At 54.2% G+C, this 223,321-nt stretch carries 232 protein-coding genes, 6 tRNA genes, 4 rRNA genes and 1 other RNA gene (2 of these 243 only partly in view); 82 read left to right on the forward strand and 161 right to left on the reverse strand.

The window, feature by feature from the left end; translation table 11 throughout:
• The 14 genes from ACXIZX_RS16180 to ACXIZX_RS16245 form a co-directional block, all read right to left on the reverse strand.
• Nucleotides 1–1,520 carry the 5' portion of a phage tail tape measure protein gene (locus ACXIZX_RS16180; protein ID WP_479404535.1) on the reverse strand. Its footprint begins 454 nt before the window's first position, so only the first 1,520 of its 1,974 coding nucleotides appear in the window; it begins with the start codon at nt 1,518–1,520; the stop codon falls past the left edge of the window.
• Entirely contained in the window at nt 1,517–1,744 is a 228-nt protein-coding gene (locus ACXIZX_RS16185) for a DUF6890 family protein (RefSeq protein WP_479404887.1), read from the reverse strand. The genes ACXIZX_RS16180 and ACXIZX_RS16185 overlap by 4 nt, the downstream gene beginning before the upstream one ends.
• Nucleotides 1,708–1,971, reverse strand: coding sequence for a putative phage tail assembly chaperone (locus ACXIZX_RS16190; protein WP_192412147.1), 264 nt, complete (start codon nt 1,969–1,971; stop codon nt 1,708–1,710). Before ACXIZX_RS16190 ends, ACXIZX_RS16185 begins: the two co-directional genes overlap by 37 nt.
• A 146-nt stretch (nt 1,972–2,117) precedes the next feature.
• The gene (locus tag ACXIZX_RS16195; protein WP_479404536.1) at nt 2,118–2,462 is read right to left on the reverse strand and encodes a hypothetical protein; all 345 of its coding nucleotides are present in this window, start codon (nt 2,460–2,462) and stop codon (nt 2,118–2,120) included.
• On the reverse strand, nt 2,462–2,803 hold the full coding sequence (locus ACXIZX_RS16200) for a M15 family metallopeptidase (RefSeq protein WP_192412149.1): 342 nt from the start codon (nt 2,801–2,803) through the stop codon (nt 2,462–2,464). Before ACXIZX_RS16200 ends, ACXIZX_RS16195 begins: the two co-directional genes overlap by 1 nt.
• On the reverse strand, nt 2,800–3,090 hold the full coding sequence (locus tag ACXIZX_RS16205) for a phage holin family protein (protein ID WP_479404537.1): 291 nt from the start codon (nt 3,088–3,090) through the stop codon (nt 2,800–2,802). The genes ACXIZX_RS16200 and ACXIZX_RS16205 overlap by 4 nt, the downstream gene beginning before the upstream one ends.
• A 10-nt stretch (nt 3,091–3,100) precedes the next feature.
• Nucleotides 3,101–3,556: a phage protein gene (locus tag ACXIZX_RS16210; protein ID WP_192412151.1), complete on the reverse strand. Its 456-nt coding sequence runs from the start codon at nt 3,554–3,556 to the stop codon at nt 3,101–3,103.
• On the reverse strand, nt 3,553–4,686 hold the full coding sequence (locus ACXIZX_RS16215) for a DUF2586 domain-containing protein (RefSeq protein ID WP_479404538.1): 1,134 nt from the start codon (nt 4,684–4,686) through the stop codon (nt 3,553–3,555). Before ACXIZX_RS16215 ends, ACXIZX_RS16210 begins: the two co-directional genes overlap by 4 nt.
• 17 nt (nt 4,687–4,703) lie before the next feature.
• A complete protein-coding gene (locus ACXIZX_RS16220; RefSeq protein WP_479404539.1) occupies nt 4,704–5,390 on the reverse strand; it encodes a phage virion morphogenesis protein in 687 nt (228 codons plus the stop codon).
• Nucleotides 5,387–5,896 carry a phage tail protein gene (locus ACXIZX_RS16225; protein ID WP_479404540.1) on the reverse strand — a complete coding sequence of 170 codons (510 nt, stop codon included), beginning with the start codon at nt 5,894–5,896 and terminating at the stop codon, nt 5,387–5,389. The genes ACXIZX_RS16220 and ACXIZX_RS16225 overlap by 4 nt, the downstream gene beginning before the upstream one ends.
• Nucleotides 5,893–6,348 carry a head completion/stabilization protein gene (locus tag ACXIZX_RS16230; protein WP_479404541.1) on the reverse strand — a complete coding sequence of 152 codons (456 nt, stop codon included), beginning with the start codon at nt 6,346–6,348 and terminating at the stop codon, nt 5,893–5,895. Before ACXIZX_RS16230 ends, ACXIZX_RS16225 begins: the two co-directional genes overlap by 4 nt.
• Nucleotides 6,349–6,444: 96 nt before the next feature.
• Nucleotides 6,445–7,146 (reverse strand): phage terminase small subunit, encoded by a 702-nt coding sequence (gpM, locus tag ACXIZX_RS16235; RefSeq protein WP_479404542.1) that lies wholly within the window; start codon nt 7,144–7,146, stop codon nt 6,445–6,447.
• Nucleotides 7,147–7,149: 3 nt separating this feature from the next.
• Nucleotides 7,150–8,169, reverse strand: a complete 1,020-nt coding sequence (locus ACXIZX_RS16240; RefSeq protein ID WP_479404543.1) for a phage major capsid protein, P2 family — start codon at nt 8,167–8,169, stop codon at nt 7,150–7,152.
• 52 nt (nt 8,170–8,221) lie between these two features.
• Nucleotides 8,222–9,034 (reverse strand): GPO family capsid scaffolding protein, encoded by an 813-nt coding sequence (locus ACXIZX_RS16245; protein WP_479404544.1) that lies wholly within the window; start codon nt 9,032–9,034, stop codon nt 8,222–8,224.
• Nucleotides 9,035–9,220: 186 nt separating this feature from the next.
• Between ACXIZX_RS16245 and ACXIZX_RS16250 the strand changes: the two genes are divergently transcribed.
• Genes ACXIZX_RS16250 through ACXIZX_RS16260 form a run of 3 tightly spaced genes read left to right on the forward strand, consistent with a single transcriptional unit; the run spans nt 9,221 to nt 12,344 of the window.
• A complete protein-coding gene (locus tag ACXIZX_RS16250) occupies nt 9,221–11,005 on the forward strand; it encodes a terminase large subunit domain-containing protein (RefSeq protein WP_479404545.1) in 1,785 nt (594 codons plus the stop codon).
• Complete coding sequence (locus ACXIZX_RS16255; protein ID WP_479404546.1) at nt 11,002–12,033, forward strand: phage portal protein; 1,032 nt, start codon at nt 11,002–11,004, stop codon at nt 12,031–12,033. Before ACXIZX_RS16250 ends, ACXIZX_RS16255 begins: the two co-directional genes overlap by 4 nt.
• 50 nt (nt 12,034–12,083) lie before the next feature.
• Nucleotides 12,084–12,344 (forward strand): Ogr/Delta-like zinc finger protein, encoded by a 261-nt coding sequence (locus ACXIZX_RS16260; protein ID WP_192412312.1) that lies wholly within the window; start codon nt 12,084–12,086, stop codon nt 12,342–12,344.
• Here the strand turns inward: ACXIZX_RS16260 and ACXIZX_RS16265 are convergent.
• The 8 genes from ACXIZX_RS16265 to ACXIZX_RS16300 form a co-directional block, all read right to left on the reverse strand.
• Nucleotides 12,341–12,538, reverse strand: a complete 198-nt coding sequence (locus ACXIZX_RS16265) for a hypothetical protein (protein ID WP_479404547.1) — start codon at nt 12,536–12,538, stop codon at nt 12,341–12,343. The genes ACXIZX_RS16260 and ACXIZX_RS16265 overlap by 4 nt on opposite strands.
• Before the next feature lie 112 nt (nt 12,539–12,650).
• Complete coding sequence (locus tag ACXIZX_RS16270; RefSeq protein ID WP_479404548.1) at nt 12,651–14,696, reverse strand: replication endonuclease; 2,046 nt, start codon at nt 14,694–14,696, stop codon at nt 12,651–12,653.
• Between the two features lie 46 nt (nt 14,697–14,742).
• On the reverse strand, nt 14,743–14,982 hold the full coding sequence (locus tag ACXIZX_RS16275; protein WP_479404549.1) for a DUF2732 family protein: 240 nt from the start codon (nt 14,980–14,982) through the stop codon (nt 14,743–14,745).
• Nucleotides 14,983–15,056: 74 nt separating this feature from the next.
• Complete coding sequence (locus ACXIZX_RS16280) at nt 15,057–15,488, reverse strand: hypothetical protein (protein WP_479404550.1); 432 nt, start codon at nt 15,486–15,488, stop codon at nt 15,057–15,059.
• 9 nt (nt 15,489–15,497) lie between these two features.
• The gene (locus ACXIZX_RS16285; protein WP_479404551.1) at nt 15,498–15,890 is read right to left on the reverse strand and encodes a hypothetical protein; all 393 of its coding nucleotides are present in this window, start codon (nt 15,888–15,890) and stop codon (nt 15,498–15,500) included.
• Nucleotides 15,874–16,026 (reverse strand): phage filamentation protein Fil family protein, encoded by a 153-nt coding sequence (locus ACXIZX_RS16290; RefSeq protein ID WP_479404552.1) that lies wholly within the window; start codon nt 16,024–16,026, stop codon nt 15,874–15,876. The genes ACXIZX_RS16285 and ACXIZX_RS16290 overlap by 17 nt, the downstream gene beginning before the upstream one ends.
• Before the next feature lie 7 nt (nt 16,027–16,033).
• Nucleotides 16,034–16,540, reverse strand: coding sequence for a phage regulatory CII family protein (locus tag ACXIZX_RS16295; protein WP_479404553.1), 507 nt, complete (start codon nt 16,538–16,540; stop codon nt 16,034–16,036).
• 30 nt (nt 16,541–16,570) lie between these two features.
• Nucleotides 16,571–16,792: a regulator gene (locus ACXIZX_RS16300; protein WP_479404554.1), complete on the reverse strand. Its 222-nt coding sequence runs from the start codon at nt 16,790–16,792 to the stop codon at nt 16,571–16,573.
• A 109-nt stretch (nt 16,793–16,901) separates the two neighbouring features.
• On the opposite strand from ACXIZX_RS16300, the gene ACXIZX_RS16305 reads away from it, so the two are divergent.
• From ACXIZX_RS16305 to ACXIZX_RS16330, 6 genes are read left to right on the forward strand one after another with little or no spacing between them, the layout of a single operon-like run.
• A complete protein-coding gene (locus ACXIZX_RS16305; RefSeq protein WP_479404555.1) occupies nt 16,902–17,492 on the forward strand; it encodes a phage repressor protein CI in 591 nt (196 codons plus the stop codon).
• 13 nt (nt 17,493–17,505) lie between these two features.
• Nucleotides 17,506–18,615: a hypothetical protein gene (locus ACXIZX_RS16310; protein ID WP_479404556.1), complete on the forward strand. Its 1,110-nt coding sequence runs from the start codon at nt 17,506–17,508 to the stop codon at nt 18,613–18,615.
• Nucleotides 18,612–18,932 carry an STAS-like domain-containing protein gene (locus ACXIZX_RS16315; protein ID WP_479404557.1) on the forward strand — a complete coding sequence of 107 codons (321 nt, stop codon included), beginning with the start codon at nt 18,612–18,614 and terminating at the stop codon, nt 18,930–18,932. The genes ACXIZX_RS16310 and ACXIZX_RS16315 overlap by 4 nt, the downstream gene beginning before the upstream one ends.
• Nucleotides 18,929–19,387, forward strand: coding sequence for a hypothetical protein (locus ACXIZX_RS16320; RefSeq protein WP_479404558.1), 459 nt, complete (start codon nt 18,929–18,931; stop codon nt 19,385–19,387). The genes ACXIZX_RS16315 and ACXIZX_RS16320 overlap by 4 nt, the downstream gene beginning before the upstream one ends.
• Entirely contained in the window at nt 19,388–20,428 is a 1,041-nt protein-coding gene (locus ACXIZX_RS16325) for a phage integrase (RefSeq protein ID WP_479404559.1), read from the forward strand.
• Complete coding sequence (locus ACXIZX_RS16330; RefSeq protein ID WP_479404560.1) at nt 20,421–21,194, forward strand: hypothetical protein; 774 nt, start codon at nt 20,421–20,423, stop codon at nt 21,192–21,194. The genes ACXIZX_RS16325 and ACXIZX_RS16330 overlap by 8 nt, the downstream gene beginning before the upstream one ends.
• Nucleotides 21,195–21,530: 336 nt before the next feature.
• Here ACXIZX_RS16330 and ACXIZX_RS16335 read toward each other — a convergent pair whose 3' ends face one another.
• The 14 genes from ACXIZX_RS16335 to ACXIZX_RS16400 form a co-directional block, all read right to left on the reverse strand.
• Nucleotides 21,531–21,749, reverse strand: coding sequence for an ogr/Delta-like zinc finger family protein (locus ACXIZX_RS16335; RefSeq protein ID WP_101762977.1), 219 nt, complete (start codon nt 21,747–21,749; stop codon nt 21,531–21,533).
• Nucleotides 21,750–21,808: 59 nt separating this feature from the next.
• Complete coding sequence (locus ACXIZX_RS16340) at nt 21,809–22,909, reverse strand: phage late control D family protein (protein WP_479404561.1); 1,101 nt, start codon at nt 22,907–22,909, stop codon at nt 21,809–21,811.
• Complete coding sequence (locus ACXIZX_RS16345) at nt 22,906–23,391, reverse strand: phage tail protein (protein ID WP_479404562.1); 486 nt, start codon at nt 23,389–23,391, stop codon at nt 22,906–22,908. Before ACXIZX_RS16345 ends, ACXIZX_RS16340 begins: the two co-directional genes overlap by 4 nt.
• Nucleotides 23,388–26,546, reverse strand: coding sequence for a phage tail tape measure protein (locus ACXIZX_RS16350; RefSeq protein WP_479404563.1), 3,159 nt, complete (start codon nt 26,544–26,546; stop codon nt 23,388–23,390). Before ACXIZX_RS16350 ends, ACXIZX_RS16345 begins: the two co-directional genes overlap by 4 nt.
• Complete coding sequence (locus tag ACXIZX_RS16355) at nt 26,539–26,658, reverse strand: GpE family phage tail protein (protein ID WP_071531062.1); 120 nt, start codon at nt 26,656–26,658, stop codon at nt 26,539–26,541. Before ACXIZX_RS16355 ends, ACXIZX_RS16350 begins: the two co-directional genes overlap by 8 nt.
• Before the next feature lie 14 nt (nt 26,659–26,672).
• Nucleotides 26,673–26,975: a phage tail assembly protein gene (locus ACXIZX_RS16360; protein WP_479404564.1), complete on the reverse strand. Its 303-nt coding sequence runs from the start codon at nt 26,973–26,975 to the stop codon at nt 26,673–26,675.
• A gap of 67 nt (nt 26,976–27,042) precedes the next feature.
• The gene (locus ACXIZX_RS16365; RefSeq protein WP_479404565.1) at nt 27,043–27,558 is read right to left on the reverse strand and encodes a phage major tail tube protein; all 516 of its coding nucleotides are present in this window, start codon (nt 27,556–27,558) and stop codon (nt 27,043–27,045) included.
• Nucleotides 27,559–27,570: 12 nt separating this feature from the next.
• Nucleotides 27,571–28,740, reverse strand: coding sequence for a phage tail sheath protein (locus ACXIZX_RS16370; protein WP_479404566.1), 1,170 nt, complete (start codon nt 28,738–28,740; stop codon nt 27,571–27,573).
• A 131-nt stretch (nt 28,741–28,871) separates the two neighbouring features.
• Nucleotides 28,872–29,333 carry a tail fiber assembly protein gene (locus ACXIZX_RS16375; RefSeq protein WP_304623899.1) on the reverse strand — a complete coding sequence of 154 codons (462 nt, stop codon included), beginning with the start codon at nt 29,331–29,333 and terminating at the stop codon, nt 28,872–28,874.
• Between the two features lie 4 nt (nt 29,334–29,337).
• A complete protein-coding gene (locus ACXIZX_RS16380) occupies nt 29,338–30,759 on the reverse strand; it encodes a phage tail protein (protein ID WP_479404567.1) in 1,422 nt (473 codons plus the stop codon).
• Nucleotides 30,756–31,364: a phage tail protein I gene (locus tag ACXIZX_RS16385; RefSeq protein ID WP_479404568.1), complete on the reverse strand. Its 609-nt coding sequence runs from the start codon at nt 31,362–31,364 to the stop codon at nt 30,756–30,758. Before ACXIZX_RS16385 ends, ACXIZX_RS16380 begins: the two co-directional genes overlap by 4 nt.
• Nucleotides 31,361–32,275 (reverse strand): baseplate J/gp47 family protein, encoded by a 915-nt coding sequence (locus tag ACXIZX_RS16390; protein ID WP_479404569.1) that lies wholly within the window; start codon nt 32,273–32,275, stop codon nt 31,361–31,363. Before ACXIZX_RS16390 ends, ACXIZX_RS16385 begins: the two co-directional genes overlap by 4 nt.
• A complete protein-coding gene (locus tag ACXIZX_RS16395; RefSeq protein ID WP_479404570.1) occupies nt 32,262–32,618 on the reverse strand; it encodes a GPW/gp25 family protein in 357 nt (118 codons plus the stop codon). Before ACXIZX_RS16395 ends, ACXIZX_RS16390 begins: the two co-directional genes overlap by 14 nt.
• Entirely contained in the window at nt 32,615–33,193 is a 579-nt protein-coding gene (locus tag ACXIZX_RS16400; RefSeq protein ID WP_479404571.1) for a phage baseplate assembly protein V, read from the reverse strand. Before ACXIZX_RS16400 ends, ACXIZX_RS16395 begins: the two co-directional genes overlap by 4 nt.
• Before the next feature lie 91 nt (nt 33,194–33,284).
• On the opposite strand from ACXIZX_RS16400, the gene ACXIZX_RS16405 reads away from it, so the two are divergent.
• Complete coding sequence (locus ACXIZX_RS16405; RefSeq protein ID WP_479404572.1) at nt 33,285–34,199, forward strand: FRG domain-containing protein; 915 nt, start codon at nt 33,285–33,287, stop codon at nt 34,197–34,199.
• 5 nt (nt 34,200–34,204) lie between these two features.
• Here ACXIZX_RS16405 and ACXIZX_RS16410 read toward each other — a convergent pair whose 3' ends face one another.
• The 12 genes from ACXIZX_RS16410 to ACXIZX_RS16465 all read right to left on the reverse strand — a co-directional run bounded on the left by ACXIZX_RS16410 (nt 34,205) and on the right by ACXIZX_RS16465 (nt 40,083).
• The gene (locus ACXIZX_RS16410) at nt 34,205–34,651 is read right to left on the reverse strand and encodes a phage virion morphogenesis protein (RefSeq protein ID WP_479404573.1); all 447 of its coding nucleotides are present in this window, start codon (nt 34,649–34,651) and stop codon (nt 34,205–34,207) included.
• Complete coding sequence (locus ACXIZX_RS16415) at nt 34,644–35,084, reverse strand: phage tail protein (RefSeq protein WP_479404574.1); 441 nt, start codon at nt 35,082–35,084, stop codon at nt 34,644–34,646. The genes ACXIZX_RS16410 and ACXIZX_RS16415 overlap by 8 nt, the downstream gene beginning before the upstream one ends.
• Nucleotides 35,047–35,295 (reverse strand): Rz1-like lysis system protein LysC, encoded by a 249-nt coding sequence (gene lysC / locus ACXIZX_RS16420; RefSeq protein WP_479404888.1) that lies wholly within the window; start codon nt 35,293–35,295, stop codon nt 35,047–35,049. Before lysC ends, ACXIZX_RS16415 begins: the two co-directional genes overlap by 38 nt.
• Nucleotides 35,180–35,608, reverse strand: coding sequence for an Rz-like lysis system protein LysB (lysB, locus tag ACXIZX_RS16425; protein ID WP_479404575.1), 429 nt, complete (start codon nt 35,606–35,608; stop codon nt 35,180–35,182). The genes lysC and lysB overlap by 116 nt, the downstream gene beginning before the upstream one ends.
• Nucleotides 35,605–35,994 (reverse strand): DNZ54_00345 family protein, encoded by a 390-nt coding sequence (locus ACXIZX_RS16430; RefSeq protein WP_479404576.1) that lies wholly within the window; start codon nt 35,992–35,994, stop codon nt 35,605–35,607. The genes lysB and ACXIZX_RS16430 overlap by 4 nt, the downstream gene beginning before the upstream one ends.
• 4 nt (nt 35,995–35,998) lie before the next feature.
• Nucleotides 35,999–36,508: a lysozyme gene (locus ACXIZX_RS16435; RefSeq protein WP_479404577.1), complete on the reverse strand. Its 510-nt coding sequence runs from the start codon at nt 36,506–36,508 to the stop codon at nt 35,999–36,001.
• On the reverse strand, nt 36,489–36,701 hold the full coding sequence (locus tag ACXIZX_RS16440) for an HP1 family phage holin (protein ID WP_179452097.1): 213 nt from the start codon (nt 36,699–36,701) through the stop codon (nt 36,489–36,491). Before ACXIZX_RS16440 ends, ACXIZX_RS16435 begins: the two co-directional genes overlap by 20 nt.
• A gap of 3 nt (nt 36,702–36,704) precedes the next feature.
• Nucleotides 36,705–36,908, reverse strand: a complete 204-nt coding sequence (locus tag ACXIZX_RS16445; RefSeq protein WP_479404578.1) for a tail protein X — start codon at nt 36,906–36,908, stop codon at nt 36,705–36,707.
• Nucleotides 36,908–37,372 carry a head completion/stabilization protein gene (locus tag ACXIZX_RS16450; protein ID WP_479404579.1) on the reverse strand — a complete coding sequence of 155 codons (465 nt, stop codon included), beginning with the start codon at nt 37,370–37,372 and terminating at the stop codon, nt 36,908–36,910. The genes ACXIZX_RS16445 and ACXIZX_RS16450 overlap by 1 nt, the downstream gene beginning before the upstream one ends.
• Before the next feature lie 98 nt (nt 37,373–37,470).
• Nucleotides 37,471–38,121 (reverse strand): phage terminase small subunit, encoded by a 651-nt coding sequence (locus ACXIZX_RS16455; protein WP_479404580.1) that lies wholly within the window; start codon nt 38,119–38,121, stop codon nt 37,471–37,473.
• A gap of 2 nt (nt 38,122–38,123) precedes the next feature.
• On the reverse strand, nt 38,124–39,185 hold the full coding sequence (locus tag ACXIZX_RS16460) for a phage major capsid protein, P2 family (RefSeq protein WP_479404581.1): 1,062 nt from the start codon (nt 39,183–39,185) through the stop codon (nt 38,124–38,126).
• A 46-nt stretch (nt 39,186–39,231) separates the two neighbouring features.
• Nucleotides 39,232–40,083, reverse strand: coding sequence for a GPO family capsid scaffolding protein (locus tag ACXIZX_RS16465; RefSeq protein ID WP_479404582.1), 852 nt, complete (start codon nt 40,081–40,083; stop codon nt 39,232–39,234).
• A 142-nt stretch (nt 40,084–40,225) separates the two neighbouring features.
• On the opposite strand from ACXIZX_RS16465, the gene ACXIZX_RS16470 reads away from it, so the two are divergent.
• Together ACXIZX_RS16470 and ACXIZX_RS16475 are read left to right on the forward strand one after the other, a co-directional pair.
• Nucleotides 40,226–41,992 (forward strand): terminase ATPase subunit family protein, encoded by a 1,767-nt coding sequence (locus ACXIZX_RS16470; protein ID WP_479404583.1) that lies wholly within the window; start codon nt 40,226–40,228, stop codon nt 41,990–41,992.
• Nucleotides 41,993–43,048 carry a phage portal protein gene (locus ACXIZX_RS16475; RefSeq protein ID WP_479404584.1) on the forward strand — a complete coding sequence of 352 codons (1,056 nt, stop codon included), beginning with the start codon at nt 41,993–41,995 and terminating at the stop codon, nt 43,046–43,048. It begins immediately after the preceding gene.
• A gap of 28 nt (nt 43,049–43,076) precedes the next feature.
• Here the strand turns inward: ACXIZX_RS16475 and ACXIZX_RS16480 are convergent, their stop codons facing one another.
• The 5 genes from ACXIZX_RS16480 to ACXIZX_RS16500 form a co-directional block, all read right to left on the reverse strand.
• Nucleotides 43,077–43,322 carry a hypothetical protein gene (locus ACXIZX_RS16480; protein ID WP_479404585.1) on the reverse strand — a complete coding sequence of 82 codons (246 nt, stop codon included), beginning with the start codon at nt 43,320–43,322 and terminating at the stop codon, nt 43,077–43,079.
• 9 nt (nt 43,323–43,331) lie between these two features.
• A complete protein-coding gene (locus tag ACXIZX_RS16485) occupies nt 43,332–44,126 on the reverse strand; it encodes a hypothetical protein (protein ID WP_479404586.1) in 795 nt (264 codons plus the stop codon).
• 3 nt (nt 44,127–44,129) lie between these two features.
• Nucleotides 44,130–44,327 carry a hypothetical protein gene (locus tag ACXIZX_RS16490; protein WP_210082123.1) on the reverse strand — a complete coding sequence of 66 codons (198 nt, stop codon included), beginning with the start codon at nt 44,325–44,327 and terminating at the stop codon, nt 44,130–44,132.
• Between the two features lie 230 nt (nt 44,328–44,557).
• A complete protein-coding gene (locus ACXIZX_RS16495; protein WP_479404587.1) occupies nt 44,558–44,791 on the reverse strand; it encodes a DinI-like family protein in 234 nt (77 codons plus the stop codon).
• Nucleotides 44,792–44,802: 11 nt separating this feature from the next.
• Nucleotides 44,803–44,994, reverse strand: a complete 192-nt coding sequence (locus ACXIZX_RS16500) for a hypothetical protein (protein ID WP_479404588.1) — start codon at nt 44,992–44,994, stop codon at nt 44,803–44,805.
• Between the two features lie 96 nt (nt 44,995–45,090).
• On the opposite strand from ACXIZX_RS16500, the gene ACXIZX_RS16505 reads away from it, so the two are divergent.
• Nucleotides 45,091–45,381 (forward strand): hypothetical protein, encoded by a 291-nt coding sequence (locus ACXIZX_RS16505; RefSeq protein WP_479404589.1) that lies wholly within the window; start codon nt 45,091–45,093, stop codon nt 45,379–45,381.
• Here the strand turns inward: ACXIZX_RS16505 and ACXIZX_RS16510 are convergent.
• The 8 genes from ACXIZX_RS16510 to ACXIZX_RS16545 all read right to left on the reverse strand — a co-directional run bounded on the left by ACXIZX_RS16510 (nt 45,378) and on the right by ACXIZX_RS16545 (nt 50,448).
• Nucleotides 45,378–47,747 carry a replication endonuclease gene (locus ACXIZX_RS16510; RefSeq protein WP_479404590.1) on the reverse strand — a complete coding sequence of 790 codons (2,370 nt, stop codon included), beginning with the start codon at nt 47,745–47,747 and terminating at the stop codon, nt 45,378–45,380. The genes ACXIZX_RS16505 and ACXIZX_RS16510 overlap by 4 nt on opposite strands.
• Nucleotides 47,744–48,586 (reverse strand): DNA adenine methylase, encoded by an 843-nt coding sequence (locus ACXIZX_RS16515; protein ID WP_479404591.1) that lies wholly within the window; start codon nt 48,584–48,586, stop codon nt 47,744–47,746. Before ACXIZX_RS16515 ends, ACXIZX_RS16510 begins: the two co-directional genes overlap by 4 nt.
• Entirely contained in the window at nt 48,583–48,810 is a 228-nt protein-coding gene (locus tag ACXIZX_RS16520; RefSeq protein ID WP_479404592.1) for a TraR/DksA family transcriptional regulator, read from the reverse strand. Before ACXIZX_RS16520 ends, ACXIZX_RS16515 begins: the two co-directional genes overlap by 4 nt.
• Nucleotides 48,810–49,040, reverse strand: coding sequence for a DUF2732 family protein (locus tag ACXIZX_RS16525; protein WP_101762943.1), 231 nt, complete (start codon nt 49,038–49,040; stop codon nt 48,810–48,812). Before ACXIZX_RS16525 ends, ACXIZX_RS16520 begins: the two co-directional genes overlap by 1 nt.
• Before the next feature lie 68 nt (nt 49,041–49,108).
• The gene (locus tag ACXIZX_RS16530) at nt 49,109–49,426 is read right to left on the reverse strand and encodes a hypothetical protein (RefSeq protein ID WP_240632915.1); all 318 of its coding nucleotides are present in this window, start codon (nt 49,424–49,426) and stop codon (nt 49,109–49,111) included.
• 67 nt (nt 49,427–49,493) lie between these two features.
• Nucleotides 49,494–49,676, reverse strand: coding sequence for a phage filamentation protein Fil family protein (locus ACXIZX_RS16535; protein ID WP_101762941.1), 183 nt, complete (start codon nt 49,674–49,676; stop codon nt 49,494–49,496).
• Between the two features lie 16 nt (nt 49,677–49,692).
• Complete coding sequence (locus ACXIZX_RS16540) at nt 49,693–50,196, reverse strand: phage regulatory CII family protein (RefSeq protein WP_479404593.1); 504 nt, start codon at nt 50,194–50,196, stop codon at nt 49,693–49,695.
• Nucleotides 50,197–50,226: 30 nt separating this feature from the next.
• Complete coding sequence (locus ACXIZX_RS16545; RefSeq protein ID WP_101762939.1) at nt 50,227–50,448, reverse strand: regulator; 222 nt, start codon at nt 50,446–50,448, stop codon at nt 50,227–50,229.
• A gap of 114 nt (nt 50,449–50,562) precedes the next feature.
• Between ACXIZX_RS16545 and ACXIZX_RS16550 the strand changes: the two genes are divergently transcribed.
• Nucleotides 50,563–51,147 (forward strand): phage repressor protein CI, encoded by a 585-nt coding sequence (locus ACXIZX_RS16550; protein ID WP_101762938.1) that lies wholly within the window; start codon nt 50,563–50,565, stop codon nt 51,145–51,147.
• Between the two features lies 1 nt (nt 51,148).
• Entirely contained in the window at nt 51,149–52,180 is a 1,032-nt protein-coding gene (locus ACXIZX_RS16555) for a phage integrase (protein ID WP_222211294.1), read from the forward strand.
• Between the two features lie 239 nt (nt 52,181–52,419).
• Here ACXIZX_RS16555 and ACXIZX_RS16560 read toward each other — a convergent pair whose 3' ends face one another.
• The 4 genes from ACXIZX_RS16560 to ACXIZX_RS16575 form a co-directional block, all read right to left on the reverse strand.
• Nucleotides 52,420–53,124, reverse strand: coding sequence for an MgtC/SapB family protein (locus ACXIZX_RS16560; RefSeq protein ID WP_061720373.1), 705 nt, complete (start codon nt 53,122–53,124; stop codon nt 52,420–52,422).
• Between the two features lie 343 nt (nt 53,125–53,467).
• The gene (locus tag ACXIZX_RS16565; RefSeq protein WP_479404594.1) at nt 53,468–55,351 is read right to left on the reverse strand and encodes a TolC family protein; all 1,884 of its coding nucleotides are present in this window, start codon (nt 55,349–55,351) and stop codon (nt 53,468–53,470) included.
• Between the two features lie 5 nt (nt 55,352–55,356).
• Nucleotides 55,357–56,598, reverse strand: a complete 1,242-nt coding sequence (locus ACXIZX_RS16570) for an HlyD family type I secretion periplasmic adaptor subunit (RefSeq protein WP_008103450.1) — start codon at nt 56,596–56,598, stop codon at nt 55,357–55,359.
• Nucleotides 56,595–58,907, reverse strand: coding sequence for a type I secretion system permease/ATPase (locus ACXIZX_RS16575; protein WP_479404595.1), 2,313 nt, complete (start codon nt 58,905–58,907; stop codon nt 56,595–56,597). The genes ACXIZX_RS16570 and ACXIZX_RS16575 overlap by 4 nt, the downstream gene beginning before the upstream one ends.
• Before the next feature lie 267 nt (nt 58,908–59,174).
• Here ACXIZX_RS16575 and ddlA point away from each other — a divergent pair, with 267 nt between their 5' ends.
• Nucleotides 59,175–60,269, forward strand: a complete 1,095-nt coding sequence (ddlA, locus tag ACXIZX_RS16580; protein ID WP_061720375.1) for a D-alanine--D-alanine ligase — start codon at nt 59,175–59,177, stop codon at nt 60,267–60,269.
• Nucleotides 60,270–60,284: 15 nt separating this feature from the next.
• On the opposite strand, the gene ACXIZX_RS16585 is transcribed toward ddlA, so the two are convergent.
• The 3 genes from ACXIZX_RS16585 to ACXIZX_RS16595 all read right to left on the reverse strand — a co-directional run bounded on the left by ACXIZX_RS16585 (nt 60,285) and on the right by ACXIZX_RS16595 (nt 64,971).
• Complete coding sequence (locus tag ACXIZX_RS16585; protein WP_479404596.1) at nt 60,285–61,709, reverse strand: GGDEF domain-containing protein; 1,425 nt, start codon at nt 61,707–61,709, stop codon at nt 60,285–60,287.
• A gap of 294 nt (nt 61,710–62,003) precedes the next feature.
• A complete protein-coding gene (locus ACXIZX_RS16590) occupies nt 62,004–63,479 on the reverse strand; it encodes a SulP family inorganic anion transporter (RefSeq protein ID WP_479404597.1) in 1,476 nt (491 codons plus the stop codon).
• A 682-nt stretch (nt 63,480–64,161) separates the two neighbouring features.
• Nucleotides 64,162–64,971, reverse strand: coding sequence for a 5'-nucleotidase, lipoprotein e(P4) family (locus ACXIZX_RS16595; protein ID WP_479404889.1), 810 nt, complete (start codon nt 64,969–64,971; stop codon nt 64,162–64,164).
• A 109-nt stretch (nt 64,972–65,080) separates the two neighbouring features.
• Between ACXIZX_RS16595 and ACXIZX_RS16600 the strand changes: the two genes are divergently transcribed.
• Nucleotides 65,081–65,800, forward strand: coding sequence for a purine nucleoside phosphorylase YfiH/LACC1 family protein (locus ACXIZX_RS16600; protein WP_479404598.1), 720 nt, complete (start codon nt 65,081–65,083; stop codon nt 65,798–65,800).
• A gap of 30 nt (nt 65,801–65,830) precedes the next feature.
• Here the strand turns inward: ACXIZX_RS16600 and ACXIZX_RS16605 are convergent, their stop codons facing one another.
• The 4 genes from ACXIZX_RS16605 to ACXIZX_RS16620 all read right to left on the reverse strand — a co-directional run bounded on the left by ACXIZX_RS16605 (nt 65,831) and on the right by ACXIZX_RS16620 (nt 69,907).
• Nucleotides 65,831–67,150 (reverse strand): gluconate:H+ symporter, encoded by a 1,320-nt coding sequence (locus ACXIZX_RS16605; protein WP_008103467.1) that lies wholly within the window; start codon nt 67,148–67,150, stop codon nt 65,831–65,833.
• A 79-nt stretch (nt 67,151–67,229) separates the two neighbouring features.
• Nucleotides 67,230–67,994 carry a gluconate 5-dehydrogenase gene (gene idnO / locus ACXIZX_RS16610; protein ID WP_061720380.1) on the reverse strand — a complete coding sequence of 255 codons (765 nt, stop codon included), beginning with the start codon at nt 67,992–67,994 and terminating at the stop codon, nt 67,230–67,232.
• 9 nt (nt 67,995–68,003) lie between these two features.
• Entirely contained in the window at nt 68,004–69,035 is a 1,032-nt protein-coding gene (gene idnD / locus ACXIZX_RS16615) for an L-idonate 5-dehydrogenase (RefSeq protein WP_479404599.1), read from the reverse strand.
• Between the two features lie 170 nt (nt 69,036–69,205).
• Complete coding sequence (locus ACXIZX_RS16620) at nt 69,206–69,907, reverse strand: response regulator (protein ID WP_008103473.1); 702 nt, start codon at nt 69,905–69,907, stop codon at nt 69,206–69,208.
• 486 nt (nt 69,908–70,393) lie between these two features.
• Here ACXIZX_RS16620 and ACXIZX_RS16625 point away from each other — a divergent pair, with 486 nt between their 5' ends.
• From ACXIZX_RS16625 to ACXIZX_RS16635, 3 genes are all read left to right on the forward strand, one after another.
• Nucleotides 70,394–74,059: an ATP-binding protein gene (locus tag ACXIZX_RS16625; RefSeq protein ID WP_479404600.1), complete on the forward strand. Its 3,666-nt coding sequence runs from the start codon at nt 70,394–70,396 to the stop codon at nt 74,057–74,059.
• A 99-nt stretch (nt 74,060–74,158) separates the two neighbouring features.
• Nucleotides 74,159–74,782, forward strand: a complete 624-nt coding sequence (locus tag ACXIZX_RS16630) for a response regulator transcription factor (protein WP_008103476.1) — start codon at nt 74,159–74,161, stop codon at nt 74,780–74,782.
• A 322-nt stretch (nt 74,783–75,104) separates the two neighbouring features.
• Nucleotides 75,105–77,108 carry a 2,4-dienoyl-CoA reductase FMN-binding domain-containing protein gene (locus ACXIZX_RS16635; protein WP_479404601.1) on the forward strand — a complete coding sequence of 668 codons (2,004 nt, stop codon included), beginning with the start codon at nt 75,105–75,107 and terminating at the stop codon, nt 77,106–77,108.
• Here the strand turns inward: ACXIZX_RS16635 and rlmG are convergent, their stop codons facing one another.
• On the reverse strand, nt 77,109–78,227 hold the full coding sequence (rlmG, locus tag ACXIZX_RS16640) for a 23S rRNA (guanine(1835)-N(2))-methyltransferase RlmG (protein WP_008103480.1): 1,119 nt from the start codon (nt 78,225–78,227) through the stop codon (nt 77,109–77,111). It abuts the gene before it with no gap.
• A gap of 81 nt (nt 78,228–78,308) precedes the next feature.
• On the opposite strand from rlmG, the gene ACXIZX_RS16645 reads away from it, so the two are divergent.
• Complete coding sequence (locus tag ACXIZX_RS16645) at nt 78,309–78,809, forward strand: M48 metallopeptidase family protein (protein WP_479404602.1); 501 nt, start codon at nt 78,309–78,311, stop codon at nt 78,807–78,809.
• On the opposite strand, the gene ACXIZX_RS16650 is transcribed toward ACXIZX_RS16645, so the two are convergent.
• Nucleotides 78,806–80,494, reverse strand: coding sequence for a chloride channel protein (locus tag ACXIZX_RS16650; RefSeq protein ID WP_061720386.1), 1,689 nt, complete (start codon nt 80,492–80,494; stop codon nt 78,806–78,808). The two genes, ACXIZX_RS16645 and ACXIZX_RS16650, sit on opposite strands and share 4 nt — an antisense overlap.
• Nucleotides 80,495–80,633: 139 nt before the next feature.
• On the opposite strand from ACXIZX_RS16650, the gene ACXIZX_RS16655 reads away from it, so the two are divergent.
• The 3 genes from ACXIZX_RS16655 to sstT all read left to right on the forward strand — a co-directional run bounded on the left by ACXIZX_RS16655 (nt 80,634) and on the right by sstT (nt 84,344).
• Nucleotides 80,634–81,614, forward strand: a complete 981-nt coding sequence (locus ACXIZX_RS16655) for a Gfo/Idh/MocA family protein (RefSeq protein WP_479404890.1) — start codon at nt 80,634–80,636, stop codon at nt 81,612–81,614.
• 278 nt (nt 81,615–81,892) lie between these two features.
• A complete protein-coding gene (locus tag ACXIZX_RS16660) occupies nt 81,893–82,864 on the forward strand; it encodes a TerC family protein (RefSeq protein ID WP_008103489.1) in 972 nt (323 codons plus the stop codon).
• 232 nt (nt 82,865–83,096) lie between these two features.
• Nucleotides 83,097–84,344 (forward strand): serine/threonine transporter SstT, encoded by a 1,248-nt coding sequence (sstT, locus tag ACXIZX_RS16665; RefSeq protein ID WP_008103491.1) that lies wholly within the window; start codon nt 83,097–83,099, stop codon nt 84,342–84,344.
• A gap of 42 nt (nt 84,345–84,386) precedes the next feature.
• Here sstT and ACXIZX_RS16670 read toward each other — a convergent pair whose 3' ends face one another.
• The 3 genes from ACXIZX_RS16670 to uxaC are packed head-to-tail and all read right to left on the reverse strand — an operon-like array spanning nt 84,387 to nt 88,748.
• On the reverse strand, nt 84,387–85,877 hold the full coding sequence (locus tag ACXIZX_RS16670; RefSeq protein ID WP_179452069.1) for a UxaA family hydrolase: 1,491 nt from the start codon (nt 85,875–85,877) through the stop codon (nt 84,387–84,389).
• Nucleotides 85,878–85,881: 4 nt separating this feature from the next.
• Entirely contained in the window at nt 85,882–87,330 is a 1,449-nt protein-coding gene (locus ACXIZX_RS16675; RefSeq protein ID WP_479404891.1) for a tagaturonate reductase, read from the reverse strand.
• A 2-nt stretch (nt 87,331–87,332) separates the two neighbouring features.
• Nucleotides 87,333–88,748 (reverse strand): glucuronate isomerase, encoded by a 1,416-nt coding sequence (gene uxaC / locus ACXIZX_RS16680; protein ID WP_479404603.1) that lies wholly within the window; start codon nt 88,746–88,748, stop codon nt 87,333–87,335.
• Nucleotides 88,749–89,121: 373 nt separating this feature from the next.
• Here uxaC and ACXIZX_RS16685 point away from each other — a divergent pair, with 373 nt between their 5' ends.
• The 10 genes from ACXIZX_RS16685 to ACXIZX_RS16730 all read left to right on the forward strand — a co-directional run bounded on the left by ACXIZX_RS16685 (nt 89,122) and on the right by ACXIZX_RS16730 (nt 95,905).
• The gene (locus tag ACXIZX_RS16685; RefSeq protein WP_008103499.1) at nt 89,122–90,423 is read left to right on the forward strand and encodes an MFS transporter; all 1,302 of its coding nucleotides are present in this window, start codon (nt 89,122–89,124) and stop codon (nt 90,421–90,423) included.
• An 88-nt stretch (nt 90,424–90,511) separates the two neighbouring features.
• The gene (exuR, locus tag ACXIZX_RS16690) at nt 90,512–91,285 is read left to right on the forward strand and encodes a transcriptional regulator ExuR (protein WP_008103503.1); all 774 of its coding nucleotides are present in this window, start codon (nt 90,512–90,514) and stop codon (nt 91,283–91,285) included.
• Between the two features lie 335 nt (nt 91,286–91,620).
• A complete protein-coding gene (locus tag ACXIZX_RS16695; protein WP_008103505.1) occupies nt 91,621–92,298 on the forward strand; it encodes a DedA family protein in 678 nt (225 codons plus the stop codon).
• Nucleotides 92,295–92,663: an EnvZ/OmpR regulon moderator MzrA gene (gene mzrA, locus ACXIZX_RS16700; RefSeq protein WP_179452066.1), complete on the forward strand. Its 369-nt coding sequence runs from the start codon at nt 92,295–92,297 to the stop codon at nt 92,661–92,663. Before ACXIZX_RS16695 ends, mzrA begins: the two co-directional genes overlap by 4 nt.
• 174 nt (nt 92,664–92,837) lie before the next feature.
• On the forward strand, nt 92,838–93,209 hold the full coding sequence (locus ACXIZX_RS16705; protein ID WP_139221405.1) for a DUF1090 domain-containing protein: 372 nt from the start codon (nt 92,838–92,840) through the stop codon (nt 93,207–93,209).
• A 35-nt stretch (nt 93,210–93,244) separates the two neighbouring features.
• Nucleotides 93,245–93,550, forward strand: a complete 306-nt coding sequence (locus ACXIZX_RS16710; RefSeq protein WP_008103512.1) for an ElaB/YgaM/YqjD family protein — start codon at nt 93,245–93,247, stop codon at nt 93,548–93,550.
• A gap of 2 nt (nt 93,551–93,552) precedes the next feature.
• Entirely contained in the window at nt 93,553–93,951 is a 399-nt protein-coding gene (locus ACXIZX_RS16715) for a phage holin family protein (protein WP_175501688.1), read from the forward strand.
• Nucleotides 93,948–94,232 (forward strand): YqjK-like family protein, encoded by a 285-nt coding sequence (locus ACXIZX_RS16720; RefSeq protein ID WP_008103516.1) that lies wholly within the window; start codon nt 93,948–93,950, stop codon nt 94,230–94,232. Before ACXIZX_RS16715 ends, ACXIZX_RS16720 begins: the two co-directional genes overlap by 4 nt.
• Nucleotides 94,233–94,439: 207 nt before the next feature.
• Nucleotides 94,440–94,850: a DoxX family protein gene (locus ACXIZX_RS16725; RefSeq protein WP_008103518.1), complete on the forward strand. Its 411-nt coding sequence runs from the start codon at nt 94,440–94,442 to the stop codon at nt 94,848–94,850.
• 80 nt (nt 94,851–94,930) lie between these two features.
• Nucleotides 94,931–95,905, forward strand: a complete 975-nt coding sequence (locus ACXIZX_RS16730) for a glutathione S-transferase family protein (protein ID WP_154192767.1) — start codon at nt 94,931–94,933, stop codon at nt 95,903–95,905.
• Nucleotides 95,906–95,939: 34 nt separating this feature from the next.
• Here the strand turns inward: ACXIZX_RS16730 and mdtI are convergent, their stop codons facing one another.
• The 4 genes from mdtI to rsmI form a co-directional block, all read right to left on the reverse strand.
• The gene (gene mdtI / locus ACXIZX_RS16735; RefSeq protein ID WP_479404604.1) at nt 95,940–96,269 is read right to left on the reverse strand and encodes a multidrug/spermidine efflux SMR transporter subunit MdtI; all 330 of its coding nucleotides are present in this window, start codon (nt 96,267–96,269) and stop codon (nt 95,940–95,942) included.
• On the reverse strand, nt 96,256–96,606 hold the full coding sequence (gene mdtJ / locus ACXIZX_RS16740) for a multidrug/spermidine efflux SMR transporter subunit MdtJ (protein ID WP_061720162.1): 351 nt from the start codon (nt 96,604–96,606) through the stop codon (nt 96,256–96,258). The genes mdtI and mdtJ overlap by 14 nt, the downstream gene beginning before the upstream one ends.
• A 410-nt stretch (nt 96,607–97,016) precedes the next feature.
• Nucleotides 97,017–97,395, reverse strand: an RNA gene (gene rnpB, locus ACXIZX_RS16745) — RNase P RNA component class A.
• Between the two features lie 33 nt (nt 97,396–97,428).
• Complete coding sequence (gene rsmI / locus ACXIZX_RS16750; RefSeq protein WP_154154988.1) at nt 97,429–98,292, reverse strand: 16S rRNA (cytidine(1402)-2'-O)-methyltransferase; 864 nt, start codon at nt 98,290–98,292, stop codon at nt 97,429–97,431.
• 62 nt (nt 98,293–98,354) lie between these two features.
• Here rsmI and ACXIZX_RS16755 point away from each other — a divergent pair, with 62 nt between their 5' ends.
• Genes ACXIZX_RS16755 through dolP form a run of 4 tightly spaced genes read left to right on the forward strand, consistent with a single transcriptional unit; the run spans nt 98,355 to nt 101,915 of the window.
• Complete coding sequence (locus tag ACXIZX_RS16755; protein WP_479404605.1) at nt 98,355–100,373, forward strand: penicillin-binding protein activator; 2,019 nt, start codon at nt 98,355–98,357, stop codon at nt 100,371–100,373.
• Nucleotides 100,331–100,726, forward strand: coding sequence for a YraN family protein (locus tag ACXIZX_RS16760; RefSeq protein ID WP_008103534.1), 396 nt, complete (start codon nt 100,331–100,333; stop codon nt 100,724–100,726). Before ACXIZX_RS16755 ends, ACXIZX_RS16760 begins: the two co-directional genes overlap by 43 nt.
• A gap of 14 nt (nt 100,727–100,740) precedes the next feature.
• Nucleotides 100,741–101,328 (forward strand): DnaA initiator-associating protein DiaA, encoded by a 588-nt coding sequence (diaA, locus tag ACXIZX_RS16765; RefSeq protein WP_007890352.1) that lies wholly within the window; start codon nt 100,741–100,743, stop codon nt 101,326–101,328.
• A 14-nt stretch (nt 101,329–101,342) separates the two neighbouring features.
• A complete protein-coding gene (dolP, locus tag ACXIZX_RS16770) occupies nt 101,343–101,915 on the forward strand; it encodes a division/outer membrane stress-associated lipid-binding lipoprotein (protein ID WP_008103536.1) in 573 nt (190 codons plus the stop codon).
• Nucleotides 101,916–101,969: 54 nt separating this feature from the next.
• On the opposite strand, the gene ACXIZX_RS16775 is transcribed toward dolP, so the two are convergent.
• Nucleotides 101,970–102,671, reverse strand: a complete 702-nt coding sequence (locus tag ACXIZX_RS16775) for a pirin family protein (RefSeq protein WP_479404606.1) — start codon at nt 102,669–102,671, stop codon at nt 101,970–101,972.
• Nucleotides 102,672–102,800: 129 nt separating this feature from the next.
• Between ACXIZX_RS16775 and ACXIZX_RS16780 the strand changes: the two genes are divergently transcribed.
• Nucleotides 102,801–103,700: a LysR family transcriptional regulator gene (locus tag ACXIZX_RS16780; RefSeq protein ID WP_008103540.1), complete on the forward strand. Its 900-nt coding sequence runs from the start codon at nt 102,801–102,803 to the stop codon at nt 103,698–103,700.
• Between the two features lie 93 nt (nt 103,701–103,793).
• Here the strand turns inward: ACXIZX_RS16780 and ACXIZX_RS16785 are convergent, their stop codons facing one another.
• The 11 genes from ACXIZX_RS16785 to pmbA all read right to left on the reverse strand — a co-directional run bounded on the left by ACXIZX_RS16785 (nt 103,794) and on the right by pmbA (nt 113,330).
• Nucleotides 103,794–105,704 carry a BglG family transcription antiterminator gene (locus ACXIZX_RS16785; RefSeq protein ID WP_479404607.1) on the reverse strand — a complete coding sequence of 637 codons (1,911 nt, stop codon included), beginning with the start codon at nt 105,702–105,704 and terminating at the stop codon, nt 103,794–103,796.
• A gap of 24 nt (nt 105,705–105,728) precedes the next feature.
• On the reverse strand, nt 105,729–106,466 hold the full coding sequence (dagF, locus tag ACXIZX_RS16790) for a 2-dehydro-3-deoxy-phosphogluconate aldolase (RefSeq protein ID WP_154154982.1): 738 nt from the start codon (nt 106,464–106,466) through the stop codon (nt 105,729–105,731).
• Nucleotides 106,463–107,584 carry a DgaE family pyridoxal phosphate-dependent ammonia lyase gene (locus ACXIZX_RS16795; protein ID WP_479404608.1) on the reverse strand — a complete coding sequence of 374 codons (1,122 nt, stop codon included), beginning with the start codon at nt 107,582–107,584 and terminating at the stop codon, nt 106,463–106,465. The genes dagF and ACXIZX_RS16795 overlap by 4 nt, the downstream gene beginning before the upstream one ends.
• The gene (locus tag ACXIZX_RS16800; RefSeq protein ID WP_479404609.1) at nt 107,568–108,701 is read right to left on the reverse strand and encodes an amidohydrolase/deacetylase family metallohydrolase; all 1,134 of its coding nucleotides are present in this window, start codon (nt 108,699–108,701) and stop codon (nt 107,568–107,570) included. The genes ACXIZX_RS16795 and ACXIZX_RS16800 overlap by 17 nt, the downstream gene beginning before the upstream one ends.
• Nucleotides 108,702–108,797: 96 nt before the next feature.
• Nucleotides 108,798–109,445, reverse strand: coding sequence for a DUF4310 family protein (locus ACXIZX_RS16805; protein WP_008103548.1), 648 nt, complete (start codon nt 109,443–109,445; stop codon nt 108,798–108,800).
• Between the two features lie 12 nt (nt 109,446–109,457).
• Nucleotides 109,458–110,234, reverse strand: coding sequence for a DUF4311 domain-containing protein (locus ACXIZX_RS16810; protein ID WP_007892190.1), 777 nt, complete (start codon nt 110,232–110,234; stop codon nt 109,458–109,460).
• 27 nt (nt 110,235–110,261) lie between these two features.
• Nucleotides 110,262–110,558, reverse strand: a complete 297-nt coding sequence (locus ACXIZX_RS16815; protein ID WP_479404610.1) for a DUF4312 family protein — start codon at nt 110,556–110,558, stop codon at nt 110,262–110,264.
• 2 nt (nt 110,559–110,560) lie between these two features.
• On the reverse strand, nt 110,561–110,917 hold the full coding sequence (locus ACXIZX_RS16820; RefSeq protein WP_008103553.1) for an SFCGS family glycine-rich protein: 357 nt from the start codon (nt 110,915–110,917) through the stop codon (nt 110,561–110,563).
• 17 nt (nt 110,918–110,934) lie between these two features.
• Nucleotides 110,935–111,273 carry a glycine dehydrogenase gene (locus ACXIZX_RS16825; RefSeq protein WP_008103555.1) on the reverse strand — a complete coding sequence of 113 codons (339 nt, stop codon included), beginning with the start codon at nt 111,271–111,273 and terminating at the stop codon, nt 110,935–110,937.
• A 253-nt stretch (nt 111,274–111,526) separates the two neighbouring features.
• Nucleotides 111,527–111,916: a cytochrome b562 gene (cybC, locus tag ACXIZX_RS16830; RefSeq protein ID WP_061720170.1), complete on the reverse strand. Its 390-nt coding sequence runs from the start codon at nt 111,914–111,916 to the stop codon at nt 111,527–111,529.
• 73 nt (nt 111,917–111,989) lie between these two features.
• A complete protein-coding gene (pmbA, locus tag ACXIZX_RS16835) occupies nt 111,990–113,330 on the reverse strand; it encodes a metalloprotease PmbA (protein ID WP_008103558.1) in 1,341 nt (446 codons plus the stop codon).
• A 115-nt stretch (nt 113,331–113,445) separates the two neighbouring features.
• On the opposite strand from pmbA, the gene yjgA reads away from it, so the two are divergent.
• Nucleotides 113,446–113,988 carry a ribosome biogenesis factor YjgA gene (yjgA, locus tag ACXIZX_RS16840; RefSeq protein WP_008103560.1) on the forward strand — a complete coding sequence of 181 codons (543 nt, stop codon included), beginning with the start codon at nt 113,446–113,448 and terminating at the stop codon, nt 113,986–113,988.
• Nucleotides 113,989–114,074: 86 nt separating this feature from the next.
• Here yjgA and mpl read toward each other — a convergent pair whose 3' ends face one another.
• Nucleotides 114,075–115,430, reverse strand: a complete 1,356-nt coding sequence (mpl, locus tag ACXIZX_RS16845; RefSeq protein ID WP_479404611.1) for a UDP-N-acetylmuramate:L-alanyl-gamma-D-glutamyl-meso-diaminopimelate ligase — start codon at nt 115,428–115,430, stop codon at nt 114,075–114,077.
• Nucleotides 115,431–115,596: 166 nt separating this feature from the next.
• On the opposite strand from mpl, the gene fbp reads away from it, so the two are divergent.
• Entirely contained in the window at nt 115,597–116,604 is a 1,008-nt protein-coding gene (gene fbp / locus ACXIZX_RS16850) for a class 1 fructose-bisphosphatase (protein ID WP_008103565.1), read from the forward strand.
• 66 nt (nt 116,605–116,670) lie between these two features.
• On the opposite strand, the gene ACXIZX_RS16855 is transcribed toward fbp, so the two are convergent.
• Nucleotides 116,671–118,242, reverse strand: coding sequence for a methyl-accepting chemotaxis protein (locus ACXIZX_RS16855; protein ID WP_479404612.1), 1,572 nt, complete (start codon nt 118,240–118,242; stop codon nt 116,671–116,673).
• A 169-nt stretch (nt 118,243–118,411) separates the two neighbouring features.
• On the opposite strand from ACXIZX_RS16855, the gene ACXIZX_RS16860 reads away from it, so the two are divergent.
• The 3 genes from ACXIZX_RS16860 (at nt 118,412) to ppa (ending at nt 119,976) form a co-directional block, all read left to right on the forward strand.
• The gene (locus ACXIZX_RS16860; protein ID WP_479404613.1) at nt 118,412–118,825 is read left to right on the forward strand and encodes a lysozyme inhibitor LprI family protein; all 414 of its coding nucleotides are present in this window, start codon (nt 118,412–118,414) and stop codon (nt 118,823–118,825) included.
• Nucleotides 118,826–118,895: 70 nt separating this feature from the next.
• The gene (locus ACXIZX_RS16865) at nt 118,896–119,345 is read left to right on the forward strand and encodes a DUF441 domain-containing protein (RefSeq protein WP_008103576.1); all 450 of its coding nucleotides are present in this window, start codon (nt 118,896–118,898) and stop codon (nt 119,343–119,345) included.
• Between the two features lie 100 nt (nt 119,346–119,445).
• Nucleotides 119,446–119,976 carry an inorganic diphosphatase gene (gene ppa / locus ACXIZX_RS16870; RefSeq protein WP_007892166.1) on the forward strand — a complete coding sequence of 177 codons (531 nt, stop codon included), beginning with the start codon at nt 119,446–119,448 and terminating at the stop codon, nt 119,974–119,976.
• Between the two features lie 53 nt (nt 119,977–120,029).
• Here the strand turns inward: ppa and ACXIZX_RS16875 are convergent, their stop codons facing one another.
• Genes ACXIZX_RS16875 through tamA form a run of 3 tightly spaced genes read right to left on the reverse strand, consistent with a single transcriptional unit; the run spans nt 120,030 to nt 125,892 of the window.
• A complete protein-coding gene (locus ACXIZX_RS16875; RefSeq protein WP_101762883.1) occupies nt 120,030–120,383 on the reverse strand; it encodes a gamma-glutamylcyclotransferase family protein in 354 nt (117 codons plus the stop codon).
• Between the two features lie 2 nt (nt 120,384–120,385).
• The gene (gene tamB / locus ACXIZX_RS16880; RefSeq protein WP_179452051.1) at nt 120,386–124,156 is read right to left on the reverse strand and encodes an autotransporter assembly complex protein TamB; all 3,771 of its coding nucleotides are present in this window, start codon (nt 124,154–124,156) and stop codon (nt 120,386–120,388) included.
• Nucleotides 124,153–125,892, reverse strand: a complete 1,740-nt coding sequence (gene tamA, locus ACXIZX_RS16885) for an autotransporter assembly complex protein TamA (protein ID WP_179452050.1) — start codon at nt 125,890–125,892, stop codon at nt 124,153–124,155. Before tamA ends, tamB begins: the two co-directional genes overlap by 4 nt.
• Nucleotides 125,893–126,344: 452 nt before the next feature.
• Between tamA and paeA the strand changes: the two genes are divergently transcribed.
• Nucleotides 126,345–127,682 (forward strand): polyamine export protein PaeA, encoded by a 1,338-nt coding sequence (paeA, locus tag ACXIZX_RS16890; RefSeq protein WP_061720179.1) that lies wholly within the window; start codon nt 126,345–126,347, stop codon nt 127,680–127,682.
• A 76-nt stretch (nt 127,683–127,758) separates the two neighbouring features.
• Here the strand turns inward: paeA and ACXIZX_RS16895 are convergent, their stop codons facing one another.
• Nucleotides 127,759–127,965, reverse strand: a complete 207-nt coding sequence (locus ACXIZX_RS16895) for a DUF1107 domain-containing protein (protein WP_007892150.1) — start codon at nt 127,963–127,965, stop codon at nt 127,759–127,761.
• Between the two features lie 314 nt (nt 127,966–128,279).
• Between ACXIZX_RS16895 and ACXIZX_RS16900 the strand changes: the two genes are divergently transcribed.
• Nucleotides 128,280–128,843, forward strand: a complete 564-nt coding sequence (locus tag ACXIZX_RS16900; RefSeq protein WP_008103585.1) for a YtfJ family protein — start codon at nt 128,280–128,282, stop codon at nt 128,841–128,843.
• Between the two features lie 165 nt (nt 128,844–129,008).
• On the opposite strand, the gene cysQ is transcribed toward ACXIZX_RS16900, so the two are convergent.
• The gene (cysQ, locus tag ACXIZX_RS16905; protein WP_179452049.1) at nt 129,009–129,755 is read right to left on the reverse strand and encodes a 3'(2'),5'-bisphosphate nucleotidase CysQ; all 747 of its coding nucleotides are present in this window, start codon (nt 129,753–129,755) and stop codon (nt 129,009–129,011) included.
• Nucleotides 129,756–130,048: 293 nt separating this feature from the next.
• Between cysQ and ACXIZX_RS16910 the strand changes: the two genes are divergently transcribed.
• Complete coding sequence (locus ACXIZX_RS16910; RefSeq protein ID WP_179452048.1) at nt 130,049–131,995, forward strand: bifunctional 2',3'-cyclic-nucleotide 2'-phosphodiesterase/3'-nucleotidase; 1,947 nt, start codon at nt 130,049–130,051, stop codon at nt 131,993–131,995.
• A gap of 34 nt (nt 131,996–132,029) precedes the next feature.
• On the opposite strand, the gene fklB is transcribed toward ACXIZX_RS16910, so the two are convergent.
• Nucleotides 132,030–132,650, reverse strand: a complete 621-nt coding sequence (gene fklB / locus ACXIZX_RS16915) for a BamJ family beta-barrel-assembly machinery protein (protein WP_008103590.1) — start codon at nt 132,648–132,650, stop codon at nt 132,030–132,032.
• Between the two features lie 216 nt (nt 132,651–132,866).
• On the opposite strand from fklB, the gene ACXIZX_RS16920 reads away from it, so the two are divergent.
• Nucleotides 132,867–133,520 (forward strand): LysM-like peptidoglycan-binding domain-containing protein, encoded by a 654-nt coding sequence (locus ACXIZX_RS16920; RefSeq protein WP_179452047.1) that lies wholly within the window; start codon nt 132,867–132,869, stop codon nt 133,518–133,520.
• Between the two features lie 56 nt (nt 133,521–133,576).
• On the opposite strand, the gene rplI is transcribed toward ACXIZX_RS16920, so the two are convergent.
• Genes rplI through rpsF form a run of 4 tightly spaced genes read right to left on the reverse strand, consistent with a single transcriptional unit; the run spans nt 133,577 to nt 135,017 of the window.
• A complete protein-coding gene (rplI, locus tag ACXIZX_RS16925) occupies nt 133,577–134,026 on the reverse strand; it encodes a 50S ribosomal protein L9 (RefSeq protein ID WP_008103594.1) in 450 nt (149 codons plus the stop codon).
• 39 nt (nt 134,027–134,065) lie between these two features.
• Nucleotides 134,066–134,293, reverse strand: coding sequence for a 30S ribosomal protein S18 (rpsR, locus tag ACXIZX_RS16930; RefSeq protein WP_002210155.1), 228 nt, complete (start codon nt 134,291–134,293; stop codon nt 134,066–134,068).
• A gap of 4 nt (nt 134,294–134,297) precedes the next feature.
• On the reverse strand, nt 134,298–134,615 hold the full coding sequence (gene priB, locus ACXIZX_RS16935) for a primosomal replication protein N (protein ID WP_007892027.1): 318 nt from the start codon (nt 134,613–134,615) through the stop codon (nt 134,298–134,300).
• 6 nt (nt 134,616–134,621) lie between these two features.
• Nucleotides 134,622–135,017 (reverse strand): 30S ribosomal protein S6, encoded by a 396-nt coding sequence (gene rpsF / locus ACXIZX_RS16940; RefSeq protein WP_007892026.1) that lies wholly within the window; start codon nt 135,015–135,017, stop codon nt 134,622–134,624.
• A 387-nt stretch (nt 135,018–135,404) separates the two neighbouring features.
• Here rpsF and ACXIZX_RS16945 point away from each other — a divergent pair, with 387 nt between their 5' ends.
• On the forward strand, nt 135,405–135,611 hold the full coding sequence (locus ACXIZX_RS16945; RefSeq protein WP_061720184.1) for a hypothetical protein: 207 nt from the start codon (nt 135,405–135,407) through the stop codon (nt 135,609–135,611).
• A gap of 47 nt (nt 135,612–135,658) precedes the next feature.
• On the opposite strand, the gene yjfP is transcribed toward ACXIZX_RS16945, so the two are convergent.
• A complete protein-coding gene (gene yjfP, locus ACXIZX_RS16950; RefSeq protein ID WP_008103597.1) occupies nt 135,659–136,408 on the reverse strand; it encodes an esterase in 750 nt (249 codons plus the stop codon).
• A gap of 158 nt (nt 136,409–136,566) precedes the next feature.
• Here yjfP and ACXIZX_RS16955 point away from each other — a divergent pair, with 158 nt between their 5' ends.
• Nucleotides 136,567–138,498: a methyl-accepting chemotaxis protein gene (locus ACXIZX_RS16955; RefSeq protein ID WP_179452046.1), complete on the forward strand. Its 1,932-nt coding sequence runs from the start codon at nt 136,567–136,569 to the stop codon at nt 138,496–138,498.
• A gap of 54 nt (nt 138,499–138,552) precedes the next feature.
• Complete coding sequence (bsmA, locus tag ACXIZX_RS16960) at nt 138,553–138,876, forward strand: biofilm peroxide resistance protein BsmA (protein WP_179452045.1); 324 nt, start codon at nt 138,553–138,555, stop codon at nt 138,874–138,876.
• Here the strand turns inward: bsmA and ACXIZX_RS16965 are convergent.
• From ACXIZX_RS16965 to nnr, 15 genes are all read right to left on the reverse strand, one after another.
• Nucleotides 138,853–140,481: an isovaleryl-CoA dehydrogenase gene (locus tag ACXIZX_RS16965; protein WP_179452044.1), complete on the reverse strand. Its 1,629-nt coding sequence runs from the start codon at nt 140,479–140,481 to the stop codon at nt 138,853–138,855. The genes bsmA and ACXIZX_RS16965 overlap by 24 nt on opposite strands.
• 192 nt (nt 140,482–140,673) lie before the next feature.
• The gene (gene rlmB / locus ACXIZX_RS16970; RefSeq protein ID WP_007892019.1) at nt 140,674–141,408 is read right to left on the reverse strand and encodes a 23S rRNA (guanosine(2251)-2'-O)-methyltransferase RlmB; all 735 of its coding nucleotides are present in this window, start codon (nt 141,406–141,408) and stop codon (nt 140,674–140,676) included.
• A gap of 108 nt (nt 141,409–141,516) precedes the next feature.
• A complete protein-coding gene (rnr, locus tag ACXIZX_RS16975; RefSeq protein ID WP_154154936.1) occupies nt 141,517–143,967 on the reverse strand; it encodes a ribonuclease R in 2,451 nt (816 codons plus the stop codon).
• Between the two features lie 16 nt (nt 143,968–143,983).
• Nucleotides 143,984–144,427: a nitric oxide-sensing transcriptional repressor NsrR gene (gene nsrR, locus ACXIZX_RS16980; RefSeq protein WP_008103609.1), complete on the reverse strand. Its 444-nt coding sequence runs from the start codon at nt 144,425–144,427 to the stop codon at nt 143,984–143,986.
• A 190-nt stretch (nt 144,428–144,617) separates the two neighbouring features.
• Complete coding sequence (locus ACXIZX_RS16985) at nt 144,618–145,916, reverse strand: adenylosuccinate synthase (protein ID WP_008103611.1); 1,299 nt, start codon at nt 145,914–145,916, stop codon at nt 144,618–144,620.
• A gap of 180 nt (nt 145,917–146,096) precedes the next feature.
• Nucleotides 146,097–146,294, reverse strand: a complete 198-nt coding sequence (locus tag ACXIZX_RS16990; RefSeq protein ID WP_008103612.1) for a DUF2065 domain-containing protein — start codon at nt 146,292–146,294, stop codon at nt 146,097–146,099.
• Between the two features lie 56 nt (nt 146,295–146,350).
• Nucleotides 146,351–147,355 (reverse strand): protease modulator HflC, encoded by a 1,005-nt coding sequence (gene hflC / locus ACXIZX_RS16995; protein ID WP_008103613.1) that lies wholly within the window; start codon nt 147,353–147,355, stop codon nt 146,351–146,353.
• A gap of 3 nt (nt 147,356–147,358) precedes the next feature.
• Nucleotides 147,359–148,594 carry an FtsH protease activity modulator HflK gene (gene hflK, locus ACXIZX_RS17000; RefSeq protein WP_008103614.1) on the reverse strand — a complete coding sequence of 412 codons (1,236 nt, stop codon included), beginning with the start codon at nt 148,592–148,594 and terminating at the stop codon, nt 147,359–147,361.
• A 171-nt stretch (nt 148,595–148,765) separates the two neighbouring features.
• Nucleotides 148,766–150,046, reverse strand: coding sequence for a ribosome rescue GTPase HflX (gene hflX, locus ACXIZX_RS17005; protein ID WP_179452043.1), 1,281 nt, complete (start codon nt 150,044–150,046; stop codon nt 148,766–148,768).
• Nucleotides 150,047–150,126: 80 nt separating this feature from the next.
• Nucleotides 150,127–150,444 carry an RNA chaperone Hfq gene (gene hfq, locus ACXIZX_RS17010; protein WP_008103618.1) on the reverse strand — a complete coding sequence of 106 codons (318 nt, stop codon included), beginning with the start codon at nt 150,442–150,444 and terminating at the stop codon, nt 150,127–150,129.
• 110 nt (nt 150,445–150,554) lie between these two features.
• Nucleotides 150,555–151,496, reverse strand: coding sequence for a tRNA (adenosine(37)-N6)-dimethylallyltransferase MiaA (miaA, locus tag ACXIZX_RS17015; protein WP_154154930.1), 942 nt, complete (start codon nt 151,494–151,496; stop codon nt 150,555–150,557).
• A complete protein-coding gene (mutL, locus tag ACXIZX_RS17020; RefSeq protein WP_479404614.1) occupies nt 151,489–153,336 on the reverse strand; it encodes a DNA mismatch repair endonuclease MutL in 1,848 nt (615 codons plus the stop codon). The genes miaA and mutL overlap by 8 nt, the downstream gene beginning before the upstream one ends.
• Nucleotides 153,337–153,379: 43 nt before the next feature.
• Complete coding sequence (amiB, locus tag ACXIZX_RS17025) at nt 153,380–155,041, reverse strand: N-acetylmuramoyl-L-alanine amidase AmiB (protein ID WP_479404615.1); 1,662 nt, start codon at nt 155,039–155,041, stop codon at nt 153,380–153,382.
• Nucleotides 155,038–155,514, reverse strand: a complete 477-nt coding sequence (gene tsaE / locus ACXIZX_RS17030; RefSeq protein ID WP_479404616.1) for a tRNA (adenosine(37)-N6)-threonylcarbamoyltransferase complex ATPase subunit type 1 TsaE — start codon at nt 155,512–155,514, stop codon at nt 155,038–155,040. The genes amiB and tsaE overlap by 4 nt, the downstream gene beginning before the upstream one ends.
• 3 nt (nt 155,515–155,517) lie before the next feature.
• Nucleotides 155,518–157,035 carry a bifunctional ADP-dependent NAD(P)H-hydrate dehydratase/NAD(P)H-hydrate epimerase gene (nnr, locus tag ACXIZX_RS17035; RefSeq protein WP_479404617.1) on the reverse strand — a complete coding sequence of 506 codons (1,518 nt, stop codon included), beginning with the start codon at nt 157,033–157,035 and terminating at the stop codon, nt 155,518–155,520.
• Here nnr and queG point away from each other — a divergent pair.
• Nucleotides 157,034–158,173 (forward strand): tRNA epoxyqueuosine(34) reductase QueG, encoded by a 1,140-nt coding sequence (gene queG / locus ACXIZX_RS17040; RefSeq protein WP_479404618.1) that lies wholly within the window; start codon nt 157,034–157,036, stop codon nt 158,171–158,173. The two genes, nnr and queG, sit on opposite strands and share 2 nt — an antisense overlap.
• Before the next feature lie 433 nt (nt 158,174–158,606).
• Here the strand turns inward: queG and ACXIZX_RS17045 are convergent.
• The 4 genes from ACXIZX_RS17045 to orn form a co-directional block, all read right to left on the reverse strand.
• A tRNA-Gly gene (locus ACXIZX_RS17045) sits at nt 158,607–158,682 on the reverse strand.
• Between the two features lie 197 nt (nt 158,683–158,879).
• Nucleotides 158,880–158,955, reverse strand: a tRNA-Gly gene (locus tag ACXIZX_RS17050).
• Nucleotides 158,956–158,983: 28 nt separating this feature from the next.
• A tRNA-Gly gene (locus tag ACXIZX_RS17055) sits at nt 158,984–159,059 on the reverse strand.
• A gap of 300 nt (nt 159,060–159,359) precedes the next feature.
• A complete protein-coding gene (gene orn, locus ACXIZX_RS17060) occupies nt 159,360–159,908 on the reverse strand; it encodes an oligoribonuclease (protein ID WP_008101955.1) in 549 nt (182 codons plus the stop codon).
• 103 nt (nt 159,909–160,011) lie between these two features.
• On the opposite strand from orn, the gene rsgA reads away from it, so the two are divergent.
• The 3 genes from rsgA (at nt 160,012) to mscM (ending at nt 165,395) form a co-directional block, all read left to right on the forward strand.
• Entirely contained in the window at nt 160,012–161,055 is a 1,044-nt protein-coding gene (gene rsgA, locus ACXIZX_RS17065) for a small ribosomal subunit biogenesis GTPase RsgA (RefSeq protein WP_007891997.1), read from the forward strand.
• 92 nt (nt 161,056–161,147) lie between these two features.
• Nucleotides 161,148–162,044 carry an archaetidylserine decarboxylase gene (asd, locus tag ACXIZX_RS17070; protein WP_256697595.1) on the forward strand — a complete coding sequence of 299 codons (897 nt, stop codon included), beginning with the start codon at nt 161,148–161,150 and terminating at the stop codon, nt 162,042–162,044.
• A 15-nt stretch (nt 162,045–162,059) separates the two neighbouring features.
• Nucleotides 162,060–165,395: a miniconductance mechanosensitive channel MscM gene (mscM, locus tag ACXIZX_RS17075; protein WP_277967324.1), complete on the forward strand. Its 3,336-nt coding sequence runs from the start codon at nt 162,060–162,062 to the stop codon at nt 165,393–165,395.
• A 52-nt stretch (nt 165,396–165,447) separates the two neighbouring features.
• Here the strand turns inward: mscM and mdh are convergent, their stop codons facing one another.
• Nucleotides 165,448–166,383, reverse strand: a complete 936-nt coding sequence (gene mdh / locus ACXIZX_RS17080; protein WP_008101961.1) for a malate dehydrogenase — start codon at nt 166,381–166,383, stop codon at nt 165,448–165,450.
• Nucleotides 166,384–166,807: 424 nt separating this feature from the next.
• Here mdh and argR point away from each other — a divergent pair, with 424 nt between their 5' ends.
• The 4 genes from argR to yhcN (ACXIZX_RS17100) all read left to right on the forward strand — a co-directional run bounded on the left by argR (nt 166,808) and on the right by yhcN (ACXIZX_RS17100) (nt 168,757).
• Nucleotides 166,808–167,278 (forward strand): transcriptional regulator ArgR, encoded by a 471-nt coding sequence (gene argR / locus ACXIZX_RS17085; protein WP_008101964.1) that lies wholly within the window; start codon nt 166,808–166,810, stop codon nt 167,276–167,278.
• Nucleotides 167,279–167,767: 489 nt separating this feature from the next.
• Nucleotides 167,768–168,031, forward strand: a complete 264-nt coding sequence (yhcN, locus tag ACXIZX_RS17090) for a peroxide/acid stress response protein YhcN (RefSeq protein WP_008101965.1) — start codon at nt 167,768–167,770, stop codon at nt 168,029–168,031.
• Nucleotides 168,032–168,121: 90 nt separating this feature from the next.
• Entirely contained in the window at nt 168,122–168,388 is a 267-nt protein-coding gene (locus tag ACXIZX_RS17095; protein WP_479404619.1) for a YdgH/BhsA/McbA-like domain containing protein, read from the forward strand.
• 102 nt (nt 168,389–168,490) lie between these two features.
• Nucleotides 168,491–168,757 (forward strand): peroxide/acid stress response protein YhcN, encoded by a 267-nt coding sequence (yhcN, locus tag ACXIZX_RS17100; RefSeq protein WP_008101968.1) that lies wholly within the window; start codon nt 168,491–168,493, stop codon nt 168,755–168,757.
• 50 nt (nt 168,758–168,807) lie between these two features.
• Here the strand turns inward: yhcN (ACXIZX_RS17100) and ACXIZX_RS17105 are convergent, their stop codons facing one another.
• From ACXIZX_RS17105 to aaeX, 5 genes are all read right to left on the reverse strand, one after another.
• On the reverse strand, nt 168,808–169,077 hold the full coding sequence (locus tag ACXIZX_RS17105) for a barstar family protein (protein ID WP_036647722.1): 270 nt from the start codon (nt 169,075–169,077) through the stop codon (nt 168,808–168,810).
• A 25-nt stretch (nt 169,078–169,102) separates the two neighbouring features.
• Nucleotides 169,103–170,557: an NAD-dependent succinate-semialdehyde dehydrogenase gene (locus ACXIZX_RS17110; RefSeq protein WP_179452032.1), complete on the reverse strand. Its 1,455-nt coding sequence runs from the start codon at nt 170,555–170,557 to the stop codon at nt 169,103–169,105.
• A gap of 111 nt (nt 170,558–170,668) precedes the next feature.
• Nucleotides 170,669–172,621: a p-hydroxybenzoic acid efflux pump subunit AaeB gene (aaeB, locus tag ACXIZX_RS17115; RefSeq protein ID WP_479404620.1), complete on the reverse strand. Its 1,953-nt coding sequence runs from the start codon at nt 172,619–172,621 to the stop codon at nt 170,669–170,671.
• 11 nt (nt 172,622–172,632) lie between these two features.
• The gene (aaeA, locus tag ACXIZX_RS17120; protein WP_008101975.1) at nt 172,633–173,562 is read right to left on the reverse strand and encodes a p-hydroxybenzoic acid efflux pump subunit AaeA; all 930 of its coding nucleotides are present in this window, start codon (nt 173,560–173,562) and stop codon (nt 172,633–172,635) included.
• A gap of 10 nt (nt 173,563–173,572) precedes the next feature.
• Nucleotides 173,573–173,776, reverse strand: coding sequence for a p-hydroxybenzoic acid efflux pump operon protein AaeX (aaeX, locus tag ACXIZX_RS17125; RefSeq protein WP_007891984.1), 204 nt, complete (start codon nt 173,774–173,776; stop codon nt 173,573–173,575).
• A gap of 259 nt (nt 173,777–174,035) precedes the next feature.
• On the opposite strand from aaeX, the gene aaeR reads away from it, so the two are divergent.
• Complete coding sequence (aaeR, locus tag ACXIZX_RS17130; protein ID WP_008101977.1) at nt 174,036–174,953, forward strand: HTH-type transcriptional activator AaeR; 918 nt, start codon at nt 174,036–174,038, stop codon at nt 174,951–174,953.
• 32 nt (nt 174,954–174,985) lie between these two features.
• Here aaeR and tldD read toward each other — a convergent pair whose 3' ends face one another.
• The 8 genes from tldD to csrD form a co-directional block, all read right to left on the reverse strand.
• Nucleotides 174,986–176,431 carry a metalloprotease TldD gene (gene tldD / locus ACXIZX_RS17135; protein WP_061720201.1) on the reverse strand — a complete coding sequence of 482 codons (1,446 nt, stop codon included), beginning with the start codon at nt 176,429–176,431 and terminating at the stop codon, nt 174,986–174,988.
• A gap of 64 nt (nt 176,432–176,495) precedes the next feature.
• A complete protein-coding gene (gene yhdP / locus ACXIZX_RS17140) occupies nt 176,496–180,314 on the reverse strand; it encodes an AsmA2 domain-containing protein YhdP (protein ID WP_479404621.1) in 3,819 nt (1,272 codons plus the stop codon).
• A gap of 46 nt (nt 180,315–180,360) precedes the next feature.
• Complete coding sequence (gene rng / locus ACXIZX_RS17145; protein WP_061720203.1) at nt 180,361–181,830, reverse strand: ribonuclease G; 1,470 nt, start codon at nt 181,828–181,830, stop codon at nt 180,361–180,363.
• Nucleotides 181,820–182,413 (reverse strand): Maf family protein, encoded by a 594-nt coding sequence (locus tag ACXIZX_RS17150; protein WP_008101985.1) that lies wholly within the window; start codon nt 182,411–182,413, stop codon nt 181,820–181,822. The genes rng and ACXIZX_RS17150 overlap by 11 nt, the downstream gene beginning before the upstream one ends.
• An 8-nt stretch (nt 182,414–182,421) precedes the next feature.
• Complete coding sequence (gene mreD, locus ACXIZX_RS17155) at nt 182,422–182,910, reverse strand: rod shape-determining protein MreD (protein WP_008101987.1); 489 nt, start codon at nt 182,908–182,910, stop codon at nt 182,422–182,424.
• Nucleotides 182,907–183,941 carry a rod shape-determining protein MreC gene (gene mreC, locus ACXIZX_RS17160; protein WP_008101989.1) on the reverse strand — a complete coding sequence of 345 codons (1,035 nt, stop codon included), beginning with the start codon at nt 183,939–183,941 and terminating at the stop codon, nt 182,907–182,909. The genes mreD and mreC overlap by 4 nt, the downstream gene beginning before the upstream one ends.
• A gap of 156 nt (nt 183,942–184,097) precedes the next feature.
• The gene (mreB, locus tag ACXIZX_RS17165; protein WP_007891976.1) at nt 184,098–185,141 is read right to left on the reverse strand and encodes a rod shape-determining protein MreB; all 1,044 of its coding nucleotides are present in this window, start codon (nt 185,139–185,141) and stop codon (nt 184,098–184,100) included.
• A gap of 310 nt (nt 185,142–185,451) precedes the next feature.
• Nucleotides 185,452–187,398: an RNase E specificity factor CsrD gene (csrD, locus tag ACXIZX_RS17170; RefSeq protein WP_479404622.1), complete on the reverse strand. Its 1,947-nt coding sequence runs from the start codon at nt 187,396–187,398 to the stop codon at nt 185,452–185,454.
• A 324-nt stretch (nt 187,399–187,722) separates the two neighbouring features.
• Here csrD and msrP point away from each other — a divergent pair, with 324 nt between their 5' ends.
• The 16 genes from msrP to ACXIZX_RS17250 all read left to right on the forward strand — a co-directional run bounded on the left by msrP (nt 187,723) and on the right by ACXIZX_RS17250 (nt 202,600).
• Nucleotides 187,723–188,727 carry a protein-methionine-sulfoxide reductase catalytic subunit MsrP gene (msrP, locus tag ACXIZX_RS17175; protein ID WP_008101993.1) on the forward strand — a complete coding sequence of 335 codons (1,005 nt, stop codon included), beginning with the start codon at nt 187,723–187,725 and terminating at the stop codon, nt 188,725–188,727.
• On the forward strand, nt 188,728–189,330 hold the full coding sequence (gene msrQ / locus ACXIZX_RS17180) for a protein-methionine-sulfoxide reductase heme-binding subunit MsrQ (protein ID WP_479404623.1): 603 nt from the start codon (nt 188,728–188,730) through the stop codon (nt 189,328–189,330). It abuts the gene before it with no gap.
• A 232-nt stretch (nt 189,331–189,562) separates the two neighbouring features.
• Nucleotides 189,563–190,015, forward strand: coding sequence for a type II 3-dehydroquinate dehydratase (aroQ, locus tag ACXIZX_RS17185; RefSeq protein ID WP_007891972.1), 453 nt, complete (start codon nt 189,563–189,565; stop codon nt 190,013–190,015).
• Between the two features lie 21 nt (nt 190,016–190,036).
• A complete protein-coding gene (accB, locus tag ACXIZX_RS17190; protein ID WP_008101997.1) occupies nt 190,037–190,507 on the forward strand; it encodes an acetyl-CoA carboxylase biotin carboxyl carrier protein in 471 nt (156 codons plus the stop codon).
• An 11-nt stretch (nt 190,508–190,518) separates the two neighbouring features.
• Nucleotides 190,519–191,868: an acetyl-CoA carboxylase biotin carboxylase subunit gene (gene accC, locus ACXIZX_RS17195; protein ID WP_008101999.1), complete on the forward strand. Its 1,350-nt coding sequence runs from the start codon at nt 190,519–190,521 to the stop codon at nt 191,866–191,868.
• A 72-nt stretch (nt 191,869–191,940) separates the two neighbouring features.
• On the forward strand, nt 191,941–192,183 hold the full coding sequence (locus ACXIZX_RS17200; protein WP_179452027.1) for a YhdT family protein: 243 nt from the start codon (nt 191,941–191,943) through the stop codon (nt 192,181–192,183).
• Nucleotides 192,173–193,618: a sodium/pantothenate symporter gene (panF, locus tag ACXIZX_RS17205; RefSeq protein ID WP_479404624.1), complete on the forward strand. Its 1,446-nt coding sequence runs from the start codon at nt 192,173–192,175 to the stop codon at nt 193,616–193,618. The genes ACXIZX_RS17200 and panF overlap by 11 nt, the downstream gene beginning before the upstream one ends.
• Before the next feature lie 11 nt (nt 193,619–193,629).
• Nucleotides 193,630–194,511 (forward strand): 50S ribosomal protein L11 methyltransferase, encoded by an 882-nt coding sequence (prmA, locus tag ACXIZX_RS17210; protein ID WP_479404625.1) that lies wholly within the window; start codon nt 193,630–193,632, stop codon nt 194,509–194,511.
• Between the two features lie 203 nt (nt 194,512–194,714).
• Nucleotides 194,715–195,443, forward strand: coding sequence for a carbonic anhydrase (locus ACXIZX_RS17215; RefSeq protein ID WP_479404626.1), 729 nt, complete (start codon nt 194,715–194,717; stop codon nt 195,441–195,443).
• A 115-nt stretch (nt 195,444–195,558) separates the two neighbouring features.
• The gene (locus ACXIZX_RS17220) at nt 195,559–196,302 is read left to right on the forward strand and encodes a carbonic anhydrase (protein ID WP_479404627.1); all 744 of its coding nucleotides are present in this window, start codon (nt 195,559–195,561) and stop codon (nt 196,300–196,302) included.
• 310 nt (nt 196,303–196,612) lie between these two features.
• Nucleotides 196,613–197,578 carry a tRNA dihydrouridine synthase DusB gene (dusB, locus tag ACXIZX_RS17225; protein ID WP_479404628.1) on the forward strand — a complete coding sequence of 322 codons (966 nt, stop codon included), beginning with the start codon at nt 196,613–196,615 and terminating at the stop codon, nt 197,576–197,578.
• A 24-nt stretch (nt 197,579–197,602) separates the two neighbouring features.
• Nucleotides 197,603–197,899, forward strand: a complete 297-nt coding sequence (gene fis, locus ACXIZX_RS17230) for a DNA-binding transcriptional regulator Fis (protein ID WP_007891954.1) — start codon at nt 197,603–197,605, stop codon at nt 197,897–197,899.
• A 544-nt stretch (nt 197,900–198,443) separates the two neighbouring features.
• The gene (locus ACXIZX_RS17235; protein ID WP_008105971.1) at nt 198,444–199,469 is read left to right on the forward strand and encodes an amino acid ABC transporter substrate-binding protein; all 1,026 of its coding nucleotides are present in this window, start codon (nt 198,444–198,446) and stop codon (nt 199,467–199,469) included.
• 66 nt (nt 199,470–199,535) lie between these two features.
• Nucleotides 199,536–200,714, forward strand: coding sequence for an amino acid ABC transporter permease (locus ACXIZX_RS17240; protein ID WP_008105973.1), 1,179 nt, complete (start codon nt 199,536–199,538; stop codon nt 200,712–200,714).
• Between the two features lie 15 nt (nt 200,715–200,729).
• Nucleotides 200,730–201,830: an amino acid ABC transporter permease gene (locus tag ACXIZX_RS17245; RefSeq protein ID WP_061720212.1), complete on the forward strand. Its 1,101-nt coding sequence runs from the start codon at nt 200,730–200,732 to the stop codon at nt 201,828–201,830.
• Between the two features lie 8 nt (nt 201,831–201,838).
• Nucleotides 201,839–202,600 carry an amino acid ABC transporter ATP-binding protein gene (locus tag ACXIZX_RS17250; RefSeq protein ID WP_061720213.1) on the forward strand — a complete coding sequence of 254 codons (762 nt, stop codon included), beginning with the start codon at nt 201,839–201,841 and terminating at the stop codon, nt 202,598–202,600.
• 147 nt (nt 202,601–202,747) lie between these two features.
• Here the strand turns inward: ACXIZX_RS17250 and rrf (ACXIZX_RS17255) are convergent.
• The 7 genes from rrf (ACXIZX_RS17255) to ACXIZX_RS17285 all read right to left on the reverse strand — a co-directional run bounded on the left by rrf (ACXIZX_RS17255) (nt 202,748) and on the right by ACXIZX_RS17285 (nt 208,301).
• Nucleotides 202,748–202,863, reverse strand: a 5S ribosomal RNA gene (rrf, locus tag ACXIZX_RS17255).
• 36 nt (nt 202,864–202,899) lie between these two features.
• Nucleotides 202,900–202,975, reverse strand: a tRNA-Thr gene (locus tag ACXIZX_RS17260).
• A gap of 15 nt (nt 202,976–202,990) precedes the next feature.
• Nucleotides 202,991–203,106, reverse strand: a 5S ribosomal RNA gene (gene rrf, locus ACXIZX_RS17265).
• A 206-nt stretch (nt 203,107–203,312) separates the two neighbouring features.
• A 23S ribosomal RNA gene (locus ACXIZX_RS17270) occupies nt 203,313–206,218 on the reverse strand.
• A 201-nt stretch (nt 206,219–206,419) separates the two neighbouring features.
• Nucleotides 206,420–206,495: transfer RNA gene (locus ACXIZX_RS17275), tRNA-Ala, on the reverse strand.
• Nucleotides 206,496–206,611: 116 nt separating this feature from the next.
• Nucleotides 206,612–206,688, reverse strand: a tRNA-Ile gene (locus ACXIZX_RS17280).
• A 73-nt stretch (nt 206,689–206,761) separates the two neighbouring features.
• Nucleotides 206,762–208,301: ribosomal RNA gene (locus ACXIZX_RS17285) — 16S ribosomal RNA — on the reverse strand.
• The 16S, 23S and 5S rRNA genes sit together here with 3 tRNA genes alongside, the layout of an rRNA operon.
• A gap of 491 nt (nt 208,302–208,792) precedes the next feature.
• Here ACXIZX_RS17285 and ACXIZX_RS17290 point away from each other — a divergent pair.
• A complete protein-coding gene (locus tag ACXIZX_RS17290) occupies nt 208,793–209,347 on the forward strand; it encodes a gamma carbonic anhydrase family protein (RefSeq protein WP_479404629.1) in 555 nt (184 codons plus the stop codon).
• 9 nt (nt 209,348–209,356) lie between these two features.
• Here the strand turns inward: ACXIZX_RS17290 and aroE are convergent, their stop codons facing one another.
• The 5 genes from aroE to dprA are packed head-to-tail and all read right to left on the reverse strand — an operon-like array spanning nt 209,357 to nt 212,905.
• Nucleotides 209,357–210,178, reverse strand: coding sequence for a shikimate dehydrogenase (aroE, locus tag ACXIZX_RS17295; RefSeq protein WP_479404630.1), 822 nt, complete (start codon nt 210,176–210,178; stop codon nt 209,357–209,359).
• A 3-nt stretch (nt 210,179–210,181) separates the two neighbouring features.
• Entirely contained in the window at nt 210,182–210,757 is a 576-nt protein-coding gene (gene tsaC, locus ACXIZX_RS17300) for an L-threonylcarbamoyladenylate synthase type 1 TsaC (RefSeq protein WP_479404631.1), read from the reverse strand.
• A complete protein-coding gene (locus tag ACXIZX_RS17305) occupies nt 210,754–211,308 on the reverse strand; it encodes a DNA topoisomerase family protein (protein WP_479404632.1) in 555 nt (184 codons plus the stop codon). Before ACXIZX_RS17305 ends, tsaC begins: the two co-directional genes overlap by 4 nt.
• A gap of 27 nt (nt 211,309–211,335) precedes the next feature.
• On the reverse strand, nt 211,336–211,809 hold the full coding sequence (gene smg, locus ACXIZX_RS17310; RefSeq protein ID WP_007891699.1) for a DUF494 family protein Smg: 474 nt from the start codon (nt 211,807–211,809) through the stop codon (nt 211,336–211,338).
• Nucleotides 211,781–212,905, reverse strand: a complete 1,125-nt coding sequence (gene dprA / locus ACXIZX_RS17315) for a DNA-protecting protein DprA (protein WP_479404633.1) — start codon at nt 212,903–212,905, stop codon at nt 211,781–211,783. Before dprA ends, smg begins: the two co-directional genes overlap by 29 nt.
• A gap of 115 nt (nt 212,906–213,020) precedes the next feature.
• Between dprA and def the strand changes: the two genes are divergently transcribed.
• The 5 genes from def (at nt 213,021) to mscL (ending at nt 217,763) form a co-directional block, all read left to right on the forward strand.
• Nucleotides 213,021–213,533: a peptide deformylase gene (gene def, locus ACXIZX_RS17320; RefSeq protein WP_008104717.1), complete on the forward strand. Its 513-nt coding sequence runs from the start codon at nt 213,021–213,023 to the stop codon at nt 213,531–213,533.
• A 21-nt stretch (nt 213,534–213,554) separates the two neighbouring features.
• The gene (gene fmt / locus ACXIZX_RS17325; RefSeq protein WP_179453200.1) at nt 213,555–214,499 is read left to right on the forward strand and encodes a methionyl-tRNA formyltransferase; all 945 of its coding nucleotides are present in this window, start codon (nt 213,555–213,557) and stop codon (nt 214,497–214,499) included.
• A gap of 45 nt (nt 214,500–214,544) precedes the next feature.
• Nucleotides 214,545–215,831: a 16S rRNA (cytosine(967)-C(5))-methyltransferase RsmB gene (gene rsmB / locus ACXIZX_RS17330; RefSeq protein ID WP_179453201.1), complete on the forward strand. Its 1,287-nt coding sequence runs from the start codon at nt 214,545–214,547 to the stop codon at nt 215,829–215,831.
• A gap of 31 nt (nt 215,832–215,862) precedes the next feature.
• Nucleotides 215,863–217,239 carry a Trk system potassium transporter TrkA gene (trkA, locus tag ACXIZX_RS17335; RefSeq protein ID WP_007891694.1) on the forward strand — a complete coding sequence of 459 codons (1,377 nt, stop codon included), beginning with the start codon at nt 215,863–215,865 and terminating at the stop codon, nt 217,237–217,239.
• 110 nt (nt 217,240–217,349) lie between these two features.
• Nucleotides 217,350–217,763, forward strand: a complete 414-nt coding sequence (gene mscL / locus ACXIZX_RS17340) for a large-conductance mechanosensitive channel protein MscL (RefSeq protein ID WP_008104721.1) — start codon at nt 217,350–217,352, stop codon at nt 217,761–217,763.
• Here mscL and ACXIZX_RS17345 read toward each other — a convergent pair.
• The 10 genes from ACXIZX_RS17345 to secY form a co-directional block, all read right to left on the reverse strand.
• On the reverse strand, nt 217,748–217,999 hold the full coding sequence (locus ACXIZX_RS17345; RefSeq protein WP_179453202.1) for an alternative ribosome-rescue factor A: 252 nt from the start codon (nt 217,997–217,999) through the stop codon (nt 217,748–217,750). The two genes, mscL and ACXIZX_RS17345, sit on opposite strands and share 16 nt — an antisense overlap.
• 50 nt (nt 218,000–218,049) lie before the next feature.
• Nucleotides 218,050–218,487 carry a Zn(2+)-responsive transcriptional regulator gene (gene zntR, locus ACXIZX_RS17350; protein ID WP_479404634.1) on the reverse strand — a complete coding sequence of 146 codons (438 nt, stop codon included), beginning with the start codon at nt 218,485–218,487 and terminating at the stop codon, nt 218,050–218,052.
• Between the two features lies 1 nt (nt 218,488).
• A complete protein-coding gene (locus ACXIZX_RS17355; protein ID WP_479404635.1) occupies nt 218,489–218,860 on the reverse strand; it encodes a DnaJ family domain-containing protein in 372 nt (123 codons plus the stop codon).
• 113 nt (nt 218,861–218,973) lie between these two features.
• Nucleotides 218,974–219,360 carry a 50S ribosomal protein L17 gene (gene rplQ, locus ACXIZX_RS17360; protein ID WP_008104728.1) on the reverse strand — a complete coding sequence of 129 codons (387 nt, stop codon included), beginning with the start codon at nt 219,358–219,360 and terminating at the stop codon, nt 218,974–218,976.
• Nucleotides 219,361–219,400: 40 nt separating this feature from the next.
• A complete protein-coding gene (locus tag ACXIZX_RS17365; protein ID WP_007891688.1) occupies nt 219,401–220,390 on the reverse strand; it encodes a DNA-directed RNA polymerase subunit alpha in 990 nt (329 codons plus the stop codon).
• Nucleotides 220,391–220,415: 25 nt separating this feature from the next.
• Complete coding sequence (gene rpsD, locus ACXIZX_RS17370; protein WP_007891687.1) at nt 220,416–221,036, reverse strand: 30S ribosomal protein S4; 621 nt, start codon at nt 221,034–221,036, stop codon at nt 220,416–220,418.
• A 32-nt stretch (nt 221,037–221,068) separates the two neighbouring features.
• Entirely contained in the window at nt 221,069–221,458 is a 390-nt protein-coding gene (gene rpsK / locus ACXIZX_RS17375; RefSeq protein WP_004160563.1) for a 30S ribosomal protein S11, read from the reverse strand.
• Between the two features lie 16 nt (nt 221,459–221,474).
• Nucleotides 221,475–221,831 (reverse strand): 30S ribosomal protein S13, encoded by a 357-nt coding sequence (rpsM, locus tag ACXIZX_RS17380; RefSeq protein WP_034830736.1) that lies wholly within the window; start codon nt 221,829–221,831, stop codon nt 221,475–221,477.
• A 146-nt stretch (nt 221,832–221,977) separates the two neighbouring features.
• Nucleotides 221,978–222,094 (reverse strand): 50S ribosomal protein L36, encoded by a 117-nt coding sequence (gene rpmJ / locus ACXIZX_RS17385; RefSeq protein ID WP_004160566.1) that lies wholly within the window; start codon nt 222,092–222,094, stop codon nt 221,978–221,980.
• A gap of 32 nt (nt 222,095–222,126) precedes the next feature.
• A protein-coding gene (gene secY, locus ACXIZX_RS17390; RefSeq protein WP_007891686.1) for a preprotein translocase subunit SecY crosses the window boundary here: on the reverse strand, nt 222,127–223,321 show its 3' portion. Its footprint extends 137 nt past the window's final position; the window shows 1,195 of its 1,332 coding nt (coding positions 138–1,332); the start codon falls outside the window, past its right edge — the gene reads right to left on this strand; its stop codon occupies nt 222,127–222,129.

Consider the following 223,321-nt stretch of genomic DNA (forward strand, 5'->3'; position numbering starts at 1 on the left):
GCCGTCACCACCTGAAAGGCGGCGGTGTCCATTACCGCCGCTTTCACCGCGTCCCAGTGAGAAATCAGCAGGTAGCAACCGGCACCCAGCAGCGCAATCGCGCCGACGATCAGCAGAATGGGCCAGCTCATAAAGTTAATGGCCGTCCCGGTCAGCATGGCCGCCATGCGTACCGCCAGCAGGACGCCGCGCAGTGTGCGCATCACGGCGGCATAAGCCAGCGTGGCTTTTTGCGCCAGCCACAGCGCCCCGGTGTACAGCTTTGTCACCAGCAGCAGACCGCGCCAGATGGCCGTCAGCCCGACCATCACGAAGCCGCCCACGCCCATCACGATATTGGCCAGCGCACCGGCTCCGGCAAAACTCAGCACCGCCAGCGCAACATAGCCCACCACGCGCGCGATGTTCGGGAACATCTGCATCCAGCGGGCAAACGTCTGCCCCATATCCGCCAGGCGGTTCAGCAGGGGATACAGCACCGGGATAAGCGTCATCCCAATCACGCGCCGGATGGCCGTCAGGATTTCCATGAACCTGTCCCACGGCTTCACCATCTTCGCGGCCATTTCCTGCGTGCGCTTCAGCCCGTCACTGCCGCCCAGCTCGGTGATGTTGCGCTGAAGCGTGCCGACGTTGCCCCACAGCTGTTTGACCACCGCCGAACTGTCACCGAACGCGTCATCAAGCGCCTTCTGCGCCTCCACGTTTCCGGCGATGCTGTCGCCGTATTTGGCCTGGAGTTTGGTCAGGATCTCCGGCATCGAGAGCATCTGGCCAGCCGTATTTTTAAAGCTCAACCCCAGCTTTTTGGCGCCGTCTTCGGCTCCGGTCAGAAAGCCTTCGTAAGCGCCGGACGCTTCTGAACCCAGCGTGCGCTGTAGCTCCCCCATCACGGCCAGCTGCTCATTCAGCCCGACGCCGTAGTTTGTGCCGACGCCGCGCGCGCCTTCCATCAGGTCTTTAACCAGCCCCATTTCCACGCCGAAGCGCTGGCGCATAAACGCCATTTTGTCGGCCAGTTGCTCGGCAAACTGCACCTTGCCCAGCCTGTCCGCTTCTTCCCTGAAGTTGCCGAACATCTGGCCCAGAAACTCCGCCGACTCCGCCGCCGAACTGCCCACCGCCGCCGCCATCAGGTTGGCCACCTGCGTGACTTTGGGCAACTCGGTGCCGGTGAGTCCGCCAATGGCCGCGTTAATGCTGGACGTTGACTGCACGAACTCCACGGCGCTTTTGCCGTAGGTCATGGCGAAGGTGTTCGCGTCTTTCTCCACCTGCTTCAGCGCTGAACTGTCAATGCCGCGCGCTGACTGCTCCTGAAGCGCGTCGTACATTTCAATGGCCGGGCCAAGCGCGCCTTTGATTGCCTGCCCGACGCCCCACAGCGCCGCGCCGCCCACGGCAACGCGCTGGAATGAGGCGCGGGACTTATCCGCAAACTCCGTCACGCCTGCCTGCGCCTGTCGCAGCGGCCGCGTCACTTTGTCGATCAGCGCTAACGTAAATTCCAGCTGCCTCATTCGCTTCCCTTAAGTGCCAGCGCGATGCCGTTGGCAACGGCAATACGCTGGTTTTCCCAGTAACGGTTATCAAGCCACAACGCGGCGGAAAGGCTGTCTAAACTGTCCTCCTCACCGGGAAGCCAGCGACGGCGTAAAATTGAATATTGTTCGAGTCCGTTTGAATCGATATTACGAACCCGATCGGTTAGTTTTTTACGGTGATTTCCAGTTCCGGCGTATATTCATCCAGAACCTTACCCACAATCTGTAATGCCGCACCGGGACGCTCCAGCAGCTCTGTTAGCGCTTCCTTTGTTTCCGGCGTGACGATGCGCACCAGAAAGTTATGCGCCGGGGAAACTTTATTTCCCATCGTGATTTCGTTGATATATTTGTTATACGCGGTGACGTTGGGTGAAAATGAAACGTCTTTACCCGCTATTTTCATTTCAATTAATTTTTCACTCATGGTTCTTTTTCTCTCTTAATATAATTTCATCAACAATCAGATTGTGGCGAGCCGCACAGGCTGAATAAAGTTCAACCCACGTCGCTAATAATTCCGCTGCTGCTCTGCCGTCATTTCCCTGTAATCGTGGAAGATTAACCGGGCATTTAGTTTTTAGATTTTCCTGAAAGGGTACGCTCTGCTTTTTCACTGGCTTCGTTGTACATGCGGACAAAGTCATCAGACACACACACGTTAGTAAAAACAGGCTTAACCACTTCAGTGCGTAATCCGTCGGGGATCGCACCTTTTAACTCCTCCAGTTTTACCTCAAGCGCTCTGGCCGATTCGCTGGCCACGCCCTGCAACTCACTGCGCGCCTTATCGGCGGCCAGCCCGGCGGCACGTTCGGCCACCAGTTCTACGCTGTCGCGCTGCCAGTTTGCACCCGTCCAGCCTGCCCAGAACGCCAGCGCCAGACCGGCAATCGCAAACAGAATCTGTCTGGCCATCAGCGCACCCCGTTATGCTCCAGGCTGAAGTGATTGCCATCCGGGTTCTTTTTAAAGCGCCCGCCCCAGCTGCCGCCCAGCGACTCCCAGTATTCACCCAGCGCCTGATAATCCTCGGTACGGGTTTTGTACTGGCCGTTAACGAAGAGGTTAAAATCCACCGCCAGCCGCTGCGTGTGCAGGCTGTTGCTGATGCCGCTGCCGTTCTTTGCATTCAGCGCCGCCTGCTCCGGCGTGCGGTAAGCCTCACCAAACGTCAGGCGCATACCGTTGTCCTGCGCAAAGGTGATCAGCTGCGCAATCAGCGCGGTGAAAAGCTGCTGTTTTTCCGATAGCGTCACTCTTTTGTCTCCCGTTTATCGCCACCTAACCGGCGGCGCAGCCATAATTCACAGAACTGATACCCCAGAATTCCCAGCCCCGCGCCCAGCCCGTTGATGGCCACCGGCGAAATATCCGGGAACTGCACCAGCGCCGCACCCGCCGCCACCGAAATGGCAGAACCGAGGATCACGCGCCCGGTAATCAGGCGAAACGTGATTTTTTCATTGCTGGCCAGCACCTTCCCCAGTGCAATCAGCGCCCCCATCACAAGCAGGGTGTATAGGCTTTTTTCGTGCTCCTGCATTACTGCTCCCTTAGCTGATAAGGCTTTCCGTTGCCGACGACTCCAGATACGGCACGCCGTTGATGTTGATGAATTTCGGGCTGGTGACGAAGTACTTCACCTTGTGCGTGGTCAGCGCGCCGCCCTTCGGATCAATGTCCAGAATGTTGCTGATAATCAGCTTGCAGCCGAACGCCTCAACCTTGACCTCTTCGCTGCCCACCTTCGCGTAAAACAGGAAATCGACCACATCAATGCCGCGCCATGAACCGGCCGCTCGGGCTTTCGCCGTCAGCTGCTGGAACACCTTGCTGCTGAGTTCAATCTCACCTTCTCCGGCTACGTCACCGGCGGTGAAACCATCCGGCACGCCGCGCGTTGATGCGGCGGCGGTGTTATCCGTGACATCGAGAGAGATTTTCTCAACGTGGAGCATTTCTCCGTCAATGTTCACGTCGAACGACTGGCCGCTGATACGCTGGCTCATGCTGCTACCTCGCTTTTGTTGATGCTGGTATCAAGCACCAGCCCCACGGTGATTTCTTTCGGTGATTCAACCGGGCGCATCACGATATAAATTTCCACCTTGCTGGCCGTCTTCCAGCTAACGGTGACGTCACCATCCAGCGGCGTTTTCACCTCGCCGGGAAAACGAATGCCGTTAATCTGGACGGACTGCGACATTTCGCGCAGCGGCTTCGCAAAGTTCTGCTGCGTCGCGGCAATGCTGCCCGGCGTGGTATTCATCGAGCGATCGGCAATACGGGCAATGGCCAGCAGGCGCACGCGGCGCGCCACCTTGTCGGCAATGCGCAGATACTCAATCACCTGATAATCACCGCCCTCCACGTCCAGCGTGCGCCCGTCAGCCCAGTAGAAGCCGTCATAATCCGGGTACCACATCGGCACGCTGTAGCGCAGCTTCTCCAGCGCCTGAAGCGTGGCCAGATCAAGCGGCTCGCCAGCGCCATCAACCGGCAAATCATCGCGTCCCATATCCAGCAGTGCGCCGGTTTTTACGCGCGCCGGGCTGTCGGCAATGGTGACGGCACGACTGCACAGGCGACCAGCCAGCACGCCCGGCTCATTCCCCCACAGGCGCGGCACCAGCTGCACCGCGCTGGCCGCAATGCCGTTCTGAAGCGCGGCCAGCCGCGTGACGTAATCCGCCCAGGTTTCTTCCCCTTCTGGCCCTGCCACGGCCAGAATGAACCACACCCAGCGCCCGTATTTAGCCAGCAGCGTGTTGCGAAGCGTGGCGGCAGCGTTAATCTGCGCCTTGTCGGCAACGTCGATGCACACCACAGCGCCTTCAACCGACGCGGCCAGCTGCGATTTTTCAACGGCTTCCACCCATGCCAGCGGCTCAGCGTCTTCAGACAGCAACCAGACGTAAGCAGACCAGTTCTGACCGCCGTTATTCATCGCGGCGGTCACCTGGCTTTTTAGCTCAGAATCATCCGCACCCAGCAGCACATCAAAATCCGTCTGCGTGTTGACCGGCAGCACCTTGCCGGTGTTTTTCTTTCCCTTACCAACAAAGAGCACCGTGCGCTCAATGTCAGCCGTTTCGCCCTGAAGCTGGTTTAACTGATTAATCGTGACGTTTGGCCACATACCCTTCCCCTGATTTATTAAGCGTTAACGTCCCAGCCGTAGCCGATGGCCTGTAGCTGGCGCGCCAGCGCCTTATTGAAGTCTTCAGCACTCATGCCGACAAACGGACGCGCTGGCAGGTCAATCGACCAGGCTGTTTTAACCGGCCTGCCGCTCAGCTTGCGGATAAGCAGCCCCGCCTGCGCAAATCCCAGCGTTTCGGTAATTTCCTTAAACGGCGGCTTTCGCCAGCGTTTTCCCTTCTTCACCTTGTAGCCCAGCTTGCGCAGCCGTTTAGCCTGCTTCAGCGTGGCCATTCTTCCCGCCGGTGCCGGTCTGCTCACGCTGCGCGCCCGGACGGTTGTTTTCATGCCTTCCTGCTGCGCGTAGCCGATAACGCCCGCTGGCACCGGGTTTTGCCCGTTACGGTAGCCACCGCCCTGAAGGTAGAGGCGCAGCGCCTCTATCTCCGGCATTTCCCTGATGTGCAGCAGATTCGGCAGGTTGCGCAGCATCTTGCCCCGGCGGCGCGTTTTACGGCCCTGCCACGGCGTCCCGTCCGGTGACTGCTGATTGCGCACGTTGCGCTTCGCCGCCGGTATCACGCCGTACTTAGCGAGACGCCAGATAAGCCGCTGCCGCTTTTTCTTTGGCAACTCCAGTTCGGCCAGCGCCTTGCGCAGTTCGCGCAGCTGCGAGCGGTCAAGCTCTGCTCCGATGATCACTCCGCTACTCCCGGCACATCACCGCCCGGCGCGTAAACCAGTGCGCTTAGTGCCGTCCAGATTTCCGGGTCAGCCAGACGGTAACGCGCGCCCTGATAAGGAACTGGCCCGTTGTCATCCGGCACAATGACCAGTGATTCCGCCATTGGCACCGTTACCGTGACGATGGCGTTTTCTTCGTCAATCAACTCAATGTCCCAGTCCGGGTCGGCACTGGTGATGCCAATCTGGCTGAACAGCTCACGCTCGGCGCTGTCCTGCGCCAGCCAGACCTCAATCAGCGCCATCAGCAGACGCGGATCGCACTCGCGAAACGGGAAGCGCTCCCACAACAGTTCAGCGTCGTAGCGGATAACGGAAAGCCTCACCTGCCCCAGCCCCAGTTCCTTTGCCGCCGGGACGGTTTTGAGGCCGGTCATTTCACTGCTGAAGGACAGCATGGCGCGCGGCGGCACGTTCGACTTAATGAAACTGGTCAGCGAATCCAGCTGGCTTTGATAGCTCACTTCACCACCCTCACCGTTGCGCGCTTCAGCCCTTTAATCTGGCGAATCACCATCGCCGCTTCCGTCAGCAATCCCTTGCGCGTTTCTTCGCTCTCCTGTCCCGGATGCGAATCGCGGCGGCCAACTGACGCAAACTCACCCAGCAGGTCAGCTTTTGCCCTGGCATACACCGCTTTTTTGTACTGCGCCGTCAGCTGGTTTTTTCCGCCGAGGCTCACGCCCGGCACGTCAGCGGCGGTCTGGTGTCCGGCCTGCCGGTGCCTGCTCTGCACACTGGCAAGCTGGCTGTTAACTTCGGCGGCGGCATTCAGCAGCGCTTCGCCCACCGTTCCGGCGTCAACATCAGCCGGTATGCTGCGGCCCTGCTGAAAATCCGCCAGATTCATGTCTGGCCAGAAACCGTCGTTAACCAGCGGGCTGTCCTGAAACTCAATCGGCTTGCCACTGAACATAAAATTTTTCCGTAAAAAGGTGGGCTGACCGGAATCCGCGGCGCATTACACAACGTGTTCTGCCCTCATCCGCGCCCACCCGGCTTGCGGTAGTCGTTACGGGGTCTGAAGTGAGCGAATGCGCGCCGCAATGGTTTTGCGCATCGTGCCCACTCCGACCTTGCGATACTTCGCCTCGGCGGCCGCCAGCAGCCGATCAGCGCTTAACAACGTCTCAACGTTGTCAATCGCCGTCGCCCGCGCCTGTCCGGATTCGTCGCGAAGCATCAGAAGCCCGGCAAACTTGAACCATTTGGCGGTGATCTCTTCGTGCAGCCGCCAGCGCTGCGTCACGTTCTCAAACGTGCGTGAGAAATACGGCTCTAAGTCTTCACCCGCCTGGCTTGCCTGCTCCGCCCACGCCAGCATCTGATCGGCCACGAATGCCGGGAAACGGGTCTTGAAGTTGCCCGGCGTTTCCTGCCCCTGCTCAATCGCGATGTCTGCCCAGTCCAGCGCCTGATCGTAATCGCCCACGTCAAACAGCCAGATGATGCAGTACGCAAACACCGGGTTGGCGTAGGGCTTGCCCAGCTCCAGATAGCTCGTAACCGTTGGCATCCACTTCGGCAGCAACTCCGTGCGCTTCATTTCCACACGCTCGGACACCATTTGCAGGTTGCGCAGACGCTCAACGTCTGCGGTGATTTCCTGCACCTGCGTGTGCAGGCTGTTAGCCGTGTTAACCGACTCAAGGCGCGCCAGCTGCTGCTGCATGGCCACGCGCTGGCTATGACGCTGTGCGGGTGAAAGGCTCATTTATCAGCCCTCAACCGGCTCGGTGACTTTGCCAATAGTCACGGCGTCTTCATCAATGGCCGCGTACAGCTCCGGCACCTCAACGGCGTAGCCTTCATTGCGCAGGTACTTGTTTTCGTACTGCTTACGGTCTTCAACAAACTCTGCCTTACGCTGGCGCGTGCCGCGCTGCGTGTAGATGTGCAGGTTAGAGAGCGGCGTCACCACCATGCGCTTGCCCGGCATAAACGGCGGGATAATGGCGGTGCGCCCGGCAATGGTGTTGCCCAGCATCTGCGCGGCGATTTTCTCCGTCGGCTTATCGGCTTTCTGATACAGGCGGTACTGCTCTGCCGCCACGAGATCGGCACCAACAAGAATCACCAGACGCGGGTCATTGCGGAACTGCGCCGGGATTTTGGCGTTAATCAGATCGGAGGCCATTGCATCCAGAGAGTGATAATCACCGGCGTCGTCCAGTGAGACGGGGTCAGTGATAATCTGCTGGCCGCCTTCAAAGCCTTTCATGCGCGCATGCCAGCCAATGTTGACGTCTTCACCGTTCGGGTTTTCATCCGGCTTAGTGGTTGCTGCAACCGTTTTGCCGTTGAAACCAATGCGCAGCATATCCAGCGCAAACGCCTGATTGGAAAACGTCTGCACCAGTTCGAAAAACTCGTTTTCATCACCGGCGTTGGCCCACAGTGAGAGCAGATCCCAGCGCAGCGCGGCACAGGAATCGGTTTCGACCAGCTTGTACTCATTGCCGTCCACGCCGACACGCTTGATAAAACGCCCTTCGGCCACGCGCCCGGTGTGTAGTGCTGATGCGCCAACAGAAACGACCTGGCCACTCAGCTGGTCAACGTCCGCGACGGTGATCATGTCGAGAAACTCAACCGACTCCAGCAAGGCGGCGCGCAGGCTTGTTTCCTGCGGGTCAGTTAATTTGAATGCGCGTGACGGGTTACTGACGCTGTAATGGCTCGCCAGACCGGCGGCGTAAGCGTCAATAAACTGGCTCGCACGTTGGTTTAATTGCATAAATCATCCTCTCGCAGTTACGCGAATTAATATTTCCCTGACAGGCGCGAATTTAAATAAATTTGAACTTGCGACCTTTTGGATTATCGTCGCGATGGTGCTTAGGCAACTGGGTGATTTTGTTATCCAGCTTGCCAAAGTTTTTAATCACTGCGCCGATGTTGTCACGCAACGTGGCAAATTCCTGCGTATCCACAACATCCGCGATGGCTTCAACATCTTCCTGCGTTGATGCCAGTTGGGATTCAATGGCTGCAACGCGCGTTTCAATATTATTTAACGCCTCGGCCAGCGCCTGAAGTTTGTCATCTGCCTGCGGTTCATCCGTAGTAGTTTCATCTTCGGCGAATTTCTTCGGCTTAATTCCAAACAGCTTTTGCCATTCTTTCATTTCTGTTTCCTGTTTAACTTTTCCGTCCCGGCCAAATTTGTAGCGGTAACAGCCGGACTTGATATTTTTACGCGTACTGAAGCGCATTCGTGTGGTGCCTACGCTCGCAGGCGAATCCGTTGCGCCCAGCCCCTCAAGATAGGAACGCCCGGTGCCGCGAAAGTCTCCGTCTTCAGTCAGTTCAACCGAGAAGTAAATAAGCTGATCGCGTTTGTTAGCTTCAATCAGGCTCAGATTAGGAACGATTTTTGCGTACAGCCTTACCAGCCCGTCTTCACCTTCCTGCCACATAACTTCTTTTACGCTGCCGCCATTTCCGTAATCGCGCTCATGCTCCGGCCAAATAAGTGCAGCGTATAATTCAGGGTTATATGTTTCAGCAGCATCAATTAACCACTCTCGCTTTAATTCTCTGCGGTCTACCGTGTCCCCCTCGGTGGCAATACACAACCAGTCAGTGCTCAGCTGTGACATATATTTTTTCGCCCTCCGTAACAGCAGGGCCATTATTCATAAATAAAACGCACTACGCATCCAACTTAATTCCAATACATTCGGATAACGTCAATTAGTCGAAGCCATGCGAATTGAAGCGGAATTTTTATTTTCATCACGGCGGCATAATAGCCACCAGACAAATAAACGAATGAAAAAGGACTGATGGCAAAATACAGTGAAGAATTACGCGGCGTTGCGCGCGCCCTGTATTTAAGGCGATACACGCCAAAGGAAATCGCCAGTGAATTAAATCTGCCAAACGCGCGGATTATTTACTATTGGGCTGAAAAAGAAGGCTGGGCCAATATGCTCAGCCATGAAAGTACCGAAGACGCGATTGAGCGCCGCATCCAGCTGCTGACCAACCGCGACGGCAAAACAGAGCTCGAGCTGAAAGAACTGGAACAGCTGATCACGCACTCGGTGAAACTGCGCGCGCAGCAGAACAAGCACAAAGAGAAGATGGCCGCCGCGCGTCCTGATGCATCCGGCGACGGCGGAAACTATGCCATTAATGAAGGCAGCGACACGCCACGCGGCAAGCGCAAGTACAACAAAAACGATATTTCCGGGCTAACCGCTGACGACCTGAACGCATGGGCTGAAGAACACCTGTTTGGCTACCAGATGCATCTGCGCATCAACATTGGCCAGCAGGTGCGCAACATCCTCAAAAGCCGCCAGATTGGCGCGACCTGGTATTTTGCGTTTGAAGCATTTGAAAATGCCGTGCTGACCGGCGACCCACAGATTTTCCTCTCAGCTTCGCGCGCGCAGGCGGAGGTGTTCCGCTCGTACATCGTGAACATTGCCCAGGAATATTTCGGCATCACGCTGACCGGCAACCCTATCCGCCTGAGTAACGGCGCGGAGCTTCGCTTTCTCTCTACCAACAAAAACACCGCGCAGTCCTACAGTGGCCACCTGTACTGTGACGAATATTTCTGGGTGCCGAACTTCGCCAGGCTGAACGAAGTCGCATCGGCAATGGCCACGCACGACAAATGGCGCACCACCTACTTTTCCACGCCGTCGGCCAAAACGCATCAGGCCTACCCGTTCTGGACGGGCGAAGAATGGAAGCGCGGCAGCAAGAAGCGCGCCGCCGTTGAGTTTCCCACGTTCGATGCAATGCGCGACGGCGGCCGCCTGTGTGCGGATGGCCAGTGGCGCTACGTCATCACGATGGAAGACGCGATTGCCGGTGGCTTCAATCTGGCCAGCATTGAAAAGCTGCGCAATCGCTACAGCAAAGACACCTTCAACATGCTTTATATGTGCGTGTTTGTGGACAGCAAAGACGCGGTGTTTAGCTTTTCCGACCTGGAGAAGTGCGCCACTGACGTGGCACTCTGGCAGGATCACGACCCGAAAGCCCGCCGCCCCTTTGGCGAGCGCCCGGTATGGGGCGGCTACGACCCGGCACGCTCCGGCGACCTCTCTACGTTTGTAATTCTGGCGCCGCCGGTGCTGGCCGGTGAAAAATTTCGCGTGCTGGCAATCATTAACTGGCGTGGCATGAATTTCCGCCATCAGGCCAGCGAAATCAAAAAGCTGTTTGGCCGCTACAACTTCACTTATCTCGGCGTTGACGTGACAGGTATTGGCCAGGGTGTTTACGACAACATCCATCCCTTTGCCATGCGCGTGCTGAAACCCATTCGCTACGACCTGAACACAAAAAATCGTCTGGTACTGAAAGCCGTGGACGTGGTGGAAAGTGGCCGCATCGAATGGGATCAGGAGCTGAAGGAAGTACCGGCCTCGTTTATGTCGATACGCCGCACTACCACGCAAAGCGGCAACGCCGTGACCTTTGTAGCGGATCGCTCAGCGGAAACCGGCCACGCCGAAGCCGCCTGGGCAATCATGCACGCAGTAGACAACGAGCCGCTTAATTACGAACACAAACCGAAATCCAAATGGAAGTTTCAGAAGGCAGCATGAAAAAACGATACAAGCAACGCGCCAGCGGCGCACAGCAGGAAGCAGGCAAGCGCAAAATGTCGGTGCTGCGCTTCGGCAAACCTGAACCCGTTCTTACAACCGGCACCGATTATCGCGACGTCTGGTATGACAACGACTACGACCATTACAGCCTGCCGATTGACCGTCTGGCACTGGCGCAGCTGATTAACCTCAATGGCCAGCACGGCGGCATTCTGCACGCACGAAAAAATATGGTGCTCTCCAGCTACCTTGGCGGCGGCCTGTCGCACGATAACCTTGAAGCCGGTGCAATGGATTTTCTGACGTTCGGCGATCTGGCCCTCGTGAAAATTCGTAACGGCTGGGGTGACGTGATCGCACTTGAACCCATGCCGGGCCTTTACATGCGCCGCCGTCGCAGCGGGGAATTTGTGGTTTTACAGCAGGGTGAGCCGCTGGTTTACGACGAAGAGGACGTGATTTTTATCAAGATATATGACCCGCAGCAGCAAATTTACGGCCTGCCGGACTACATCGGGGGCATTCACTCCGCCCTGCTTAACAGCGAAGCAGTGATTTTCCGCCGTCGCTACTACCACAACGGCGCGCATACCGGCGGCATTCTCTACACGACTGACACGAACATGACCGACGAGGTGGAAGAAGAGATTGAAGCACAGCTGGCCAACAGCAAAGGGATCGGTAACTTCAGCACTATTCTGGTGAATATCCCCGGCGGCGATAAGGAAGGCGTGCAGTTCATCCAGATGGGTGACATTGGCGCGAAGGATGAATTTGCCAACGTGAAAAACATCAGTGCGCAGGACGTTCTGAACGCTCACCGCTTCCCTGCGGGACTGGCTGGCATCATTCCCCAAAACGCTGGCGGTCTCGGTGACCCAGAGAAGATTGAAGCAACCTACAAGAAAAACGAAGTGTTGCCGTTACAGCGTCGGCTCATGAGTGCGGTCAATGGTGATCCGGACGTGCCGGAACACCTTTACCTAAAATTTGACCAAGAATCAACGAACAAGGATGCGGTGTAATGCTAAAACGTATAAAATCCAGGCATAACTTTCATGCCGGAGCCGCAAATATGCGCGTGTTAAAAATTGAGTGCCCAGAGTGCGGTTCTAAAGCTGTTATCCGTAAAACCAACCGTAAGCATCGTGATATCGCTGACATCTATTGCGCCTGCGCAGACGTTGAGTGTGGTCATACTTTTGTTATGAACCTTACTTTTTCCCACACTATCAGCCCAAGCGCCAAAACTGGCGACTTGCTAATTCAGCAGGTGATCAGCGGCATGTCAGACGCACAAAAGCAGCTAACACTTAAGCTACTCCAAGCCTCTTAATTTGAATGCCCCTCGTCAGCAGGGGCTATGATTCTTGCCTCGCTTTTCATATCACTAAGCAAATCTTCAGTCAGTTCGCCCAACCATTCATCTAATAATGCTCTGCGCTCTCCCTGAGCTTGTGAAAAAATCAGCAATTTAACAATAAAATCAATCCGTTCAACTTTTACTATCTGACCTAGCGAAGCAGACATTTACACCTCCCTTACGCAAAACACTGTATACGCATACAGTATAATATCTCTTATCAAATATGAACCTTTTTTTGGGATTCATCCGCTATAAAACATGTGCAAATACCGTGGATTAGCCTGGTGACCAACCCGGCCAGCATTCATATTCATTGGTATCAGTTACGTCTATTAGCCGTTCCGCTTGATATTTCACCGCGCCATGTCCTCTAAACGAGATGCCGCTCCCCTCAAGCAACAGTGAAATTTCCTCCTGACTCCCCTCAAACCCTCTAGCTTTTAGTTCCAGCTCTAACCGTCGGCGCTGCGGCCCCGTACAGTTATTGACAGAACTCCAAGGGGAATCAAATTCAAGGTCAAAACCCGCCTTCGCTGGCGCTTCGGCAAGTTTGGCGACCTTTTCCCACTTAACCAAACGAGTAGGTGTCACAGAATCAGGAATGCGGGGGCAATAAATACCCTGCACGCGCTGCACGTCCTCACCGTACTCGTTACCCATCTCGGTAATCTCATACATCAGACGAACAGTGAGATCCTTACGCGAAACCAACGCGCCGCCTTGAAACTCGGTATAGGCACGCCAATCGCCAACATCAGCGGCAAACCGGACATTGTCCATGTCCTGATCGGGCAAAATGTTGCCATTACCCGGCAATCTTCTCAGCTCACGCCACACGGTCACTGGAGCGCCGCCGATCTGCTGAAACTGACGGATGCGCCATCGCGAAGCCCATGCACAAACGGACTTGGCCATATCATTCACGGTGCCACCGGTTTCTCTATCAGTTTCGCCATCCAACGCATATCCATCGATATTTTTGCTGATGTATTTGGAGATATAGCCTGTAGCAGAACCTTTTGAAGAATCGATAGGCTCAACGTGAAAACGCGCCTTGAGCGCTTTTTCGCTGTTAAGCTCCTCACTATCTGCAATCCGGGCGTAATAACACATAATGTCGCGCACCTCGTCCACGTGTTCCGGACGCATGAAAAGCAACATATGCCAGTGCGGAGTTCCATCGTGATGAGGCTCAACGACGCGAAAACCGAATACGTGAATACCGGCGCGAGACAATGCCGCGCGAATTTTCGCCCAGACAGAACAGAGATATTTTTGAGTCTCGCGGGGGCTTGCGCCGTTCCACTGCGATACGAAACCGCCTTTGCTATGGACTGCATGAAAACGGGATGGCGCAGTGATGGTATAAAACTCCCCTGCACAGCCCTCTTCGTTGGCAATATCCTCAAAGCCGCGCATGCGCACCATAAGTTCGCTGCGACGTATGGCTGGATTGGCGCTACTGCGGTTAACCATGTCGGCCAGCGCAACACGATCCCCATCTTCATTAATAAGGTCGAACTTTTTGAAAAACTCGCGGTTACGCTTTTTCTGCTCAAGCCATTCACTGAGGGTGCTGCGAGACGCATAAGGGCTTGCCGCCTTCTGCACTTGGCCAACGGCAATAGAAAGGTGTTCACGTTGGAGATCGCGACGTCGTTGTAAGCGCACACGCCACCATTCTGGCGACATCATGCGTAAAATTGCGCTTTCGGCGTTGCGGCGCTTTATCTTTCCGGTCTTTTTAACTGAGAGCCAGTAGGGTGGCGTTGTCCCACATTTCAACGCTTCCTGCGCTAGAAAAAAATATCCCTGCACCGTGCGTTGCTGCAGTTCGTCTTCATCTGGCTTTTCATCTGGCGCAGTCATCTCCGCCCATGAATGAAATGCTTCCCCAAGATGGCTGGCCACGTTGTAAGCCAACTCACGTATGCGCTCACGGCCATAACCGGCAAGTTCATCAAGGTTATCTTTGAAAGGCGACGGCATGCCTACCGTGTAATCACGCTGCCATGCATCATTCACTAGCTTCAGACGTGGCAATACACTCTTACCGATAGTGTTGCGTAAGAACGTATTGGCACGGCGACGGCCTTGTTTTCCGGATCTAAGCAATAATTCATATCGGTGGCCAAAGTAGCCAGCCAGATAGTCAGGGATTTCGTGCAGGTATTGGCTACGCCAATCATGATCAAGCGCATCACAGTGCCAAAGTTTTAACTCTGTGTGGGAAATGCCGCGAGGCGCACCGGGTCTGAAAAACTCACGCCGTTGTGCATTAACGGCGTGATAGTTCTCTGGTGCGAAATCTGTAATAGACATGAGGCTCATTCAGTTACTGTTTTCTCAGAACCAAACGACAAGGATTTCATTGCCACAGCGCACCATTATTGCCATCAATAGCCAATGCCTCTTCTCTAATCAACTCGACTATTTCAGGCGCAGATAGACCTTCAATAGCAGCATGAGTAGCTAAGCGATCAAGACGGCCCGAAAGTTTTATTGCCACATCTTTGCCACCTTCAAATCGCGCCTGAGTGCAAAGCTCTTGCACCAACTCTGCGCTGCCGGCCGTTTTATTTGGTAAGTCCTCACGGATCATTCTCATGTTCATTTTTCCTTTTTAAGGCGCACGAATCTCCGGCATTCCATTTGGAAGCCGCAAAATCGTGTGTTATGTGATTAGTGTTTAAACAGCGAAGAGTTCAGAAACGAGGATCGGAAAGACCTGACCTGCACCTGTGAATGGTTAGGTGAGGCTAGCAAGTGAAGTTCATACGTATTGCTCCACCACGAACGAATAAGTGCAACGACTGGAGATGCACCCAAAAAACCAGCCACGTAATACAAAGTGCGAATTGCGCTCAATGATTCCGTTTGATGCGTGGAGCACTCAGCCTCGCGAAATGCTCGGCACCAGAACGATGCGCTGGCCAGAAGCCACTGACACTTATCATCAAGATGCAAAGTGTCGTTAAAGACGAACGACTTTAATGAAACCATATCGCCTCGATCGTCACATTTACTGATAAAAAAATCAGCGTATTCACGACTAACACCCCAGTCATTGAAGTCGGCCAAAAGGCCCGGCTTTTCTACCGCAATTGTTTTCATAACTGCTCCTTAGTGGGCGCGTTTAACGCCATGTTCTCGCAGCTGCTGCCGCGCCTTAATTAAGTCATCGACCGGCGTACCCGCCAGGGTGGGAACCGAGCGCGCAATTTGAAGTTCGGACGGTGAGGGTTTCTTTGTTTGCTTAAAAGCTAGCGGCCCCAAAACTTTGAACATTTCCACCATGCACTTCAGACGTTGAAGGCCGCGCTTAATCTGATGAAGTTCATGGTTTGAAAACTGGCCCCATGAATAACGACAGTGGCGTGATTTCAAACCAGCAGCGTGCAGGATAATTCCGCGCTGATGTTCACTGAGCCTTTCCCAGATTTGGTATGCCTGAGAGTTATAGCCAGAAACCATCTGACGGAGCACCGCCAGCCAACGCTCATCGTTTGCTTTCAATTTTCTCTCCTCGATTTTTAGGCGTTAAACCCGGATTCCATCGGCGGCCATCAGGCAATTCAATCGAACCGTGGCCAAATGATGGCAGCTGCGGCATGGGTGATTGGCGCTTAAGGAAATTCACGAATACGAACATGCTCACCTCACATCACGATGCCGGGAATTGAGGTGCTAACCACATCAACGGCAGCAGCCAATACGGGCATGGTTTGGAAACGACTCTCAACGGAATAGACGAGTAAGGACAGGCTACGTATGGCATCGCTAGCCTTGTCCAGAATCTGATTGCGGCGTGCAACGGTCATCTTCTCCGTTGAAACCGCTTCACCGGCAATGGCACCAACGCTGGCAACAGCAGTCAATGCGCAGAACTGCATGTTCTCGGGTTTGGCGTTGTTAACTGGCACAGATGGTTGGCAGTTAATTTGACGCAGCATACCGTCTAGAATTGTGGGGTCTTCGGTGTAATCGATAATTGCGAGCAGCTCAATCAATGTCATCTGATGAGGTTGATCGGGATTCAATTTATTACGCAAAGTTGCAGGCTGCATTCCTACCGACTTAGCTAGCTCAGTAATGTTATGCGCCAGAGAAAACTGGCGGATTGCATCATCAAGATAGTTTCGTACTGAAACCTTATAATCGTACATGATTCGCACCTTACGAATTGCTAGCCTGAACTACGATTGAAGCGAAATTCTACATTCGCTTAAAGCTTCAACGGTCAGCGCCGCCATGTTCACTTCGACGCGGGAACGAGGTTTGTCCCCCTTTCCACGGATCGGTAAGCGGCCATCGCGAATCATGTCGCGAGCAGTGCCCATAGCAGTTCCCGTCAGCCGGCAGTACTCATCAAGGGGCAAATAAGGGGTGGGAATGGTGATTGTAATGTTAGGACGCATAAGGCAAAATCCTCGTTTCGGCTGAATGCGTCAACATTCAGCAATATTCAACTAAATCGAATCTACAGCACGGAGACTAATTCGAGTTAATCGAATTTGCAACCAAATAATGCGAGAAAGTGGAAAAATAACTCTTCCTACAGATAGCGCGACCGTGTTGGACCGTGTGTGCGAAGCCTACGGTTTCAGCACATCACTTCAGCTTGCTGATCACTTAGCAATGGCGCCAAGCAGCATGTCTGCCAGAAGGAAACGGGGAGTATTCCCTGCTGATATTGTTGTGCAGTGTGTGCTTGAGACTGGGGTAAATCTTGTGTGGCTAACTTCTGGTGAGGGAAGCAAATTTAATGATGGTGAAACTGATCTTTTTAAATTGCCTCGTAAAAAGTTAGTTGACGGCCACCTATATGATTCCGGTTATGCAATGTTCGATAAAGTTTTTTTTCGAGCTGGCATTCCAATACCATCAGACCCATTTTGCTTATTAGACGATGCAACTCAATATATTATTGATAAAGAATTCTCAGAAATATATGACGGTGATTGGTTAGTAAATATCGAAGGAAAAATTAGTGTTCGTTCATTGGTGAGAATTCCAATTCGAAAAGTTAGGGTCAGTGGAATAGGCATGGCATTTGATTGTGATATTGATGATATAAAGGTATTGGGGAAAATTATTATGACATCAACCTTTTCATAGTCAGGATTAAATAATGAAACTGCTTGAAAAAAGGAATTCTCCTGCACACATAAGAGCTGCTACCAAACGCGGATTGAGAAAGATTGTTTCTAATTATAATAGAAATAGTTCATCTAAAAAAGCTCGTAACGGAAAAAAATATGAGCCATTAAAAATAAAGATAATCGCACCGAGTGTATTAGATTTATCGAAAATAAAAAATCATGACCCAATGATTCAATTCATTGATCAAATAAAAAAAGAAGCCAAAAAGGGGAGAGCTAGCGATGTTGCTCAAGTCCATTTGTGTTTCCGCGAAACTAAAATGATTACGTCTTCGGGTGGACTTTATCTTTTGGCTAACTTGGAGCGACTAAACTCCGAAGCACCATATGTAAAATATAGTGTTACTAAGCCCCCCAATACTCGCATGAACAAAGGTGACAACAATCGTTACCCAGTAGTTGATAGCGTGATGAATTGGCTTGGTATCTATGCCGCTTTAGGTAAAGAAAAGCGAGAAATGAGACAGTTACCTATGGTTGACTGTTGGGAGGCTACGAGAGGATCACAAGTAGCAAGTACAAAGGTTGGAGAACTACTTGAGAAAGTGACCGTTAGTACGGGACAAAATCATCAAGCTCTTTATAGGCCTCTTGTTGAAGCTATGTCAAATTCTGTAGAACATGCTTACAGATCAGATCTTTACCAAGGTGAGCAGCCTGATATTAAATGGTGGTGCATTGCAACAATAATGAACAATAAGCTGATTGCATTGGTGTGTGACTTAGGTTTAGGAATTTCTAAAACTTTGCCAAAAACACAAAGTAAAAAGTTTTTTTCCAATGTGATTGAATACATAGGCCATGCATTGTCTAAGGACTCAGATTTCATAAGAGCTTCATTACAATTGAAAAAATCAGCAACAAAGCTTGATTATAGAGGTAAAGGTGGACCTGACCTCCAGTCAGTCATTGAGAAAATTCCTAATGCTAAACTGGCCATCTATTCTAACAAGGGATCTTACTCCTACACTAACAGAGGAAAGGTAACTCCGGAGACATGGTTCGATCATAAACTTTCTATAAACGGAACCATAGTTGAATGCAGTTTAGATTTGCCTAATCAAGGAAAAGACGTATGAAAACCATACAGGTCAAGAAATTTTCAAAGTACCCAGGCCCGCGTTACATTGAGCTTGGTGAATTTAGCGGGGAGGACTTTAGGGACTCTATTTTAATTCCAGAGATAACTAAGAATGATATCTGTGTGGATTTTGATGGAGTCTATGGTTATGGATCTTCATTTTTAGAAGAAGCATTTGGAGGATTAGTTCGCAAAGGTGTTCCAACTGAAAAGTTAAACTATCTAAAAAATCATCTTATTTGTGATGATGATCCATCTATTGTTGATGAAGTAAAGAAATATATTGATGAGGCATTATCAGGAAGGAAACCATGACACCGGAACCGTCTTTTGATTTTTTTAAATATATACCTTTTTTAGCCTTATTAGCGACAATTTTAGGGTGGATTATCACTTCCACTCTTTCAAGCAGGAATACATCTCGCCATGCTACTAACACTGAACTTAACAGACTAATAGATTCTTTATACAAAGGTCTAGATGACATTTACAATGAGATGGTTGTTTTAGTAACATCCGAGAGTGACAACCATAAAAAGACCGTCTCATATCATAAATTTATAGCAATGGTTCAAAACATTAGATTCATATGTAAATCAATTTCAAAATTGGATAACAATCAAAATTCAGCTGATAGCCTGATTGCAGAATTAAGACAAGCCTGTACAGATGATAGAAAATATTCTCCAAGCAAAATTGGCATTGCATTGCCTGAAATAATGGATATTCAAGAAAGAATAAAGAATAACTTTAATAAGAAGTTTAAATAATTGAGTATTAAAAAACAATCTGATGGAAAGTGGTTGCTGGACTTTTACCCTGAGGGTAAGCCCAAAGGTAAGCCTAATAAACGAATACGCAAAACATTTTCAACCAAAGGCGAAGCTACAGCATATCAAAACTATGTAATGGAAAAGCTTGTTGAAAAACCTTGGTTGGACGGAAAAGAAGATCGGCGTAAACTCAAAGAACTTGTTCAGCAATGGTTTGATGAACATGGAATTACTTTGGACGATGGTGAAAAGCGGAAAAAAGCAATGAAATTTGCCTGTGAAAACATGGGCAATCCTATGGCTCAAGAATTTAGTTCTACTATGTTTTCTTTATACCGAAAAAAAAGAATGTCTGGTGAGATCGCTAGAACCACACGCGTTCAGAAAGTTTCACCGAGAACTATGAATCTTGAATTAGCTTATTTTAAGGCTGTTTTTAACGAGCTAAAACGGCTCGGTCACTGGAAGAAAGATAATCCGCTAGAGAATTTAAGACCCTTCAAATCTGAAGAGGCTGAATTATCCTATTTAGAAAGTAGCGAAATTACCCGCCTACTAGATGAGTGCAAAAATAGCCGTAATCCGCATGTTTATCACGTTGCTCATATTTGTCTTGTTACGGGTGCCAGGTGGGATGAGGCTGAATCTCTTACTACAAAACAGATTAAAAACCTGAAAATTAGTTTTATTAAAACTAAGGGGAATCGTAATCGTGCGGTGCCAATCAGCCAGGCAGTTTATGACAGCATACCGAAACCGGAACAAGCGGGACGTTATTTCGATACATGTTACTCCGCATTCCGCGGTGCTGTAAAACGCGCAGAACTAGACTTGCCGGATGGTCAACTTTCTCATGTTTTGAGACACACTTTCGCTTCTCACTTTATGATGAACGGCGGAAATATTTTAGTGTTGCAGCGGATACTTGGCCATACAGATATAAAAATGACGATGCGCTACTCTCACTTCGCGCCAGAGCATTTAGAAGAAGCTATCAGATTAAACCCACTAAATGGAAGGGAGAAAATCAATGAATAAGCCTTTAGTCATTTTGTTTACTTTAGGTGTGTTATTTTTCGGGTTTATCCCTTTAATTTTCTATTTTCTCCAGTTCTCCACAGAATTAAAATTGCCGCATTTATTCTCTGGAAGCCTCTCATATAAAAATGATGACTGGGGTAGCTTTGGTTCTTTTCTTAGTGGCACATCCGGCGCAATATTCTCATTCTTTGGCACATTAGCTGTAGTCTGGACATTAATCGAGGCTCATAAATCTAATGAAAAACAAATTAACATGCTTCGATCAGAACAGACATTTAGCCAGTTCAATGAATTACTAAAAATATTGACAGACATGTTAGATAATAAAAAATACCCTAGAATTTTCGATGAAGACACCGATTTCAATAAATTCAAAAATTACGCGTATGCTATGATTGGGGTAAATTTTAATACATACATGATAAGTAATCCAAACGAAAAAAAACCTGAAAAATACAAAGACTTCGCTTTTATAGCAACCTTTCATGACATGGTTATTAAGCAATATAGTAAAGATCTTTTCAAAAAGGAGGCTGCTATTTACAGCGTCTTACTTGATAGAATATTGAATTCAGATGAATCTACTAAAGAGGCTCTAACAGCGGTTCTCGATGCAAGGCTAAATGAACACTATTACTTTTTCTTTAACTGCCAACATTTAGATGGTTCAATCAATCCTAGAGTAGTTAGAATGCTGAGGAGTTCTATACCTTTGTCTATCCCCAAAGAACTTAGTGATGAACTCAAAGATCCCTTTTCTTAACTGTCCCCTTTTCGTCCCCCCAGAACGCAAAAGCTCAATATTATCCGTCAACGTTCGGTACTAATTTATCAGTGCAATCAGTAAGTTATTGATTCATAACGAGTGAGCATCGTTCTCATAATCGCTTGGTCGCTGGTTCAAACCCAGCAGGGGCCACCAAATTTAGTTATTAGAATCATGTATTTAAGCCACCTTTCAGGGTGGCTTTTTTGTTGTCTAAAGTGGCTGTGTCGCAAAAGTGTCGCACGACTTTTTAGGGTTGCGACACTCTCAAGTAAAGCGGGCGACCATTAGGCATAAAAAAACCCGCCTAGGCGGGTAATGGAAATACAACGCTCACATCCAAAGTGAGCCCTGCAGCGAACGATCTGGGTGAGGAGGAACGGGTTTAACTTTTCCGGGACTCATGATTATTTCTGAAACCGTTTCGTGAGATTTAAACGTACAACTGCAATTGATGTTCTGGCATTGGTTGTAACGCTCTTTTGTTTCCTTTGATACTTGGAAACTACTTCGGGTATGTGCAGCATTGCCACACAAAGGACAGTTCATCATACGCGCCTCCGGCTTAGCTTTTTTGCTAATGCTACAATTAAAATTAGATTAAACCTAATTTATTCCATCTCTAATGAGTCAATTTTAACTTCAAGCTCAATACTTGTTGTAAATCCGTTCTCTGCAGTTAGTCCATGCGTCAGCGTCGTGATAATCCACTCCCCCGCATCAATCTGCTGTTTAAACCCGCTCACCTTTACCGGCATTTCTGTGTAGAGATCCGCGCGTCCGCGCGCCAGCTGGATAGAGAACGTCGCCACGCCGCGCTGCAGCCGCTCCCACTGCATTTTTGCGGCGCGCTCGGCGTTGGCCCGGTTCGCATAGGTGCGGCTCAGCACCAGAACGTTCTCATCCGTGCCGATCAGATAGTCGCCCTGCTTCGCCTCCGGCTCCTTCTTCTGCGCGGCGGGCTTGCGGCGCTTGCGCTTCACCGTGGTTTCCGGCTTCTTCTCCGGCTCGCGGGTGTGCAGCCAGCTTGCGATCACGCCGGTGTAGGCGTCACGGTCAGCCAGCGTAAAGCGGTGGCCGTCGCCGTCTTTACGCACGAGGGTGATGGCGGGCAGCACTTTGCCGCTCGCCGTCTTGCCCTGCCCCTGTCGGATAAACAGCAGGTTGCCGTTTTTGATGCAGGCCACCGCGCCGCACTGCTTCGCCAGACGCATCAGGAAGCTGGCGTCTGACTCGTTAGTCTGATCGATATGGTCCACGGCCATTTTCGCCACGTCGTCGCCTATAGCCGTTTTGAGTTTGTGCCGCCCGGCAATCTCTTTCACCACCTCGCCCACGCTGGTCTGGTGCCACGACTTTTCGCGCTTCGTGTTCAGCGTCTGGCGGAAGTCCGCGCTGCGCGCGCGCATGGTCAGCCGGTCAGGCGTGCCGCTGTGCTCGATTTCGTCCACGGTGTAGGTGCCTTTCGGGAAAAGCGCCTCGCCTTTCCAGCCGAGCGCCAGCGACAGCTCAACGCCCCGGCGCGGCATCAGCAGTTGGCCGTCCGCGTCGTCCAGCTCGATGTCCAGCTGGTCCGCCTCGAAGCCGCGGTTATCGGTCAGCGTCAGGCTGATGAGCCGCTGCACTATCTTCTGCGTAACATCAGCCCCGGCAAGCGTCAGGCGAAAAGCGGGCGCGTTCGCCTGCCCGTTAATCCAGCTGCCCGCCATCATGAGAACAGCTCGCCCACTGCGGCGCCCACTTTACCGGCGGCGTCGGTGGCCGCGCCCTGCATGGCCGACAGCTGATCGCTCAGGCTGCCGAACATCTCACCCAGCGATTCGTCGGTGCGCTTCAGCGTCAGTGTGAACTCAATGCGACGGCACACGCCGTTGCTGAAAAACTCCGCCTTGGTTTGACTCAGGCTCTCGATCACGAACATGCCGTAAATGGTGCCGCTGCCCTCAATCAGCGGCCACGCGCGGCCCAGCTCCGCAATTTGTTCCAGCGCGAACAGCGACAGCCTGCCGCCGGTGATTTCCGGCAGCAGCACGCCGGACAGCGTAATGGTGTCGTTGTCCGGGCCGAGGAACTGCAGCGAGGGACGCACGCCCACGCGGCTGTTCGACGGGAAGCGCCAGCTGCGCTGAAGCTGCAGCTCCTGATACGGCACCGTCTTGAGCATGAAAACAAACAGGCCCAGCGTCATCATCATGATTCAAATCCTCCACGGTCTCGGTAACTGCTGCGGGCGCGGGACTGCGCCTGCCGCTCTTTCGCCTCCAGCCTGCGCATCACTTCATCCACTAAATCCTGCTGGCTTTGCCCTGGCTGCTGCACGATGTTGAACGAGGCGTGAATCTGCGGCGCGGCAACTGCCTGCGAGGTCTGCGCGCGCGGCGCGTCCTGACGGTATGCATGCGCGGGAAGGCTCAGCGGGTGCAGCGGCTTCGCCTCCGCCGTTCCGGCGGCCATGCCGAGCGTCATTGCCGCCATGGCCGCCAGCTGCGCGGTGCGCCTGCGGCTGGTCACGCTCACCGGGCCACCGACAATTTCCGGCCCGTTCTCACCCACCACGCCAAACTGGCCCGCCGGAATGTTGCCGCCGGTGTCGTACATACCCGCAAATGCCGGGAAGCCGCCCGCTGGCAATGTTACCCTGCCACCGCTGACGCTGGCGGCCTGCGGTGCCTGTGGTGCCTGCGGCAGCTTGGTGTTGGCTGATGCCTTACTGACAAGGCCGAACTTATCCAGCAGCTCGCCGATCCCGGCCTTCAGGCTGTCCAGCGGATGCATCACCATGTTCAGCCCATCGGCCAGCGCCTGCCCGAACGCTTTACCCTTCGCGGCGGCGCTGTCCAGTTCGGCCGCCGTGGACTGTACCGGCGTCAGCAGGTCTTTAAACCAGCCGAACAGGGCCTGCACTTTGTCACCGATCCACTGGAACACCGGCTGCAGCGGTGAAAACGCCTCGCTGATGGGACCGGCGGCGGCCCGGAATCCGTCCACCACGCCACCTAAATACGCCTTGATCGGTGCCCAGTATTTCCAGATAACCAGCGCAACACCTGCCAGCGCCGCCACGGCCAGCCCGACGGGACTCAGCAGCGCACCGAGCGCCCATACCACGCCGGTCAGCACCGTGCGCAGCAGGGCAAAAGGCGACTTCACCAGCCACATCAGCGCGCCACCGGCACCGCGCACCGAGGCCGCCAGCGGCGCAAGGGCGGCACCGGCCAGCCCGCGCACCTGCGCACCCAGCGCCCGCACCCCGGCCATCGGGTTACGGAAGGACGCAACCAGCGTCTGCCCGGCGTCCTGCGCCTTCTCCTTGATTTTCTCCAGCGCGCCCTCGCGGAAGGCGTTCAGGATGCCGCCGCCCTCGTCCTCATCGTCACCGCCGCGCAGGGACGCCAGCGCGTCGCGGATTTTCTCCAGCCAGTTCACCGACTCCCCGGCCTCGCCGCCGCTGAACAGTGAGAACAGCTTTTTGATGCCGTCGCCGGACGACGTCAGACCGGGCGCGAGTTTTGAGAATGCCTTACCCAGCCCGCCCAGCAGCGGCGAGAGCTTCGCCAGCCCTTTCAGGCCGAGCATGCTTAATCCAAAGCGCAGCATCAGGATCGGACCGAGCACGGCAGCCATGCCCACGGCAAGCGTGCCGAGCGCCAGCGTTACCGTTGCCACCACGGCGGCGATTTTCATCAGCCTGCCGACCAACTCCGGGTTGGACTCCACCCAGCGGCGCATGGTGCCGGTGACGCGCTTCACCGCGTCCATGATTTCCATCAGCGGCGCGCGCAGCGTGTCGCCGAGGCTGCTCAGCGTGTTGGCCGCGCCGGTTTTCACCAGCAGCCACTGCGCGGACAGTGAATCCTTGTTGATGTCGGATTCTTTCTGCATCGAGCCGCTGGCCGCGTTGCCCTGCGTCAGCTGCAGCTGGCGTCGCAGCTCCGGCATGTTGTTGGCGAGCTTCGCCGCATCCTTGCCGAACTCCTTGCCAAACACCATGGTCATCGCGGTAAGACGCTTGTCGGCGGGCAGGTTATTCACCTTCTCCAGTACGCGCTGGATGGTGCCCATCGCGTCCGTGGTCATCTGCTTTTCGATGGCCTTCGGGTCAAGCTTTAGTAGCTCCATGCCGCCCATAAACGTCTTGCCCTGCATGGTGGCGACGGAGAGTTCACGCACCATGGCGTTTGCCGCGCTGGCGGCGGTTTCGGACGTTGCGCCGAGGCTAAGGAACGTGGATCCGAGCGCAGCGGCCTTGCGGTAGTCCAGCCTGTCTGCCACGCCGCCCATGCGCTGCAGCACGTCGATAATGTCCGAGCCTTTGGACATCGCGTTATCGTCCAGGTAGTTCAGCGCGTCGCCCAGCTGCTCGATGTTGCGCGTGGGGATTTTGTAGAGCTGCGCAATTTTGCCCAGCCCCTCGGCCAGCTCACCGGCGGGCAGCTCAAACGCGGTGGACGCCTTCGCCGCCGTGGTGGCAAACGCCAGCAGGTCGCGCTTCTGGTCCTCGTAGGAGTCGTTCTGGTTGGTCACGCCCATGCGCGCGCCGCCCTCGACCAGCGCCGCGTAGTCAATCGCGCCGTTGTCCATCGGCAGCTGCTCGCTGGCGGCCTTGATGGCGGCCTGCATGTCGTAGAACTGCGCCGTGCGGTTGCCGTCGTTGTCGCGCAGCCCGTTCACCTGCTTCGCCACGCCCTTCATGGCGTCTTCCATGCCCGCTGAGGATTTTACGGCGGCCAGCACCGGCGCGCCCATCGCCAGCCCGGCCACGGTAGTCGCCGCACCGGCACCGGCAATTTTATCGCGCACCTCAAGCGATCGGGCGTGGCGCTCCCGCAGCGCGTTGATTTTCGCCTGCTGCTCACCGAGCCGCTTCAGCGACTTCTGCTGGCGGTCAATCGCCGCGCGCGCCTCGTCCGCGCGGCTTTTGAGGTCACGCTGCGCCTGGCTGAGCTTTTTGGTATCAACGCCGGATTCAGTGAGCGCGGCGCGCTGGCGCTGCACTGAGCCCAGCAGGCCGTTATAGCTCTGCTGCAGCTCGCGCACGCGGTTCTTCGCCTGCTCCAGCACCCTCGCCTGCGCGGCGGTGGGCCGGTTGGTGGCGCTGAACTGCGTCGCCAGTTTCGCCGCCTCTTCCCGCGCGCCCTTCAGGTTGTTCGCGGTGATGGCAAGCTGCGAGCGGGCTTTACGGAAGCCGTCGATGCGCGCGGCCTGCGCGTCGAGGTCCTTCAGGCTGGCGCGCGCGGTGCGCAGGGAATCGGCCAGCTCGCGGGTGCTGGCCTTTGCAGAACGGAAGGGGCGGGTCAGTTTGTCTACCGCGTTAAGAACAACCTGCAGGCGCAAGTCTTTATCACTCATCGCTGGTCCCGTGTCGCATTATCGCCTTATGTCGCCACTCCAGTACCTCGGTCAGCGTCATGAACTCGGTAACGGACGGCGGCCAGTGAAAGACGGTGGCGATGTCCGCCACCAGATCGTCAACCGTCAGGCCGTCGCTAAATCCGACAGCACCGACTTCTTCAGTAAAAAAGTGACCACCTCCACCGACAGGCTCACCAGATCGGCGGGGTCCATCTCGGTGATTTCCTGCGTGGTCAGCGGCGGGGTGGTGACGCGCGGCAGCACGGTGATCATCGCGTTTACGTCCATGTCCATCAGCGCCTGCAGACGGGTGCCGCGCAGCGCGCCGGACTGCGGCTTGCGCACGACGATGCTTTTAATTTCGGTCTTGCCGCGCAGGATCGGGGTGTCCAGCTCAACGGTTTTTTCAGTGGTTTTGTCGGTCATGTTGATGGCTCGCTAAAAGGGTTAAAGGCGGCAGGGTTTCCACTGCCGGTCTATTGCTACTGATTGATTACAGGCCGAGCGCGTTGCGGTGCGCTTCCATCAGGTCCGTACCGTCCACGATGTGAATCATGTTCACCAGGTCAATCTCGTAGAGCACTTCGCCGTTGATGGTCAGCTTGGCGTAGCTGTTGGTGCCGGACACCTTGGTGGTGCTGGATTCGCCGGTCTTCCACTCGCCGGAGTCCAGCTCCTTGTGACGGCCGCGCACGACCAGCTCCACCGCCTGCACTTCGCCGGTGTCGTCGCGCTGAATGGAGCCGGTAAAGCGCAGCTGCACGCCGTCCACGGTCAGGGTGCCCATCTGCTTGAACAGCTGCGCCTCAACGCCGCCGCAGGTGAATTCCGTATCCAGCGCGCCGTCGTCCAGGCCCATGTCGATGTCCACCGCACCGGCCATGCCGCCGCCGCGATACTTCTCGAACTTGCGGGTGACTTTCGGCAGCGTCACGGACTCGATCAGCCCCTGCCAGTTGTTGCCTGCGTTGAACAGGTTGAGGTGCTTGAGCTTGCGGGGTAATGCCATGATTCAGTCTCCTTATGCGCTGACGCGGCTGGCGAAATCGACCAGGTACTGATCGGTGATGCGCTGGCGCAGCAGCAGGTTTTCCAGCGGCGGCACCGGCGTGTAGTCGTAGTCGATCAGCAGCTTGCCCGCCTTGAGCGTGTCCTTGTCGTTCACGCTCTCGTCCAGCCAGCAGTCCGCGCCGATGAGATAGCCCTGACTCACGAGGCTGCGCAGCTTGGCGCGAATGCCTTCAATAATGTCGCGGGCCAGCGACGGGTTCAGCGCGCCGTCCACCGCCCACATGTGCGCCTCGGCCATGGTGTCCGAAAGTACCTGCGCCGTGCGGGTGTAGCACTCGAACGCAAACAGCGGGTCATCGCTCAGGCAACGCGAACCCCAGAAGCGGAAGCCGTCTTTGCGGATCAGCGTGGTGATGTCGTTCTGGTTAAGCAGGCCGGAGTCGGTGGCCGGATCCTGCAGGTCCCAGAACACGTCTTTGGAAATGCCGGTGACGCCGTTCACGCCGACGTTCGACAGGGATTTATGCCAGCCGGTCTGCTCGTCGATTTTGGCGCGCAGGCCGAGCGCGCGGGCGGTGGCGAAAGCCGTCGCGTCCGCCTTCAGCACGGTGTCAAAGTTGATGAAGTCCGGCCAGATGAGCATGCCCTCGCGCTGGCTGAAGTTCGCGCGGTAGGCAATCGCCTCTTCCACGCTCTGACAGCCGTACGCCGACAGGTAGGCAAAGCCGCGCAGGCTCTGCGCCACGCTCAGCAGCTCGGTAGCTACCGCCTGCGTATCGTGGCCGGGTACGCCGAGAATGCGCGGCTTCACACCGCACACCGCCTGCGCGGCCAGCAGCGCCTTCATGCCGGTGCGCTGGCCGTTACTGACTCCGCCGATGATATTGGAGGTGGTTTCGGCCTCGGTCTCGCCCTGCGGCACGCGCACCACGACAGTGACGGGTTTCGCCTGGTCGGCGATGGCATCCAGCGAACGCGCCAGCGTGCCGGATTCGCCCGCCTTGCCGCTGGCGGTGAGTACGTCGGTCAGCAGTACCGGACGATTAAGCGGGAACGTGGCCGCGTCGGCGTCGTCGCCGGTGCAGACCATGCCCACAATCGCCGTGCTGACGGTGGTGATGGTTCGGGTGCCCTCGTTGATTTCCTCAACGCGCACGCCGTGGTGATAATCCTGTGCCATATGGCGGTTCTCCTGTGAAGGGGTTTCGCTATGGTGAAAGGTAGAGGTCGCACGCGCACGCGCCGGGTGTTGTGTGAGAAATGGCACAACGGCGGGCAATAAAAAACGCCCGCTAAGGGCGCTTTAACTGGTCAGGTTTTTGGCTGCTGCGGCCACTCTTCAGGGGGCTGAGTTTCGGGATCGACTCTGCTCAGCAGCACGCGGTACCTCTTCCACGCCACCAGACTGGACTTTTCCTCATCGGTTGCGATGTCAAGATCGACCGCATCCTGCAGCGTCTGGATTTGTGTAGATGCGTCGCGTAGTCGCGCAGCCAGAATCGCCAGCTTTGCCTCAGTGTTGAGCACGGGTATTCTTGGCTCACCCTCAACAATGACCCCATTGATGAGACGACTTGCTGGACCGGTTGCTTCAAATTCCGCCTGATTAAGCTCAGTCAGTTTTTGCGCTATGTAACTTTCGGCGTCCGCATCAGTGAAGGCAATTAACATTCCGTTGACGTAGTTTTCCGCGTCAGTTGAAACGAAATAGCGAAGAGAATAGCCACGGAGGTCAGTATCAGGGGTCTGAAAAGTTTTATTTTCATCAGTCATATAGTCACCAGAATGCCAGCAGGTTAACGTTAAGTGGCCCATCATTATTGTTATAAACTCCGCAGTTATTAGGTCCAACACCCGTAAGCCATGCCTGCGGCGAACCATTAATTGCGGACAGTAAAATGCATGGAGCATTAGGGAAACCAGCTGGAAATGTCCAGGTTACCCCGCTCTTCGCGCCAATCGTCATGTTCGTTCTGCACCACTGACCGCCAGCAGGGATTTTTCCCCACGCACCATTGCCATTGCTGCCTGACTGAAACTGCCAGTAAGCAACGGCACTGTTAGCTGCCGTACCGCCCGCAACCGCAAAACCCTGCCCAGGATCGCCGCCCCGGTATGCAAATCCACCCAGCACGTTTCCGAGCCGGATGTTATTGACTACCGCACCCGAAATATCGCTGGTCTGGGCATAGAATGTCTGCCCGGAATCACCGTTCAGCCCGGCTTTTTTTGCCAGCTCCGACGTCAGCAGGGAAACCGGCACGGCGGCGTTCGCATCGCCAGATGCACTTTGCACCCAGAACTTTTGTGTCGGTGAGCCACTCAGCAGGGCATGCAGGGCCAGCGCGGTATTCATCTGCCCCCGGTTCACCACGTGACCGTCCTGCGTGGCGTCTTTCGCCGAGAACTGCTGATTCACGTTACCGGCCAGCAGCGCCCGTGCGGCCAGTTGATTTGTCATCGTGGCGGCAAAATTCGGATCGTTGCCAAGCGCAGCCGCCAGCTCGTTCAGCGTGTCCAGCGCCTCCGGAGAAGAGGCAACCAGCTGGGCAATGGCTGCCTGAACAAACGCCGTATTTGCCAGCTGCGAGGAGTTGTTTCCCGCTGCTGCCGTCGGTGCTTTCGGCGTGCCGGTAAACGTCGGGCTGGCCTTCGGTGCGTACTGCGTGTGCGGGTCTGCCGCCTTGATGTGCGCATCCAACAGGCCGTCGGCGTACTGGCGCACCTCAATCGCTTTATCATCCACGTACTGCCGGGTCGCCAGCACCACCGACGGGTCGATTTTCAGCGTTACCGCGCTGGTGCTGTTCACAATGATAATCATGCGCACCGTCTGCGTGCGCCCGCTGCCCTCGGCGAGCTGCGGCTTGTAGGTCTCGGCGCAGTTAGCCACGGCAATCATGACGCCGTCGGCGTCAAACAGGCCAATCTCGCGGATCCAGAAACCGCCCTCGCCCTCCGGGATAATCTGCTCGGCAATAATCTGGCTGCCGTTAGCGGCGTCAGTCGTCAGCGAGTTAAGCGACGCGCGCCGCTTCTCGCCGATAAGTTTCGTCTGTGCCGGGTCGGGCGTGGGCAGCGCGCCGCCGCCATCACCTACCGCCATCTGCGTGATGTTCACTTTGGTGCCGAGCGCGGCAGCGTTGGCAAGCTTAGCCGCGCCCTGATTGGTCAGCAGGGCAAAATATTTTGTCGTCATGCGCTCACTTCCGTCAGGTCGATAAGATGCACCGTCGCGCCGGAATACACCGGCCCGCCGACGCTGATTAGTTCAGGGGTATAGGGGTAAACGGTCAGCTCGTCGCCGCTATAGCTGGCAACGGCCACCGGCACGGAGCCGTTTGCGTCCAGGGTAATCGACAGGCCGATGAGATGGCGGCTGCACGGCTTGGCGTCGGCAATCACGCGCTCCAGCTCGTGATACATTTCCTCGGTGATGCCGGTATCCAGCACGCCGACGTCCAGCCGGAAGGTGCCCGGCGCGTCGTTGGTTTTCCACCACTCAATTACGCGGATGAGATAGCCCAGCGGCTCCACCACGCGCCGGATCGCGCTGACGGTGCCCTTGTGCTGATGGATATAAAACGCGTCCTTCACCACCTTGCGCTTCACGCTTTCCGCCCAGCTCTCGTCCCAGCGGTCCACCGAAAACGCCCAGGCAAGATAGGGCAGAAAATTCACCGGACAGGTGTCAGGGTTCCACAGGTCGCGCAGCGGCACGTTCAGCCCGGAAATCCCGCTGCACGCCTGCGCCAGACGGCGCTCCAGCGCGGATGAGCCGGGCGGCAGCAGGCTGTTACTCATGCCAGCACCTCATCATCCGCCACGCTGATGTCCGTCCCGGTGCAGTTGCCAGCCTGCGTGCGGTCCATGATGATGTCTTCTGCCGGTTCGGTGATTTCCACCCAGTCCACACCGGCCACGCGCAGCACCGCGCCATATGACTCGCGGCGCACGCTGCGGCCCAGCTTTTTCTGTTCGATGAGGTAGGCGGCGAGCCGCTCGTTTGCGGCCTCAAGACAGGGCGCGGCGGCCACGCCGTCGAACAGGTGCAGCTTCGCCTGCACGCGGTAGTCTTTGATGGTTGCAGGCTGCACGGACACGCGGTCTGCCACCGGGCGCACGCTTTCGTCATTCAGCGCTTTGTCCACTGTATTCAGTAAATCAGCGGCTGCCGTGCCGTTGCCCTCGCGGCTCAGCACGGTGACAAGCACCGTCGCCGGTGACGGGCTGACGGCGGACACGTCCTGCACCCGCCCGTCCGCACTACGGGCGTAAAACTCGTAAGCCGCTGTCGGACCGGCAACCGATAAGCCCTCAAACGCTTCAGGCACGCGCACGCGCAGCGCGTCGTCCGATTCCATTACCGCCTCAACCGGCGGCACGGCGTCCGGATTGGCCGGGGTGATGGTCAGGCGCTGCACGTTACTGCGCGCGGCCATCTGGTCGAGGTCACTGCCGAGCGCATAAGCCACCATCACCGCCTGCGCCGCCTCGTTGATGCGCTGGCGCAGCAGGATTTCCCGGTAAACGCTTTCCTGTAAGCACTTCACAATCGGCTCGGACTCCAGCGCCAGCACGCGGCGCATGGCGGCCTGTTCGTCCGCCGGATAGAGCGCAATCAGCGCTTCCTTACGTTCGGCCAGCAGCGTTTCAAAGTCCGGCACCTCGATCACTTCCGGTGCGGGCAGCTGCGAAAGGTCAATTACTGCCACTGTTCACCCCCGTAGGCACTGACATTGCGAGCGGTGAGCCGTCGGCGCGCTGGCCGGTCAGCTCAACCACCATGGAGCCATCAAAGGCGCTGGTTATGCCTAAAGCACTGAGGCGGATACGCGGCTCCCAGCGGCTCAGCGCAGTGTACGCCGCCGCCATTACCTGAAGGCGCACCACGTCGTTCTGCGGCTGGTCAAGCAGCACCGACAGCAGCGAACCGTACTCACGTCGCCCGATGCGACTTCCTTCCGGGGTGATCAGGATGTCGCGCGCGCTCTGCTGAATGTGGTCGGTGTCGGTGATGGCTTCGCCGGTGTCGCGGTTCATGCCTAGATACATCATTGCGGGCCTCCTGATATATCGCCGCCAGACTTCACTTTGTCGTGTGCGTGCTTATCAGCAATCACGCCGTTGGAACTCATATCGCCGCCGCCCTGCGTCACCGCGCCGTTTATCATGGTTTCGCTGTTGATCAGTGTCTGGCTGGCATCCACACCCAGCTGATCGGTGATCAGCTGAATGCCGTCGGCTGCCTCGATGCGCACGCTTTTGATGTTCTTAATCAGCAACTGGCCGGTGTCCGGCTCGTACTGGAACCAACCGCCGTCGTTGAACACGGTGGTGCTGCCATTCTCTGAATAATCGGGCGGCGGGAAGGCATCGGAATAAATAGCGGGCAGCGCAAACGCGGTTTCGAGATTGCCACCGAGGCTCAGCAGCACGACCTGCTCGCCGATGGAGGGTTGCCACCACGTGCGGGTATTCCCGGCGCGGAAGGTTAGCCAGTTAATCCAGTTGGTTTCAAGGTCGCCCGTTTTCACCCGGCACAGCCAGTTGACCGCATCCACATCGGACACGGTGCCGGTGCGGATCAGGTTAGTGATAAGGCGCATGATTTCAGTCAATTGTACGTTCATAATCTATGATGCGCATATCAGAGGGGCGGCAACTACATATGTCCGTTGTGCAGAGGACTGCACAAATTTTCTATCTTATTGGGTATAAATTATGAGTAACGTAGTAATTGTTGATTTTGATAGTGCAGATGAACTTTGGGATTATTTATCCCCGACAAAACGAAGCCCCAGAGGTGAATACCATGACAGTTATTATCGCGGACACGCAGACACTGAATGGAAGCTAATTCCCTCTGTATTGAGGACTCCATCAGTAAGGGACATGTCGATATTTACAGGTGGATACAGAACTCCGCCCGTGGCAAAAGAAATGCAATTCCTTTCTGACTTTGCAAAGTATTGCGATAAAATTGGTATTCCCATCCCAAATGATTCAACAACATTTAGATATAAACATCTAAACCCAGTATTTACATACATGTCTGGAGCTAGTCAGGCATTTACTTTCCCAGAGCCTCAACTATATGAAATTATGGCTATGGCTCAACACCATAGTGTATTTACACGTTTACTCGACTGGAGCACTAATCCATATGTTGCAGCTTATTTTGCCGCGAGCGGCGCAATATCAAGGCATGAAGAAAATGGATGGTCTGAAAAAAGGCTCTGCCTCTGGATATGCAGCATAAACCCGCAAACATTCACCGAAAGCCTGAAACCTCTAAATTTCGTTACCGTCGCAGGCTCTATAAGCAAGCATATAGTCGCTCAAAGAGGAGTTTTTTCAGTTCACCCGTATTCTGCAAAAGTTGATTACACTGGTGAAGAGTCACCACAAAGTCTTGATGATATGGATTCAAACCATACAGGATATGATTTTAAGAAATTAACCTTACCTTATACAGAGTCAGTAAGATTATTACACCTTTGCGAAATTTCTGGATTCTCAGCCGTCGAACTTTTTCCAAGCGCAGACGGCGCTGGCTTGTCAATTCGGGAAGATATTATAAAACAAAAAATAATACTGAGTTATGGCTTAGCACATGATGGCTCATTACTTAAGTAGCATCATTATTCGCTTAACCATTGAATTAGATGTTGCCTGATTAAATTGTCAGTATCCTCATTAAAGCCTAGTAGCGGGCGCTCAGCGTATTTTACTTCGGTGCCGCGCCGGTTTACCCGGTCCCGCAGGCCGTAATGGTGGACGCGGACCAGCTTCTGCACGCCGGGCACAAACGCAATTTCAGCCTGATTTGCGTTTGCCTGCGCTTTGAGGTATTTCGCCGTCTTCAGCTTCGCAAACATCTTGCGGCGTATGCGGTCCGGCTTTGTTCGCGCAGTGACGCGTCGCGGCTCCCACGCCGTGCCGTCCGGGCTGCGCTGCAGCGTAATATTGTCCTGCTGAATGCGTCGCACATCGCGCGCTACTTCGCGTAGCATCTTTGTGCGCATGGCCGGTTCGAGCTGCGACAGCAGCGCACCCAACCACGCCTCAACGTCATGCAGCTCAGCCACGGCGCACCGTCCAGCCTTCCTCTGCATCGTCCGGCGCTTCCGGTTCCGGCACGGCTTCAACCGACATCACGCCGTCCACTTCCTTCACGATCACACGTTCCGTCAACTTCAGGTTCATGCTGATGTCGCAGCGATCGTTGCCGAGAATGTCCGCCTCGAAGGTGAAAAGCCGCTCCCGTTCGGTAGCGTTCTGCAGGGCGTCCGGCTGGTTGACGCCGAGCCAGAATAAAACGGGCGCCATCAGCAGATTCTGATCGCCGGTGAAGTCCGTCACCACCACGTTCAGGGTGTAGCGGTACTCCCACGAAATCGACGCGGCGGAGGTAGCAACGACCGCGCCGTTGTCCACAAACAGATGCAGGCGATCCGGGTTGTCGGCCACGTAGGGTACGGCTTTATTCAGGGCGTTTCGCAAGGACTGCGGCTTGTTCATCGTCTTTATCCTGACAGCTGATGATGGTGTCTACCTTGTCGGCGCAGGCTGCCCATGCGGCCTCGGTGTTGTCCAGCAGCGCCAGCAGATCGCCGTTACGGCGCGGTGCGGCTTCGTCCAGGCGGCACGGGGTGATTCGCGGACAGCCACTCACGGTAAGACTGACCTCCGGTGAGGGCCGGACGCTGGCGCAGCCGGATAACAGGATCAGGCATATCGGCATCAGCCCAGCGGCGAAGCTCGTCATTTTCACGTTTAAGTTCCTCAATGGTGCGCTGCCGGTCACGCAGCAGCGTGCCGTTCTGCTCGGCGGCGGCGTAAAGCTGCGTCTGCGCCCGGCTGCTGGTCTGCGTCAGAATATTGAGGGCAATCAGCTGGCCGTTTTTCTGCGACAGCTTTTTACCCTGCGCGGCTAAGTCCTTCACCTGCGCGTCGATTTTGGTATGGGCGGTGCTGAGCCGCCACGACTGCACGCCAAGCGCGGCAATCAGAACGAGCACCACCGCCGCCAGCGCGCGCATCATGCTGTTGCCCGATCCGTTAGCTGACCGCGCAGCAGATTGAATATCACCACCGCCAGCGCATAACAGACCAGCGTGATAATCCACCCGGAGAAAGCCAGAGACATCACGATCAAAAGCTTCACCGCCCAACCGAATATTTTGCTGGTAAGGGGCAACTCACCCGGTGCAAAAAATTTAATCAGCACTTTTTTTAGCTTCTGCCGCGAAGCGCCCTCAGAAATCAGTACCAGCACGGCCAGACCCGAAAGCACCGCCACCAGAATATTTAACAGCCAGGCTACGGCGACAACCACATGCACGGCTACGCCTTGCGGGTTAAACAGCGCTGCCAGCAGCATCACCACAAAAAGAATGTTTACCGTCCATTTCAGTTTTTTATCTTTCATCGCTTCAAACTCCTTTAAGGCACCATGCCATTTCACGTTGACGCCGGTTATCCAGCCCCTGATTAAACACGCCCTTCACGTACACCCAGCGCGGCAGCTGATAGCAGGCATCGCGCCAGCGCTGCTTTTTAATGAGCGCCACCATCGTTGAGCTGCAGGCGTTGCCGGTGCCGACGTTAAACGCCAGCGACACCAGCGCGTCGTAGACCGGCTGCGGCATAGAAACCGCAGCGCAGCGCGCCAGTGCCGCCTCAACGCGTAACACGTTGGTAATGAAATTCCCCGCAGCCTGCCGCTCGGTGATGGTCCGGCCCGGCACCACGCCAACGGTGTTACCAATGCCGTCGGTCCATTTACCCGCGTCGCACAGGTACGGCTTAAGGCGGCAGCCCTCATAATCGGCGATCAGCTTCAGCCCCTCGACGGAGGTGTGCAGCTGCTGGAAACCCGGCATCGTCGCGGCGATAGCCAGCACCATGCCAACGGTGCAGCGCTTAACGGTTTGCAGATTCATATTCCTCCCGCGTGATGCGTCCGGCGGCCAGCAGCTGATAGGTTTTGCGCTTGTAGTACCAGCTGATGATTGCCATCAGCAGGCCGATTAATACCCCGGCCACGGTTGAAACGTCTTTTAGCGACAGGTCGCCCAGCCACGCCATTGCCAGCGCGATGAACCAGACGATCCCGGTGCTGATTTTTTCCCACATGATTCAGTCCCAAAGCTGGACGGCCTGCACAGTGGCCGCCGCCGTCACGTCCGGCAGCTCCACCTCCAGCCCGTGCGGTAAAGTGGGGCCGTGCTCCGCCAGCCCCGGATTGGCCTGCAAAACCTGCTCCGTCATGCCCTGCGTGCGCCCGTAATGACGCCAGCAGATTTCGTCCACCGTGTCGTTCTGCTGCGCGCGCACCTTCATCAGATCAGCTCAACGGTGCAGTGCGGCGCGTTCTGTACGCGGCTGATAGCCCAGCGTGCGTCGCGCCACAGATCGCCGGTGGCGTCTTCCAGCTCTTCCCCGCGCTTCGCAGCGGCAGCGGTGGCGTCAAAGTCCTGATAACGCTCGTTCAGCACCGCGCGCGCCCAGCACCACACCGCATTCTCATAGTGATGCAGGCGCACGCTGCGCCCGGCCAAGTGCTCAGCCGGTACATCGGCCAGCCCGTTAAAGCCGCGCAGCTCCTGCTGTTCGCGCCACGGGTACAGCTCCGCGTTCACCTCCGCCATCGCAGTGAGCACCACCTGCTTCAGACGCTGCGGCGTCACCGTGCCGTCAACGCGCATCACGCTGCGAAACGTCGCCAGATCGATGTCCGGCCAGAATGAATTGTTGGGGATAATTTCCGGCGTTCCCGTCGCCTTTTCCGGCGCTACAAACTGCATGCCTTATTTCTCCTGAATAGGTGGGCGGTGGACGGGGTTTTGATGCGGCGCTGCCTGTCGCCACCCCGTGCCGCCCCGCGCGTGGGCACGTCCGGTTATCAGCTGGCGTTGCGGATTTTCCGCTCCAGCTGCTCAATGTCTTTTTTCACCCCGCAGCGCTCGTCGAGCTGCATGGCCTGCTGCAAATGGTTAAGTGCAGAAACCGGCTGGCTTTCGCGTAGCACCCAGCCGAGCGACTTGTGCAGGCGTGCGCGCGACTGATCGGGCATATCCAGATCGCCAATCACGTCGAGCGTCTGCATCAGCAGGCCGGGGTCAAAGTCGGTTTTTGCCACAAGGGAATTTTTAGCAGCGTCGGCCATTTCCTCGGCCAGCAGCGTCTGCACGTTGCGGTTGAAGCCCTGCGGCATAGACCAGCCGTGGCGGATAGCGTGGCGGCCAATGGCGAGCGCCCCGGCATAATCACCGGCATCAACGCGCCAGAGCATCACGTACATCAGCACGTCGTCCTGCTGCGTACCGTCGGCGGCCAGCACGCCATCCACCCAAGACACGTATTTCGGCAGGACTTCCACCTTGATTTCGGCCTTCTTCACGGTGGACTGAATGCCCTTGAGGCGGCGGCGATCTTCGCCGAGTTGCATCAGCATCAGGTCATAGCCCTTTAAGTGGCTACCATTGCCGCCCTTGCGGGCGGCCTCCTGTGCCAGAACATATTGCGTGTGCCGCTGAAAAGGACTCATCGCCATGCTTATGCCTCTGAGCCGCTGGCCGCAGGTGCGGTGAATTCGCCCATTTCAATGTTTTCAACCAGGCAAACGCATTCGTAATCCTCAACCACGTACGCCTCGTTGACGGACTCAAAATTCTCAACACGATCACGTTTTGGGTTGTCGATGACGGCGCGGCGGCGGCTCTCGTCCTGCCAGTAAATGGAGAGATTGTCGAGGCGGGTGATCAGTAAGGCATCAGCCGGGAAGTAAGGCGCACGCACGGCCTGTAAGCCGCCCATGCGTTTCTGGCTGATAATGAGGTCAGCGGCCAGAGCCTCGGTGTTTGGCTGCTGCTGATTCACCAGTGGGAAATATTTATCTGCCAGCAGACCGCGACCACAAACCACTACCAGATCGGTGTCGTCCTGATACTGAACGCCAATTTTGCGGTTAACCGCATCCATCACCAGAGCGTCCAGATTCGCAAAGTCACCGTTTTTACCGACGCGAACGGAAGAAGACAGACTGCCGTCTTCCTGCGGGATGCCCTTAATGACATGCACCGGTGATTCCTGGCGGATTTTTTCCAGCCAGCCAATATTGACGTCCTGCAGCAGGGGGTTTTCTACGCGGTTTGAGGTTTTCTCACGCTTCACGCCGTTAAAGCCGATCATGATGCGGTCCAGCGCCTGACGCTGGATGATGGCGTCACGAATGCGGGTCTGAAAGTCCTGGAACTTCGCCCACAAATCCAGCTTCGCATAAGGTAACGCGGTATCAAAATTGGTCTGGGTGCACTTGTAGCCAGTACCATCGATGTAAGTCGGATCGGTTGGCTGGCGCTCCTGTGAAGAGGTGTCCGTGGTGCCTGCAATGGTCGAACCTACGCCCAGCCCCAGCACTTCACCGGACTGTTCATCTACCGGGATGATGTTAATCATCTTCAGGAAGGCTGCAGACTCCTGAATTTTGCTTTCCAGCTTCTGCGCTACGGACGGCTCGACAGTGAATTTCGCGCTGATGTCCGGCACTTCCACATCGTTGAGCTTCGCGAGCTGAGTGAGGAAGGCATTAAATTTAAATCGGGTCGTTTTTTTCATCGGTCAGTTTCTCTGAAATCAGTTATGTAAAGTGGAATGGCCCGTATCAGCAGTCGGTCAGGTTCTCACTGGCACCGCTTCCACCCGGTGCGCGCTGACGGAAATCGGCGCGACTGTCTTCGCGGCCCAGCTGCTGCTTCAGTTCGGCAAAGTCTTCTTTCTGCTCTTTCAGGTCGGCCAGCTGCGTTTCCAGTTCGGCTTCCAGCTTGCTCAGGCGCTCCGCCTGCTCGTCCAGCGCCTTATCGGTGCGGGTGCTGAATTCCTGCTGCTCGGTAGCAACCAACTCCACCGCCTGATGCACGTCAGAAAATCGTGCGTCGTCGGACTGCTGCTTTTTGCTGAACAGGGCGGTGATGCGGGCAAACAGCGCGGGCTTGTCCTCCACCACTTCCAGCTCGATCACGGTTTCGGTGGCGGCGGTGAACAGGTTTTCCGGGTGCTGCTTGCGGTTCGCCAGCGGGTTCAGCTCGGCTTTCGCGCTGAAGGCCAGCATCTCGGTGCCGAGGCTCGCCGGGTCGTCGGTAGCAGCCAGGCCAACCAGATAGGCTTTGCCGGTGTCGGCAAACTTGGTGCTGACTTCCATGGAGGTGAAAAGCTTCTGGCCCTGCTTTACCAGCGCCACAAGGGAATCCGTCGGCAGGATGTCGGCATACAGCGCCAGCTTTCCGGCCAGCGGACCGTCGGTGATCTCTTCCGTTTCCAGTGCGCTTACCGTGCCGTAACGGTTAAAAGTGCTGTCCGGTGAGTACGATTTGATGTGTTCCAGATTGATGGTCGCGGTGTAAACCGCCGGGTTGTAGGCGGCGGCCATCTGAACCAGCCATTCGCGGGAAATTTCGCGTCCGTCCGTAGTGGCACCTTCCACCCCGATACGAAAACGCTTTGCTTTAACTGCCATAGGTCAGGCTCCGTTGGGTAAATCGCTTTGAAGCCTTATGTTTGCGGTTCAGAGGGGGGTGAAACAACGCGGGCACGTTGTGCGGGCAGCCACACAACGGGAGACGGCAGAAAAGGCATCGGCGGGGCCGTATTTTGGGGCCATGACAACGACACTCGCCCCCGAAGACCTCGATCCCCGCAGGCAGGCTATGCTGCTGTACTTTCAGGGATACCGTATCGCCCGCATCGCTGAAATGCTGGGAGAGAAACCCGCAACCGTTCACAGCTGGAAGAAGCGCGACAAGTGGGGCGACTACGGCCCGCTTGATCAGATGCAGCTGACCACCGCCGCGCGTTACTGCCAGTTGATCATGAAGGAGACAAAAGAAGGGAGAGACTTTAAGGAGATTGACCTGCTGGCGCGTCAGTCAGAGCGCCATGCCCGCATCGGCAAATTCAGCAACGGCGGAAACGAGGCGGATCTCAATCCCAATGTAGCGAACCGCAACAGTGGGCCGCGCAAGCCGCCGGAAAAGAACGTGTTTACCGACGAGCAGGTGGAGAAATTACAGGAGATTTTCCACGACTCCATGTTCGGCTACCAACGCCAGTGGTGGGACGCGGGCAACAAGCACCGCATCCGCAACGTGCTGAAGTCGCGCCAGATTGGCGCCACCTATTATTTTGCGCGTGAGGCGCTGCTGGATGCGCTGACCACCGGACGCAACCAGATTTTCCTGTCAGCCAGTAAGGCGCAGGCGCACGTCTTCAAGCAGTACATCATTGAGTTCGCTAAAGAGGTGGATGTAGAGCTGAAAGGCGACCCGATGACGCTCAGCAACGGCGCGTGCCTGTACTTCCTCGGCACCAACGCCCGAACCGCGCAGAGCTATCACGGCAATCTGTACCTGGATGAATACTTCTGGATCCCGAAGTTTCAGGAGCTGCGCAAGGTGGCGTCCGGCATGGCGCTGCACAAGAAGTGGCGGCAAACCTATTTCTCCACCCCGTCCAGCCTGACGCATAGCGCCTATCCGTTCTGGTCCGGTGGCCTGTTCAACCGGGGCCGCGCCAAGGCTGACCGCGTGGACATCGACCTGTCGCACATGAACCTGTCGCCCGGCCGCTTCTGCGATGACGGGCAGTTCCGCCAGATTGTCACCGTTGAGGACGCCGTGCGCGGCGGCTGTAACCTGTTTGACCTCGACCAGCTGCGCCTCGAATACAGCCCGCCGGAATACCAGAACCTGCTGATGTGCGAATTCGTGGACGATCTGGCGTCCGTGTTTCCGCTGCAGCTGCTGCAGAAGTGCATGGTGGACAGCTGGGAAGTATGGGCAGATTTCGAAGCGCTGGCGCTGCGGCCGTTCGGCTGGCGCGAAGTATGGATTGGTTACGACCCGGCGAAAGGTACGCAGAACGGCGACAGTGCCGGGTGCGTGGTGATCGCCCCGCCTGCCGTGCCGGGCGGTAAGTTTCGCATTCTGGAGCGCCACCAGTGGCGCGGCATGGACTTCCGCGCGCAGGCCGAGTCCATTAAAAAGCTGACGCAGCAGTACAACGTGACCTATATCGGCATCGACTCCACCGGCGTCGGCCTCGGCGTTTACGAGAACGTGAAGATGTTTTTCCCGGCGGTGAAGGAGTTTGTTTATAACCCGAACGTCAAAAACGCCCTGGTGCTGAAGGCGTTCGACATCATCAGCAGCGGGCGTCTGGAGTTCGACGCCGGACACCTCGATATCGCGCAGTCATTCATGGCAATCCGCCGCGCCACCACGGCCAGCGGCAACCGCCCAACCTACGAAGCCAGCCGCAGCGAAGAAGCGAGCCACGCCGATCTGGCGTGGGCGACAATGCACGCGCTGGCAAACGAACCGCTACAGGGCGAAGCCGCCCACACCGGCAACATTATGGAGATTTTTTAAATGAGCAAACGCAGGAACCGCACGCGCACGCAGCCCGTGCAGCAGGAACAGATGACCGGCGGACCGGCGGCGGAAGCGTTCACCTTTGGCGACCCGGTGCCGGTGCTGGACCGTCGCGAGCTGCTGGACTACGTGGAATGCGTGGTGATGGATAAGTGGTATGAACCGCCGGTGAGCTTCGACGGGCTGGCGCGCACGTTCCGCGCTGCTGTGCATCACAGCTCGCCGATCAACGTGAAGCGCAACATTCTGACCAGCACCTTCATCCCGCATCCGCTCTTGAGCCAGCAGGCGTTCAGCCGCTTCGTGCAGGACTATCTGGTGTTTGGCAACGCCTACCTGGAGAAGCGCACCAACAGGCTCGGCGGCGTGCTGGCGCTTGAGCCGGCACTGGCAAAATTCACGCGACGCGGCACCGATTTAGACACCTACTGGTTTGTTCAATACGGCATAAACACCCAGCCCTACGAGTTCACTAAAGGCAGCGTGTTTCACCTGATGGAGCCTGATTTAAATCAGGAAGTTTACGGCCTGCCGGAATACCTTTCGGCGATCCCGTCCACCCTGCTAAACGAGTCGGCAACGCTGTTCCGCCGCAAATACTACCTTAACGGCAGCCACGCCGGTTTCATCATGTATATGACCGATGCTGCACAGAATCAGGAAGACGTAAACAATATCCGCCAGGCAATGAAGAGTGCCAAGGGGCCGGGCAACTTCCGCAACCTGTTTATGTACTCACCGAATGGGAAGAAAGACGGGATTCAAATCATCCCACTATCAGAAGTGGCGGCTAAGGATGAGTTTCTGAATATTAAGAACGTGAGCCGTGACGACATGATGGCCGCGCACCGCGTGCCGCCGCAGATGATGGGTATCATCCCCAACAATACAGGCGGCTTTGGCGATGTTGAAAAGGCCAGCCGGGTGTTCGTGCGAAACGAACTGATGCCATTACAGAAAAGGCTTGAAGAGTTGAATGCCTGGCTGGGCGAAGAGGTGATCCGCTTTGCACCCTACACGCTAGACCTGGCAGACGACAGCCGCCCTGAATGACGTTATAACTACCCCCCACCAGAGCGCCTCAGCAGCATCCTGCGAGGCGCTCTTTTTTTGCCCCTTCATCCTCGGCCACATCAAAACGAAGCGCCAGCGCCCCGGAAATTGCGCCGCTTTTTGCACAGCTACACCCTCCAGCGCGCGCTCGTACCCCCGCCACGCCTGCGCGCTTTACGATGTGGTTTTCATGCACCTGCAAGACATAAACGAAAGCCCGCCAGAACTGGCGGGCCGGGGCATAAACGATCCTTTTGGGATCATGCGATTTCATGCAGCATAGTCATGCACTCGCGGTGTCGTCATCTTTCACCGGAACAGGTGTCGAGAAATCGTCGAAAGATTCATAGGTTTCAGTATCAAAAAGCGATACGCCTTCAATCTGTTCCATAGGGATTACGTGTCGGAAATGCATGATATTAAGAGGAACAGATACACCATCTATATTCTTGCTCAAATACAGCTCAAAATAGCGGTGCTGCTCGTGATAGCGCAACGTATCTTTATCACGGTAGCCACTGATATAAGGGATTATTGCCAGATGCTGCGTCTCATGATGTTCCATGCGAGGGGCCGCTACATACCCAATGTAAACCTTTCGGGACTTGAGCGTGACAAAAATGAGCTTATCTTCATCAATTGCCTGAAGTAGCAATGCCTCAATGCCATCCTGTGCAGCCATTTCACGGTAAGCAAGCTGACGCTTTTCATTATCCTCAAGCGCCAGCTTTGCATTATGTCCCTGCGCCCAAGCCATTACCCCAGCCATCAGCAGTGAAAGCCAGAAAAAAAGAGGGTAGGACATTATCTTTATTTCAGTCATCCAGGAGTACAAGTCAAAATCAAAAATGACCCAGAAAAATAGGATGTGATTGACTATGAAAGTGATCAAGAGGAGGAGTAGAAAAAAAATGAAAACTACTGCGACGCCCTGTACGGCAAGCTTTAGCCCATGCATTGCAACGTAAAAGTACGCATTCCAACCATCACTGCGGGCTAACTTGATGCGGGATTGGTAATGATTTTGTGTGTACCAAAACCCGCATACAAGGACAACCATTAAAATCAACGGACCCATTTACTATCCCTGTCGGTTTTTTGCCAATTCTTCCATTCGCGCACGCATGGCATCACGCACCTGCGGGTTCTTCATGTTAACCGTTGCGGAGCCGTTGAGGTCCGTAATGATTTTATCGTTCCCTGAATTACTAACATCATGACGGATAGCTTTCTGCATAATTTTACCCGGTATGGATAATAATTTGAGAAGTTCGGTCATAAAACCTCCTGATGGCACAAACGCCGCTGGCTGCGGCGCTTACTTGTGCTGTTACCTAACTATAGGACAACTGCAGAATAACAAAATTCGGCAGGAGCTACTTCTTAACTTACTTTGCCAACAGCAATCAACAGATTTCACATGAAACATTAATTACTGCCTAACGCCTCGCAGGGCTCGTTGTTCAACCCTGCCGACGCCAAAAGCAAGTTTTGGCGCCATCAGGGTTATCAGTGTAACCAGCTGTCATCTTCCCAAACGTTCTGCAGGAGATCATTCAAACGGCGCTTATCGTCGTCGAGGTTGAATCCCAGCATTTCAATACTGGTGTAACTGCCCTGCCGAACTCGTACAATGGTTTCAGGAAACAGCGCTTGAATCCGCTTGCTAACCTCATTCTGAAAGGCACTTAAAATCGACTGGCTTAGTTTTTGATTTTTATCGAGTATGATTTCAACGCGCATACCTTCTCCTTCTAGTGATCGAGAGGGGCAGCGGAAAAGATTACAGAAAATTGCCTATTTCGAACTTCCATTTCTCCAGCAATATCCGCGATTAGGCTCAAGGCTATTTCCCTGTCGCCCTCCCTACACATACCTTCGCTTGCCAATCTGGCAATCAATTCAACACGTTCCAGCCGCACGCGCTCTTGTAAATCATCTTCCATCTTGCCCTCCCCACCGAAATACTGTACATAAATACAGTATAGTTATTTTGAATAATTGTGAAATGATTTTTTACGTCAAAATGGCACTAACCTCGCATGATGCGAGGAATTAATAATCATGAAGACCAACGAGTTATGAGAAAAGCGTGTATTGATTTAATGGCTGGTACTAAGGCCGTATTACTGTTAGCAGGCGATCTTGGAACAGGCCAGTGTCTACATATGGTTGTAGTTTCTGAAGATATGACCCAATCCGTTCCGACAGAAAAATGGGCAAAGGCGCTAGCTGTATGCCAGCAAAAAGCTATTGAGCTTAAATATGAAGTTACCCGCATCCGTGGCGGTGCTCTGGCAGGGATTTCACGAGCAGGTTCACCCAATAATTAAATCCACCTCTTCCATTTATCATCTTCCTGCAGGCGTTCATTTTGGAAATAAATTCGCATTCCGGCGCCTGAGTTCAGGCTTCCGCCTGACAGAAGCATATTGATTTCTGCGGTGTCACCTTGAAAACCTCTCAGCTGTAACTCTGCAACAAGCTGCGCCTTCTGAAGAGCATCAATTTCCTTATGGCAGCTCTGTCTTTTCGGTGGCTTTACCATTCTGAGTCGCGCCAGCAATTCCCGTCGTTCTTTTCTACTCATATTGTCGAAGTCCACTGGCACAATCTGCGCCGCTTCGCCCTGTTCAGAAGGCTCAGGAAAAACAAAATCACTCTCTGATATGTTCATTTTTTCATCATGGGGACAGTTATTGCCACGAGTCCAAGGGGCGCAAGCGCCCTGGTCGGCTGTCGCCTCCTGAACGTCAACGGCTTTACGAACCATTTTCCATTTTGTTGCATGCGTGCAAATCCGACCCTCAACTAAAGGGGACCAGATGCCATAAATACGCGTGCCATGATCGCCGTATGCGCTCGGCTCGTCGTTAAGCTCATACGCCGTTCTGGCGATGTGGTGCTTGCGTGGCACCAATACACCGCCCTGCTTCATGATGTAGGTAGCGAAACAACCAGCATCAGCAGCGGCAAGTACCGCATCAAGTTGTGCATTTTCCAGCACCTGCGCACCGGCTTTTTTATCGCTCTGCATTCGAAGTGCCTGGCTGGCGAGTAAACGCAACTCCCTATAAGCCTGACGCCCCGGAATACCAAAGAAACGGAACTGCTGAACACGGTGCAGTGATGCCCATGCGCTGACGTGCTCTGCGTTATCGCGCAGTGATTTGCCAGTTTCTTTGCTGATTTCGTCGCCTAACCCGCGCCCATCAATGTTTTTACTGACGTATTTGGCGATATAGCTTGTCGGCGTCCCCTTACGTGAATCGATTAGCTCTGACTTGAAGCGCGGGCCGGTATTACTTCCCAGCTCCTCGCGATCTTCGCGAATAGCGAATTTACGCAGCAACTCGGTGATAGAGCGGCGGTCTTTTTTGCGCATAAAGCACAACAGATGCCAGTGGACAGTGCCATCGTGATGAGGCTCCGCAACGCGGACGCCATACCAGCGCATTCCTTTTTTGTGCATGGCTTTACGGAAAGCTGCAAAAGTTTCGACCAGATAGTCACTGCTCTGGCGAACTGATTCACTGGTCCACTTGGGGTTTGGTCTGCCGTTGTTCAGCGTGGCGTGGAAGCGTGACGGGCAAGTAATTGTGTAGAACACCGAACAGTCGCCACGCATTTCAGCAATAAGCTCCAGCCCTTTAACGCAGGCCATCATTTCATTGCGTCGATGCGCCGGATTGCTGTTGCTGGCGTTCACCACATCTTCCATGTCGAGCGTGTCACCATCCGCATTTACCAGCTCATGAGAACGGAAAAACTCCAGTGATTTGCGACGCTGCTCGCGCTTATGGATCACTGCCTCATAACTGACGTACGGCGATGATTTTTTATTTACCAGACAGGCGGCGCGTAGCTGTTCCTCTCGCCATTCGCATCGCATTTGCCAAAGCTTGCGATACCACCAATCAGCACACAGCATGCGAGCCAAAGAAGGCGGGATCAGATCGTAATTAACTGGTTTGCGGCGGCGTTTCTTTCTGCGCAGGTGCTCAAATGCGGGAGGGATAACATCAAGGCGCATTGCTTCAGCGGCAACTGCTTCCCATACCTGCCGCACCTGCTCTGGTTTTACATCATCAGAAACAAACAGATTGGTACTTGCGGCATCAAGGCACATGCTCATGTGCGCGCCAACCAACGTTGATAACCTTTTTACCTCATTCTGATTCATTTCAGGCAGGGTTATCAGTCCCTCAAGCCCGTTATGGCTCGCCATGAAACGGAAAGAAGCAGATACCTGGCTATCGCGCACTCGGTCCAGCCGCTTGAGGCAGGGACGGATTGTTTCTTGCAGATAACGGGAATATGCCTGCGGTTTGCCTAGTCCGTGGAAGAACTTAATTTTTTCCATCAGCGGCTTGCTGATGTGGGCCGGCTCAGCACTGACGTTCGCAACGATGATTAGGTCAGGGTTAAACCTCTGCTGCTCACGGGCCATTTTGGCGCGGCTTATGAGCCTGTCCTGCTCCATTTCACGCTGAATAGGATCACGTGCGTCATTGTAAAAATAGCGATTCCAAACCTCATCACTCAAAGCTTCGCGGCGCAACTGCTCCTGCTGGTTGTCCGCAGCATAAAGACTGATCAGGTTTGAAAGCGCAGAAACCGGCGCTACTTCCGCCGGATCTGTTTGTGGATTGATTGCTTTTTTTGGTGCGTTCCACGGGTAAGCATAAGATCCAATCATGCAACCGTCTCGCCAGCCGCCATATCGATACCGCTCCAAATCATGCCGCTTTTTGGTTTGCGTGAAGCGATAATTTCCGCTGCGCGCTTGCCTTCACCGGCTTTAACGCCAACCGAGCGAGCCACAGTGATTTTGGTAATGTCGAAAGCGCGATAAATACTGCGGGTGAAAAGCGTGTCGCTATTGGACAGGATTACCGGGTTATGCTCGGAAATGCCCAGCAGATAACAGGCCAGAGAGTGCTGGTCGTCCTCATTAAATCCACCTGTGTGATATTCGGTGAACGTGCCGTGATATGGCGGATCGCAATAAACGACATCATCAGCCTTTACCATGCCAAGCGTTTCCTGATAGCCAGCGCAAATGAACGTCGCGCGCTGCGCCTTCTCAGCAAACATTTCAATTTCATAAAGCGGGTAATAGGGTTTCGCGTAATGTCCGAAAGGAATATTAAATTCGCCCTTGAGGTTGTAGCGGCAAACTCCGCGATAACCGTGGCGGTTCAGGTACAGAAAATGTGCCGCACGCTCCAGCAGGGGCATTGATGCATTTTCATTAAATTCTTTGCGCGCACGGTAATAGCTTTCTTCAGTCGTGTTTTGGCTGAATAAAGCCATCGCCACCACGATAAACGGACGCGTGTGTTCTTTAATCTGGCGGTACATATTGATGAGGTCGGGATTAATATCAGCGACCAGATATTCGGGGTAATCGGTATTCATCATAACCGCGCATGAACCTGCGAACGGCTCAACAAGGCGATTACCAGCAGGAAGATTTGCCGACAGCTCAGTCATTACACGGACTTTACTTCCCGGCCATTTCAAAATGGTATTCATAAGGCAGCCCCTTTGTAATGAGCGCTTTTAAGCTCGCTGACTTCCTTGCATGTCACGCAAACAGAAACGCCCGGCAGCGCACGGCGTCGGGCTTCAGGAATTACGGCATCACATGACTGGCAGAAAAATTCGCTTGCGCCGGTAGGGTGCTGTTTAGCGTTTGCCAGATTGCGCGCCAGTTCTTCTTCAACGCGCTGCTGCACCAAGTCCATTGAATCCGCCATTAGTGCAACGCCTCCCGCGCTTCGCTCTCATAACGCTCAGCTTCCTGACGCAGAAGCTCTGCAGCTTCAACACCGCTCAAGCCTTTTTGCTGAATGCGCATAGCAAGATCAGTTAAACGTCGAGCTACCTGCATGCCCCGCTCGGCACGTTCTTCTGCGCGGGCGGATGTGATGATTGTGGAAAGCTGCTCGACATTTGCGTCGAATTTCCGTGTTTCGATATTTCGCATATTTAAATCTCCAGAATTTGGGCAAAAGAATGCCCGGCGGGTTTACGCCATTAATTTTTGAGTCTTATTTACTCAGGTAAAAAACAGTCAGCAGTTGAAAAGCGGCCAGGCAAAATTCTGCCCCAACGCGCAACTTTATTCATTGCGATGATTATTAACTCGCGGCGGCGTTCATCGAAATATTCAAAAGGCTTTCCGATTTCCTCCGGTTTGAATGTCTTGGGATTATCACGATTAGCCAAGGTCATTACGCAGAACTTAAATTCATCATTCTGGTTGTTGAAATAACGCAGTGCCGGGTTTGCGTTGTTATCACGCATCTGACGCCACTTTTTGCGAAATTCATCAAACGTCATTGGCTGAAGCTTATCAACACGTGCACCCATCAAATGAATTTTGGAAAAACTGGCGGCTTCGTGTTGTTTCGGTACTTCCCATAAAACTCGCGGCATATTAACCACCGATAAGTTTACGCAAGCGGATTAACAATCCGGCGCGTTTTGATGTTAGATCACGTAGCAGAGATTTCTGGTCAGCACATGGATGCCAGCGCTTGCCGTTCTCGCCCATAATCCAGCCGTTGCCATATGACATAGACGGGCTTTGGCGCTTGAGGTGGGCTGCAAATGAAATCATCGCGCGCCTCTCAGTTCTAACCAACTGAAGCGCTTAGGCCGCTGATCGCATCAACGGTAGACGCCAAAGTGGGGTTTGAATGAATGCGGCTCTGGACTGCAATTGCGGCCAGCATCAGGCAGCGAATGCCAGTATTGGCCGCTTCGACAACACCACGGCGGCAGGTGGCTGTGATTTTCTCAGCGCTTGCCGCTTTAGCTGCCAACCTGCCAACCTCGGCAGTTGCTTTCAGCACGTATGCTGAATACTTCTCGCCTGCTAGTTCATTCACCGGCACACATGGAAGACATTGCAGTTGTGCTAACGCTCCATCTATTAACGTCGCGTCTTCTGTCAGATCAGTCAGCAGAAGCATTTCGGCCACAGTAAGTTGATGCACTTGATCGGGATTCAACTTATTACGTAAAGCCTGAACTTTCATATCGGCTTGCTGAGCCAGCTCTGTCATGTTGTGCGTAAGAGCGAACTTGCGGCAGGCTTCGTCAAAGTGGCTGTGGGTGGAAACCTTAAAATCAAACATGATTAGTCCTTGTCTAATATCTAAGATTTATTACGCATTAAGCGAAATATCACATTCGCTCAGCGCTTGGATTGTTAGTGCGGCCATGTTGATTTCGATTAAGGCTTTTTTCTGAGTTCCCTTAGGTTTAATGGGCAACTTTCCGTATTCAATCAGGTTTTTAGCTGTTTCGTACTTTGTGCCAGTGCGTCGGCAGTATTCATCTAGCGGGAGATAAGGCTCAGGGATGACGATTGTAATGCTAGGTCGCATGATGCAAACTCCATTAGGTTTACCGATAGGTCAATATCGGTCAATGTAGGTCAATATGTTCACTTAAGCTAACGAGATGGAGACTATACCTCCATAAATGGAGAGTCAAGCTACATGAGTTCACATCTAAATTTTTCTTTCCCGTCTTCAAGCGCTGAAGCCCTCGACAGAGTTGTCGAAGCCTACGGATTCAACTTAAAAGTTGAACTCGCAGAACACCTTGGCATAGCTTCCAGCAGCCTGTCTTCGCGCTATAAACGTGAGGTTTTTCCAGCTGATATCGTTCTACAGTGTTCGATAGAAACCGGTGCCAACATTGATTGGTTAATTTCAGGAAAAGGTGAGAGCTTTGGAAAAAGCGCACCAGTGGGCAGTAGCATAGATAGACTAAAGCTAATTGATGGCCGACTTGAGGATGCAGGCAGTCTAATTTTTGATTTTTCTTTGCTTAATGATGATGTGGCTAGCGACCAAAATTTGGTTAGTGTTAAAGATAAAGACGTGAACTACATAGTCGCGCGTAGATTGGATGAGATTCAGGATGGGCACTGGTTAGTGGAAATCGAAGGAAAAGTCGGTTTTCGCTCCCTTACGCGAATCCCTATTAGAAAATTACGCGTAGGCTCTGGTGAAACAAGCTTTGAATGCGGAATTGATGACATCAAAGCAATTGGTAAAGTCGTTCTGACAATAAGTTGATATGACGGTACGAAAACTCCCCACAGGCCAATGGGTCGCTGACTTCTACTCTGTTAACCGGAGTGATGGAAAGGAAGGAAAGCGAGTCCGAAAAAAATTCGCCACCAAAGGCGAAGCTTTGGCATTTGAAAATTACACTCTTCAAACGATAGAGGACTCACCTTGGCTCGGTGATGGAAAAGATCGCCGCCGCTTAGCTGATTTGGTTCATTTGTGGTTTGACCGACACGGCATCACATTGTCTGATGGTGAAAAGCGCAAAAGCACTATGCTATGGGCTGCCGAGTGTATGGGCTCTCCTTTAGCTACAGAATTCAGTGCGCCACTATTTACTGCTTACAGAGCAAAGCGCCTTAAAGGGGAGTTTGCTCGTACCAAGCGTATTGCTCAAGTATCTCCTCGTACCATGAATCTTGAACACGCCTACTTTCTGGCCGTTTTTAATGAGCTTAAAAGGCTGGGTGAATGGTCTCCACCCAACCCACTCGAAAACGTGCGCCAATTTCGCATTGATGAAAGTGAGATGTCTTATCTGACTGATGAGCAGATAGATCGACTATTGGAAGAATGTCGAAACAGCAGCGCTAAAGATTTAGAAGCGATTGTGAAAGTGTGTTTATCCACCGGTGCGCGCTGGGGTGAGGCTGAGACTCTGAAACGCTCGCAGATCACGCCGGGTAAAATTACCTTCATTAAAACCAAAGGTAAACGTAACAGAACCATACCCGTTGACTCAGCCCTGCTTGAACAGTTACCAAAGAAAACAGGCGCAATTTTCACACCTTGTTACTACGCCTTCCGAAATGCTCTGGAGCGCGCTGAAATTGAATTACCACCTGGACAACTGACGCATGTTTTACGCCATACCTTCGCCAGCCATTTTATGATGAATGGCGGCAATATTCTCGTGCTGCAGAAAATCCTCGGACACACCGACATAAAAATGACAATGCGCTACGCTCACTTCGCTCCAAACCACTTGGAAGAGGCGATCAACTTAAACCCATTAAAGTGTCGCAAAAGTGTCGCATGAAGTTAGGATTATTGACCTATATTGCCCGATATTGATTTTATAACCTATTGATTATTATCTAAGTCATTGATTATCGGTTGGCTGTTATGGTTCTCATAATCGCTTGGTCGCTGGTTCAAACCCAGCAGGGGCCACCAAATTTAGCGAATAAATTCATATAATTAAGCCACCTCTCTCAAGATGGCTTTTTTCTTCTTCATTCAAAGTGGCGATTAAATGGCGTCACGTTTGCCAAAAGACTAATCACGCTCCAACTCACTCACCTGCCATCTTACCGAACTCACCCCTTTCTCCAGGCTAATACGGCTCACCAGGCTTTCAAGCTGATCGGTTAATGATGGATTGCAAATCACCTCGGCATTCACTTCCATGCGATGCGGCGGATCCATGTCTTCACTGTGCAGTGATTGCAGGCGTAAGCCGCTGCCGCCGAGCGTGTGCAGCATCAAGCTGCGAACCTGAACTTCATCCTGCGCGAGGCAGATGATTTGTACTTTGTAGTGTTGTATCGCTTCGGCGGCTGAGACGATGGTTTGACGGTTGATCCCCAAAGCCAGTTCACGCAGCAGAATGTTCGCGCACAGAATGACCATACAGCCGATTGTTGCCTCCAGCAGCAATCCCATGCTGCACAGCACGCCAATGGCGGCGGTGCACCACAAGGTGGCGGCGGTATTTAATCCGCGGATGTTTAAGCCATCACGCATGATCACGCCTCCGCCGAGAAAACCGATACCGGATACCACATAGGCTGCAACGCGCGACGCATCGGTGGCGATACCCGGCACGCTTTGTGTCATCAGAACGAAGAGACAAGCGCCGGTGCTGACCAGCGCATTGGTGCGCAATCCGGTCATGCGTTGACGTAACTGGCGCTCACTACCAATCAGAGCCCCCAAAACCAGCGCGACTGTGACGCGCAGTAAAAAGATTTTCCAATCCATGATAGACCTCACTCCGCAGCTCTTTATTTGCGGAACAACAGGTTAAAAAATGGATTACAGACAGTGCGAATACCGCTGGGAATCAGCTGCATTGTGCTTATGAAAAGGGGTGATTCTGGAAGGAAATCCACCGTCTTAACGCGCAGTTAAGACAGCGTGAAAGCTATCTTACCGCGAGGTCCTGCTGTAATCGTGTGGGACAAGTGTCCAATGCCGCTCTCCTCTTGGGTAAAAATTCGCCGCGATTCTAAAGTGGTTTGCGCCGCGTTGCCAACTCAAAAAGCGCGTTCGTTTACGTTGGGTTAAGGACAAGAAACCCGCCGAAGCGGGTTTATGTGCCAGTTTACCGTCCGGTCGTTAACCAACGACTTAGCGTGCCGGAGTTAGCATATCCGCTGATAATGGCGGCATAGCTATCAAAACGGTTGCTGACTTCACTGACCTGGTTGTTGTACAGATCGCTTTCTGCGCTCAATACGTCCAGCAATGAACGGCGGCCTAAGTGATACCACTGATCAAAGAAGTCCTTGCGAATACGGTCGGATTCCACAATCAGGTTTTTGTACAGCACGGCGCGTTCCGCTGTTGAGTGTGCATTCTGGCTGGCAGCGCGTACACGGTTTTCCAGATCGCGGCGCTGCTCCTGCACCTGCTGACGGCTCGCTTCGGCACGCTTAATCGCCGCAATTTCCTGTGCATTGGTTGAACCGCCGCGGAATAAGCCCCAGCTCACGTTGAGGCCGGTTTGCCATGCCTGCTGGCGCCCGAGCTGATCTTCACGGGTGTTTTTGCTAACTGTCCAGTTGAGCTTTGGCAGACCAGAAGCTTTGATCGCCTCCGCCTCTTTGAAGGCCGCTCGCTCTTCGGCGCTGGCGCGCAAGATCAATGGATGCACGTCAAGGCTAGTCAGTTGGCGATTTAAATCGCCAAAGGAAAGTGCCCACTTATCGCTGGCTGGTAAAGTCACGCGGCTGTTGCCCATCAGGCGATTCAGGGTGATTTCTACATCACGTGCGCGCGATTCGGCGTTTTCCAGATAGCTTTGCGCTTGCAGCAAGCGCCCTTTTGCCTGCGTCAGTTCACTGCGACGTCCGGTATCTGACTGAACAATGCCGCTGAGCATTTTAGTCAGTTCTGCCATACGCCCCAGATATTGTTTGCTGATGGCAATGACATGCTGCTGTTTATTCCACTCAATCAATGCATTACTTACCTGCATCGCCAAATCTTCACGCTGTGCCTGCACTGATTGCAGCGCAGAAGTCACACGCTCTTCACGACTTTCAATGGTGCGACTGGTTTGGCCAAAGTCGATAAGGTTGGTCGCCACTGAAACACCTAATGATGGCGTATTCCCCTGGTATTCATAATTCTTCGTGCCACTACCAAACTCTTTGGTGGCGGACGCGGCGCTGACATCAACCTGCGGCCAGCGCTGGCCTTTTGCTTCATCTACGCTGGCTTCAGCCGCATCACCCTGAGCGATGTAGGACTTCAGCGAGGGGCTAATACGCCAGGTAATGCGCGCCGCTGAGAGAAACTTTTGACGAATTTCACTCTCGGCAACCGTTTCATTAGCCCCACCGCTCAGCGTCACCGGGGAAGTCACTGCAGCATCGGCTGAAGGCGTGCTTACAAAATTGATATTTGCCTGTGGGCTTTCCACTGGAGCATAAGTTGAGGTTTGCGCAGGTTGCGGCTGACTCACGTTCCGCGCCGGTTGCAGCGGATTGAACGGCTTTGGCTCGGGACGACGCTGTTCCTCAGTCAGGAAACCGCCACCCTGAATTTCAGCCGGCTGGCTCGGGTTGGCGCTGATCGTTGCCGCACGTTCGACGGCCTTAAGCTGTTGCGGAGCTTCAGCTATCGCAGCCGGTGCGATTGGCGCAGCTGACGGCTGAACCGGCTGAGTAATAGCGGCCGCAGGTATCTGCCTTTCAGCGAAGATCGGCTGCTGCGCTGGCGTAGTGATAACTGGTCGCGCAACGTTTACAGCAGGTGCCGGTGGAGCAGACGCTGGTGCCACAGGAACCGGCAAAGGCTGAGTTCGCACCGGCGCTGGAGCCGGAGCCACTGGACGTTGACCACTCATTTCCGCAAACATCATCAACTCACTGGTGGAATCAGCCATTACGTTGACAGCAGGTGCCATCACCACCGCAACACAAACGGCAAGCAGAGAGAAATGACGCGCCTGTGCATGGCGCATCTTGTTATTATTTTTCATGATTATTAACGCTCGCGGAATGCTTCTTTGGCTTTCAGGACCGGCTTCAGCAGGTAATCGAGAATGGTTTTCTCACCCGTGCGCACCTCGACGGTGGCGATCATGCCGGGAATGATTGGCAGATCTTTGTTACCCGCGTGCAGCGTGCTCTTATCCGTCAGGATGAGTACGCGATAGTAGGTATCATCCGGGCGTCCACTGGCCGCTTTTTGATCGTCTTTCAACGTGTCCGGACTGATGTACTCCACGTGCCCATCAAGTCCGCCGTAAATAGCAAAGTCATAGGCAGTGATTTTCACCTTCGCAGGCAAACCAGGACGCAGGAAGGCGACATCCGACGGACGGATTTTCCCTTCCACCAGCAACTGCTCTTCCAGAGGAACGATTTCGAGGATGTGCTCACCAGGCTGAATAACCCCGCCAATGGTATTCACGCGCACGTTCTTCACCGTACCGCGCACCGGCGCCACAATCGTGGTGCGATCAACGATATCGGCACGACCAATAAGGTTCTCGCTCACCTGGCTTAGTTCTAATTCCAGGCGGCCCAGCTCGGTGTGAGCATCAGATTGATAGCGGTTACGGCGTTCGACGATTTGCGCCTGGATGTCATTTGCCTGACGCTGCATGCGCAGTAGTTCGACTTCCGACAACAGACCTTTGGCCGCTAATGGCTCAGCCAGATGAATCTCACGCATCGAAAGTGCGTAACTACGTTGCAATGAGTTAATGCTGTCACTTAACGCACGTTTACGCGATTCATAGGCTTTGGTTTCCTGCGCCACCACAGCTGGATCGCTCTTCACCTGCTCATCAAACGCCAGTGGTAGTGAATAGGCTTCAGCACGAAGGCGCGCAATACTCCCCTTCAGACCCACCACTTTGCTCAGGACTTCGCGATAGCTGGATTGCGCGCGCGTCGGGTCAATTTTCAGCAGCACATCACCGCGATCCACCACCGTACCTTCACGCACATTCATTTCCGCCAGAATGCCGCCCTCCAGGCTTTGAATGACCTGTTCACGACTGCGTGAAATGACCTTGCCATCGCCTTTGGTGATCTCTTCCACCCGCGCGTAGTTGGCCCACGTAATGCCCACGCCTAACACTGCAATGATGATCCACATCACCAGCTTGGAACCGGGCGTGGTTTGTGACAACAGAGAAGCCTGCACGTCATTCATAAATTCGGCATCAGCGGCGGACATCCCTTTCGCGCTCTTACGCCATGGCATTAACTTGCTCATACTGCAGCCTCCTCTGCTGCTGCTTCCGCTGGCATTGGCACCGCCGAAGCATCGTTAGCGGGAGCTGGCTCACGTACCGCCGGTTCAACCGCCTGACGCGGTTGTTGGCGCGCTTTATTTTTTCCTTCCAGCGCCGCCAGAACCTGCTCTTTAGGACCGTCCGCGACCACTTTTCCTTCTTCCACTACGATGATGCGATCAACCAGCGCCAGAATGGATGGGCGATGCGTCACGACAATTAACGTATGTCCTTCACTGGCACGACGTAAGTGCGCGAGGAACTGATTTTCCGTCATGCTATCCATGGCGCTGGTTGGCTCATCCATCAGCAGTACTTTGGGACGCGTTAACAGTGTTCTCGCCAGAGAAACCAACTGGCGCTGACCGCCGGACAAGCCTTCACCGCCCTCGCCGACCGTTAAATTGATCCCGCTTGGATGACGTGCGGCGACATGATCCAAACCGGTGAGATTCAGCACGCGCAGCAGCTCATTAGCGGTAGCGTCTGGACGCCCAATCATGACGTTCTCGCGCAGCGTGCCGTAGAACAGGCGCGCATCCTGCCCGACAAAGCCAACAGCCTTGCGCCAGTCCGCAGGATCAATCTGGTTTACATCCAGACCATCGGCTGAAAGCTGGCCCTTCACCGGCTGGTAGAGACGCGCCATCACACGTAATAAGGTGGATTTACCGCTACCGATGCGGCCGAGAATCGCTATGCGTTCTCCAGCTTTGATGCTCAACGAGATATCTTTGAGAATCTCCGGGTTCGGCTTCATTGGTGGTGCTGGATAGGAGAAGTTGACGTTGGTCAGCGTGATCTCGCCACTCAGCGGAGGATCGGTGAGATAGGTTTTGCTGCTATCACGATCGACAGGCATCTCCATCAGCTTGTTAAGTGAGGTTAATGCTGCTTTTGCCTGCTGATAACGTACCGCCAGACCAATAACCTGATCGAGTGGGCCGGTGGCGCGGCTGGCTAACATCACGGTGGCGATCATCGCACCCATGGTAAAGGTGCCTTCGTTGATCAGATAAACACCGGCAACCACCAACATCACCGTTTGGAACTGCTGCAGGAACGTCACCACGCCGGTTGCCAGCGTTGAGTAACGTTTGGATTTCATTGAGTTAGCCGATTGCAGTGCGCTGAAGTTTTCCCAGCGGCGCTGCATGTGCGCTTCGCCGCCAACTGCTTTCAGCGTTTCCATTCCTTCAACCGACTCGATCAGCACGCCTTGTTTCAGTGAAGCGTCACGCAAATTCTCTTTCATGATACGTGCCAGTGGCCACTGGATCGCCGCACTGACGATGATGATCAGCGGGATCATCATGAGTGGAATGATCGCCAGCGGACCGCTGATAAAGAAGATCACGCCGACAAACATCAGAATGAAGGGCAGATCGGAAATCGCCGCCAGCGTGGCGGACGCCACGAAGTCACGCACCGATTCATACTCACGAATCTGGTTGGCGAAGGTACCGGAGGAAGCCGGTTTATGCTCCATCTGGATGGAAAGCGCCTGGCGGAACAGCATACTGCCGAGCACTAAATCGGCTTTTTTACCGGCCATATCCAGCAGATGCGCACGTACAAAACGGGTGACGGCTTCGAAGATCATCGCAATGGTGACGCCAATCGCCAACGACCACAGCGTCACGAAGGCCTGGTTCGGTACCACGCGGTCATAAACGTTCATGGTAAAGAAGATGCTGGAAAGACCGAGGACGTTGATCAATACCGCTGCGATTGCGGCACTGCGGTAATAACGGCGATAACGCCACAATGTGCTAAATAGCCAGTGGCCCTTAACTTCCGGCAGCATTTCACTGGCGCGCTCATCAATGATCGCCGTGGGCTTCGTCATAACAGCAAAGCCGGCGTAGATCTCATTGAGTTCTGCCTGGCTCATCTCGACTGCGGCCGCGCTGACTTCTGGCATCACCAGTTGGAAGCGCAACTCGCGTTGGTTCTCCTCATTGGTATGAATACGCCGTGACAGAACAATGCAACCGCCGCCCTCTTTGCGCAGCAGAATCATCGGCATTAACTGTTCTGGAAGATCCTGTAGACGACGCTCGACCATGCCGCCTGTGATACCGGCATTCTCTAGCGCTGTCATGGCTTGTGATGGGGAGAGCAATGTCGCTTTTGGCAACCCTGCCACCAGCGCTTCTTCACTTTTCTCGCGTTTGTAGTGTTTGCAGATCCAAGCCACGCTTTTTAATAACGTGTCATCTACCGTGGTTTCAATACGAGCAACAGAACGCGCATCCTGCTCCACAGCATCCTGCTTCTGGTCGACCATTTCCCGACTCCTGTAAACCTGACAAAAAACGGTGAGCACATTGCCCACCGTTGCACCTGTTTGAATTGGGAAAATTCTGACAGAAGGCAGGTTTTCAGCCGTCCAAGACTTGTCTCAAACGGTTATGAATAATTGTTTAAACTCGTGACTAAGGGCGCTGAGAGGGGCTGTTTTGCGCGGCGTTACGTAGGAAAAAGCAAGGCTGTTGATGGCTGTCCTGGGCGTGTTATCTTACTGGCTCGCTTTATCGCAATCGGACAAATAGCAATGGTAAAACAGCGCGTAGGGATCGTGTTTGGCGGCAAATCAGCCGAGCATGAAGTGTCGTTACAATCAGCCAAAAACATCCTCGAAGCCATCGATAAGAGCAAGTATGACGTGGTGTTACTGGGGATCGATAAACAGGGTGAATGGCATCTCAATGATGCATCAGGATTCTTGCTCAACGCTGAGAATCCGAAGCTGATTGCCCTTAATCGTTCAGGTGAAAATGTCGCGCTAGTACCGGGAAGTTCGTCCCAGCAGCTGATTACCCGTCAGCAGGCGCAGCCGTTGTCACAGCTGGATGTCATTTTCCCCATCGTGCACGGCACGCTGGGTGAAGATGGTTCGCTACAGGGCTTATTACGCATGGCGAATCTGCCGTTTGTCGGCTCTGACGTGCTCGGTTCTGCGGTCAGCATGGACAAAGATTTCACCAAGCGCCTGCTGCGTGATGCCGGGCTGAACGTCGCCCCCTGGCTGAGCGTGACGCAGGCACAGCGCGCGAGTATTAATGCTGAGGCCGTGATTGCCCGCTTTGGTCTGCCGCTGTTTATCAAACCGGCTAATCAGGGATCGTCAGTCGGCGTGAGCAAAGTGGACAGCGCTGAGGCATTCGATGCTGCGCTGGATCTGGCCTTTACGTTTGACCGCAAAGTCTTAATCGAGCAAGGGATCAAGGGACGCGAGATTGAGTGTGCGGTGCTCGGCAACGATGCACCAGAAGCCAGCCCATGTGGCGAAGTGGTAGTCCATGATGCCTTCTACTCCTACGACACCAAATATATCAGCGAAAGCGGCGCGCAAGTGGTGGTGCCAGCAGCGATCAGCGATGAAGCCAGCGAGGCAATTCGTCAGGTGGCGATTACCGCGTTTCAGGCGCTGGAGTGTTTTGGTATGGCGCGTGTGGACGTGTTCCTGACGGAGAGCGGCGAGATCATTGTCAATGAAGTGAATACCTTGCCCGGCTTCACCAACATCAGCATGTATCCGAAGTTATGGCAGGCAGCGGGCTTGAGCTACAGCGATCTGATTACCCGTCTGATTGAGCTGGCACAGCAGCGCCATCAGCAGACCAGCCAACTGAAAAGCAGCGTGTAAAAAAGCGGACGTGGCTCAGGCCACGTCATTCATCATGCTTCGCGGCTCCATCGCCGGTGAGGTTTGATTACGGCCATTACGTTTGGAGAGATAGAGATTCTTATCCGCCGCTGACACTAAACGATTAATTACACCAGGCCATTCACGTTCGCTCTGCGCACTGCCGCGCGCCAGACCTAAACTGGCGGTGACCGTTACCGTGTTGCCCTGAATCCAGAACTTCTCTTTAACCATCGCCTGGCGCACTGTCTCAGCAAGTTGATAGAGCTGGCTATGGCTACAATCGAACATCACCATCACAAACTCTTCGCCACCGAATCGACATACCATGCCACGATTACCGACCACGCGCTGAATGCGCCGCGCAATCTCTTCCAATACGCAATCACCGGCATCGTGGCCGAAATTGTCGTTAATAGCCTTGAAATAGTCGACATCGAGCATCACTACGCCCGCTTCCCGCTGTAACGAAAAAGGTTCATTTCTCAGACTTTCATACAGACCGGAACGGGACAGCAATTGGGTGAGGAAATCAAAATTAGCGCGCAGAGCAAGGCGATGATTCAGCTGGCGGATGGCATCCATGCTCACCGCCACCAGCAATGGGCTGAGCGCGACGGTAGCAACGCCGAGGCGTGCGGAGGTGAGATGGCTAATCGGCAGCAGCGCATCGTCACCCTGAATGTTCATGACGCCGTGCGACACCAGCACAATCTCGGAGATACCGGTTATCAGGATCACCAAACTGGTCAACGGAATCGGCAACACGATAGCGCACCAGATCAGCGCAGGAACCGGGAACGTAAGGCTGCCTGCCCCGCCAATCAATGCTCCAACGATCAGCGACAAGATGACCGCTGCCAGCGGCAGCAGTTTGCCGGGATGCAGCAAGGTGCGCGGTGAGACCGTGCGCAGCGGGCGCGCCAGCATCACCGGCAGCAACATCAGCGAAGTGGAGAATTGTTCGCTAAACCAATCGCCCCACGCCACGATAAAGCGCGCATTGAAATCAATATCCTGAGCCCATGCGCCCCAGGTCGCACACGCCGCCGCGCCAAGAAAACAGGCGGGAAATATGCGCATCGCATTGAATACCTGACTGTTAGCGGAAGGACGCTGCAGATGTTTGATCAGCATGCTGACCGCGACGAGGATAAACAGAATATTGGCAAAATTGACGGTAAACGCCGGTAGCGCCCAGCCGGAAAATACCGTGTCGTTAAAAACCATCGCACTGAAACACACCAGATAACTGGAGGTGGTGTGCAAAAACGGATTCCGCACTATCAGTCCCGCCACCAGCGCATTCACCGGCCAGAACAGAGAGAACTCTTCGGGGATGCGTAAATGGCTGCCGATAAAGCAGAAAAACAGCGTAATGAAGAACAGCGTGAGAGCATTCTTTTTAAAATTATTCTCTTCAAACAGCATAACGCGCATACGTCTGAACCCTGTAACCTGGAAAGTGCCGCCATCAGCCATAGGCATCAGCAAGCATTAAACCGGAAATAACCGTGCGATGATTCGGTAATTAAGCAAGTGTTCGTCATCCTACTCTGCGGCTGGGCGGCGCTCAACCTGCCATAAACAGCAGCATCGGGCCAAATGGCATTGTGGAAACGCCAGAGACAAAGGATAAAACTTGCGGCAATTATGCCCTGTAAAGAAAAAAATCGGCTATCCGAGATATCCGATTTTTCGTTTTAAAACCGCTATTCCAGCGCAGACTTATTGCTATTTCACCGCAACAGGCCACTGACTCAGACGAATGCCACGTTCACGCGCGTTTTCACCAAAGTCTTTTAGCACCGCTTTAACGTCGGGATCCATATACTCTGCATTATCGTTATCCACAACGACCACGCTGTTTTCCGGAATCTCCGCCAGCAATCCCTGCAGTTTTGGATTGTGCATAAAGGTCAGATTCTGCTGGAGGCGTAAAACGTAGTGATCGTCATGACGCGTGAGCTGCAAGGCGTTGCGGTGGCTTTTATAGATGCTGTAGAGGATTTGGGTGGCGATGCCAATTCCGATGCCGGCCAGCATGCCAAACACAATAATCCCGACGATGGTGGCAAGGAATGGCACATATTGCTGCGGCCCCATACGTATCTGCTCAATGAACAGGCGCGGTGTAGCTAGCTTATAGCCGGTATAAAGTAGTACCGCCGCGAGGCTGGCAAGAGGAATCGCGTTAAGCAGATTACTGAACCACAAGCCGCAGATTAACAGCAGCACACCATGAATCAGAATCGACAGCTTGGTTTGCGCGCCAACGCTCACGTTCACCGAACTGCGCACGATCACCGCGGTAATCGGCATTGCGCCCAGGAAACCGGCGGTCAGGTTACCAATGCCCTGCGCAAACATCTCTTTGTTGGGAGAAGGAGCGGGATTTTGCGGACGCAGTTTCTTCAGCGCTTCCTGGCTGAGCAGGGTTTCAAGGCTCGCGACCAGCGCCAGCGTTATCGCCACCATCCACACCGCAGGGTTCTGCCACGCTTGCCAGTCTGGTGTTTCCAGCTCAGCCACCAGCGCCGACATGCTATCAAACGCAGGCAGCGTAATGCGCGGTAAACCTTCGGACAGCGTCGGGAACAGACGATCGCCAAACACCGTGGCAGCACAGCCCACCAGCACCGCCACCAGCGGGCCGGGCATCCAGCTCAGCGCTTTAACCGATTTAATCAGCGGCGTGGTCCACAGCCAGAGAATGACTAATCCCACACCAGCGACCAGCATCGCACTGCGCGAGAATTGAAATTCTCCGTTAATCAGCGAAAGCAATTCGACATCTCCCGCTGCACCGAATGCCACCGGAATTTGCTGCATAATCAGCAGAATACCGATCGCAGCCAGCATGCCTTTAATCACGCTGCTCGGCACCAGCGCGATAAAGCGTCCGGCACGCAGTAAGCCAAACAGGCACTGCAACACACCCGCCAGAATCAGCGCGGTGAGAAAGGCGGAAAAACTGCCTAGCGTGGCGATCGATGCGACCACAATCGTCACCAATCCCGCCGCCGGGCCGCTGACGGCAAAGCGCGAAGGGCTCAGCGCAGTAACCAGCAAACCGCCAATCACACCGGTTAGCAGACCAGCAAAGGGTGGCAATCCACTCGCCTGCGCGATGCCAAGACAGAGCGGCAGCGCGACCAGAAACACCACCAAACCAGCCGGAAAATCCTGACGAAGCGTGCTTAAATTCATGGCGTTGATTCCTCTGCAGATTGCTGAATGAACCGCGCGCGGCGCTGCAAAGCCAGACTGCGATTTATCGCTAATAAGGGTTTCAGGGGCGTCACAATAATCTTCTCTCAACGTTTATAAATATCGCTTTCAGGAAAATAGCGACGTCATTAAACGCTGCTATGGAGAACAATTGAGGATGAAAGCAGAACTTCCTCACAGAAATTGTTTATAGACGCTTAAGCATAGTGTTGCATCAGGAATATTTCTGACGTCGACAAAATGCGTCTTTTTGTAAACAAAACTTCAATAAACGTATGAATTTGGTAAGTTTATGCAAGCAGGCAAGCATTGGACGTGATTGATAAAAATCATTATTAACAGTCCAATAAGAGAATCTTTAAATATAATATTCGTCATGCAATTACAAAAATATACACGTAATAACGCTGTGCCTTTCAAGTGGCGATAAGAATTAAACCTTTTGAGCTGGGAAAATTCCTAATTATAAAACTTATGATTAGCGTGATTCACTGCCATTGCGCCAGCAAGGCAATATAATTCACTGTTCATTCTCCATAAATAAAGCAAGAGATCAGGAAAACCGTGAGGTGAATAATAGTTACGCAGGAGTGTAAATATAACTGGACCTGAAGAGGGCATGAATGCGCCTGCCTAAGCAGACGCTTTTTCACCTGACGAATTATTTACCGTTCCACGCTTTCATACGCGCTTCACGCACCTGCAATTGCTGTTCAGGCGTTAGTTTGTTGTAGTCTTCTGCCATGCCACTTTCCCAGTCGCCATACAGCGGGTTCGGTAGCACGATGAATTGAGTGCCAAAACGCTGATGGTTGAGGCTCACGAACTGCTGACGCTGCGCATTTCCCTGATGCCAGGTTGAACCGCCAAAGTCATTCAGGTTGTCGCCCACATACAGCACCACGTTGTAACCAGCGTTTTTCACCGCATCGAAGCGCTCTTGCTTGTTGGAATTGCCGGTGCTCAGGCGCACCGTTTTCTCGCTCACGCCGCTGAAGCCCAACTTATTCAGGTTCTCCACCGTTGCGGCATAGTCTTTTTGATCGCGGTTGGAGATATAGAACATAGTGCCGCCGTGGCTGTTGACGTAGTTGGCAAACTCCACTGCGCCCGGCACGGCGGTTGCCTGACGCGCCTGCGTCCACGCTGACCAGGTTTTACCCGAGAAGGGCTGGCCATTTTTTGCCTGCCACGCGCTGTAGGCGCTGTTATCGATCATCGTTTCATCTAAATCGACGATAACCGCTTTCGGTTTACCCGCCAGCGATGGCGCCTGATCAAAAGCCATGCGCGCGCTGTTAAACGCCTGCCAGCTTAATGCCTGATATTCGCCGGATTGCTGGAACCAGTTCACTGCCAGTACCGATTGCTGGCCGAGCTGCTGCTGAGCCTGCTGTTTGGCAGGTTGCGCGCAACCGGTCAACGCCAACGCCATTAAGCCGGACGCTGCCAGCAATGTGGTTTTCTTCATCATTTCATCCTTAAGTGATTAGGGTCAATTTTTGTAAAGCTTTAAAAATGTAGCAGTTAACGTAAGCTGTGGGCAGCAGAAAGCAGCCGTTTGGTGAGAGGAGACACTTATGGCACAGCACCCACACAGCGGTCCACGATCAAGACTATTGGATGATTTTTCCTGGCTGGAATACGCGTTTCAGCCGGCGGGCCAGCCTGTTCCAGCCAATGCCGCTTACGGCCAACAGCGTCACAGCGCCAATGTGCTGCTGGCTAATCAAAACATCCCGCCTAAGCGTTGCGAATCAGATGGTTTGATTGGCGAAGATCATCTGCCGGTCGCGGTGTATACCGCCGATTGTCTGCCGGTGTTATTTGCCGATCCGCAACAACGGCAAGTGGCGGCGGTGCACGCCGGATTAAAAGGCACGCTCGGCGGCGTGTTGAACAACGCGATTGATCGTCTGCTGGAACGCGGCGCTAGCCGTGCAACGCTGCGTGTGGTCATCGGTCCGGCGATCGGGCCGTGCTGCTATGAGCTGGGTAACGATCTGGTGACACAGATGCAGGATCGTCACGATCTTCCGCCGTTACCCTATTCCACTCAGCAGCCGCATAACGCACAAGCGATCCGTCCGCAGGCGCGGGCCCAGCAAAATGGAATCTGGTTTGATTTGCCTAATCTGGCGCGGCGCTTGTTGTTACAGCGGGGAATGATAGCGGAACATATTGAAGTGCTGAACGTCTGTACTTATTGCATGGCGGAATCGGGTTCCAGCTATCGCTACAACACCCATTTTGACAGCGGCTATCAATCCCGTTTCTCGTGGATCCGCACGCGTGGTTGAGGGCTTCACATCCTTGTGAAGCCTTGTCGATCAGTGAATTATTGCGTTGAGCGCCAGTACGCCGGCTAAACCGAGAATCGAGATCAGCGTTTCCATCACCGTCCAGGTTTTCAGGGTTTCCACCACACTCAGGTTGAAGTAGCCTTTGAACAGCCAGAAGCCGGGATCGTTAACGTGTGAAGCGATCACGCTGCCGGAACCCACCGCCAGCACCATTAAGGCCGGATCGGCGTGCGTGGCGGCGATAATCGGCGTCACAATACCGGCGGTGGTGATGGCGGCCACCGTGGCGGAACCCAACGCCACGCGCAGCATCGCTGCAACCGTCCAGCACATCAGCAGCGGTGACAGTGACGAGCCCTTCATCATATCGGCGATGTAGTTACCCACGCCGCTGTCCACCAGCACCTGTTTGAACGCACCGCCGCCAGCGATGATAAAGATGATCATGGCGATGGCGGCAATCGATTCGCCGCACATATCCATCACTTCTTCCATCTTACGGCCATTGCGCAGCCCCAATGTCAGCACTGCGATGACCACCGCGATAAACAGCGCTACCGCCGGATTGCCGATGAATTCGAAGAACTGACGCAGCGCATTCTCTTTCGGCGTGGTCAATTCGAAGACGGCGGCAATCGCCATCAGCACCACGGGAATGACGGCGGCAAAGATACTGATACCAAAGCCCGGCATCTCCTCTTCGGTGAAAATTTTTGGGTTATACAGCCCTTCTGGCGGTGACTTCTCAAAGCTTTTAAGAAACTTAGAGAAAACCGGCCCGGCAATAATCACCGTTGGAATGGTGATGATCATGCCGTAGAGCAACGTTGTACCGAGATTGGCGCCAAAGATGGTGGCAATCGCCGTTGGGCCTGGATGCGGCGGCAGGAAGCAGTGTGTGACCGAGAGCGCGGCCACCATCGGCACGCCGACATACAGCAGCGGCAAACCGGCAGCCGCCACGATAGTGAACACCAGCGGCAGCAGCAGTACGAAGCCAACTTCATAGAACATCGCCAGGCCGACGATCAGTCCGGTCACCACCAGCGCCCATTGCAGCCGCTCTTTACCAAACGCGGCGATCAACGTGGTGGCCACCCGTTGTGCGGCACCGGTATCGGAAACCAGCCGCCCCAGCATGGCGCCGAAGCCGAGGATCATCGCTAATCCGCCTAACGTGGAGCCGATACCTTTCTGGATCGACGCCATCACGTTCAGCGGCGTCATGCCTTCGGCAATACCGACCACCGCCGAGACAAACACCAACGCAATGAAGCCATTGACCTTAAATACAATCATCAACACCAGCAGCAGTATCACACCCAGCACAATGATGGTTATTGGCATTTTTTATTATCCTTAGGAATACAGAGGGGTGATTAAGGTTTAGGCGCGGCCCGACGATAACGCCAGCCGCGCACAGGCATCACACGGCGACGCGCATGCCACCGTCAACGAACAGTAGATGCCCGTTAACGAAGTTCGACGCACCTGAAGCGAGGAACACCGCCGCGCCAATCAGCTCTTCCGGCTTGCCCCAGCGTGCGGCTGGCGTGCGCTTGGTGAGCCAGCCGGTAAAAGCAGGATCATCAGCCAATGCTTGTGTCATCTCAGTAACGAAATAGCCCGGCGCAATGGCATTGACCTGAATATTGTGGCGCGCCAGCTCCACGCACATGCCGCGCGTTAGCATGGTCACCGCGCCTTTGGAGGCAGCGTAAGGCGTGATAGTGTCACGCCCTAATTCGCTCTGCATCGAACCAATATTGATGATTTTACCCTGCTGACGCTCAACCATTTTTTTCGCCACGGTTTGCGAAACCAGGAATACGGCAGTCTGGTTTACCGCAATGACGTCATTCCAGTCCTGCTCCGGGAATTCCAGGAAAGGTCGGCGGCGCTGAATGCCGGCATTATTTACCAGCACATCAATCGCGCCCCACTCCGCTTCAATCTCATCCACCGCCTGCTTCACCTGCGCCGATTGGGTGACATCAAACGCTTTGGCATGTGCACGGAATCCGAGCTCGCGCAATTGGGTTGCAGCTTTCTCTGCGCCTTCGTGCGTGGTGGCGTTGACGATCACTTCGGCACCGGCTTCCGCTAAGCCGCGCGCCAGCAGGAATCCAATGCCACGCGCCGAACCGGTTAACAGCACACGCTTGCCTTCGAGGGAAAATAACTGGCTCATCACTGCTCCTTAGAAAGTTAACTGAACTTTAGCGGCACGGGTTTTATCGCCGGCAAACTGCAGCGCGGCATCAATATCCTGCAAGGCGAACTCGCCGCTGAACAGCGGCAACGGATTTACCACGCCAGTAGCCAGCCATTCGACGGCGGTGTTGAATTCATGGGTAAAGCGGAATGAGCCGACCAGATTAATCTCTTTGGCAATCAGCGCCATGATCGGGAAGTTTGGGATGGTGCCGCCCATACCAACCTGCACCAGCGTGCCTTTGGCGCACACCACATCAAGGCAGCGCTGCAGCGAAGAAGGATGACCAGAGGCTTCAAACGCCACATCGAAATAGCCTTTGTCGGCGAGGTATGGCGCGAAATCGCCCTCTGCGGCATGAATCACGTCGGTTGCGCCCATCTGCTGCGCCATCTCCAGTGAACGCTCGCTGATATCGCTGCACACAATGGAGGCAGCGCCGCGCGCTTTTGCTGCCGCCGCAATCAGGCAGCCAATTGGCCCCACGCCCGAGATAAACACGTGCTTGCCGGTGAGATCGCCCGCCTGCTGCGTGGCGTGAATGCAAACGGCCAGCGGCTCAGCAAATACCATGACTGTTTCATCAGCATCCTGCGGGAATGGCACGCATTGCGCGCTATTTACCACTTTATATTGAGTGAAACCGCCATCAACGTGCGGCACATACATGGCGCTGCCGAAGAAGCGCATAGTGGTGCACTGGTTTTCCTGATCGCGCTGGCAATATTTGCACGTACCGCAAGGCTTGGAGGGATTAACCGCGACTTTTTGCTCAGGTTTGAGATTCGGGTTATCGCTCTCGACCACGTAGCCGATCACTTCATGCCCAAGGATCATCGGCATTTTGATCTCAAAACTGCCGACCTTACCTTCCTGATAGTAATGCAGGTCAGAGCCACAAATGCCGCCACGCGTAATGCGCACCAGCGTACCTTTGCCGTCCCATTTCACCTGCTGCTGCGCAACGCTGACTTGTTTTTTTCCGGTGATCACGCCGGATTGCGTATCGATATTCATAACGTCCCCATAAGTGCTGTCGCAATGGGGGTCATCAGACCGGGTTATGCAGCTTTAAACTGTGACAAAGATCACCTTAAAACATGTTACGAGAAGGTGTTACCTGGAACGTGAAGCATGTGATGTAGAAAGGAAAAAAGGCGGCCGTAATTGGCCGCCGCAGAACAGAATTAATAGCCTGACATCAGGTCGTGGCTGTATTTGAACAGCTCAGAATCGGAGCGCAAACCGAGTTTTTTCAGCGCAGATTGTTTCTGTCCGCTCACGGTTTTACGACTGCGTTTAAACTTCACGGCAATTTGCGACACGCTCAAACCGTCGAGGAAACAACGTACCACTTCCACTTCGCGCGGACTGAGGGTTTTCACCTTCTCATACATGTTGCCTTTGCTGCTGAAATCGAGGCTATCATCCAGTGACTCTTCGCTCATTACATAGAGATTCTCCACTTCGTAAGCGACTTCTTTGGACAAGAACAAACGTCCCTGCGCCACCTGACGAATCGCATGCGTAATTTCCTGCATGTTGTGGCTTTTACCAATAAAACCTTTCACACCCGCGCTGAGCACCATTTTGACGATGGCGGGACTTTCCATTGAAGATGAGATGAGAATTTTTTGCTGCGGATAGTGATTACGCAATTGTTTCACCAACGCCAAACCATCCAGTTCACGCTCACCCAGCAGGAAATCCAGAACCAGCACATCAACCACAGTACTTCTTAGCTGATTAAATAATTCATTACTTGAAGCCCAGGTTCCCACCAAATGAATATCGGGCTCATGTTTTAAACACAACTCGAAAACGGTACGGACCATTGGGTGATCATCAAGGACAGCAACACGCACTTGTTTATTGTGTGCATATACCATTTATATATTCCTTTATTACAGTTTTAACTTTGTCCAATTGTGATAACCACACCAGCTGAAGTGACCTGATGATATTAATATGAAAAGATTGAGATAATAATTTCATCTCAGCATTATAATTTCCCACACGCTTTCGCCAGAAAATAGATTATTCACGTCGTTTAACTGGCTTTCAATTCTCAGCGCAATAGATTTTTATGTTGTCCACTCACGTTAAACTGCGAAAATTCTGACTTAACTCCACAATAAGACCACATAAGAATTGTCTTGAAAGGACAAGACATAGTTAACACTTTGAATAAAATGAACAATTAATAAAATCGAGTTTTTGAATGCTCAAGCATTTTCTTTAACGACAGGTTGTTTTTTTGAGAATGGTCGCAAAATATTGACACTATTGAAATAGGGGGAGAGAAGTATATAAATATCTCTATACTCCAATGTCCTCACTGTAATTAATATCATTACTTTTCTCGAGATGTTGCCGTGTTCAATTCGCTCGCAAGTTTTCGCCGGACAGTGCTATTGCTGGTCGCTTTATTTTCCTGTGCATCATCTGCAACGGAAAAAACACTGCAGCTTCTGGCTCGATATGATACTGCGCAACCCGCATTGCAATTAGCCGAACCCATTCCTTCGGAATTTCGCAACAAAGTGATCAAAGTCGCAGTAGCGGGTCAGCCGCAGCCTCCTTTATTTATGGATACCGACACACGACGTTTTGAAGGGCTGAGTGCCGATTATCTCTCCCTGATACAAAGCATGCTCGATACCACCATCGAGCTCTATTACTATCCTGATCACAGCGCCGCGCAGAAAGCCGTGCTCAGTGGCGAGATGCAGATGCTGGCGATCAATGTTGTGTTACCCACTTCATCGCCACAACAGTTGATCTCAAGTGCACCCTGGATGTTGGATTACAGCGTGGTTGGCTTTAAAGCAGAACACGCAATCAGCCTGAGTCCTTCACAGGGCCAACGTATCGCCTGGTCCGGAGCACCGCAACGACGCGAATATCTGGAAAGTAACTATCATGGCGACCAACTGGTGCGCTTTCCTGGCTATTATGATGCAGTTGCGTCCGTGGTTTTTAATCAGACTGGGCAGGTTTGGGGAAATGCCGCAACGCTAAATCATCTCAACCGATATCTGTTTGCTAATGCGCTTAAAATAGCGCCAGACGCACACAGCATTCCAATGAACGTTAGCTTTGGCATTAGTCCACACTTTCCCTTGCTGGCAAAAGCGGTTGATAAGGCATTGCAGCAAATTCCGCTGTCTATTCGCATGCAGATAGCCAAACGCTGGCAGCTTGATGTTCACCATGTTTTGCAACGTAATCCACTCGCATTAACCCTGGAAGAGGAGCAGTGGCTGAAGGATCACTCACGTATAAGCACCTTATTACCGACCAAATTAGCCCCGTTAAGTAGCCGTACAGCGAAAATGCCCTTCCTCGGCATGAGTGTTGATGTGCTGGAACTGATCGCCAATCTGACCGGGCTGAATTTCAGTAATCATGCGTTGGGAGCAGCATCACCTTCCAGCGATAAATATAATTCTCCTCGCCTGTTTCCCATGGATATCCTGGATCGGGAAGACGAGGCGCATCCTCAGTTAACAACCCGACCATGGCTGGTGTCGCATTGGGTGATCATCCGCAATCAGAAACCCCGCAATATCGTCGGACGCGATTCCTTCCCCTTTGGCTCAGTACTAATGCTGAGCAATCAAACGATGAAAGAGTGGATGTTGCAGCATTATCCCCACCTTAGTTTAGCTAACAGTGATGATCCAATTGATGCCCTGCGCCAGTTGCAAGAGCACAAGATTGATGCCGTAGTGCTGCCAAAAATTTTTGCAGATTATCTGCTACGTAATCATTTTGGCGATGCGTTACATGTTGAGAGTACGCTGGGTGCCGATCCAGCACGTTTCGTTATGCGTGTTGAGCCCGGTAATGAAATGTTGGTCAGCATTCTCAATAAAGCCTTATTAGCGATCCCTCCAGAAACACTGTTCAAACTGCTGGCGCAGTGGCGGCAGGCAGAAACCCCTTTTATTAGCGCTTCATGGCAGAACTATAAACAGGCGATACTGATGATTGTTTCAGTTTCGTCCGGGCTGATTGTGCTTATTTTGTTGTGGAACCGTCATTTGCGTAAGGTCATTCAACAGCGCATTCAGGCCGAAAATGCGTTAAAGAATCAACTCAATTTCACCCATACTCTATTTAATGAATCGCCGGTCGCGATGTATATTCGCGACAAAAATACCCGGTTGGTTGACTGTAACAAAGCCTATTTGCGCTATATGAATTTCCAGCGTGAAGAGGTGATTGGCAAACGGCTATCCGATGTATTTACGGGCAATAATGCCAGCATCCAAAGTATTGAAGAGGGTTATCAGCAAACCTTGCGTGATGGCGAAGCCGTGATGCGCGATATCCATATGGTATTTGATCAACAACCTCTCCAGCTCTACAACTGGACATTACCTTTTCGCGATCGTCTCGGCGATGTAGCAGGCGTAATTGGTGGCTGGCTGGATGTGACCGAACGTAATGCGCTGTTGCAGGAGTTGCAGCTGGCAAAAGATGCGGCGGATAAAGCGAATCGTTCCAAAAGCGAATTCCTCGCCAGTATGAGCCATGAGATCCGCACCCCGTTGCATGCCATTATTGGCTTGCTAGAGCTGGAAACACGTTCGCAGTCCACGGATTCACTTTCAGAGAATATTCGTGTTGCCTACAGTTCAGCACACGCATTGTTATCATTAATTGGTGATGTACTCGATCTTTCAAAGATCGAATCCGGTATGTATCAACCCACGCCGGAAACTGTCTATTTGCCGGATGTCATTGAGCAAGCTGTCGCACTGTTCCGCAACAAAGCCGAAAGCAAAGGGATTGATCTACGTGTCGAAATGGATATCGCCGCCTATTGGGTGAAAACCGATCCGCTGATGATCAACCAGATTCTCTCTAATCTTTTAAGCAATGCTATTAAATTTACGGAAGAAGGCACAGTTACCGTGGTGCTGATGCAAGGTATCGCGCAGGAAGAGGAAGGCAGCGAATTTGTCATTGAAGTGAGCGATAACGGTTGTGGTATGACGGAAGATCAACAACATGCCATTTTTGAACCCTTTGTCCAGGTCGGCGAACGCCATCAACAGCAGCTGGGCACCGGATTAGGATTAAGTATTTGCCGTAATCTTGCGCACTTGCTGGATGGCGAGCTGATTGTAGAAAGTGCACCGGGCGAAGGAGCGGTCTTCTCTTTTTATTTCCGTGCACCGCAAGGAGAACCACGCGATCAGACCCAACCGCATCTGTCGCATCCTGTGTTCTCTGACAAACTCTCAGTGTTAGTTATTGACGATCATGCTCCCAATCGCTTGCTACTCGGTAAGCAACTTGAGTTATCAGGCCATCAGGTGGTGGTCAGCGAAAGTGCTGCCGAAGCGCTGGCGCTGTGGCAGCAAGCGCCACTGCGTTTTGATTTAATCATCACCGATTGCAATATGCCGACAATGAACGGCTTTCAGTTTGCTGAGGCGCTCCGCCAATATGAGCAACTGCATCATTTACCGCCGATTATGTTGTACGGCCTAACGGCCTCGGCCGAACAACACATCATGCAACGCTGTTTGCAGGCTGGCATGAATGACTGCCTGTTTAAGCCCCTGAATCTGGATCGTTTACTGGCGCAGATTGAGCATTGCACCCGACGTGGCACGACGAACTCAAAGCCATCGCCTGCCGCTGAAGAATTCATTCAGGATGATGATGGTGCAGAAAGCGCTATTGCCGATCTCCCTCCACTGTTAACCCAGTTGGCTGAACGTGATGTTGAAAGTTGCCTGGCGTTGATTGCCAGCATCCGCACCAGCCACGAAACATTGCTGGCAGAATTACAGCAAACTCAGGAAGCCAGTGCGCTGTCACAACTCGGCCACAAACTAAAAGGAGGTGCCGCGATTTTGAATGCGCATGCTCTGGTGAAATTAGGTCGTCAATTAGAGGTGCACCGCGAGGAGGCATATGATGCGCAAACATTAATAGCGAAAATTACAGTGGAAATAGATCGTGTAAATCAAACGCTATTAGAATTTTCAGAACTTCGCCTGAAAAATCATCACTTTTCCTAGAATCATAATCTTATCGAGACATTTCTCGGTTCGCCCTATTAATCCGCCGGACATAATGACCGTCAACGTCATCATTATGGTGGCGTTAAAGGGAGAGATATGTTTAATGCAAAAATCCTCATCGTTGATGAGCATCGTTTGGTTGCCGCCGGCGTGCAGGCTTTATTATTAATGAATGGTTTTAATTGTGTCACTACTGCGCACACAATTAACGATGGAATTGATGATATCATTCATCATCACATCGACATACTAATATTAGATCCTGACTTTAAAGAAAAAAATGGCATCGCATTTTTACGAGACATCGTTAAATCAAAAACCTGGATGAAAGTCATTCTAATAAGCCAGGGTGGAAATAATCACTTATCTATACAATCACTTAGCCAGGGCGCTAACGGGTTCGTGTCAACCTACGATCCCATTCAAACCCTGATCGCCGCGATTGGTTGCGTCTCTAACAACGTGAATTATCTGCCTGGTGACATTCTGGATAAGCGTCAGCGTTATGCGAATGAGCAAGACATGCTTTCTCGCCTGACGGATCGTGAAAATTTGATTTTACGGCAACTCGCACAAGGAAAATCAAATAAAACCATCGCTTGCGAGCTGGGATTAAATAATAAAACCATTAGTACTTATAAAACAAAAATATTCCAAAAACTTGAGTCAAAAAACCTGGTCGATATCATCGAACTCGCACGTCGTAATGGAGCGTGCTAAAAGAAAAATCAAGACTAGTCTTGCGGATAAACAGTGTAGTGACATGGCATGATGTGCCTTGTCCTTACCCCGGACAGTTTTTAAAAAGATTGAGTTTTAAAGGAATTAATAACCACAGAGCTAATTTATTAGCCCCTTCTTCATGCTATTACAGGGCGAGTAGGTTTCTTCCCGTGCCTGGCGAAAGAAGTCCGATACTTTCGTCTGCGACTTACCGCCCTGCTTTTTTTTGATGCTTCTCACAGGCTGAACGCCGCACATTTCCTTCCCTGCAAAATCCCGCTAGAGTTCACTCATCCGACCACTTTCTGAGTATGTGATCATGTCTGAACATTATGCCCACCTGTTTGCCCCGTTGGATTTGGGCTTTACCCAACTTAAAAACCGTTTTCTGATGGGCTCGATGCATACCGGATTGGAAGAACACGCCGATGGCGCGGAGCGTCTCGCCGCCTTCTACGCTGAGCGCGCGCGTGAAGGCGTGGCGCTGATTGTCACCGGCGGTATTGCGCCCAATCCGCAAGGCGTGGTGGCACAAGGCGGAGCGATCCTAAACCAGGGGAGTCAGTGCAACTGGCACCGCGTCATCACTGATGCGGTGCATGCAGAAGGCGGGAAAATCGCGCTGCAGATTCTGCATGCTGGCCGCTACAGCTATCAACGCGATCTGGTTGCCCCTTCGGCGTTGCAGGCACCGATCAATCCTTTTACGCCGCAAGCGCTCAGCGATGCGGATATCCATCAAACCATTCAGGACTTCGCGCACTGCGCCAAACTGGCGCAACAGGCCGGCTATGACGGCGTGGAGATCATGGGTTCGGAAGGTTATCTGATTAATCAGTTTCTGGTAGCACATACCAATCAGCGTGAGGATGACTGGGGCGGCGATGTGGCGCGACGTCAGCGCTTTGCGTTAGCCGTGACGCAAGCGGTGCGCGATGCCGTTGGCAGCGACTTCATCATTATCTTCCGCCTGTCGATGCTCGATCTGGTGAATAACGGCAGTTCGCTCGAGGAAACGCTGTCGCTGGCGCAAGCGCTGGAGCAGTGTGGCGTTACGCTGTTTAACAGCGGCATTGGCTGGCATGAAGCGCGTATTCCCACCATCGCCACCTGCGTACCGCGCGCCGGTTTTGCCTGGGTCACGCAGCATCTGCGCGAGCGCGTGTCGGTGCCGGTCATTGCCACTAACCGCATCAACCATCCCGATGTTGCTGAACAGCTTCTGCGTGACGGTATCGCCGATATGGTATCGATGGCGCGCCCTTTCCTCGCCGATGCGGCTTTCGTTCGTAAAGCAGAAACCGGCCAGCCCGATGCCATCAACACCTGCATTGCCTGTAATCAGGCCTGCCTCGATCAAATCTTTGTCGGCAAAGTCACCTCTTGCCTGGTGAATCCACGCGCCTGCCATGAAACGCTGATGCCGGTGATCGCCACCGAACAGCCGAAGAAGTTAGCAGTGGTAGGCGCAGGGCCCGCAGGCATGGCGTTCGCGCTGCAGGCGGCGGAGCGCGGCCATCAGGTCACGCTGTACGAAGCCGACGCACAAATTGGCGGGCAGTTTAATATCGCCCGGCAGATTCCCGGCAAGGCCGAATTCAGTGAAACGCTGCGCTATTTCCGTCATCAGCTTGCTGCCGCAGGCGTAACCGTTAAGACGGATCACCGCGTAGACGCAGACGAACTGGAAGCTGCTGACGAAGTGATTATCGCCACCGGTATCTTGCCGCGCCAGCTGGCGATTCCCGGCATCGATCATCCCAGCGTGCTGAGCTATCTCGACGTCATACGCGATAAAAAACCGGTGGGAAAACGCGTGGCGATTATCGGCGCGGGCGGCATTGGTTTTGATACCGCTGAGTTTCTGCTGCATCAATCCAGCCATGACGATTTTTACCAAAGCTGGGGCATCGACCGAAGCCTGCAGGCGCGTGGCGGTTTGATTGCGCCACAGCCACAGCCCGCCGATCGGCAAATCTGGCTGCTGCAACGTAAATCCGGCAAGCCGGGCGCAGGCTTAGCGAAAACCACTGGCTGGATCCACCGCGCCAGCTTGCAGGCGCACGGCGTGCAGATGTGGGGCGACGTCGAGTATTTGCAGATTGATGATGCCGGATTACATCTGCGTCATCAGGGCGAAGCGATAACGCTGGCGGTAGATAACGTGGTGATTTGTGCCGGACAGGAACCGCTGCGCCTGCTGGCGGAGCAGCTCAGTGCGCGAGGTAAATCCGTTCGGGTGATTGGCGGTGCAGATGTGGCGCAGGAGCTGGATGCTCGCCGCGCCATAGCTCAGGCGACCGAACTGGCGCTAAGTATCTAATTAACGCAGTTTGACCGAACGCAGTACCACGAACTTGGCGTTGGACGCCACCAGCTCGCAGTTACCAAACAGCTTTTTCATTTTGACGTGATAGCCGAGGTGGCGGTTGCCGACGATGCGCAACTCGCCGCCATACTGCAGGCAGCGTTTGGCATCACGCAGCATTTGCCACGCCAGATGATCGGTCACCGCGTGTTGCTGATGGAATGGCGGGTTGCACAGTACCGCGTGCAGGCGATCGGACGGGAAGCCACTCAGCACGTTGTTAACGCGGAACTGACAGCGCGCCATATCCTGCGGACGGTTCACTTCTACATTCAGTTTGCTTGATGCCACCGCCATGTAGGATTCGTCATAAAACAGCACGTCCGCGTTCGGATTCTGCTCCAGCGCCAGCAAGCCAATCACGCCATTGCCGCAACCGAGATCAAGAATCTCACCTTCAATGTCAAAAGGCAGATGCTGCATAAAGAAGCGTGCGCCCACATCCAGCGACGCGCGGGAAAACACGTTGGCATGGTTGTGGATTTGGTATTCAGAATCATCCAGCGGCCAAACGGTGGTCGCAGGCTGATCCGCTAATTGAGGCGCCGTGTAGCGGCTATAAATCAGACGCGCTTTTTTCCACGCCAGCGAGGTTTTGCTCTCGCCGAGGATGCGCTCGAACAGTTGCAGCGTGGAGTTGTGAATATCTTTGGCTTTCGCCGCCGCCAGAATCAATGTGTCTGGCGTGATCACTTCGCGCAATGCACGCAGTTGATGCTCCAGCAGCGCCAGCGCTTTGGGGATTTTGATCATCACCACCGCCGGCGCGGCGGGCAGTGGCGCCAGGCTATCGATAAAGTGCACCTGATCTTCATCCATCTCATTGAGACGCAGGTTCTGTTTTGCCGCCTGTTCGCTCAGCAGCGAATCGCTGACGTGCCACACAGGTCGAGCGCCCAGCCCGCAGGTCAGCGCGCCAAAGCTATCGTTGAACACCAATACCGGTCCCTCAGGCAGTTCTTGCTGCAACAGGTATTCATCGGCGGAATCCCACGCCTGTAGCGGGCTTTCCTCACGCATAGGCGGGAAGCGGTGCAGCGTCAGCGTGCGATTGGTCAGTTCAAGTTGGCTCATGGAATCTCCGGCGTGGTACACTTTGCGCGATTTTCGCCCTAAAAAGGGGGCGCAGTATACTGTCTTTCGCCGGGAATCCCAATGTCATTAATCTATCTGCACGGTTACCCTGAAAACATCCTCGAGCAGGTTCAGACGCTGATCGAACATGAGCGTTTAGGTTCATTTCTCCAGCAACGCTATCCCGATACGCACAATATCGTCAGCGATCGTGCGCTCTATGATTACACCCAGGCGCTGAAAAACCGCTATATGCGCAGCGCGCCGCCGGTGAGCAAAGTGATTTGGGACAATAAGATCAAAGTGATGAAGCACGCGCTGGGGCTGCATACGGCGATTTCGCGCGTGCAAGGCGGCAATCTCAAAGCCAAAGCGGAGATTCGCATCTCCACTTTCTTCCGCCTCGCACCGGAAGCGTTTTTGCGCATGATCGTGGTGCACGAGCTGGCGCACCTTAAAGAGAAAGAGCACGACAAAGCCTTTTACCAACTCTGCTGCCACATGGAACCGGATTATCATCAGTTGGAGTTTGACGCTCGCTTGTGGATGACCGACCAGGCGATGCGCGGCAACGCGGCTTAAAGAAACTCCTGCGCTTTTTGAATCAAACTGGTTTTGGTCAGTGCGCCCATAAAACGGCGCTCCTGCGGGTTATTCAGCACCGGCAGCCGCTCAAGCGTGACGCGGGCAAAGGCTTCCCAACCTTCACGCATACTTTGATTCTGATAAATGCAGGGAAAGTTATTATCCATCACGCTGCTGACTGGCGAATGCAGCGTGATCTCCTGCGACAGCACCTTGCGTGAGATATCGTGAATCGACACCACACCAAGAAATTGCCCTTCGCTATTAATTACATACACATAACGTTCACGCTTGAGTGAGCTCACCGCCAACGCCTGCCCCACCGACTCTTCCGGCTGCAGCGCTGCGCCGGGAATGATCAGCTGGTCAACGCGCATGTTATCGAAATCATACTTGGCTTCGGAACGACTGAAGTGACTGCTCACCACCGGATAAGTGCTGGACGATTGCAAGCGATAGACCACCATCGACGCCAGCACCGACGCGATCATGATCGGGAACAGCAGGCTACTATTCAGCGTCATCTCTAACACCATCAGCATCGCCATTAACGGTGCCTGACTTACCGCCGCCAGCACCGCCGCCATGCCGATTGCCGCATACAGCAAGGTATTGCCGACCGGTAAATGCAGCATCACGCCCATCTGCGCCAGCGCCACGCCGAGCAGTGCGCCGATCAATAATGAAGGGGTAAACAACCCGCCCACCGCGTTGGAGCCAACCGACAGCGTGGTCGCCAGCGTTTTTAACAGCAGCAATCCCAGCAAACCCATCAGCAGATATTGGCCATCAATGATTTTGACGATCACTTCGTACCCGTTACCGAGAATATCGGTGGAGATCAGCGCCAGAAAACCCACCGCTAATCCACCCGCGCCCAGCCGCAACGGCAGCGAACGCACCCGGCCAAACAGCGCCTTGCTGCGCGCAATGAGTTTTATTAGCAGCCAACCGGCGATGCCAGCGACAAAACCAATCAGCAACGTCATTAGCAAGCTGCTGATATCCATCTGAAACAGCGCTTCGGATAACGGATAAAGCGCGCTGCGGAAACCCAGCGACCACATGGTCATTACCGCCACCGCCGACGAGATAATAAGCGGAATCAAGCGCTGCAGCGCCGAAATGCCAAACGCGATTTCCGCCACAAATATCGCCGACGCCAGCGGCGCGTGATACACCGACGAAAGTCCGGCTGCGGCGGCCATCGCCACGATATCGCTGTTGCGAAGATTGAGCGATTTGGGCAGCCAGCGCCCGATTAAACTGCCGCTCAGCGCCGATAGCTGCACCATCGGCCCCTCTTTACCAATCGACGCGCCGCTGCCGATACTGGCAATCGACGACAGCGCACGGAACAGCGAGGTTTTGGTCGGCACTGCATCAAGCCGCGCGTTGATCACTTCCAGATAATCGGTCTGCACCGTTTCCTGTTTCTCAATCGCCACCGCATAGCGCAGGAAAAAACCGGCGATAACGCCGCCCGCGCCCACCAGCAGCGGCCAAAAGATCCACGGCCAGACATGCATCGCTACGGTGATTTCGTTATCGCTGTTGAACAGCAGGCGGTTAATGACATCGATCACGCCGCGAAAAGCCAGCGTCACCAGCGAGGCCACGCATCCAACGGGGATGGCGATCAGTAATGTGGTCCAGTTCAGAGCATGTTTACTTCCACTCACCCGCGCGTCCCCGCTAAGTCGGTTAAAAAGTTGTGCGGCATCATCATATTGGAATGCGGATCTCAGGATCAAATTTCGCCTGCCTGGCGCTCAGATGAACATGTTACTCTGCCGTTTTACTTTAGCAGGAGAGCAGCACGTGATTCGTTTCGCCATCGTGGGAACCAACTGGATTACCCGCCAGTTTATCGACGCCGCGCATGAAACCGGCAAGATGAAGCTGAGCGGCGTCTATTCGCGTAATCAGCAGCAGGCCGACGCTTTTGTGGTGGATTATCCCTGCAAACTGACCTTCACCTCACTGGATGAACTTGCCGCCAGCAGTGAGATTGATGCGGTGTATATCGCCAGTCCGAATGCGCTGCACAGTGAGCAGGCGATACTGTTTATGTCGCACGGCAAGCATGTGATTTGCGAGAAGCCGATGGCGTCTAACCTGCGTGAAGCCGAGGCGATGATTGCCTGCGCACGCCAGCATCAGGTGGTGCTGTTCGAAGCCTTTAAAACCGCCAGCCTGCCGACGTTCCTGCAACTGCAAAAAACGCTGCCACAACTGGGTAAACTGCGCAAAGCCCTGATCAACTATTGCCAGTACTCCTCGCGTTATCAACGCTATCTGGATGGCGAGAACCCGAATACCTTTAATCCTCGCTGGTCGAACGGCTCAATCATGGATATCGGCTTTTACTGCCTCGCCGCCGCCGTCACCTTGTGGGGTGCGCCGCAGCAGGTCAAAGCGCAAGCTTCCCTGCTGGAAAGTGGCGTTGATGCGCATGGCGTGGTGGTGCTGGGCTACGGCGATTTTGATGTCACGCTGCTGCACTCAAAAGTCAGCGATTCACTGATCCCGAGTGAGATTCAGGGCGAAGCGGGATCGCTGATAATTGAAAAGATCTCCGAATGCCAGCAACTGCGCTTTATCCCGCGCGGCGGCGAGAGCCAAAACCTGACGCAGCCGCAGCACATCAACACCATGCTGTATGAAGCTGAAACCTTCGCCAAATTGGTAGAAGCCGGTGAAGTTGAGCATGCGGGGTTAGAAACCTCGCGCATTACGGCGCAACTGCTCACGGAAATCCGCCGCCAGACCGGCGTGGTATTCCCGGCAGATCAGGCTTAAGTGTAAATATTGCAAAACATTTCTGGAGCCCTCTTGAAAGCGATTATCGAACTCCGTATGTTGAGCGCTGCAAAGGGGAGTAACTTGTAAGCTGATTGATCGTCATTACGATGCGCCACGCAATATGCGAAACGCATCCGGTCGTCAGGCAACCCGGAATCCATTCTGAGTTGTAAGTGAGACCTTGCCGGAAGGCGAGGTTTGCTTGCAGCACGATCAAAGCGGCTGACGTCTTCTGACTTCAGCCGCTTTTTTTATTTCTGGAAAAGGATACGACTATGCACTCAGTTGGCACACCGTTACTTTGGGGCAGCTTCGCTGTCGTGGTGCTCATCATGCTGGCGATCGACCTGCTGTTACAGGGCCGACGCGGCGCACAAACCATGTCATTCAAACAAGCAGCGGTTTGGTCGCTGATTTGGGTCTCCGTTTCACTGCTGTTCAGCGCTGCCTTCTGGTGGTATCTCGACGGCACCGCCGGGCGCGAAGTCGCCACCGCGCAAACCCTCGCCTTCCTTACCGGCTACGTTTTAGAGAAAGCGCTGGCGGTTGATAACGTCTTTGTCTGGCTGATGCTGTTTAGCTACTTCGCTGTCCCGGCCAACTTGCAGCGCCGCGTGCTGATTTATGGCGTATTGGGTGCGATTGTGCTGCGTACCATCATGATCTTCGCTGGCAGCTATTTGGTTACCCAGTTCAGCTGGATTCTTTACGTATTCGGCGCCTTCCTGCTGTTTACCGGCCTGAAAATGGCGCTGGCGAAAGAGGAAGATGACAGCACGGTTGGCGACAAGCCGGTGGTGCGCTGGCTGCGAAAGCATCTGCGCATGACCGATAGCCTCGACGGTGAGAAGTTCTTCACCCGCAAAAACGGCGTGCTGTTTGCTACGCCGCTGCTGCTGGTGCTGATCATGGTTGAATTGAGCGATGTGATTTTCGCCGTGGACAGCATTCCCGCCATCTTCGCGGTGACCACCGATCCGTTCATTGTGCTGACTTCAAACCTGTTCGCGATTCTCGGCCTGCGCGCCATGTACTTCCTGCTGGCTAACGTGGCGGAGCGCTTCTCGATGCTGAAATATGGCCTGGCGATTGTGCTGGTATTTATCGGTATCAAGATGCTGATCGTCGAGTTCTATCACATTCCCGTCGGCATCTCGCTGACGGTGGTGGGCGTGATTCTCGGCGGTACGCTGCTGATCAACGCCTGGGTGAACCACAGAAACGACCAGAAGAAGATCTCACCATAATCTTCTGCAGGGGCGCTAATCGCCCCTGCTTTGTTTCGCCAGTGGCAACCTTCGCCTTTTATATATCTGTCACACTTCCCATCATCAGCAGATCAAAAAACCGATCTGCCACGCATGCACAGAATTATCTCTTTCCTCATAAGCTCTTTTCCTTATACTCCGCCGGGCAAACCGTTGTGCGTGGTGGAACCGCGCACAATACTCATGACCGCGAATATAAAAAGACTGTGATATGCAAAACAACTTTATTGGACGTCTGGGCGCGCTGTTCGCAGGAAGCTTGGTAAAACAAATCATGATCGGCCTGGTGGCGGGCGTGGCGCTGGCGTGGTTCTCACGTGATGCCGCACTGGCCGTTGGCTTGCTGGGCGAGCTGTTCGTGCGTGCGCTGAAAGCCGTCGCGCCGCTGCTGGTTCTGGTGCTGGTGATCTCCTCGATCGCTAACCATCAGCAGGGACAGAAAACCAATATCCGCCCGATAATCATGCTGTATCTGCTCAGCACGTTCTTTGCTGCGGTTGTGGCAGTGATCTTCAGCCATCTGTTCCCTCAGACGCTGTCGATGAACGTGGGTGCTACGCAAATTACGCCGCCGTCGGGCATTGCCGAAGTGCTGCACGGTTTGCTGATGAGCATGGTATCGAATCCGATTGAAGCACTGATGAACGCCAACTACATCGGCATTCTGGTGTGGGCGCTGGGATTGGGCCTGGCGTTTCGTCATGCCAGCCCAAGCAGCAAAGCGTTTCTTAATGATGCGTCAAATGCCGCAACCTGGGTGGTGCGCTGCGTGATTCGTTGTGCGCCGCTGGGGATTTTTGGCCTGGTAGCTTCCATCCTTGCCTCAACCGGTTTTGATGCGCTGTGGGAATACGCCAATCTGCTCACGCTGCTGCTCGGCTGCATGCTGATTATGGCGCTGGTGATTAACCCGATGCTGGTGTTCCAGAAGATCCGCCGCAACCCTTATCCGCTGGTATTTACCTGCATGCGCGAAAGTGGCGTCACCGCATTCTTCACCCGCAGTTCAGCGGCCAATATCCCGGTGAATATGGCATTGGCGAAGCGCCTCAATCTGGATGAGGACACTTATTCCGTGTCGATCCCGCTGGGTGCCACCATCAGCATGGCCGGTGCTTCGATTACCATCACCGTGTTGACGCTGGCTGCAGTGCATACGCTGGGTATTTCGGTGGATGTTCCAACCGCCATTCTGTTAAGTCTGGTGGCGTCGCTGTGTGCCTGTGGCGCATCCGGCGTGGCGGGCGGTTCGCTGCTGCTGATCCCGGTAGCCTGCAATATGTTTGGTATTCCGAATGATTTGGCGATGCAGGTAGTGGCGGTGGGCTTCATTATTGGCGTGCTGCAGGATTCCGCCGAGACCGCGCTGAACTCCTCGACGGATATTCTGTTTACCGCCGCCGTATGCCAGGCCGAAGCCGAGCGCGAACCGCGTCGTACGGTTTCAGAATCGGAATAAAGTGCGGTTGTTGAATGGGTCGCCATGAATGGCGACCTGGTTCTACAACGTCACTCCGCTTTTAAAGATGGCTAACTCGCGGAAATCATTGGTTTCATTGCGCGCCGGTTGGCCATTGGCAATCGCCACAATCATATCGACGAAGTCCTCCAGCATCGCCGCCATACTCATCCCTTCAATCAAACGTCCGGCATTAAAATCGATCCAGTGCGGCTTCTTCTCGGCGAGCTGCGTATTGGTGGCGATTTTCACCGTCGGCACAAAACCGCCATACGGCGTACCGCGCCCGGTGGTAAACAGCACCATATGACATCCCGCGCCTGCCAGCGCGCTGGTGGCCACCGCATCGTTTCCCGGCGCACTTAGCAGATTGAGTCCCGGCGTATGCAAGCGCTCACCGTACTTCAGCACATCCACCACCTGACTTTGCCCGGCCTTCTGCGTGCAGCCAAGCGACTTCTCTTCCAGCGTGGTGATGCCGCCGGCTTTGTTGCCGGGTGAGGGATTCTCGTAAATCGGCTGCTGGTGATCGATAAAGTAGCGCTTGAAGTCGTTAATCATCGCCACAGTTTTTTCAAAGGTGGCTTCATTGCGGCAGCGACTCATCAGGATACGCTCTGCGCCGAACATCTCCGGCACTTCGGTCAGCACAGTGGTGCCGCCGTTGGCAATCATCTGGTCGGAGAAACAGCCCAGCATGGGATTGGCGGTGATGCCGGAGAAACCATCCGAACCGCCGCACTCCAGACCAAACTTCAGCTCGCTGAGTTTGCCCGGCTGACGCTGATCTTCGCGCATGGCACGATAGAGTTCGTGCAGGCGCTCCAGCCCCGCTTCCACTTCATCATCCTGCTTCTGACACTCCATGAACTGCACGCGGTCGCTATCGAAACCACCAAGCGTTTCACGGAACACATCGACCTGATTGTTCTCGCAGCCAAGGCCAATCACCAGCACCGCGCCAGCATTGGGATGGCGCACCATATTTTGCAGCATGGTGCGGGTGTTCTCGTGATCTTGTCCAAGCTGCGAACAACCAAACGGATGGCTGAACAGATGCACGCCATCAATGCCTTCGGCGTCATTGGTCTCTTTCATAAAGCGCGTCAGGATTTGCCGTGCGATGCCATTCACGCAGCCGACAGTGGGCAGAATCCATAACTCATTACGGATGCCCACTTCACCACTGGCGCGGCGGTAGATCTGCACGTCGCGGTCGCCTGCTTGCGGCGGCAGTTCGAGAAAATCGGGTTGATAGTCGTACTCATCCAAGTCGCTCAAATTGGTGCGCGCATTGCTGGAGTGGATGATCTCACCGGCCGCAATCGGCTGAGTGGCGTGCGCGATCGGCAAACCGTATTTGATCACCAGCGCGTCAGTCGCTAAAGGCTGCAACGCAAATTTATGCCCGCGCCCAACCTCCTGCTGCAAGGTGATCGTCTGTTGATTGATTTCGACCTGGGTATTGGCTGGCAAATCGCGCAACGCCACAGCAACGTTGTCGCGTGAATGTATTCTAATGGCATCTTGCATAGCGTTATCTCAGTTGTGTCAACGCCGTCCGCATCCCGTGGACGATGATGTTTTGCAGGTGTTGGCTAACCGCGGCAACTAACCCGGGCCGCTGAGTGAGATCTTCGCCCCAGTGATTGGCATCGCTGAGTACCGCGCGTACCAACTGTTCCGGAGTCTGTTTATCGTTATTTACCGCTGGCCACAGCTCAGCAAAACGCTGCAGCCAGTGTTCGTCGTCCTGCAGCGGCCAGTGACGCTCGCCCTCTGCACCGCGATAAAAGGCCAGCAGCGCGGCAAAGGCGAAAGTCAGGCGCACAGGCCATTGACCGTTTTGCTGCTGCGACATCAGCAGTTGCGGCAGCAAACGGGTGCGGAATTTAGTCATGCCGTTGAGGGCGATGGAGAGTAACGCATGGCGAATAAAGGGATTACGGAAGCGACGCTGCACCGCGTCGGCAAAGGCGCGCAGCTCATCGCGTGGCAGATCCAATGTTGGGATCACCTCGTCACGCAGCAGCGCATCGACAAAACCGGCCATCTGCGCGTCATCCATCGCTTCTCCCACGCTCTCCAGCCCGGCCTGAAACGCCACCGGCACCAGCGCGGTGTGTGCGCCGTTGAGGATCGCCACCTTTTGCGCTTTGTACGGCGTGATGTCGTCCACCAGCTTCACTTCCGGTGCCAGCGCGTGCAGCTGCAGTTCCTGCGCCAATGCGTCCGGCCCCTGAATCACAAACTGGTAATAGACTTCGCCCGCCACCAGATAGCGATCTTCATAGCCCAATGAAGCTTCGATCGCCGCGCTATCCGCCGGATATCCGGTGACAATGCGATCCACCAGCGTGTTGTAGAACGCGCAGTGATCCTGCACCCAGCAGGCAAACTCCGGCGGCAACTGCCAATGCTGGCTATAGCGCAGCACCAGCTCACGCAGCGTGTCGCCGTTGTAATCGATCAGTTCACAGGGCACCACCAGCCAACCTTTATCGCTGGCGCCAGCAAAATGGTTGAAGCGCGCCCACAGCAGCTGCGTCAGCTTGCCGGGGAAGGACGAGGCGGGCGTATCGTCCAGCCGATCCTGCTCTGCGAAGGCAATGCCCGCTTCCGTGGTATTGGAGAAGACAAAACGCATTTGTGGCGCGCGTGCCAGCGCGAGAAATTCGTCAAACTGTTGATACGGCTGGATTTCACGATTCACGCTGCGGATCAGGCGGGCTTCACTCACCTGCTCGCCCGCCGTGTTTAGCCCGCGAATCAGCGTGGTGTACAAGCCATCTTGCTGATTAAGCGTCTCTTCCACCACGCGATTGCGCGGCCGCACCACCACCACGCCCGCATCGGTGTCTTGATGTTGATTAAGCCAGTCGAGTTGCCAGTCGATGAAGGCGCGCAGGAAATTGCCTTCACCAAACTGGATAACGCGTTCGCTATAGTGCGCGCCGGGAAAATCGTGACGGTTGAGTCGCTGCATCATCAGGCTCCCAGCTCAATGCCGAAGTAATCGCGCGCATTGTTGAAACTGATGTTCTGTACCATCTGCCCTAACAACGCTTCGTCGGCAGGCGCTTCGCCCCGCTCCACCCAATTGCCGATCATCTGGCACAGCAGACGACGGAAATATTCGTGGCGCGTATAGGAGAGGAAGCTGCGGCTATCAGTCAGCATGCCGACAAAGCGGCTCAGCAGGCCGATTTGCGCCAGCTGTGTCATCTGGCGCTGCATGCCATCCAGCTGATCGTTGAACCACCACGCCGAACCAAATTGCATCTTGCCCGGTTCGCCTTCACCCTGGAAATTGCCCGCCATAGTCGCCAGCACTTCGTTATCGCGCGGGTTGAGGCAGTAAAGGATGGTTTTAGGCAGCGCGTTATTGCGGTTTTGCGCATCCAGCAGGCGCGCCAGCGGTATCGCCAGCGGCGCATCATTAATCGAATCGAAACCAACATCCGGGCCGAGGATATCGAACTGGCGGCGATTAGCGTTGCGTAGCGCGCCAATGTGATACTGCTGCGCCCAGCCACGGCGCGCATATTCGCTGCCGAGCCACACCAGCACGGCGGTTTTGAATTGGGCTGTCTCTTCGGCGGAAGGCGCTGCGCCTTGCAGTCGACGAGCCAGAATGCCGTCCAGAGTGGCCTCATCCGCTTCCGCAAACAGCACCACATCCAGCGCGTGATCGGAAATTTTGCAGCCATGCGCGGCGAAGTGATCGAGTCGCTGGCTTAAGGCGCGACGCAGATCGTCAAAGCGCAGCACGCTGACATCCACTACCTGCTCTAAGCGCTGAATCCATGGCAGGAAGCTCTCCAGCTCAATATTGAAGGCTTTGTCCGGACGCCAGCTCGGCAGCACTTTGACGTCGAAACTATTGTCCTGCGCCAGCTTGCGGTGATGCTGTAAGTCATCGAGCGGATCGTCGGTAGTGCCGACCATTTTCACCTTCATCTGCTGCATGATGCCGCGCGCGCTGAATGCATCCTGCGCCAGCAATTCATTGCACTGCTGCCAGATACGTTCCGCGCTCTGTTCGTTCAACAGCACATCGGTGATGCCAAAAGGTCGACGCAATTCGAGATGCGTCCAGTGATAGAGCGGATTGCCGATGGTATGCGGCACGGTGCGCGCCCAGGCATTAAATTTCTCACGGTCGCTGGCATCGCCGGTACACAACGCTTCCGGCACGCCATTAGCGCGCATCGCACGCCATTTGTAATGATCGCCTTTGAGCCAGATGTCATAGAGATTGGTGAAGCGGTAGTTATCGGCAATCTGCTGCGGCGGTAAGTGACAGTGATAGTCGAAAATCGGCTGGTCTTTGGCGTAGTCATGGTACAGACGACGGGCGAACTCGGTGTCGAGTAGAAAATCCTCACTCATAAAACGCGACATACCTGCTTCCTCATTTTGTAGCCAGATGGCTTTTAACTAAAAGTTATCATACCAATTTAGACGAACGGCAAAATTGTTTGCGATCCGACTCACAATAATGACAGTTTCACTGTGGGTATATGGACGATCCTGTTGTGGATATTGCGTTAAATGGCTGTTTTAACGTTCTTTCGCTCTAACACACACGCGCCGCAAGGTTTATGTGATGGCATTCAACTTTTGAAGCTGTATAACAAGTTAACCTCTCGCTCCGTTGCTAACGGGATTAATGGCACAGGCAAGGAACTGCGGGAGTGAGCAGCGCTGTTCACATCTTCCCGCTCCAGATAACTACAGCGGTAAAACCGCAACGACAGACTGGACGAGGTTAATAATGCGTAAGATCAAAGGGCTACGCTGGTACATGATTGGGCTGGTGACGCTGGGCACGGTGCTCGGCTACCTGACGCGCAATACCATTGCCGTTGCGGCGCCCACGCTGGAAACGCAGTTGGGTATCACCACGCAACAATATTCCTATATCGTCGCCGCCTACTCGGCGTGCTACACCATCATGCAGCCGGTGGCCGGTTATGTGCTGGACATGCTCGGCACCAAAATCGGTTATGCGGTGTTTGCCGTGCTGTGGGCGATTTTCTGTGCCGCAACCGCGATGGCGGGCAGCTGGGGCGGCTTTGCGCTGGCGCGCGGTGCGGTTGGCGCCGCCGAAGCAGCGATGATTCCGGCCGGCCTGAAAGCCAGTAGCGAATGGTTCCCCGCCAAAGAGCGTTCGGTGGCGGTGGGCTATTTCAATGTGGGATCGTCGATTGGTGCGATGCTGGCGCCGCCGCTGGTGGTGTGGGCGATCATGGCGCACAGCTGGCAAATGGCGTTCATTATTACCGGCGTGCTGAGCATGGTGTGGGCCATCTGCTGGCTGGTGTTTTACAAACATCCCAAACAGCAAACCAAGCTGAGTGATGAGGAGCGTCACTACATCATTGCCGGCCAGGAACTGCAGCATCAAACCGGCAATAACAAGAAGATGTCGGCGCGCCAGATCCTGCGCAATCGTCAGTTCTGGGGCATTGCGCTGCCGCGTTTCCTCGCCGAACCGGCGTGGGGAACCTTCAACGCATGGATCCCGCTGTTTATGTTCAAGGTGTACGGCTTCAACCTGAAAGAGATCGCCATGTTTGCCTGGATGCCGATGCTGTTCGCCGACCTCGGATGCATTGTCGGTGGTTACTTGCCGCCGCTGTTCCAGCGCTGGTTTGGCGTCAATCTTATCGTCTCGCGCAAACTGGTGGTCACCATGGGCGCGGTGTTGATGATTGCGCCAGGCACCATCGGTTTGTTCACCAGCCCGTATGTCGCGATTGGGCTGCTGTGCGTCGGCGGTTTTGCCCATCAGGCGCTTTCTGGTGCGCTGATCACGCTCTCTTCGGATGTGTTTGGCCGTAACGAAGTGGCTACCGCCAATGGCTTAACCGGCATGGCGGCCTGGACGGCGAGCACCATGTTTGCGTTGGTGGTTGGTGCGCTGGCCGATACGCTGGGCTTCAGCCCGCTGTTCGCGGCGCTGGCGGTGTTTGATCTGTTAGGCGCGGTGGTTATCTGGACGGTCCTGAAAAATCAGCCGGTTTCTGAACTCGACGATCAACCCGCAGTGCAGTCCGCTGCGGTACGCACCTAACCTCATCGGGCTGGCATCCGCCAGCCCATTTCCTCTGTGCGGCTGAAGTGGTATAACAACTCAACTTTCTCCCACAGCGGACCGCGCAATGGACCTGACCGAATCACGACGCCTCTATCAACAGCTCGCCAGCGAACTCAAACGCCGCATTGAAGCCGCCGATTACCGGGTTGGCGACAAGCTGCCTGCCGAACGTCTGATTGCGGAAGAGATGCAGGTGAGCCGTACCGTGGTGCGTGAAGCGATCATCATGCTGGAAGTGGAAGGTTACGTGGAGGTGCGGAAAGGTTCCGGCATTCACGTCATCAGCAGCCAGCAGCAGAACCGCGTGGTGACATCCAGCCAGCTGGAGTTCGCCAATTTCGGTCCCTTCGAGTTATTGCAGGCGCGCCAGCTGATTGAAAGCAACGTGGCTGAGTTTGCCGCCACCCAGGTAACGCGTCAGGACATCGTGGCATTAATGGCGATTCAGGAGAAAGCACGTCAGGAAGATCATTCGCGCGATTCGGCGTGGGATATGGAGTTTCACGTGCGCATCGCGCAATCGACGCAGAACAGCGCTTTAGCGGCGATTGTCGAGAAGATGTGGCTGCATCGTCTGCACAATCCTTACTGGCTGAAGCTGCACGAACACATTGATGCCAAAAATATCACCAGTTGGTGCGACGATCACGACCAGATCCTCAAAGCCCTGATCCGCAAAGATCCCGCCGCCAGTAAGCTGGCAATGTGGCAACATCTGGAAAATACTAAGCAGATGCTGTTTAACGCCACCACCGACGATTTTGAATTTAACGTCGACCGTTACATGTTTGCTGAAAATCCGGTCATCCTGCCTGAAGGTAGCGAAAACCCACGCTGATCCTGCTTATTTTTCAGCCGTTTTGTTGCCGAAAAAGTCAGTTAGTCTGCAATAGTGTCAGCTCATGTAAAGCTCCTTTGGACCACCTGCGTCTAAAGGTAAAACTCCTGTGCGGCGGGCACTTTCCCCTGTCTGGATAACGTTATTTTTGTTACAGTTATCGCCCTTTTATTACCCTTTGCGACAGGGCTTTTATAAAGTCGCTGATTTAACAATCAATTCTGGAAGGATCCGGAAACTCCTGCTCAGGCTGCTTATCTAAAATGTATAACCAACGCCAGTCTGCGCCTAAGCCCCTCACGGGCACGTTTAACAATGATGTTCAGGAATGATTGATGGATATTTTGCAAGCATTGCTGCATGCCTTATGGCAGCAGGATTACGAAATGCTCTCCGACCCGACGCTGGTTTGGGCCATTTATGGTGTGCTGTTCATGATTCTGTTTCTGGAAAATGGACTGCTGCCCGCCGCGTTTTTGCCCGGCGATAGTTTACTGATTCTGGTGGGTGTGCTGATTGCTAAAGGCACCATGGGTTTCCCGCTGACACTGCTGATTCTGACCACCGGTGCCAGCCTTGGCTGCTGGGTAAGCTATATTCAGGGTCGCTGGCTCGGTAATACGCCTACCGTGCAAAAATGGTTATCGCACCTGCCTGCGCAATATCATCAACGCGCCCACCGACTGTTCCATCGCCATGGCTTGTCTGCATTGCTGGTGGGTCGCTTTATTGCCTTCGTCCGCACCTTGCTCCCGACCATCGCCGGGCTTTCTGGCCTGAGTAATGCGCGCTTTCAGTTCTTCAACTGGGTAAGTGGCTTCCTGTGGGTGCTGATCCTTACCGTGCTGGGCTTCGCGCTGGGCAAAACCCCGATTTTCCGTCGTTACGAAGATGAACTGATGTTGTGCCTGATGCTGCTGCCACTGGTGCTGCTGGTGATTGGTCTGGTCGGTTCTTTAGTGGTGATTTGGCGCAAACGTCAGTCGACGCGTAACGGGAATTCACAGTCATGATCAAACTCCGTGGATTCCCAAGGCGTTTACTGCCTTGGGCGCTGGGTGGCGCGTTGGCGCTGCTGGCGATCTGTTTCGTTCCGACTCTGATGCAGCATGAAACCGTGGTGCAGATTCGTGTCGCCAACAGCGGCACCAATCTGCCCGATGGTTTTTATCTCTATCAGCAACTTTCCGCACAGGGCGTGCGTATCAAAAGTATTACGCCTTCAGGCGATGCGCTGGTGATTCATTTTGAGAATGAAGAGCAGAGCCTCGCGGCGCAGAAAGTGTTGAAGCGCCTGTTGCCACAAGGCTTTGTCGTTGCCGCTGGCCCGCAGGCTTCGCAGCAATATCCCGACGCTAATCGCCCAACTTACAGCTAAATTTCACCGCCTGACGCTAAGCCAGGCGGTGAGCTAATCCTCGCTATCCCCGCGTCTTCTTTGAATTTTTTCGTCTGCTGTCTATCCTTAGAGGTAGCGTAAGCCTAAGACATGCTGGGAAGCCTCTCCTGTCTGCTCTCAGGCAGGTCATCAACAATGGAAGGTCACAACCTGATGAAACATCAATTACTGCTAGGTGCTATTCTTTTTTCACTCTCGGGTTCGCTGCTGGCGGCTGAATCGCTCTGCCAACAAAAAGAGCAGGATATTCAGCGCGAGATCGATATGGCGAAACAGCACGACAACCAGCGCCGCGTCACCGGGCTGGAGCGCGCGTTGACCGAAGTCCGCGCAGGCTGCACCGATGAGAAGCTGAAATCCGCACACAGTGAACGTATCGCCGATCAGAAGCACAAAATCGCCGAACGCGAGCGTGAGCTGAAAGAAGAGCGTCAGGATGGCGACAAGGACAAAATTGAGAAGCGCGAACGTAAGCTGGAAGAGGCGCAGCACGAACTGAAAAAGCTTGAAGCTGAACCTTATTAATCGGACTTAACTAAATGCTGTAAAAGGAGATTTCCATGGCTAAAGAATCAACATCTGAACATCTGCGCGCTGAATTGAAAAATCTGGCTGATACCCTGGAAGAAGTGCTGAGCAGCTCAGCAGATAAATCCAAAGGTGAGCTGGATAAGCTGCGTCATAAAGCGCGCGGCGCTATTGAAAGCTCCCGTGAACGTCTAGGCGATTCCGGCGAACGTATTGCACAAACCACGCGTGAAGCGGCGGAGAAAGCGGACGAATACGTGCGTGATAATCCGTGGCACGGCGTGGGTATTGGTGCAGCGGTAGGTATTCTCATCGGCATTTTAATCTCACGGCGTTAATGATGAGTGATAGTCAGCAAAGCCACGGCCCCGGCAAAGGGGTCTTTAACATCGGTCAACGGATAGTTACCACGCTGGTCAGCATGGTCGAGACGCGTGTCCGACTGGCGATTGTGGAACTGGAAGAGGAAAAGGCAAACCTGATTCAGATGCTGATGATGGTTGGCCTTACCATGCTGTTTACCGCTTTCGGTCTTATGAGCCTGATGGTGCTGATCATCTGGGCAGTGGATGCACAATATCGTTTGATGGCGATTGCGATTACCACTGCGGTACTGTTTGCGCTGGCGCTGATCTTCGGTTTGTGGACGTTATACAAATCGCGTCAGTCAACGTTACTGCGCCATACGCGTAAAGAGCTGGATACCGATCGCAAATTGCTGGAGGAGCATCGCTCATGAGCCGCCGCGAACGTGAAGCACGCATTCACGAACTGCTCAATCAGGTGCAGCAGCAGCGGCTTGATCTCAGCGCCGACAGCCGCGACTGGCTGACCAGCACCGCGCAATACGATCGCGGATGGTTAACCATTATCGGCATGCGTCGTTATCTGGCGATTGGCAGCAGCGCATTGGCCATCTGGTCGATTCGCAGCCCCAATCGCCTGCTGCGCTGGGCCAAACGTGGTTTCGGCGTCTGGAGCACCTGGCGCATGATCAAATCAACCTTGAATACTCGCTAATTCCTCTCTCTAAAACCGGATCTAGTCGATTCGGTTTCGCCCTCCTCAAATTTACTGAATAACATTGACAGTTTATCTCGCTTACAACTCTTTCAACCTGCGATTATCATCTCCCTCCATCAGCCCACTGAACTGAAACAACCGGTTCAAGGGGATTCAAAACCCGCAGGCCAACAACCTGCAACAAAAACCTTGTTGGAGTAGATGATGAAAAAATTCGAAGACTCAGGCCTGCTGGTAGCACGCGTATTAATGACCATTCTGTTTATCACCGCAGGCTGGGGCAAAATCACTGGCTACGCCGGTACCGCACAATACATGCAGGCGATGGGCGTCCCAGGCTTTCTGCTGCCGCTGGTTATTCTGCTGGAGTTCGGCGGCGGTCTGGCGATTCTGTTCGGTTTCCTGACGCGCTTTACCGCCCTGTTCACCGCTGGCTTTACCCTGCTGACCGCATTCCTGTTCCACAGCAACTTCGCGGAAGGTGTTAACCAGCTGATGTTCATGAAAAACCTCTCCATCGCCGGTGGTTTCCTGGTATTGGGTCTGGTTGGTCCTGGCGCTTACAGCATTGACCGTCTGATTCGTCAGCGCGTTCAGCCAGCGACCGCACGCTAAGCAGCATAAGCGTTAGAGAACACATATACTGAATCACAGGGGCGGGGATTTTCCTCGCCCTTTTTTATTATGGAGGGCTTATGGGACAGCTGATTGACGGTGTCTGGCACGATACCTGGTACGATACGAAGTCAACCGGTGGCCGCTTCAAACGCACAGAAGCCGTCTGGCGTAACTGGGTTACCGCCGATGGCAGCGCCGGTCCAACCGGCAAAGCGGGCTTCGCCGCTGAGCGTGGTCGCTATCATCTTTACGTCTCGCTTGCCTGCCCGTGGGCGCATCGCACGCTGTTGATGCTTAAGCTCAAGGGATTAGAAGAGATGATTTCGGTTTCGGTGGTGCATCCGCTGATGCTGGAGAACGGCTGGACCTTTGACGCCAGCTTCCCAGACGCCACCGGCGACGCGCTGTATCAAAAAGAGTTTCTCTATCAAATCTATCTGCACGCCGATGCGCACTATTCCGGCCGCGTGACCGTGCCGGTGCTGTGGGATAAAACCCAGCAAACCATCGTTAGCAATGAATCCGCCGACATCATGCGCATGCTCAACAGCGCGTTCGATGCGCAAGGTGCCCGTGCGGGTGACTATTATCCGGCGGCGCTGCGCGACAAGATTGATGATGTGAACAGCTGGGTTTACGACACGGTTAACAATGGTGTGTATAAAAGTGGTTTTGCCACTTCGCAAGCGGCTTACGATGAATCGGTAACGGCGCTGTTCCATTCGTTAGCGCGTCTCGAACAGATTCTCGGCCAACACCGTTATCTCACAGGCGACCAACTGACCGAAGCGGATTTACGCTTGTGGACCACGCTGGTGCGCTTCGATCCGGTCTACGTCACCCACTTTAAGTGCGATCGCCACCGCATCAGTGATTACCGTAATCTGAGCGGCTTCCTGCGCGACATCTATCAAATGCCGGGCATCGCCGACACAGTCAATTTGCCGCATATCCGCCATCACTACTATTGCAGCCACAAAACCATCAACCCAAGCGGCGTGATTTCGCTGGGCCCAGCCTTTGACTGGGATGAACCGCACGGCCGGGGTTGATGCTCTTACCCTCTCCCATCGTGGAGAGGGAACCTTACGCGAACTTAATCAGCACCATACCGAGCAACAACAATCCCACGCCCAGCCAGCCAACCCGACTAAGACGCTGACCAAACAAAATCCAGCCTGCTGCGACGGTGGCGACCAATCCCAGCCCGCCCCACAATGCGTAGGCTACCGTCAAATCAATGCCTTTCACCGCCTGCGCCAGCGCGCTGAACGCTGCCAGCACCGCCACCAGCGATAACACACCAAACAGCGGACGGCGGAAACCGTTGGAATATTTCAGGAAGATATTGGCGACAATCTCCAGGCCAATGGCCAGCGCCAGCCACGCGATATGTATCCAGTTAAACGTTGCCATGGCGCAGCTCCTTGCGGCTCAGCGTGCCTGATTTGATCAGCACAATACCGAGGATCAGCGTCAGCAGGCCGGCGACTTTGACAGCGGATAAGGCTTCATCGAACAGCAGCACGCTAAACAGCGTAATAAACAGAATGCCAATGCCTTCCCACATGGCATACGCCACGCCAAGGGCAATCCGCTTGATGGCGAAGGATAAACAAATATAAGACAGCGCGATCATCACCAGCATAAAAATATAGCCGGCGTTGCCACCGTTTACGCTGGCCCATTTCATTGAGACGGTACCAATAATTTCCGCAGCGATCGCCAGCGCCAATAAAATCCAATACAGCATGATTTCTCTCCTGAACGAGAAATAAACGCCACCCACGCGAAAATAAGCGTGTTAGCAAAGTTAAATTAAAAAGTCAGAATAGGAGAGAACGGAACTAAAGCGCGAAGCGCCAGTGCTGATCGCAGATTGAGCAGTTTGATACAGAAAGGAAGGAAGAGAGTGAAGCCTTATTTGGCGCAAACATTTTGTCCATAAAATTACAACTTATCCACGTTGTTGCTTCTCGTCAGTGTGGATTAAATTTGTCCTCAGTAGTTAAACACGCGCTTATTCTGGCATAGCGGCAATAATGTTTTCAGGGATTTTCATTTCTTTACGTGGGAGAGTTTAATTAATTATGTGCGGGTTGATACCCTCATCCTAGCCCCAGAAAACACAAAACCCGCCGAAGCGGGTTTTGTGTTTAAAAAAGTCGAAACTGACCGATAAGCCGGGTTCTGTCGTGGACAGTCATTCATCTAGGCCAGCAATCGCTCACTGGCTCAAGCAGCCTACCCGGGTTCAGTACGGGCCGTACCTTGTGAACCCCTATTTGGCCTTGCTCCGGGTGGAGTTTACCGTGCCACGAACTGTTGCCAGCCGCGCGGTGCGCTCTTACCGCACCCTTTCACCCTTACCTGATCCCATTACTGGGCCATCGGCGGTTTGCTCTCTGTTGCACTGGTCGTAGGCTTGCGCCCCCCAGGCGTTACCTGGCACCCTGCCCTATGGAGCCCGGACTTTCCTCCCCTTTGCCCGTCTCCCCCCGAAAGAGGACGACGACAAAGCGGCGACTGTCTAGTCAGCTTCGGCGCGGGATAATAGGCGATCTGCCAGCGTTTGTCACGCCTCTTGCTGCTCCAGCGCGTACTTATAAAGCGCGTTCTTCTTCACGCCATGAATTTCCGCCGTCAGCGCGGCCGCTTTCTTCAATGGCAGCTCTTTTTGCAGCAATGCTAAAGTACGCAGCGCCTCCGCTGGCAGCGCTTCTTCATCAGCTTTATGGCCTTCTACAATCAGCACCATCTCACCTTTACGACGGTTTTCATCTTCCAGCACCCACGCCAGCAACTCTCCCACCGGTGCGCCTTGAATAGATTCCCACGTTTTGGTGATCTCACGCGCCAGCACCACATAGCGCTCGCCGCCCCACACGCTGACCATATCTTGCAGGCTATCGATCAGGCGATGGGTCGATTCATAGAAAATCAGCGTTCGCGGCTCTTCACCCAACGCGCGCAGCACATCGCAACGTCCTTTGCTTTTGGCCGGTAGAAACCCTTCGTAACAGAAACGATCGGACGGTAACCCCGCCGCGCTTAATGCTGTAATCGCCGCGCAGGCGCCTGGCAACGGCACCACGCGCACGCCAGCTTCCCGGCAGCGACGCACCAAATGGTAGCCCGGATCGTTGATTAACGGCGTGCCGGCATCGGAGACCAGCGCGATGCTCTGGCCCTCTTGCAGCTTGGCTAACAGCACCTCAGCTTTCTGCTGTTCGTTGTGGTCGTGAAGTGCGAAGAGTCGCGCATTGATGGCGAAATGTTGTAGCAACAGCCCGGTATGACGTGTATCTTCCGCTGCGACTAGATCGACGCTTGAGAGCACCGTCAACGCTCGTTGAGTGATATCACCCAGGTTACCGATCGGGGTAGGAACGATATAGAGCGTGCTGGCAGAAATCTCTGCCCGATCGAGTTGTTTCATTGTTTCATCCGAATTGCCGATTTAATATTGAGCATCTTGAAAAAAACATCACTGGATACAGTATGCTTCCTTCAAAAGTCGTACGTCATAAAGCAGGACGCTTAGTACCTGTTCTTCTCGCTGGGCTGATTTTAGCCGCCTGTAGTGGTCAGGGACCGCAACAAACCTCTAACGTCAATATTCAGGGTCCTGCGACTGGCCGGTCTGACTATTATCTGCAACAGGTGCAGCAAAGCAGCGATGATAGCAAGACCGACTGGCAATTACTTGCCATCCGTGCCCTGTTGAAGGAAGGAAAGTATCCGCAGGCGGCGAATCAGCTCAATCAGCTGCCGCAGCAGTTAAGCGATGTGCAACAGCAAGAACTGCTGCTGCTGCGCGCGCAGATGCAGGTTGGTCAGCAGAATTACAGCGGTGCGCAACAACAGCTTGCTCAGGTCAAAACTGCCGATCTGTCGCAGGATCAGCAGGTGCGCTACTACGCGCTGCAAATCGCAGCGGCACAGAATCGTCCTTCACTCCCGCTGCTGCGTGCCTATATTGCGCAGGAGCCGCTGCTGAAAGGCGCCGATCATCAGAGCAATATCGATGCAACCTGGCAAGCGTTAACGCAGATGACCAAGGATCAAGTCAACAGTCTGGTGATCAATGCTGACGAAAATACGCTGCAAGGTTGGCTCGATCTGCTCAATACCTGGCGCGCAAACAGCCAGGATCCACAAATGTTGAAAGCGGCAATTCAGGACTGGCAGACGCGTTATCCGCAGAACCCAGGCGCGAAGACGCTGCCAACCCAGCTCAGCCAGGTGCAGAACTTCACCAAAGCGTCGACCAGCACCATCGCGCTGCTGCTGCCGCTCAACGGCCAGGCGCAGGTATTTGCTAACGCGATTCAGAAAGGCTTCAACGATGCGCGCAATGGCGTGCTCAACGCGCCCACGCCGCAAACCGCGCCAGCACCTGCTGCAACCGATGCCAGCGCACAGCCGCCAGCCGACGCTAATAGCGTTGTCAGCCCCGCCGTTGCCGGCAACACACCACCGCAAACCGAGCAGCCACAGCCAGCCGCACAACCAGCTGCGGCACAGGGCAACAGCAATGCGCAGGTGAAAGTGTATGACACCAGCAGCCAGCCGATTGCGCAGGTGATGCAGCAGGCTCAGCAAGATGGCGCCACGCTGGTGGTCGGCCCGCTCCTAAAAAATGACGTTGAAACCGTTGCCAATAGCAACACTCCACTAAACGTGTTGGCGCTGAACGAACCCGAACAGATCCAGAACCATCCGAATATTTGTTACTTTGCGCTTTCTCCTGAAGACGAAGCACGCGATGCCGCGCACCATATCTACGAGCAAGGTAAACGCCAGCCGTTGTTGTTGGTGCCGCGCAGCAGTTATGGCGACCGTATTAGCAAAGCGTTCGCGCAAGAGTGGCAAACGCTGGGTGGCTCAACCGTACTGCAGCAGCGTTTTGGCGGTGTTGGCGAACTGAAGCAAGGCATCAACAGCGGTGCGGGTATCGCGCTAAGCGGCACGCCGCTGAACGTTGAGCCTGCACAATCGCAGGGCGTGGCGATTGCTGGCCTAACGATTCCTGCGCCGCAAACCAGCGCACCTGCACCAGCGGCCGATGCCAGCAGCGGTAGCGTGGATGCGGTGTACATTGTCGCCAGCCAGGGTGAGCTGCAGCTGATCAAGCCGATGATTGCGATGCGTACCAGCAGCCGCAACAACACCGCGCTGTACGCCAGTTCGCGCAGTGCGCAGGCGGGCGCAGGCCCGGACTTCCGTCTGGAGATGGATGGCTTGCAGTTCAGTGATATCCCGCTGTTGTCCGGCAGCAATCCGGGCCTGATGCAGCAGGCGGCGAAGTCGTTTAACAACGATTATTCGCTGGTTCGCCTCTACGCGATGGGCATTGATGCCTGGACGCTGGCGAATCACTTTAACCAGATGCGTCAGGTGCCTGGCTTTGCCATTGATGGCAACACCGGCAAGCTGAACGCCGACACGGATTGCGTGATCAACAGGAAGTTGGCATGGAACCAGTATCGTCAGGGACAGATCGTTCCGGTGCAGTAAACCGTCAGCGCATTGGCGCTGAGCAGGAACAACTGGCGCGTCGCTATCTGGAGCGCGCCGGGCTGCAATGGTTCGCCAGCAATGTACGCTGTCGCAGCGGGGAAATTGACCTGATTATGCGCGACGCCGATTGCTGGGTATTTGTTGAAGTGCGCTATCGACGCGATGCGCGCTACGGCGGTGCCGCCGCCAGCGTAACGCGCCAGAAACAACAAAAGCTGCTGCGTGCCGCCGCACTCTGGTTGCTGGCGCGTGGCGGCAGTTTTGATACGGTGAATTGCCGTTTTGACATCATTGCCATTACCGGGCGTGAGCTGGAGTGGCTGCCCGATGCCTTTAATGCCGATGGATAGAACCAGGTGGTCTTGTGCAGGACAGAATTAAAGCGTGTTTTACCGAGAGTATTCAGACCCAAATCGCCGCAGCCGAAGCGCTGCCCGATGCGATTTCCCGCGCCGCGATGACGCTGGTGCAGTCGCTGCTGAACGGTAACAAAATCCTTAGCTGCGGTAACGGTGCGTCGTCGGCGAATGCCCAGCATTTTGCCGCCAGCATGATTAACCGTTTCGAGACGGAGCGCCCTAGCCTGCCTGCGCTGGCACTGAGCGCTGATAATGTGATGCTGACGGCGATTGGTAACGATCGTCTGCACGATGAAATTTACGCCAAGCAGGTTCGAGCGCTTGGTCAGGCTGGTGATGTGCTGCTGGCCATTTCCACCCGTGGCAACACCCGCGATATCGTCAAAGCGGTTGAAGCTGCGGTTACCCGCGATATGACCATCGTTGCGTTAACCGGCCACGACGGCGGTGAGCTGGCGGGCCTGCTGGGTCCGCATGATGTGGAAATTCGCATTCCATCACATCGCAGTGCACGCATTCAGGAAATGCATATGCTGACGCTGAACTGCCTGTGCGATTTGATTGATAATACTTTATTCCCACACCAGGAATGACTGAAGGAGCTCAAATGAAAGCATTGAACGCTGTCGCCATTCTCTTAACCGCCATGCTGCTGCAAGGCTGTGTTGCCGTGGTTGCCGGCGGCGCTGCCGTCGCCACCAAAACCGCCACTGACCCGCGCACCGTGGGCACGCAGGTCGATGACGGTACGCTGGAGCTGCGCGTTTCAAACGCACTGGCAAAAGATGAACAAATCAAAAACCAGGCGCGCGTAGTGGTCACCGCCTATCAGGGCAAAGTGCTGCTGACCGGCCAGTCGCCAACCCCAGATCTGGCGAGCCGTGCCAAACAGATCGCCATGGGCGTTGACGGTGCCACCGAGGTGTATAACGAAATCCGCAGCGGACAGAAAGTCAGCCTCGGCACTTCGTCATCCGATACCTGGATCACCACCAAAATCCGCTCGCAGCTGCTGGGCAGCGATCAGGTGAAATCTTCCAACGTGAAAGTGACCACCGAAAACGGTGAAGTGTTCTTGCTGGGCCTGGTCACAGCAGAAGAAGCGAAGGCGGCGGCCGATGTTGCCAGCCGTGTGAGCGGCGTGAAGCACGTGACAACGGCCTTCACCATTCTCAAGTAAGCGTTAACGCAAAGTATCAGGGCGACTTCGGTCGCCCTTTTTTGTGCGTGAGGGTTAGGCGGGAAGGTCAATCACCAGCGCGCGCAGCGCCGTTCTGGCCTGCAGGCTAATCTGGTTCTCATCGCTGAGGAACGCGCCGTCGCCGCAGCTCAGCGGTTGCTGATTGGCGCTGCTGGCCTGCACATCCAAAGAACCATGGATCGATTGCAGATAAGCGCGCGGCCCGTGCAATTTCACCGTGTACTGCTCGCCCGGCGCTAACGTCACCTGATGCACCCAAACCTGCTGGCGCAGCTGCAAGCTGCCCTGCGCGCCATCGGGCGAGGCAATCAGTACGCTGGTTTGCTGCGGCAAATCGCGCTTCTGCAACAGCGGGTTTTCGCGTTCAGGGCAGGCTGCAAGCCACAGCTGCATGCGGGTTAACGGGCGATCTTTGCTGATGTTGATTTCGCTATAATTCACGCCCTGACGCGCAGAGAGCAGCATCGCCTCGCCTTCACGCGCCACCAGATGATTGCCTTCGCTATCGCGATACTCGGCTTCACCTTGCAACACCAGATTCAGCACATCGACCTGCGGATAGCTGCGCGGCTGGAAGGCGGCGCCCGGTGCCAGAATTTCCTGGTTGAGCACGCGCAGCGACGCGTAGCCCATTAATTTTGGATCGAAATAGTGGCCAAATGAGAAGCTGTAGCGCGCCTGCAACCAACCGAAATCGGCCTGGCCACATGCGGACGCGCAGCGGGTTGTCATCATGATAATCCTCCGACGCGCTGCGGTGAGATTCGACCGCAGGCTTGATAGGATCATGGTAAAAGTCTGGACGCCGGATTGTAAGCCAGTTAATCTGCCTGGCATGTTCAAATTTACTGACAGAGAATCGGCATGGCAAAAGACCGCGCGTTAACCCTTGAAGCTTTACGTGTGATGGATGCTATTGACCGTCGTGGCAGCTTTGCCGCTGCGGCCGATGAACTGGGTCGCGTCCCTTCGGCGCTGAGTTACACCATGCAGAAGCTGGAAGAGGAGTTGGATGTGGTGCTGTTTGACCGCTCCGGCCACCGCACCAAGTTCACCAACGTGGGTCGCATGCTGCTCGAACGTGGCCGCGTGCTGCTGGAAGCCGCCGATAAACTCACCACCGATGCCGAAGCGCTGGCGCGCGGTTGGGAAACACATCTCACTATTGTTGCCGAGGCGCTGGTTCCTACCGAGCGTTTGTTCCCGCTGGTTGAAAAGCTGTCAGAAAAAGCCAATACGCAGATTTCGCTGATTACGGAAGTGTTGGCCGGTGCATGGGAGCGGCTGGAGCAGGGTCGTGCCGATATCGTGATTGCGCCCGATATGCACTTTCGCGCTTCCACAGAGATCAACACCCGCAAGCTCTACAGCATTATGAGCGTGTATGTCGCCAGCCCGGATCACCCAATTCATCAGGAAGCTGAGCCGCTGTCAGAAGTGACACGCGTGAAGTATCGCGGCATCGCGGTGGCGGATACCGCGCGCGAGCGTCCGGTGCTGACGGTGCAGTTGCTGGATAAGCAGCAGCGCCTGACGGTAAGCAGCATGGATGATAAACGCCGCGCGCTGCTGGCCGGTTTGGGTGTGGCGACCATGCCCTATCCGATGGTGGAGCAGGATATCGCTGAAGGTCGTTTACGCGTGGTGAGCGCCGAGTATACGCGAGAAGTGGATATTATTATGGCGTGGCGCCGCGACAGTATGGGCGAAGCCAAAGCCTGGTGTTTGCGTGAGATTCCGAGATTGCTGGCGAAGCGCGGGTAATCTGATTGAGCAGGTCGCCATGAATGGCGACCCTACGGATTGCGCGTTTTGTAGGGTCGCCATTTATGGTGACCTCGTTGCAAACCGCACCGATCACAACCGGCTCAAACAATCGATCGCTACCGCTTTAAAACTGACAAAATCCGCGCAATCGCGCAGCCGCGTCATCGCTCTTTCGCGCAGGAAGGTGACGAACAGATCGTAAATCGCCATCGCCTCTTCGTATTCGCTCTTGCTGATCGCCAGCAGGAAAATCACCGACGCGGTTTCCTCGCCCCAACTAACGCCATGCGGTGCCAGCACCGTGTAGACCACGGTTTTCTGCGCCAGCAAGCCGAGTGAATGCGGCAGCGCGATGCCTTCGCCAAGCATGGTGCTGACAATCGCTTCGCGCTCTTCCACCGACGGATAAAAATCCGCATCGACAAAACCTTCGCTCTCCAACTGATCGCACAGCAGGCGGAACAGCTCTGACTGCGCCATCGGCTTATCCAGCACCATAAAGTGCTGCGCGTCGAAGTACTTCTCCAGCATGTACGGGCGCGTGCGATCCACCAGCACCAGCTTGCCGAGCTGCTCCAGCTGGAACTCGGTTGGGAATGGCGACATCACCGCAATCGGCTTGTTCTTCTCGCTGAGTCGCGCGGTGGAAATCACGAAGTCTTCATCGATATGGTCGCGCAGTTCATAGTCGCGCTGCGACAGCCGCGCCGTCACCACCAATTGCGGGTATTTGCGCAGCAGCAGCGCCTCAATCATGCGCAGCGTGGAGTTGCCGCTGTCGCACACCAGCAGCACCTGTGGATGGCGCTGATAGCCGACGTCGTAATGCCTCTCCAGCCCAACACCAATGTGCAGCACCAGGAAACCGATCTCGTTCTCACTGATAGTGTAAGGCGTGTATTTACCCCAGTTAGTCACCGCCGCCAGCGTCACATCGTAGGCCATTGGATAGTGCTGTTTGATGTTGCTCAGCAGCGGATTAGGGATATGGATTTGGTAGCGCACCCGCGTGATCATGGTTTTGATATGGGTGAGCAGATCGGCGCGCAGCTGCTCATCATGCTGCAGCCGATAGTTGTAATGGGTGTTGATGTAATTCAGCAGGTAATCGACCAGCGCATCGGCGTCGTCAGCGTTAATGGTGCTCGGTGCCAGCGCCTGAATCTGGCGCGCAGCGATGTTGACCCGCAGCCAGTTCTCTTCCGCCTGAGAAATCGGTTTGCCGACCAGCGGACGCATCAGGTTAATCAGGTCGTGCGCCGCCTCACGCACTTCATCGCCGACATCTTCGGCTCCGGGATCGTTGAGCGGGAAGCCTTCGCTGATGCGTCGCACCGCCACCGCGCAGTAAATTTGCAGATAACGATCGCCCTCATCGCTGAGGCGAATGGCGTGCTGGGCAAAGCACTGTTGCAGCAAAGGTTCGAGCTGCGCCAGAATGCCGCTGTGCAACGCTTCCACCGTCAGCAGCGGGCTGTCCGGCGTCTCCTGATCGATCTGCCACAGCAAGTCGGTTAAGCAGGTGCGGATCGCCGCCTCGCTGCCAAACAGCTTCATGCCGTAATGCGGTTTGGTTTCGATATTGAGGTGATAACGGCCTAGCCATTCGCGCACTTCCGCCATGTCACTTTGCAGCGTGGCGCGGCTAACAAACCACTCTTCCGACAGATCTTCCAGCTTGATCGAATACGCCGCCGTCAGAAAACGCGTCAGCAGATAACGCACGCGCTCCTGCGAGGTACGCGGCACGCGCAGCGGTGTGGCGCTCTCTTGCTGTAAACGGCCAAAGCGCGCCGCATCGTCAATTTTGAGTTGATATCCCGCGCCGCGCGCCAGCACAAACTGCGCGCCGTGCTGTTCCAGCAGCGCGTTCAGCGCGGTGATATCGGTGCGCACCGTGCGCGTTGAAACGGAAAAGCGGCGTGCCAGCTCATCCTGCGGCAGCGTTTCATTTTGCAGCGCAGCGAAAAGCTGGGTCAGACGCTGATTGGGAAATCTCACGGAGCCTCACCTGTTACTCATTTGTTACAGCAGTTTCTTGCACGTTGCCAGAAGCTGACGCACATCGTCAATGCGCGTGTCGCCGCTTGCGCTATCGATAATCGAACTGTAGACGTGCGGGATCACTTTGCTGACGCCTGCGTCGAGCGCAATACGTACAATTTCTTCGAAGTTATTGAGATCGATGCCGCCGGTTGGCTCCAGCCAAAAGTCATGACGCGCGCAGGCTTCCGCCACCGCACGATACTCATTCACCGCTTTCAGGCCGCCCATCGGGAAGTATTTCACCGAGCTGCCGCCCATGTCCTGCAACATGGCGATGGCGCTGTCGATCGGTACAATCGCGTCGGCGTTCTTTGAGCTGCGTGGGCCGGTAGAGATTTTCACCATACCTGGCGTGCCGGTTGGTGAAATCAAACCATTCACCACGGTTTGGTTCTGGCCGAGCAGCGCACGGCTGGTCGCCACGCCGGTGAATACCTGATTGACGTGCTGCGGTTGCAGCACCGCCGAGATCTCACTCACCATCGCCGATTGATTCGGATCGCCCGCGCCCAAACCCACCGACAGCGCATTGTCGATCAGCGCTGCATACTCGCGCATATCGGCAATGGCTGCTTCATTGCTGGCGTAGTTTTTTGACAACACGCCCACCAGCACATGGCCTTCTGCCGCCTGCCAGATCTCTTTGGCGTTCTGCTTAGAACCGGCCAGTACGTTGAGGCACAGGCGATCCTGATAGAAATTAGGGTTCAGACTCATGCGCGTTTTCCTCCGCTGATCAACGCCTGAATAGCGCTAAAGATGATGTGCAGCTGATCGGCGCTAACGCTGCGCACATCGGCTTCGATAATGCCTTCGTTGGCTTTGTAGCCACGGAAATAGATGGCGATGTCGCCGGTTTTCAGCGCCTGCACCAGTTCGCCGGTCGGCCAGCCAGTGATCGCTTCATCAAACTTGATTTCGGCACGCGCAATATCGCGTCCCGCTGCATCCCACACCACGCGCGCGCTGACGCCGTTCAGCGTGTTGAGGTTGTCAATGAAAGGCGTCATGTTGGCGACCATCTCAGCGCCGGTGGTTTTTGGCTGCACCAGATAGTTTTCAATCGCTTGTGTCAGACCAAGAATGCCCTCTTTGCCGACTTTCATCGCGCGGCCAATGCCGTTGCTTTGACGTTTCACCCACTCAACGTATTGCGTACGACCAATCACTAAACCGCTGGTCGGCCCTTCAATCGCCTTGGCGCCGCTGTAAATCACCAGATCCGCACCCATTTGGTAGTAGCACTGCAAATCTTCTTCTGCTGCTGCATCGACGATCAATGGAATGCCGTGTTTGCGCGCCACAACCGCCGCCTGCTCCACGCTGAGATGACTTTTCTGCACGCAGTGATGCGATTTGATATACAGCAGCGCCGCCGTGGTCGGCGTGATCGCCGCCGCCAACTGCTCGGGCGAACATTCGTTGCTGTAACCGGCCTCGATCAAACGACCGCCGCCGAGCGCCACCATGCTGCCCACCGGCGCGCCGAAGTTCACGTTATGCCCTTTAGGCACCACGATATCGTGCGGCACGCTGAGCGGCGCGGCGTGCAGGTTCTCCAGCAGCCAGTCGTTATCTTTCACAATCACTGCCGCCACGCTCTGCGCAATGCCCGCCGAGGCGCACGACACCACCACCGCGCTTTCCACCTCCAGCAGTTTGGCGATGTAAGCGCCGGTCTTGTTGACCAGATCTTTCATCTCGAAGTAGTGATTCAGACCATATTTGACGGTATCCACCACATCCGCAGACGGCGTGGAAACGCCGAGAATGGTCATGCGGCCCGAGGCGTTGATGACCTGCTTCAGGTCATATTTTTCATAAATCGAAGACATGATTCGCTTTCCCTTCATCAGTCAGATGCCAGTGACCGGCGATAACCACGGCCTGCGGCAAAATGTGTTGCTGACCCAAAACCTGTTCGCCTTCAGCATCGACGAACCGGCGGGCTTCCTCTTTGACGGTAAAAATGGTCAGGTCGGCGTCATAACCGGCGGTTAAGCGCCCTTTGCCCGCCAGACGCAGGCCAGCAGCGGCATTAACGGTGACGCACTCGATGATTTGCGGCAGCGTCATACCAATGCTGAAGAATTTCGACATCACGTGCGCCAGGCTATGTACCGGGCCGTTGATGCGGTTACGGCAGTAAATGTCGGAGCTGATGGTGTCGGGCAGAATGCCCTGCGCGATCGCCTGACGCGCCACCTCAAAACTGAAGCTGGCGCCGCCGTGGCCGATATCCAGCTTCACGCCGCGCGCGATGGCATTTTTCACCGCCGCTTTCAGCTCGCCTTGCGGCGACAAGATACGATTCGGCTTGCCGTTAAAGCAGTGCGTAATGATGTCGCCGGAGGTCAGCAGATCGGCGATCTCTTCCAGCACCGGCGGGTTGTTGCCGATGTGCACCATCAGCGGCAAATTACCGGCCGCTTGCTGAATCGCCTTTGCGCGCACCAGCGGCTGAATGCCGTTCTCGCCCACAACGCTGCTGCTCATGCGCGCTTTCAGGCCGACGATAAAGTCCGGACGGCGCTTCACCGCCTGCACCACCGCATCGCCATCGATCTGCGCCATATCGGCCAGCTCGTTCTGCGTCACAATGCCGGTGCGCGAAATGTTGATCAGCGCACGCACTTCAGTAGTAGCCGAACGCGTGAGCTGATAAAAGTCGTCGATGTCATCAGCGCCGGTGCTGCCGGCATCCACCACTGTGGTGACGCCTTGCGCCATGCCAATGGTGTCGGCGTCGTCGTGATAAATTGGGGATTTGGGATAACAGTGCACGTGGCTGTCAATCCAGCCAGCGCTGACGTAGTAACGTCCCGCGAGATCGCGCTCCTGCTGTGCCGGGCCGCTTACCTCGCCGACGGCGGCAATTTTGCCGTGCTGGATGGCAATATCCACCAGCTGTTCGTCGCACAGACGTGCGCGGCGCAGAATCAGATCAAACATGCTTACTCCTTACTCATTAAGGTGCGCATAAATGCGCACCCTACGAAAATCGCTCCAACCCGCCGTAGGGTCGCCATTCATGGCGACCGTCCAGCATCAGAGAGAGATTGGGAACATCGCACCCAACACCATCGCGCCCAAAATCGCGCCGCCGGTGATCGGCTTATTCCACAGGTAAAACAGCAGCGCGCCCACCAGCGAACCGAGACCAATCGGAATCGACGCAGCCATAGCCGACAAGATAATCAACGGCCCGAGGAAACGGCCTGATGCGTTACCCGCGCCCATCATCACGTCTGCGCCGTAGGTTGAGTCGCTCTGATTGATGGTGAACTTACGCGCCAGGATGATCAGATAACCAATCGCTAAGCCCACCACCAAACCGGTGGCCAGTGAAGCGGCGAAGTTGGCGACCGGGAACACGATGCCTGCACCGAGCAGCAGCGCAGGTACGCCAAGGCCGACGCCGGTCTGGATCGCGCCGCCGATATCGAGAATCCCCACCAGCGAACCTTCGATGATGCGCGCGAACAGGAAGCTGGCACCGAACGCCGCCACCGCGCCGTACACGCCGGTTTCCATACCGGAACGCAGCATCGAGACAAACGCCACTTCGTTAAAAGCACCAATGCCGTACAGGTAATACATGTGCGTACCGGCAAACACGCCGGACGAGAGCAGGCCAACAAAAATCGGGAAAGACCAGTCGGCGTACCAGAACCCTTTGTTTTCGGTTTCGTTCATGCTGATGGCTCCTTATTTGCCGCTGACGCTGTTGTGAATCATATCCAGCCAGCCCGGAATACCCAGTTGGAAGGATTGCAGCAGTTTCATGTCGAAACCGCGGAAGAAGCCGCTCAAAGCAAATAGCAGCACGATGGCAAACATCATCACCTTGGTGACTTTGTTCCAGCCGCTCTCTTCCACACCTTTACCGATCAGGATACCCAGCACCAAACCCGGTACGGCGTTACCCATGATCAGCTGCGCCAGGCCGCCGAAGATGGTGGCCCAGAAGCCGGATTTCTTACCGGCATCAATCGCTGCCAGCCAGAAAATCACTGGCATCACGGTGTTCACCAGCAGGTTCGCTGCCGGCACCAGCACTTTCACTGCGGTGACCTGCAAGGCCGCCGGAACTGCAGATGCGGTGCTGTTAAGGAAGGCCACTACAATCATGCCGATAATGCCGCAGGCAATCGCCATGCGTTTCGGGTTGTGCAGCGTTTCCGCCACGTTGCGGTTTTTCACCATCAATGCCGCCGCGCCCCAGTTCGGCAAAATGCGGTGATCGACGTCTTGCGTGAAAGAACCCGCTGCAACGGATGATGCCCAGGCGTTAAAGAAGAAGCCGAGACCAAAGGAGAAGTGCGATGCTGGATCGCCTTCACAGGAATTGAGTTCACCCAAGGTACGGAACGCGCCCATACCTTGCGTGGTCGGTGCGTGGAACATGCGCGCTGCGCCCGCTCCCACCCCGACGCCAACCAATCCACCAATGATTAACGACTTAAACAAAATGATTAAAAACATGTCGTCGTACCCTTGTTGTCGTTTTTATTAAGTCGCTATGAAGTCCACCTTGTCGGTGTCGATCACAGTGACGCTGACGGTAATTTCCAGCTCAACGCTGTAATTGCGTCGCTCACGCGCGAGGAAGAAGAACAAGAATTTTTCCTTGCGCACGCTTTCCTGCGCGCGCAGCACCCGCACATCCATGGGTTCAATGCGCAACAGAATCTTTTGGCTGGTGCGCAGCACTTGCTGCTGCACCTTGCTCAGCGCATCGGCAAAGGCTTTTGATTTACTGTCGCCTTTGCCCTGCACCGTTACCTGCGTCTCGTATTGCTGTTTCATACTTAGCTGCCGTGTTTTTTAGTCCAGGCCTGCACCAGACGCTCACCCAGCTCTTCTTTATCCATAAAGCCGAAGCCCAGCACGGTGGCACCTTCATTGATGGCGGTAACGCCTTCGTCAATCGAACGCATGCCGTGTTTGGCTTTGTAGCCATATTTGTTCTGCGCGGTAATCGCACCGGCGCCGCCGCTGCCGCAGAAGGAGATGCCGAAGTCAGCGTTTTCCGCTTTCATTACGTCGCCCAGCTTCATGTCGGCTGCCACGCCCGGCACCACCACCGCACGACCACCGGCTTTCTCGATGCCCGCAGCTACTTTCTGACCTTTACCCAGACGATCGCCAATCACTACAGTTACCATGTTGAATTCCTTAAAATTTAAGCTTCGTTTGCACGTGCAACTTCAATATGTACGGATAACAGCCAGGCTTCCTCTTTGGGCAGATTGCCAAACAGATCTACCACCTGCTGCGCCAGCGCCATGGTTTCCGGCGAGATATCTTCAAACAGCTCAGCTTCTACTTCCGGCAGCGCTTCGCCCGTCAGGGAGCGCGATGCCATCGCCCGGACATGCGAAGCCAGCATCTGCTGCTGCACGGCGTTGGCTTCGATGTGATGCGCGGCGTAGATCGCTGCTATTTGGCTTAACACCTTATCCGCCAGCGCCTGAATCGCTTCCGGCGTGCTCTGTTTCAGCGGGACAGCTTCACTCCTCACCTTGTTACTCCTGTTTACAGCGTACAATTACAGATAATTCGCGTTGAAAAGAAATTACGCTTTCCGCTGGAGGCTGTTGAGACGCATCTTTTCCACCTCAAAGTGGAAATCCCACGGGCGAGTGTGCGCCAGATCTCAGGACGCACGAAGTGTGCGAAACCGGTCACAAAATGCGAGAAATGATGGATTTACATGGATTAAAGCGGTGAGGAGGCAAGAAGGAATAAGGCCAGCCGCAGGGCTGGCCGGTTTATCAGCGGAATTTCTTATGGTTAGCGTTGCGAATATCTTCCAGTTTCTTCGCTTCGGCCTTGGCTTCGTCCAGCTTGTTGGCTTGCGCCAGCTGATCGACCACATCGATCTGAGCAATCAGAGAATCCAGACCGGCGTGATAATCCTTGATCTGCGCGCTATCGGCTGCCTGACCTTCCAGTTTTTCCGGCGTGGATTGCTTAGCATCCGTCGCCGCCTGACGCATTTTACCCAATGCAGTATGCATTTCCTGCGCGTCGGAGGTTTTCTTCACCACGCTCAGACCATCTTTAAGCGCATCCATATCTTTTTCTAAATCGGCCGCAAACACGCTAGCCGAGGAGAACAACAGCGATAACGACAACACTGCAATCACATGCTTATTACGCATTGGTATTTCCTTTTATTATTGTCGGGCCAAAAAAAAAGCAGCCTTGCGGGCTGCTTTCAGAAAGCGATGACTCTTATTGTCCGGCGATTTTCATCTCCGGCAGCAGCACCGAACCGCATTGTATATTGCTGCGGGTTTCAATGTCGTTACCGACGGTTACCATATTGAGCCACATATCCTTGAGGTTACCGGCGATTGTGATCTCGCTCACAGGATATTGAATCTCACCATTTTCCACCCAGAAACCGGATGCGCCGCGTGAATAGTCGCCGGTCATGCCGTTGATGCTAGAGCCCATCATCTCGGTTACCACTAAACCGGTGCCCATCTGCTTCAGCATGTCGTCAAAGCTGTGGCCCTGGCCGGCAATACGCCAGTTGTGGATGCCGCCCGCATGGCCGGTGCTCTGCAAGCCCAGCTTGCGCGCCGAATAGCTGGTTAACAGCCAGTTCTGCAGCACGCCATCTTTAATGATGTCACGCGATTGGGTGCGCACGCCTTCGCTGTCGAACGGCGTGGACGCGAGGCCTTTCAGCAGGTGCGGATGCTCTTCAATGGTTAGCCACTCCGGCAGAATCTGCTTACCGAGCGAATCGAGCAGGAAGGTCGATTTGCGGTAGACGCTGCTGCCGCTGATCATGCCCACCAGATGACCAAACAAACCGGTCGCCACTTCCGGAGCGAAGATCACTGGCGCTTTCATGGTCGAGAGCTTGCGCGGCGCCAGACGTGCCAGCACGCGGCGGGCGCACTCGGCACCGACCCAATCGGCGCTTTTCAGATCGTCAAAAGAGCGGCCAATGGTGTACGCGTAATCGCGTTCCATGTTGCCGTCCTGCTCTGCAATCACGCAGCTGGAGAGCGAATGGCGGCTTGAGCAGTAGCTCTGCAACATGCCGTGGCTGTTGCCGAAGACTTTGATGCCAACGTGGCTGTTGAAGCTGCCGCCTTCGGTATTGGTGATGCGCTTGTCAGCTTGTAATGAAGCCTGTTCTGCCTGAGCGGCCAGTTCGATAGCGCGATCGGCATCGATCTCCCACGGATGGTAGAGATCGAGATCCGGCGCTTCAAACGCCAGCAGTTCGGGATCGGCCGGTGCGCCGAACGGATCCACAGAGGTGTAGCGCGCAATGTCGATCGCCGCCTGCACGGTGCGTTTGATCGCATCCGGGCTGAGATCGGTTGAAGAAGCGCTGCCTTTGCGGTTTTGATGGTAGACGGTGATGCCGAGCGCACCATCGCTGTTGAATTCGACGTTTTCCACTTCGCCATAGCGGGTACTGACGCCGATGCCGGTGGTTTTCGTGACCGCCACTTCAGCGCCATCGGTGCTGGCTTTTGCCAGTTCCAATGCCTGCGCGACAGCCTGTTCCAACACTTTACGTTGTTCTGCAACCTGAGTAGATACGTTCATCGACCTGCCGTCTAATCTTAAGTATGAATTGTTTGAGTCTATCAGACTCAGAGAACAATTTCGCAGTCGCCCGATAAACTGGTAGGATTAGCCTCTTTTTTTTGGGAGCCAAGAGATGACCAAGCAGCCCGATGACTGGCTCGACGATGTGCCGGATAATAATGACGAAGAAGACGAAGAGATTATCTGGGTCAGCAAAAGCGAAATTAAACGCGATGCCGAAGAGCTGAAACGCCTTGGCGCCGAGTTAGTTGATCTGGGGAAAAACTCCCTCGACAAGATTCCACTCGACGAACAACTGCGCGACGCGATTGAACTGGCGCAGCGCATCAAGAAAGAAGGCCGCCGCCGTCAGCTGCAGCTGATCGGTAAGATGCTGCGTGCCCGCGATGAAGATCCGATTCGTCAGGCGCTGGATAAGCTGAAGAACCGTCACAACCAGCAGGTTGCGCTATTCCATAAGCTGGAGATGTTGCGCGATCGTTTGATCGAGCAAGGTGATGACGCGGTCGCTGAGGTGTTTAACCTCTATCCGCACGCCGATCGTCAGCAACTGCGCAGCATGATCCGCAACGCGCAGAAAGAGAAAGCCACCAATAAGCCACCAAAATCCGCCCGCCTGATTTTCCAGTATCTGCGCGAGCTGGCAGAAGCTTAAGCTTTCTGCGGACATGAAAAAGGTCGGCATGAATGCCGACCCTACGATGTCCTGTTGTAGGGTGGCCATTTATGGCCACCGCACAATCACCGCCCTAACCGCTCCAGCAGTTTCTGGTGAATACCACCAAACCCGCCGTTACTCATCACCAGAATCGAATCGCCTGTCTGGGCTTTCTTCGCCACCATTTCCACCAGCGTATCGATATCCGCGCTCCACTGCGCCGGCTGAATGCACGCCTCGGCCACATCGGAAACCTGCCACGGAATATGGTGCGGCTGGAACAGGAACACTTCATCGGCGCGACCCAGCGATGGCGCTAACTCGTTCTTGCTCACGCCCATCTTCATGGTATTTGAACGCGGTTCCAGCACCGCCAGAATGCGTGCCGTGCCGCCCACTTTGCTGCGCAGCGCCGCCAGCGTGGCGAGAATCGCAGTCGGATGGTGAGCAAAATCGTCGTACACCTTGATGGCATTCACTTCACCACGCAGTTCGAGACGACGACGGGCATTAATGAAGCTGCTCAGCGCTTCACCCGCATCCACCGGTTTCACCCCAACATGACGCGCCGCCGCAATCGCCATCAGGCCATTGTGCATGTTGTGCTCGCCCACCAGCGCCCAGTTCACTTCGCCAACTTTCTCGCCGTCGAGCCAGATCTCCCAATGTGACGAGTCCGGCGTCAGCTTTTTCGCCTGCCAGTGGCCGTTATCGCCCACGCTTTCCTGCTCGCTCCAGCAGCCCATCGCCATCACTTGCTTGATGTTGTTGTCGTGCTCCGGCAGCAGGATCTTGCCCTGGCCCGGGACGATGCGGATCAAGTGATGGAACTGCTTCTGGATGGCGCGCAGATCGTCAAAAATATCCGCGTGATCGAATTCGAGGTTGTTGAGGATCAGTGTGCGCGGGCAGTAATGCACAAACTTGGAACGCTTGTCGAAGAACGCGCTGTCGTACTCATCCGCTTCGATGACGAAGAATGGACTTTTTCCTAATTTTGCCGAAACCTCGAAGTTTCCTGGCACACCACCGATGATAAAGCCCGGTTCCAGGCCGCAGGCCTCGAGAATCCACGCTGCCATGCCGGCGGTGGTGGTTTTGCCGTGGGTTCCCGCCACCGCCAGCACCCAACGATCGCGCAGTACGAAATCGTGCAGCCATTGCGGGCCGGAGAGGTAAGGAATGTTGCGTTCCAGTACCGCTTCCACACAAGGATTGCCGCGCGTCATCGCGTTACCAATGATCACCAGATCCGGTTGCGGATCGAGCTGGCTGGCATCGTAACCTTCTGTCAATTCAATGCCTTGCTGTTCCAGCAACGTGCTCATCGGCGGATAGACATTGGCGTCTGAGCCGGTAACTTCATGTCCCAGCGAGCGTGCCAGCATCGCCAGTCCGCCCATGAAAGTGCCACAAATCCCGAGGATGTGAATACGCATAAAGAGATCCATTACTCAAAAGTTCGGCGCACAGTGTAACGCCGAGTTGAGAGGGAAGAAACGGATTAGGACTATGGTTTTTAAAGTTCAATCGGCTAAACTGCGCTCATACGTTGGTAGCTTGTTACAGCTGCTGCCACTCCATCGTAGATGCAGGGAATGTGTTATGAAAACGTTAGGCGAATTCATCGTCGAGAAGCAACACGACTTTCCACACGCCACAGGTGAACTGACGGCGCTGATTTCTTCCATTAAGCTTGGCGCTAAAATTATCCACCGCGACATCAACAAAGCGGGTCTGGTGGATATTCTGGGTGCCAGCGGCGTGGAAAACGTGCAGGGTGAGCAGCAGATGAAACTCGATCTGTTTGCCAACGAAAAGCTGAAAGCCGCCCTGAAAGCGCGCGGCGTGGTGGCCGGTATCGCGTCGGAAGAAGAAGACGAGTTCGTCATCTTTGAAGGCTCAGAGAATGGCAAATACGTTGTGTTGATGGATCCACTGGATGGTTCTTCAAATATCGACGTTAACGTTTCCGTCGGCACCATTTTCTCTATCTACCATCGCATCAGCGAGCCGGGTACGCCAATCACCGAAGCCGACTTCATGCAGCCGGGCAACAAGCAGGTTGCAGCGGGTTACGTGGTTTACGGTTCTTCCACCATGATGGTTTACACCACCGGCGTGGGCGTGCATGCGTTTACTTACGATCCGTCGCTGGGTGTTTTCTGCCTGAGCCACGAGCGCATGACCTTCCCGGAGAAGGGTTACACCTACTCGATCAACGAAGGTAACTACATTCGCTTCCCGCAGGGCGTGAAGAAATACCTGAAGTTTTGTCAGGAAGAAGACATCGCCACCAAGCGCCCGTATACCTCGCGCTACATTGGTTCGCTGGTGGCCGATTTCCACCGTAACCTGCTGAAAGGCGGCATCTACCTTTACCCAAGCACTGCCAGCCATCCGAAAGGCAAGTTGCGTCTGCTGTACGAATGCAACCCAATGGCCTTCCTGGCGGAGCAAGCGGGCGGTAAAGCCAGCGATGGTGCTAATCGCATCCTCGACATCCAGCCAGAAACGCTGCATCAGCGCTGCCCGTTCTTCTGCGGCAACGACGCGATGGTGGGCGACGTTGAACGCTTCATCCGTGAATATCCGGACGACCATTCAGCGTAAGTTAAGTTGAGTTATAACAAGCCCGCCTCCGTGCGGGTTTTTTGTTGCTGCGCATAAATACGCACCCTACGAAGGCTGAGCCGCTACTACGCGGAATTGCGCCATCGAATCCTGCAACTGCTGCGACTGCGCTTCCAGCGATTGCGTCGCGGCGCTGGCCTCTTCGACTAACGCGGCATTCTGCTGCGCGGCTTCATCCATCTGCGTTACCGCCTGATTCACCTGCTCGATACCGCGACTCTGCTCTTCCGAAGCGATGGAGATCTCTTTCATCAGCGTGGTGACACGCATCACTTCGCTGGAGATCTCATCCATGGTTTCACCGGCGCGCGTGGCCATATCGCTGCCCTCTTGCACCCGCGTCTGCGATTCTGCAATCAGCTCGCGGATCTCTTTGGCGGCGGTAGCGCTGCGACCGGCCAGCGTGCGCACTTCATTGGCAACCACGGCGAAGCCGCGCCCTTGTTCACCTGCACGCGCGGCCTCAACCGCAGCATTCAGCGCCAGGATGTTGGTCTGGAAGGCAATGCCATCAATCACGCTGAGGATGTCGCCGATGCGATTGGAGCTTTGGGTGATCTCCTGCATCTTCTCCATCACGTAGCCAACCACTTCGGCACCACGATCGGCGCTGTCAGAGACATTGCTGGCAAGCTGATTGGCCTCTTTGGCATTACTGGCATTGAGACGCACGGTGGCGGTGAGCTGTTCCATGCTGGCGGCGGTTTGCTCCAGCGAGGCGGCTGACTCTTCGGTACGCTGGGAAAGATGCACGGTGCCAGCCGCTAACTCGCGGCTGCCCACATCAATCTGCAAGCTGGCTTCACGTACCTGACTGACCGAACTGCTGAGCGCCAGCTGCATATTCGCCAGCGCCTGATTGAGACGACCTAACTCATTCTTTCCGGCGGCTGGCAGCGGCTGTGATAAATCGCCCGCCGCAATTTGCTCCAGATGCAGAATTGCGCCGTCGAGTGGACGCAGCAGCAGACGACGCAGCAGTTGCCAGGCCAGCGCAATCAGCAGCAAGGTCAGCGCCACGGAAACGCCAATCAGAATCTTCAGCTGCAACTCATCATGCGCGGCCTGCGCCAGACGCGCCGCCGAGACTTCATTGGCGTAGACGCTGAAATCATTCACCGCTTTCGAGTAACTGGCCGCCAGCGCCGACTGTTTGCCTTCCAGCACCTGATAATACTCATCGGTGTACTGCTTTTTCAGGGCATCAATCATCGGCGTGATGCCCTCTTTCTCGTACGCGTTGTAGGTCGCGACGACGGCGTCAGCCAGCGTTTTGCCGTGAGCGGTGACCGTGCCGGCGTCCACAAAGGCCTGCAAATACTTATGAGAACTTTCTACTGCCGCCTGGGTTTGTTTGGTGACAACATCGCCGTCATCCAGTAAACCAATTTCAATTTTACGCACCGCCAATGCAGCGTTGGCGCGAGCGCGCATCAGTTCGGAACGACTTTGATACAAGGCGTTGAGCTCAATTCCCTGTATGCGGTTGAGCGCATCCAGTGATTGATTGCCTGCGTTGATGGCCGAGATGCCCATCGCGCTGACTGCCAGCAGCAGCAGCGTCATAAAAGCCAAAAGCGTGAGTAATGCAGTACGAATTGATAGCTGTTTGAACATGATTATCCCCGTTTGCAAGAAAAGGCAGAAATCCGCTGGCCCTAAAACGGAAAGATTATCGGCAGTTGATCGCGGAAACTTTATCCATTGTTGATGGTCAATTGGCTGACGATCACTCAGACTTCACTTTTACTGAACTCTGCCCCAGCAAAATTTAAGGATTGAAACGATGAAAAAATGGCTCCCGATGGCGTGTTTGTTGGTCAGTGGTTTTGCTGCAGCGCAACAAAATCCTATCGATCAGCAGCTCGAGCAGTGTCTGAATAAGGAATCCAGCACCGCCGGCATGTCTCAATGCTACGGCACGGCCAATAAAGCCTGGGATAAAGAGATGAACGCGCAGTACACCCAAGCGATGAAAAAATTAACCGGCGCGCCTAAAGACAAATTGCGCAACGCCCAGCGCGCGTGGCTGACTTATCGCGACAGCTGGCTGGATGCCAGCCGCAGCTATTTTGTTAGCAGCCAGGGCACGATGGCCGCGCTATCGGTCGGTGCGCAGGGCGTGAGTCTGGTGCGCAATCAGGCGCTGATGTTGCAATCAATTAACAAAGGCAGTTGCACCAACCCCGACGATTGTTGATTAATGTAAGCGTTTAATACGCTTAGCGCTGGCATCGGCCAGCGCGCCCATTAATCTGCAGGGAGAAACCATGGCTGCTTATGCCTCCACCATCATTCTTGTTTGCCTCGCCGTCCTCAGCTATTTCGTTCATAACAGCGCCGTTACCATTTCGATTCTGATCCTGCTGGCGATTAAGCTCACTCCGCTGTCGCAATTCTTTCCCTATGTGGAAAAACAGGGCATTCAGATCGGCATCATCATCCTCACCGTTGCGGTGATGGCGCCGCTGGCCAGCGGCACGCTGCCGGCTTCTTCGCTGTTGAAATCGTTCGCCAACTGGCAATCGATTATCGCGATTGTGGTGGGCGTTTTTGTCGCCTGGCTCGGCGGACGCGGCGTGAACTTTATGAGCGTGCAGCCGTCGGTGATTGGTGGGCTGTTGATTGGTACGGTGATTGGCGTGGCCTTCTTCCGTGGTGTGCCGGTCGGACCACTGATTGCTGCGGGGATCGTCTCGCTGTTTGTCACGGCGAAGTAGCGCCTTGGAGCATTCCGAAACGCCAAAAAGGGGGCATACTTTCAGAGTCAGTTGGCTATAATAGCCGTCACTCAACATATGACTAATGAAGGAAAGCCAGATGAGTTTGAACCAGGTGCCTGCAGGTAAAGAGTTGCCAGAAGATATCTACGTTGTCATTGAGATCCCGGCTAATGCCGATCCGATCAAATATGAAGTCGACAAAGAGTCTGGCGCCCTGTTTGTAGACCGTTTCATGTCTACCGCCATGTTCTATCCGTGCAACTACGGTTACATCAACCACACGCTGTCTCTGGATGGTGATCCGGTTGACGTGCTGGTGCCAACCCCGTATCCGCTGGTGCCGGGCTCAGTGATCCGCTGCCGTCCCGTTGGCGTGCTGAAAATGACCGACGAGTCTGGCGAAGATGCCAAACTGGTTGCGGTTCCGCACACCAAACTGAGCAAAGAGTACGATCACATCAAAGATGTGAACGACCTGCCAGAACTGCTGAAAGCGCAGATCACCCACTTCTTCGAGCACTACAAAGATCTGGAAAAAGGCAAATGGGTGAAGGTTGATGGCTGGGACAACGCAGAAGCGGCCAAAGCTGAAATCATCGCCTCTTACGAGCGCGCGCAGAAGAAATAAGCCTCTTTTCTGCCATGCATAAAAAAACACCGTCCATTGGACGGTGTTTTTATTTATGCCTCTGTTTCGCCATCTCGCCTTAACCAGTCACCGCTCGCGATATGCGTGCGACCCGCGACTGAGCGCTGATAGACATACAGCCAGGCACTGCCGTAAGGCGTCTGAATAAGCTGGCGTTTGTATTCGCCATTTTTGGTGCGCAAGGCATCAAGTTCGCCAAGCGTGCTGGCGTCAATGCGATACACCTCGCAATAGACGCTGCCTTCTCCTTCTACCACGCCCGGATAGTGACCCAGATTGTAGAGATCAAACCCCACAATCTGATGGTCGCCGAGCCACTGCGCATTCGTCATCCAATGACTGTTTCCCTGTTTGCGCCGTAAACTGCCATAGACAATTATTCGCATTGCTAAAACTCAAACTGATAGAGCAGATCCAGTGCCTGATCGAGACCCGACACGGCTTCTAAATAGAGTTTGGGCATCAGGCGATAACGCAAGGTTAAGGTCGCCAGTGAATCAAATATGCCAACACCGTATTTTACTTGTAGACCCGGTAACACGTAACCACTCACCTGCACCTGCTGGCTATCGCCTACGCCAGCGGTATCAACCGCAAGATTACTGACACCGAAGGTCTCGCCGATTTTACCCACAACCTGACCACTTTGCGCAACCCCCAATCCAACAAGCGCTGAAGTTAATGCGTTACTGTCGCCATCGCTGTTGAGTCCCTGGCCGCGTAACAGGTAGGAAAGTGCTTCCTGCTGCGACATCGCCGGATCGGAGAACACTTCCACTTTCGGCTCATCCGCCAGGCCGGTTACTCGTAATCCGGCTGTGACATCGTCTTCGGTAGCCTCAGGATTACGGATCGCCTCGAGGTTGACGTAAGGCTGATCCGGCGGCCCAGCGAACTGCAGCTCACCTTTACGCACCACCAAATCCTGACCATACGCATGGAAGCGGCCGGATGGGATATTGATCTGGCCGTTTAATCCCAAGCCATTTTTATCCTGCACCAGTTTGAGATCGCCATTCAGTTTGGCTTTCAGGCCAAACGCCGAGAGCCGCACATCATTACCGACGTGGATCACAAGATTGCTGTTGATCGGAATCGCGGCGGTTTTCGGCTGAATCGGTTTGAGATTTTGATCCAGCATCACCTCATCAGAGGAGACGCCGGTAGCGCTTTCCGGCACTTCCTGCACGGTAATGCGCGCCCACGGAATATCCACTCTGCCGTCGAGGCTGAACGCAGCTGGCGTGGCTTCAAATACCAGATCCGGCGAAACATCCATGCGCACCATCGGCGGCACGGTGACGCGGATGCGGCTGCCTTGCGCAGCCACGCGCGCGCGCCAGTTATCCAGCTGGCTCCAGTCGGCGTTACCGCTCAGGTTAAGATTGCCCTGCGCCGTCTGAATCATGCCGTTGAGCGTTGAGCTCATGCCGTTGAACACCATGTTGAGATTGGCGGCGGTGAGATCGACCGGCATAAAGCTGCCGTCGACATCCACATCGCTCAGCCCCAACTGACCAAACACCTGCGGCTGCTGCAGCGTGCCGCCAAGGCGCAGATTGCTGTTCAGATTGCCTTTGATCTTCTCGCCCTGCATCAGCGCCGGATTCAACATCGCCAGCGAAATATTGCTGATGCCGATGTTGCCCGACAGCTGACGCCGATTCTCAGGATCGGCGATCTGCACATTGCCGCTCAGCTGGCCGTTGTTGACGATATGGATCAGCCAATCAAGCTGGGCGCGACCGTTACGCAGCGCGGCATTCAGGTTCAGCGTATCGAAGGCGATAGGCAAGCTGTTGCCCTGCACGTCCTGCTCCACTTTCACGCCGCTGCCTTTCAGCGCGACCGTGCCGGTTGGCAGCGCGCCGTCGGCGGTCCAGTTGACGCGCGCATCACCGCTGAAAACACCGTTTAGTTTGGTGGCATCGGTGAGGAACGGTTTGATCATCGCCAGATCGAAGCGATTGAGCACCACATGCGCATGTCCGCTGGCACCGGCTTCAATCGGTTCCGGTACGCACAGCTGCGCGTTCGGATTCTGCCAGCAGTGCGGACCAATGGTGGCGGTTTGCTTGCTGTTGAGGTAATCAATCGCCATCGCCCGCGTCAGTCGCCATTCGCCTACCGGCGTGTCGAAACGCGTGTTGTTGAGATTGCCCTGCCAGCGCTCGGTTTTGCGATCAAAGCTGCCGTTCAGCGCCAGCTGACCGGAAACCGGTTCGCCCTGTACGTCGAGCTTCAGCTGATGCTGCTTTTCGTTGCCGTCGGCGTTCAGCGTCAGCAGATTCACTTTCAGCGCATCCTGCTGCAGTTGTTCCACACGAAGTTGCAGCTTACCGGCGATTTGATCGCTGGATTTCACATCGCCCTGCAACGCCACGCGACGGATTTGCAACTGCTGCCAGCGCAAACCGGTAGCGGTGAGATCGGCCAGCAGCTGCGGCGCCTGCAAAGTACCGCGCGCTTTGACGGTGCCTTTGGCGACGCCGCCCAGGCCCGGCAGCGCGTTATCCAGATTTGGCGCATCAATGTTGGCATCGAGGTTAAGCGTGTCGCCCAACTCGCCCTTCACGTCCAGATGGTTGCGACCCAGCGCAATGTTAAGGCCAGGCACTTTCCACTGGTTATAGCTGTTGCCGCTCAAGGTACCTTTGGCGCTTACCGCGTTCTGCTTGACGTTCCCTTTCAGCTCCAGCTGCGGCACGTTGAGCTGCCATGTTCCGCCGTACAGGCTGCCGCGCGTGGCAATTTTGCCATCCAGCTTGGCTGGCCAATCCGGATACTGTTTGGCGGTGTTGATGCCGGAGAGCGTCAATTCGCTGCGCCAGCTGATGGCTTTGCTCCAGTCCACCAGCGCCGTCAGATCGATATTGCCCTGCAGCGCCGCTACGCGCAGCTTATCCAGATTAAACTGCTGCTCGGTACCCTTGCCGTCCAGCGCAATAGTCGCGGGCGGCACGCCTTCGCCTTTCACTGCGGTGCGCAGCGACATCACGTAATCGGTGGCTTTGCCTTTGAACTGATAATCGAGATTATCCGCCTGATACTGCACCGCGCTGGTGAGCGGCCAGCGCAGCTGCGGGCTGGTGAGTTTCAGTGCCAGCGGCAAACCGGCAACCGCAAGTTGCGTGGTCGCATCCAGCTGCGCACGCACCGGACCGGAAAGATTCAGCCCGAGCTTCAACTCGTCACGCATCGCGCCCGCAAGGTTCATTTTGATCTTCTCGCCCTTGATCGGGTCGAGATTGAGCGTGCCGTTAAGCGCGAAATTCACCGGCCAGTTATCGGCCAATGTCGCTTCACCGCTGGCGTTCACCTGCCCTTGCGGCGAATCGATATCGAAGGTTTCCAGCTGCAGATGGCGATCGGCGGTTTTGGCTTTTAATAACAGACGCGTGATTGATACGTCGGTATCACCGGTAATGCGCAGCTGTTCACCCAGCAGCTCCTGCACGGTGATATCCAGCGGCAGCTGGAAATCCGGCATGTCCGGTAACAGCGGCTTAGCAAACATCGCCTGCAGCGTTTCGCCCAGCGGCTTTTCATCCGGCTGCGGCTGCTGCACTTTTGGTTGCACCACTTGCTCATCTACCACTTTGGCCGCTTTAGGCAGCGCAATCAGCAGGCTTTGGATATGGGTTGGCGTCAGCGTCAGCGCGCGATCCTGCCACTGCAGGCCGGTGGTGAAATCGAGCAGGGAAATCGCCGTGTCATCAACTTTAACGTTGATGTTGTGCAGCCCAACTTTGCTTAACGTGATCGGATACGGCGTGCTGAGATTGGTGCTGCCGCTCTGCTCTTCCGGCGGCGGTGCGCTGGCCGGTGCCATTTTTTTGCTATCGACCACTACGCTGACATCCTGCAGCGCGATGTCATTAACACACACTGACGAATGCAGCAGGCAGTTGAGATTCAGCGCCAGATGGAAACGTCCAGCATCCACACTGACGCCCGGCATTTCATACTTCACGCCGCTTAGCGTCAGGTCGCGCCAGCCACCTTCAACCTGTTTGATCGACAAACCTGGCACCCAACGATCGGCGCCTTTCAGCAACAGATGCAAACCCGGCGTGGTGCCAATCAAAAACGCGATGCTGCCCAACAGCAGCACCAGAAAAATACCGATGCCAATCAGGACCTTTTTCCACAGCTTCATAGTTCAGGCCCCAATCCTACATAAAATTGCAATCCATGCTCCTTGTCGTCGCCAATCGGCCGCGCGATATCAAACTTGATCGGCCCTACCGGAGATGACCAGCGCACGCCGAAGCCGGCGCCGGTTTTCAGGTTGCTCTGCTTGATGTCGTTGACCGCTTCACCAGAATCGACGAACACCGCGCCCCACCATTTGCCGGTCACGTTGTATTGATATTCAAGCGAGCCTGTGGCCATTTTCGAGGCGCCGGTCAGCTTACCGTTATCATCACGTGGTGATACGTCTTTGTATTTGTAACCGCGAATACTGCGGTCGCCACCGGCGAAGAAGCGCAGATCCGGCGGCACTTTGTCGAAGTCGTTGGTTTCGATCCAGCCAACATTGCCGCGCGCCACAAAGCGATGCTTATCGGCGAGCGTGCGAATCCAGACGTTTTGCGCCTGCAGGATGACGAAATCAACGTCCGAACCCCATGTGGTATCCGACACATCCACCGAGTAACGCTGCGAATCGCCCCACGTCGGCATCAAACCGCCGCGCGAACGGGTGCGGTTCAGGCTGACGCCCGGATAGAGCAGCATGGTGGTGTTGGTGACGCTGGCCTGGGTAAAGTGATCGAGGCTCCAGCGCAGGTTAATTGCTTTCTGCCAGCCGCTGCTGCTGTCCCAGTTACGCGACATCGCCAGCGTGGTGGTATCGGCTTTGGTGTCGTTGAGATCGGTGCGCTTCACGCCGCCGGAGAAGGTGTAATACTGCTCCAGCGGACTTTTCAGCAGCGGAACTTTGTAGCTGAGATCGAGCTGCTGCTCCGGCGCAGAGACGTAGGCGCTGGCGGCCAGGCTGTGGCCGCTGCTGTTAATCCACGGTTTTTTCCACGTGCCTTTAATGCGCGGCCCGACATCGGTGGAGTACCCGACGCCGGTTTCAATGGTGTTTTCCACGCGTGGCGATACCACCGCATTCAGCGGCAGCACTTTGGTTTGACGGCCTTTATCAAATTCAGGCGCGACCACCACCGAGTTGAACCAGCCAGTTGCCGATAAGCGGCGGTTGAGTTCCGCCAGATCGCGCGAGCTGTAGTGATCGCCCTTTTTGAACGGCACCAGATTTTGCAGATAGGCTTCGTCGATTTGCGAGCCCTGGAAACCGACATCGCCAAAGCGGTAGCGCGGGCCGCTATCGTAATTGATGTCCCAGAAGGCTTCGCGCCGTTCAACCGAAACGCCAAGCTGGCTTTGCTTAAAGTCACCGTCGAAGTAACCATTACGCAATGCCAGGCTGGAGAAGCCGTTTTTAAATTTGTCGTAGTCGCCGTGATTGAGCTGCGTACCGACTTTCGGCGTGCCCTGTTTGACCCATGCTTGATAATCTTTGTCAGTGCGGGCTTCACCTTCAATCACGATGGTGCTGCCGCCGATCTTGACTGGTTCGCCGGGCTTGACGTGCGCGATCAATACCGGACGACCACCTTGTGGCGGTGCCGGGCGCGATTCGAAATCGATCTCGGGTTCGTAATAACCCAGCGCACGCAGGCCTTCTTTGATCGCTTCTGCAACGCGCGCCTGGAAACGCCCGTCGTTCGACACCTCGTCAGTGCCGATAGTGGACAAGCGTGCCCTGACGTTCTTCTGTAAATCCCCGGTAAGACCGTCCAGTTGCAAGCGCACTTTGGCTGCCTCAACGGCAGGTGCAGCAAGCAACAGGCTGGCCAAACAATAAATATGAAATCGTGGCACACGTACTCCTGTTAATAATGCCGGCCCCTATTCCGCAGGGGCGTTTATTCTCTGGAAGGGTATCATCACCGCGCGTGTACCCATCAGCATAGCCGCCTTTTTTCTGCCCATCGGCGTAAACCCAGCGACTAAGCCAAATTGTGACCTATTGTCGGTAAATGGGGGGAGCGATACAACTGCCACGCCATTCTTCTGCGCCTGACAGCCGCTCACTCGGATTAATCCGAGCGCTTATCATGCCCCTATAGCGGCATGATAAGCGCTGCTGCTATAATCAGCGACCAGCAGGCCTCGCCTGCACCTTTTTCTGCCCCGACGTTAACCTTATCTTGTCGATATGGCGCAGACATTTTTGGCACGGATAGCCTGTTTGACTGGCAAGTACCGGATGTACGCCCACTCCCGCGCTGCCCAGGCCAAAAATGACAAGTGATTAACCCAACGGATCTTTTATGCTCGATAGCTTGCTTGTCATTCTTTTACTGATAGTCATCAGTTCATTTTTTTCCCTTTCGGAGATCTCGCTGGCAGCCGCCCGTAAGATCAAGCTGAAGCTGCTGGCTGACGAAGGCAACATCAATGCCCAGCGCGTGCTGAAGATGCAGGAACAACCTGGCATGTTCTTCACCGTGGTGCAGATTGGCCTGAATGCCGTGGCGATTCTCGGCGGTATCGTCGGCGATGCCGCCTTCTCGCCCGCCTTTAATAGCCTATTCAGCCGCTTCGTGGCACCCGAATTGGCTGAACAACTCAGCTTTATCTGCTCCTTCACCATCGTAACCAGCCTGTTCATTCTGTTTGCTGACCTGACGCCAAAACGCGTCGGCATGATTGCCCCGGAAGCGGTGGCGCTGCGCATCATTAACCCGATGCGCTTCTGCTTAGTGGTGCTGCGTCCGCTGGTGTGGTTGTTCAACGGCCTGGCGAACGTCTTCTTCCGTCTGTTCAAACTGCCGATGGTGCGTAAAGACGACATCACCTCCGACGATATTTATGCGGTGGTCGAAGCCGGTGCGTTGGCGGGTGTGCTGCGTAAGCAGGAACATGAGTTGATTGAGAACGTGTTTGAGCTGGAATCACGCACCGTGCCGTCATCGATGACCTCGCGCGAGAACGTGGTGTGGTTCGATTTACACGAAGATGAAACCACGCTGAAAACCAAAATCGCTCAGCATCCGCATTCCAAATTCATTGTCTGCGATGGCGATATCGACCACATCGTCGGTTATGTCGATTCCAAAGAGCTGCTGCTGCGTGTGTTGGGCAATCAAAGCCTGACGCTGAACAGCGGTGTGAATATTCGTTCTGCGCTGATTGTGCCGGATACGCTGACGCTCTCCGAAGCGCTGGAAAGCTTCAAAACCGCCGGTGAAGACTTCGCGGTGATCATGAACGAATACGCGCTGGTGGTCGGCATCATTACCCTGAATGACGTGATGACTACGCTGATGGGCGATTTGGTGGGCCAGGGTCAGGAAGAGCAGATTGTCGCGCGTGATGAGAACTCATGGCTGGTGGAAGGCGGTACGCCAATTGATGACGTGATGCGTGTGCTGGATATTGATGATTTCCCACAGTCTGGCAATTACGAAACCATCGGCGGCTTCATGATGTACATGCTGCGCAAGATTCCGAAGCGTACCGATTTTGTGAAGTTTTCCGGCTACAAGTTTGAAGTGGTGGATATTGATAGTTACCGCATCGACCAGTTGCTGGTCACGCGTATTGATGAACGCCCGCCGGTGCTGAATGTGACCAAGAATGCGCTGGATGAAGCAGAGTCATCCTAGGGTCGCCATTCATGGCGACCAACCAACAATCGCATAAAAAACTGAGGGCGCCATCGGCGCCCTTTCTTATGCTTACTTAGTTGTACTCGGCTTGCAGCCGCAGCACCTGGCGATTGATTTCTGACATCACGCTGAGATGCTGTTTATCTTTGACACGCGGCAACATCACTTTGCCCTTATCAAACTCGAACGCGCCCACATCCTTGATGTACAACCTTCCTCTAAATAGCGTTTTTACATATTTCGCAATTTGCAGCGGATTATAGCGCTGGAAGATCTTCATGCTGTTTAACTCCTGAAAATGTTTAATACGCTCCGTCGTGACCAAATTTGGTACGAACCCATGAAGCGCAAATGAGGCATAACTATAGAGCATCCTTTCTTACCAATGTTCCGAAAAGGTGAATTATTTACTGAATTGACACATCATTACAGAATACTCTGTTATCAGCCTCACGAAACTCAGTATAAACCTTCACTCATTATGGAATTGTGGCATAGGTTGCAAACCTGTTAACTCATTGCGACAGACGCATCATCCATGCCTAATATTGCAGGAACATGAACAACTGGTCGGATCACCAAGGAGTTTGATAAATGCGTTTGAGACACACTGTGATAGCACTGGCACTACTGCTGCCTGGCCTGGCTTCGGCACATGCATTCAAACTGGGTGAACGCGTGCCCGCTGTTGGCGTTAACGACAAAGGAGAGCTGGTTTATCAACAAGATGAAGATAAGTTTAGCTACAAATCCTGGAATAGCGCGCAGCTGAGCGGAAAAGTTCGCGTCATCCTGCATATTGCCGGTCGTTCTTCTGCGAAAGAGCAGAACGCGGCGTTAATTGAAGCCATCAAAGCCGCGCATCTGCCGCACGATCGTTATCAAACAACCACTATCGTCAATACCGACGATGCGATTCCTGGCACCGGCATGTTTGTGCGCAGCAGCATTGAGAGCAATAAGCAGCAGTATCCGTGGTCGCAGTTTATCGTCGATAGCAACGGCAGCGCGCGTCAGGCATGGCAATTGGAGAAAGGGGGATCGGCGATTGTAGTGCTGGATAACACCGCACATGTGCGTTACGTCAAAGATGGTCCGCTAACGCAGGATGAAGTGCAGCAGGCGATGAAGTTAATTCATGAGTTGTTGCAGAAGTGAGTAGAGGTCGCCATAAATGGCGACCTTACAAGTGCAATCATCCGGCGTAGGGTCGCCATTTATGGCGACCTCATGCTGATAATCATGCAGTTTTAGAAAAAGCCCCGACGCTTGGTTTGAATCTTTATGCGTAGCTGGTCGCCATAAATGGCGACCCTACAAATCTTAAAATAGTGATACGCGGAAACCGGGATTGAGGAACGATTCGCGCGGGGCGTAATCGAGGGTTTTGCCCTGCCAATCGTGGACATGCGCGCCGGCGGCAATCGCCACCGCATGGCCTGCGCCGGTATCCCAGATGTTAGTCGGCCCGAAGCGCGGATAAAGCTGCGCGCTGCCTTCGGCCACCAGACAGAACTTCAGCGATGAGCCAATTGCGGTGGTTTGATGCTCGCCAAGCTGATGCAAATACTCCTGCAACTCGGTATCACTATCAAAATGCGAACGGCTAACCACCACTAACGGTGGACGCGCTTCACGCGCATGAATCTGCGTCTGCTTGCCGTTCTCTTCTTTCCAGGCTTTACCTTCCGCTGCCGAATACATCACGCCCAGCACGGGCGCGTACACCACACCCAACACCGGTTTGCCGTTTTCGATTAGCGCGATATTGACGGTGAACTCGCCGTTGCGTTTGATAAACTCTTTGGTGCCATCCAGCGGATCGACCAGCCAGTATTTCTGCCAGTGCTGACGGACGTCCCAGCTCGGTGGATCCTCTTCAGACAGCACCGGCACCTCCGGTGAAAGCGCCGTCAGGCCTTGCACAATCACGCGATGCGCCGCGAGATCGGCTGCGGTGACCGGAGAATCATCCGACTTGCGGGCCACATCAACCGGCTCTGCGCCGTTGTAAACCTGCATAATGGCATCGCCCGCATCACGCGCCAGCTGACAAATTTTATCTAACATTCTTAACCTCTTTTCCGCTGATTCTGCCTGTCAGACACCAACCGCCAATCTGTTCTTATTTTAGCAGTTGTCATTCAACAGCCTGCGACTGCGCTGTCTGCTACGGCAATCTATATGATTATCAATACCATAGTTCATCAGCGGCGGCTATGGCGGGATGCTGAATGCGTTTTTACGGCGGCCCGGCAGCAGATATTGGATGAAAGTCCGAGCTCCATCACAAATTGAAATGATAATTCGTCATGGTTTTACATTATTTTGAGAGGCCCATTGGACCGAACAAGGAGCAAGCGATGTTCAAAGCGAGCATGTCGTTATTGGCACTCTGTATTACTGCCGCCACGGTACAGGCTGCTACGGTGGATTTGCGCATTCTTGAAACCACCGATCTGCACAGCAATATGATGGATTTCGATTATTACAAAGATACGCCGACGGAGAAGTTCGGCCTGGTGCGCACCGCCACCTTAATTCAGCAGGCTCGCGCCGAAGCGAAAAACAGCGTGCTGGTCGATAACGGCGATATTATTCAGGGCAGTCCGCTGGGCGATTACATGGCGGCGAAAGGGCTGAAAACGGGCGAAGTACATCCGGTGTATAAAGCGATGAACACGCTGGATTACGCGGTCGGAAACCTCGGCAATCACGAATTCAACTACGGCTTACCTTATCTGCAAAAAGCGCTGGCCGGCGCGCGTTTTCCTTACGTCAATGCCAACATTATCGACGAGAAAAGTGGAAAACCGCTGTTTACGCCCTACTTAATCAAAGAAACCACGGTAACAGACCGTGACGGCAAGCCGCATACGCTGAAAATTGGTTATATCGGCTTCGTTCCGCCGCAGATTATGGTGTGGGATCGCAACAATCTGCAGGGAAAAGTGCGGGTTGATGACATCACTGAAACAGCGAAGCGTTATGTGCCGGAAATGCGCGCAAAAGGTGCTGAAATAATCATCGCTATTCCGCATTCCGGTTTGAGTAGTGAGCCCTATCACGCCATGGCAGAAAATTCGGTTTACTACCTCAGCCAGGTTCCCGGCATCAACGCCATCATGTTCGGCCACGCTCACGCGGTGTTCCCGAGCAAAGAGTTTGCGGCAATTAAAGGCGCTGATATCGCTCAAGGCACGCTAAATGGTGTTCCGTCGGTGATGCCCGGCATGTGGGGCGATCATCTTGGTGTGGTCGATCTGGTGCTGAATAATGAGGGCGGCAAATGGCAGGTCGCGCAGGGCAAAGCCGAAGCACGCCCAATTTATGACAGCGCAGCGAAAAAATCTCTGGCGGCTGAAGATGCCGATCTGGTGAAAGTGCTGGAGCAGGATCACCGCGCCACGCGCGAGTTTGTTGCCAAACCGATCGGTAAATCTGCCGACGTGATGTACAGCTACCTGTCGCTGGTGCAGGACGATCCCACGGTGCAGATCGTTAACAACGCGCAGCGCGCTTACGTTGAGCACTTTATTCAGGGCGATCCTGATCTTGACCGCTTGCCGGTGCTCTCTGCTGCCGCGCCGTTTAAAGCCGGTGGTCGTAAAAACGATCCCGCCAGCTATGTCGAAGTGGAAAAAGGTAATCTCACCTTCCGTAACGCCGCCGATCTCTATCTCTATCCCAATACGCTGGTGGTGATGAAAGTCAGTGGTGCACAGGTGAAAGAGTGGCTGGAGTGCTCAGCGGCGCAGTTTAATCAAATCGATCCGCACAGCAGCAAACCGCAATCGCTGATTAACTGGGATTTCCGCACCTATAACTTCGATGTGATCGATGGCGTGCAGTATCAAATCGATGTCACACAACCGGCGCGCTATGACGCGGAATGTACGCTAATCAACAAAGGGGCTTCGCGCATTAAGGATCTCAGCTGGCAAGGCAAGCCAATCGATCCTGATGCCACTTTCCTGGTTGCCACCAATAACTACCGCGCTTACGGCGGCAAGTTTGCCGGTACCGGCGATAAGTATGTTGCTTTCGCCTCACCAGATGAGAACCGCTCGGTGGTTGCCGCCTATATCAGCAGCGAAACCAAAGCGCATGGCGAAGTGAAACCGCAGGCCGATCACAACTGGCGTTTAGCACCGATTAATAGTACCACGCCGCTGGATATCCGTTTTGAAACCGCGCCTGGCGAAAAAGCGACGAAATTTATCGAGCAGCATGCCGATTACCCGATGAAAGCCGTGGGCATCGATGAGATAGGTTTTGCGCTGTGGCAGGTGGATTTGCAGAAGAAATGACGAATAAGGGCGGCGATTGCCGCCCTCTTGCTACTTACAGAATTTCCAGCAGCTCAACTTCGAAGATCAGGGTGCTGAATGGCGGGATAGAGGCGCCAGCGCCGCGCTCGCCGTAAGCGAGGTTGTGTGGAATCGCCAGTTCCCACTTGGAACCGACTGGCATCAGCGTCAGCGCTTCGATCCAACCGGCGATTACGCCGCTAACCGGGAATTCAGCCGGTTCGCCACGTGCCACTGAGCTGTCGAATACGGTGCCATCGATCAGTTTGCCGGTGTAATGCACGCGCACACGATCCTGACGTGAAGGGATTGGCCCCTCGCCCTGGGTGATGACGCTGAACTGCAGACCGGTTTCGGTGCTGCTTACGCCTTCGCGCTGTGCGTTCTGCTCAAGGAAAGTCTGACCTTCTGCCGCCATCGCTTCTACACGCTCACGACGCACGCCTTCAGCGCGCTCGTGCACTTCACGCAGTGCGCGATGTACCACGTCAACCGGGACGGCCGGTGAGTTCCCTTCCAGCGCGTCGCGCAAGCCGGCGAGCAGTGCTTCTGGCTGCAGACCCTGCAGTCCAGACTCTTGCAGCTGCTGGCCTACCTGTAAACCGATACCGTAACTTGCTTGTGATTCGACGCTGTCGAATGAAGGGGTCGTCATCTTGATTCCTTAATCCCGGAGAAAAATAGAACCGGCAGCATACCAGCGCGGGCGGCTGGCGTAAAATCTCACGCGCCGCAGATGACATTTCCCGGCGAAACGGAAACAATACAGCGTTCAAATTTTTCAATGCTGCCAGGCACTTCCTGTCAGCATTGCTCATACTATAGCTGTGGCGAGGTTTTCACCTGCCACCGTCGGAACAAGAGAGAATACATGGGCCAGATCGCCCCACGACGTCGCAGGACGCGCGCACCGCGTACTTTATTACCTTGGTTGCAACGTTGGCTGCCGCGCATTCCGCGCAAAGCCGCCAGCGAGGAGGATTCACGAATGGCTTCCGATCACACTTCCCGCGTTCCCGCCGCACTGCAGCGCGTTTGGCATCTGCTGGATGATGTGCGGTGGATGGATCCGCTGCCTGCTTTGCATCGTCGTGGCATTGTTATTGCCCTGCTGGTGCTGCTGCTGGCGTTTCTCTGGCCAAGCAGTACGCCACAGTATCCGGTTGAGCGTCCGGCAGACACTAACGCTAAAGAAGTACCAATGCAGGCGGAGATTTACGATAACAATCAACAGCAGAACACGCCGCCGAAAACCGATTCGCAGGGCGAATGGCGCACCTACAATGTGGCATCAGGCCAGACGCTGGCGCAGCTGTTCCGCGACAACAATTTGCCGGTGAATGATGTGTTTGCCATGGCGCGTGTCGAAGGTGATGGTCAGCCGCTGAGCGCGTTGCAGAATGGTCAGCAGGTGAAGATTCGTCAGAACGCGCAAGGCGTGGTGACCGGTTTAACGGTGGATGGCAGCAACGGTCCGGTGCTGTTTACGCGTCAGCCGGATGGCAGCTTTATCCGCGCTCAGTAAATCGCAGAAACAAAAACGCCGGCGCAAGGCCGGCGTTTTCGCATTACTGAGTGAACTTACTCAGCAACTACATTCACAACCAGTTTAGCGAATACTTCGCTATGGATCTGGAAGTCAACTTCGTGCTCACCGGTGGTGCGCAGTACGCCTTCTGGAAGACGAACTTCGCTTTTAGCCACTTCAACGCCAGCTGCAGTTACTGCATCAGCGATGTCACGGGTACCGATGGAACCGAACAGTTTACCAGCGTCGCCTGATTTAGACGCGATGGTTACGTTGCCCAGTGCGTTGATTTTCTCTGCACGTGCGTTAGCAGCAGCCAGAACGTCAGCCAGTTTGGCTTCCAGTTCAGCGCGACGTGTTTCGAAGAACTCAACGTTTTTCTTGGTAGCAGGAACAGCTTTACCCTGTGGAACCAGGAAGTTACGAGCGTAGCCCGCTTTAACGTTAACCTGATCACCCAGGCTGCCCAGGTTTGCTACTTTATCAAGCAGAATAACTTGCATTACCTTATCCTCTTAAAGTCGTTAATGGACAACTACCGATTACTGATGACGATCAGTGTACGGAAGCAGGGACAGGTAGCGAGCGCGCTTGATGCAACGAGCGAGCTGGCGCTGGTATTTTGCACGAGTACCGGTAATACGGCTCGGGACAATTTTACCGCTTTCGGTAATGTAGTTTTTCAGTGTAGCGATATCTTTGTAATCAATCTCTACAACGCCTTCCGCGGTGAAACGGCAGAACTTGCGACGACGGAAATAACGTGCCATTTGGCTAGTCTCCAGAATCTATCAAATCAATCTGCTCGGCATGTAACACCATTCTACTCTGACCATTGCGTGCCTGATGGCAGCTAATAAAGCCTTCAAGAGTGAGTTGCGTGCCGACCGTTATATGTTGAGTAATCACCTGATGGGTGCTGCCGCTGATAATCACCGGCATTTGACACCAGGCTTGCCGGTGGAAACCGGCTTCCTCTTGCACAGAACGATGCTCAAGCACGAACTGGCAATGAGGAATCCCTGACGGACTGACTTTTCGAACCGGCGTCTTGCACACAGTGCCAGACAGGCGCAGTCGATTTGCCGTCATGTCGGATTACTCTTCAGAATCCCCAGCATCTGAGTCATCAGCCGATTCGTTAGCAAAGTCTTCGCGGCGATCACGACGCTCGTCTTTAGCTTTAACCATCGGAGATGCTTCAGTTACCGCGTGCTTAACGCGCATAACCATGCTGCGGATAACGGCGTCGTTGAAGCGGAAGTTAGTTTCCAGCTCGTCAATCACTTCCTGCGGCGCTTCTACGTTCAGCAGAACATAGTGAGCTTTGTGCAGTTTGTTGATTGGGTAAGCCAGCTGACGGCGGCCCCAGTCTTCCAGACGGTGAATCGTGCCCTGTGCACCGGTGATAGCACCAGTGTAACGCTCGATCATACCTGGAACCTGTTCGCTCTGGTCAGGGTGGACCATAAATACGATTTCGTAATGACGCATCGATAGCTCCTTACGGATTATTCAGCCTCCTGTCAGGGTCAGCTGCGGCCCACGGAAGCAAGGAACGTTATAGGTTGCGAATCATTTAAAAAATGAAACACACCTCTGAATGCAGCTGAAAAATTGACGCGTAATCATACTGGCGTCCTTGTGGAAACTCAAGCGCACAATTCATCAAATGGCGACTATCGTGCCAGCTGATGCGGCTTTTTGTGCTAAGTGAGATGCGTCAGTGAGTTAGCGAGCGTTTGATCAAATTCTCTGAACAAGGCGTTCAATGGGACGATCTGGCGGCAAGTTGGTTAAGAACTACACTATTTACAGGCGCAACGAATAATCCTATTTGCCGCGTCTGAGAGTGCAATCCCTGTGAGTCTGGAGTCGATTATGAAAATGATCATTTTCGCCACTTTACTGGGTCTCTTCCTGTCTCCACCCGCTTTTGCCAGCTCCGCTGACTACGCGCAGCAGATGAGAAGTAACAGCAACGCGGCATCAGGCTATGTCTACGTTAATAGGTTGGATGCGCCTGCAAGCAGTAACCCAGTCAGTGCCAATACCAGCGCCGCCGAACGGTTGTCATCACAACTTTAGTTCGGCAACTTAAACGGGCTGGCGCCAATCACGCCAACCCGCATTTTTTATAAATGGTGTTTAAAGAAACTGACCAGCGCCGTCAGGGCCGAAGGCGTGATTTTGTGGCCGATGTTCTTTTCGGAAAGCGCGGTCATCTGTTGATCGAGTTGCGCCTCGCCTAACGCTTTCTGCAGACGCGCCGTTTCGGCAAAGGGCACCACTTCATCCGCTTCGCCGTGCCACAGCAGTAAAGGTCGATTCGCCAGTTTCTCCAGTTGCTCGCTGGGATCGTACGGCGCCAGCGGCGCTAAGCGCGCGGCAAAAGCCTCTTTCTGTTCTGGCGTACGCGCCACCAGCGGCGGAAACAGCGTATGACTCAGCTGCATGAAGTAGCCGGAACCCATTAAACACGCCACGCTGTGGATTTGCGGATAGCGCGCCATTGCGCCCAGCGCAGTCATGCCGCCCATCGAGGCTCCCGCCACGGCAAAACGCTCATCGGCAATCCAGTCGTTATCGCGCAGCACCTTTTCCAGCAACGGCACTTCATCGATGTTCTGTTTGAGGATCTCCCAGAAGTGGGTCATACGTGCATCGGTATCGCCGTTGTAGCGCGCGCCGTGCATGTCCGCATCGGGCATGATCACGCGGAAACCGGCCTGCGCCAGCGCCACGGCAAAGTAGCTGTAAACCTCTTTCGATGAGGTAAAACCGTGATAGAACAGCACCGTGGGTAAGCGCGCCTGGCGCTGCCCGGCCGGTGCTGCGTGAATACATTCGATGCCTGCCAGATTCTCCGTTGCCAACTCAATCATACCGCCTCCATTGAGAATGATTATCACTGGACTCAGTGTAAGCGCTGCCGGACAAAATGCGAGCCACTTCACATTAAGTTTGAATAATTTCTGCCCTAAACATTTAGCCCGCTTTGCCGTTGATCTTGTACCCCTTCAATAATCTCAAAAGGTACTTTATGAAGCGTCTTTCTCTCAGCGCCATGGGTCTCGGAATCAAGCTGTCTGTATTGACGTCTTTGAGCGTGGCAATTGTGCTATTTACTCTGACCTTAACCCTGAGCCATAACGCGGCACGTCAGCTGGAGCAGCTGGCAACCGATGATATGCAGAATCAGGTGCAAGGCATTAATGAAATGGCCACCATGTTCAACGCCACGCTGTCGGAAGAGGTGGCGAATTACACCAAACTGTTCCAAAGCTTCCTGCCAAAACGTTTTAGTCGCGACGACAGCGAACGTGTTCAGGTGGGCGAATTCAGCACGCCAACGCTGCGCGCGGGATTGAAAACCCTCAACCTCGATCAAATCGCGGTGGATGATTTTCTCGATCGCACCGGTGCGGTTTCCACCATCTTCGTGCGTGACGGCGAGGATTACATTCGTATCGCTACCTCGCTGAAAAAAGAGGATGGCAGCCGCGCGGTGGGCACCAAACTGGATCGCAGCAGCGCGGCCTGGCGCAGCATCAATCAGGGCACGGTGTATCGCGGCCTGGCGACGCTGTTCGGCCATCGTTACATCACGCAGTATCAGCCGGTGCAGGATAGCAGTGGCACGGTGATCGCCATCCTGTTCGTCGGGGTGCAGATCGATGCGCAGTATGCGCTGATGCGCGACAAAGTGCTGGCGCGCCATCTTGGCGACAGCGGCACCTTCTCGGTTTTGAACGGTGCGCCGGGCAGCAGCCAGGGCCAATATCTGTTTGATCGTCACGCTGAAGGCAAACTGCCGCGCTGGGATAACGCCACGCAGCAGCAACTGCTTAGCCAGCCGAAGGGATTAGTGGCGGTTGAACTGGATGGCGAAACCAAACTGCTGGCGTGGCAGCAGCTTCCCGGCTGGAACTGGATTATCGCCGGTGAAGTGAGCCGTGCCAGCCTGCTGGCGCCGATCACACACAGCCGTAACCTGTTTATGACGATTGGGCTGGCGCTGGTGATCGCTTTTGCCATGGGCTTTATGTGGTACAGCCGCCGCGCCATCACGCGCCCTCTGCAGCAGGTGATCCATCTGGCAGAACAGTACGCCGCCGGTAATCTGCAGGCACATCTCGACTCTTCACGTCGTGATGAGATTGGTCAGTTGGTCAACGCGATTAACGGCATTGGCGATGGGCTGGAGAAAGTGGTCAGTCAGGTGCGTTCGGCGGCGCGTGAAATCAGCAGCGGCACCGATACCATCGCCGCCAGCAGCTCCAGCATCAGCGAGCAGATTGGACGTCAGGCCAGCAGCGTGGAGGAGACCTCGGCCAGCATGGAGCAGTTTGGCGCTACTGTGGCACAAACCGCGGCCAATGTGCGTCAGGCGATGGCGCTGGTCGGTGAAGCGGCTAACACCGTGAATCACGGCGGCAGCACCGTGGCACGATCGGTGGAAACCATGTCGGAGATTCGTGTGGCGTCGCAGAGCATCGCCGATATCACTCACGTGATTGAGTCAATTGCGTTCCAGACCAACATTCTGGCGCTCAATGCGGCGGTTGAAGCGGCGCGCGCCGGTGAACACGGTAAAGGCTTTGCGGTGGTGGCGGCGGAAGTGCGTGCGCTGGCACAGCGCAGTGCCACGGCAGCCAAAGAGATTGATGGCTTGATTGCCAGCTCAATCGATAAAGTGGCGGCTGGCCATACGCTATCCGAGCAGACGCGTGATGCGATGAGCCATATCGTCAATCACATCGACCAGGTTAAGACGCTGATGGGCGAAATCAATATTGCCGCGCAGGAACAGGCGGCGGGCATTGGTCAGGTGAATCTGGCGATGAATCACATCAGCCAGGCCACGCATCAAAGCAGCGATATGATTAACCAGTCAGAAACCACTGCCAATCATCTGAGTAAGAAAGGTCATCATCTGACGCAGCTGGTGAGCATTTTTCATCTGAAGGACTAAAAGCCACGGGAAGATGGCTTACACTTGAGCCATCTTCCTGCTTCAGGAGTTGCTATGCGTACCCTCTATTTGGCCTTAACTCTGCTGCTCAGCGGCTGCGCCGCTTTCACCACCACGCCACAAGCTCCGCCGCCACCCACGCAGCAAGCGCAGGAGATTTCACGCGCGCAAAGTTATGGTCTGCCAAAGCTCGGCAATATCACCGCCACCACACGCGGATCGCCGGATGATGCGCAGCGCGCTATTGCTGCTAAGGCCAATCGGGCGGGCGCGGTTTACTATCAAATTTTGATGCTGGATGAAACCACCATTCCCAGCTTCTGGTACGCTACCGCCATTCTGTATGGCGCGCCGTCAAGCGGCACTGCAGCGCAATAGTAAGCGTGCGCAGAGATCGTCGCTCAATGCACGCGTGCCGCGCAGATCGAGATGCTGCTGACACCAGCCATCGGCCAGCGGCGGCTCTGCCACTTTGAGCAGAATCGCGGCACTCGCCAGCTGCAGTAACTCGCGTGTGATCTCCCGCGCCTGCCCTTCGCGCGGATTCGCGAGCTGCAAGCGTAACTGCCGCCAGCGGCGATCAAAGTGACGATTACTGCCTTTCACCGCATCAAACTCATCGTGCAGCATGGTCATCACCTCGGCGTGGCGGCCGAGCACGCGCAGGACATCCAGGCACATCACATTGCCGGATCCTTCCCAAATGCTATTGACCGGCATCTCACGATAAAGACGCGGCAGCTCGCTCTCTTCGCAATAGCCAATGCCGCCCAGCACTTCCATTGCTTCTGCCACAAAGGGCATGCCTGCCTGACAGACCACGAATTTGGCGGCCGGTGTGAACAAGCGTGCGTACAAGCGTTCATGTTCGCTGGCCGGTGTTGACCAGGCGCGCGCCAGTCGCAACATCAAGGCGGTTTGTCCTTCCAGTTGCAGCGCCTGTTGCGCCAGCACTGCGCGCATCAGCGGCTGATCGATAAGGTTCTTGCCCATCACCTGACGCTGCTGCGCATGGTGTACGGCAATCGACAGCGCACGACGCATCTGTCCGTGGCTGCCCAGCGCGCAGTCGAAGCGCGTCATGCCGCCCATCTTGAGGATCAGCCGCACGCCGTCGCCCTCTTCGCCCATCAGCCAGCCGATCGCATCCTGAAATTCCACTTCAGCGCTGGCGTTGGAACGATTGCCGAGCTTGTCTTTCAGTCGTTCGATGCGAATAGCATTGCGCGCGCCATCCGGCAGCAAGCGGGGCAGGAAGAAGCAACTTAGTCCTTGAGAAGTCTGCGCCAGAATCAGATGCGCATCGCTTTGTGGGACCGAGAAAAACCATTTATGGCCGGTGATGCGATACGCTTCGCCCTGCCCGCGCACGCCGAGCGGTTCGGCGCGTGTGGTGTTGCTCAACACATCGGTGCCGCCCTGTTTTTCCGTCATGCCCATGCCTATCAGCAGGCCGCGTTTCTTATTGCCCGGCAGATGATGCGCATCGTAACGATCGCTGAGCAGCGCTTCGCGCCAGTCAGCGTAGGGTTCAGGCAGATGATTTTGTAGCAGCGGAATGGCGGCGTGCGTCATGGTCACCGGACAGAGCGAGCCCGCTTCCACCTGTGCATGCAGGATAAAACGTGCGGCACGCGCCACCATCGCCTGTGGCTGCACGTCGGGCTGCCAACTGAGATTGTGAAGCCGGCTGGCGCACAATCCCTGCATCAGCAGATGCCAGGCGGGATGAAAACGTACTTCATCGAGACGTTCGCCGCGCGCGTTGTAGCGCAGCAGTTCTGGCGCTTCAACGTTCGCTAAGCGGCCTAACTCAAGGGATTCGGCGCTGCCAAGTTGCAGGCCGACTGAAGCCAGCCATTCGCGATCCCAGCTGGCGCCTTCGCGTGCAACGGCCTCGCACAGGGCGATATCTCGCGTGAACAGGTTGCTGTTGCTGAGCGGATCGGGCTGATTGAATACGGTGTGGGTGTGCCAAATCATACATATCCCCGTCATACTTCGAGCTACAGGTGCGTTGGCTGCGTGTGTTCACCCCAGTCACTTACTGATGTAAGCTCCTGGGGACTCACGCACTTGCCGCTTGCCGCCTTCCTGTAACTCGAATTATTTAGGGTATAAGTATGTAGCTGTTTTGCAGTTATGCCTGGTCTGGAAATTTTTTTGCGGTGGGGATCACGCCTGACGCTGGCGAACGGCTTCGAACAAGCAGACGCCGGTGGCAACTGACACGTTGAGTGACGAGACGCTGCCGGCCATTGGGATGCTGATCAGCTCATCGCAATGCTCACGCGTCAAACGACGCATGCCTTCACCTTCCGCACCCATCACCAGCGCCATTGGGCCAGTCATTTTGCTTTGGTAAACGGTGTGATCGGCTTCGCCTGCGGTACCAACGACCCAGACGTTGTATTCCTGCAGCAAGCGTAAGGTACGCGCCAGGTTGGTGACGCGAATCAACGGCACGTTTTCTGCCGCGCCGCTGGCCACTTTCTTCGCGGTGGCATTCAACGGTGCTGCACGGTCTTTTGGCACGATGACCGCATGCACGCCAGCGGCATCCGCGCTACGCAGGCAAGCGCCGAGATTGTGCGGATCGGTAACGCCATCCAGCACCAGGAGGAACGGCTTCTCAAGGCTCTGCAGCAGATCCGGCAAATCACCTTCCTGATACTGCTTGCCTGGCTTCACGCGCGCCACAATGCCCTGATGCACGCCGCCTTCAACCTGGCTATCGAGCCATTGACGGTTCGCCACCTGCACCGGGATTCCCTGAGCTTCCAATGCGAGGATCAGCGGCTGCAGGCGACGATCTTCGCGGCCTTTAAGGATAAAGACTTCCTGAAAACGCTGAGGATCGCGCTCCAGCAGCGCCTGCACGCTATGAATACCAAAAATTATTTCACTCATTACTTTGCTCAAGGTTGGATTTAGATCGTTGAATACGGAGATTCGGGTGCGCATTGATGCGCACCCTGCAACGTTTTCGTCTGGTCGCCATACAAGGCGACCAAACTATCAGGCTTCGTCAGGCTGCTTCTTCGACGCACGCTTGGACTTGGTGGCGGCGGCGATTTTACGGGTTTTCTCGGAAACTTTTTTGCCTTTTTTCTCGCTTTTAGCCGGTTTCTCAGCAACGGCAGGCTTTTTCTTGTCGCCACGGAACGCTGAATCAGGCTCGAAAGTGCCCTTCTTACCGGCATCACGACGACGTTTAGCTGGCGGTTTGCCGCCGCGTTTCTCACGCTCGCGCTCGGTTTTGCCTTCGCCGCGCGGTACACGCTTGCTGGAAATCAGCGCGAAGTCGATTTTACGCTCGTCCATATGTACTGCATCAACGCGCACTTCCACCGCATCGCCCAGACGATAAGTACGACCGCCGGATTCGCCGATCAAACGCTGCCCCACCGCATCGAAGCGATAATAGTCGTTATCCAGCGTCGAGACGTGCACCAAACCATCGATAAACAGATCGTTGAGACGTACGAAGAAACCAAAGCCGGTCACGCTGGAGATCACGCCGTTGAACACGGTGCCAACCTGATCCTGCATGAAGTCACACTTCAGCCAATCAGCAACATCGCGCGTGGCTTCATCAGCACGGCGCTCGGTCAGCGAACAGTGCTGGCCCAGCTGCAGCATCTGCTGCATGTCGTAGTGATAGCCACCGGTCGGCGTGGTGATGCCATCGACTTCGCCGCGCTCTTTTGCCAGCAGATATTTGATGGCGCGATGCAGCAGCAAATCCGGATAACGGCGAATCGGCGAGGTAAAGTGCGCATAAGACGCCAGCGCCAGGCCGAAGTGCCCCCGGTTTTCAGGATCGTAAACGGCCTGCTTCATCGAACGCAGCAGCATGGTTTGCAGCATTTCCGCGTCTGGACGATCGGCAACTTGTTTCAGCAGAGCAGCATAATCGGTCGGGTGCGGCTTAGCGCCGCCCGGCAGGCTTAAGCCCAGCTCGTTCAGTACGGTACGGAAGCTTTTGATGCTGTCTTCGCTTGGGCGATCGTGATCGCGGAACAGCGCAGGCTCTTCATTTTTTTCAACAAAACGCGCCGAGGCGATGTTGGCGAGAATCATGCACTCTTCAATCAGCTTGTGCGCATCATTGCGTGAGGTGCGCTCAACGCGCTCAATGCGACGCTCGGCGTTGAAGATGAACTTGGCTTCATCGGTCTCAAACGAAATGCCGCCACGCTGCTCGCGCGCGGTTTCCAGCACCTGATACATGTTGTGCAGTTCTTGCAGATGAGGAACCTGCGCCGCGTATTGTTCACGCAGATCGGCATCACCTTGCAGAATGTTCCACACTTTGTTGTAGGTCAGTCGCGCATGGGAATTCATCACCGCTTCATAGTGTTTGAAACCGGTGAGTTTGCCGCTGGAGGAGATGGTCATCTCGCACACCATGCACAAACGATCAACCTGCGGATTTAGCGAGCACAAGCCATTGGAGAGAATCTCCGGCAGCATCGGGATAACCTGCGACGGGAAATAGACCGAAGTACCGCGCTGATGCGCTTCATCGTCCAGCGGTGTGCCCGGACGCACGTAATAGCTGACGTCAGCAATCGCCACCCACAAACGCCAGCCGCCGCCGCGCTTCTTCTCGCAGAAAACAGCATCATCAAAGTCGCGCGCATCTTCACCATCAATGGTGACCAGCGGCAACTTACGTAAATCAACACGCCCAAGCTTCGCCTCTTCCGGCACTTCTTCTTTTAGCTTAGCGATCTGCTTCTCAACTTCTTCCGGCCAGGTGTGTGGGATTTCATGAGTGCGCACCGCCATATCGACCGCAAGGCTGGTGCCCATATCGTCGCCAAGCAGTTCAGTAATCTTGCCGAGCGCCTTGGTGCGACGCGTGGCACGTTGGGTGATTTCCACCACCACCACCGAACCCATACGCGCGTTGAGCGTTTCTTCTTGCGGGATCAGAATATCAAAGCTCAGGCGGCTGTCGTCTGGCACCACAAATCCGGTGCCCGCATCGGTGAAGTAGCGACCAACGATCTGGCTGTTACGCGGTTCAAGCACACGCACAACGCGCGCTTCGCGACGACCTTTACGATCGGCGCTGCCCGGCTGCGCCAGAATTACGTCGCCGTGCAGGCAGAATTTCATCTGTTCGGCAGAGAGATAGAAATCATCTTTCTGGCCTTCCACGCGCAGGAAGCCGTAGCCATCGCGATGACCAATCACTTTTCCGCGCAAGAGATCGAGACGTTCTGGCAGGGCGTAACATTGACGACGCGTAAACACCAGCTGACCATCGCGCTCCATGGCGCGCAGACGACGACGCAGCGCTTCCAGTTGCTCTTCGCTGGTGATATTCAATTCCTGCGCGATGTCATCGCGGTTGGTCGGTTTTTCCCGTTTTTCTAGCAGTGCCAGAATAAATTCGCGGCTTGGAATTGGGTTTTCGTATTTTTCAGCTTCTCTATCCTGAAAAGGATCTTTTGACATTACGGTTCCTCCGATGTCATTTAATTTGGATTGCCACCGGCGGTTCGGACAATAAAAGTTGGTACAGCGAATCGTTATCTTTGACCAAATCGGCCAGCGTATACTTGTCCAGTTCCTTGAGGAATAGCTGGACCGCATCGTGCAATGCTTTACGCAAACGACAGGCCGGCGTGATCACACACTCGTCGCAGTTCACGAGCTGCAACGGCTCCATTCTTCGCACCACATCGCCAATGACGATTTTTTCCGGGTCCATGCCTAAACGAATTCCGCCGTTTTTACCGCGTGTTGCGGCGACAAAGCCAGCCCGGCTCAGTTGGTTGATGATTTTAACCATATGGTTACGCGACACCCCGTAGGTATCGGTGACTTCGGTAATGTTGGTCTGCTTACCTTCCGGTAACGTCGCCATGTAAATCAGGGCACGCAGACCATAATCGGTAAAACTTGTTAGCTGCACATATACCTCAGTGAATCATCGAACGTTATGGTTATGCGCCGGTCGGCGTGATGTTTAAATATGATGATAAACCAGAGCGTGGTGGCCGGTGCGTTTTTTCTGGCAAGTATCGATATCTGCAAGAAAAAATAGAGTGAGTGGAGTCAAAGATTAGAAATACAAAGGCCGGACAGAGTCCGGCCTGAGGAGATTATGCGTCGAACGGGTCGCGCAAAATCATGGTCTCACTGCGGTCTGGGCCGGTAGAAATAATATCAATCGGCACACCGGTCACTTCTTCTACACGTTTGATGTAGTCACGTGCAGCTTGTGGCAGACCTTCCAGCGTCTTAACGCCGAATGTGGTCTCGCTCCAGCCTGGCATGGTTTCGTAAATCGGCTCAATGCCTTCCCAGCCTTCAGCCGCCAGCGGCGTGGTGGTCATTTCGCGGCCATCTGGCATGCGATAAGCCACACAGATTTTCACTTCTTTCAGGCCATCCAGCACGTCCAGCTTGGTCATGCAGAAACCTGACAGCGAGTTGATCTGTACTGCACGGCGAACGGCAACCGCATCCAGCCAGCCGGTACGACGACGACGACCGGTGGTCGCGCCGAACTCGTTACCTTGTGCACACAGGAACTCACCGGTTTCGTCGAACAGTTCGGTCGGGAATGGACCTGCACCAACGCGCGTTGAGTAGGCTTTGACGATACCCAGCACGTAATCAACATAGCGAGGACCAATACCTGAACCCGTCGCTACGCCGCCTGCGGTGGTGTTCGATGAGGTCACGTACGGATAAGTACCGTGATCGATATCCAGCAGCGTACCCTGTGCACCTTCGAACATGATCAGGTCGCCACGCTTACGCGCGCCGTCCAGCAGATCAGACACATCAACCACCATGCTGGTAATGATATCGGCAACCGCCAGCGTATCACTCAGCACTTTTTCGTAGTCAACAGCGTCAGTTTTGTAATAGTTAACCAGCTGGAAGTTGTAGAAATCGACGATCTCTTTCAGCTTCACCGCAAAGGTTTCTTTGTTGAAGAGATCGCTCACGCGCAGACCGCGACGTGCCACTTTATCTTCATAGGCAGGACCGATACCGCGACCGGTGGTGCCGATAGCTTTGGCGCCACGCGCTTTTTCGCGCGCCACATCCATTGCTACGTGGTATTGCAGAATCAATGGGCAGGCTTCAGAGATCAACAGACGTTCACGTACCGGCACACCGCGTTCTTCCAGACCTTTCATCTCTTTCATCAGCGCTTCAGGCGACAGTACAACGCCGTTACCAATGATGCTGGTGACGTTTTCACGCAGGATGCCAGATGGAATTAAGTGGAGGACGGTTTTTTCACCGTTGATGACAAGTGTGTGGCCTGCATTATGGCCACCTTGGTAACGCACGACGTAATTCGCGCGCTCTGTCAGAAGGTCTACGATCTTACCTTTACCTTCGTCACCCCATTGGGTGCCCAGTACGACGACGTTCTTACCCATTTTTTCAAAATCACCGATTGCTTAAAAATGGATTCTACCACCTGACTTTTACTCTTTCAGCACTTTTAGCATACGATTGCGCTGTTTTTTGCCTGAGTTTTGCTCAGCTCACAACATGTTGGGGGAACAGCGGCCAACAGACACAATTGAGTCGCGCGGCATCACACAAATTTACGCTGATTAACGCGCATGCATACTGATCATGGCGTAAATAACCACGCCGGCCACCACTAAACCGCCACCAAAACGATGCAAGAGACGATCGGGCAACTGCGTCATCGCCAGAATCATGCGTCTCCATGCGCGTGGCATAAACATCGGTCCAAGTCCTTCCAGCACCAAAACCAAAGCCAGCGCCATCCAGATGGTTGAATTCATGATTTTTCCCAAAAAAAAGGCCGACAACATTGTCGGCCTGGACTTTATATCAGTTCTTAACGCGTGGCGTTAGAGGGCGCTTTCATATAGCGGAAGAAATCGCTATCCGGGCTCAGCACTAACACATCCTGATTGTCTGAGAAGCTATTCTCATAGGCACGCAGGCTGCGGATAAAGGCATAGAAATCCGGATCCTGGCTGAAGGCATCAGCAAACAGTTTTGCTGCTTCACCATCACCTTCACCGCGAGAAATCAGCGCTTCACGCTGTGCTTCTGCCAACGTACGCGTGACCTGATAATCGGCCTGCGCACGCAGTTTCTCTGCCTCTTCCTGACCTTGTGAACGCTGACTACGCGCTACCGCTTCACGCTCGGCGCGCATACGGTTGTAGATCGCGTCAGAAACCTCAGTCGGCAGGTTGATCTGCTTGATGCGCACGTCGACAACTTCAATACCCAACGCAGCCATACTGTTCGGGTTTGGTGCCGGCTCGCTGCTGTTGGTTTCACGTTCTACACGTGCTGCCGCATTCGCAATGGCGTCATCCGCAGCTGGCGTCTGAACGTCATCATCATTACCTGCGCTACCGGTGTTCAGGGCATCACGCACGTCAGTGGTCAAACGGCCACGCGAATCGGTCACGATGTCTTTCACATCCAGACGCCCCATTTCAGAACGCAGACGGTCACTGAACTTACGTTTCAGCAGCACTTCAGCCTGAGAAACGTCGCCACCACCGGTTGCCAGGTAGTAACGGCTGAAGTCACTGATACGCCATTTGATATAAGAATCAACGATCAGGTCTTTCTTCTCTTTGGTAACAAAGCGGTCAGCCTGGTTATCCATGGTCTGAATGCGTGCATCCAGTGATTTCATGGTTTCGATAAACGGAATTTTGAAATGCAGACCCGGTGCGTACACCAGCGGTTTGTTTTCGTCATCACGCAGAACCTTACCAAAGCGCAGCACGATGCCGCGTTGGCCTTCCTGCACCACGAACAGTGACGCGTAAAGCACCACCAGCACTACAATAATTACGGCGATGATTGGCTTACGCATCGATTACTCCCTCCCCTGGCGCTGGGTATCGTTGCGCAGCGCATTGGCGCGACGCTGATCCATGATGCTGTCTGGACTGTAAGATGAAGTATCTCCCCGATTCGCATTGCTATCGGACGACGAAGGAGACTTCATTAAATTCGTCATTTTCTGACCGCCCTGGCCAGATGCCTGACCACCGCGCATCAGTTGATCCAGTGGCAGAACCGTCAAATTGTTACCACGATCGCTGATCAATACCTTGCGGGTATGACTCAGCACGCGTTCCATGGTTTCAATGTAAAGACGTTCTTTCGTGATTTCTGGTGCAGCTTTATATTCCGGCAGCAAGCGGGCAAAACGTGCCACTTCACCTTGCGCTTCTAACACCGTACGCTCTTTGTAAGCACGCCCCTCTTCGAGGATACGCTGCGCCTGACCATTAGCACGCGGCTGAACTTCGTTCGAATAAGCTTCAGCTTCACGAACGTACTGTTCACGGTTTTCACGCGCGGCAATCGCATCGTCAAATGCGGCTTTAACTTCTTCCGGTGGACGCGCCGCCTGGAAGTTTACGTCCAGCAGGGTAATACCCATGTTGTACGGACGGATGGTCTCGTCGAGCTCACGCTGAGTTTCGCTACGTACCACGGTACGGCCTTCCGTCAGGATGCGGTCCATGGTTGAGCGACCAATAACGCCACGCAAGGCGCTGTCAGTGGCCTGACGCAGGCTGTCGTCAGCGCTGGTCACGGCATACAGATAACGCTCAGGATCGGTCACGCGGTACTGTACGTTCATCTCAACGCGCACCACGTTCTCATCCGACGTCAACATCACGCCAGACGCGGCCAGTTCACGTACGGCTTCTACGTTTACGGCACGAACCTGATCGACGAAAGTCGGTTTCCAGTTGAGGCCAGGCTCAACCAGATGGCTAAATTTGCCAAAGCGCGTGACGACGCCACGTTCCGCTTCTTTGATGGTGTAGAAACCGCTAGCCGCCCAGATAACGACCGCCGCTACGGCAACGATGCCAACTATTTTGCCACCGCTACCGCCGCTGCGTTGGCCATTGTCATTCTGTTTGCCACCGCCCAGTCCGCCGAGTTTTTTACTCAGCTTTCGGAAGATATCATCCAGATCAGGTGGTCCCTGATCGCGACCTCCTTTATTTCCCCCAGAGTTGCCGCCTTGATTATTGCTGCTTCCCCACGGGTCGCGGTCCTGTCCGTTATTTCCGGGCTGATTCCACGCCATGTTTCTACTCCATTTATTGTATTTACGGCTTACCCTTCATCTTTCAGATTGTAGCGGCGTTGGCTGCTTTCACTCATCCCGGTCACTTACTGATGTAAGCTCCCGGGAATTCGTTCAATTGCCGCCTTGCTACAACCTGAAATCTTTTGGGTAAGATCGGTTAGGCAACGGTCAAACAATATAACTGGCTAGCGACGGCTCTTGTTTACACAGACGACGCCAATCAACGATCGGCATACGCACGTGTAAACTCACACAGCCATCATCTTCATTCCATTCTTTTTCTATAGCATGCAACTGATAAAAACGACTGCGTAAACGGCCCGCTTCCGGCGGCAGACGTAAATCGTACTGTGCAATCTCACCGGCTAAACGCTCAGAAAGCGCCTGCCACAGTAACGGCAGACCCACGCCGCTCTGTGCAGATAACCAAACGCGAATCGGTTGGTTCTCTTCGTTGCGATCGATACGCGGCTCAAAGTCCTCCAGCATATCGATTTTGTTCATGACCATCAGTGCTGGAATTTCATCGGATTCTATTTCTGCCAGCACTTCATTCACGGCTTCGATGTTGTCATTGATACGTAAATCAGCCGCATCAACGACATGGAGCAGCAGCGCTGCCTGACGCGTTTCCTGCAGCGTAGCTTTAAACGCAGCCACTAAGTCATGTGGCAAATGACGAATAAATCCCACTGTGTCAGCCAGAACCACTTCACCAACGTCTGCAACATTCAGGCGACGTAAAGTCGGATCAAGCGTCGCAAACAGTTGATCTGCCACATAAACATCAGCGGAGGTTATTGCATTAAACAGGGTAGATTTGCCTGCGTTGGTGTAGCCCACCAGAGAAACGGTTGGCACGTCAGCTTTAGCACGTGATTGGCGGCCCTGATCGCGCTGCTTCTCAACACGCTCAAGACGGGAAAGGATCAGGCTAATTCGATTGCGTAGTAAACGGCGGTCCGTTTCCAACTGGGTTTCACCCGGACCACGTAAACCGATACCACCTTTTTGGCGTTCAAGGTGCGTCCATCCACGCACTAAACGTGTTGCCATATGGCGTAACTGTGCCAGCTCGACCTGTAATTTACCCTCATGGGTACGGGCGCGCTGAGCGAAAATATCAAGAATTAGGCCGGTGCGGTCAACGACACGACATTCGCACACACGCTCTAAATTACGTTCCTGGGCAGGAGTTAAGGCATGATCGAATAAAACGACCGATGCTCCACTCGCTTTCACCGCATCGGCAATTTCAACTGCCTTTCCTTCACCGACAAAATATTTGGGATGTGGCGCTTTACGGCTGCCCGTAATGACTTGCAGCGCTTCAACGCCCGCAGAAGAGACAAGAGTTTCAAACTCCTGCAAATCTTCCAGCTCTTTGTCTTGGGAGAACCAGATGTGTACCAGTACGGCCTGCTCACCGGCTTCATAACGGTCAAACAAGCTATAACCTCGCTAAAATAAAATAACCAGGACAGGAAAACGTGCTCGTTCTCCAGCCCTGGCTTTACGGCAGCGCAAAATTATTCTGCGTTATCGCCGTCTTGTTGTGGCTGCGACTGAGCGCCTTGGTTGCTTCCGCTGTGATGATAGTTGCTGCTACCACCGCTGCCGCCCGCGTTATTGCTATGGTGCGACACTGGGCGAGAAGGAACCACTGTAGAGATGGCGTGCTTATACACCATCTGGCTGACCGTGTTTTTTAACAGAATGACGAACTGATCAAAGGATTCAATTTGCCCTTGCAGCTTAATACCATTCACCAAATAGATCGAAACCGGTACACGTTCACGACGCAATGCGTTCAAAAACGGGTCTTGTAAAGATTGCCCCTTAGCCATTCTATCTTTTCCTTATATGCTTGTTGTTTGTTGCTTTAAGAACCGTGGTTCAGAAAAACTGCGTAAAAATTTGCGCACGATAACCAATCAATTGTACACAATCATCCCTGCTACGCACTAACTACCTTAAGCACCGCATTACGCGCTAACTCTGGCTCATCACTGTTTAACCAGTGTACTTCAGGCCAGCCGCGTAACCAGGTCATCTGGCGTTTAGCGAGCTGCCGAGTGGCGCAAATTCCCCGATAAACCATTTCGTCGTAATCGATTTCGCCTGATAAATAAGACCACATCTGGCGATAACCTACACAACGAATGGAAGGCATGTCCGTATGCAAATCACCTCGCGCAAACAGTGCACGAGCCTCCGCTTCAAATCCTGACGCTAGCATCTGGTCGTAACGCAACGCAATGCGTTGATGTATCAGTTCGCGACTCGCAGGTGCGATAGCAAACTGGTACACGTCGTAGGGTAACGCTTCGCCGGAGGTTTTTGTCAGTTCCGTTAAAGTTTTACCCGAAATAAAAAAAACTTCCAGTGCTCGCGAAAGTCTCTGCGGATCATTCGGATGAATACGACTACCGGCGACCGGATCGATTTCACACAGCTGACGGTGCAGGGCTTCCCACCCTTTCTCCGCCGCCATTTGCTCTATTCGCTGACGCACCTCGGGATCGGCCGAGGGCAACGGCGACAATCCTTCAAGTAACGCCTTGAAGTAGAGCATGGTTCCACCAACAAGCAACGGAATCTTCCCCTTCCGGGTGATCTCCGCCATTTCTGCCAACGCATCGCGACGAAATTCTGCGGCGGAATACGCTTCCGCCGGATCGCGAATGTCCAGCAAACGATGGGGCGCCAGTGCTAACTCTTCTGCCGACGGTTTCGCCGTGCCAATATCCATCCCGCGATAGATTAAGGCAGAGTCAACGCTAATAAGTTCCACCGGAAGTTGCTGACGCAGCGAAATCGCTAATGCCGTCTTACCGGAGGCGGTAGGCCCCATCAAAAAAATTGCCTTTGGCCGGCTAGCCTGGTTTATTTCACTCATGCTTCAACGCGTTCAGCGCGCTCTCAATCTCAATGGTCTGTAACAGACCTGAAGGCGGCGACTTCAGCAGTTGCGGGCAAATCCTTTCCAGCTCTGCCAGCAGTGCAATCGCCTGCGAGTGATTCCAGTGAGCGTCTTCTGCATCATCTCGACGCGCCAGCCATTGGGCCAACGTGGATGCAGAAACCTCTTGCTGCCGGGCCAGGTAGCCTAACAGTTCTGGAATCAAGATTTGTAAATTTTGTGTTCGTAACGGTAAAGGCACCGCGCGCAGCGTGACGTGCTGCCCTTCTCGTTGTAAATCAATGCCCATCTGTCTCAGCAGCGCGGCATGATCGGCGATAGCGGCCAGTTCCGGCGCGGCAATTTTCAGGCGTACCGGGATCAGCAATGGCTGCGGTTTTAAGCCCTCTTCGCCTGGTTGCAGCTGGGCCTGTTTTAACCAGTGTGCCGCCACGGCCAGCGATAACAATTGCAGCGCGCTGCCACGTTCCAGCAGCGCATAACGATCCTGTAAAACGCTTAACACGCGGCCAAAACTTTGCGCGTGGGCGGCCAGCGGTGCTTCACGTGTTTCCGGCTGACGCACTGGAGCCGCCGCAGGAACTGGCGCAGCACGCGGCGTTTCTACCACCGGCGTTTTCATCAACTGCTTATACGCATTGCCTTCACGCGCACTGTAAACCGGCTCCTTACTCTGCCAGCTTGCAGCCGCAGAAGCGCTACCGCTGCGTGGCGTGTTGCTGGGCTGGGCAAAGTGGTTCGCGCCTGCTGCCTGGCGGTTTTCTGGCTGCCACTTCGGTGCCGGTTCTTCGACGTGGGTGATGGGCAATTCCGGCGCGCGACTGGCTTGCAGCGCGCTCATCACGCCTTGCCAGATAAAATCATGTACCAAACGCGACTGATGGAAACGCACCTCATGCTTAGCCGGATGAACGTTGACATCTACCTGATGCGGATCGATCTCCAGATAGAGCACGTAAGCCGGCTGCTGATCGTCGCCAAGCTGCGTTTGATACGCCTGACGAATTGCGTGATTGATCAGCTTGTCGCGCATCATGCGTCCGTTGACGTAGCAATATTGCAGGTCGGTAACCTGGCGCGAGCCGTTGGGATCGGCGACCCAACCGCGCAGCGCTAAATCGTCGTGCTGCCACTCAATACGCAAAGCATGCTGCATAAACGTGGTGCCGCAAATGGCACCTAAACGCCGCTCCCGCTGCGCATCTTCACTGACCGCGCGATACTGGCGCATCAACTTGCCGTTGTGGCTAAGCGAGATGGCGACGTCAAAGCGTGCCAGCGCAATGCGACGAATCACCTCATCAATATGGGTAAATTCGGTCTTTTCGGTACGCATGAATTTGCGGCGTGCGGGCGTGTTATAGAACAAGTCGAGCACTTCCAGCGATGTGCCCACCGGATGCGCAGCCGGTTTCACCGTCACATCCATGTCGCGCCCTTCCGCGTAGGCTTGCCAGGCTTCGCTTTGATCGGCGGTGCGTGAAGTCAGCGTTAAACGAGAAACAGAACTGATACTGGCGAGCGCTTCGCCACGAAAACCGAGGCTCATGATCGCCTCAAGATCATCGAGCGAGGCTATTTTGCTGGTCGCATGCCGCGCCAATGCCATCGCCAGTTCGTCTTTGGCGATGCCGCAGCCGTTGTCGCGAATGCGGATGAGCTTCGCGCCACCTTTCTCAATATCGACATCAATGCGCGTGGCACCGGCATCCAGGCTGTTTTCCACCAGCTCTTTTACGACCGACGCCGGGCGCTCAACCACTTCGCCTGCGGCAATCTGGTTCGCCAGCTGCGGCGGTAAAATCTGTATTGGCATGGTGGTGATCCTTCTGGCTGGTTGGCTCACGAAGAGCCAACAATCAGGATTGCGGAATTTTTAAGTTTTGCCCCAGCATCACATTGCTCGACTTCATATTATTCGCCTGCATGATGGCTTTCGAGCTCACGCCATAGTGCGCGGCAATGGCCGTCAACGAATCGCCGCGCACCACTTTATGCCGGGTTGGACGACTCGCCGACGCCACGCTAACGCTGGATTTCGCTGGCACCTTCAGGCGCTGCCCTACCCAAACCACATCGCGCTTCAGGCTATTCATCTCACGTAACGTCGCCATGCTCACGCCATATTTTGCCGCGATGCCGGACAATGTTTCGCCACGCGTCACGGTATGACGCTGCGTCGCGCCGGTATATTGCACCGTGCCGGTCGCCGGGTTGCTGGCTACGCTAACCGCTGGTGCGCTGTCCAGCGGCCGGTTTTCCTCCTTTGGGATCGATTGCAGCGGATGCGTAAGGAAATAATTGCGCAGGCCTTTATAAATCGACTGAGCAATCTTCTCCTGATACGCGCTGCTGCCAAGCAGCCGCTCCTCCGCGGCATTACTAATAAAGCCGGTTTCGACCAGTAAAGAAGGAATATCCGGGGAACGTAAAACGCCAAGGCTGGCATGTTCCGGCAGACGTTTATGCAGCGGCGTAATACCGCGTAGCTGCTGCAGGACTTTGACGGCGACGTCATAACCTACACGCTGTGAATGACCAAACTGCAAGTCCAGAACCGCCTGGCTGAGATAGGGATCGGCCTGGCTATTCGCCAGCAGGTCGCCTGCGCCGCCTAGCAGCTCAGATTGTTTCTCTTTCTGTTCCAGCCAGTTCGCCATTTCGTTATTGGCGCGGCGGTTAGACAGCACCCAAACCGATGCGCCGGTGGCGGAATGGTTTGGCGCGGCGTCGGCGTGGATGGATACCAGCAGGTTTGCGTTCTCTTTACGTGCCACTTCGGAACGGCCCATCACCGAGATGAAATAGTCGCCGTTGCGCGTCAGCACCGGTTTGAACATCGGGTCCTGATCCATCAGCGCTTTCAATTTACGCGCAATCGAGATGGTGACATTTTTCTCATGCAAACCGTGCTGACCTGATGCACCGGGATCCTGGCCGCCGTGTCCGGCGTCAATCGCCACAATCACCACATCGTTGCGGCTGACCGAGTTGCCGGGACGCACGGTGGTATTGCTGCTGGTCACCGCAGTCACCTGATTGGCGTTGAACGGATTGCCCTGGCTGCTGCTTTGCGGCTGGCTTTCACGCGCCGTGGTGACAGGTGCGGCAACGGCCGGACGCTTCGCTGGCTGCGTCCCACGAATGGTGAAAACCACGCGATAATTACTGCCATCGCGCTGCGTGCTGGCGCGCGTCTGCGCGGGCTGCGTCAGTTCGAACACCAGACGCAGGCTTTGCTTATCTTTCGGCTGGCTATGGCGAATGCGCTGCACAATATTTTCGCCGCTAAAATTCAGCGGCAGACCTTTAATCGCGCCGCTTTGACGAATATCGAGCACCACACGATTGGGATTATGCAGTGGGAAAAAGCCATACACCGGTTGACCGTTAAAGCTCAGCGTGACGGTGGCCTGGCTATCGCCATTTTCAACTTTGATATCTGATAACGTGGCAGACAACGCCGAGGCAGAAAACAGGCACAGCAAGCCCAGTACAATGATTCTCATCCGTGACATCATGCCGGATCCCTGCTTTGCTGGAATTGAGTTAACAGCGCTTCGCCCGTGGCGGAAACCGCACTAATTTCGGCTTCACGCGCCGCATCAACATAGCGCAACGTCAGCGCTAAATCGGGCTCAGGCAGCACGCCAGTTCCCTGCTGCGGCCACTCAACCAGACAGAGCGCGTCGCCGGTGAAATAGTCGCGGATGCCCATGAACTCCAGCTCTTCGGGATCGGCAAGACGATAGAGATCGAAATGGTACAGCGTGCGAGAGCCGAGCTCGTAGGGCTCGACCAGCGTGTAAGTTGGGCTTTTTACATTGCCTTGATGGCCGAGCGCCTGCAGAAAACCACGGCTAAAGGTGGTCTTACCGGCACCCAAATCGCCATAAAGATAGATCACCAGCGCGCTGTTGCAGACGCGCGCCAATTGCGCACCCAGATTCAGGGTTGCCGCCTCATCGGGCAAAGGGATAACACAGGTCTTCATGCTTTATTGTTGGATCATCTCTGGATTAACAAACTGCCACAGCAGCTCGAACAAATCAGTGGCTAACATGCCGCGTGTACCGCGCTGACGCGAGACGGCATCGGCTGTTGCCCCATGCGCGACACAGCCTGCGCAGGCTGCATCAAGTAATGTCAGTTTCTGGCCGAGCAGAGCGGCAATAATCCCGCTCAGCACATCGCCCATGCCGCCGGACGCCATGCCCGCGTTGCCCACATCGGCAATCGCGATGTCACCCGCCGCGCTGGCAATCACCGTGCCCGCACCTTTCAATACCACTACGCCGCCGTAGCGTTTCGCCAGGGCGCGCGCAGCATGTAAGCGGTCACTCTCAATCTCGCTGGTTTTCACTCCCAGCAAGCGTGCAGCTTCGCCGGGATGCGGCGTAATGATGCGATTCTGACGGTTATCCTGTTTGATTGCCAGCAGGTTAAGCGCATCCGCATCCCAAAGCATTGGCTTTTCACTGGCCGCGATCTTTTTCAGTGCCTTCTGAGCCCAATCGCGTTGGCCGAGCCCCGGTCCAACGGCGATCACATCCGCCCACTCCAGCGCCTGATCCAGACGTTCATCGCTCAGCGCATCAACCATTAGCTCCGGTCGCGCAGTGAGAATCGGGCCAATATTATCTTCATGCGTCAGCACGCGCACAAGTCCGGCACCGGTTCGCAATGCGGCTTCACCAGTCATGCGAATCGCGCCCGCCGTGCCGCTATCGCCGCCGACCACCAACAGCCGACCTTGGTCGCCTTTGTGTGAGGTAGCACGACGCGGTTTCAGCCAGCGCGTTAAGTCTCCGGCGTCATAGCGTAAAATCGGTGCCTGTTCAGCGGCAAGGTACGCCGACAAACCCAACTCGTGATTATGCAGGACACCAACGTAATCACGCGCCTTACCGGTCAGTTGGCCGGGTTTCAACGCAATCATGCTCAACGTGTGATCGGCGATGACCGTCTCGCCCGGCGCCGTGCCGTTAGCCGCCAGCAAACCGGAAGGAATATCGATCGCCAGCACCGGTGCGGCATGCGCGTTGATCAGCGTAATCAGGCGATCGTAGGGATCAGCAGGTGCACGATTCAGGCCGGTGCCGAGCAGCGCATCAACAATCACATCAACCTTTTCCGGCCACGGCGCATCCGCCGCGTGAATCACACCGCCCGCCGCCAGCCATGCGTCTTGCGCCTGCTGCGCCTCTTCTGGCATGGCTTTGCTGCCCGTGCACGCCAGCAGCGTTACATTCAAACCTGCTGCCTGCGCCAGTCGCGCCACCACATAACCATCGCCGCCATTGTTGCCGTGCCCGCACAGCACCAACCAATGGTGCCCCTGCGGCCACAGTTGGCGGACTAATTCATAGCTGGCCTGGCCAGCACGTTGCATCAGCTCAAACAGCGTTAAGCCCAGGCTATCGGCGGCATCGCGTTCCAGTTGTGCCATCGCCTGCGCAGGCCAGACAGAGTGTGGTAAACTGCGCGCGTTTGCTTCAATTGCCTGGTTTCTCATGTCATATCCTCTCGATCTTCAACAGCTCGCTCAACAAATCAAACAGTGGGGACGCGACCTCGGCTTCCAGCAGGTGGGTATTTGCGATACCGATCTGAGCGCCGAAGAGCCCAAACTGCAGGCGTGGCTGGATAAGCAATATCACGGCGAGATGGATTGGATGGCGCGCCACGGCATGATGCGCGCACGGCCGCATGAGCTGCTGCCCGGCACGCTGCGCGTGATTAGCGTACGCATGAATTACCTTCCAGCCAAAGCCGCCTTTGCCAGCACCTTGAAAAATCCGCAGCTGGGCTATGTAAGTCGCTATGCGCTGGGCCGCGACTATCACAAAGTATTGCGCAATCGACTGAAAAAGCTCGGAGAAATGATTCAGGCGCACTGTGGCGAACTCAATTTTCGCCCGTTCGTCGATTCCGCGCCGATTCTCGAACGCCCGATTGCCGCTAAAGCCGGTTTAGGCTGGACCGGCAAACATTCACTGATCCTCAACCGTGAAGCGGGTTCCTGGTTCTTCCTCGGCGAATTGCTGATTGATCTGCCGTTACCGGTTGATCAGCCACAGGAAGAGCAGTGTGGACGCTGTGTCGCCTGCATCACTATCTGCCCCACTTCCGCTATCGTCGAACCTTACGTGGTCGATGCCCGGCGCTGCATCTCCTATCTCACCATCGAGTTGGAAGGCACAATCCCCGAAGAGTTCCGTCCGCTGATTGGTAATCGAATTTATGGCTGCGACGATTGCCAACTGATCTGCCCGTGGAATCGTTACGGTCAGTTAACCGATGAGGATGATTTTTCACCGCGCGCGGTGCTGCATGCGCCACCGCTCACCGAACTGTTCAAATGGGACGAAGCCAAATTTCTGCGCATCACTGAAGGTTCAGCGATTCGGCGTATTGGGCATTTGCGCTGGTTGCGTAACATTGCGGTGGCATTGGGCAATGCGCCCTGGGCAGAAGAAAATATGGCGGCATTAGCATCGCGTAGCGGCGAACATCCACTGCTTGATGAACATATTGAATGGGCGATTGCACAGCAGTTGCAGAAGCGCGCGGCGCAAGCGGTGGAAGTGCAGCCAGCGAAGAAACAGCGGCTGGTGCGCGCGGTCGAAAAAGGCCTGCCACGTGATGCTTGATTGAGCAGTCGCACAGGATAAAACGCTTTTCCACATGCTGTGAATAAAATTATCCAACGGAATAGTGACGGAGATCGTAATTTCGTCTAAAGGGTAAGATCACAGTCTGAAATACGCTTAACCACTTATAAATCAATCAATTAAACGATTATTGTAAATATTCACGTCGTGTTTAGCGCGCAGGGGTTTGTCCAGAGCTTGTGGATAACTCTGTTCAAAACAGTTTTAAACAACGGGGAAAACGCCGTCAGAACCTTGCAGGCACATTGTGGATAACCTGTAAGATAACTGCGTCAGACAACAAGCATTATCGGTGCTAGCGAGGCGTGAAAAATTTCCAGAAAAAACGGTGTTGCATGCGATAAAAAATATCAGCAGCAGTTTTAATTCTGATTGCGCCTAAGGGCAAATAACATTAGTGAATATAAAAATTTGGAGCGGGAAACGAGACTCGAACTCGCGACCCCGACCTTGGCAAGGTCGTGCTCTACCAACTGAGCTATTCCCGCATAATCTTCGTATTTTAGTTCGCTACTGCGTTGGCTGCCTTCGCTCACCCAGGTCACTTACTGATGTAAGCTCCCAGGGATTCGTTCAGTTGCCGCCTTGTTGCAAACTAAAATACTCGATTCTGCATCTTCGTATTTTTGTCACAACAATCACGCTAACGACTAAATCCGTGATTTGGATGGTTTACTACAAACTCTGGAGCGGGAAACGAGACTCGAACTCGCGACCCCGACCTTGGCAAGGTCGTGCTCTACCAACTGAGCTATTCCCGCATTAGAGGTTTACTACGCAACGAAAATTTGGAGCGGGAAACGAGACTCGAACTCGCGACCCCGACCTTGGCAAGGTCGTGCTCTACCAACTGAGCTATTCCCGCATAATCATCGTATTTGTGTTGGTTACTGCGTTGGCTTCCTTCACTCAATCAGGTCACTTACTAAAGTAAGCTCCCAGATATTCGCTCAGTTGCCGCCTTGTACCCAACTCAACTACTCGATTCTGAACTTCGCCGTACTACTTTACTTCTCCGTTCCGCATGAAATTCTTCACCGGTACGGGGTGCGCATTATACGAGAAATCCTTTCAGTCGCAAGAGTCTAAAAGCAAAATTTTGCGCTTTCCGCGCGTTCGCTGCTTTTATCGACAACCTGATGATTTCCTGCGCACCCACTGTCGATTAAAGCTGCAAGAAGTGCTCGCGGTAGTACGCCAGCTCGGCGACGGACTCGCGAATGTCATCCAGTGCCTGATGGCTACCGGACTTTTTGAAGCCAGGCAAGATATCCGGTTTCCAGCGACGCGCCAGCTCTTTCAGCGTGCTGACGTCAAGATAGCGATAGTGGAAATAGGCTTCCAGTTCAGGCATGTACTTAAACAGGAAGCGACGATCCTGACCAATACTATTGCCGCAAATCGGCGAGGTGTTAGCTGGCACCCACTGCTTCAGGAATTCGATGGTGGCCAATTCTGCTGCACGGTCATCATGCTCGCTGGCTTTAACACGCGCCACCAAACCGCTATTGGTATGCGTGCGCACGTTCCAGTCATCCATCAACGCCAGCTGCTCGTCAGATTGATGCACCGCGAACACTGGGCCTTCTGCCAGGATGTTCAGGTTGGCATCGGTCACGATGGTGGCGATCTCAATAATGCGATCGCGCTCCGGATCTAATCCGGTCATTTCGAGGTCGATCCAAATCAGGTTGTTTTCATTTCCAGCTGTCATGCGTTTCCCGCCTGTTGCCAAAGTCGTCATTAAACTCATTTCAGGTGTATCATAGACGTTTTGCCCAGCAGGGCGAAACCTGGCGAAAGCCGTGAGAGGATGCGTGAGTAAAAACAAACTGTCGAAAGGTCAACAACGTCGCGTAAGCGCCAACCATCAGCGTCGTCTGCAGCAACGGAGCGATAAGCCGGAGCCGGATGATAGTCTGTTTGGGGAAGCGGCTGATGGCGTGGTGATCAGCCGTTTCGGCATGCACGCAGACGTGGAAGATAGCGAAGGCGTTGTGCATCGCTGTAACATCCGCCGCACCATTCGCTCGCTTGTCACCGGCGATCGCGTTTTGTGGCGCGTCGCGATTGGCGGCGGTAAAGGGATCGTCGAAGCGGTACACGATCGCAAAACCGTACTAACGCGCCCAGACTTCTATGACGGCGTGAAACCGATCGCCGCCAACATCGATCAGATCATTATCGTTTCGGCGATCCTGCCGGAACTGTCACTTAACATTATCGATCGCTATCTGGTTGCCAGCGAAACGCTCGGCGTGGAACCGCTGCTGGTGCTCAACAAAACCGATCTTTTGGATGCCGAAGGCCGCGCGTTTGTTGATGAGCAGATGGAGATCTATCGCAATATTGGTTATCGCGTATTGATGGTTTCCAGCCACGCCAAAGATGGTTTGGTTGAACTGGAAAGTGCCTTAACCGGCCGCGTCAGCATCTTTGCCGGTCAATCGGGCGTAGGCAAATCGAGCCTGTTGAATAACCTGCTTGGCCTGGATGTGGCGGCGGAAATTCTGACTAACGATGTGTCGAACGTTTCTGGTTTGGGTCAGCACACCACCACCGCTTCACGCCTTTATCACTTCCCGGCGGGCGGTGATGTGATCGATTCACCTGGCGTGCGAGAGTTTGGTTTATGGCATCTTGAGCCGGAACAAGTGACGCGCGGATTTGTCGAATTCCGTGAATTCCTTGGCAGTTGCCGTTTCCGCGACTGTAAGCACGATACCGATCCTGGCTGCGCCATCCGCGAAGCGGTAGAAGAAGGCAAGATCGATATCTCGCGCTTCGATAACTACCACCGAATTCTGGAAAGTATGGCGCAGGTAAAGACGCGTAAAAACTTTTCCTCCGACGCGGATTAAGCAGTACAACGGCACATTCGCCAACGCGCTGGGGCGCTGCTACAATCCGCCCCCTTTTTGTTAACGATACGTAATTAAGCCAGGAGGCAACGGTGTTTGATCGTTTTAAACTCGGCCTGAATCATATTTTGCCCAAAAAAGGGCTCACCGAACTCGCCGGTTGGGGCGCCAGCCGTCGTGGTGGCTGGCTCACTAAAGCGGTCATCGACATATTTGTCTGGTACTACAAAGTTGATATGGCGGAAGCTAGCAAGCCACATACCGGCAGCTACCGCACCTTCAATGATTTCTTCGTGCGTCCGTTAAAAGAGGGCGCGCGTCCTGTCGATCCTGACGCCTCTTTACTGGCGCTGCCCGCCGATGGCGCGATCAGCCAGCTGGGCCGCATTGCCGGCGATCAGATCTTCCAGGCCAAAGGCCACACTTACAGTCTGCAGGCGCTGCTGGCCGGTAACGACGATCTGGCGGATCAGTTCCATGACGGCGAGTTCGTTACCACTTACCTCGCCCCGCGCGATTATCACCGCGTACACATGCCGTGTAACGGTGTCCTGCGCGAAATGATCTATGTGCCCGGCGATCTCTACTCGGTCAATCCGCTGACCGCGCGTAACATCCCGAATCTGTTTGCACGTAACGAGCGCGTGATCTGCGTATTCGATACCGATCATGGTCCGATGGTGCAGATCCTTGTGGGTGCCACCATTGTCGGCAGCATCGAAACCGTGTGGGCGGGCACTATCACGCCACCGCGCGAAGGTGTGATCAAACGCTGGCGCTATCCGTCTGCCGATCATGACGGTGCGGTCGTGCTGCTGAAAGGCCAGGAAATGGGTCGCTTCAAGTTGGGTTCAACTGTGATCAACCTGTTCGCGCCGAATCGCGTGAAGCTGGCGGAAAGCCTTGAAGCCGAAAGCAAAACCCGCCTCGGTCAGCCGCTGGCCATCGCCCTGCCTCAGCCTGGCGACAGCGTCTCACTTAGCAAATAACCCGGAACCTCTCCCGTGCGTGTTCTCCTCTCCCTGCTGCTGAGCCTTGTGCTCAGCAGTTCTGTATTTGCAGCGACCGTTCCGCAATCCAGCCAGCTTAAGCAGGAACTGGATGCGGCTAAATCCGCAAAAAGCTCACCCGCGCAAACCGAACAGGTGCAGGCGCTGGAAGCGGCGATCAACTTCCTCAACGAGCGCGATGAGTCGCTGGAGCGCGCGAAGCAGTATCAGCAGGTGATTGATGATTTCCCGCGCCTGGCGCGTGAATTACGCCAGCAGATCGCCACGCTGACGGACAGCAGCAAGACGGTGCGCAGCAATATGAGCAGCGCCGAGCTCGATCAGGAGCTGTTGCAGGTTAGCAGCCAGCTGCTGGAGGAAGGCCGACAGGCGCAGCAGGAGCAGGATCGCGCCCGTGAGATCAGCGATTCACTGTCGCAGCTGCCTCAGCAGCAAACTGACGCACGCCGCGCGATGACCGAAAGCGATCGCCGCGCGCAGAGTTCCTCAGCGGCGACCACGCCGTTAGCGCAGGCGCAGATTTACGCGCGTCAGGCGGAAAACGCTGCCAACAAAGCGCGCGTGGACGAGTTAGAGCTGGCACAGCTGTCGGCGAATAACCGTCAGGAACTGGCGCGTATGCGCGCCGAAGTGCATCAGCGCAAAGCCACCCAACTGGATAACTATCTGCAGGCGCTGCGCAATCAGCTCAACAACCAGCGCCAGCGCGAAGCTGAACTGGCGCTGGAGCGCACCGAGCAGCTGGCCGAAAACAGTGGCGATCTGCCGAGTTCGATCAGCGATCAGTTCCGCGTAAACCGCGAACTCTCCGCTGACCTCAATCAACAAGCGCAGCGCATGGATTTAGTCGCTTCGCAGCAGCGTTTAGCCACCAATCAGACCTTGCAGGTGCGTCAGGCGCTGAGCACGCTGCGTGAGCAGTCGCAGTGGCTGGGCGCGTCCAATCTGCTGGGTGAAGCCTTGCGCGCGCAGGTCGCGCGTCTGCCCGAGATGCCGAAATCTCAGCAGATCGACAGCGAAATGGGCCAGCTGCGCGTGCAGCGTCTGCATTATGAAGATCTGCTCGAGCGCCAGCAGGATCTGCGCAAGTCCAAACAGGATGATGGCACGCCGTTCAGCAGCGATCAGGTGCGCATCCTCGAAGCGCAACTTAAAACCCAGCGCGAGCTGCTGAACTCCCTGATTTCCGGCTGCGATACGCTGATTCTGGAAATCACCAAGCTCAAAGTTTCCAATACGCAGCTGCAGGATGCTTTAGCTGAAGTAAAAGATGCGACACATCGCTATCTGTTCTGGACCGCCGACGTTAACACCATCGGCCTGAATTTCCCGGTCGAGATGGCGCAGGATCTTAAGCGTCTGCTGTCGCTGGATACGGCGGGTCAGCTCGGCAAAGCGCTGGCGATGATGTTTACCAATCGCGAAACCGTGCTGCCGATTATTGGTGCCGTGCTGCTGGTGGGCTTCAGCATCAGCTCACGTCGTCACTACAACGCCTTTATGGAGCGCTCCGCCAGCCGCGTCGGCAAAGTCACGCAGGACCGCTTTAGCCTGACGCTGCGCACGGTATTTTGGTCGATTCTGGTGGCGGTGCCTCTGCCGGTGCTGTGGGCCGCGCTCGGTTACGGTTTACAGCATGCCTGGCCTTATCCGTTCGCCGTGGCGATTGGCGATGGCATCACCGCCACGCTGCCGCTGCTGTGGGCCTTTATGATCAGCGCCGCCTTTGCGCGTCCCGATGGCTTGTTTGTGGTGCATTTCCGCTGGCCGCAAGCGCGCGTGGCGCGTGCGATGCGCTATTACTCGCTGTCGGTTGGGCTGATTGTGCCGCTGATCATGCTGCTGATCGCCTTTGCTAATCTCGACGATCCGCAATTCTCCGGCACGCTGGGACGCGTGTGCTTCATCCTGATTTGTGGCGCGCTGAGTATCGTCACCGTTAGCCTGAAACGCGCCGGTATTCCGCTCTATCTGGATAAAGAGGGCAACGGCGATAACTTCGTAAACCGCATTCTGTGGAACCTGATGATCGCCCTGCCTCTGGTTGCTGCCCTCGCCTCCTGCATCGGTTATCTCGCCACCGCGCAGGCGCTGCTGGCGCGTCTGGAAACGTCAGTGGGCATCTGGTTCTTCCTGTTGGTGGTGTATCACATTATCCGCCGCTGGATGCTGATTCAGCGCCGCCGCATCGCCTTTGACCGCGCACGTCAGCGTCGTGCCGATATGCTGGCCAACCGCGCGCGCAGTGAAGAAGAGAAAGAGCAATCAACGCCCACGAATGCCGACACCATCGAAATCGATGAGCCCAGCATTGACCTCGATGAGATCAGCGCGCAGTCGCTGCGTCTGGTGCGTTCAATCCTGACGCTGATCGCGCTGGTTTCGGTGATTGTGCTGTGGTCAGAAATTCACTCGGCGTTTAGCTTCCTCGATAACATTCCGCTATGGAATGCCAGCACCACCATTCAGGGCGTCGATAGCGTGCAGGCGATTACGCTGGGTGCGGTGTTGATTGCGATTCTGGTGCTGATTATTACCACGCAGCTGGTGCGCAATATGCCCGCGCTGCTGGAGCTGGCGCTGTTACAGCATCTCAGCCTGGCGCCGGGCACCGGCTACGCCATTACCACCTTGACCAAGTATGCGTTGATGCTGATTGGCGGCTTGATTGGCTTCTCGATGATGGGCATTGAGTGGTCGAAGCTACAGTGGCTGGTTGCCGCGTTAGGTCTGGGTTTGGGCTTCGGGATGCAGGAGATTTTCGCCAACTTTATTTCCGGCCTGATTATCCTGTTTGAGAAACCGATCCGTATCGGCGATACCGTAACCATTCGCGATCTGACCGGCAGTATCACCCGCATCAACACGCGCGCCACCACCATTACCGATTGGGACCGCAAAGAGATCATCGTGCCGAACAAGGCCTTCATTACGGAGCAGTTCGTAAACTGGTCACTGTCGGATTCGGTGACGCGTGTGGTGCTGACGATTCCGGCGCCGGCCAGAGTCAACAGCGATGAAGTGACCAATATTCTTAAGCAGGCGGCCGATCGCTGCACCTACGTGCTGGATATGCCGGCACCGGATGTCTTCCTTGTCGATTTGCAGCAAGGTATTCAGCTGTTTGAACTGCGCGTGCATGCGGCGGAGATGGGACATCGCATGCCGCTGCGCCATGAACTTCATCAGCTGATTCTGCGCGGCTTTGAGGAACACGGCATTGAGATGCCATTCCCGCCGTTCCAGGTACGCATGGAGACGCTAGGAAAACAAAATCCCGCCAGCAACGGCGCGCCCGCCAATAAGACCTTCAAATCTGGCGGATTATAAAAACAAAACGCCCGGCAATTGCCGGGCGTTTTTTATTGCTGCTCAGAGCCGATCACTTCACAAACTCTTCGCCCTGCGCGATATCTTTCTTCAGCGTTTCCAGCATGCCGTTTAGCGCCTGCTGTTCAAAGGCACTCAGCGTACCCAGCGGACGGCGCTCAACAATACCGTTTTTGCCCAGCAGCAGCGGCTGCGAGAAGAAGCGGGCATATTCGCCATCGCCTTCCACATATGCGCACTCCACGACGTTGGCTTCACCTTGCATGGCGCGAATCAATGACAGGCCAAAACGGGCCGCCGCTTGTCCCATCGACAGCGTTGCCGATCCGCCACCGGCTTTGGCTTCCACTACTTCGGTGCCCGCGTTCTGAATACGTTTGGTGAGATCCGCCACTTCCTGCTCGCTGAAGCTCACGCCTTTCACCTGCGACAGCAGCGGTAGAATCGTTACACCTGAATGCCCGCCCACCACAGGCACTTCAATCTCGTTAGGCTGCTTGCCTTTTAGCGCCGCGACAAAGGTATTGGCGCGGATGATATCGAGGGTGGAAACGCCAAACAGGCGATTCTTGTCATACACGCCAGCTTTCTTCAGCACTTCGGCCGCAATCGCCACCGTGGTGTTGACTGGATTGGTGATCACGCCAATCAGCGCTTTCGGCGCCGTGCTGGCAACCTGTTCAATCAGGTTACGCACGATACCGGCGTTAACGTTAAACAGGTCGGCGCGATCCATGCCCGGCTTACGTGCCACACCTGCAGAGATCAGCACCACATCGGCACCATGCAGCGCAGGCGTAGCATCTTCACCGCTAAACCCTTCCACGGTGACTGCCGTTGGGATGTGACTGAGATCGACCGCCACACCCGGCGTTACCGGGGCGATATCGTAAAGTGAGAGAGCTGAGCCTGCGGGTAATTGCGTTTTGAGCAGCAGTGCGAGCGCCTGGCCAATACCACCAGCGGCACCGAGAACGGCAACTTTCATCCTGAACTCCTTATTAAGGTGGGGCAGAGATATGCCGAAAATCCATCAGGTTACGAGTTTAATCAACTTCTCAGGCGATAGCGACTAAACCTGTCGCGCACTTAACACTACGCCGCAATCGGCTCCCGAGACATCTCCACTTCAGAAGTCGCCTGAATGATTCATTCGCAGCCAGAAGACAATGGACGGCAATGATCATCGATATTGTTGTTACCACCTCAATAATATAACAACTTTGCAACCTTCGCTTTGCGCGTCCACCCGCGATTTTGGTGCGACATCATATTCTGTTATTATGCCCGCCCCGCAGGTCATTACCGCGATTCTCTCATCAGACTTATTGCATAAAAATTCATCTAAATGCATAATAATTTATCTGCCGTGGGCCTGTTGCCCTCTGCAACCCTCTTTTAATTGGTAGCTTATGCGAAACCCATCGAAACAAGACGACTTGATCAAGGCGTTTAAAGCCTTATTGAAGGAAGAGAAATTCAGCTCCCAGGGCGAAATCGTGCAGGCGCTGCAGGAAGACGGCTTCGAGAATATCAATCAGTCCAAAGTTTCTCGCATGCTGACCAAGTTCGGCGCGGTGCGTACGCGTAACGCCAAGATGGAAATGGTTTATTGCCTGCCTGCTGAACTCGGCGTACCAACCACCACCAGCCCGCTGAAGAATCTGGTGCTGGATATCGATTACAACGATGCTTTAGTGGTAATTCACACCAGTCCGGGCGCTGCGCAGCTGATTGCGCGCCTACTGGATTCACTGGGCAAAGCGGAAGGGATTCTCGGCACCATCGCCGGTGATGACACCATCTTTATTACGCCTGCGCGCACCTTCTCAGTAAAACAGTTGTACGATGCGATTCTGGTTTTATTCGAACAAGAGCTATAAAACCCTGCTGCATACCGGCAGATCCTCTGCCGGTTATCTTGCCCTTCCCGCTTCATTCGTAACCAACCTGTTACAAACCCCTTTGTAAATAATAAGTTATCCATATGCTTAGCGGTTCTTTTCAAGCTAACAGATTGGTACGACCTTTGCGCCTGCTTAATCATATGCGCTATTTTACACTGCTTTACACATCGTGCTCAGTGCCTTTCCCTTCTTCATGCGCATCAGCCAGCGAGATCAACCATGATCTTTCGCACTAAAAGATAATTTGATGTAGATCATTGTTTTTACGGCTAAATAACCACCTATGGTTAAGATCCAGGCGTTTTTTATAACTTCAGGTTCTAAAAAAGTGCCATAAGGATAAAGAATTACAACCAAACATTATTAGCTGGATATTAATTTCATGGGTGATTAGATCTATACTTAGTTTCGTGATGCAAATCACACGAAAGAAAAAGATAAAAATAGACGACGAGGAAAAATATCATGAACGTTAAAACTACTATCGCAACCCTGAGTGTTCTATCTGCTCTGTCATTTGGTGCTTTTGCAGCAGATTCTATTAATGCCGAACAGGCAGCGAATCTGCAATCCGCAGGCACCATCAGCGTCAGCGGCGTGGGCGGTTCTCCAATGGATATCCGCCAGCAGTTAAACGATAAAGCCGATCAGCAAGGTGCGAAAGCATACCGCGTGATCGAGGCGAATACCGGTGACAGCTACCACGCAACCGCTGAGCTGTATAAATAAGTTACTGACTTAAGACGCAATGTGAACGGCGACCCGTTTGAGACGCTCTTGCCTCTCAGGTTGCCGACCCCAATTTCAGGAGAGTGAATCATGAAAACCAAATTAGCTATCGCAGTACTGGGCCTGGCTTCTATTCTTTCTTTTGGCGCGAGCGCCGCAAGCCTGGTTTCAAACCAACAAGCTGAACAGCTGCAATCCCTCAACCAAACCATCAGCGTGAGCGGTGTTGACGGCGACCAAACCAACGTTCGTCAGGAACTGTCACAGAAAGCTGATGCGCAGGGTGCTAGCCATTACCGCATCATTGAGAGCAACCGTGGTGATACCTTCCACGTTACTGCTGAACTCTACAAATAATCACTAATTGAACGTCCGGCGCCTTGAAGGCGCCAGGCAATAGATCGACGACCCGCCTACCCCTTTTCTGCCGCAGGTTGTTGATTAAACGAGGAGAAAATTATGAAAATCAAAACAACCATCGCAACTGCTACTCTGCTTTCCCTGTTCGCCTTTGGTGCTTCTGCAGCACAGCTGGTGACTGAACAACAGGCGCAGAATCTGCAACCTACCGGCAGCACTATTTCAATCAGCGGAACCGGCGGTTCGCCAATGGATTATCGTGCCGAGCTTTCTCAGAAAGCGGATGAGCAAGGTGCCAGCGCTTACAAAGTGATTGAAGCGAAAACTGGCGACAGCTATCACGTGACAGCTGAGCTGTATAAGTAATTCCTCGTCAATTAAGACGAACCCTTTGGCCCCGCTCGCCGGGGCCCTTTTTACTTTATATTGAAGCGGAGCTGGCCCTCCAGCTCCTCTTCTGCTTCATCAAATAGCAGGATCAATGCGCCATACCGGCGTTTCTGCCCTTTCCCCAGATTTACAAACTCAATCTCCAGCGGCAACGGCAGTTGCTCACCCACAATCGCATCCCAAAGATCGTCAAGATCGTTGATGGCGAGATCGGCTAGCGCAAAACGATCGCTAAACTGTCGATAAAAATGGGCTTGATCGACAATCTCATCGAAATCGAAACGCTCGGTTCTCATCATAACGCCCTCTTAGTTGTCGCGGCTAGCTGAGTCCGCCGAGGTGCAACGCTTTGACTTCCAGATACTCTTCCATGCCCAACACCGAGCCTTCGCGTCCCAGGCCGGACTCTTTCACACCGCCAAACGGTGCCAGCTCCGTTGATACCGCGCATTCGTTAATACCGATCATGCCCGCTTCCAGTGCCGCTGAGACGCGGAACACCCGCTGCAGATTCTGCGTGTAGAAGTAAGCCGCCAGGCCATATTCGGTATTGTTGGCGCGCGCAATCACCTCGGCTTCATCATCAAAGCGGAAACAGGCCGCAACCGGACCAAACGTCTCTTCCTGCGCCAACTTCATCTGTTCATGCGCTTCGGCGATCACCGTCGGTTGCCAGAAATTGCCGCCAAGAGGATGACGTTCGCCGCCAACCAGCAATTTTCCGCCTTTGCTTAACGCATCTTTGACGTGCTCTTCCACTTTCTCCAGCGCGGACTGCTCAATCAGCGGGCCAACAATCACGCCCTCTTCCACGCCATTACCGACTTTGAGTTTACCCACCGCATCGGCCAGCTGATTGACGAAGCGATCGTACACCGCGTTATGCACATAGAAGCGGTTAACGCTAACGCACACCTGTCCGGCGTTGCGGAATTTGTTGGCAATCGCGCCCTGCACCGCCGCATCAATATCGGCATCATCAAACACGATGTAAGGCGCGTTGCCGCCTAACTCCATTGAGACTTTTTTCATGGTTTCGGCGGCATTACGCATCAGCGTTTTGCCCACCGCGGTGGAACCGGTGAAGGAGATTTTACGCACCGCTTTGCTGGCCATGATCGCGTCGCTGATGGCATGCGTATCGCCCGCCACCGCATTGAGCACGCCATCAGGCACGCCGGCTTTTTGCGCCAGCGCCAGCAGCGCGAAGGCGCTCAGCGGCGTGTTGTTCGCGGGTTTGATGATGCCGGTACAGCCCGCGGCCAACGCGGGACCGAGTTTGCGCGTCAGCATCGCCATCGGGAAATTCCACGGCGTGATCGCTGCGACCACACCAATCGGTTCACGCGTCGCCAGAATGCGCGAGCCCGGTTTTGCTGGCGGGATGATTTCACCGTTGGCGCGTTTCGCCTGTTCGGCAAACCACTGAATAAAGCTGGCGGCGTATTCCACTTCACCTTCGGCTTCTTTCAGCGGTTTACCCTGCTCGGCGGTCATCAACTGGCCGAGCCAGCTTTTGTTCTCAATGATCAGCTGATACCAGCGATTGAGGATTTCGGCACGCGCCTTGGCGGTTTTGTCGCGCCAGGCGGGAAATGCACGCTGCGCGGCGGCAATCGCCTGTTCGGTTTCGTGCTGACCGGCTTTCGCTACGTTGGCGATGACTTCGCCGGTAGCGGGATTGGTTACCTCAAAGGTGGCGCTGGCGTTATGCCACTGACCATCGGCGAAATAGCCGGTCTTAAATAATTCGTGTTGTTGCAGGGAAGTGGACATCGGTTTTCTCCTGTCAGTTTGCGTCCTGTCAGGAAAGTATAGATGCCAATATCAGAGGTTTTTGTGTCAGCGTGGGATCTAAAAGGCCGCTGCAGGCTGCAGCGGCCAGTTTCAGATTTGTATTAAGGTGTTCTGATACTTATCCAGCATCAGCGCCAGGCGTTTCACCGGTTCGGTGACGTTATCAGGTGCCGCATATTGCTGCAGCTTCTCCTGATATACATCCAGCTCCTGCAGCAGCCGCTCGAAGTAATAGCGGCGCTTGTCATCGCTGGTCGCGGAGATAATGCGATCGGCGGTGTAACGCAGCTGGCGGTGATAGGCCGAGAGATCGGCATTCACCGGCACTTCGGCATTACGCAGGCGTTGATGGCCGATAATCAGCGTCAGCGCGATACGGTATTTATCGATATCGCCGGGGAACAGGTTGAGGAGCAAGAACAGTTGCTGATACAGCGCCGGCAAGTGGTTCTCACGACGACGCGCCTGATTAGTGGTGAGGGCGGCAACCGCTGCATACATAAAGCGGTTCAGCAGCTTACGTCCGGTACGATCGCGCGATTTATCACGAATCAGCAGAATCACCATCATCGCCACAAAGCAGCCAATCACCTGGCCCAACACGTTATCAAGGAACACGTTGAACTCGAACTTCATCGGGTTATCCAGCACCAGCACGTTGATGGTACCAATCAGCGCGCCCAGCGTACCTAACTGGCGGCGCTGCACGAAGATGCCGCCGATAAAACCCAGCGCGCCGATGGCGATACACAACAACAGCGCACTTTGCTGTGTCGCGGGCAGAATAAAGATGAAGTAAAGCGCGCCGAGCGGCACCGCAACCGTCATGCCGTAAAGGAAGTCTTTCGCCATCATCAACGGATTCGGCATACGCATCGCCAGCGCGGTAATCACCGCCAGCATCACCATGCAGCCACTGCCCGATGTCCAGCCGGTATATAACCAGAACAGCGAACCCAGCGCGGTGGCGACAAAGGTACGCACGCCGTTGATCATTGCGTGATGGGTTTCAGCGGATCGCGCCTGAATCACCACTTCGCGCTGCAGAATGCTCTCTTCCAGCGTGGTGATGCGGCTATTACTTTTGATGCCGTTAATCAGCAGCAGATATTCGGTGGCTGCGCCGACCCAACTCGCCAGCGTCACCGGCACAGTTTTGCTGCTCACGCCAATCAAGCGACGCATCACCTTCATGCGCTTATGCACATCGTTGACGTCGTTGACCTCTTTTTCGATCAGCAAACGATAGTGCGGTGGAATGTATTCCGGGCGCGAGTTTTGAATCAGGAAGGTTTCGGCGGCCTGGGTGATCAGCGTCAGCGATAAGGTGTTGAGCATTTGCAGGCGGCGACTGGAGTTTTTCCAGCGTGACGATTCCATCATCAGTTGGCCGCGCATGCCGTTGAGCGCCGTGGTGCGACGCACTAACGCGCTCCAGGCTTTATCCACCTCGTCTTTATCTTCATGCGCAACGCACAGCTGCAGCAGTTTGTAGTGCGCCACCAGTAGCGCATCCACTTCCTGCTCAATCACTTTTTTGATCGAACGCGGCGAGAACAGCATGTCGGCGAGAATCGCACACAGAATACCGATGACGATTTCACTGCAGCGCTCAACCGCGAACTGCGGAGCCAGCGTTAAGCCGCCGCTGGCATCCGCCGTAACCACGATGATCAGCGCGGTATAACCGGCGAGGCCGAGCGCATAGGAGTTTTCGACTTTGATCAGCGAAGAGAGCCACACGCACATGCCAGCCCAAATACAGCACAACAGCAGCATCACCACCGGCGCGCGCACCGTGGCAATCATGATGGTGAGCGCGGCGATACAGCCAATGAAGGTACCGATGATGCGCAGAATGCCGCGATAGCGCAGTGCGCCAGAATAGGGATCGCCCCCCGCAGCAAAGGCGGTACCACCGGCCACAATGCCGGCGGTCATCACCGCCCAACGCGGCGTTTCCAGATTGAAGTGAAAGCCAATCATCAACGCCGCAACCAGCGCGAAGGTGAGCTTCACCGGGAAACGCAAAAACTCAATCATATCGCCCTCGCTTAACCAAACTCACGCAGGCGATTGAACAACTGCGCCAGCGGCGAGACTTTGGTTTCGCGATCCTGCGCACCGGTGATCACCACGGTAGCGGTGGTACCCGCCGGGAAGCGGTTGCCCGGTTGCTCATCGAGACGAATACGCACCGGAACACGCTGCGCCAGACGCACCCACTCCAGATTCGAGTCGATGGTCGCCATGCCTTTGCTGTCGCTGCTGCTGCTACTGTTGGTTACGCCTGCCGCGATGCTGTCGACGGTGCCACGCAGCACTGCGTTGCTCCCCAACGGCGTGATTTGCGCGCGGAAGCCCGGACGCACGCCATCCAGCTTGGTCTCTTCCATATAGGCCAGCACATAGAAAGAGTGCTGTTGTACCAGCGCCACGGCGACTGAACCGCGCGTGATAAATTCGCCCTGATAAACATTAAGGTTAGTGACCCAGCCGTCAGATGGCGCTTTGATGGTGGTGCGATCGAGGTCGATCACCGCCAGATCGCGCGTGGCCACAGACTTCGCCAGCTGATGCTCGCTGGTTTGCAGATCGTTGTTGGATTGCTCAATCGCTTCACGCGACATAGCGCTGGTACCCAACTGATTGCGACGCGTGGCTTCACGGCGTTTTTCACTCACCAAAGCCTGGTAATATTCGACATCCGCCTGGGCTTCATCCAGCGCTTTTTGGTAGCGCGGACGGTCAACCACAAACAGCGTATCGCCTTTTTTCACCAGTTGGTTATCGTGCACCGGCACGTCAGTGATGATGCCGGTGACGTCAGGCGAGATCGCCACGACATCGGCAGAGAATTTGGCATCACGCGTCCACGGTGATTCGGTGTAGAACACCCACGCGCGGAAGATGATCACGATGGCGATGACAACCAGCAGGAGTGTAATCGCGTATCGCGCGATTTTTCTTATTAGCGCTTTCACTTAAAGAACCTCAGACGAATAAACGGGATACAAGGTAAAACACACAGCAATACAGTGCGGTGTTAAACAGTGCGGGATGCCAAACCAGATCGTAGATCCCGCTGGGCGTCAGCACGCGTTTCACCAGCCAGAACAGCGCCAGTGAAACTAATAGTTCAACGAAGATGGGCGGAAAACTCAGCCCGAATACGACAAATACCGGAAGCACACTCATTTCGGATCCTTAGTTCGACCTTGCCGGATTGCACCGATACCTGCCCACATGCCGTGCGGCACGTTGGGTTTACGATCAGGGGATGACGGATAAACTGATGGCAACATTCAGGCCGCGTTGAGCTAATCATAGCGTATCATCGGGTTAACACAGCCATGTACAGGTGCAGTGAAGAGACCCAGCGACGCGTATAGTAACGCGCTTGACTATACGTTTTCTACATATTGTGAGCTAAATCACTTTTTAGCCAGAGTAAACAATGGATCGACTTAAAAGCATGTCCATTTTCGCCAAAGTGGTTGAATTGGGTTCATTTACCGCCGCAGCGCGCCAGCTACAGCTTAGCGTTTCGTCTATCAGCCAGATTGTCGCCAAACTGGAAGATGAGTTACAGGTCAAATTGCTTAATCGCAGCACGCGCAGCATTGGCCTGACTGAAGCCGGAAAGATCTATTTTCAGGGCTGTCGCCGCATGTTAGCGGAGGCTTCACAGGTGCACGAGCAGCTGTATGCCTTTAACAACACGCCGATCGGTATTCTACGCATCGGCTGCTCATCAACGATGGCGCAAAATGTGTTATCGGCGATGACCAGCGAAATGTTACGCGAATATCCGGGTTTGAGCGTCAATCTGGTGACGGGCATTCCTGCACCCGATCTGATCGCCAATGGTTTGGATTTGGTGGTGCGCGTAGGTGCGTTGCAGGATTCGAACTTGTTCTCGCGTCGGCTGGGCGCGATGCCGATGGTGGTGTGCGCGGCGAAGAGTTATCTGGCACAGCACGGCACGCCAGAGAAGCCCGGCGAGATCGATAATTTTTCCTGGCTGGAATACAGCGTGCGACCGGATAACACTTTTGAACTGGTTGCGCCGGAAGGATTGGTGACGCGCCTGACGCCGCAGGGCCGTTTCGTCACCAACGATTCGCAGACGCTGATTCGCTGGCTGAAAGCAGGTTGCGGTATCGCTTATGTGCCTTTGATGTGGGTGATTGATGAGATCAGCGCCGGTGAGATCGATATCCTGTTCCCGCAATATCATTCAGAGCCGCGCCCGGTGTATGCGCTCTATACCGAGAAAGATAAGCTGCCGCTGAAAGTGCAGGTATGTATTGATTATCTGACCGAGTATTTCAAGCAGGTGGCGCAGCAGTATCAGCAGCATCGGAAGGGTTGAAGCAGGTCGCCATGAATGGCGACCCTACAGCATTAGGCGGTGCCACCTACGGTGATTTTATCCAGCTTCAGCGTTGGCTGGCCCACGCCAACCGGCACGCTTTGTCCCTCTTTACCGCATACGCCGACGCCTTTATCCAGCGCCAGATCGTTGCCGACCATCGAGATCTGCTGCATCGCTTCAATGCCAGAGCCAATCAGCGTGGCGCCTTTGACTGGCGTAGTCACTTTGCCTTTCTCGATCAGGTAAGCTTCTGAGGTGGAGAACACGAACTTGCCGGAGGTGATATCGACCTGGCCGCCACCGAAGTTCGGCGCATAAATGCCGTACTCCACGCTTTCAATGATATCTTGCGGCGTTGATTTGCCTGCCAGCATGTAAGTGTTGGTCATGCGCGGCATTGGCAGGTGCGCGTAAGATTCACGGCGACCGTTGCCGGTTGGATTGACGCCCATCAGGCGCGCATTCAGCTTGTCCTGCATGTAGCCTTTCAACACGCCATTTTCGATCAGCATGTTGTACTGGCCCGGCACACCTTCATCATCGACGGCCAGCGAACCGCGCAGACCTTCAATGGTGCCATCGTCAACCACGGTACACAGCTCAGAAGCCACCAGCTGACCCATTTTGCCGCTGAATACCGATGTCGCACGACGGTTGAAGTCACCTTCCAGACCATGCCCAACGGCTTCATGCAGCAACACACCCGGCCAGCCCGCGCCCAGCACCACCGGCAACATGCCAGCGGGTGCCGCCACGGCAGAAAGATTGACCAGCGCCATGCGCACCGCTTCACGCGCCCAGGCATCGGCACGCACATCACCGCTCTCATCGGCGAGGAAGAATTCATAACCGGTACGCGCACCGCCGCCGCTTGAGCCACGCTCGCGTTTACCTTGATCTTCGACCTGCACGCTGATGGACAGACGCACCAGCGGACGAATATCCGCCGCCAGCGTGCCGTCAGTTGCCGCCACCAGCACTTGTTCGTAGACGCCGCTCAGGCTGGCATTCACTTCCTGCACACGTGGATCGGCAGCGCGCGCCACTTTATCGACGCGATGCAGCAGGGCAATTTTGTCTTCACGCGTCAGGCTATCCAATGGATTGACGGGCGCATACAGCGAACGGTTCAGGACCGCCGATAAAGTATGCGCTTTGCCGTTGCCTTGTTCACGCACGATGCTGCGCGCCGCTTCAGATGACTGACGCAGTGCATTTAAAGAAATCTGGTCAGCATAGGCGAAACCGGTTTTCTCGCCGCTAACGGCGCGGACGCCCACGCCCTGATCGATATGGTAAGAACCATCTTTGATAATTTTGTCTTCCAGCACCCAGGATTCGTGGAAACTGGACTGGAAATAGAGATCGGCATAATCCAGACGACGTTCTGAAAGCTGCCCTAACAGGGAGTAAAGGTCCTGCTGATTAATGCTGTTCGCAGTTAGCAACTGCTCACTTACCAGATTCAGAGTCATCGTTTCTCACTCATTATGTGCTCGGATAGTCATAGCCTGCGGCAATTACCTGACGGCGTCAAATTCACTTCTTATCGTCTTCGCGCGGTTTGCGCAGTACTTCATTGATTTCAGGCTTATCCAGCGGCCCGCTGATGTGGTAACGCAACAGCGAAATCTTATTCCACAGCGGCCCCAGCACTTTACTGGCCGCGAACACCGCTGCGCCAACCACCGGATTGATCACAAAGGCGGTGGCGACGCCGACCGAGGCGGAGATTTCCGGGGCAACCACCGCTTCCATGTCGATCTGACGCTTCACCAAATCGATGTTGCCCTTCATGGCGATATCCGCCTCCAGGCCATCCACCAGCAGGTTATCGGTGCGCATCACGCCGTTTTCAATCCACGCGGTGCCGTTAATCGAATCGAAATAGAAACCATCACTAAAGGTATCGCTGAAATCGAAGCGCATCTTACGTAGCAAGGCATCGAAGCTAAACAGACGCAGCAGCTGTCCCGCGCGACCGGTATTAACATCGGCGATCTGGCCTTTGCCAAAGTGGCTTTTCAGCGTACCGCTCAGCGTCTCAACCGATGGTTGCCACGGTGCAGAACGCCAGTGCAAATCGTAATCGAGTTTGAAGGGTGCGTCGCGCAGCGGCGTGTTCATACCAAACCAGTTGGCGGCGTCATTAATATTGTCGCCACTCAGGCTGCCCTTCAGTGAAGTGCGCTGATCGCCGGGTTTATTCACCCATTCACCCGCCACGTTGAGCTTCGAGCTGCCAGAATCAATCGAAGCGTTAGTAAGTGCTAACGTATCTCCCTGCGGCTGTAGCTTCGCCTGCATGTGACCGAATTTCTGTCCGCGCAACCAGCACTCATCACAGTTAAGCTGCAACGCTGGCCAACTGCTGAAGTTGATGTTGCTGCTGTTACCGCCAAACGGCGATGATTTCCCGCTGGTTTTCTCGGCCCATTCAGGATTGTAGTAAAGATAGCTCAGGTTGATCTGCCACGGAGACTGCTGCGACGTCTGCAAACTGCCACGTGCTTCACGGCTCTCCAGCTGCAAACGCGTGTTGCCGCCTGCGCCCTGCGTGACGGTGGCGTTAACGTCGTGCCATTGCTGACCACCGAGCGTTAGCGCCGGTGTCCGCAGAATGAAGTCGCCCGGCAGCAGTGCGCCACCCACTTCAGGTTCGCCTTGCGCATTGCGTGAACTGCCTGCGCCAGCCATCATTCCCATCCAGGCTTCACCATCCAGCGGCGGGAGATTCAGCTCCATGCCGCGTTTTTCCGGCAGCTTCGGTGTGCTTTTCGCATCGTTAAGCCAGATACCGCGATCAACACGCAGCTGCGGCTCCAGAATCCAGCGGCTATTGAAACGATGGTGCTCGCGCACGCTACCGCTCAAGGTAAATCCTTTTAGATCGCCCTCCGCATTGATGGTAATCGGCATCGCTTCACCGGCCGCTTTATCCAGCGGCGCAGGTAAGTGACTACTTACTGCTTTGCCTTCGCCTTGCAGTGCAACTTTGTAAGTCGCGCCACCTTTGTGCGGCAGCGTGATATCCACATTGCCCTGCCACGGTAAAGAGCCACCTAACTGACGCGCGATGGCGTCCGGCAGCACCTTAAGTTTACCTGGCTGCCAATCGCCCAGCAGCTTGACGTTCACGCCAAAGTCGTTGGGATTCTCTTGCGTGCTAAAACTCACCCCGGTTGGCTGCCCGAACCAGTTGGCTTGCAACTCTTCACTCTCCAGATTGCCGTTGTTGTAACGGAAGCGGCCGGTGAGATTGTTCAGCGTGGTTTTTAACGGTTTGATATGCAGTGTGTTGTTGTTCAGCACCACATTGCCGCTGGCATGCACCTGCTCGCCATCCAGCGGAATATCGAGATTGAGTTTGCCGCGCACATTGCCGCCAATCTGCAACTCCTGCAGCGCCGCGCCAAGTGTTGGTTTCAGCGGCGTCTGCTCGAAATAGTCGGCGATTTTTTTGCCTTCGCCGCTGATATCGCCATCGATGATCAACTTCTCTTTCAGGTAATCCGGAATTACCGCACTGACATTGCGCGCATCAACCTCGCCGAGCTTGGTTTGATCGGCTTTCATCCACAAACCGTTGTTGAGGAAGTCGAGATTAATGTCGAGATTTTCCAGTGCAGGCCAGCCGGGCTGGAACTGGAAGGTGGAGTTACGCAGCGGTACCCAAACTTCAAACATGCCGTCATTGTGCTTAAACGGGAATAGCGCGGGATCGCCAGCAAACAGCAGCGTGGCGTTATCCACCTGCCCGCCTTTAATCGCGTCGCTGAGATAGTGTGTAAGATCGTGGCCCATTAGCTGCTGCGGGAAGTAGCGCCACGCATCGCCGGCATCGGTGACGCGAATCCCGGCGAGAATATCAAGGCGCGGCGCGCTAGCCAAATTCTGCTGATAGCGGAAATCGCCGCGCGCCCACAGCGAACGCGCCTGCACATCCAGCTGATGTCCATCCAGCGTTAAGCCGTTGGCATCGCGCAGCCAGTTAAGCTGGCCGGTGATCTGTTTGATTTGCAGCGGAGCCTGGAACATATCGCCATACGGCACTTCCGCCTGGCCCATCGCCACATCCAGCAAACCGTTATTTAAGCTGCCGCTGGCGCTACCGCTGAGATTGCTGATACCCGGCAGCAATTCCCACTGTTGCCAGGCGAGATCGCGCCACTTCGCCTGCAAACGCGTTTGCTCCGGCTGCTGCAACGGGATATCCAGCGCCAGCGCATCAATGTGGCCGCGCGGTTGCAGTGAACGCCAGTTATCCAGCAAAGTCGGCGAAAGTGGCTTAAACAGCGGCACGATCGGTGCCAGACGTTCTAAGTCGAGTTGGGTGGCACGCACGCGCACTTCCGCCGCGCTGTTGGCGCCGAGCATCTGCTTATCTTCCGGCTTCCACAGCAGAGAAAAATGCCCTGGCGCCCACGCGATGCCGTCGGTGGTTAAACGGGTTTGCGGTACCGAAAGGCTCCAGCCATTCTGATAGCGCGACAAGTGCGCAGTTAAGCCATCGACCTGTAATTGATGATCGCCCTGCTCACCGCGCCAGCGCGCACCGCCTTTGCTCAGCAGCAAATCACCGGCGTAGAGATCGCCATCACGTAAATTCGCCCACGCAGCCAGACTGAAACGCGCACTTTCAAGGCTGGTGTTGTCACGCAGCCACGGACCAATCCACGGCCGCACATCAACATCATCGGCCTGCATCCAGATGCGGCCATCGTTGAGTAAGCCGTTGCTGTCGTTGAGATCGAGTCGCACCTGCACCACGCCATGCTGGCCGGTAAAGCTGGAAAGGCTCACTTCGCCTTCCGCGCGGTGACGGGTATTTTCGTTCAGCCAGGTGAGGCGCGGAATCGCCAGTTCGGCATGTTGGCCGGACGGCGTCAGAAAACGAATGCTGCTGTCGCGCAGATCGAAGTGATCGAACTGACGCAAAAACAGATCGTTGATTTGCGCCGGTTTGAAGCTGTTCTTTTGTTCGTCGCTGGTGAACAGCGGATGATTGGTCTCGAGATGCAGCTGCCAGAAGGTGAGATCGCGGAATTGCCAGCGCCAGTGCAGCAGCGATTGCCACACGTTGAGCGCCAGATTGACGCGGCCGATGGTGAGTTGACCATCTTCCTGCATCGAGATTTTGAGATCGCGCACCTGCAGCGTCGGGCCGAAATTCTCCCATTTCCCTTGCAGTTCGCTGGCATCGACCGTGACGCCGCTGACGCGTGAGATCGTCTGCAGAATATCGCTGCGATAATTGTTGAGGTGCGGCATCACGAGGCGCAACCCGCTGACCAGCAGCGCCACAATTACGATGATTGCGGCGAGCAGCAGTAACAAAATCCTCGGCAACCGCCTCACACACCTCTCCTTGCTGTCCGTTGGCTTACGGAACTTAACCTCACGATCACATCATGACGACATCAAACTGCTCTTGGGTGTAGAGCGGTTCAACATGAACTTTGACTTGCTTACCGACGAAGATTTCCACTTCCGCCAGCGCGTGTGACTCTTCGCCCTTCAGCGCGTCGCCCACCGCCGGAGAAACGTACACCAGGAAGCGGTCAGAATCGTAGGCGTGATGCACGCGCACAATTTCACGCATGATCTCATAGCAGACGGTTTCCACCGTTTTCAAGGTGCCGCGCCCTTTGCACACCGGGCAATCGGCGCACAGCACATGTTCAATACTTTCTCGCGTACGCTTGCGCGTCATCTCCACCAAACCCAGCGCCGAGAAACCGTTGATGCCGGTTTTCACCCGATCTTTGCTCAGCGCACTCTCCAGCGAATGCAGCACGCGACGGCGATGTTCGTCGTTACTCATGTCGATGAAATCGATAATGATGATGCCGCCGAGGTTGCGCAGTCGCAGCTGACGCGCGATAGCTTGCGTCGCTTCGATGTTGGTATTGAAGATGGTTTCGTCGAGATTACGGTGTCCGACAAACGCGCCGGTGTTGATATCCACCGTGGTCATGGCTTCGGTTTGATCGATGATCAGATAGCCGCCGGACTTCAGCTCGACCTTGCGCTCCAGCGAACGCTGGATTTCGTTCTCGACATCGAACAGGTCAAAAATCGGCTGCTTGCCGCTGTAGAGCTCCAGCTTGCTGGCCATTTCCGGAATGTATTCGCTGGTGAATTCCACCAGCAAATCGCAGGTCAACCGCGAATCCACGCGAATGCGATCCAGCGCGGCACCGGCGAAATCACGCAGTACGCGCTGTGCTAACGCCAGCTCACCGTACAGCAGGCAACGCGTCTGATTACGCTTTTTACGCTCGCTGACTTTGGTCCACAAACGTTTCAGGAAAGCGGCATCCTGCGACAACTCTTCCGAACCAATGCCTTCGGCGGCGGTACGAATAATAAAGCCGCCGAGATCGTCACAGTGCGCCGCAACCACCGTTTTCAGTCGTTCGCGCTCGGCTTCGGTCTCAATACGCTGTGACACGCCAACGTGTGATGCGCCAGGCATGAACACCAGATAGCGCGAAGGCAAGGTAATGTCGGTGGTAAGGCGCGCGCCTTTGGTGCCAAGCGGATCTTTCACCACCTGCACCATCAAATCCTGGCCGGGACGCACCAGTTCGCCGATGTCGCGCACCACAAAATTTTTCTTCTCATCACCCGCCACGCATTCGGTGTGCGGCATGATGTCGGAGGCGTGCAGAAAGGCGGCTTTTTCCATGCCGATATCGACAAAGGCCGCCTGCATGCCAGGCAAGACGCGACTGACGCGTCCTTTATAGATGTTGCCCACGATGCCGCGTCGTGCTTCGCGCTCAATGTGGATTTCCTGCAGAATGCCGCCATCAATGTAGGCAACACGGGTTTCCGAAGGTGTCACATTTACCAGCAGTTCAGCCGTCATCTTGTCCCCTTAACGCTCGCAGTGACTGAAAATGACTCAGCAGCTCACCGGTCTCAACCAGCGGCAATCCCACCACGGCGTGATAGCTTCCATTAATCTTGCGGACAAAATTGCCGCCAAGGCCCTGAATTCCGTACGCGCCGGCTTTATCCATCGGCTCGCCACTGGCGATATAGTGCGAAATTTCCTCCGCCGTCATCTTGCGGAAGGTCACGTCCGTGGTCACCAGGCAATCCAGTTCACGCTGTTTATCAGCCAGCGCTACGGCGGTCATCACCTGATGAGTTTGTCCTGAAAGTTTACTCAGCATCGCGGCGGCGTGCGCGGCATCCTGCGGTTTTTCCAGTACCTCACCGTTCAGTACCACAATGGTATCGGCACCCAGCACTGGCAGATCCTGCGGTGCTACCGCGACGCCCGCGCGCGCCTTATCTGACGCCAGACGACGCACGTAAGCTTCAGCCGCTTCTTCTGGCTGACGCTGCTCTTCTACGTGGGTAATCAGGCGTTCAAATTGCAGACCAAGCTGCGTTAACAGCTCACGTCGACGCGGTGAACCGGATGCGAGGTACAGGCTAATCATAGTATTCCTTACTGAACAGCGAATTGACGGCGAATCTTTCTCATCAATAAGAATAGCCAAGGCCACAGGACGCCGTCGACCACACTACTCCAGAAGATTTCCGGGCGGAATGAGACGTTGATCACCAGGAATTCTGCCCAGAAAACAATCACATCCACCGCAAGGGACAGCACCATAACCATTAATGCCTGCTGCCACAACGCTAAGTTTCGGAATAACTGAAATTTAAAGGCCACCAGATACGCGATGATGCTGAATGCCAGCGCACGCACACCCAGCGTTGAACCTGCTACCAGATCCATGATGCCACCGAGGAAAAACCCGGTACCAACATTCACCCGATGCGGCAGCGCCAGCACCCAGTAAATCAGGATCAGCAAAAGCCATGAAGGCCGGAACATGAAGATCTGTTCCGGCCACGGCATGATTTGCAGGATGAGGGCAATCAGAAAGGACAGCCAGATAACCCATCGGCCCTGGCTGCGATATCGACTCAAGGCTGGCCTCCGCGTGTGTTCGCAGAATTCCCTTGCGAACGACTGCTATTAGCGGGTTGCGGTGGCCCCATTTGCTGCGACGACTGCAAGGTGTCCGGTGCCGGTGGGCCCATTTCGCCTGCTGGCGGCAGAACCTGCGGCATCATCTGCATCAAACGTTCGTTGGCAACGCGATGCACTTCGTCCGGCGCCATGGGTGCTACGCCGTTGCGATCCGCGCCCCACAGCAGCAGCAGATAGCGCAAACGCTGCAAGCCAGCGGCTGGACGCGCCTGAATCACCGTGTAAGCACGCTGCGTATCGACTTTCACCGATGAGACCACGCCAACCGGATAACCTTCCGGGAAGCGGCCGCCCAGGCCAGACGTGACCAGCACATCGCCGACGCGAATATCGGTGTTGCCCGGCAGATGTTCCAGCTGCAGATCTTCGCTGCAGCCATTACCGGCGGCAATCACGCGAATATCGTTACGCAACACCTGAATCGGCAATGCATGCGATGCATCGCAAATCAGCAATACGCGGCTGGTAACCTGACCGACTGCAACCACCTGACCAACAACCCCTTTATCACTGATCACCGGCTGGCCTTCGTAAACACCGTTTACGCTGCCTTTGTCGATAACCACCTGATCGGTATAAGGATCGGTGCCGGTGGAGATCACCTGCGTCACCATCTTGTGCTCATCCTGGCGCAGCGGCGAGCCAAGCAGTTCACGCAGACGCGCGTTTTCCTGCTTATATTGCCCCAGCATCAGCAAGTCACTGTTTTTCAGGAAGAGCTCACGGCGCAGTGCTTTATTTTCCAGCTCCAATTGCTGACGTGACGCCAGCGTTTCGGAAACGCCATCAAGAAGTTGTCTTGGCCCGTTGGCCAAAAAATAAAATGGACTGACCGACGTGTCCAGGTAGTTGCGAATCTGGGAAAAGGAGCTCACGCGGCTATCAGCGATAATAATCGCGATAGCTACAATGACTGCCAGAAAGAGGCGCAACTGCAGGGAAGGTCCCCTGCTAAAAATCGGCTTCATAAATTCTGCGTGTTCCTCGACATCAGGGAAGAAGCGTTAGCCGTATAGCCAACGCCTCCAGGGCTGGACGCATCTCGCCGTCGTGCGTTGCAGCAGCAGCGTCAGCATAGGCGCTATTCCCTGCGCAATTTGACCAGGGCCTTAGCCGTTGAGGAATTACTCCTCGCTGAACAAATCGCCGCCATGCATGTCGATCATTTCCAATGCTTTACCACCGCCGCGTGCTACGCAGGTCAGCGGATCTTCTGCCACGACCACCGGAATACCGGTCTCTTCCATCAGCAGGCGATCGAGGTTACGCAGCAATGCGCCACCACCGGTCAGCACCATGCCGCGCTCGGAGATGTCAGAAGCCAGCTCTGGCGGGCACTGTTCCAGTGCAACCATCACCGCGCTCACGATACCGGTCAGCGGTTCCTGCAGCGCTTCAAGAATCTCGTTCGAGTTCAGTGTAAAGCCACGTGGCACACCTTCTGCCAGGTTACGGCCGCGCACTTCAATCTCGTGCACTTCATCGCCCGGATAAGCAGAGCCGATGCCGTGCTTGATGCGCTCCGCAGTCGCTTCACCGATCAGTGAACCGTAGTTGCGGCGGACATAATTAATAATAGCTTCATCGAAGCGGTCACCACCAATACGCACAGAAGAGGAGTAAACCACGCCGTTCAGCGAGATCACTGCTACTTCAGTGGTACCACCACCGATATCAACCACCATCGAACCGGTTGCTTCAGAAACCGGCAGACCTGCACCAATCGCCGCAGCCATTGGCTCTTCAATCAGGAAGACTTCACGCGCGCCTGCACCCTGTGCAGATTCACGAATGGCACGACGCTCAACCTGGGTCGCACCCACCGGTACGCAGACCAGCACACGTGGGCTTGGACGCATAAAGCTGTTGCTATGCACTTGCTTAATGAAGTGCTGCAGCATTTTTTCGGTGACGAAGAAGTCGGCGATAACGCCATCTTTCATAGGACGGATAGCAGCGATGTTGCCCGGCGTACGGCCAAGCATCTGCTTAGCGTCATGACCGACAGCCGCTACGCTCTTTGGGGAGCCGGCACGATCCTGACGAATGGCAACCACAGAAGGCTCGTTCAACACGATGCCTTGTCCTTTCACGTAAATCAGGGTATTCGCGGTACCCAGGTCAATGGACAAGTCATTGGAAAACATGCCACGAAATTTTTTAAACATACTAAGGGATAATCCTGCAAGCTGGGGGCGGAAAATAAAATCCGCCTACTTTACCAACCACGCGAAGCCGCTACAAGGCGCAAAAACGTTCTGCTTCGGTGAAAAAATACGCTGAATACTTTTTTGGCCTGATCGTAGGGTCTTTAGCCGCAGTTAAATGGCGTTAACACGCCGTTTTAACCTAAATTCTCCCGGCGATAGCGGGCAAATTTCGACATAAAATCTAACATTTCCAGCCGCCAGCATCGCGCGCTCCGGCACTAATAAGCGATAAAAACAGCCTTCAGCCCGCACTTCGCGCGCTGAAGGTTTAAATTCGATAACGTTGCGAGTGTTTCTTTACATTACTGTTGACCGGCAACGAGGGCGCAAAGAAATCGCCCTGCCCGCCAGAAACACCCAATCCCGACAGCGTTTGCCACTCCGCGCGCGTACGCACGCCAGCGGCGAAAACCTGCGTTGGTGATGACTTACACACTTCCAGCAAACTCTGCACAAACAGCTGGTTCTCGGTACGTCGCTCAATGTTGCGTACCAAACCCGGCGCAAGTTTAATCACTTCAATCGGGAATTGCTTGATATAAGCGCTGCTCACCACCGTCAATCCGGCCTGATCCACCGCAATGCGACAGCCAAATGCCGTTAACATATGGAAAACCGGCACTAAACGGCTGATGTGTTGACAAACATCGGCCTCAGCAAGTTCAAATAAAAAACGTTTTCTTTGCGATTTGCTGCACTGCAGCAGCAGTTTTTGCAGCCAGCGCTGGAAAGGCCGCTGCAACAGCGAGTCAATATTCACTGGTAGTGCCAGGGTTTCATCCGGCCACATTTCAGAGAGCGCTGCAATGCGCGTCACCAGTTGGCGATCCCAGCTATCGGTCATACCTAGCTGCAACACCAGCGGCATAAACTCCGCCGACACCACTTCTTTGTCGCCATCGAACACGCGCGTCAGTAATTCGCGATGATGGACTTTTCCATCCAGCAGCACCGCCGGTTTTTGGTACATTCGCGGGCCACCACGATTGAGCGTGTTCTCCAGCAAGGTCCGCCAGCGCACGCTGCCGCGCCCCATGTCCAGCGTATTGCCCTCGCCAACCGACCAACTATTACCGCCCTGCAATGCCGCACGCCGCGTGGCCATCTCCACATTTTCCATCACCTGCGAGACACTTTGTCCGCTGCGCCACGCGCTGATGCCGATGTGGATCAAATCATCGCGATCGACCATGCGCATCGGCGGCAGTGAATCGACGGCATTGATCAGTTGGTCGGCAATGCTGTTGGCTTCTTTTAAAGTGCGATGCGGCAGCAAGACGGCGAAATCACTGCGGAAGTAACGTGCCAGCAATGCGCCTGGATAGCGCAGCACAAAGGTCGACAGCATATTAATCAGGTCAAACAGATACTCTTCCACCAGCGTTGGGCCGAGGGTTTCGTGCAGCGTATCGAGATCCGGCAGGCGCACCATCATCACCACGCCGTGCGTGCCGACATCTTCCTGATCTTCCAGCAACGTCGCCAACTGGTTATCGAAGAACAAGCGATTGTTGAGACCGGTACGCGGATCCTGCGCCGCAAAGGTGCGAATTAAGGTATCTATACGTAAACGCTGCTCGCCCGCTTCCTGCAAATCGCCCAGAAGTGTATCGATGGCGCGACTGGCTTTCGGCGGCCACTCCGCTGCATGCTCATCCGGCGAGCGGCGTTCCCCGGCCAGAATGCGATCGGCGCGCGCTTCTAGTTGTTCCATATTGTGCCAGCGCCGATTGAGCCAGCGGTTGGTCATAACCAGCAGCACACACATGATAGCGACGACAGTAAACAGGACCACCAGCGTATAAGTGCCGGTAAAGGAGCGAAACAGGGTTTTGGCGGGATCGAGCACCACTACGCGCAGTTCAAGGCCCGGCGAATGCGTCAGTGGCAAATCGAACTGCACAAAGCGATTGGGCTCATCCTCTAACATCGGATTTTCGTGGCGGGCTAAACTGAACACTAAGGTATCGCCATTCAGCAACTGCATCTGTTCGGCATTGACCACCGGCATCATGCGCGTCAGCCACTGCGTGATCTCCTGCGGCGATTGTGAAGCCAGGGCTTTATCCACTTCCGTCGCCAGCGTTTGCATGCGCGTTTCCACACGTTGCTGCGAGAGCCAGATAAAACTAAAAGCGCAGCCCACCAGCATCAATATCATCGCTAGTAAGCTTAATAAGGTAATAAACGCAGAAAATTTAGTTGTTAATCGCATCCCTGTGCCTGCATCACTGCGGTTATGAACGGTGTTAATCCGTTGGCGCCACTCTGACCACTTGCGCAAACCTGAGCAAAATAGCACAAATCAAGGTGTGATTCAGCGCCAGACTGGCATCAAAATCGCACATAACACAGCTTGATAAGCGCTACGGCGCGAGTATAGCGTTAAACCGTGATGGCCTGACTTTGCTACGGGCTTTTTCGTCCTATTCTCAAAGAGTGTGTTTTGCCAGGAAATTTCACATTTTTCCCCGCAAGTTCGCGCCTGACGCTTAAGTTGAGCATGCTGGTTATAACTTACTATTCACAGGAGAACGTCATGAACCTGAAGCACTTGCTCACAGAAGCCGACGTCACGCCAGAAAGCGTCTTTAATATGCGCCGCCGTCAGGTGCTGAAAGCGTTGGGATTAGGCGCAGCAGCAGCCAGTTTGCCAGGCACGGCGCAAGCCGATGTGCTGAGCTGGTTTAAAGGCAATAACCGCCCGCCCGCGCCAGCTGGCAGAGACTTAGATTTCACTAAACCGGCCGAATGGCAGGCCGATTTGCCGCTCACACCGTTTGATAAGGTGTCGGGATACAATAACTTCTATGAATTTGGTCTGGATAAAGCCGATCCTGCCGCCAATGCTGGCACGCTTAAAACCGATCCATGGAAACTGCGCATTGAAGGAGAAGTTGCCAAACCGATCACGCTGGATATGGATGACATCTTCAAGCGTTTCGCGATGGAACAGCGCATCTATCGCATGCGCTGCGTCGAAGCCTGGTCGATGGTGATTCCGTGGGTCGGCTTCGAGCTCAACAAGCTGCTAAAACTGGCTGAACCCACCAGCAATGCACGCTATGTGGCGTTTGAAACGCTGTATGCACCTGACCAAATGCCCGGTCAGAAAGATCGCTTTATCGGCGGCGGGCTGGATTATCCCTATGTAGAAGGCTTGCGGCTTGATGAAGCGATGCATCCGCTGACGCTGCTGAGTACCGGCGTATATGGCAAAGCGCTGCCGCCGCAGAATGGTGCGCCGATTCGCCTGACGGTGCCGTGGAAATATGGCTTCAAAGGGATTAAATCGATTGTGAAAATCACGCTGACGCACGATCGTCCGCCAACCACCTGGAGCCAGATCGCCGCCAATGAGTACGGTTTCTATGCCAATGTGAACCCGCATGTGAATCATCCGCGCTGGTCGCAGGCTACCGAACGCTTTATTGGCGCGGGCGGCATTCTGAAGGTTGATCGCCAACCTACGCTGCTGTTCAACGGCTACGCGAAAGAAGTGGCTTCACTGTATCGCGGGCTGGATTTACGGGAGAACTATTAAGTGCGCCTCACTTTACGCCACATTACCGCGTTAAAAGTCGTGCTGCATCTGGCGGCTTTTCTGCCGTTTGTTTATCTGTTTATGGCGGCGAGTCAGGGCTGGCTGAGCGCCGATCCGGCGAAAGATATCCAGCATTTTACCGGCAGAATGGCGCTGAAGTTGCTGCTTGCCACGCTGCTGGTCAGCCCATTAACGCGCTACCTGAAACAGCCGCTGCTGATTCGTACGCGCCGCCTGCTCGGCGTGTGGTGTTTCGCCTGGGCTAGTTTGCATCTCACCAGCTACTACTTGCTGGAACTTGGCTACGATCATCTGCGTTTACTCGGCAGCGAGTTGGTTTCTCGTCCTTATTTGTTACTGGGGATGATCAGCTGGACTATCCTCTTCGCCCTCGCCATCACCTCATTTCAACGCATGCAGCGCAAACTAGGTCGTCGCTGGCAAACGCTGCATAACGCCGTCTATCTGGTCGCGATCCTCGCGCCTATCCACTATCTTTGGTCTGTGAAAGTATTGTCCCCGCAGCCGGTCATCTACGCTGTGCTGGCCATTGCGCTGTTAGCGTGGCGTTACAATAAGTTGCGTAAACTTCTCTCCAGATAATCCCCGCACGGTTGTGTTCCTCCCGCGAGATCTGTTAAAAAGTGTGGCCTTCGGGCCGCATTCGATCAACTTCGCAGATAAGACCAGTATTTTGCTGCGAATGTCGACGAAACGGATATAATGCCCGGCTTTATTGCAAGCGAAGTCTTCTTTTTCATCCTCAAGGGTGACAAACGCAAGATGGCGCGGTATTTTACGCGATGCCTTACTGATTGCAGGAGATAGCAGCAAGATGGCGCACAAATTTCACATACTGCTTTTGAACGGTCCCAATCTGAATTTACTGGGAACGCGCGAGCCTGATAAGTATGGTCACACCACGCTGGCGCAAATCGTCGGCGATCTGACGCAACAGGCCGATCAGCACCATGTGAAATTGAGTCATTTGCAATCGAACGCAGAGTTTCAGTTGATTGACCGTATTCACGAAGCCCGCGGCAACGTGGATTACATCATCATCAATCCTGCTGCGTTTACGCATACCAGCGTTGCACTGCGTGATGCCCTGTTGGCGGTTAGCATTCCTTTTATTGAGGTGCATCTCTCGAACGTGCATGCACGCGAACCGTTCCGACATCACTCCTATCTTTCCGATGTATCTGCCGGCGTCATCTGTGGACTTGGCGCTGATGGATACTCGTGGGCTTTACAAACGGCAGTAAAACGCCTGTCACATTCCAATTAAACAGAGTACGGAACCACACTCATGGATATTCGTAAAATTAAGAAACTGATCGAACTGGTTGAAGAGTCTGGCATCTCCGAGCTGGAAATCTCCGAGGGCGAAGAGTCCGTTCGTATCAGCCGTTCACCTGCAAATGCCGGCTACCCAATGATGCAGCAAGCTTATGCTGCGCCAATGATGCAGCAGCAGCCTGCGCTGGCGACCGCTGTGGCACCTGCCGCACCGGCTGCAGCAGAAGCCGCTAAACCAGAAATCAGTGGCCACATCGTGCGTTCACCGATGGTGGGTACCTTCTATCGCACCCCAAGCCCAGACGCCAAAGCCTTCATTGAAGTTGGCCAGAAAGTGAATGCCGGCGACACCCTGTGCATCGTTGAAGCGATGAAAATGATGAACCAGATCGAAGCCGACAAATCCGGCGTTGTGAAGGCGATTCTGGTCGAAAGCGGCCAACCGGTTGAATTTGACGAGCCGCTGGTCATCATCGAATAACGAGGCGAAGCATGCTGGATAAAATTGTCATTGCTAACCGTGGTGAGATCGCGCTGCGCATTCTGCGTGCCTGCAAAGAGCTGGGCATTAAGACTGTTGCCGTGCACTCCACCGCGGACCGTGACCTGAAGCACGTGCTGCTGGCGGACGAAACCGTCTGCATTGGCCCGCCACCTTCGGTCAAAAGCTACCTGAACATCCCGGCACTGATCTCCGCCGCTGAAATTACCGGCGCGGTCGCTATTCACCCGGGTTACGGCTTCCTCTCTGAGAACGCCGATTTCGCCGAGCAGGTTGAGCGCTCAGGCTTTATCTTCATCGGCCCGAAAGCCGACACCATTCGCCTGATGGGCGACAAAGTGTCTGCGATTACCGCCATGAAGAAAGCCGGCGTACCAACCGTGCCAGGTTCTGATGGCTCGCTGACCGACGACATGGAAAAAAACCGTGCCTTCGCTAAGCGCATCGGTTATCCGGTGATCATCAAAGCTTCCGGCGGCGGCGGCGGTCGTGGTATGCGCGTCGTGCGCAGCGACAAGGATCTTGAGCAATCCATCAACATGACGAAAGCGGAAGCCAAAGCGGCTTTCAACAACGACATGGTTTACATGGAGAAGTACCTCGAGAATCCACGCCACATCGAGATTCAGGTGCTGGCCGATGGCCAGGGTAACGCTATCTATCTGGCCGAACGTGACTGCTCAATGCAGCGTCGTCACCAGAAAGTCGTCGAAGAAGCACCAGCGCCAGGCATCACGCCGGAACTGCGTCGCTACATCGGCGAGCGCTGCTCTAAAGCCTGTATCGACATCGGCTATCGCGGTGCGGGTACGTTCGAGTTCCTGTACGAAAACGGTGAGTTCTACTTCATCGAGATGAACACCCGTATTCAGGTTGAGCATCCGGTGACTGAAATGATCACCGGTGTCGATCTGATCAAAGAGCAGCTGCGTATTGCTGCTGGTCAGCCGCTGTCGATTAAACAGGAAGACGTGGTAATTCGTGGCCATGCGGTGGAATGTCGTATTAACGCCGAAGATCCGAATACCTTCCTGCCAAGCCCAGGCAAGATCACCCGCTTCCACGCGCCGGGCGGCTTCGGTGTTCGTTGGGAATCGCATATCTATGCCGGTTACAGCGTGCCACCGTACTACGATTCCATGATTGGTAAGCTGATTACCTACGGTGAAAACCGTGACGTGGCAATCTCGCGCATGAAAAATGCGCTGGCGGAACTGATCATCGACGGCATCAAGACCAACATTGAGCTGCAGATGAAAATCATGTCCGACGAAAACTTCCAGCAGGGTGGGACCAACATCCACTATCTGGAGAAAAAACTCGGCCTGCAAGAGAAGTAATCGCAGCGCAGAGCAAGACAGAGGCCGGTTAACTCCGGCCTTTTTCATTTTTGTCGCCTTTGAGGTTACATAATGGATTGGCGTTTTTTACAAGCGAACAAAGAGGCGCGCTGGTCGTTTTATCTGACTCTGGCCTACCTTGCCGTTTGGGGACTTTCTGCCTGGCTGGGCGGCAATGAGATCGGCTTCTTTGGCTTACCAAGATGGTTCGAGCTTTCGTGTATGTTCGCCCCGCTGCTGTTTATTGTGTTGTGCTGGCTGATGGTGCGCGTGCTGTTCCGCGACATGTCGCTGGAGGATAACGATGGACTCTGAAATCATTCTTCCGCTATTGGCCTATCTGGTGCTGATCGCCGCACTGTCGGTGTTTGCGATGCGCAAGCAGCGTCAGGGCAACTTCCTGAGCGAATACTTCCTCGGCAGCCGTTCGATGGGCGGCTTTGTGCTGGCGATGACCATCACCACCACTTACATCAGCGCCAGTTCGTTTATTGGCGGCCCCGGCGCAGCCTATAAATATGGTCTTGGTTGGGTGCTGCTGGCGATGATTCAGGTGCCCGCCGTCTGGCTTTCTCTCGGCGTATTAGGCAAGAAATTCGCGATTCTGGCGCGTCGTTACAATGCTGTGACGCTCAACGACATGCTTTATGGCCGCTACGGCAGCACGTTGCTGATTTGGCTCTCCAGTATCAGTTTATTGGTGGCGTTTATTGGCGCGATGACCGTGCAGTTCATCGGTGGCGCGCGTCTGCTGGAAACCGCTGCGGGTATTCCTTACGACACCGGCCTGCTCATCTTCGGCGGCACCATCGCGCTTTACACCGCTTTCGGTGGCTTCCGCGCCAGCGTGCTGAACGATGCGATGCAAGGCATGGTGATGCTGATCGGCACCTTCCTGCTCCTCTTCGCGGTAATTCACCAGGCGGGCGGGCTGGAAAGCGCAGTAACCAAAATGCATAACATCGATCCACAACTGACGTCGCCGGAAGGCGTTGGCAATGTCATCAATCCAACCTTCCTTAGCTCGTTTGCGGTGCTGGTATGTTTCGGTGTGATTGGCCTGCCCCACACTGCGGTGCGCTGTATTTCGTATAAAGACAGTAAAGCGATGCATCGTGGCATTGTACTCGGCACTATTGTGGTGGTGATCCTGATGTTTGGCATGCATCTGGCCGGTGCGCTGGGACGCGTGATTTTGCCCGATCTCACCATCCCCGATCGCGTGATCCCCACGCTGATGATTACCGTTTTACCGCCGATGGCGGCGGGCGTATTTCTTGCGGCGCCAATGGCGGCCATTATGTCGACCATTAACGCGCAGCTGCTGCAATCCTCCGCTACGCTGATCAAAGATCTCTACCTGCGTATTGCACCGCAGCACAGTGAAAATGAGGCGCGCCTGCGCATGCTGTCAGGCACTATCACTTTCGTGCTTGGCGTGCTACTGCTGCTGGCGGCGTGGAATCCGCCCGATATGATTATCTGGCTGAATCTGCTGGCATTTGGTGGCCTTGAAGCAGTGTTCCTGTGGCCGCTGGTGCTGGGCTTGTATTGGGAGCGCGCCAACTCTACCGGTGCGATCAGCGGCATGCTGGTCGGCGCGGGATGCTACACGCTGCTTGCCAGCCTGAAAATTGAGTGGTGGGGTTTCCACCCAATCGTTCCGTCATTGACCTTAAGCCTGCTGGCCTTCCTGGTGGGTAATCTGTTTGGCCGCACGCCTGCAACGCATGCAGCTGCACTGGAATAAAGAGAAACGCTATGCCTTGGATTCAAATCAAAATTAACAGCACCGGCGAAAACGCCGAAACCCTGAGCGATGCGCTGATGGATGTTGGCGCCGTGTCGGTCACTTTCCAGGATACGCACGACAATCCGGTTTATGAGCCGCTGCCAGGCGAAACGCTGCTTTGGGGCGATACTGATGTCATCGGCCTGTTCGACGCTGAAACCGAGATGAGCGATGTGGTGGCCGAATTAAGTCAGCACCCGCTGCTGGGATCCGCGTTTCGCCACAAGATCGAGCAGATCGAAGACAAAGATTGGGAACGTGAATGGATGGATAACTTCCACCCGATGCGTTTCGGTGAGCGTCTGTGGATCTGCCCAAGCTGGCGCGATGTGCCGGATCCAGATGCCGTCAACGTGATGCTGGATCCGGGGCTCGCGTTTGGTACCGGCACGCACCCCACCACGTCGATGTGTTTGACCTGGCTTGATGGCCTGGATCTGCAAGGCAAAACGGTGATCGACTTTGGCTGTGGCTCCGGCATTCTCGCTATTGCCGCACTAAAATTAGGCGCAGCGCAGGCGATCGGTATTGATATCGATCCGCAGGCGATTCAGGCCAGCCGCGATAATGCCGAACGTAATGGCGTCTCTGAGCGTCTGGCGCTTTATCTGCCTCATCAGCAGCCTGATAACTTGCAGGCTGACGTGGTCGTCGCCAACATCCTCGCCGGTCCGCTGCGCGAATTGGCGCCGCTGATTAGCGTACTGCCAAAAGCGGGTGGGCATCTTGGTTTGTCTGGGGTATTAGCGAGCCAGGCGGAAGGTGTATGTGCAGCCTACGCCGAACAATTTGAACTTGATCCGGTTGCCGAGAAAGAAGAGTGGTGCCGCATCACTGGCGTACGTCGTTAATCATCTCATTCCCCATGCCAGCGCACTAAATGCCTGGCATGTAACCATTTGGCTTGAGACCAGTCTCAAACCTCAGGCGCTTCTGATCTACTGCTGTTTCTTTACATATTAGTCATTACAATCCTGCTCCAGGCGATAGCGCTATCCCTGCTGGCAATGCCTTTGTGGCATTACACGTCGATAAATCGCTTAAGTAATGGACTATGAAAAAGAAACTTTGTTTACTCGCTTTGCTTTCGAGCATGGCTTCCTACACGCATGCCCATGATACCGCCTGGTCTTATGAAGCTCCGGCTGAATGGGGCAATTTAAGCACCGACTTTCAGACCTGCAAAAGTGGCGTAAATCAATCACCTGTCGACATACGTCAGGCAGTAAATGGTCAGCTTCCGCCGCTTACGTTGAGCTATCAAGCCAGGAAAGAGTCGATCGTCAATAATGGCCACACCATCCAAATTAATGTGAAAGAGGGTGATGCCCTTAAGCTCGATGGTGAAGACTTTACGCTGCGCCAATTCCACTTCCATACCCCTAGTGAAAACCTAATTGATGGCAAACGCTATCCGATGGCGGCGCATTTTGTTCATGCCAGTAAGGATGGTCATTTAGCTGTGGTTGGCGTGATGTTTGAAGCTGGCGCAGAAAACCCTGCGCTGGCAGAAATCCTGCGTGAAATGCCTGCAGAAGTGAATAAGGAAATGGCCCTGAAGCACTCTCTCAACCTCAGTGCATTAATTCCGGGCGATAAACACTACTATCGCTTTAGCGGTTCACTCACTACGCCACCCTGCACCGAAGGCGTACGCTGGCTGGTACTTAAGCAACCGGTTTATGCATCGGCTGAACAGCTGAAAAAGTTCACCAGTTTACTGGGAGAACATGGTAATAGCCGTCCAGTACAACCGCTGAATGGTCGCGTGATCATCGAATAACCCAAGCCCGGTCTGGTTCTACCCTGTGACGTCGGTTACAGGGTAGTCATTTTCTCATCGCCACGTAATATCTGCGGCACGCCGCTTGCCGGTATTCTTATTACTGAGATTGAGAATGAAAACCTCCCTTTTACTTAGCGTAATGTTGGCTTACAGCATTGGTGCGCACGCAACCTCTTCCCCTTCCGCACCACACTGGAGCTATGAAGGCAGCGCTGGTCCAGATCATTGGGCCGAACTCTCTGCTGATTTCCAGACCTGCAATAACGGCAAGTTTCAGTCGCCAATTGATATTCGCCATACCATCGAAGGTCGACTGCCGCCCCTTAAGCTAGAGTTTCACACCGCAGCAGAAAACCTGGTCAACAACGGGCACACACTGCAAGTGAAAGTGGATGATGAAGATGATTTTATGCTGGATGGCGAAACCTTCCGCCTCAAGCAATATCATTTCCATACCCCGAGTGAGAATCAAATCGACGGCCACTCTTATCCGTTCGAAGCGCATTTCGTTCACGCAAATGAAGATGGGGAAATAGCGGTCATCGCCGTGATGTTCGAGGTGGGGAAAGAGAACACCGCCCTCAATCCGATTATTGCTGCCATGCCTAAGCAGATAAATCAGGAAGTGGTCGTTAAACAGCGCATGGATTTAAAACCTCTCTTCCCAGAGGATCGCCATTATTATCGTTTTAGTGGATCGCTCACTACTCCACCCTGCACCGAGGGTTTACGCTGGCTGGTCATGAAGCATCCCGTCACGCTCTCACAATCACAGTTGCACGATTTCCAACTGGCGCTGAAAAACAGTAATAATCGCCCCCTGCAACCATTACATGGTCGACTGATTGTCGAATGATGATCTGACAACCCTTACGCTTATAAATTAGTACAATTAATAATCAAACAACCGTCATTTCTCTGGCTAATTACCTGAAGTGGCGGTTTTTATGTTGTGATTTCGGTCATGTTTTGAGAAAAATTTTTGTACACAATTTAAGCATATTTTTTTAATCATATGAAATATAAAGATTAATACCTTTCCTTGTGCCTGATAAGTTGATTTCCCTGTTCTCTAACGGCGAATTGTTCAAAGTTTGGCCTTTCATCTTCTTTAAAAAATGCGTAATATACGCCGCCTTGCGAACAGTTAGGGTCACTTCTTTTTCATGCGCATTGGACAACATCAGCTACGTAATCGACTCATTGCTGCGCCTATGGCCGGAGTATCCGATAAGCCATTTCGCACCCTGTGTTATGAGAACGGCGCCGGTATGACTGTCTCCGAGATGATGTCGTCGAACCCGGAAGTTTGGGCCAGTGACAAATCCCGTTTGCGTATGGTGCATAGTGACGAGCCTGGTATCCGCGCCGTGCAAATTGCCGGTTGCGATCCTGATGAGATGGCTGCTGCCGCGCGCATTAATGTGGCGTCTGGCGCGCAGGTTATCGATATCAACATGGGCTGCCCGGCCAAAAAAGTGAATCGTAAGATGGCAGGTTCAGCGCTGCTGCAACATCCGCAACTGGTGGAGTCGATTCTCACCGCGGTCGTCAATGCAGTGGATGTACCGGTTACGCTGAAGATTCGCACCGGCTGGGACAAAGAAAATCGTAATTGTGTAGAGATTGCCCAATTGGCTGAACGCTGTGGCATTCAGGCTCTCACCATTCATGGCCGCACGCGCGCCTGTTTGTTTGAGGGATTTGCTGAATACGACAGCATTCGGACAGTTAAGCAGAGCGTTTCCATTCCGATCATCGCGAATGGCGACATTACTGACCCGCATAAAGCCAGAGCGGTGCTCGACTATACCGGAGCCGATGCTCTTATGGTTGGTCGTGCCGCTCAGGGAAGACCGTGGATCTTCCGGGAAATCCAGCATTATCTGGACACAGGGGAGCTGCTGGCACCGAAGCCGCTGGCTGAAGTGAAGCAAATGCTGATTGGACATATACGGGAGCTGCACGACTTTTACGGTCAGCGCAAAGGATACCGTATTGCCCGAAAACACGTTTCCTGGTATTTGCAGGAAAGTGCTCCTGATGACCAGTTTCGGCGCACATTCAACGCCATAGAGGATGCCAGCGAACAGCTGGAGGCGTTGGAGGCATACTTCGAAAATCTTGCGTAAACGAAATAAAGAGCTGAAAGAACTATGTTCGAACAACGCGTAAATTCTGACGTACTCACCGTTTCTACCGTTAACTCTCAGGATCAGGTGACCCAAAAGCCACTGCGTGATTCGGTTAAACAGTCACTGAAGAACTATTTTGCTCAACTGAACGGTCAGGATGTGAGTGACCTGTATGAGCTGGTATTGGCAGAAGTCGAGCAGCCTCTGTTGGACATGGTGATGCAGTACACCCGTGGCAACCAGACCCGTGCAGCTCTGATGATGGGTATCAACCGCGGTACCCTGCGTAAGAAGCTGAAAAAATACGGCATGAACTAATCTGTTCGTTGCTGCGATAACGCCAGCCTTGCGGCTGGCGTTTTTGTTTCTGCATCACGAGTAATTTCCTGACGTTAGCAACGCATGAAACAATTGGCGCGATAATGGTAACGATAGTTGCAATTGCCGCAGTGATATCCCGCCCCTCTTAGCAACGCCTTTTCCTCCATTTTACTTCGCACTTATTTATCCTTTCATCACGCTTCAGCCCGCTCTCTCTGTGATCATCAACCGTTTCGACCGTAAGCGTGCAAACTCATACATCCACTCCTGAGCGTTAGCTCACACTGTTTCCATATAGTGAAACTTTTTGCACTATTTGTGATCGTGTCGTCTCGTCATGCTGCCTTTTGGTGCGCCATATTAGCCAGAATCTTCTGAGTGCTTCAGTTTATTAAAAGATCTTTCCAGAGAATTCAGGATTCTGCAAACCTGGCATCAGGTTTGCAGAGTTGTGGATGGCTAACCACCACAGACAGAAAAAAGCGCACATTAAAGTGCGCGCAAACATAACAACACACGATATCGCCACACAGGATGCTTTATGAAAAAGATGATGCTTTCCACTCTGGTTGCTGCAGCCTCGCTGTTAGCCGTTGCTCAACAAGCGCACGCTGGCACCACGCTGGATGCCATTAAGAAGAAAGGTTTTGTACAGTGCGGCATCAGTGACGGCCTGCCAGGCTTCTCTTATGCTGACTCTAACGGCAAATTCACCGGTATTGACGTGGATGTGTGCCGCGCGGCCGCTGCAGCGGTATTTGGCGACGCAACCAAAGTGAAATACACCCCGCTGACCGCGAAAGAGCGCTTCACCGCGCTGCAGTCTGGCGAAGTGGACATCTTGTCTCGTAACACCACATGGACCTCATCGCGCGATGGCGGCATGGGCTTCCTGTTTGCAGGCGTGAACTATTACGACGGTATCGGCTTCCTGACTCACCAGAAAGCCGGTCTTAAAAGTGCTAAAGAGCTGGATGGTGCCACCGTGTGTATTCAGGCCGGTACTGATACCGAGCTGAACGTGGCTGACTACTTCAAAACCCACAAAATGCAGTACACGCCAGTGACCTTTGACCGCTCTGACGAATCCGCCAAAGCGCTCGACAGCGGCCGTTGCGACACCCTTGCTTCTGACCAATCTCAGCTGTATGCGCTGCGCATTAAACTTGGTAAGCCAGACGAGTTCATCGTACTGCCAGAAGTGATCTCCAAAGAGCCGCTGGGTCCGGTTGTGCGTCGCGGTGATGACGATTGGTTCACCATCGTTAAATGGTCACTGTATGCCATGCTGAACGCGGAAGAGATGGGTATCAGCTCTAAAAATGTCGATGACATGGTAGCCAAGCCAACTACGCCGGATATGGCACATCTGCTGGGCGCGGAAGGTGACTTCGGTAAAGACCTGAAGCTCGATAACAAGTGGGCTTACAACATCATCAAACAAGTGGGTAACTATCAGGAAGTGTTTGACCGTAACGTCGGTAAAGACAGCGCACTGAAAATTAAGCGCGGCCAGAATGCGCTGTGGAATGCGGGCGGTATCCAGTACGCTCCACCAGTTCGTTAATTCCGTCCTGCCAGTCGGGCACCGCATCCTGCGGTGCCCACGCGTAATCTTCACTGAGGTTTTCACATGTCGCAACGCCCAACCGTAAAAAGGGATTTTTCGTTCGGTAATCCTACGGTTCGCGCCTGGCTTTACCAGATCGTCGCGATTGTTGCCGTGCTTGCTGTGGTGGGATATTTAATCCACAACACCGTAATCAACCTGGCCAATCGTGGCATCACTTCCGGATTCGGGTTTCTGGATCGCAGTGCCGGCTTCGGCATTGTCCAGCACCTGATCGATTACACCGAAGGCGACACCTACGCGCGCGTGTTTATGGTGGGGTTGACCAATACCCTGCTGGTTTCCGCGCTCTGTATTGTATTCGCCTCGATCCTTGGCTTTGCCGTTGGCCTGGCTCGCTTGTCTGAGAACTGGCTGCTGCGCAAGCTTTCAACCATTTATATCGAGACCTTCCGTAATATCCCGCCGCTGCTGCAGATCTTTTTCTGGTACTTTGCGGTACTGCGTAACCTGCCCGGCCCGCGTCAGGCACTCAACGCTTTTGATTTGGCATTCGTCAGCAATCGCGGTTTGTATATCCCGTGGCCCGAGTACGCGCCTGGCACCTGGCCATTTCTGATAGCGCTGGCGTTAGCGGTGCTGGGTTGCGTGGCGCTGTTCCGCTACAACCGCAAGCATCAGTTAAAAACTGGCCAACTGCGTCGCACCTGGCCGGCTGCGGTTGGGCTGCTGGTGTTACTGCCGCTGATTGCTCATACCCTGTTTGGCGTTGCCATGCATTGGGATGTGCCGGAACTGCGTGGATTTAACTTCCGTGGCGGTTTCGTGATGATCCCTGAGCTCGCCGCGTTGACTCTCGCGCTGTCGGTTTATACCTCGTCGTTCATCGCCGAAGTGATTCGCTCCGGTATTCAGTCGGTACCGCATGGTCAAAATGAAGCCGCACGTTCGCTCGGTTTACCTAATCCAGTAACCATGCGTCAGGTGATTATCCCGCAGGCCATGCGTGTGATTATCCCGCCATTGACCAGCCAGTACCTGAATATCGTGAAAAACTCATCGCTGGCGGCCGCTATCGGCTATCCAGACATGGTTTCGCTATTTGCCGGTACCGTGCTTAACCAAACCGGTCAGGCGATTGAAACAATCGCGATTACCATGGCGGTTTACCTGATTATCAGCCTGATCATTTCACTGCTGATGAACCTCTACAATCGCAAAATTGCGCTGGTTGAGCGTTAAGAGAACGGGATCATTATGTCTGTTACTACACATGAAACACCGCCGATTCCGACCAATCCACTCAGTAAGGCTTGGCTCTGGGCACGCAAAAATCTGTTCTCCAGCTGGCTGAATACGCTGCTGACGTTGTTCAGCATCTGGCTTATCTGGAATGTGATTCCTCCGGCACTGAACTGGCTGGTATTTCAGGCTAACTGGATTGGTGAGACACGCGCAGACTGCACCAAAGAAGGCGCATGCTGGGTGTTTATCCATGCACGCTTTGGCCAGTTTATGTATGGGCTCTATCCGCATGAGCTGCGCTGGCGCATCAATCTATCGCTGGTCATCGGCTTACTGTCGATCATTCCGATGTTCATCAAATCGATGCCGCGTCGCGGTCGCTATATCGCCTGCTGGGCGGTGGTCTATCCGATTGTGGTTTGGTTCCTGATGTATGGCGGCTATTTCGGTTTAGAGCGCGTAGAGACTCGCCAGTGGGGCGGCCTGACATTGACGCTGATTATCGCGTCAGTGGGGATTGCCGGCGCGCTGCCGTTGGGGATTTTACTGGCGCTGGGACGTCGCTCAGAAATGCCGGTGGTGCGTACACTTTCGATCATCTTCATTGAGTTCTGGCGTGGTGTACCGCTGATCACCGTGCTGTTTATGTCATCGGTCATGCTGCCGCTGTTTATGGCGGAAGGCACCACCATCGACAAACTGGTGCGTGCACTGGTTGGTGTGATCTTGTTCCAGTCTGCGTATGTTGCGGAAGTGGTGCGCGGCGGTTTGCAGGCGCTACCGAAAGGCCAATATGAAGCTGCGGAATCGCTGTCGCTGGGCTACTGGAAAACCCAGATGCTGGTGATTTTACCGCAGGCACTCAAGATGACCATTCCCGGCCTGGTGAACACCATCATTGCGCTGTTTAAAGATACCAGCCTGGTGATCATCATCGGCCTATTCGATCTCTTCAGTAGCGTGCAGCAAGCCACCGTCGACCCAACCTGGTTGGGGATGTCGACAGAAGGCTATGTGTTTGCTGCCATGGTTTACTGGATTTTCTGTTTTAGCATGTCGCGCTATAGCCAGTATCTGGAGAAGCGTTTTCACACCGGGCGTGCATCGCACTGAGGTTTAACATGACACAAACTATGACTAATGCGGCTGATGCCATGATGATTACACTCGAAAACGTTAACAAATGGTACGGCCAGTTCCATGTACTGAAAGACATTAACTTAAAAGTAAAACCACGCGAACGTATTGTACTGTGTGGACCTTCTGGTTCAGGTAAATCGACAACTATTCGCTGCATCAATCACCTCGAAGAACATCAGCAAGGACGTATCGTGGTGGATGGCATCCATCTCAATCACGATGTGCGCAATATTGAACGTGTTCGTACTGAAGTAGGCATGGTTTTCCAGCATTTTAATCTTTTCCCGCATCTTACCGTGCTGCAAAACTGTACGCTGGCGCCGATTTGGGTACGCAAAATGCCGAAGAAAGAAGCGGAAGAGTTGGCCATGCATTACCTCCAGCGTGTGCGCATTGCTGAGCATGCGCATAAGTTTCCTGGCCAGCTTTCTGGTGGCCAGCAGCAGCGCGTGGCTATCGCCCGCTCACTCTGTATGAAGCCGAAAATTATGCTGTTTGATGAGCCAACTTCAGCGCTCGATCCTGAGATGGTGAAAGAAGTGCTCGATACGATGATTGGCTTGGCAGAAGATGGCATGACCATGCTGTGTGTTACCCATGAGATGGGATTTGCGCGTACCGTGGCGGACCGCGTGATCTTTATGGATCGCGGTGAAATTGTGGAAGAAGCTCCACCTCAGGAGTTCTTCGCTAACCCCAAATCAGAACGTACGCGTGCGTTTCTGTCGCAGGTTATTCATTAATACCCAGATAGTGAGATTGAAAATCGCCTCTGCTGCAAAGCAGGGGCTTTTTTATAACTGCACTTTTAATGGGGTTTTGGGTGGCATTGAAGGTTTTGATGCATACAAAAAAGCCCTGAACTTTCGTTCAGGGCTTCTGTGTTTGATGCCTGGCAGTTCCCTACTCTCGCATGGGGAGACCCCACACTACCATCGGCGCTACGGCGTTTCACTTCTGAGTTCGGCATGGGGTCAGGTGGGACCACCGCGCTAAAGCCGCCAGGCAAATTCTGTAATTTACCGAACTCACGCTTTAAAACTGGTGCTGATACCCAGAGTCGAACTGGGGACCTCACCCTTACCAAGGGTGCGCTCTACCAACTGAGCCATATCAGCACACTTTAATTTGATGCCTGGCAGTTCCCTACTCTCGCATGGGGAGACCCCACACTACCATCGGCGCTACGGCGTTTCACTTCTGAGTTCGGCATGGGGTCAGGTGGGACCACCGCGCTACAGCCGCCAGGCAAATTCTTGTGCACGAAACGAATATTTTTCACTGATGCCACGTTGCTTTCCCTCGCGTTACTCAGTCACATACTTCAGTATGCTCCTTCGTTCCGTCTCGGTCGGCGCCTCGCCTCAGCGTAAAATCTTTCGTTTCCGCTAAATCTTAATCCGTAAAACAAGCTGAAAATATCGGTCTCTCAGACCAAAACGCCTCTGGCGTTGTAAGGTTAAGCCTCACGGGTCATTAGTACCGGTTAGCTCAACGCATCGCTGCGCTTACACATCCGGCCTATCAACGTCGTAGTCTTCAACGTCCCTTCAGGACTCTCAAGGAGTCAGGGAGAACTCATCTCGGGGCAAGTTTCGTGCTTAGATGCTTTCAGCACTTATCTTTTCCGCACTTAGCTACCGGGCAATGCCATTGGCATGACAACCCGAACACCAGTGGTGCGTTCACTCCGGTCCTCTCGTACTAGGAGCAACCCCCCTCAATTCTCCAGCGCCCACGGCAGATAGGGACCGAACTGTCTCACGACGTTCTAAACCCAGCTCGCGTACCACTTTAAACGGCGAACAGCCGTACCCTTGGGACCTACTTCAGCCCCAGGATGTGATGAGCCGACATCGAGGTGCCAAACACCGCCGTCGATATGAACTCTTGGGCGGTATCAGCCTGTTATCCCCGGAGTACCTTTTATCCGTTGAGCGATGGCCCTTCCATTCAGAACCACCGGATCACTATGACCTGCTTTCGCACCTGCTCGAGCCGTCACTCTCGCAGTCAAGCTGGCTTATGCCATTGCACTAACCTCCTGATGTCCGACCAGGATTAGCCAACCTTCGTGCTCCTCCGTTACTCTTTGGGAGGAGACCGCCCCAGTCAAACTACCCACCAGACACTGTCCGCAGCCCGGATTACGGGCCTACGTTAGAACATCAAACATTAAAGGGTGGTATTTCAAGGTTGGCTCCACGCAGACTGGCGTCCACGCTTCAAAGCCTCCCACCTATCCTACACATCAAGGCTCAATGTTCAGTGTCAAGCTATAGTAAAGGTTCACGGGGTCTTTCCGTCTTGCCGCGGGTACACTGCATCTTCACAGCGATTTCAATTTCACTGAGTCTCGGGTGGAGACAGCCTGGCCATCATTACGCCATTCGTGCAGGTCGGAACTTACCCGACAAGGAATTTCGCTACCTTAGGACCGTTATAGTTACGGCCGCCGTTTACCGGGGCTTCGATCAAGAGCTTCTCCTTGCGGATAACCCCATCAATTAACCTTCCGGCACCGGGCAGGCGTCACACCGTATACGTCCACTTTCGTGTTTGCACAGTGCTGTGTTTTTAATAAACAGTTGCAGCCAGCTGGTATCTTCGACTGCCTTCGGCTCCATCCGCGAGGGACTTCACCTGATGACAGCGTGCCTTCTCCCGAAGTTACGGCACCATTTTGCCTAGTTCCTTCACCCGAGTTCTCTCAAGCGCCTTGGTATTCTCTACCTGACCACCTGTGTCGGTTTGGGGTACGATTTCGTGTTACCTGGAGCTTAGAGGCTTTTCCTGGAAGCAGGGCATCAGTTACTTCACCACCGTGGTGGCTCGTCATCACGCCTCAGCCTTAAGATATCCCGGATTTACCAAAGATATCAGCCTACACGCTTAAACCGGGACAACCGTCGCCCGGATAACCTAGCCTTCTCCGTCCCCCCTTCGCAGTAACACCAAGTGCAGGAATATTAACCTGCTTCCCATCGACTACGCTTTTCAGCCTCGCCTTAGGGGTCGACTCACCCTGCTCCGATTAACGTTGAACAGGAACCCTTGGTCTTCCGGCGAGCGGGCTTTTCACCCGCTTTATCGTTACTTATGTCAGCATTCGCACTTCTGATACCTCCAGCACCCCTCACAGGACACCTTCAACGGCTTACAGAACGCTCCCCTACCCAACAACGCCTAAGCGTCGCTGCCGCAGCTTCGGTGCATGGTTTAGCCCCGTTACATCTTCCGCGCAGGCCGACTCGACCAGTGAGCTATTACGCTTTCTTTAAATGATGGCTGCTTCTAAGCCAACATCCTGGCTGTCTGTGCCTTCCCACATCGTTTCCCACTTAACCATGACTTTGGGACCTTAGCTGGCGGTCTGGGTTGTTTCCCTCTTCACGACGGACGTTAGCACCCGCCGTGTGTCTCCCGTGATAACATTCTTCGGTATTCGCAGTTTGCATCGGGTTGGTAAGCCGGGATGGCCCCCTAGCCGAAACAGTGCTCTACCCCCGAAGATGAGTTCACGAGGCGCTACCTAAATAGCTTTCGGGGAGAACCAGCTATCTCCCGGTTTGATTGGCCTTTCACCCCCAGCCACAAGTCATCCGCTAATTTTTCAACATTAGTCGGTTCGGTCCTCCAGTTAGTGTTACCCAACCTTCAACCTGCCCATGGCTAGATCACCGGGTTTCGGGTCTATACCCTGCAACTTAACGCCCAGTTAAGACTCGGTTTCCCTGCGGCTCCCCTATACGGTTAACCTTGCTACAGAATATAAGTCGCTGACCCATTATACAAAAGGTACGCAGTCACCCCATAAATGAGGCTCCCACTGCTTGTACGTACACGGTTTCAGGTTCTGTTTCACTCCCCTCGCCGGGGTTCTTTTCGCCTTTCCCTCACGGTACTGGTTCACTATCGGTCAGTCAGGAGTATTTAGCCTTGGAGGATGGTCCCCCCATATTCAGACAGGATACCACGTGTCCCGCCCTACTCTTCGAACTCACAGTATGTGCACTTTCGTGTACGGGGCTATCACCCGGTATCGCGCGACTTTCCAGACGCTTCCACTAACGCACAAACTGATTCAGGTTCTGGGCTGTTCCCCGTTCGCTCGCCGCTACTGGGGGAATCTCGGTTGATTTCTTTTCCTCTGGGTACTTAGATGTTTCAGTTCCCCAGGTTCGCCTCGCAACACTATGTATTCATGTTGCGATGATGCACTGAGTGCACCGGGTTTCCCCATTCGGACATCGTCGGCTGTAGCGGTTCATATCACCTTACCGACGCTTTACGCAGATTAGCACGTCCTTCATCGCCTCTGACTGCCAGGGCATCCACCGTGTACGCTTAGTCGCTTAACCTCACAACCCACAGGCGTTTTGCAACGCTGCAGACTGCAGGCATTGAGAGACTCGAACATATCGCAGCTTCATTCTTATTACGGAGAATGAATACGATACGTCGTTTCAATTTTCAGCTTGTTCCGGATTGTTAAAGAGCAATAACTTCGCAATGTACCCGAGGATACATTCTGAAGTTAGTTATCAACGTGGGGTCGTTGATGGTGGAGCTAAGCGGGATCGAACCGCTGACCTCCTGCGTGCAAGGCAGGCGCTCTCCCAGCTGAGCTATAGCCCCATAGAGTTTTGCAAAACGCGTGCTTACCAGGAGAATTCTTTCACAGACAAGGCGTGACGACGCGAAGCATACTGAAGTATGCGAGTCGTTGTCACAACGCTGTATGGGGAAGAATTTGGTAGGCCTGAGTGGACTTGAACCACCGACCTCACCCTTATCAGGGGTGCGCTCTAACCACCTGAGCTACAAGCCTGCAGGCGTTTTACGCTCTTCTTTAATTTCATCAGACAATCTGTGTGAGCACTGCGCGGGAAGGTATCTTCAGGTAAGGAGGTGATCCAACCGCAGGTTCCCCTACGGTTACCTTGTTACGACTTCACCCCAGTCATGAATCACAAAGTGGTAAGCGCCCTCCCGAAGGTTAAGCTACCTACTTCTTTTGCAACCCACTCCCATGGTGTGACGGGCGGTGTGTACAAGGCCCGGGAACGTATTCACCGTAGCATTCTGATCTACGATTACTAGCGATTCCGACTTCACGGAGTCGAGTTGCAGACTCCGATCCGGACTACGACGCACTTTATGAGGTCCGCTTGCTCTCGCGAGGTCGCTTCTCTTTGTATGCGCCATTGTAGCACGTGTGTAGCCCTACTCGTAAGGGCCATGATGACTTGACGTCATCCCCACCTTCCTCCAGTTTATCACTGGCAGTCTCCTTTGAGTTCCCGGCCGAACCGCTGGCAACAAAGGATAAGGGTTGCGCTCGTTGCGGGACTTAACCCAACATTTCACAACACGAGCTGACGACAGCCATGCAGCACCTGTCTCAGAGTTCCCGAAGGCACCAAAGCATCTCTGCTAAGTTCTCTGGATGTCAAGAGTAGGTAAGGTTCTTCGCGTTGCATCGAATTAAACCACATGCTCCACCGCTTGTGCGGGCCCCCGTCAATTCATTTGAGTTTTAACCTTGCGGCCGTACTCCCCAGGCGGTCGACTTAACGCGTTAGCTCCGGAAGCCACTCCTCAAGGGAACAACCTCCAAGTCGACATCGTTTACGGCGTGGACTACCAGGGTATCTAATCCTGTTTGCTCCCCACGCTTTCGCACCTGAGCGTCAGTCTTTGTCCAGGGGGCCGCCTTCGCCACCGGTATTCCTCCAGATCTCTACGCATTTCACCGCTACACCTGGAATTCTACCCCCCTCTACAAGACTCTAGCCTGCCAGTTTCGAATGCAGTTCCCAGGTTAAGCCCGGGGATTTCACATCCGACTTGACAGACCGCCTGCGTGCGCTTTACGCCCAGTAATTCCGATTAACGCTTGCACCCTCCGTATTACCGCGGCTGCTGGCACGGAGTTAGCCGGTGCTTCTTCTGCGGGTAACGTCAATCGGTGAAGCTATTAACTCCACCGCCTTCCTCCCCGCTGAAAGTACTTTACAACCCGAAGGCCTTCTTCATACACGCGGCATGGCTGCATCAGGCTTGCGCCCATTGTGCAATATTCCCCACTGCTGCCTCCCGTAGGAGTCTGGACCGTGTCTCAGTTCCAGTGTGGCTGGTCATCCTCTCAGACCAGCTAGGGATCGTCGCCTAGGTGAGCCATTACCCCACCTACTAGCTAATCCCATCTGGGCACATCCGATGGTGTGAGGCCCGAAGGTCCCCCACTTTGGTCTTGCGACGTTATGCGGTATTAGCTACCGTTTCCAGTAGTTATCCCCCTCCATCGGGCAGTTTCCCAGACATTACTCACCCGTCCGCCACTCGTCACCCGAGAGCAAGCTCTCTGTGCTACCGTTCGACTTGCATGTGTTAGGCCTGCCGCCAGCGTTCAATCTGAGCCATGATCAAACTCTTCAATTTAAGTTTGATTTGCTGAAACAAGTTCAGCGGTGCTCATCTGTAAAACGTCATAATGAATTTCATTATGTGTTCACTCGTGAGGCTTTGATATTTTTTACGTCCGGAGACGCTGATATCAATCCTGCGAGTGCCCACACAGATTGTCTGATAAATTGTTAAAGAGCGTTGCGAACAGCGGCTGAACCGTCTGTCGCGAGGTGGCGTATACTACTCTACTCTCCTTCGGAGTCAAACACTTTTTTCAGCGTTTTCATCCGGCGGGATGAATTTCTTCACTCCCTGCTGAGCCGTCTGCGTTGCCGCTTTGCCGTCTCAGTGGTGGCGCATTATAGGGATCCGAATTTTTTGCACAACCCCTTTTTTCGATCTTTTTAATCGACTGGCGAGTTTTCACTCTTTTCGCTGCGATCGCGAGCGATCCGCTCAAAAATCATCTTGTTTATCCGTCTTTTAAGCCGCAGGCTTGGGTAAAAACGTAAAAGGAGAAGATCATGTCTACAGCCCTACGACCTTATAAGAACCATTTTCCACAACGAGGCGATCGCGTGATGATCGACAGCAGCAGCGTGGTGGTGGGTGAAGTACAACTTGCCGATGACGTAAGCATCTGGCCGCTGGTTGCGATTCGCGGTGACGTCAATAAAGTCGTGATAGGTAAAAGAAGCAATATTCAAGATGGCAGCGTACTGCATGTCACTCACAAGTCCACCAGCAACCCAGAAGGTTATCCGCTGATTGTCGGCGAAGATGTCACAGTAGGGCATAAGGCGATGCTGCACGGCTGTACTATCGGCAATCGCGTACTGGTTGGTATGGGATCCATTCTACTGGACGGCGTGATCGTTGAAGATGATGTGATGATTGGCGCTGGCAGTTTGGTGCCGCCGGGTAAACGGCTGGAAAGTGGCTACCTGTATTTAGGCAGCCCGGTTAAACAAGTGCGCCCGCTCAGTGAAGCGGAGATTACCGGGCTGCTTTATTCGTCCAACAACTATGTGGGTTGGAAGAATGAATATCTCGATCAGGAAAGCCAACCTCATCCCTGATCGCCAACCTTATCCCTGCTGCATCGACTGCTTTAGTTTGGCAATCACTGGCGTGATCTCTGGCATCACGCCATGCCATAAATGGAAAGCGTGAGCGGCTTGCCCTACTAACATGCCAACGCCATCCGCCAGTTGCTGCGCGCCCTGCTGCTGGCACCACAGTAAAAATGGCGTCATACCTTGTTGATAAAACATGTCGTAGCATCGCGATTGCGCATTAATTAGCGATGTGCCCAATGCCGGAACTTTTCCATCAACACCGCTTGAGGTCGCATTAATGATCAGATCAAATTGCTGATCCGCTAATTGCTCAAAGCTGGCCGCTTTAATATCCCCGCTATGCTGGAAAATCTCTGCCAGTTGCTCGGCGCGTTCCACGGTGCGATTCACCACCACCAGCGAACATCCGAATGAAAGCAGAGGCAGGATCACGCCACGCGCAGCACCACCGGCGCCCACCAGCAGAATTTGATCGCCGGGATGGATCATCTGCAATCGTTCCAGATCGCTGAGCAAACCGATGCCATCCGTGTTATCGCCGAAGATCTTGCCCTGCGCATCTTTCTTTAAGGTATTAACCGCACCAGATAATGCCGCGCGCTCACTGAGCTCATCGGCAAATTCCCACGCCTGCTGTTTAAAAGGCAGCGTGACATTGGCACCTTTACCGCCTTGTGCAAAGAAATCCGCGATCGACTGTGGAAATCCCTCAAGTGGCGCGCACTCCTTGCCATATTGATGCTCAATGCCAGTTTGCTCAGCGAACAGGCGGTGAATGAAAGGAGATTTGCTGTGCGCAATCGGATGACCAAAAACGGCAAAATTTTCCATGTATTAGCCCTGACGGATAAGTTCACCGCTAATGACGTCGCGGATTTCAGAAGGATTCAGTCGCCCACCTGTTTCAGCATGCAAGACCGGGAACTGCGGACCAAATTGCTTAGCAACCTCATCCGCATTACGGCATGGCGGTTCGCCGGAAAGATTGGCGCTGGTCGAAACCAGAGGTTTACCAAAACCACGACACAAAGCCTGTACGTCCGGATGATCGCTAACGCGAATGGCCAGTGAGTCGAAACGCCCGGTTAACCAGCGCGGCGTATGTGGCGAGGCGGGCACCACATAGGTCACCGGGCCTGGCCAACTTGCAAACATACGCTCGCGCTGCAGCACCGAGAGTTCACGATCCGCGATATAAGGTTCCAGCTGCGCGTAATCGGACGCAATCAAAATGAGTCCCTTCTCGACTGGGCGCTGCTTGAGCGCCAAAAGCGCCATTACGGCCACTTCGCTGTCGGGATCGCAGCCCAATCCAAATACGGCTTCGGTTGGATAGGCGATAACTTCCTGTTGCTGTAACTTCTCAATGCAATAATCGAGACTACCCGCTGAATACTGACTTGGCTTCATGATGATGATTCGTCCTGGACGATAGGCTTACCGCAGCGTTTGCTGGCGCAGAAGCGCTTCATGCCTTGTGCGGTTTTCTTCTCTATTAATAATGGGAACTGGCAATGCGGGCAAACGCCTTCAACCGGCGCTGCGTTAAGGACAAACTGACAATCTGGATAGCGATCGCAGGAGTAGAAGGTTTTGCCATAGCGCGAGCGCCGTTGTACCAGTTTACCGTTCTGACATTGCGGACAGGCGATAGCTGTTTCATCTGGCTTATCGATGGTTTCGGTGTAATCACATTCCGGATAATGACTGCAACCCACGAACATGCCAAATCGTCCCTGACGCAGAACTTTGTCTGCGCCACACTGAGGGCACGCATGGCCTTCCAGTACTTTAACGACATGACCATCTCCCTGACTTTTCAGCGGGCGGATGTAATCGCAGGTGGGATAATTCACACACCCCAGAAAAGGGCCGTGTTTGCCAGAACGTATAACTAATTCTGCCCCGCAAGCGGGGCAGGGATCGTGTTTAGGCACGCAGAATAGTGCTGATTTACTCATATTACCGGTTGCATCAATCGCAGATTATTAATGCAGCATACCTTCATTGACGTCGAATAACAGTTCTTCCATTTGCTGATAGGCGTTTTCACATCCTGGGATGTTAAACAGCACCATCAACACCACCCATTTGAGATCTTCAAGATCGAATTCGAGGGTATCAAGGGCCATTACACGTTCGATGACCATTTCGCGCGTTTCCATATTCAGCACCTGGACCTGTTCCAGGAACAAAATAAAACCGCGACATTCTGCATCTAAGCGCTGGTTTTCCTCTTCGGTGTAGATTCGCATTGAGAGCGGATCGTTTGCCATGAGTACAGGCGCAACCAAGCCTTCCTGATAATCCGCTAACCGTTCAAGCCAATTCAACGCATTGTAGATATCTTCACGATGAAAACCGGCATCGGTTAAATCATCGGTCAATTTATCCTGATCGACGCGCATTTCAGCTTCGTTGTGGATATACGTCTCAAACAAGTACATAAGTACGTCGAACATGGCATGCCCTCCTCAATCGGACATAGCCGCCGGGTACAGCTGCGATCCATCCTGCTAACTCCAGCTCCAGCAGGTGAGCTGCGATAACTGGCACAGGTTGGCCGGCACGTTCAGCGACGACGTCAACAGGTGTAACCTCATCACCTACGTTAGCCAACACAGTTGCAAATGGCAATGGCACATCGTCACTGTGTTGTGAATATATTGTTTCTGAACTGCTATCAGGCAACCATTGAAGTGTTGAATGTAAATCTTCAAGGATATTGTTGGGATGCGCCACCAGCAGCGCGCCTTGCTGGATAAGCCAGTGCGTTCCTTCACTGCCGGGATTGCCTAGCGCGCCGGGTAACGCATAAACGTTACGATTTTGTTCCAAAGCGTAGCGTGCCGTCACCAGCGATCCGCTTTTCAAAGTGGCCTCAATCACCAATACGCCAAGGCTTAAACCACTGATGATGCGATTACGTCGGGGAAAATTCACCGCATGCGGTGCCGTATCAAGGGGGAATTCCGAGATCAGTGCGCCATCTCCAGTGATGATCTCGCGTGCCAGCGCTTGATGACTTTTAGGGTAAATATGCTGTAGTCCGCTACCTAACACCGCCACAGTTTTACCCTGCGCTTCTAGCGCGGCACGATGCGCCACGCCATCAATTCCACGCGCCAGGCCGCTGGTGATGGTCAATCCACTCAGCGCCAATTGCTGTGTAAACCAGCTTCCCCACTGCTTACCATAATGCGTGCAATGACGGCTGCCCACGACACCAATTTGGGGCGTCTGCAAAGCATCCAAACTTCCAGCGACATACAGCAATGAGGGTCTTCGACTGATTTCCGCTAACGTCGAGGGATAATGTTCATCGATACAGGAAACTAGCTGATGCTGTTCATCCTCCAGCCACAGATGCGTTCGTTCTAACTGGCGTGGACACAGCACTTTAAACTGTTGTCGCTGGGTTTCGTTTAATCCCTGATCCTGTAAAAGATCGTCATCAACCTGAGCATTACTCTGCAATGCATGAGCTAAATGTCTGACAACCTGACCGCTTAAGCCTTTCACATTTGCCAGCCTAAGCATCCATTCAATTCTCTCCATGCTGCACTCCCTGTCAGCCGCGCTATCATGCGGTGCAATGCTGTCAATCAGGCATCAAAAAGTCTACAATATGAGGCAGTAATCTTTTCTTTAACGCATACAGATCTGGATATTTATGTCAGTTTTGCAGGTATTACATTTCCCTGATGATCGCCTTCGCAAAATCGCTGCGCCGGTGGCAACCGTAAACGCAGACGTGCAGCGTATTGTCGACGACATGTTTGAAACCATGTACGCCGAAGAAGGTATTGGTTTAGCGGCGACTCAGGTCGATATTCATCAGCGCATCATTGTTATTGATGTTTCAGAAAACCGTGACGAGCGTTTGGTGCTGATCAATCCGGAACTGCTGGAAAAAAGCGGTGAAACCGGTATTGAAGAAGGCTGCCTTTCCATCCCTGAACAACGTGCTTTTGTGCCGCGTGCAGAGTGGGTAAAAGTGCGTGCGCAGGATCGCGACGGTAAAAGCTTTGAGCTGGAAACCGACGGTCTGCTGGCGATTTGTATCCAGCATGAAATCGATCATCTCGATGGCAAACTTTTCATTGATTATCTGTCGCCACTGAAACGTCAGCGTATCAAACAGAAGCTGGAAAAATTGGCCCGCCTTAACGCACGCGAAGATTAAGTGCTAATAGAAGGTTAAACTGTGTCTGCACCGCTCAAAATTATCTTTGCCGGTACACCTGACTTTGCAGCGCGTCATTTAGACGCGCTGCTTGCTTCTGAGCATCAGGTTGTTGGCGTCTTTACCCAGCCCGATCGTCCAGCCGGACGCGGAAACAAGCTTACGCCAAGCCCGGTCAAAGTACTGGCACAGGCTCACGATATTCCCGTATTTCAGCCGAAATCCCTGAAGCCTGAAGAGAATCAGCATCTGGTTGCCGATCTGCAGGCCGATATCATGGTGGTGGTCGCTTATGGCTTGATCCTGCCGAAAGCCGTGTTGGCGATGCCGCGCCTGGGTTGTATTAATGTGCATGGTTCGCTGCTGCCACGCTGGCGCGGTGCGGCCCCAATCCAACGCTCTCTCTGGGCCGGCGATACCGAAACCGGTGTCACCATCATGCAGATGGATGTTGGCCTTGATACCGGCGACATGCTGCATAAACTCTCCTGCCCAATTACGGCTGAAGATACCAGCGCTTCGCTGTATGAGAAACTGGCGCAACTCGGTCCACAAGGCATGCTGTTAACGCTGGATCTGCTGGCAAGTGGTAATGCCAAGCCTGAAGTTCAGGATGAAGCGCTGGTCTCTTATGCCGAGAAGCTGAGTAAAGAAGAAGCGCGTCTCGATTGGTCACTTTCAGCAGCGCAGTTGGAACGTTGTATTCGTGCCTTCAATCCATGGCCAATGAGCTATTTCATGATTGAAGAGCAACCGGTAAAAGTCTGGCGGGCAACGGTTTTGCCGCATCAGAACAAACAACCCGGTGAAATCGTTCATGCTGATAAACAAGGCATTCAGATTGCAACGGCCAATGGTGTGCTGAATCTGGTATCGCTGCAACCTGCCGGTAAAAAAGCCATGTCCGCTCAGGACCTGCTCAATTCGCGCCGCGAATGGTTCGTACCTGGAACCGTTCTGGCCTGATCTTCCAAGCCCGGTTTAACCGGGCTTTTTGTTTGATGAAATAACATGAAAAAAGCTACCAACTTGCGCAGCCTGGCCGCGCAACTCATTGAACGCGTTGTGGACAAAGGCGAGTCGCTAAGTGCCATTTTGCCGGGCGCGCAAAAGACCTTATCCGATAAAGATAGCGCGCTGCTGCAAGAGCTCTGTTTTGGCGTGATGCGCACACTGCCGCAGCTGGAAGCCTTAATCGGCAAACTGATGGAACGCACCTTAACCGGTAAGCAGCGAGTGTTGCATTATCTGTTGATGGTTGGCCTTTATCAGCTACTTTATACCCGCGTGCCGGCCCATGCGGCGCTGGCAGAAACCGTGGCGGGTGCTGAAGTGCTAAAGCGTACGGCTTTGAAAGGCCTGTTAAATGGCGTGTTGCGCCAGTTCCTGCGTCAGCAAGAAGCGCTGTTAGCCGAAGTCGATCAGGGCTCGCAACGTTACTGGCACCCAAGCTGGTTGCTAAAACGTCTGCAAGCAGCATGGCCAGAACAGTGGCAACAGATTGTTGAAGCCAACAATCAGCGACCGCCGATGTGGCTGCGCGTCAATCGCCAGCATCACAGTCGTGATGCCTGGCTGGCACTATTGCAGGCAGAAGAGAAAGTGGCTTTTCCTGGCGATGCGCAAGATGCATTGCGTCTGGAATCACCTGCTCCAGTTAGCCAGCTGCCGGGCTTCGATCAGGGTTGGGTAACGGTGCAGGATCTTTCAGCACAACGTTGCGCACTGCTGCTTGAGCCAAAAGATGGGGAATCGATTCTCGATCTCTGCGCTGCTCCGGGTGGTAAAACCACACATATCCTCGAAATCGCGCCGCAGGCCAAAGTATTGGCTGTCGATGTTGACCCGCAACGCCTACTCCGCGTGCATGAGAACTTGCAGCGCTTAGGCATGCAGGCTGAAGTGCGTCAGGGCGATGGCCGCACACCGGCAGAATGGTGCGGTGATATGCAGTTTGATCGCATCCTGCTCGATGCACCCTGCTCTGCCACAGGCGTAATTCGTCGTCATCCAGACATCAAGTGGTTGCGTCGCGATCGTGATATTCCTGAGCTGGCGAATCTGCAGCGTGAAATTCTTGAGGCCGTTTGGCCGCGTCTGAAATCTGGCGGCACGATGATTTATGCCACCTGCTCAATATTGCCGGAAGAGAACCACAACCAAATCAGCGCCTTTTTGGCAGCGCACAGCGACGCCGTGGCTGAGAAGTTGCCACAGGGACAAACCAATGGCTGGCAGGTTTTCCCGACCATCGATGGCGGCGACGGCTTCTTCTACGCTAAGCTGATGAAAAAATAGTGCTGCGCACGCTGACAAGAGCATCTAAGCCATGAAAATCATTATCCTCGGCGCCGGCCAGGTCGGCGGAACCCTGGCAGAAAATTTGGTCGGGGAAAATAACGATATTACCGTCGTCGACAGCGATGCCACGCGTTTGCGCGTGTTGCAGGACAAATTTGATCTGCGCGTAGTGCATGGTCACGGATCCCATCCGCGTATTTTGCGTGAAGCCGGTGCTGAAGATGCGGATATGTTGGTGGCGGTAACCAACTCCGATGAAACCAATATGGTGGCTTGTCAGATTGCGTATTCGCTTTTCAATACGCCCAATCGTATCGCGCGTATTCGTGCCGCAGAATACTTACGCGATGCTGAAAAGCTGTTTGTGCCGGAAGCCGTGCCGATTGATCATTTGATCTCTCCTGAGCAGTTGGTGATCGATAATATCTACCGTTTGATTCAGTATCCTGGCGCACTTCAGGTGGTGAATTTTGCCGAAGGCAAAGTGAGCCTCGCAGTGGTTAAAGCCTATTATGGCGGTCCGCTGGTCGGGAATCCTTTGTCGATCATGCGGGAACATATGCCGCATATTGATACGCGAGTCGCGGCGATTTTCCGCCAGGATCGCCCAATTCGGCCGCAGGGTTCTACGATTGTGGAAGCCGGCGATGAAGTGTTCTTTATTGCCGCGAGCCAGCATATTCGAGCGGTAATGAGCGAAATGCAGCGTCTGGAAAAACCGTATAAGCGCATCATGCTGGTTGGCGGCGGAAATATCGGCTTTGGATTGGCGCAGCGCCTCGAAAAACAGTACAGCGTGAAATTGATTGAACGTAATCAACAGCGTGCGGCGGAACTAGCAGAACGATTACACGATACCATCGTGTTTTACGGCGATGCTTCGGATCAGGAATTGCTGGCCGAAGAGCATGTCGATCAGGTGGATCTCTTCATTGCGGTCACTAATGATGATGAAGCTAATATTATGTCGGCCATGCTGGCCAAGAAAATGGGCGCTAAGAAAGTGATGGTGCTGATCCAGCGCCGCGCCTATGTCGATCTTGTTCAAGGCAGCGTGATCGACATTGCGATTTCGCCACAACAAGCCACCATCTCGGCGCTGCTTAGCCACGTCCGCAAAGCAGATATCGTTGGCGTTTCTTCACTACGCCGCGGTATTGCAGAAGCCATCGAAGCTATCGCACATGGCGATGAAACAACATCTCGCGTGGTTGGACGCCTTATAGAAGATATTAAGCTGCCGCCGGGAACCATTATCGGTGCTGTGGTGCGCGGTGATGAAGTGATCATCGCCAATGATAATGTGCGTGTTGAACAGGGCGATCACGTAATTATGTTCCTGACGGATAAGAAGTTTGTGCCCGATGTTGAGCGTCTGTTCCAGCCAAGTCCATTCTTCCTGTAAAAGCTGCGGGCGAAAGCCCGCCGTGAAAGTTTTGCTTAATCCATTGTTCTAATGGCAATTGCAGAAAGGTTTGTTAGACTTTAGCCATTGGCCAAGGCAAGGAGATAACAATGAGTTTATTCAAAGAGTTTCGTGATTTTGCAATGCGTGGGAACGTGGTTGACCTGGCAGTCGGTGTCATCATCGGTGCCGCTTTTGGTAAGATTGTTTCTTCACTGGTTGCCAATATCATCATGCCGCCACTTGGCTTGCTGATTGGTGGCGTCGATTTCAAACAGTTCAAGTGGGTACTAAAGCCAGCAGAAGGTGATATTCCTGCTGTAGTGATGGAGTACGGTAACTTTATTCAGACTGTATTTGATTTCGTTATTGTTGCCTTCGCAATCTTCCTGGCAATTAAAGTAATGAATAAGCTTTATCAGAAAAAAGAAGTTGAGAAAGCTGCCCCTAAGCCAACAAATGAAGAGTTACTGCTTACTGAAATCCGTGACCTGTTAAAACAACAAAATCACGATAAATTATGATGAAAAAGCCGCCCAAATAAGGCGGCTTTTTTGTCTCTAAAGAAGAAGACCAGTGATAAACTCTTCTGCTTATCACTGGCCTCCCAGTTACGTCCTTTAGCATGTTTGTTTTTACGTTGGTAGCTGCCTTTTCCTTTCTGATTCTTCTCAACGCGCTGCCTAAACAGTGGATCATGTAATAATGCTTCAAGTGCATTGTCGTTGATTTTACCTTTTTGGTGCTGATAGCGAGTCATCTCGTCCTCCGGTTATTAACGGCGCAACTATATTCCTTCCAGCGCAAAATTCAATCCTTGCTGCAACAAATTTCAGGCTGCGGCTCTTCACCTCTTTCCAGAGCTTCAAGTATTGAACAGCAGGCGCTGCTATGTGCGTCGCCGCAGCAGGTATCAGCCAAACGATGCAATGAACGCTGGATCGTCTGCAGTTCAGCGATCATGCCATTAACTTCATCTAAACGCTTCGCCACAATGGCTTTGGATTCCTGGCATGTGTGATGTTCAGGATCGATGCGGATCGACAATAAACCACGAATTGATTCTAAGCTGAAGCCGAGTTGGCGACCATAGCGAATAAAGCGCAGTCGCTGTAAATCATCTTCACTATAAAGGCGAAAGCCGCCCTCAGTACGTACCTCGTGATTCATCATCTGCTGTTTTTCATAAAAACGGATAGTATCTGGCGTAACATTCGCCATTTTTGCCAGTTGGCCAATTCGGTACATGCTATTTCTCCCGCTGCAAATGATGATGGACGACGTCGCCATAATCGCCTCGCAAGAAGTCGGTACTGATTCCGGCTTGCTGGAGTTTTATTTCTAACAGTGCTAAGCGTTTCGATAATTCACGTGCCTTGCCATCATCAGGATTCAGTTCACGAAGCAGATCATTTAACGCTAACGCTTCCCGACGCATTTCAAGTTCCGGTGGTAAGTGACCAGAGTTTTTCAATAGACGATATGCCGTGCGCAGTTCAACCGGCACTCCGCTGTCATCATCTAACTGTAAAGGCGCGCCTTCGCCGGGCAGATTACTCAGTTCACCTTTTTCCTGAGCTTCACGGATGTGCTGCTCAACAAGTTGATCGATTAGCCACATATGAGCGTTCCTGGCGGGTATATCTGCCATTAGCATAGCGAAAGGGGAGTAAATGGGAAGGAATTACGGACAATAAAAAACCCGCCGAAGCGGGTTTTCTACGATACTGCAAATTACTCTGCAGTAGCTTCTGCTTGAGCTTCTGGACGATCAACCAGCTCGATGTAAGCCATCGGAGCGTTGTCACCAGCACGGAAGCCACACTTCAAAATGCGAGTGTAACCACCGGCACGGCTCGCGAAACGCGGGCCCAGCTCGTTAAACAGTTTTGCCACGATCTCGTTATCACGAGTGCGGGCGAATGCCAGACGACGATTAGCTACGCTGTCGGTCTTGGCAAGAGTAATCAGCGGCTCAACTACGCGGCGCAGCTCTTTGGCTTTCGGCAGAGTCGTCTTAATGATCTCATGACGAACCAGAGAACCAGCCATGTTGCGGAACATAGCCTGACGATGGCTGCTGTTGCGGTTCAGTTGACGACCACTCTTACGATGGCGCATGACCTTATCCTTCTCAGTGAAACCTTAACCTGTGATCGGGTTATTCATCAGCAATGCTTGCTGGTGGCCAGTTTTCCAGGCGCATGCCCAGAGACAAACCACGTGAAGCAAGGACATCTTTAATCTCAGTAAGAGATTTTTTACCCAGGTTAGGCGTTTTAAGCAGCTCAACCTCGGTACGCTGTACCAGATCACCGATGTAGTGGATAGCTTCTGCCTTAAGGCAGTTAGCAGAGCGGACAGTCAATTCCAGATCGTCAACAGGGCGCAGCAGGATCGGATCGAATTCTGGTTTCTCTTCTTTCACTTCCGGCTGACGTACATCACGTAAGTCAACGAAAGCTTCCAGTTGTTCTGCCAGGATGGTTGCCGCACGACGAATCGCCTCTTCAGGATCGATTGTGCCGTTGGTTTCCATTTCGATGACCAGCTTGTCCAGGTCGGTACGCTGTTCTACACGCGCTGCTTCAACATTGTAGGCGATACGGTCTACAGGGCTGTAGCAAGCGTCAACCAACAGACGGCCGATTGGGCGCTCATCTTCTTCCGAATGAATTCGGGCAGAAGCCGGCACATAACCACGACCACGCTGAACTTTGATACGCATGCTAATAGATGCGTTTTCATCGGTCAGGTGGCAGATCACATGCTGCGGCTTGACGATTTCAACATCACCGTCGTGGGTGATGTCGGCTGCAGTCACAGGGCCAATGCCAGATTTATTCAGAGTAAGGATGACTTCATCTTTACCTTGAACTCTTACCGCCAACCCTTTCAGGTTAAGCAGGATTTCCAGGATATCTTCCTGTACGCCCTCTTTGGTGGAGTACTCATGAAGCACACCATCAATCTCAACCTCGGTCACCGCGCAACCCGGCATGGAAGAAAGCAGAATACGGCGCAGTGCGTTACCAAGAGTATGGCCAAAGCCACGCTCTAACGGCTCAAGGGTCACCTTGGCGTGCGTCGAACTCACTTGCTCGATATCTACCAGGCGCGGTTTTAGAAACTCTGTCACAGAACCCTGCATTGTGTCCTCTCTTTGGTACTAAGCTTTACTTAGAGTAAAGCTCGACGATCAGGTGTTCGTTAATGTCCGCAGACAGATCAGTACGTTCAGGAATACGCTTGAACACACCCTCCATCTTAGTAGCATCAACTTCCAGCCAGGTTGGCTTTTCACGCTGCTCAGCCAGCTCCAGAGCGGCCTTCACGCGAGATTGCTGTTTGGCTTTCTCACGGATGCTTACGACATCATTCGGAGATACCTGATAAGAAGCGATGTTAACAACGCGACCGTTCACCAGGATAGATTTATGGCTAACCAGCTGACGTGCTTCTGCACGAGTGGCGCCAAAGCCCATACGGTAAACAACGTTATCCAGACGACCTTCCAGCAGGGCCAGCAGGTTTTCACCTGTGTTGCCTTTCAGACGTGCTGCTTCTTTATAGTAGTTGCGGAACTGACGCTCCAGCACGCCGTACATACGACGAACTTTCTGCTTTTCACGCAACTGGCCGCCGTAGTCAGACAGACGCGGTTTACGCGCACCATGCTGACCAGGTGGTTGTTCAATTTTGCACTTGGTATCGATCGCGCGAACGCCAGACTTAAGGAATAAGTCGGTACCCTCACGACGGCTCAGCTTGAGCTTAGGACCCAAATATCTTGCCATTTTCTTTCTCCAACTAACCTAAAAACGGGCGATTAAACGCGACGTTTTTTCGGCGGACGACAACCGTTGTGAGGGATTGGAGTCACATCAGTAATATTAGTGATGCGGAAACCAGCAGCGTTCAGAGCACGAATTGTTGATTCGCGACCCGGACCCGGACCCTTAACCATAACTTCCAGATTCTTAATACCGTAATCTTTCACTGCTTCTGCACAGCGCTCTGCAGCTACCTGAGCAGCAAACGGAGTAGATTTACGTGAACCGCGGAAACCGGAACCACCGGCGGTTGCCCAACCCAGTGCGTTACCCTGACGATCAGTAATGGTAACGATGGTGTTGTTAAAAGATGCATGGACATGAGCCACGCCATCTGAGACTTGTTTTCTTACACGCTTACGTGCACGAACTGGTGCCTTTGCCATTATTTACTCACCCCGATTATTTCTTGATCGGTTTACGCGGACCCTTACGGGTACGTGCATTGGTCTTAGTACGCTGACCGCGAACTGGCAGACCACGACGATGGCGTAAACCACGATAGCAACCAAGGTCCATCAGACGCTTGATGCTCAGGGTGATTTCACGGCGCAGATCACCTTCAACAACGAATTTACCAACTGCTTCACGCAGCTGTTCAATTTGTTCTTCAGACAGCTCTCTGATCTTAACATTTTCAGCAATACCCGTTGAAGCGCAGATGGCTTTAGAACGAGTTTTACCGATACCGAAAATCGAAGTTAATGCGATAACGGTATGTTTTTGATCAGGAATGTTAATGCCTGCTATACGGGCCACTATGCACTCCTATAATTAAACAAATGCGTCCCATGCTGAAAAGCCCGTTTTCAGGATACTCAAATGGTAACGCATCGACATACAAAAGATTGGCTGGCTAATCTAGCCAGCTCAACCCGACTTTGCAAGAAAAATATGTGACAATATCAGCCTTGGCGCTGTTTATGCTTTGGCTCGGCGCTGCAGATCACACGTACGACACCGTCGCGGCGAATGATTTTGCAGTTACGACATAATTTCTTGACGGAAGCACGAACTTTCATTTTTACTCTCCGTAACTTCTCAAGCACCCGAATTAACGGCCGTAGCCTTTCAGGTTAGCTTTCTTCAATGCAGACTCGTACTGACTTGACATCATCAGAGTTTGCACTTGAGCCATAAAGTCCATGATGACGACCACTACAATGAGCAGCGATGTGCCGCCAAAGTAGAATGGAACTTTCATAGCATCACGCATGAACTCCGGGATCAGGCAGATAAAAGTAATATACAGTGCGCCAATTAAGGTCAGACGTGTCATTACTTTATCGATGTACTTCGCCGTTTGCTCTCCCGGACGAATTCCCGGTACGAATGCACCAGACTTCTTCAGGTTATCTGCTGTTTCACGTGGGTTGAAGACCAACGCCGTGTAGAAGAAACAGAAGAAGATGATTGCAGTCGCATAGAGTAGCACATAAAGCGGCTGTCCTGGTTGCAAATACAGCGAAATTGTTGTCAGCCAGTTCCAACCGGTACCGCCCCCGAACCATGATGCTATGGTCGCCGGGAACAGAATAATGCTGGAAGCAAAAATAGCTGGGATTACGCCCGCCATGTTCACTTTCAACGGTAAATGTGTGCTCTGTGCAGCATATACACGACGACCTTGCTGACGTTTAGCGTAGTTGACCACAATGCGGCGCTGGCCACGCTCGACGAAAATAACAAAGAACGTCACTGCAAATACTAGAACTGCAACCAACAGCAACAGAAGGAAGTGCAGGTCACCTTGCCGCGCTTGCTCGATGGTATGGCCAATGGCCGGCGGGAGGCCCGCAACAATACCTGCGAAGATAATGATCGAGATACCGTTACCAATACCTCGTTCAGTAATCTGTTCGCCCAGCCACATCAGGAACATTGTCCCGGTAACCAGACTTACAACAGCGGTAAAGTAGAATGCAAAGCCTGGATTCATTACCAGTCCCTGCATTCCAGGCATATTCGGTAAACCGGTAGCAATACCGATCGACTGGAATACAGCCAGAACCAGTGTGCCGTAGCGAGTGTACTGGCTAATCTTACGACGACCAGCTTCACCCTCTTTCTTAATCTCAGCTAACGCTGGATGAACCACCGTCAGCAGCTGGATAATAATAGAAGCCGAAATATACGGCATAATACCCAGTGCGAAGATTGAGGCACGACTGAGAGCACCACCAGAGAACATGTTAAACATTTCAATGATGGTGCCACGCTGTTGCTCAAGCAGTTTGGCAAGTACAGTG

The sequence above is a fragment of the Candidatus Pantoea symbiotica genome, from assembly GCF_056491525.1.

Excerpts from the sequence above, each read along its gene's own strand:
- ACXIZX_RS16190 (WP_192412147.1), bottom strand. The coding sequence starts at position 1,971 with ATGAGTGAAAAATTAATTGAAATGAAAATAGCGGGTAAAGACGTTTCA.
- ACXIZX_RS16195 (WP_479404536.1), bottom strand. The coding sequence starts at position 2,462 with ATGGCCAGACAGATTCTGTTTGCGATTGCCGGTCTGGCGCTGGCGTTC.
- ACXIZX_RS16205 (WP_479404537.1), bottom strand. The coding sequence starts at position 3,090 with ATGCAGGAGCACGAAAAAAGCCTATACACCCTGCTTGTGATGGGGGCG.
- ACXIZX_RS16210 (WP_192412151.1), bottom strand. The coding sequence starts at position 3,556 with ATGAGCCAGCGTATCAGCGGCCAGTCGTTCGACGTGAACATTGACGGA.
- ACXIZX_RS16215 (WP_479404538.1), bottom strand. The coding sequence starts at position 4,686 with ATGTGGCCAAACGTCACGATTAATCAGTTAAACCAGCTTCAGGGCGAA.
- ACXIZX_RS16230 (WP_479404541.1), bottom strand. The coding sequence starts at position 6,348 with ATGTTCAGTGGCAAGCCGATTGAGTTTCAGGACAGCCCGCTGGTTAAC.
- gpM (WP_479404542.1), bottom strand. The coding sequence starts at position 7,146 with ATGAGCCTTTCACCCGCACAGCGTCATAGCCAGCGCGTGGCCATGCAG.
- ACXIZX_RS16240 (WP_479404543.1), bottom strand. The coding sequence starts at position 8,169 with ATGCAATTAAACCAACGTGCGAGCCAGTTTATTGACGCTTACGCCGCC.
- ACXIZX_RS16245 (WP_479404544.1), bottom strand. The coding sequence starts at position 9,034 with ATGTCACAGCTGAGCACTGACTGGTTGTGTATTGCCACCGAGGGGGAC.
- ACXIZX_RS16250 (WP_479404545.1), top strand. The coding sequence starts at position 9,221 with ATGGCAAAATACAGTGAAGAATTACGCGGCGTTGCGCGCGCCCTGTAT.
- ACXIZX_RS16255 (WP_479404546.1), top strand. The coding sequence starts at position 11,002 with ATGAAAAAACGATACAAGCAACGCGCCAGCGGCGCACAGCAGGAAGCA.
- ACXIZX_RS16260 (WP_192412312.1), top strand. The coding sequence starts at position 12,084 with ATGCGCGTGTTAAAAATTGAGTGCCCAGAGTGCGGTTCTAAAGCTGTT.
- ACXIZX_RS16265 (WP_479404547.1), bottom strand. The coding sequence starts at position 12,538 with ATGTCTGCTTCGCTAGGTCAGATAGTAAAAGTTGAACGGATTGATTTT.
- ACXIZX_RS16270 (WP_479404548.1), bottom strand. The coding sequence starts at position 14,696 with ATGTCTATTACAGATTTCGCACCAGAGAACTATCACGCCGTTAATGCA.
- ACXIZX_RS16275 (WP_479404549.1), bottom strand. The coding sequence starts at position 14,982 with ATGAGAATGATCCGTGAGGACTTACCAAATAAAACGGCCGGCAGCGCA.
- ACXIZX_RS16280 (WP_479404550.1), bottom strand. The coding sequence starts at position 15,488 with ATGAAAACAATTGCGGTAGAAAAGCCGGGCCTTTTGGCCGACTTCAAT.
- ACXIZX_RS16290 (WP_479404552.1), bottom strand. The coding sequence starts at position 16,026 with ATGTTCGTATTCGTGAATTTCCTTAAGCGCCAATCACCCATGCCGCAG.
- ACXIZX_RS16295 (WP_479404553.1), bottom strand. The coding sequence starts at position 16,540 with ATGTACGATTATAAGGTTTCAGTACGAAACTATCTTGATGATGCAATC.
- ACXIZX_RS16300 (WP_479404554.1), bottom strand. The coding sequence starts at position 16,792 with ATGCGTCCTAACATTACAATCACCATTCCCACCCCTTATTTGCCCCTT.
- ACXIZX_RS16305 (WP_479404555.1), top strand. The coding sequence starts at position 16,902 with ATGCGAGAAAGTGGAAAAATAACTCTTCCTACAGATAGCGCGACCGTG.
- ACXIZX_RS16310 (WP_479404556.1), top strand. The coding sequence starts at position 17,506 with ATGAAACTGCTTGAAAAAAGGAATTCTCCTGCACACATAAGAGCTGCT.
- ACXIZX_RS16315 (WP_479404557.1), top strand. The coding sequence starts at position 18,612 with ATGAAAACCATACAGGTCAAGAAATTTTCAAAGTACCCAGGCCCGCGT.
- ACXIZX_RS16320 (WP_479404558.1), top strand. The coding sequence starts at position 18,929 with ATGACACCGGAACCGTCTTTTGATTTTTTTAAATATATACCTTTTTTA.
- ACXIZX_RS16330 (WP_479404560.1), top strand. The coding sequence starts at position 20,421 with ATGAATAAGCCTTTAGTCATTTTGTTTACTTTAGGTGTGTTATTTTTC.
- ACXIZX_RS16335 (WP_101762977.1), bottom strand. The coding sequence starts at position 21,749 with ATGATGAACTGTCCTTTGTGTGGCAATGCTGCACATACCCGAAGTAGT.
- ACXIZX_RS16340 (WP_479404561.1), bottom strand. The coding sequence starts at position 22,909 with ATGATGGCGGGCAGCTGGATTAACGGGCAGGCGAACGCGCCCGCTTTT.
- ACXIZX_RS16345 (WP_479404562.1), bottom strand. The coding sequence starts at position 23,391 with ATGATGATGACGCTGGGCCTGTTTGTTTTCATGCTCAAGACGGTGCCG.
- ACXIZX_RS16350 (WP_479404563.1), bottom strand. The coding sequence starts at position 26,546 with ATGAGTGATAAAGACTTGCGCCTGCAGGTTGTTCTTAACGCGGTAGAC.
- ACXIZX_RS16360 (WP_479404564.1), bottom strand. The coding sequence starts at position 26,975 with ATGACCGACAAAACCACTGAAAAAACCGTTGAGCTGGACACCCCGATC.
- ACXIZX_RS16365 (WP_479404565.1), bottom strand. The coding sequence starts at position 27,558 with ATGGCATTACCCCGCAAGCTCAAGCACCTCAACCTGTTCAACGCAGGC.
- ACXIZX_RS16370 (WP_479404566.1), bottom strand. The coding sequence starts at position 28,740 with ATGGCACAGGATTATCACCACGGCGTGCGCGTTGAGGAAATCAACGAG.
- ACXIZX_RS16375 (WP_304623899.1), bottom strand. The coding sequence starts at position 29,333 with ATGACTGATGAAAATAAAACTTTTCAGACCCCTGATACTGACCTCCGT.
- ACXIZX_RS16380 (WP_479404567.1), bottom strand. The coding sequence starts at position 30,759 with ATGACGACAAAATATTTTGCCCTGCTGACCAATCAGGGCGCGGCTAAG.
- ACXIZX_RS16385 (WP_479404568.1), bottom strand. The coding sequence starts at position 31,364 with ATGAGTAACAGCCTGCTGCCGCCCGGCTCATCCGCGCTGGAGCGCCGT.
- ACXIZX_RS16395 (WP_479404570.1), bottom strand. The coding sequence starts at position 32,618 with ATGATGTATCTAGGCATGAACCGCGACACCGGCGAAGCCATCACCGAC.
- ACXIZX_RS16400 (WP_479404571.1), bottom strand. The coding sequence starts at position 33,193 with ATGAACGTACAATTGACTGAAATCATGCGCCTTATCACTAACCTGATC.
- ACXIZX_RS16405 (WP_479404572.1), top strand. The coding sequence starts at position 33,285 with ATGAGTAACGTAGTAATTGTTGATTTTGATAGTGCAGATGAACTTTGG.
- ACXIZX_RS16415 (WP_479404574.1), bottom strand. The coding sequence starts at position 35,084 with ATGAACAAGCCGCAGTCCTTGCGAAACGCCCTGAATAAAGCCGTACCC.
- lysB (WP_479404575.1), bottom strand. The coding sequence starts at position 35,608 with ATGATGCGCGCGCTGGCGGCGGTGGTGCTCGTTCTGATTGCCGCGCTT.
- ACXIZX_RS16430 (WP_479404576.1), bottom strand. The coding sequence starts at position 35,994 with ATGAAAGATAAAAAACTGAAATGGACGGTAAACATTCTTTTTGTGGTG.
- ACXIZX_RS16435 (WP_479404577.1), bottom strand. The coding sequence starts at position 36,508 with ATGAATCTGCAAACCGTTAAGCGCTGCACCGTTGGCATGGTGCTGGCT.
- ACXIZX_RS16440 (WP_179452097.1), bottom strand. The coding sequence starts at position 36,701 with ATGTGGGAAAAAATCAGCACCGGGATCGTCTGGTTCATCGCGCTGGCA.
- ACXIZX_RS16445 (WP_479404578.1), bottom strand. The coding sequence starts at position 36,908 with ATGAAGGTGCGCGCGCAGCAGAACGACACGGTGGACGAAATCTGCTGG.
- ACXIZX_RS16450 (WP_479404579.1), bottom strand. The coding sequence starts at position 37,372 with ATGCAGTTTGTAGCGCCGGAAAAGGCGACGGGAACGCCGGAAATTATC.
- ACXIZX_RS16455 (WP_479404580.1), bottom strand. The coding sequence starts at position 38,121 with ATGGCGATGAGTCCTTTTCAGCGGCACACGCAATATGTTCTGGCACAG.
- ACXIZX_RS16460 (WP_479404581.1), bottom strand. The coding sequence starts at position 39,185 with ATGAAAAAAACGACCCGATTTAAATTTAATGCCTTCCTCACTCAGCTC.
- ACXIZX_RS16465 (WP_479404582.1), bottom strand. The coding sequence starts at position 40,083 with ATGGCAGTTAAAGCAAAGCGTTTTCGTATCGGGGTGGAAGGTGCCACT.
- ACXIZX_RS16470 (WP_479404583.1), top strand. The coding sequence starts at position 40,226 with ATGACAACGACACTCGCCCCCGAAGACCTCGATCCCCGCAGGCAGGCT.
- ACXIZX_RS16475 (WP_479404584.1), top strand. The coding sequence starts at position 41,993 with ATGAGCAAACGCAGGAACCGCACGCGCACGCAGCCCGTGCAGCAGGAA.
- ACXIZX_RS16480 (WP_479404585.1), bottom strand. The coding sequence starts at position 43,322 with ATGAAATCGCATGATCCCAAAAGGATCGTTTATGCCCCGGCCCGCCAG.
- ACXIZX_RS16485 (WP_479404586.1), bottom strand. The coding sequence starts at position 44,126 with ATGGGTCCGTTGATTTTAATGGTTGTCCTTGTATGCGGGTTTTGGTAC.
- ACXIZX_RS16490 (WP_210082123.1), bottom strand. The coding sequence starts at position 44,327 with ATGACCGAACTTCTCAAATTATTATCCATACCGGGTAAAATTATGCAG.
- ACXIZX_RS16495 (WP_479404587.1), bottom strand. The coding sequence starts at position 44,791 with ATGCGCGTTGAAATCATACTCGATAAAAATCAAAAACTAAGCCAGTCG.
- ACXIZX_RS16500 (WP_479404588.1), bottom strand. The coding sequence starts at position 44,994 with ATGGAAGATGATTTACAAGAGCGCGTGCGGCTGGAACGTGTTGAATTG.
- ACXIZX_RS16505 (WP_479404589.1), top strand. The coding sequence starts at position 45,091 with ATGATGCGAGGAATTAATAATCATGAAGACCAACGAGTTATGAGAAAA.
- ACXIZX_RS16510 (WP_479404590.1), bottom strand. The coding sequence starts at position 47,747 with ATGATTGGATCTTATGCTTACCCGTGGAACGCACCAAAAAAAGCAATC.
- ACXIZX_RS16515 (WP_479404591.1), bottom strand. The coding sequence starts at position 48,586 with ATGAATACCATTTTGAAATGGCCGGGAAGTAAAGTCCGTGTAATGACT.
- ACXIZX_RS16520 (WP_479404592.1), bottom strand. The coding sequence starts at position 48,810 with ATGGCGGATTCAATGGACTTGGTGCAGCAGCGCGTTGAAGAAGAACTG.
- ACXIZX_RS16525 (WP_101762943.1), bottom strand. The coding sequence starts at position 49,040 with ATGCGAAATATCGAAACACGGAAATTCGACGCAAATGTCGAGCAGCTT.
- ACXIZX_RS16530 (WP_240632915.1), bottom strand. The coding sequence starts at position 49,426 with ATGGGTGCACGTGTTGATAAGCTTCAGCCAATGACGTTTGATGAATTT.
- ACXIZX_RS16535 (WP_101762941.1), bottom strand. The coding sequence starts at position 49,676 with ATGATTTCATTTGCAGCCCACCTCAAGCGCCAAAGCCCGTCTATGTCA.
- ACXIZX_RS16540 (WP_479404593.1), bottom strand. The coding sequence starts at position 50,196 with ATGTTTGATTTTAAGGTTTCCACCCACAGCCACTTTGACGAAGCCTGC.
- ACXIZX_RS16545 (WP_101762939.1), bottom strand. The coding sequence starts at position 50,448 with ATGCGACCTAGCATTACAATCGTCATCCCTGAGCCTTATCTCCCGCTA.
- ACXIZX_RS16550 (WP_101762938.1), top strand. The coding sequence starts at position 50,563 with ATGAGTTCACATCTAAATTTTTCTTTCCCGTCTTCAAGCGCTGAAGCC.
- ACXIZX_RS16555 (WP_222211294.1), top strand. The coding sequence starts at position 51,149 with ATGACGGTACGAAAACTCCCCACAGGCCAATGGGTCGCTGACTTCTAC.
- ACXIZX_RS16560 (WP_061720373.1), bottom strand. The coding sequence starts at position 53,124 with ATGGATTGGAAAATCTTTTTACTGCGCGTCACAGTCGCGCTGGTTTTG.
- ACXIZX_RS16565 (WP_479404594.1), bottom strand. The coding sequence starts at position 55,351 with ATGAAAAATAATAACAAGATGCGCCATGCACAGGCGCGTCATTTCTCT.
- ACXIZX_RS16570 (WP_008103450.1), bottom strand. The coding sequence starts at position 56,598 with ATGAGCAAGTTAATGCCATGGCGTAAGAGCGCGAAAGGGATGTCCGCC.
- ACXIZX_RS16575 (WP_479404595.1), bottom strand. The coding sequence starts at position 58,907 with ATGGTCGACCAGAAGCAGGATGCTGTGGAGCAGGATGCGCGTTCTGTT.
- ddlA (WP_061720375.1), top strand. The coding sequence starts at position 59,175 with ATGGTAAAACAGCGCGTAGGGATCGTGTTTGGCGGCAAATCAGCCGAG.
- ACXIZX_RS16585 (WP_479404596.1), bottom strand. The coding sequence starts at position 61,709 with ATGCGCGTTATGCTGTTTGAAGAGAATAATTTTAAAAAGAATGCTCTC.
- ACXIZX_RS16590 (WP_479404597.1), bottom strand. The coding sequence starts at position 63,479 with ATGAATTTAAGCACGCTTCGTCAGGATTTTCCGGCTGGTTTGGTGGTG.
- ACXIZX_RS16595 (WP_479404889.1), bottom strand. The coding sequence starts at position 64,971 with ATGAAGAAAACCACATTGCTGGCAGCGTCCGGCTTAATGGCGTTGGCG.
- ACXIZX_RS16600 (WP_479404598.1), top strand. The coding sequence starts at position 65,081 with ATGGCACAGCACCCACACAGCGGTCCACGATCAAGACTATTGGATGAT.
- ACXIZX_RS16605 (WP_008103467.1), bottom strand. The coding sequence starts at position 67,150 with ATGCCAATAACCATCATTGTGCTGGGTGTGATACTGCTGCTGGTGTTG.
- idnO (WP_061720380.1), bottom strand. The coding sequence starts at position 67,994 with ATGAGCCAGTTATTTTCCCTCGAAGGCAAGCGTGTGCTGTTAACCGGT.
- idnD (WP_479404599.1), bottom strand. The coding sequence starts at position 69,035 with ATGAATATCGATACGCAATCCGGCGTGATCACCGGAAAAAAACAAGTC.
- ACXIZX_RS16620 (WP_008103473.1), bottom strand. The coding sequence starts at position 69,907 with ATGGTATATGCACACAATAAACAAGTGCGTGTTGCTGTCCTTGATGAT.
- ACXIZX_RS16630 (WP_008103476.1), top strand. The coding sequence starts at position 74,159 with ATGTTTAATGCAAAAATCCTCATCGTTGATGAGCATCGTTTGGTTGCC.
- ACXIZX_RS16635 (WP_479404601.1), top strand. The coding sequence starts at position 75,105 with ATGTCTGAACATTATGCCCACCTGTTTGCCCCGTTGGATTTGGGCTTT.
- rlmG (WP_008103480.1), bottom strand. The coding sequence starts at position 78,227 with ATGAGCCAACTTGAACTGACCAATCGCACGCTGACGCTGCACCGCTTC.
- ACXIZX_RS16645 (WP_479404602.1), top strand. The coding sequence starts at position 78,309 with ATGTCATTAATCTATCTGCACGGTTACCCTGAAAACATCCTCGAGCAG.
- ACXIZX_RS16660 (WP_008103489.1), top strand. The coding sequence starts at position 81,893 with ATGCACTCAGTTGGCACACCGTTACTTTGGGGCAGCTTCGCTGTCGTG.
- sstT (WP_008103491.1), top strand. The coding sequence starts at position 83,097 with ATGCAAAACAACTTTATTGGACGTCTGGGCGCGCTGTTCGCAGGAAGC.
- ACXIZX_RS16670 (WP_179452069.1), bottom strand. The coding sequence starts at position 85,877 with ATGCAAGATGCCATTAGAATACATTCACGCGACAACGTTGCTGTGGCG.
- ACXIZX_RS16675 (WP_479404891.1), bottom strand. The coding sequence starts at position 87,330 with ATGCAGCGACTCAACCGTCACGATTTTCCCGGCGCGCACTATAGCGAA.
- uxaC (WP_479404603.1), bottom strand. The coding sequence starts at position 88,748 with ATGTCGCGTTTTATGAGTGAGGATTTTCTACTCGACACCGAGTTCGCC.
- ACXIZX_RS16685 (WP_008103499.1), top strand. The coding sequence starts at position 89,122 with ATGCGTAAGATCAAAGGGCTACGCTGGTACATGATTGGGCTGGTGACG.
- exuR (WP_008103503.1), top strand. The coding sequence starts at position 90,512 with ATGGACCTGACCGAATCACGACGCCTCTATCAACAGCTCGCCAGCGAA.
- ACXIZX_RS16695 (WP_008103505.1), top strand. The coding sequence starts at position 91,621 with ATGGATATTTTGCAAGCATTGCTGCATGCCTTATGGCAGCAGGATTAC.
- mzrA (WP_179452066.1), top strand. The coding sequence starts at position 92,295 with ATGATCAAACTCCGTGGATTCCCAAGGCGTTTACTGCCTTGGGCGCTG.
- ACXIZX_RS16705 (WP_139221405.1), top strand. The coding sequence starts at position 92,838 with ATGAAACATCAATTACTGCTAGGTGCTATTCTTTTTTCACTCTCGGGT.
- ACXIZX_RS16710 (WP_008103512.1), top strand. The coding sequence starts at position 93,245 with ATGGCTAAAGAATCAACATCTGAACATCTGCGCGCTGAATTGAAAAAT.
- ACXIZX_RS16715 (WP_175501688.1), top strand. The coding sequence starts at position 93,553 with ATGAGTGATAGTCAGCAAAGCCACGGCCCCGGCAAAGGGGTCTTTAAC.
- ACXIZX_RS16720 (WP_008103516.1), top strand. The coding sequence starts at position 93,948 with ATGAGCCGCCGCGAACGTGAAGCACGCATTCACGAACTGCTCAATCAG.
- ACXIZX_RS16725 (WP_008103518.1), top strand. The coding sequence starts at position 94,440 with ATGAAAAAATTCGAAGACTCAGGCCTGCTGGTAGCACGCGTATTAATG.
- ACXIZX_RS16730 (WP_154192767.1), top strand. The coding sequence starts at position 94,931 with ATGGGACAGCTGATTGACGGTGTCTGGCACGATACCTGGTACGATACG.
- mdtI (WP_479404604.1), bottom strand. The coding sequence starts at position 96,269 with ATGGCAACGTTTAACTGGATACATATCGCGTGGCTGGCGCTGGCCATT.
- mdtJ (WP_061720162.1), bottom strand. The coding sequence starts at position 96,606 with ATGCTGTATTGGATTTTATTGGCGCTGGCGATCGCTGCGGAAATTATT.
- rsmI (WP_154154988.1), bottom strand. The coding sequence starts at position 98,292 with ATGAAACAACTCGATCGGGCAGAGATTTCTGCCAGCACGCTCTATATC.
- ACXIZX_RS16755 (WP_479404605.1), top strand. The coding sequence starts at position 98,355 with ATGCTTCCTTCAAAAGTCGTACGTCATAAAGCAGGACGCTTAGTACCT.
- ACXIZX_RS16760 (WP_008103534.1), top strand. The coding sequence starts at position 100,331 with ATGGAACCAGTATCGTCAGGGACAGATCGTTCCGGTGCAGTAAACCGT.
- dolP (WP_008103536.1), top strand. The coding sequence starts at position 101,343 with ATGAAAGCATTGAACGCTGTCGCCATTCTCTTAACCGCCATGCTGCTG.
- ACXIZX_RS16775 (WP_479404606.1), bottom strand. The coding sequence starts at position 102,671 with ATGATGACAACCCGCTGCGCGTCCGCATGTGGCCAGGCCGATTTCGGT.
- ACXIZX_RS16780 (WP_008103540.1), top strand. The coding sequence starts at position 102,801 with ATGGCAAAAGACCGCGCGTTAACCCTTGAAGCTTTACGTGTGATGGAT.
- dagF (WP_154154982.1), bottom strand. The coding sequence starts at position 106,466 with ATGAGTCTGAACCCTAATTTCTATCAGGATCGCCTGTGCCTCAACGTA.
- ACXIZX_RS16795 (WP_479404608.1), bottom strand. The coding sequence starts at position 107,584 with ATGTCTTCGATTTATGAAAAATATGACCTGAAGCAGGTCATCAACGCC.
- ACXIZX_RS16800 (WP_479404609.1), bottom strand. The coding sequence starts at position 108,701 with ATGTTTGATCTGATTCTGCGCCGCGCACGTCTGTGCGACGAACAGCTG.
- ACXIZX_RS16805 (WP_008103548.1), bottom strand. The coding sequence starts at position 109,445 with ATGAACGAAACCGAAAACAAAGGGTTCTGGTACGCCGACTGGTCTTTC.
- ACXIZX_RS16810 (WP_007892190.1), bottom strand. The coding sequence starts at position 110,234 with ATGTTTTTAATCATTTTGTTTAAGTCGTTAATCATTGGTGGATTGGTT.
- ACXIZX_RS16815 (WP_479404610.1), bottom strand. The coding sequence starts at position 110,558 with ATGAAACAGCAATACGAGACGCAGGTAACGGTGCAGGGCAAAGGCGAC.
- ACXIZX_RS16820 (WP_008103553.1), bottom strand. The coding sequence starts at position 110,917 with ATGGTAACTGTAGTGATTGGCGATCGTCTGGGTAAAGGTCAGAAAGTA.
- cybC (WP_061720170.1), bottom strand. The coding sequence starts at position 111,916 with ATGCGTAATAAGCATGTGATTGCAGTGTTGTCGTTATCGCTGTTGTTC.
- pmbA (WP_008103558.1), bottom strand. The coding sequence starts at position 113,330 with ATGAACGTATCTACTCAGGTTGCAGAACAACGTAAAGTGTTGGAACAG.
- yjgA (WP_008103560.1), top strand. The coding sequence starts at position 113,446 with ATGACCAAGCAGCCCGATGACTGGCTCGACGATGTGCCGGATAATAAT.
- mpl (WP_479404611.1), bottom strand. The coding sequence starts at position 115,430 with ATGCGTATTCACATCCTCGGGATTTGTGGCACTTTCATGGGCGGACTG.
- fbp (WP_008103565.1), top strand. The coding sequence starts at position 115,597 with ATGAAAACGTTAGGCGAATTCATCGTCGAGAAGCAACACGACTTTCCA.
- ACXIZX_RS16855 (WP_479404612.1), bottom strand. The coding sequence starts at position 118,242 with ATGTTCAAACAGCTATCAATTCGTACTGCATTACTCACGCTTTTGGCT.
- ACXIZX_RS16860 (WP_479404613.1), top strand. The coding sequence starts at position 118,412 with ATGAAAAAATGGCTCCCGATGGCGTGTTTGTTGGTCAGTGGTTTTGCT.
- ACXIZX_RS16865 (WP_008103576.1), top strand. The coding sequence starts at position 118,896 with ATGGCTGCTTATGCCTCCACCATCATTCTTGTTTGCCTCGCCGTCCTC.
- ppa (WP_007892166.1), top strand. The coding sequence starts at position 119,446 with ATGAGTTTGAACCAGGTGCCTGCAGGTAAAGAGTTGCCAGAAGATATC.
- ACXIZX_RS16875 (WP_101762883.1), bottom strand. The coding sequence starts at position 120,383 with ATGCGAATAATTGTCTATGGCAGTTTACGGCGCAAACAGGGAAACAGT.
- tamB (WP_179452051.1), bottom strand. The coding sequence starts at position 124,156 with ATGAAGCTGTGGAAAAAGGTCCTGATTGGCATCGGTATTTTTCTGGTG.
- paeA (WP_061720179.1), top strand. The coding sequence starts at position 126,345 with ATGCTCGATAGCTTGCTTGTCATTCTTTTACTGATAGTCATCAGTTCA.
- ACXIZX_RS16895 (WP_007892150.1), bottom strand. The coding sequence starts at position 127,965 with ATGAAGATCTTCCAGCGCTATAATCCGCTGCAAATTGCGAAATATGTA.
- ACXIZX_RS16900 (WP_008103585.1), top strand. The coding sequence starts at position 128,280 with ATGCGTTTGAGACACACTGTGATAGCACTGGCACTACTGCTGCCTGGC.
- cysQ (WP_179452049.1), bottom strand. The coding sequence starts at position 129,755 with ATGTTAGATAAAATTTGTCAGCTGGCGCGTGATGCGGGCGATGCCATT.
- ACXIZX_RS16910 (WP_179452048.1), top strand. The coding sequence starts at position 130,049 with ATGTTCAAAGCGAGCATGTCGTTATTGGCACTCTGTATTACTGCCGCC.
- fklB (WP_008103590.1), bottom strand. The coding sequence starts at position 132,650 with ATGACGACCCCTTCATTCGACAGCGTCGAATCACAAGCAAGTTACGGT.
- ACXIZX_RS16920 (WP_179452047.1), top strand. The coding sequence starts at position 132,867 with ATGGGCCAGATCGCCCCACGACGTCGCAGGACGCGCGCACCGCGTACT.
- rplI (WP_008103594.1), bottom strand. The coding sequence starts at position 134,026 with ATGCAAGTTATTCTGCTTGATAAAGTAGCAAACCTGGGCAGCCTGGGT.
- rpsR (WP_002210155.1), bottom strand. The coding sequence starts at position 134,293 with ATGGCACGTTATTTCCGTCGTCGCAAGTTCTGCCGTTTCACCGCGGAA.
- priB (WP_007892027.1), bottom strand. The coding sequence starts at position 134,615 with ATGACGGCAAATCGACTGCGCCTGTCTGGCACTGTGTGCAAGACGCCG.
- rpsF (WP_007892026.1), bottom strand. The coding sequence starts at position 135,017 with ATGCGTCATTACGAAATCGTATTTATGGTCCACCCTGACCAGAGCGAA.
- ACXIZX_RS16945 (WP_061720184.1), top strand. The coding sequence starts at position 135,405 with ATGAAAATGATCATTTTCGCCACTTTACTGGGTCTCTTCCTGTCTCCA.
- yjfP (WP_008103597.1), bottom strand. The coding sequence starts at position 136,408 with ATGATTGAGTTGGCAACGGAGAATCTGGCAGGCATCGAATGTATTCAC.
- ACXIZX_RS16955 (WP_179452046.1), top strand. The coding sequence starts at position 136,567 with ATGAAGCGTCTTTCTCTCAGCGCCATGGGTCTCGGAATCAAGCTGTCT.
- bsmA (WP_179452045.1), top strand. The coding sequence starts at position 138,553 with ATGCGTACCCTCTATTTGGCCTTAACTCTGCTGCTCAGCGGCTGCGCC.
- ACXIZX_RS16965 (WP_179452044.1), bottom strand. The coding sequence starts at position 140,481 with ATGATTTGGCACACCCACACCGTATTCAATCAGCCCGATCCGCTCAGC.
- rlmB (WP_007892019.1), bottom strand. The coding sequence starts at position 141,408 with ATGAGTGAAATAATTTTTGGTATTCATAGCGTGCAGGCGCTGCTGGAG.
- rnr (WP_154154936.1), bottom strand. The coding sequence starts at position 143,967 with ATGTCAAAAGATCCTTTTCAGGATAGAGAAGCTGAAAAATACGAAAAC.
- ACXIZX_RS16985 (WP_008103611.1), bottom strand. The coding sequence starts at position 145,916 with ATGGGTAAGAACGTCGTCGTACTGGGCACCCAATGGGGTGACGAAGGT.
- ACXIZX_RS16990 (WP_008103612.1), bottom strand. The coding sequence starts at position 146,294 with ATGAATTCAACCATCTGGATGGCGCTGGCTTTGGTTTTGGTGCTGGAA.
- hflC (WP_008103613.1), bottom strand. The coding sequence starts at position 147,355 with ATGCGTAAGCCAATCATCGCCGTAATTATTGTAGTGCTGGTGGTGCTT.
- hflK (WP_008103614.1), bottom strand. The coding sequence starts at position 148,594 with ATGGCGTGGAATCAGCCCGGAAATAACGGACAGGACCGCGACCCGTGG.
- hfq (WP_008103618.1), bottom strand. The coding sequence starts at position 150,444 with ATGGCTAAGGGGCAATCTTTACAAGACCCGTTTTTGAACGCATTGCGT.
- miaA (WP_154154930.1), bottom strand. The coding sequence starts at position 151,496 with ATGAGTGAAATAAACCAGGCTAGCCGGCCAAAGGCAATTTTTTTGATG.
- mutL (WP_479404614.1), bottom strand. The coding sequence starts at position 153,336 with ATGCCAATACAGATTTTACCGCCGCAGCTGGCGAACCAGATTGCCGCA.
- amiB (WP_479404615.1), bottom strand. The coding sequence starts at position 155,041 with ATGATGTCACGGATGAGAATCATTGTACTGGGCTTGCTGTGCCTGTTT.
- tsaE (WP_479404616.1), bottom strand. The coding sequence starts at position 155,514 with ATGAAGACCTGTGTTATCCCTTTGCCCGATGAGGCGGCAACCCTGAAT.
- queG (WP_479404618.1), top strand. The coding sequence starts at position 157,034 with ATGTCATATCCTCTCGATCTTCAACAGCTCGCTCAACAAATCAAACAG.
- nnr (WP_479404617.1), bottom strand. The coding sequence starts at position 157,035 with ATGAGAAACCAGGCAATTGAAGCAAACGCGCGCAGTTTACCACACTCT.
- orn (WP_008101955.1), bottom strand. The coding sequence starts at position 159,908 with ATGACAGCTGGAAATGAAAACAACCTGATTTGGATCGACCTCGAAATG.
- mdh (WP_008101961.1), bottom strand. The coding sequence starts at position 166,383 with ATGAAAGTTGCCGTTCTCGGTGCCGCTGGTGGTATTGGCCAGGCGCTC.
- argR (WP_008101964.1), top strand. The coding sequence starts at position 166,808 with ATGCGAAACCCATCGAAACAAGACGACTTGATCAAGGCGTTTAAAGCC.
- yhcN (WP_008101965.1), top strand. The coding sequence starts at position 167,768 with ATGAACGTTAAAACTACTATCGCAACCCTGAGTGTTCTATCTGCTCTG.
- ACXIZX_RS17095 (WP_479404619.1), top strand. The coding sequence starts at position 168,122 with ATGAAAACCAAATTAGCTATCGCAGTACTGGGCCTGGCTTCTATTCTT.
- yhcN (WP_008101968.1), top strand. The coding sequence starts at position 168,491 with ATGAAAATCAAAACAACCATCGCAACTGCTACTCTGCTTTCCCTGTTC.
- ACXIZX_RS17105 (WP_036647722.1), bottom strand. The coding sequence starts at position 169,077 with ATGAGAACCGAGCGTTTCGATTTCGATGAGATTGTCGATCAAGCCCAT.
- ACXIZX_RS17110 (WP_179452032.1), bottom strand. The coding sequence starts at position 170,557 with ATGTCCACTTCCCTGCAACAACACGAATTATTTAAGACCGGCTATTTC.
- aaeB (WP_479404620.1), bottom strand. The coding sequence starts at position 172,621 with ATGATTGAGTTTTTGCGTTTCCCGGTGAAGCTCACCTTCGCGCTGGTT.
- aaeX (WP_007891984.1), bottom strand. The coding sequence starts at position 173,776 with ATGAGTGTGCTTCCGGTATTTGTCGTATTCGGGCTGAGTTTTCCGCCC.
- aaeR (WP_008101977.1), top strand. The coding sequence starts at position 174,036 with ATGGATCGACTTAAAAGCATGTCCATTTTCGCCAAAGTGGTTGAATTG.
- tldD (WP_061720201.1), bottom strand. The coding sequence starts at position 176,431 with ATGACTCTGAATCTGGTAAGTGAGCAGTTGCTAACTGCGAACAGCATT.
- rng (WP_061720203.1), bottom strand. The coding sequence starts at position 181,830 with ATGACGGCTGAACTGCTGGTAAATGTGACACCTTCGGAAACCCGTGTT.
- ACXIZX_RS17150 (WP_008101985.1), bottom strand. The coding sequence starts at position 182,413 with ATGATTAGCCTGTACCTCGCATCCGGTTCACCGCGTCGACGTGAGCTG.
- mreC (WP_008101989.1), bottom strand. The coding sequence starts at position 183,941 with ATGAAGCCGATTTTTAGCAGGGGACCTTCCCTGCAGTTGCGCCTCTTT.
- mreB (WP_007891976.1), bottom strand. The coding sequence starts at position 185,141 with ATGTTTAAAAAATTTCGTGGCATGTTTTCCAATGACTTGTCCATTGAC.
- csrD (WP_479404622.1), bottom strand. The coding sequence starts at position 187,398 with ATGCGATTAACAACTAAATTTTCTGCGTTTATTACCTTATTAAGCTTA.
- msrP (WP_008101993.1), top strand. The coding sequence starts at position 187,723 with ATGAACCTGAAGCACTTGCTCACAGAAGCCGACGTCACGCCAGAAAGC.
- aroQ (WP_007891972.1), top strand. The coding sequence starts at position 189,563 with ATGGCGCACAAATTTCACATACTGCTTTTGAACGGTCCCAATCTGAAT.
- accB (WP_008101997.1), top strand. The coding sequence starts at position 190,037 with ATGGATATTCGTAAAATTAAGAAACTGATCGAACTGGTTGAAGAGTCT.
- accC (WP_008101999.1), top strand. The coding sequence starts at position 190,519 with ATGCTGGATAAAATTGTCATTGCTAACCGTGGTGAGATCGCGCTGCGC.
- ACXIZX_RS17200 (WP_179452027.1), top strand. The coding sequence starts at position 191,941 with ATGGATTGGCGTTTTTTACAAGCGAACAAAGAGGCGCGCTGGTCGTTT.
- panF (WP_479404624.1), top strand. The coding sequence starts at position 192,173 with ATGGACTCTGAAATCATTCTTCCGCTATTGGCCTATCTGGTGCTGATC.
- prmA (WP_479404625.1), top strand. The coding sequence starts at position 193,630 with ATGCCTTGGATTCAAATCAAAATTAACAGCACCGGCGAAAACGCCGAA.
- ACXIZX_RS17215 (WP_479404626.1), top strand. The coding sequence starts at position 194,715 with ATGAAAAAGAAACTTTGTTTACTCGCTTTGCTTTCGAGCATGGCTTCC.
- ACXIZX_RS17220 (WP_479404627.1), top strand. The coding sequence starts at position 195,559 with ATGAAAACCTCCCTTTTACTTAGCGTAATGTTGGCTTACAGCATTGGT.
- dusB (WP_479404628.1), top strand. The coding sequence starts at position 196,613 with ATGCGCATTGGACAACATCAGCTACGTAATCGACTCATTGCTGCGCCT.
- fis (WP_007891954.1), top strand. The coding sequence starts at position 197,603 with ATGTTCGAACAACGCGTAAATTCTGACGTACTCACCGTTTCTACCGTT.
- ACXIZX_RS17235 (WP_008105971.1), top strand. The coding sequence starts at position 198,444 with ATGAAAAAGATGATGCTTTCCACTCTGGTTGCTGCAGCCTCGCTGTTA.
- ACXIZX_RS17240 (WP_008105973.1), top strand. The coding sequence starts at position 199,536 with ATGTCGCAACGCCCAACCGTAAAAAGGGATTTTTCGTTCGGTAATCCT.
- ACXIZX_RS17245 (WP_061720212.1), top strand. The coding sequence starts at position 200,730 with ATGTCTGTTACTACACATGAAACACCGCCGATTCCGACCAATCCACTC.
- ACXIZX_RS17250 (WP_061720213.1), top strand. The coding sequence starts at position 201,839 with ATGACACAAACTATGACTAATGCGGCTGATGCCATGATGATTACACTC.
- ACXIZX_RS17290 (WP_479404629.1), top strand. The coding sequence starts at position 208,793 with ATGTCTACAGCCCTACGACCTTATAAGAACCATTTTCCACAACGAGGC.
- aroE (WP_479404630.1), bottom strand. The coding sequence starts at position 210,178 with ATGGAAAATTTTGCCGTTTTTGGTCATCCGATTGCGCACAGCAAATCT.
- tsaC (WP_479404631.1), bottom strand. The coding sequence starts at position 210,757 with ATGAAGCCAAGTCAGTATTCAGCGGGTAGTCTCGATTATTGCATTGAG.
- ACXIZX_RS17305 (WP_479404632.1), bottom strand. The coding sequence starts at position 211,308 with ATGAGTAAATCAGCACTATTCTGCGTGCCTAAACACGATCCCTGCCCC.
- smg (WP_007891699.1), bottom strand. The coding sequence starts at position 211,809 with ATGTTCGACGTACTTATGTACTTGTTTGAGACGTATATCCACAACGAA.
- dprA (WP_479404633.1), bottom strand. The coding sequence starts at position 212,905 with ATGGAGAGAATTGAATGGATGCTTAGGCTGGCAAATGTGAAAGGCTTA.
- def (WP_008104717.1), top strand. The coding sequence starts at position 213,021 with ATGTCAGTTTTGCAGGTATTACATTTCCCTGATGATCGCCTTCGCAAA.
- rsmB (WP_179453201.1), top strand. The coding sequence starts at position 214,545 with ATGAAAAAAGCTACCAACTTGCGCAGCCTGGCCGCGCAACTCATTGAA.
- trkA (WP_007891694.1), top strand. The coding sequence starts at position 215,863 with ATGAAAATCATTATCCTCGGCGCCGGCCAGGTCGGCGGAACCCTGGCA.
- mscL (WP_008104721.1), top strand. The coding sequence starts at position 217,350 with ATGAGTTTATTCAAAGAGTTTCGTGATTTTGCAATGCGTGGGAACGTG.
- ACXIZX_RS17345 (WP_179453202.1), bottom strand. The coding sequence starts at position 217,999 with ATGACTCGCTATCAGCACCAAAAAGGTAAAATCAACGACAATGCACTT.
- zntR (WP_479404634.1), bottom strand. The coding sequence starts at position 218,487 with ATGTACCGAATTGGCCAACTGGCAAAAATGGCGAATGTTACGCCAGAT.
- ACXIZX_RS17355 (WP_479404635.1), bottom strand. The coding sequence starts at position 218,860 with ATGTGGCTAATCGATCAACTTGTTGAGCAGCACATCCGTGAAGCTCAG.
- rplQ (WP_008104728.1), bottom strand. The coding sequence starts at position 219,360 with ATGCGCCATCGTAAGAGTGGTCGTCAACTGAACCGCAACAGCAGCCAT.
- ACXIZX_RS17365 (WP_007891688.1), bottom strand. The coding sequence starts at position 220,390 with ATGCAGGGTTCTGTGACAGAGTTTCTAAAACCGCGCCTGGTAGATATC.
- rpsD (WP_007891687.1), bottom strand. The coding sequence starts at position 221,036 with ATGGCAAGATATTTGGGTCCTAAGCTCAAGCTGAGCCGTCGTGAGGGT.
- rpsK (WP_004160563.1), bottom strand. The coding sequence starts at position 221,458 with ATGGCAAAGGCACCAGTTCGTGCACGTAAGCGTGTAAGAAAACAAGTC.
- rpmJ (WP_004160566.1), bottom strand. The coding sequence starts at position 222,094 with ATGAAAGTTCGTGCTTCCGTCAAGAAATTATGTCGTAACTGCAAAATC.